The organism is Azospirillum baldaniorum (genome assembly GCF_003119195.2).
Classification (GTDB): domain Bacteria; phylum Pseudomonadota; class Alphaproteobacteria; order Azospirillales; family Azospirillaceae; genus Azospirillum; species Azospirillum baldaniorum.
Genome location: NZ_CP022253.1, coordinates 803,027 through 1,029,224 on the forward strand (window position 1 = coordinate 803,027; position 226,198 = coordinate 1,029,224).

Annotated in this window: 192 protein-coding genes, 1 tRNA gene and 4 pseudogenes (2 of these 197 cut by a window edge); 84 read left to right on the forward strand and 113 right to left on the reverse strand. The window is 68.4% G+C overall.

Translation table 11 applies throughout. The features are described 5' to 3' along the window. Positions 1-2,109: the 5' portion of an SIR2 family protein gene (locus Sp245p_RS03845; protein WP_109138358.1), read on the reverse strand. 1,602 nt of this gene lie to the left of the window's left edge; only the first 2,109 of its 3,711 coding nucleotides appear in the window; the start codon lies at positions 2,107-2,109; the stop codon falls past the left edge of the window. A gap of 124 nt (positions 2,110-2,233) precedes the next feature. On the opposite strand from Sp245p_RS03845, the pseudogene Sp245p_RS03850 reads away from it, so the two are divergent. Next, positions 2,234-2,515: pseudogene (locus tag Sp245p_RS03850) on the forward strand (transposase); the annotation flags it as partial. Positions 2,516-2,714: 199 nt separating this feature from the next. Here the strand turns inward: Sp245p_RS03850 and Sp245p_RS35610 are convergent. From Sp245p_RS35610 to Sp245p_RS03880, 6 genes and pseudogenes are all read right to left on the reverse strand, one after another. After that, a pseudogene (locus Sp245p_RS35610) lies at positions 2,715-3,002 on the reverse strand (site-specific integrase); the annotation flags it as partial. Positions 3,003-3,397: 395 nt separating this feature from the next. Next, positions 3,398-4,309, reverse strand: a complete 912-nt coding sequence (locus Sp245p_RS03860; RefSeq protein ID WP_014241463.1) for a plasmid partitioning protein RepB C-terminal domain-containing protein — start codon at positions 4,307-4,309, stop codon at positions 3,398-3,400. After that, positions 4,306-5,223: a plasmid partitioning protein RepB C-terminal domain-containing protein gene (locus Sp245p_RS03865; protein ID WP_014241462.1), complete on the reverse strand. Its 918-nt coding sequence runs from the start codon at positions 5,221-5,223 to the stop codon at positions 4,306-4,308. The genes Sp245p_RS03860 and Sp245p_RS03865 overlap by 4 nt, the downstream gene beginning before the upstream one ends. Beyond that, complete coding sequence (locus tag Sp245p_RS03870) at positions 5,220-6,788, reverse strand: recombinase family protein (RefSeq protein WP_275042715.1); 1,569 nt, start codon at positions 6,786-6,788, stop codon at positions 5,220-5,222. Before Sp245p_RS03870 ends, Sp245p_RS03865 begins: the two co-directional genes overlap by 4 nt. A 115-nt stretch (positions 6,789-6,903) precedes the next feature. After that, on the reverse strand, positions 6,904-7,182 hold the full coding sequence (locus Sp245p_RS03875; protein ID WP_014241460.1) for a helix-turn-helix domain-containing protein: 279 nt from the start codon (positions 7,180-7,182) through the stop codon (positions 6,904-6,906). Between the two features lie 140 nt (positions 7,183-7,322). After that, complete coding sequence (locus Sp245p_RS03880) at positions 7,323-8,228, reverse strand: LysR family transcriptional regulator (protein ID WP_014241459.1); 906 nt, start codon at positions 8,226-8,228, stop codon at positions 7,323-7,325. 258 nt (positions 8,229-8,486) lie between these two features. Here Sp245p_RS03880 and Sp245p_RS03885 point away from each other — a divergent pair, with 258 nt between their 5' ends. The 10 genes from Sp245p_RS03885 to Sp245p_RS03930 all read left to right on the forward strand — a co-directional run bounded on the left by Sp245p_RS03885 (position 8,487) and on the right by Sp245p_RS03930 (position 17,995). Continuing rightward, positions 8,487-9,728 (forward strand): CaiB/BaiF CoA transferase family protein, encoded by a 1,242-nt coding sequence (locus Sp245p_RS03885; RefSeq protein WP_014241458.1) that lies wholly within the window; start codon positions 8,487-8,489, stop codon positions 9,726-9,728. Further along, entirely contained in the window at positions 9,728-10,516 is a 789-nt protein-coding gene (locus Sp245p_RS03890) for an enoyl-CoA hydratase (protein WP_014241457.1), read from the forward strand. Before Sp245p_RS03885 ends, Sp245p_RS03890 begins: the two co-directional genes overlap by 1 nt. Positions 10,517-10,541: 25 nt before the next feature. After that, positions 10,542-10,967: a nuclear transport factor 2 family protein gene (locus Sp245p_RS03895; protein ID WP_014241456.1), complete on the forward strand. Its 426-nt coding sequence runs from the start codon at positions 10,542-10,544 to the stop codon at positions 10,965-10,967. Between the two features lie 5 nt (positions 10,968-10,972). Beyond that, positions 10,973-12,451, forward strand: coding sequence for an amidase (locus Sp245p_RS03900; protein ID WP_052584299.1), 1,479 nt, complete (start codon positions 10,973-10,975; stop codon positions 12,449-12,451). A 27-nt stretch (positions 12,452-12,478) separates the two neighbouring features. Continuing rightward, positions 12,479-13,372 carry a short-chain dehydrogenase/reductase gene (locus Sp245p_RS03905; RefSeq protein ID WP_109138359.1) on the forward strand — a complete coding sequence of 298 codons (894 nt, stop codon included), beginning with the start codon at positions 12,479-12,481 and terminating at the stop codon, positions 13,370-13,372. Continuing rightward, positions 13,354-14,541, forward strand: a complete 1,188-nt coding sequence (locus tag Sp245p_RS03910) for an ABC transporter substrate-binding protein (RefSeq protein ID WP_014241453.1) — start codon at positions 13,354-13,356, stop codon at positions 14,539-14,541. Before Sp245p_RS03905 ends, Sp245p_RS03910 begins: the two co-directional genes overlap by 19 nt. 66 nt (positions 14,542-14,607) lie before the next feature. Beyond that, the gene (locus tag Sp245p_RS03915; protein WP_014241452.1) at positions 14,608-15,486 is read left to right on the forward strand and encodes a branched-chain amino acid ABC transporter permease; all 879 of its coding nucleotides are present in this window, start codon (positions 14,608-14,610) and stop codon (positions 15,484-15,486) included. A 4-nt stretch (positions 15,487-15,490) separates the two neighbouring features. Next, positions 15,491-16,519, forward strand: a complete 1,029-nt coding sequence (locus Sp245p_RS03920; RefSeq protein WP_014241451.1) for a branched-chain amino acid ABC transporter permease — start codon at positions 15,491-15,493, stop codon at positions 16,517-16,519. Next, the gene (locus tag Sp245p_RS03925) at positions 16,519-17,298 is read left to right on the forward strand and encodes an ABC transporter ATP-binding protein (protein ID WP_014241450.1); all 780 of its coding nucleotides are present in this window, start codon (positions 16,519-16,521) and stop codon (positions 17,296-17,298) included. Before Sp245p_RS03920 ends, Sp245p_RS03925 begins: the two co-directional genes overlap by 1 nt. Continuing rightward, entirely contained in the window at positions 17,282-17,995 is a 714-nt protein-coding gene (locus Sp245p_RS03930; protein ID WP_014241449.1) for an ABC transporter ATP-binding protein, read from the forward strand. Before Sp245p_RS03925 ends, Sp245p_RS03930 begins: the two co-directional genes overlap by 17 nt. A gap of 504 nt (positions 17,996-18,499) precedes the next feature. Here Sp245p_RS03930 and Sp245p_RS35615 read toward each other — a convergent pair. From Sp245p_RS35615 to Sp245p_RS03950, 5 genes and pseudogenes are all read right to left on the reverse strand, one after another. Further along, a pseudogene (locus Sp245p_RS35615) lies at positions 18,500-18,791 on the reverse strand (ISL3 family transposase); the annotation flags it as partial. An 89-nt stretch (positions 18,792-18,880) separates the two neighbouring features. After that, entirely contained in the window at positions 18,881-20,989 is a 2,109-nt protein-coding gene (glgX, locus tag Sp245p_RS03935) for a glycogen debranching protein GlgX (protein ID WP_041811244.1), read from the reverse strand. Positions 20,990-21,009: 20 nt separating this feature from the next. Beyond that, the gene (locus tag Sp245p_RS03940; RefSeq protein ID WP_014241445.1) at positions 21,010-23,535 is read right to left on the reverse strand and encodes a glycogen/starch/alpha-glucan phosphorylase; all 2,526 of its coding nucleotides are present in this window, start codon (positions 23,533-23,535) and stop codon (positions 21,010-21,012) included. Between the two features lie 69 nt (positions 23,536-23,604). Then, positions 23,605-26,037 (reverse strand): phosphoketolase family protein, encoded by a 2,433-nt coding sequence (locus Sp245p_RS03945; RefSeq protein ID WP_014241444.1) that lies wholly within the window; start codon positions 26,035-26,037, stop codon positions 23,605-23,607. Positions 26,038-26,263: 226 nt separating this feature from the next. Beyond that, the gene (locus tag Sp245p_RS03950; protein ID WP_014241443.1) at positions 26,264-27,058 is read right to left on the reverse strand and encodes a cyclic nucleotide-binding domain-containing protein; all 795 of its coding nucleotides are present in this window, start codon (positions 27,056-27,058) and stop codon (positions 26,264-26,266) included. Between the two features lie 966 nt (positions 27,059-28,024). Between Sp245p_RS03950 and arcD the strand changes: the two genes are divergently transcribed. The 8 genes from arcD to Sp245p_RS03990 all read left to right on the forward strand — a co-directional run bounded on the left by arcD (position 28,025) and on the right by Sp245p_RS03990 (position 37,463). Continuing rightward, the gene (gene arcD, locus Sp245p_RS03955) at positions 28,025-29,515 is read left to right on the forward strand and encodes an arginine-ornithine antiporter (RefSeq protein WP_014241440.1); all 1,491 of its coding nucleotides are present in this window, start codon (positions 28,025-28,027) and stop codon (positions 29,513-29,515) included. 71 nt (positions 29,516-29,586) lie between these two features. Further along, positions 29,587-30,816, forward strand: coding sequence for an arginine deiminase (locus Sp245p_RS03960; protein ID WP_014241439.1), 1,230 nt, complete (start codon positions 29,587-29,589; stop codon positions 30,814-30,816). 47 nt (positions 30,817-30,863) lie between these two features. Next, positions 30,864-31,868, forward strand: coding sequence for an ornithine carbamoyltransferase (locus Sp245p_RS03965; protein ID WP_014241438.1), 1,005 nt, complete (start codon positions 30,864-30,866; stop codon positions 31,866-31,868). Between the two features lie 15 nt (positions 31,869-31,883). After that, a complete protein-coding gene (arcC, locus tag Sp245p_RS03970) occupies positions 31,884-32,837 on the forward strand; it encodes a carbamate kinase (protein ID WP_014241437.1) in 954 nt (317 codons plus the stop codon). A 43-nt stretch (positions 32,838-32,880) separates the two neighbouring features. After that, positions 32,881-34,374 (forward strand): Na+/H+ antiporter NhaC family protein, encoded by a 1,494-nt coding sequence (locus tag Sp245p_RS03975; RefSeq protein WP_014241436.1) that lies wholly within the window; start codon positions 32,881-32,883, stop codon positions 34,372-34,374. A gap of 106 nt (positions 34,375-34,480) precedes the next feature. Beyond that, positions 34,481-35,704, forward strand: coding sequence for a porin (locus Sp245p_RS03980; protein ID WP_014241435.1), 1,224 nt, complete (start codon positions 34,481-34,483; stop codon positions 35,702-35,704). Positions 35,705-35,813: 109 nt separating this feature from the next. Continuing rightward, the gene (adhP, locus tag Sp245p_RS03985; protein ID WP_041811242.1) at positions 35,814-36,836 is read left to right on the forward strand and encodes an alcohol dehydrogenase AdhP; all 1,023 of its coding nucleotides are present in this window, start codon (positions 35,814-35,816) and stop codon (positions 36,834-36,836) included. Between the two features lie 183 nt (positions 36,837-37,019). Then, the gene (locus Sp245p_RS03990; protein ID WP_129557151.1) at positions 37,020-37,463 is read left to right on the forward strand and encodes a hypothetical protein; all 444 of its coding nucleotides are present in this window, start codon (positions 37,020-37,022) and stop codon (positions 37,461-37,463) included. A 426-nt stretch (positions 37,464-37,889) separates the two neighbouring features. Here the strand turns inward: Sp245p_RS03990 and Sp245p_RS03995 are convergent, their stop codons facing one another. The 3 genes from Sp245p_RS03995 to Sp245p_RS34780 form a co-directional block, all read right to left on the reverse strand. Then, positions 37,890-38,726: a DUF4344 domain-containing metallopeptidase gene (locus Sp245p_RS03995; RefSeq protein WP_014241431.1), complete on the reverse strand. Its 837-nt coding sequence runs from the start codon at positions 38,724-38,726 to the stop codon at positions 37,890-37,892. A gap of 376 nt (positions 38,727-39,102) precedes the next feature. Then, positions 39,103-40,323, reverse strand: a complete 1,221-nt coding sequence (locus tag Sp245p_RS04000) for an IS256 family transposase (protein WP_109138360.1) — start codon at positions 40,321-40,323, stop codon at positions 39,103-39,105. Between the two features lie 552 nt (positions 40,324-40,875). Further along, positions 40,876-41,028 (reverse strand): hypothetical protein, encoded by a 153-nt coding sequence (locus Sp245p_RS34780; RefSeq protein WP_014241429.1) that lies wholly within the window; start codon positions 41,026-41,028, stop codon positions 40,876-40,878. Positions 41,029-42,035: 1,007 nt separating this feature from the next. Here Sp245p_RS34780 and Sp245p_RS04005 point away from each other — a divergent pair. From Sp245p_RS04005 to Sp245p_RS04035, 7 genes are all read left to right on the forward strand, one after another. After that, on the forward strand, positions 42,036-43,691 hold the full coding sequence (locus Sp245p_RS04005) for a S8 family peptidase (RefSeq protein WP_014241425.1): 1,656 nt from the start codon (positions 42,036-42,038) through the stop codon (positions 43,689-43,691). 15 nt (positions 43,692-43,706) lie between these two features. Next, positions 43,707-44,951 (forward strand): trypsin-like serine peptidase, encoded by a 1,245-nt coding sequence (locus tag Sp245p_RS04010; RefSeq protein ID WP_014241424.1) that lies wholly within the window; start codon positions 43,707-43,709, stop codon positions 44,949-44,951. Between the two features lie 37 nt (positions 44,952-44,988). Continuing rightward, positions 44,989-46,953, forward strand: coding sequence for a trypsin-like serine peptidase (locus tag Sp245p_RS04015; RefSeq protein ID WP_014241423.1), 1,965 nt, complete (start codon positions 44,989-44,991; stop codon positions 46,951-46,953). Beyond that, positions 46,899-50,168 carry an ATP-binding protein gene (locus tag Sp245p_RS04020; RefSeq protein ID WP_014241422.1) on the forward strand — a complete coding sequence of 1,090 codons (3,270 nt, stop codon included), beginning with the start codon at positions 46,899-46,901 and terminating at the stop codon, positions 50,166-50,168. Before Sp245p_RS04015 ends, Sp245p_RS04020 begins: the two co-directional genes overlap by 55 nt. A 91-nt stretch (positions 50,169-50,259) precedes the next feature. After that, positions 50,260-51,033: a hypothetical protein gene (locus tag Sp245p_RS04025; protein ID WP_014241421.1), complete on the forward strand. Its 774-nt coding sequence runs from the start codon at positions 50,260-50,262 to the stop codon at positions 51,031-51,033. Between the two features lie 13 nt (positions 51,034-51,046). Continuing rightward, entirely contained in the window at positions 51,047-52,354 is a 1,308-nt protein-coding gene (locus Sp245p_RS04030) for a trypsin-like serine peptidase (protein WP_014241420.1), read from the forward strand. A gap of 75 nt (positions 52,355-52,429) precedes the next feature. After that, positions 52,430-54,649, forward strand: a complete 2,220-nt coding sequence (locus tag Sp245p_RS04035) for a DNA/RNA non-specific endonuclease (protein WP_014241419.1) — start codon at positions 52,430-52,432, stop codon at positions 54,647-54,649. Positions 54,650-54,838: 189 nt separating this feature from the next. On the opposite strand, the pseudogene Sp245p_RS04040 reads toward Sp245p_RS04035, so the two are convergent. The 4 genes and pseudogenes from Sp245p_RS04040 to Sp245p_RS04055 form a co-directional block, all read right to left on the reverse strand. Next, positions 54,839-55,072 (reverse strand): annotated as a pseudogene (locus Sp245p_RS04040) (recombinase family protein); the annotation flags it as partial. A 222-nt stretch (positions 55,073-55,294) separates the two neighbouring features. Further along, the gene (locus Sp245p_RS04045) at positions 55,295-56,395 is read right to left on the reverse strand and encodes an NADH:flavin oxidoreductase (RefSeq protein ID WP_014241416.1); all 1,101 of its coding nucleotides are present in this window, start codon (positions 56,393-56,395) and stop codon (positions 55,295-55,297) included. Between the two features lie 196 nt (positions 56,396-56,591). Beyond that, the gene (locus Sp245p_RS36490; RefSeq protein WP_425458897.1) at positions 56,592-57,092 is read right to left on the reverse strand and encodes an FmdB family zinc ribbon protein; all 501 of its coding nucleotides are present in this window, start codon (positions 57,090-57,092) and stop codon (positions 56,592-56,594) included. Then, positions 57,089-58,153 (reverse strand): glutathione-independent formaldehyde dehydrogenase, encoded by a 1,065-nt coding sequence (locus tag Sp245p_RS04055; protein WP_198421068.1) that lies wholly within the window; start codon positions 58,151-58,153, stop codon positions 57,089-57,091. The genes Sp245p_RS36490 and Sp245p_RS04055 overlap by 4 nt, the downstream gene beginning before the upstream one ends. Positions 58,154-58,569: 416 nt before the next feature. On the opposite strand from Sp245p_RS04055, the gene Sp245p_RS04060 reads away from it, so the two are divergent. Then, complete coding sequence (locus Sp245p_RS04060; RefSeq protein ID WP_244439324.1) at positions 58,570-60,375, forward strand: putative bifunctional diguanylate cyclase/phosphodiesterase; 1,806 nt, start codon at positions 58,570-58,572, stop codon at positions 60,373-60,375. Positions 60,376-60,435: 60 nt separating this feature from the next. On the opposite strand, the gene Sp245p_RS04065 is transcribed toward Sp245p_RS04060, so the two are convergent. From Sp245p_RS04065 to Sp245p_RS04210, 30 genes are all read right to left on the reverse strand, one after another. Next, on the reverse strand, positions 60,436-61,662 hold the full coding sequence (locus Sp245p_RS04065) for an acyl-CoA dehydrogenase family protein (RefSeq protein ID WP_014241414.1): 1,227 nt from the start codon (positions 61,660-61,662) through the stop codon (positions 60,436-60,438). A gap of 46 nt (positions 61,663-61,708) precedes the next feature. Next, positions 61,709-62,713, reverse strand: a complete 1,005-nt coding sequence (locus tag Sp245p_RS04070; RefSeq protein ID WP_014241413.1) for an ABC transporter substrate-binding protein — start codon at positions 62,711-62,713, stop codon at positions 61,709-61,711. 39 nt (positions 62,714-62,752) lie between these two features. Next, on the reverse strand, positions 62,753-63,538 hold the full coding sequence (locus Sp245p_RS04075) for a class II aldolase/adducin family protein (protein WP_014241412.1): 786 nt from the start codon (positions 63,536-63,538) through the stop codon (positions 62,753-62,755). Positions 63,539-63,566: 28 nt separating this feature from the next. Beyond that, the gene (locus Sp245p_RS04080; RefSeq protein WP_211101758.1) at positions 63,567-64,538 is read right to left on the reverse strand and encodes a D-isomer specific 2-hydroxyacid dehydrogenase family protein; all 972 of its coding nucleotides are present in this window, start codon (positions 64,536-64,538) and stop codon (positions 63,567-63,569) included. Between the two features lie 7 nt (positions 64,539-64,545). After that, a complete protein-coding gene (locus Sp245p_RS04085) occupies positions 64,546-65,682 on the reverse strand; it encodes an LLM class flavin-dependent oxidoreductase (RefSeq protein ID WP_109138365.1) in 1,137 nt (378 codons plus the stop codon). Positions 65,683-65,736: 54 nt separating this feature from the next. Next, a complete protein-coding gene (locus Sp245p_RS04090) occupies positions 65,737-66,771 on the reverse strand; it encodes an ABC transporter substrate-binding protein (RefSeq protein ID WP_014241409.1) in 1,035 nt (344 codons plus the stop codon). Positions 66,772-66,797: 26 nt separating this feature from the next. Then, the gene (locus Sp245p_RS04095; RefSeq protein WP_014241408.1) at positions 66,798-67,646 is read right to left on the reverse strand and encodes an ABC transporter ATP-binding protein; all 849 of its coding nucleotides are present in this window, start codon (positions 67,644-67,646) and stop codon (positions 66,798-66,800) included. Between the two features lie 6 nt (positions 67,647-67,652). Beyond that, the gene (locus Sp245p_RS04100; protein ID WP_014241407.1) at positions 67,653-68,462 is read right to left on the reverse strand and encodes an ABC transporter permease subunit; all 810 of its coding nucleotides are present in this window, start codon (positions 68,460-68,462) and stop codon (positions 67,653-67,655) included. 102 nt (positions 68,463-68,564) lie between these two features. Next, positions 68,565-69,482: a LysR substrate-binding domain-containing protein gene (locus Sp245p_RS04105; RefSeq protein ID WP_041811232.1), complete on the reverse strand. Its 918-nt coding sequence runs from the start codon at positions 69,480-69,482 to the stop codon at positions 68,565-68,567. 18 nt (positions 69,483-69,500) lie between these two features. Then, a complete protein-coding gene (locus tag Sp245p_RS04110) occupies positions 69,501-70,307 on the reverse strand; it encodes an HAD-IIB family hydrolase (RefSeq protein WP_211101759.1) in 807 nt (268 codons plus the stop codon). A gap of 65 nt (positions 70,308-70,372) precedes the next feature. Beyond that, positions 70,373-70,999 (reverse strand): malonic semialdehyde reductase, encoded by a 627-nt coding sequence (locus Sp245p_RS04115; RefSeq protein ID WP_014241403.1) that lies wholly within the window; start codon positions 70,997-70,999, stop codon positions 70,373-70,375. Positions 71,000-71,561: 562 nt separating this feature from the next. Next, the gene (locus tag Sp245p_RS04120) at positions 71,562-71,927 is read right to left on the reverse strand and encodes a 4Fe-4S dicluster domain-containing protein (RefSeq protein ID WP_014241402.1); all 366 of its coding nucleotides are present in this window, start codon (positions 71,925-71,927) and stop codon (positions 71,562-71,564) included. Continuing rightward, positions 71,924-73,516 carry an FAD-binding protein gene (locus Sp245p_RS04125; RefSeq protein WP_109138367.1) on the reverse strand — a complete coding sequence of 531 codons (1,593 nt, stop codon included), beginning with the start codon at positions 73,514-73,516 and terminating at the stop codon, positions 71,924-71,926. Before Sp245p_RS04125 ends, Sp245p_RS04120 begins: the two co-directional genes overlap by 4 nt. Before the next feature lie 14 nt (positions 73,517-73,530). Then, positions 73,531-74,586, reverse strand: coding sequence for an ABC transporter substrate-binding protein (locus tag Sp245p_RS04130; RefSeq protein ID WP_014241401.1), 1,056 nt, complete (start codon positions 74,584-74,586; stop codon positions 73,531-73,533). Further along, complete coding sequence (locus tag Sp245p_RS04135; protein WP_014241400.1) at positions 74,583-75,827, reverse strand: MFS transporter; 1,245 nt, start codon at positions 75,825-75,827, stop codon at positions 74,583-74,585. Before Sp245p_RS04135 ends, Sp245p_RS04130 begins: the two co-directional genes overlap by 4 nt. Before the next feature lie 309 nt (positions 75,828-76,136). Next, positions 76,137-76,889, reverse strand: a complete 753-nt coding sequence (locus Sp245p_RS04140; RefSeq protein ID WP_014241399.1) for an ABC transporter ATP-binding protein — start codon at positions 76,887-76,889, stop codon at positions 76,137-76,139. Between the two features lie 28 nt (positions 76,890-76,917). After that, positions 76,918-77,706, reverse strand: a complete 789-nt coding sequence (locus tag Sp245p_RS04145; protein WP_014241398.1) for an ABC transporter permease — start codon at positions 77,704-77,706, stop codon at positions 76,918-76,920. Between the two features lie 15 nt (positions 77,707-77,721). After that, positions 77,722-78,579: an ABC transporter permease gene (locus Sp245p_RS04150; protein ID WP_109138368.1), complete on the reverse strand. Its 858-nt coding sequence runs from the start codon at positions 78,577-78,579 to the stop codon at positions 77,722-77,724. Between the two features lie 176 nt (positions 78,580-78,755). Then, on the reverse strand, positions 78,756-79,523 hold the full coding sequence (locus Sp245p_RS04155) for a sulfite exporter TauE/SafE family protein (protein WP_014241395.1): 768 nt from the start codon (positions 79,521-79,523) through the stop codon (positions 78,756-78,758). A gap of 350 nt (positions 79,524-79,873) precedes the next feature. Further along, positions 79,874-80,368 (reverse strand): exported protein of unknown function, encoded by a 495-nt coding sequence (locus Sp245p_RS04160; RefSeq protein ID WP_014241394.1) that lies wholly within the window; start codon positions 80,366-80,368, stop codon positions 79,874-79,876. Positions 80,369-80,376: 8 nt separating this feature from the next. Continuing rightward, entirely contained in the window at positions 80,377-81,153 is a 777-nt protein-coding gene (locus Sp245p_RS34785) for a hypothetical protein (protein WP_165359963.1), read from the reverse strand. 40 nt (positions 81,154-81,193) lie between these two features. Then, on the reverse strand, positions 81,194-82,765 hold the full coding sequence (locus Sp245p_RS04170; RefSeq protein WP_014241392.1) for a formylglycine-generating enzyme family protein: 1,572 nt from the start codon (positions 82,763-82,765) through the stop codon (positions 81,194-81,196). Beyond that, positions 82,758-84,011: an FtsX-like permease family protein gene (locus Sp245p_RS04175; protein WP_014241391.1), complete on the reverse strand. Its 1,254-nt coding sequence runs from the start codon at positions 84,009-84,011 to the stop codon at positions 82,758-82,760. The genes Sp245p_RS04170 and Sp245p_RS04175 overlap by 8 nt, the downstream gene beginning before the upstream one ends. Further along, entirely contained in the window at positions 84,008-84,769 is a 762-nt protein-coding gene (locus Sp245p_RS04180; RefSeq protein ID WP_014241390.1) for an ABC transporter ATP-binding protein, read from the reverse strand. The genes Sp245p_RS04175 and Sp245p_RS04180 overlap by 4 nt, the downstream gene beginning before the upstream one ends. Positions 84,770-84,773: 4 nt before the next feature. Next, positions 84,774-86,774, reverse strand: coding sequence for a vWA domain-containing protein (locus Sp245p_RS04185; protein WP_014241389.1), 2,001 nt, complete (start codon positions 86,772-86,774; stop codon positions 84,774-84,776). Continuing rightward, entirely contained in the window at positions 86,771-87,847 is a 1,077-nt protein-coding gene (locus Sp245p_RS04190) for a tetratricopeptide repeat protein (protein ID WP_014241388.1), read from the reverse strand. The genes Sp245p_RS04185 and Sp245p_RS04190 overlap by 4 nt, the downstream gene beginning before the upstream one ends. A 14-nt stretch (positions 87,848-87,861) precedes the next feature. Then, positions 87,862-90,549: a virulence factor SrfC family protein gene (locus Sp245p_RS04195; RefSeq protein WP_014241387.1), complete on the reverse strand. Its 2,688-nt coding sequence runs from the start codon at positions 90,547-90,549 to the stop codon at positions 87,862-87,864. Positions 90,550-90,563: 14 nt separating this feature from the next. After that, positions 90,564-93,575 carry a virulence factor SrfB gene (locus tag Sp245p_RS04200; protein ID WP_109138370.1) on the reverse strand — a complete coding sequence of 1,004 codons (3,012 nt, stop codon included), beginning with the start codon at positions 93,573-93,575 and terminating at the stop codon, positions 90,564-90,566. A 108-nt stretch (positions 93,576-93,683) separates the two neighbouring features. Then, entirely contained in the window at positions 93,684-95,072 is a 1,389-nt protein-coding gene (locus Sp245p_RS34790; RefSeq protein ID WP_109138371.1) for an SrfA family protein, read from the reverse strand. 16 nt (positions 95,073-95,088) lie between these two features. Continuing rightward, positions 95,089-97,275: a VWA domain-containing protein gene (locus tag Sp245p_RS04210; protein ID WP_129557152.1), complete on the reverse strand. Its 2,187-nt coding sequence runs from the start codon at positions 97,273-97,275 to the stop codon at positions 95,089-95,091. Positions 97,276-97,422: 147 nt separating this feature from the next. Here Sp245p_RS04210 and Sp245p_RS04215 point away from each other — a divergent pair, with 147 nt between their 5' ends. Beyond that, a complete protein-coding gene (locus Sp245p_RS04215) occupies positions 97,423-98,490 on the forward strand; it encodes a S1 family peptidase (protein ID WP_014241382.1) in 1,068 nt (355 codons plus the stop codon). A gap of 21 nt (positions 98,491-98,511) precedes the next feature. Here Sp245p_RS04215 and Sp245p_RS04220 read toward each other — a convergent pair whose 3' ends face one another. After that, positions 98,512-99,027, reverse strand: a complete 516-nt coding sequence (locus Sp245p_RS04220) for a metallophosphoesterase family protein (protein WP_014241381.1) — start codon at positions 99,025-99,027, stop codon at positions 98,512-98,514. A 62-nt stretch (positions 99,028-99,089) separates the two neighbouring features. Further along, positions 99,090-99,329, reverse strand: coding sequence for a DUF4170 domain-containing protein (locus tag Sp245p_RS04225; RefSeq protein WP_014241380.1), 240 nt, complete (start codon positions 99,327-99,329; stop codon positions 99,090-99,092). A 209-nt stretch (positions 99,330-99,538) separates the two neighbouring features. Here Sp245p_RS04225 and Sp245p_RS04230 point away from each other — a divergent pair, with 209 nt between their 5' ends. Beyond that, a complete protein-coding gene (locus Sp245p_RS04230; protein WP_014241378.1) occupies positions 99,539-100,246 on the forward strand; it encodes a cytochrome b/b6 domain-containing protein in 708 nt (235 codons plus the stop codon). Between the two features lie 63 nt (positions 100,247-100,309). Here Sp245p_RS04230 and Sp245p_RS04235 read toward each other — a convergent pair whose 3' ends face one another. Then, on the reverse strand, positions 100,310-100,738 hold the full coding sequence (locus tag Sp245p_RS04235; protein WP_014241377.1) for a c-type cytochrome: 429 nt from the start codon (positions 100,736-100,738) through the stop codon (positions 100,310-100,312). A 263-nt stretch (positions 100,739-101,001) separates the two neighbouring features. Here Sp245p_RS04235 and Sp245p_RS04240 point away from each other — a divergent pair, with 263 nt between their 5' ends. Beyond that, positions 101,002-102,207, forward strand: coding sequence for a pyridoxal phosphate-dependent aminotransferase (locus Sp245p_RS04240; protein WP_109138373.1), 1,206 nt, complete (start codon positions 101,002-101,004; stop codon positions 102,205-102,207). 79 nt (positions 102,208-102,286) lie between these two features. Here the strand turns inward: Sp245p_RS04240 and nhaA are convergent, their stop codons facing one another. The 3 genes from nhaA to Sp245p_RS04255 all read right to left on the reverse strand — a co-directional run bounded on the left by nhaA (position 102,287) and on the right by Sp245p_RS04255 (position 106,876). Continuing rightward, entirely contained in the window at positions 102,287-103,513 is a 1,227-nt protein-coding gene (gene nhaA, locus Sp245p_RS04245; RefSeq protein WP_014241375.1) for a Na+/H+ antiporter NhaA, read from the reverse strand. A gap of 153 nt (positions 103,514-103,666) precedes the next feature. Further along, positions 103,667-105,706 carry an elongation factor G gene (locus tag Sp245p_RS04250; RefSeq protein WP_014241374.1) on the reverse strand — a complete coding sequence of 680 codons (2,040 nt, stop codon included), beginning with the start codon at positions 105,704-105,706 and terminating at the stop codon, positions 103,667-103,669. A gap of 246 nt (positions 105,707-105,952) precedes the next feature. Beyond that, positions 105,953-106,876, reverse strand: coding sequence for a ketopantoate reductase family protein (locus tag Sp245p_RS04255; RefSeq protein ID WP_014241373.1), 924 nt, complete (start codon positions 106,874-106,876; stop codon positions 105,953-105,955). Between the two features lie 244 nt (positions 106,877-107,120). Here Sp245p_RS04255 and Sp245p_RS04260 point away from each other — a divergent pair, with 244 nt between their 5' ends. The 3 genes from Sp245p_RS04260 (at position 107,121) to Sp245p_RS04270 (ending at position 108,976) form a co-directional block, all read left to right on the forward strand. Beyond that, positions 107,121-107,624, forward strand: a complete 504-nt coding sequence (locus Sp245p_RS04260; RefSeq protein ID WP_014241372.1) for a cache domain-containing protein — start codon at positions 107,121-107,123, stop codon at positions 107,622-107,624. A gap of 232 nt (positions 107,625-107,856) precedes the next feature. Next, on the forward strand, positions 107,857-108,357 hold the full coding sequence (locus Sp245p_RS04265; RefSeq protein WP_014241371.1) for a Dps family protein: 501 nt from the start codon (positions 107,857-107,859) through the stop codon (positions 108,355-108,357). Positions 108,358-108,520: 163 nt separating this feature from the next. Beyond that, positions 108,521-108,976, forward strand: a complete 456-nt coding sequence (locus Sp245p_RS04270) for a DoxX family protein (RefSeq protein WP_014241370.1) — start codon at positions 108,521-108,523, stop codon at positions 108,974-108,976. Between the two features lie 36 nt (positions 108,977-109,012). On the opposite strand, the gene trxB is transcribed toward Sp245p_RS04270, so the two are convergent. The 4 genes from trxB to Sp245p_RS04290 form a co-directional block, all read right to left on the reverse strand. Further along, positions 109,013-109,999, reverse strand: a complete 987-nt coding sequence (gene trxB, locus Sp245p_RS04275) for a thioredoxin-disulfide reductase (RefSeq protein ID WP_035675595.1) — start codon at positions 109,997-109,999, stop codon at positions 109,013-109,015. 159 nt (positions 110,000-110,158) lie between these two features. Then, positions 110,159-110,803, reverse strand: coding sequence for a 2OG-Fe(II) oxygenase (locus Sp245p_RS04280; RefSeq protein ID WP_014241368.1), 645 nt, complete (start codon positions 110,801-110,803; stop codon positions 110,159-110,161). Positions 110,804-110,828: 25 nt separating this feature from the next. Next, the gene (locus tag Sp245p_RS04285) at positions 110,829-111,485 is read right to left on the reverse strand and encodes a 2OG-Fe(II) oxygenase (protein WP_014241367.1); all 657 of its coding nucleotides are present in this window, start codon (positions 111,483-111,485) and stop codon (positions 110,829-110,831) included. Positions 111,486-111,649: 164 nt separating this feature from the next. Next, on the reverse strand, positions 111,650-112,639 hold the full coding sequence (locus Sp245p_RS04290; protein WP_014241366.1) for a mitochondrial fission ELM1 family protein: 990 nt from the start codon (positions 112,637-112,639) through the stop codon (positions 111,650-111,652). 176 nt (positions 112,640-112,815) lie between these two features. Here Sp245p_RS04290 and Sp245p_RS04295 point away from each other — a divergent pair, with 176 nt between their 5' ends. The 3 genes from Sp245p_RS04295 to Sp245p_RS04305 all read left to right on the forward strand — a co-directional run bounded on the left by Sp245p_RS04295 (position 112,816) and on the right by Sp245p_RS04305 (position 115,717). Then, on the forward strand, positions 112,816-113,370 hold the full coding sequence (locus Sp245p_RS04295; protein ID WP_038529390.1) for an Lrp/AsnC family transcriptional regulator: 555 nt from the start codon (positions 112,816-112,818) through the stop codon (positions 113,368-113,370). 236 nt (positions 113,371-113,606) lie between these two features. After that, the gene (locus Sp245p_RS04300; protein ID WP_246119768.1) at positions 113,607-114,521 is read left to right on the forward strand and encodes a dienelactone hydrolase family protein; all 915 of its coding nucleotides are present in this window, start codon (positions 113,607-113,609) and stop codon (positions 114,519-114,521) included. Positions 114,522-114,652: 131 nt separating this feature from the next. Further along, positions 114,653-115,717: a serine hydrolase domain-containing protein gene (locus Sp245p_RS04305; RefSeq protein ID WP_014241363.1), complete on the forward strand. Its 1,065-nt coding sequence runs from the start codon at positions 114,653-114,655 to the stop codon at positions 115,715-115,717. A 126-nt stretch (positions 115,718-115,843) separates the two neighbouring features. Here the strand turns inward: Sp245p_RS04305 and greA are convergent, their stop codons facing one another. Together greA and carB are read right to left on the reverse strand one after the other, a co-directional pair. Beyond that, positions 115,844-116,317, reverse strand: a complete 474-nt coding sequence (gene greA, locus Sp245p_RS04310) for a transcription elongation factor GreA (protein ID WP_079285121.1) — start codon at positions 116,315-116,317, stop codon at positions 115,844-115,846. An 82-nt stretch (positions 116,318-116,399) separates the two neighbouring features. Continuing rightward, positions 116,400-119,651 carry a carbamoyl-phosphate synthase large subunit gene (gene carB, locus Sp245p_RS04315; RefSeq protein ID WP_014241361.1) on the reverse strand — a complete coding sequence of 1,084 codons (3,252 nt, stop codon included), beginning with the start codon at positions 119,649-119,651 and terminating at the stop codon, positions 116,400-116,402. A gap of 330 nt (positions 119,652-119,981) precedes the next feature. Between carB and Sp245p_RS04320 the strand changes: the two genes are divergently transcribed. The 3 genes from Sp245p_RS04320 (at position 119,982) to Sp245p_RS04335 (ending at position 122,196) form a co-directional block, all read left to right on the forward strand. After that, on the forward strand, positions 119,982-120,806 hold the full coding sequence (locus Sp245p_RS04320; protein ID WP_014241358.1) for a PAS domain-containing protein: 825 nt from the start codon (positions 119,982-119,984) through the stop codon (positions 120,804-120,806). Positions 120,807-120,865: 59 nt separating this feature from the next. Further along, positions 120,866-121,219 (forward strand): hypothetical protein, encoded by a 354-nt coding sequence (locus Sp245p_RS04325; protein WP_041811217.1) that lies wholly within the window; start codon positions 120,866-120,868, stop codon positions 121,217-121,219. Between the two features lie 248 nt (positions 121,220-121,467). Next, positions 121,468-122,196 (forward strand): MgtC/SapB family protein, encoded by a 729-nt coding sequence (locus Sp245p_RS04335; protein WP_014241355.1) that lies wholly within the window; start codon positions 121,468-121,470, stop codon positions 122,194-122,196. A gap of 25 nt (positions 122,197-122,221) precedes the next feature. On the opposite strand, the gene Sp245p_RS04340 is transcribed toward Sp245p_RS04335, so the two are convergent. The 3 genes from Sp245p_RS04340 to Sp245p_RS04350 are packed head-to-tail and all read right to left on the reverse strand — an operon-like array spanning position 122,222 to position 125,525. Further along, positions 122,222-122,713: a DinB family protein gene (locus Sp245p_RS04340; RefSeq protein WP_014241354.1), complete on the reverse strand. Its 492-nt coding sequence runs from the start codon at positions 122,711-122,713 to the stop codon at positions 122,222-122,224. A 17-nt stretch (positions 122,714-122,730) separates the two neighbouring features. Next, positions 122,731-124,785 carry a DNA translocase FtsK gene (locus Sp245p_RS04345; RefSeq protein ID WP_109138375.1) on the reverse strand — a complete coding sequence of 685 codons (2,055 nt, stop codon included), beginning with the start codon at positions 124,783-124,785 and terminating at the stop codon, positions 122,731-122,733. Further along, positions 124,782-125,525 (reverse strand): PAS domain-containing protein, encoded by a 744-nt coding sequence (locus tag Sp245p_RS04350; RefSeq protein ID WP_014241353.1) that lies wholly within the window; start codon positions 125,523-125,525, stop codon positions 124,782-124,784. Before Sp245p_RS04350 ends, Sp245p_RS04345 begins: the two co-directional genes overlap by 4 nt. A 546-nt stretch (positions 125,526-126,071) precedes the next feature. Here Sp245p_RS04350 and Sp245p_RS04355 point away from each other — a divergent pair. Both Sp245p_RS04355 and Sp245p_RS04360 read left to right on the forward strand, forming a co-directional pair. Next, positions 126,072-127,157 (forward strand): hypothetical protein, encoded by a 1,086-nt coding sequence (locus Sp245p_RS04355; RefSeq protein WP_145644869.1) that lies wholly within the window; start codon positions 126,072-126,074, stop codon positions 127,155-127,157. Between the two features lie 148 nt (positions 127,158-127,305). Then, entirely contained in the window at positions 127,306-128,409 is a 1,104-nt protein-coding gene (locus Sp245p_RS04360; RefSeq protein ID WP_041811211.1) for a hypothetical protein, read from the forward strand. A gap of 60 nt (positions 128,410-128,469) precedes the next feature. Here the strand turns inward: Sp245p_RS04360 and msrA are convergent, their stop codons facing one another. Beyond that, a complete protein-coding gene (gene msrA, locus Sp245p_RS04365) occupies positions 128,470-129,111 on the reverse strand; it encodes a peptide-methionine (S)-S-oxide reductase MsrA (protein WP_014241348.1) in 642 nt (213 codons plus the stop codon). 165 nt (positions 129,112-129,276) lie between these two features. Here msrA and Sp245p_RS04370 point away from each other — a divergent pair, with 165 nt between their 5' ends. After that, on the forward strand, positions 129,277-129,726 hold the full coding sequence (locus tag Sp245p_RS04370) for an RNA polymerase sigma factor region1.1 domain-containing protein (protein WP_014241346.1): 450 nt from the start codon (positions 129,277-129,279) through the stop codon (positions 129,724-129,726). A gap of 12 nt (positions 129,727-129,738) precedes the next feature. Here the strand turns inward: Sp245p_RS04370 and Sp245p_RS04375 are convergent, their stop codons facing one another. The 6 genes from Sp245p_RS04375 to Sp245p_RS04400 form a co-directional block, all read right to left on the reverse strand. Beyond that, complete coding sequence (locus Sp245p_RS04375; protein WP_041811209.1) at positions 129,739-130,617, reverse strand: TrmH family RNA methyltransferase; 879 nt, start codon at positions 130,615-130,617, stop codon at positions 129,739-129,741. Positions 130,618-130,684: 67 nt separating this feature from the next. Further along, complete coding sequence (locus Sp245p_RS04380; protein WP_109138378.1) at positions 130,685-131,668, reverse strand: SDR family oxidoreductase; 984 nt, start codon at positions 131,666-131,668, stop codon at positions 130,685-130,687. An 85-nt stretch (positions 131,669-131,753) separates the two neighbouring features. Further along, complete coding sequence (locus Sp245p_RS04385; protein ID WP_014241343.1) at positions 131,754-132,332, reverse strand: YqaA family protein; 579 nt, start codon at positions 132,330-132,332, stop codon at positions 131,754-131,756. A gap of 109 nt (positions 132,333-132,441) precedes the next feature. Next, on the reverse strand, positions 132,442-132,687 hold the full coding sequence (locus Sp245p_RS04390) for a hypothetical protein (RefSeq protein ID WP_014241342.1): 246 nt from the start codon (positions 132,685-132,687) through the stop codon (positions 132,442-132,444). 73 nt (positions 132,688-132,760) lie between these two features. Beyond that, entirely contained in the window at positions 132,761-133,156 is a 396-nt protein-coding gene (locus Sp245p_RS04395) for a c-type cytochrome (RefSeq protein ID WP_014241341.1), read from the reverse strand. 57 nt (positions 133,157-133,213) lie between these two features. After that, positions 133,214-133,621: a winged helix-turn-helix domain-containing protein gene (locus Sp245p_RS04400; RefSeq protein WP_014241340.1), complete on the reverse strand. Its 408-nt coding sequence runs from the start codon at positions 133,619-133,621 to the stop codon at positions 133,214-133,216. Between the two features lie 253 nt (positions 133,622-133,874). Between Sp245p_RS04400 and adh the strand changes: the two genes are divergently transcribed. The 4 genes from adh to Sp245p_RS35620 all read left to right on the forward strand — a co-directional run bounded on the left by adh (position 133,875) and on the right by Sp245p_RS35620 (position 140,181). After that, positions 133,875-135,395, forward strand: a complete 1,521-nt coding sequence (gene adh / locus Sp245p_RS04405) for an aldehyde dehydrogenase (RefSeq protein ID WP_109070019.1) — start codon at positions 133,875-133,877, stop codon at positions 135,393-135,395. 97 nt (positions 135,396-135,492) lie between these two features. After that, complete coding sequence (locus Sp245p_RS04410) at positions 135,493-135,876, forward strand: DUF779 domain-containing protein (RefSeq protein ID WP_014241339.1); 384 nt, start codon at positions 135,493-135,495, stop codon at positions 135,874-135,876. Positions 135,877-136,204: 328 nt separating this feature from the next. Continuing rightward, positions 136,205-137,458, forward strand: coding sequence for a nitric oxide-sensing protein NosP (gene nosP, locus Sp245p_RS04415; protein ID WP_014241338.1), 1,254 nt, complete (start codon positions 136,205-136,207; stop codon positions 137,456-137,458). Further along, positions 137,455-140,181: a NahK/ErcS family hybrid sensor histidine kinase/response regulator gene (locus Sp245p_RS35620; RefSeq protein WP_109138380.1), complete on the forward strand. Its 2,727-nt coding sequence runs from the start codon at positions 137,455-137,457 to the stop codon at positions 140,179-140,181. Before nosP ends, Sp245p_RS35620 begins: the two co-directional genes overlap by 4 nt. Before the next feature lie 128 nt (positions 140,182-140,309). Here the strand turns inward: Sp245p_RS35620 and Sp245p_RS04425 are convergent, their stop codons facing one another. The 4 genes from Sp245p_RS04425 to Sp245p_RS04440 are packed head-to-tail and all read right to left on the reverse strand — an operon-like array spanning position 140,310 to position 144,040. Continuing rightward, complete coding sequence (locus Sp245p_RS04425; protein ID WP_014241335.1) at positions 140,310-141,119, reverse strand: ABC transporter permease; 810 nt, start codon at positions 141,117-141,119, stop codon at positions 140,310-140,312. Next, the gene (locus tag Sp245p_RS04430; RefSeq protein WP_014241334.1) at positions 141,116-141,856 is read right to left on the reverse strand and encodes an ABC transporter ATP-binding protein; all 741 of its coding nucleotides are present in this window, start codon (positions 141,854-141,856) and stop codon (positions 141,116-141,118) included. The genes Sp245p_RS04425 and Sp245p_RS04430 overlap by 4 nt, the downstream gene beginning before the upstream one ends. A 4-nt stretch (positions 141,857-141,860) precedes the next feature. After that, complete coding sequence (locus Sp245p_RS04435; RefSeq protein WP_014241333.1) at positions 141,861-142,829, reverse strand: YVTN family beta-propeller repeat protein; 969 nt, start codon at positions 142,827-142,829, stop codon at positions 141,861-141,863. Between the two features lie 38 nt (positions 142,830-142,867). Then, positions 142,868-144,040 carry an ABC transporter substrate-binding protein gene (locus Sp245p_RS04440; protein ID WP_014241332.1) on the reverse strand — a complete coding sequence of 391 codons (1,173 nt, stop codon included), beginning with the start codon at positions 144,038-144,040 and terminating at the stop codon, positions 142,868-142,870. 264 nt (positions 144,041-144,304) lie between these two features. On the opposite strand from Sp245p_RS04440, the gene pedF reads away from it, so the two are divergent. From pedF to Sp245p_RS04470, 6 genes are all read left to right on the forward strand, one after another. After that, complete coding sequence (gene pedF / locus Sp245p_RS04445) at positions 144,305-144,748, forward strand: cytochrome c-550 PedF (RefSeq protein WP_109138381.1); 444 nt, start codon at positions 144,305-144,307, stop codon at positions 144,746-144,748. Between the two features lie 11 nt (positions 144,749-144,759). After that, positions 144,760-145,620, forward strand: coding sequence for a substrate-binding periplasmic protein (locus tag Sp245p_RS04450; protein ID WP_109138382.1), 861 nt, complete (start codon positions 144,760-144,762; stop codon positions 145,618-145,620). Positions 145,621-145,760: 140 nt separating this feature from the next. Further along, positions 145,761-146,573 carry a quinoprotein dehydrogenase-associated SoxYZ-like carrier gene (locus Sp245p_RS04455; RefSeq protein ID WP_014241331.1) on the forward strand — a complete coding sequence of 271 codons (813 nt, stop codon included), beginning with the start codon at positions 145,761-145,763 and terminating at the stop codon, positions 146,571-146,573. After that, the gene (locus tag Sp245p_RS04460; protein WP_014241330.1) at positions 146,570-147,502 is read left to right on the forward strand and encodes a quinoprotein relay system zinc metallohydrolase 1; all 933 of its coding nucleotides are present in this window, start codon (positions 146,570-146,572) and stop codon (positions 147,500-147,502) included. Before Sp245p_RS04455 ends, Sp245p_RS04460 begins: the two co-directional genes overlap by 4 nt. Before the next feature lie 291 nt (positions 147,503-147,793). After that, a complete protein-coding gene (locus Sp245p_RS04465) occupies positions 147,794-149,557 on the forward strand; it encodes a methanol/ethanol family PQQ-dependent dehydrogenase (RefSeq protein ID WP_014241329.1) in 1,764 nt (587 codons plus the stop codon). A gap of 226 nt (positions 149,558-149,783) precedes the next feature. Next, positions 149,784-150,449 (forward strand): response regulator, encoded by a 666-nt coding sequence (locus Sp245p_RS04470; RefSeq protein ID WP_014241328.1) that lies wholly within the window; start codon positions 149,784-149,786, stop codon positions 150,447-150,449. A 19-nt stretch (positions 150,450-150,468) separates the two neighbouring features. On the opposite strand, the gene Sp245p_RS04475 is transcribed toward Sp245p_RS04470, so the two are convergent. From Sp245p_RS04475 to Sp245p_RS04490, 4 genes are all read right to left on the reverse strand, one after another. Next, positions 150,469-150,903: a hypothetical protein gene (locus Sp245p_RS04475; RefSeq protein WP_014241327.1), complete on the reverse strand. Its 435-nt coding sequence runs from the start codon at positions 150,901-150,903 to the stop codon at positions 150,469-150,471. Positions 150,904-150,993: 90 nt separating this feature from the next. Next, a complete protein-coding gene (locus tag Sp245p_RS04480; RefSeq protein WP_014241326.1) occupies positions 150,994-151,803 on the reverse strand; it encodes an ABC transporter ATP-binding protein in 810 nt (269 codons plus the stop codon). Next, the gene (locus Sp245p_RS04485; RefSeq protein WP_014241325.1) at positions 151,694-152,452 is read right to left on the reverse strand and encodes an ABC transporter permease; all 759 of its coding nucleotides are present in this window, start codon (positions 152,450-152,452) and stop codon (positions 151,694-151,696) included. Before Sp245p_RS04485 ends, Sp245p_RS04480 begins: the two co-directional genes overlap by 110 nt. Further along, positions 152,452-153,438 (reverse strand): ABC transporter substrate-binding protein, encoded by a 987-nt coding sequence (locus Sp245p_RS04490; RefSeq protein ID WP_014241324.1) that lies wholly within the window; start codon positions 153,436-153,438, stop codon positions 152,452-152,454. Before Sp245p_RS04490 ends, Sp245p_RS04485 begins: the two co-directional genes overlap by 1 nt. Positions 153,439-153,865: 427 nt before the next feature. Between Sp245p_RS04490 and Sp245p_RS04495 the strand changes: the two genes are divergently transcribed. Then, positions 153,866-154,453, forward strand: a complete 588-nt coding sequence (locus tag Sp245p_RS04495; RefSeq protein WP_052584295.1) for a PQQ-dependent catabolism-associated CXXCW motif protein — start codon at positions 153,866-153,868, stop codon at positions 154,451-154,453. Between the two features lie 15 nt (positions 154,454-154,468). Here Sp245p_RS04495 and Sp245p_RS04500 read toward each other — a convergent pair whose 3' ends face one another. The 3 genes from Sp245p_RS04500 to Sp245p_RS04510 form a co-directional block, all read right to left on the reverse strand. Further along, the gene (locus Sp245p_RS04500; protein ID WP_014241321.1) at positions 154,469-154,861 is read right to left on the reverse strand and encodes a c-type cytochrome; all 393 of its coding nucleotides are present in this window, start codon (positions 154,859-154,861) and stop codon (positions 154,469-154,471) included. Positions 154,862-155,008: 147 nt separating this feature from the next. Beyond that, positions 155,009-155,404, reverse strand: a complete 396-nt coding sequence (locus tag Sp245p_RS04505) for a (R)-mandelonitrile lyase (protein WP_014241320.1) — start codon at positions 155,402-155,404, stop codon at positions 155,009-155,011. A gap of 162 nt (positions 155,405-155,566) precedes the next feature. After that, positions 155,567-155,653: transfer RNA gene (locus Sp245p_RS04510), tRNA-Leu, on the reverse strand. Positions 155,654-155,790: 137 nt separating this feature from the next. Here Sp245p_RS04510 and Sp245p_RS04515 point away from each other — a divergent pair. Then, positions 155,791-156,318, forward strand: coding sequence for a disulfide bond formation protein B (locus Sp245p_RS04515; protein WP_014241318.1), 528 nt, complete (start codon positions 155,791-155,793; stop codon positions 156,316-156,318). Continuing rightward, a complete protein-coding gene (locus Sp245p_RS04520; RefSeq protein ID WP_014241317.1) occupies positions 156,315-156,941 on the forward strand; it encodes a demethoxyubiquinone hydroxylase family protein in 627 nt (208 codons plus the stop codon). The genes Sp245p_RS04515 and Sp245p_RS04520 overlap by 4 nt, the downstream gene beginning before the upstream one ends. Before the next feature lie 33 nt (positions 156,942-156,974). On the opposite strand, the gene Sp245p_RS04525 is transcribed toward Sp245p_RS04520, so the two are convergent. After that, positions 156,975-157,139 carry a DUF1289 domain-containing protein gene (locus tag Sp245p_RS04525; RefSeq protein ID WP_014241316.1) on the reverse strand — a complete coding sequence of 55 codons (165 nt, stop codon included), beginning with the start codon at positions 157,137-157,139 and terminating at the stop codon, positions 156,975-156,977. A 42-nt stretch (positions 157,140-157,181) separates the two neighbouring features. After that, entirely contained in the window at positions 157,182-157,745 is a 564-nt protein-coding gene (locus Sp245p_RS04530; protein WP_014241315.1) for an HNH endonuclease, read from the reverse strand. Between the two features lie 333 nt (positions 157,746-158,078). Between Sp245p_RS04530 and Sp245p_RS34795 the strand changes: the two genes are divergently transcribed. From Sp245p_RS34795 to Sp245p_RS04540, 3 genes are all read left to right on the forward strand, one after another. Continuing rightward, on the forward strand, positions 158,079-158,246 hold the full coding sequence (locus tag Sp245p_RS34795) for a hypothetical protein (protein WP_014241314.1): 168 nt from the start codon (positions 158,079-158,081) through the stop codon (positions 158,244-158,246). A gap of 83 nt (positions 158,247-158,329) precedes the next feature. Beyond that, positions 158,330-159,181 carry a tRNA glutamyl-Q(34) synthetase GluQRS gene (gluQRS, locus tag Sp245p_RS04535; protein WP_014241313.1) on the forward strand — a complete coding sequence of 284 codons (852 nt, stop codon included), beginning with the start codon at positions 158,330-158,332 and terminating at the stop codon, positions 159,179-159,181. A 168-nt stretch (positions 159,182-159,349) separates the two neighbouring features. Next, the gene (locus Sp245p_RS04540) at positions 159,350-160,912 is read left to right on the forward strand and encodes a hybrid sensor histidine kinase/response regulator (RefSeq protein ID WP_014241311.1); all 1,563 of its coding nucleotides are present in this window, start codon (positions 159,350-159,352) and stop codon (positions 160,910-160,912) included. Between the two features lie 30 nt (positions 160,913-160,942). On the opposite strand, the gene Sp245p_RS04545 is transcribed toward Sp245p_RS04540, so the two are convergent. Then, positions 160,943-161,791 carry a DUF4743 domain-containing protein gene (locus Sp245p_RS04545; RefSeq protein WP_014241310.1) on the reverse strand — a complete coding sequence of 283 codons (849 nt, stop codon included), beginning with the start codon at positions 161,789-161,791 and terminating at the stop codon, positions 160,943-160,945. A gap of 147 nt (positions 161,792-161,938) precedes the next feature. On the opposite strand from Sp245p_RS04545, the gene Sp245p_RS04550 reads away from it, so the two are divergent. The 4 genes from Sp245p_RS04550 (at position 161,939) to Sp245p_RS04565 (ending at position 169,381) form a co-directional block, all read left to right on the forward strand. Next, positions 161,939-162,328 (forward strand): response regulator, encoded by a 390-nt coding sequence (locus Sp245p_RS04550; protein ID WP_014241309.1) that lies wholly within the window; start codon positions 161,939-161,941, stop codon positions 162,326-162,328. A gap of 2,037 nt (positions 162,329-164,365) precedes the next feature. Further along, positions 164,366-166,312, forward strand: coding sequence for a PrkA family serine protein kinase (locus Sp245p_RS04555; protein WP_038526373.1), 1,947 nt, complete (start codon positions 164,366-164,368; stop codon positions 166,310-166,312). 50 nt (positions 166,313-166,362) lie between these two features. After that, positions 166,363-167,655 carry a YeaH/YhbH family protein gene (locus Sp245p_RS04560; RefSeq protein WP_041811201.1) on the forward strand — a complete coding sequence of 431 codons (1,293 nt, stop codon included), beginning with the start codon at positions 166,363-166,365 and terminating at the stop codon, positions 167,653-167,655. 169 nt (positions 167,656-167,824) lie between these two features. Beyond that, positions 167,825-169,381 (forward strand): SpoVR family protein, encoded by a 1,557-nt coding sequence (locus Sp245p_RS04565; RefSeq protein WP_014241300.1) that lies wholly within the window; start codon positions 167,825-167,827, stop codon positions 169,379-169,381. A 114-nt stretch (positions 169,382-169,495) separates the two neighbouring features. Here Sp245p_RS04565 and Sp245p_RS04570 read toward each other — a convergent pair whose 3' ends face one another. From Sp245p_RS04570 to Sp245p_RS34800, 6 genes are all read right to left on the reverse strand, one after another. Continuing rightward, positions 169,496-170,728, reverse strand: a complete 1,233-nt coding sequence (locus Sp245p_RS04570) for an adenylate/guanylate cyclase domain-containing protein (RefSeq protein ID WP_014241299.1) — start codon at positions 170,726-170,728, stop codon at positions 169,496-169,498. Positions 170,729-170,771: 43 nt separating this feature from the next. Further along, a complete protein-coding gene (locus Sp245p_RS04575; protein WP_014241298.1) occupies positions 170,772-171,299 on the reverse strand; it encodes an SLOG cluster 4 domain-containing protein in 528 nt (175 codons plus the stop codon). A gap of 17 nt (positions 171,300-171,316) precedes the next feature. Next, complete coding sequence (gene hrpB / locus Sp245p_RS04580) at positions 171,317-173,857, reverse strand: ATP-dependent helicase HrpB (protein WP_109138383.1); 2,541 nt, start codon at positions 173,855-173,857, stop codon at positions 171,317-171,319. An 88-nt stretch (positions 173,858-173,945) separates the two neighbouring features. Beyond that, a complete protein-coding gene (locus tag Sp245p_RS04585; protein WP_109138384.1) occupies positions 173,946-175,262 on the reverse strand; it encodes an ABC transporter ATP-binding protein in 1,317 nt (438 codons plus the stop codon). 14 nt (positions 175,263-175,276) lie between these two features. Continuing rightward, the gene (locus tag Sp245p_RS04590; RefSeq protein ID WP_338084123.1) at positions 175,277-177,016 is read right to left on the reverse strand and encodes an ABC transporter permease; all 1,740 of its coding nucleotides are present in this window, start codon (positions 177,014-177,016) and stop codon (positions 175,277-175,279) included. Positions 177,017-177,140: 124 nt separating this feature from the next. Further along, positions 177,141-177,278, reverse strand: a complete 138-nt coding sequence (locus Sp245p_RS34800) for a hypothetical protein (protein WP_165359964.1) — start codon at positions 177,276-177,278, stop codon at positions 177,141-177,143. A gap of 408 nt (positions 177,279-177,686) precedes the next feature. On the opposite strand from Sp245p_RS34800, the gene Sp245p_RS04595 reads away from it, so the two are divergent. Continuing rightward, positions 177,687-178,157 carry a ferritin-like domain-containing protein gene (locus Sp245p_RS04595; protein ID WP_014241291.1) on the forward strand — a complete coding sequence of 157 codons (471 nt, stop codon included), beginning with the start codon at positions 177,687-177,689 and terminating at the stop codon, positions 178,155-178,157. Between the two features lie 58 nt (positions 178,158-178,215). On the opposite strand, the gene Sp245p_RS04600 is transcribed toward Sp245p_RS04595, so the two are convergent. The 4 genes from Sp245p_RS04600 to Sp245p_RS04615 all read right to left on the reverse strand — a co-directional run bounded on the left by Sp245p_RS04600 (position 178,216) and on the right by Sp245p_RS04615 (position 181,191). Next, positions 178,216-178,428, reverse strand: coding sequence for a hypothetical protein (locus tag Sp245p_RS04600; RefSeq protein ID WP_014241290.1), 213 nt, complete (start codon positions 178,426-178,428; stop codon positions 178,216-178,218). 93 nt (positions 178,429-178,521) lie between these two features. Then, positions 178,522-179,775 carry a PP2C family protein-serine/threonine phosphatase gene (locus Sp245p_RS04605; RefSeq protein ID WP_014241289.1) on the reverse strand — a complete coding sequence of 418 codons (1,254 nt, stop codon included), beginning with the start codon at positions 179,773-179,775 and terminating at the stop codon, positions 178,522-178,524. Between the two features lie 19 nt (positions 179,776-179,794). Beyond that, the gene (locus Sp245p_RS04610; protein WP_236778167.1) at positions 179,795-180,112 is read right to left on the reverse strand and encodes an STAS domain-containing protein; all 318 of its coding nucleotides are present in this window, start codon (positions 180,110-180,112) and stop codon (positions 179,795-179,797) included. Between the two features lie 161 nt (positions 180,113-180,273). After that, positions 180,274-181,191: a hypothetical protein gene (locus Sp245p_RS04615; protein ID WP_109138385.1), complete on the reverse strand. Its 918-nt coding sequence runs from the start codon at positions 181,189-181,191 to the stop codon at positions 180,274-180,276. A gap of 272 nt (positions 181,192-181,463) precedes the next feature. Between Sp245p_RS04615 and Sp245p_RS04620 the strand changes: the two genes are divergently transcribed. Then, a complete protein-coding gene (locus Sp245p_RS04620; protein ID WP_014241284.1) occupies positions 181,464-181,880 on the forward strand; it encodes an HRDC domain-containing protein in 417 nt (138 codons plus the stop codon). A gap of 364 nt (positions 181,881-182,244) precedes the next feature. On the opposite strand, the gene Sp245p_RS04625 is transcribed toward Sp245p_RS04620, so the two are convergent. The 3 genes from Sp245p_RS04625 to Sp245p_RS04635 all read right to left on the reverse strand — a co-directional run bounded on the left by Sp245p_RS04625 (position 182,245) and on the right by Sp245p_RS04635 (position 184,966). Further along, on the reverse strand, positions 182,245-182,673 hold the full coding sequence (locus tag Sp245p_RS04625) for an NfeD family protein (protein WP_014241283.1): 429 nt from the start codon (positions 182,671-182,673) through the stop codon (positions 182,245-182,247). Positions 182,674-182,704: 31 nt separating this feature from the next. Beyond that, positions 182,705-183,769 carry an SPFH domain-containing protein gene (locus tag Sp245p_RS04630; protein WP_082188178.1) on the reverse strand — a complete coding sequence of 355 codons (1,065 nt, stop codon included), beginning with the start codon at positions 183,767-183,769 and terminating at the stop codon, positions 182,705-182,707. Between the two features lie 84 nt (positions 183,770-183,853). Further along, positions 183,854-184,966 carry an AI-2E family transporter gene (locus tag Sp245p_RS04635; protein ID WP_014241281.1) on the reverse strand — a complete coding sequence of 371 codons (1,113 nt, stop codon included), beginning with the start codon at positions 184,964-184,966 and terminating at the stop codon, positions 183,854-183,856. 127 nt (positions 184,967-185,093) lie between these two features. On the opposite strand from Sp245p_RS04635, the gene Sp245p_RS04640 reads away from it, so the two are divergent. Next, entirely contained in the window at positions 185,094-185,627 is a 534-nt protein-coding gene (locus Sp245p_RS04640; RefSeq protein WP_014241280.1) for a CreA family protein, read from the forward strand. A gap of 320 nt (positions 185,628-185,947) precedes the next feature. Here Sp245p_RS04640 and Sp245p_RS04645 read toward each other — a convergent pair whose 3' ends face one another. Together Sp245p_RS04645 and Sp245p_RS04650 are read right to left on the reverse strand one after the other, a co-directional pair. Next, entirely contained in the window at positions 185,948-187,009 is a 1,062-nt protein-coding gene (locus tag Sp245p_RS04645) for an AbrB family transcriptional regulator (protein WP_014241279.1), read from the reverse strand. Between the two features lie 19 nt (positions 187,010-187,028). Then, positions 187,029-188,072, reverse strand: coding sequence for a M14 family metallopeptidase (locus Sp245p_RS04650; protein WP_014241278.1), 1,044 nt, complete (start codon positions 188,070-188,072; stop codon positions 187,029-187,031). 164 nt (positions 188,073-188,236) lie between these two features. On the opposite strand from Sp245p_RS04650, the gene Sp245p_RS04655 reads away from it, so the two are divergent. Continuing rightward, positions 188,237-189,103 carry an N-formylglutamate amidohydrolase gene (locus tag Sp245p_RS04655; protein ID WP_014241276.1) on the forward strand — a complete coding sequence of 289 codons (867 nt, stop codon included), beginning with the start codon at positions 188,237-188,239 and terminating at the stop codon, positions 189,101-189,103. 30 nt (positions 189,104-189,133) lie between these two features. Here Sp245p_RS04655 and Sp245p_RS04660 read toward each other — a convergent pair whose 3' ends face one another. The 3 genes from Sp245p_RS04660 to Sp245p_RS04670 all read right to left on the reverse strand — a co-directional run bounded on the left by Sp245p_RS04660 (position 189,134) and on the right by Sp245p_RS04670 (position 193,508). After that, entirely contained in the window at positions 189,134-189,988 is an 855-nt protein-coding gene (locus Sp245p_RS04660; protein WP_014241275.1) for an NAD kinase, read from the reverse strand. A gap of 228 nt (positions 189,989-190,216) precedes the next feature. Then, complete coding sequence (moaA, locus tag Sp245p_RS04665) at positions 190,217-191,242, reverse strand: GTP 3',8-cyclase MoaA (RefSeq protein WP_014241273.1); 1,026 nt, start codon at positions 191,240-191,242, stop codon at positions 190,217-190,219. A gap of 196 nt (positions 191,243-191,438) precedes the next feature. Beyond that, positions 191,439-193,508, reverse strand: coding sequence for a 4Fe-4S binding protein (locus Sp245p_RS04670; RefSeq protein WP_109138386.1), 2,070 nt, complete (start codon positions 193,506-193,508; stop codon positions 191,439-191,441). 171 nt (positions 193,509-193,679) lie between these two features. On the opposite strand from Sp245p_RS04670, the gene Sp245p_RS04675 reads away from it, so the two are divergent. Further along, positions 193,680-194,243, forward strand: a complete 564-nt coding sequence (locus tag Sp245p_RS04675; RefSeq protein WP_014241272.1) for a GNAT family N-acetyltransferase — start codon at positions 193,680-193,682, stop codon at positions 194,241-194,243. A 71-nt stretch (positions 194,244-194,314) separates the two neighbouring features. Here Sp245p_RS04675 and Sp245p_RS04680 read toward each other — a convergent pair whose 3' ends face one another. The 3 genes from Sp245p_RS04680 to Sp245p_RS04690 all read right to left on the reverse strand — a co-directional run bounded on the left by Sp245p_RS04680 (position 194,315) and on the right by Sp245p_RS04690 (position 198,039). Continuing rightward, positions 194,315-196,228 (reverse strand): response regulator, encoded by a 1,914-nt coding sequence (locus Sp245p_RS04680; RefSeq protein ID WP_014241271.1) that lies wholly within the window; start codon positions 196,226-196,228, stop codon positions 194,315-194,317. Between the two features lie 112 nt (positions 196,229-196,340). Further along, entirely contained in the window at positions 196,341-196,823 is a 483-nt protein-coding gene (locus Sp245p_RS04685) for an MmcB family DNA repair protein (protein WP_014241270.1), read from the reverse strand. A gap of 112 nt (positions 196,824-196,935) precedes the next feature. Then, positions 196,936-198,039, reverse strand: coding sequence for a sensor histidine kinase (locus tag Sp245p_RS04690; RefSeq protein ID WP_052584294.1), 1,104 nt, complete (start codon positions 198,037-198,039; stop codon positions 196,936-196,938). Between the two features lie 458 nt (positions 198,040-198,497). On the opposite strand from Sp245p_RS04690, the gene Sp245p_RS04695 reads away from it, so the two are divergent. From Sp245p_RS04695 to Sp245p_RS04710, 4 genes are all read left to right on the forward strand, one after another. Continuing rightward, positions 198,498-199,961, forward strand: coding sequence for a hybrid sensor histidine kinase/response regulator (locus tag Sp245p_RS04695; RefSeq protein ID WP_014241266.1), 1,464 nt, complete (start codon positions 198,498-198,500; stop codon positions 199,959-199,961). A gap of 243 nt (positions 199,962-200,204) precedes the next feature. After that, positions 200,205-202,445 carry a sensor histidine kinase gene (locus tag Sp245p_RS04700; protein ID WP_088123923.1) on the forward strand — a complete coding sequence of 747 codons (2,241 nt, stop codon included), beginning with the start codon at positions 200,205-200,207 and terminating at the stop codon, positions 202,443-202,445. 659 nt (positions 202,446-203,104) lie between these two features. Further along, positions 203,105-204,502, forward strand: a complete 1,398-nt coding sequence (locus Sp245p_RS04705) for a bifunctional enoyl-CoA hydratase/phosphate acetyltransferase (protein WP_014241262.1) — start codon at positions 203,105-203,107, stop codon at positions 204,500-204,502. A gap of 14 nt (positions 204,503-204,516) precedes the next feature. Continuing rightward, on the forward strand, positions 204,517-205,725 hold the full coding sequence (locus Sp245p_RS04710; RefSeq protein WP_014241261.1) for an acetate/propionate family kinase: 1,209 nt from the start codon (positions 204,517-204,519) through the stop codon (positions 205,723-205,725). 97 nt (positions 205,726-205,822) lie between these two features. Here Sp245p_RS04710 and Sp245p_RS04715 read toward each other — a convergent pair whose 3' ends face one another. Together Sp245p_RS04715 and Sp245p_RS34805 are read right to left on the reverse strand one after the other, a co-directional pair. Continuing rightward, complete coding sequence (locus tag Sp245p_RS04715; RefSeq protein ID WP_014241260.1) at positions 205,823-206,179, reverse strand: hypothetical protein; 357 nt, start codon at positions 206,177-206,179, stop codon at positions 205,823-205,825. 175 nt (positions 206,180-206,354) lie between these two features. Then, a complete protein-coding gene (locus Sp245p_RS34805) occupies positions 206,355-206,618 on the reverse strand; it encodes a hypothetical protein (protein WP_158310403.1) in 264 nt (87 codons plus the stop codon). On the opposite strand from Sp245p_RS34805, the gene Sp245p_RS04720 reads away from it, so the two are divergent. Beyond that, complete coding sequence (locus Sp245p_RS04720) at positions 206,617-207,057, forward strand: CBS domain-containing protein (RefSeq protein ID WP_014241257.1); 441 nt, start codon at positions 206,617-206,619, stop codon at positions 207,055-207,057. The two genes, Sp245p_RS34805 and Sp245p_RS04720, sit on opposite strands and share 2 nt — an antisense overlap. A gap of 60 nt (positions 207,058-207,117) precedes the next feature. On the opposite strand, the gene Sp245p_RS04725 is transcribed toward Sp245p_RS04720, so the two are convergent. After that, positions 207,118-208,392, reverse strand: coding sequence for a hypothetical protein (locus Sp245p_RS04725; protein WP_014241256.1), 1,275 nt, complete (start codon positions 208,390-208,392; stop codon positions 207,118-207,120). 166 nt (positions 208,393-208,558) lie between these two features. Between Sp245p_RS04725 and Sp245p_RS04730 the strand changes: the two genes are divergently transcribed. Beyond that, on the forward strand, positions 208,559-209,728 hold the full coding sequence (locus Sp245p_RS04730) for a DUF3095 family protein (RefSeq protein ID WP_246119769.1): 1,170 nt from the start codon (positions 208,559-208,561) through the stop codon (positions 209,726-209,728). On the opposite strand, the gene Sp245p_RS04735 is transcribed toward Sp245p_RS04730, so the two are convergent. After that, positions 209,722-210,171: a YccF domain-containing protein gene (locus Sp245p_RS04735; protein ID WP_014241253.1), complete on the reverse strand. Its 450-nt coding sequence runs from the start codon at positions 210,169-210,171 to the stop codon at positions 209,722-209,724. The two genes, Sp245p_RS04730 and Sp245p_RS04735, sit on opposite strands and share 7 nt — an antisense overlap. Positions 210,172-210,403: 232 nt before the next feature. Here Sp245p_RS04735 and Sp245p_RS04740 point away from each other — a divergent pair, with 232 nt between their 5' ends. Further along, positions 210,404-210,964 carry a hypothetical protein gene (locus Sp245p_RS04740; protein WP_014241251.1) on the forward strand — a complete coding sequence of 187 codons (561 nt, stop codon included), beginning with the start codon at positions 210,404-210,406 and terminating at the stop codon, positions 210,962-210,964. A 244-nt stretch (positions 210,965-211,208) separates the two neighbouring features. Further along, positions 211,209-211,979, forward strand: coding sequence for an alpha/beta fold hydrolase (locus Sp245p_RS04745; RefSeq protein WP_014241250.1), 771 nt, complete (start codon positions 211,209-211,211; stop codon positions 211,977-211,979). A gap of 28 nt (positions 211,980-212,007) precedes the next feature. Here the strand turns inward: Sp245p_RS04745 and Sp245p_RS04750 are convergent, their stop codons facing one another. Together Sp245p_RS04750 and Sp245p_RS04755 are read right to left on the reverse strand one after the other, a co-directional pair. Next, on the reverse strand, positions 212,008-212,697 hold the full coding sequence (locus tag Sp245p_RS04750; protein WP_014241249.1) for a LuxR C-terminal-related transcriptional regulator: 690 nt from the start codon (positions 212,695-212,697) through the stop codon (positions 212,008-212,010). A 220-nt stretch (positions 212,698-212,917) separates the two neighbouring features. Continuing rightward, positions 212,918-213,607, reverse strand: a complete 690-nt coding sequence (locus Sp245p_RS04755) for a LuxR C-terminal-related transcriptional regulator (RefSeq protein WP_014241248.1) — start codon at positions 213,605-213,607, stop codon at positions 212,918-212,920. 562 nt (positions 213,608-214,169) lie between these two features. Between Sp245p_RS04755 and Sp245p_RS04760 the strand changes: the two genes are divergently transcribed. After that, complete coding sequence (locus Sp245p_RS04760; protein WP_014241247.1) at positions 214,170-216,509, forward strand: ATP-dependent helicase; 2,340 nt, start codon at positions 214,170-214,172, stop codon at positions 216,507-216,509. Between the two features lie 136 nt (positions 216,510-216,645). Further along, entirely contained in the window at positions 216,646-217,842 is a 1,197-nt protein-coding gene (locus tag Sp245p_RS04765; RefSeq protein ID WP_014241246.1) for a hypothetical protein, read from the forward strand. A gap of 16 nt (positions 217,843-217,858) precedes the next feature. Here the strand turns inward: Sp245p_RS04765 and Sp245p_RS04770 are convergent, their stop codons facing one another. Next, positions 217,859-218,998, reverse strand: coding sequence for a PDZ domain-containing protein (locus tag Sp245p_RS04770; protein ID WP_129557153.1), 1,140 nt, complete (start codon positions 218,996-218,998; stop codon positions 217,859-217,861). 308 nt (positions 218,999-219,306) lie between these two features. Between Sp245p_RS04770 and Sp245p_RS04775 the strand changes: the two genes are divergently transcribed. From Sp245p_RS04775 to Sp245p_RS04805, 7 genes are all read left to right on the forward strand, one after another. Continuing rightward, positions 219,307-220,221, forward strand: coding sequence for a 50S ribosomal protein L11 methyltransferase (locus tag Sp245p_RS04775; RefSeq protein WP_014241243.1), 915 nt, complete (start codon positions 219,307-219,309; stop codon positions 220,219-220,221). A gap of 67 nt (positions 220,222-220,288) precedes the next feature. Then, entirely contained in the window at positions 220,289-220,750 is a 462-nt protein-coding gene (locus tag Sp245p_RS04780; RefSeq protein WP_014241242.1) for a tellurite resistance TerB family protein, read from the forward strand. Between the two features lie 110 nt (positions 220,751-220,860). Beyond that, a complete protein-coding gene (locus Sp245p_RS04785; RefSeq protein WP_014241241.1) occupies positions 220,861-222,891 on the forward strand; it encodes an aminopeptidase P family protein in 2,031 nt (676 codons plus the stop codon). A gap of 368 nt (positions 222,892-223,259) precedes the next feature. Next, complete coding sequence (locus Sp245p_RS04790; RefSeq protein WP_014241240.1) at positions 223,260-223,625, forward strand: chemotaxis response regulator CheY; 366 nt, start codon at positions 223,260-223,262, stop codon at positions 223,623-223,625. A gap of 3 nt (positions 223,626-223,628) precedes the next feature. Continuing rightward, positions 223,629-224,816 (forward strand): protein phosphatase CheZ, encoded by a 1,188-nt coding sequence (locus tag Sp245p_RS04795; protein WP_014241239.1) that lies wholly within the window; start codon positions 223,629-223,631, stop codon positions 224,814-224,816. 200 nt (positions 224,817-225,016) lie between these two features. Then, positions 225,017-225,754 (forward strand): protein phosphatase CheZ, encoded by a 738-nt coding sequence (locus Sp245p_RS04800; protein WP_014241238.1) that lies wholly within the window; start codon positions 225,017-225,019, stop codon positions 225,752-225,754. 141 nt (positions 225,755-225,895) lie between these two features. Next, positions 225,896-226,198, forward strand: partial view of an outer membrane protein assembly factor BamD gene (locus tag Sp245p_RS04805; RefSeq protein WP_014241237.1) — the start only. 516 nt of this gene lie beyond the right edge of the window; the window shows 303 of its 819 coding nt (coding positions 1-303); its start codon is at positions 225,896-225,898; the stop codon falls past the right edge of the window.

Consider the following 226,198-nt stretch of genomic DNA (forward strand, 5'->3'; position numbering starts at 1 on the left):
GTACTGCGCCGCCAGTTTGCCCTGGTTGTGGACCACGTACTCGATCAGCGAAAACCGTGCCGCGATGTTGAGCAGAAAGTACATGCGGGCCGCAGCGATGGCTTTGCTGTTGCTGCCCAAGGAGCGGACCATCTGCGCCAGATCATGGATTGTCTCAAGCGGCAGCTCGCTGGTATGGAGAAACGCTTCTGCCAGGAAATACTGCTGCGTTCGGTCGTGCGCGAAGCGCAGGAAGCCATTATCGGCATCGACGACAATGTCGAGGTCCTTCAATGTCCTGAGAAGACGGCCGTCGGTCGCTGGCGGCCCCAGATCCAGCGCACGGAACTGGTCGTTGCAACGCTTCAGGCACAAAAACGCCACGGCGGTCAGGCAATCGAACAGGACCGACGCGTCGAGATCAGCGCCGTTGTTGGCCAGCTTGTGCGCGTAGATCGTCCGGTAAATGCTCGCCACCGGCCCGGCAAAAAGTTCGGGTTGATTCCTCTCGGCGATCGCCGCTAGCAGATAGGGATCCCGCATGCGCTCAACTGCATGTGGGGGCAGTAACTGAAGCGAGATATTCAGCCCTGATTCGACCTGTATCCGACCCAGCGCGTCCCGCAGTTCCTCATCGGTCAGCGGGCCGACCGTCAGCGCGCCGACCGCCCCGTCCACCGCACCGTCGGTCCAAAAGACCTCTCGGAGGTGCACCGGATCGACTTTTGACATCAGCGCGTTCCAAGTTTCTTGCCGCACGGTCACGATCAACTTGACGGCGCTTCCCTCATCCGGCAGGAGCCGAGCAAAGCGGATGAGGTTACGAAAAAGACGCACGCAGCCGTCGAGGTCGGCGCTAAATTCGTTTATCCCGTCAATGAAGACCGCAAGGCGCAAGCCTCGGGTACGCAACCAGTGCTCGAAAAGGTCCAGTGAGAATGGGGCGGCGTGTCCGAGGCCACCGAACTGGTCGGCCAGTTGCTTCTCTAGGTCCGGCGTGTCGAAGGCCTTGGCCTTCAGCAGCAGAATGCGCCGGGTTTGGTTGTCGCCCCATGCCATGTGCAGGCGAACGCCAAGAGAACTCTTCCCGAAGCCGGATGCACCCGCGAGGACCGCGAGGCGGCGGTCCGACGACATGAAAGTGCCGATCACCCGTTCCAGCGAGACGCGCCGGGCGAACAGTCTAGTAATGGGCAGATGACCCCGCTGGCCATATTCGGCGATGAACTGGCGGTTGCTGCGGTCGGTACGCCACTCGAAGAGTGGTGCTAAATAATTGGGCGCCGCGCCGGCGAAGCGAGCGACTTCCAAAACCGGCTTGGCGATAGCTTTAATGAGTTCATCAAATCCCGCCCGCACAAACAGTGGAGGGTTCGGTGCGAGTGCGATGCTCAGTGGCGCACCCGGATCGGGAGGCTCTGGGTTGCACCAGAACCAGCGGTGGGCCCTGCCGGCCGCCGACCCGATCAGTCGAGCCAACGCCTCGTCGTAGCCGCTATAACCAGCAAAGACAACGTGATGCGAGCCGAGGATATCGGTCAGCAGGTCCACCATGGCCTGATCGTAGTCGGGGTGTGTCAGCTCGTCATTACTCAGGTAGAGTACTGATCGCGCCGATAGATCGCCATGAAGCTTTAAATAAAAGGGTTTTATGGACGCAACCTTTGCAGGGAGTACTGGATATGGCCGAGCGAAACCAGGACTGTATATCTGAAATACATCCTTACCGAGTTCTTGCTGAGCGATTTCCAACATGACATCGAAGTTGGTAGTAACAACTGCGTCAATAGCGTGATGCTCCGCTAGCAACACAAGAAGCCGATACGCATCCGAAGGAAGCAGTTGGCTTGCTTCTCGAAAAATCCTCTCCACTAACGCGGCCTTTTCGAGCGCGCTCAAGCCAGCATGAAAGATTTCCTGAAAATGCCTGTCGATGTTCTGAGGATCGGTCACGGAAAACAGCGGCCTGCCAACTATTTTCTCAATGCACCTCTTCTTAAATGCAGAGAACGTGATGCCCCCGGAACTAATATCAGCACCCGCCCCGATGAACATGCAAATCTTATGGTAACCGGAAGGCGAGGCGCGGAACCGATCTATGACGAGGTTGGCAATCAGCTCTAAGCTCATGTTCTATTTCTGTCTCAATGATTTTGAATGCTGCCGCGTCGAGCGATAATTAGGGTCTGGACCCATAAAGAGCCTTTCCCGAAGGGAATCGTTATGATTCAAAGCCCTGGAAAGGGGCTTTGTGATGAACGACGGTCAGTTCTGGTTGACGGTGGAGCAGTTCGGACGGCTTGAGCCGCACCTTCCGCGCGATACCCGAGGCAAGCCGCGCGTTGATGACCGACGTGTGATCAGCGGGATCGTCCATGTGCTGAAGTCGGGTGGGCGCTGGGCGGACGCGCCGCCGGTCTACGGTCCGCGCAAGACGCTCTACAACCGCTTCGTCCGCTGGGCGGCCAAGGGCGTGTGGGAGGATATCTTCCATGCGTTGGCAGCGGCAGGTGGCCCTCCACCGCCAGCAGTGCTGTCAGGTCGTCCAGACTGGCGCGGCGCGCGGCGCGCTCCACCTTTGCCGCAGTCAGCCGGCCAGTGATGCCGGCGCGGGCGGCGGCGGCACTTTGCAGGCGCCGCGCCTCGTCGTTGGTCAGGCTGCGTGGCAAGCGCCGGGGCAGGCGAACACGCGCGTCAAGGCGGTGGAAGGGGCTGGTCTCAATCACCTCGTCCAGCTCCAGCCAGCGAAACATTACTTTCAAGCAGGCGATGCGCCGCCTGACGCTGGTCTCTTTCAGCTTTCGGGTGTCCATCAGGTGGGCCAAATACCGACGCAGCAGATGGCGGTCCACCGCTGTCACCAGTGTGGCTGCCCCGGCAAAACGCTCAAACTCACGCAGGTCGATGGCGTAGGCACGAATGCTGTGAGGTGAGAGATTCTTGACTCGGCAATGGGACAGGAATGCGACGCAGGCCTCATCAAGGGTCATGGGTGCAGTGGGGTAGGTTGCATACCTAAGCATGCATACTCCTTTTGTGCACTTATGAGAAGCGCGGTGCTTTCGCCTTCGAGTCGTTAGCTGTCAGGCAACAAAAACCGGAGTGATTCAGGCTTGTCGGACAGAGTTCCGGAAAAAGGGGCGTGAGCAGGAAAGCGACGATCAGCTGCGCGAGGATGTCGATGGCCGACCGGGACTTGGAGCTGGGGCTTGACGCCCTCACCAAAGTCGGCAGCGCCCACGTTTCCGTGGACACGGCGTCCGGCGCCGCTGCAGCGCCTTGATCGAGTCAATACCGATTCAAGGGAGTGGCTCCGGAAAGTACTGCGGTCGCCAATGGGAGCAGGGGAACGGCGTGTTGCCGGCGCACTCACGGATCCTGGTTCCGTGTGGCCGCGTAAGCGGCGAATCCGATGCCGTTACTCCCGTTCCGGTCCGCGCGCGTCGGACGCGACGGCTTCCATAATGCGCTTCAATTCCCCAACGATATCGCCATGATGTTTGGCGAGGTAAGCGGCCACGGCCGCGTTGCCGAGCAATTTGGTCATGAAGCCCTTGGCGACCACCAGCACCAGCATGGTCTCGCCGAGCGTGTCCTCCACGACCCGATAATCCTGATGCAGCTTTTCCATCTCGCGTTCCATGCGAGCGATGTCCTCCGGCGTGACGCCGGCGGCGGGCTTCGGCTTGCGCCCATCGACCAATTGCTCCGGCCGCGTCGTCGCCAGGATCATGCGTGCGTAATTGACCGTGAAACGGCTGGCCGACACCATCATCTCGGCCGCCACAATCTGACGCATGGGCTTCATCTTGCGCAGAACGGCGAACACGCCTTGGCTCACCATCCGGTCTTTCAGCATCGTGACCACTTCGGGGGCGATGCCCTTGAGCAATTGCTGACGCTCACGGATGCGTTCGACATTGATATCGAACGACTGCGCGATCCGCTCCGGAGCCAAGCCTATTTCGATCCCCTTCAGGATCATCTCATGTTCTTGGATAGGACTCAGGCGGTTGATCCGCCGGTTGTAGGTGAAGCCCTCATCGTCGGTGGAAACAAGGCAGACCGCCTCCGTTCCGCCAAGCTCCTTCAGGGCTTCGAGCCGCAGATGTCCGTCGAGCAGGATGTAGTAGCGGTCGTCCTCACCGGTCCCGCGCCCTTCCGGATGGACAGCCAGCGGCTCGATGATCCCGACCTCGCGGATCGTGGCGAGAATGGTCCGGTATTTCGGTGACTGGCGGATGTCCTTGCCAAGCTTGCGGGTCGGCAGGATATGGTCAACCGGGACGGTGATGGTCTTTCCCTCGAAGCCGTTCCGAACGTGGGTCATGGCCTCGAGTCTCCCGACAACCGATCGGCCAACACCTTGGGCATGTCGTCGATGCCTTCGGCGCGCAGGAGAGTGCGGAAATGTTCGTCCGCCAGCAACCGGCGGAGCGTCGTCGTCACGAACAGGAGCCGTTGCTCGCCGATCTCCGCCTTCTTCACCAGAAGGCTCCGTCGACGAACCTCCGTCTGATAGGTCTGGAGCAACTTGTGCGGGGTCATCGCCGTGTCGATCTTCTGCGTCCAACGTCCATACTGCTTGCCCAGCACCCGGCGGCGGTCGATGAGCCGACGGACCTGGATCAACTGCTCACCACGCAGAAGCCCTGTCTCGTAAGCCTCCATCATCGCAACCTGGATATCCTCATCGCCCGCCCTGGCGATCTGGGAGGCGAGATTGATGGGCAGCCAACCCTTCTCGACGGCGGCGATGAGACGTTCCTCGCCGGCCTTCAGCAGGACGAGGATGCCACTGATGTAACTGGGATCAAGGCCGGTCTTTTCGGCGATCTTCATCACACCGTAGCCTCGCTCCTCCAGCACGCGGACCGCGGTGAGCAGATCCCGATTGGAATGCTTGCGGCGGGCGAGGTTCTCGATAAGGCTGATGAGGTAGAGGTCGGCTTCGCCGGCTTCGACGACCATCGCAGGAATCCGAGTCTCGCCCAGCGCCTTGAACGCTTCCATCCGGCCCTGGCCGCACACCAAGTCGTAAAACGGCCCTTCGCCGTCGGCGCCGTTTTCAGTCACGGTGACCGGGCGCTTCAGGCCGACGGTGGCGATGCTCTCGACGAGGCCGGAAAACACCTTTTGATTGCGGCTGCGTGGGTTCAGAACCCGGATGCGGTCGATGGGGATCGACCGGATTTCCGAAGGCCCGCCGACATGGTGTGCGGCGGGTTGTTTTCTCGAACTCATCCTGGCACCTCCTTGAGGCTGACGCGCTTGGCCATGTTCATCAAGGCGCTCAGACCGTCGAAGCGGTAGGCGTCGATGCCGGCTCCGTTCTCCTCCGCCAACCGTAGTTTCGGCGCCGTCATGTCGATGGAGGGAAGCAGATAGTAGTCACGGACATCGTCGTTGCCGGGCGTCATCCGCACCGCCACGGTCAGGTCGGGGACCAGCCCGGCATCGAGCCGAATCACCCAGCGCCGTGCCCCGGCTGGGGTTTCCTGGCAGCGGCTCAACACCAGCGACACGGTGAATTCCTCGTTGACGGTCAGAAGGTCGGTGCGTGCATCGATCGCCACCCGGCCGCCGGCTTGGCGGATGCGGGCGAGGGTATCCTCGACGAGGCGGGGGTGGAGATCGCGGAGGTGGCGGTTGATCTCGATATAGCGGTAGTCCCGTCCGGGCCGATAGCCGATCAGCGAATAGGCTCGTACCAAGCTGCCGAAGCGGTGCCGGTAGGCGCCGCTGGAGGGCATGCCCTCGCACTCGTCGATGACGAGACCGGAAAGGTATCCTTGATGCGCCAGCAGGCTCTTCAGCCGCTCCAGCATCTCCGGGTCGGACAGCCGTTGGCTGCGCGTGAGGATGAGAGCCTGTGCGGCCTGGAACAGCCCCGGATCAAGGATGGGGGCGAACGCTCCTTCGGCCCTGATCCACATGTCAGACCGGTTGACCACGCGTTTGCCTTTCAGTTTGCAGGAAATCCGGTTGTAGATGTTGGTGCCGATGTACTTCTCGTTGGTGAGCAGTTGATGGACGCTGCCCCGCGTCCAGGGGCGGCCGAAATCGGTGAGCTTACCCTCGGTGTTGAGGAGTGCGGCGATCTCTCCCTCGGTCTTTCCGTCCTCAACAAAGGTGCGATACACCCGTCGTACGGTTTCGATCTCATCCTCTGGACCAGGAACGAGGATCACCCTGTCGGTCTGAAGGCTCTTGCGCTCACCGGGGCCCAGCAGGCTCTTGGGTCGCCGATCCTGATCGATCATCTGCCGGCGCAAGCCGTAGCCGGCCGGCCCGCCCTGACGAAAACCCAGCTCGATCAGGCGGCACTGACCGGCAAAGACCTTGTGCGACAGCTCGCGGCTGTACTCCCCAGCCATCTTGCGCTTGATCATCTTTTGAAGGTCGGATCCCATGCTGCCGTCGTTCTCGAACGACTCGGCGCAGTACTCGACCCTTACACCCGCGCGTTTGCAGACGTACTCGTAATAGGCGCTCTCGTCAGCGTCTTGGAAACGTCCCCATCGGCTGACGTCGTAGGCCAGAATCACTGAATAGTCGGCACGGCCATTCTGGACGTCGTCGATCAGGCGCTTCAGGCCGTTGCGGCCATCGATGGCCAGCCCGCTCTTGCCTTCATCAGCATAAGTGCGAACGATTTCAAGGCCATGTCGGGCAGCGTATTGTCGTATGGCATCGGCCTGATTCTCGGTTGAGTATTTTTGATGCTCCGTCGACATCCGCACATACTCAGCCGCCCGCACCGGGCGGGAAGGATCAGGAGAGTCGGCATCCGTCCGGAGGGAGCGCATGGCGAAAGCAACTTTTCAGGACCGTCGCCTTCCAAATTATTTTACGCAGTGTATAAACGCAAGCGTCAAAGCCGCAGCGCGTCCACCTATCGCCCAGGGCGACGTGGTCGTAAGATCACGACGCGGCTTTCAGGAGTGTTCGTGCCAAAGAGAAGGGGAGCGCGGCTCCGTCGCCGGTGAAGATCCAGTCGGTGGTGATCCCGTGCAATTCCTTCAGTCGCGCCATAACCAACGGGTCAGGCAGGCGTTTGCCGCTTTCCCAATGATTCCATGTCGCCGCCTTTACCCCCAAAGGCTCGTAAAGGTCCTTCTGGGTAAGGCCGAGCGCCAACCGGGCCGCTCGCAAGCGATTGCCGATGGCCTTCAGGTCGTCGGGATGGCGCTTTCGGGTCATGATCAATAGGTTACTCAGCGTAAAGAAAAGAGGCAAGGCACAACAACGCCGAATTGCCACGCTCACAGCGTCATCATGGGCGAACGCGGCACGGGTACCCGCCTCCCTTCCAACCCGCCACCGTGGACTTGGCGTTGCCGTCAGTTGCCCGCGGCCCGGGTGCAGGTCACCAGGAAATCGATCAGGCGCTGGGCCGACGCGTCCAACTCATCCCCGGCGCGGGTGCAGATGGCCAGTTCGCGGCGCGCCCACGGCTCGTCGAGCAGCAAGAGCGTCAGCCCAAAGGCGGCCACCAGCGGCTGCGCCGCCAGTTCCGGCAGGATGCCCAGCCCCAGCCCGTGCAGCACCATTTGGCACATGGCCTCGAAACTGCGGACTTGCACGCGCACCCTCGGGGTCTGCCCGCTGCGGCGCGCCTGATCGGTCACAAGCCGGTGCACGGCGGTTGCGTGGTCGAGCGTGACGAGTTCTTCCTTGAGAACCGACGCGAAGGCGACCGAGCCGCCATGGGCCAGAGGATGGTCGGACGGCACGACGATGGCCAGGCGGTCTTCGGCGTACGTCCGGGTGCGGAGTTGCCACAGGTCGCCACCCCGCACGATGATGCCGATGTCTGTTTCCTTCTGGTAGAGCGCCTCGACGATCTCGACACTCGGGCGCTCCTGCAGTTCCAGACGGATCGAGGGGAAGGCGCGGGCGAAGGCGGACAGGTCGCCGGCCAGCCGCTGCACCAGCGCCGAGCTGCTGGCGAACACCCGCACGGACCCCCGCACGCCGGCACGGTAGTCGGCCAGTTCGGCGTCGAGCTGCTGGTTCATCCCCAAAACCCCGCGCGCGTAGCGCAGCACCGCCAGTCCCGCCGGGGTCGGCTCCACGCCGTAGGGAAGCCGGTGCAGCAGCGCGGTGCCGCAGCCGTCCTCCAGGAGCTTCACGCGCCGGCTCGCCGCCGACAGGGTGAGGTTCGACTGGCCGGCGGCGCGCGTGATGCTCTTCGTCTCGCACACCCGCAGGAACAGCAGCAACGTCTGGATATCATGCCGCACCATCCGCCGCCCCTTCCCGCTTGAGGATCTCAGCGGCGGCTTTCGACGGGCCGCCTTGTCTGATTCCGCAGGCAACCAGTGTGCAGCAGCCCCGACACCGGTGCAACGGTGCTTCCGCCTTCGAATTCCGCGAAGGCTGACTACAGGGAAATCTAATTCGTTCGTGTAGCAAACAAATGATACCGTTTCTTCCAGAGCGCACTTTGGCCGCCAAGCGGTGGCCGGGTGCACGGGCAGGGATGGAAACGAGGGCGATCACACATGGCCGCGTCGAGCACCCCCCATGAACGAGCCGGTACCGGTTCGGTCGGCGACCGACTGACGGCGTCGGACGCCTTGGCGAACCTCCGCGTGCTGGACCTGACGCGGGTGCGGGCCGGTCCGACCTGCTGCCGCATCCTCGCCGACTTCGGCGCCGACGTGATCAAGATCGAGGCGCCGGCCGGGGCCGACCCGAACGATGGCATGAACGGGCCGCGCGACGGCTACGACATGCAGAACCTTCACCGCAACAAGCGCTCGTTGTCGCTGAACCTCAAGACGCCCGAGGGCAAGGCCGTCCTCGGCCGCCTCGTCCGCACCGCGGATGTCGTGGTCGAGAACTACCGTCCCGACGTCAAGCACCGCCTGGGTATGGATTACGAGACGCTGCGAGCGATCAATCCGCGCATCGTCCTGGCCTCCATCTCCGGCTTCGGGCAGACCGGCCCGTACCGCGACCGCGGCGGCTTCGACCAGATCGCCCAGGGCATGGGCGGGCTGATGTGGCTCACCGGGCTGCCCGGCCAGGGGCCGGTGCGCGCTGGCGTCGCCATCGCCGATATCTCCTCCGGCCTCTACGCCGCCGTCGGCATCCTGATCGCGCTGGCCGAGCGCGGAGACTCCGGAGAGGGGCAGTGGGTGCAGACGTCGCTGCTGCAAAGCCAGATCGCCCTGCTTGACTTCCAGGCCGCCCGCTATCTCGTCGACGGCGTGGTGCCGGAGCAGGCGGGCAACGACCACCCAACCTCGACCCCCATGGGTCTGTACCGGACGGCGGACGGTTTCATCAACATCGGCGCCTCCGGCGAGGATCTGTGGCGCCGCCTGTGCCGCGCCGTCGGGCATCCGGCCCTCGCCGAGCGGCCTGAGTTCCGCAGCGAACCCGACCGTCTGGCCAACCGGCCGCAGCTCAACGCCGAACTTGGCGCCATCTTGGCGGAGCGCCCGTCCCACGAGTGGCTGGACGCGTTCACCGCGCATGGTGTGCCGGCCGGGCCGGTCAACCGGATGGACGAGGTGTTCGCCGACCCGCAGGTCGAGCATCTGGGCATGGCGGTGCCGGTGCAGCACCCGCGCCGCGGCGCCATCCGGCTGGTCGGCCAGCCGGTGGTGCTGTCGCGCACGCCGGCCGGCATCGCCGCCCCCACGCCGGAGGCCGGCGCGCACACCGACGACATCCTCGGCGGCCTCGGCTACACACCGCAGGAGATCACCGATTTCCGCAGCCGGAGGGTGATCTGATGGATACGCCGTCGCTCCGCTACCGGACCACCGGCCCGGTCGCCCGGCTGACCATCGACAACCCGGCGCGCCGCAACGCCATGACGCTCGACATGTGGGCGGCGCTGCCGGAGCTGGTGCGCCGCGCCGAGGTGGACCCGGAGGTGCGGGTCATCCTGCTGCGTGGGGCCGGCGACGCCGCCTTCTGCGCCGGGGCCGACATCTCGCAATTCTCCGAGAAGCGCAGCGGCGAGGCCGAGGGGCGGGTCTACGACGCCGCGGTCGAGGCGGCGCAGGCGACGCTGTTCGCCGCCGGAAAGCCGACCGTCGCCTATGTCCGCGGCGCCTGCTTCGGCGGCGGCGTCGGAATCGCCTTGAGCTGCGACCTCCGCGTCGCCGCCGCGGACGCCCGCTTCCGCATTCCGGCGGCGCGGCTGGGCCTGGGCTACACCTTCTCCAACGTCGAACTGGTGACGGCGCGCCTCGGTGCCTCGACGACGGCCGACCTGCTGTTCACCGCCCGCACGGTCGATGCGGAGGAGGCGCTCCGCTTGGGCCTCGTCGGGCGCCTGTTCGGCGCCGAAGAAGCCGACGCGGCGGTGGAGGATCTGGTGACCGCCATCGGCGGCAATGCCCCGCTCACCCTGCGCGCGGTCAAGCGCGCCCTGGTCGAGCTTGCCCAGCCGGCGGTGGAGCGCGACACCGCCGCCGTCGATGCGCTGGTGCGAGCCTGCTTGGGCAGCGACGACTATCGCGAGGGTCAGGCGGCGTTCAAGGAGAAGCGGGAGCCCAAGTTCCGCGGGGTCTGAACGAACAACGGGGGAGGGACGTCGGATGAGCGAGCTTTCGGCCCAGGAGGCCTTCGAGATCGGCAGCCTGTACAGCCGGTACAACCTGTGCAGCGACCTCGGCGACCCCGACGGCTACGCCGACTGCTTCACGGCGGACGGGGTGCTGGAGCTGATGCCGCACGAGCTGCGCATCGCCGGCCGGGCCGCGCTGCACGGGCACAAGGTGCGTGACCTCGCCACCCGGCAGGGCTACCGGCGGCACTGGAACGGCAACCTGCTCCTGGAACGGCGCGACGACGGCTCGGTGCGTGGTCGCTGCTACCTGATGGCCTTCAACGGCCCGTCGGGTGAACTGCCGGCCATCGGCGACTGCGGGGTGTACGAGGACGACATCGTGCTCGACGGGGGCACTTGGCTGTTCCGCCGCCGGCTCCTGACGATGGACGCCAGCACCTGGACGCGGAGGTGACGGCGATGGACGACATCCTGACCATGGGCGCGGCGGAGCTGGCGCAGGCGGTGGGCAGCCGCCAGATGTCGGCCCGTACCGTGGCCGAGGCCTTTCTCGCCCGCACCGAGGCGGTGAACGGCGTGGTCAACGCCGTGTGCACCCTCAATCCAGCGGCGCTCGCCGAGGCCGAGGCCTGCGACGCCCGCTTGGCCTCCGGCGCCGCTCCGCGGCTGCTGGAGGGCGTGCCCTTCGTCGTCAAGGACAACGTCGACACAGCCGGCCTGCGCACCACCTATGGCTCGCGGCTGCGCCAGGACTTCGTGCCCGCCGAGGATGCGGTGGCCGTGGAGCGGCTGCGTCGCGCCGGTGCGGTGCTGCTCGGCAAGACCAACGCGCCGGAGTTCGCGCACGACGTGAACACCACCAACGCGCTGTTCGGCACGACGCGCAACCCGTGGCGGCTCGACGCGACCTCCGGCGGGTCGAGCGGCGGGACGGGCGCCGCCGTCGCCGCCGGCATGGCGCCGATCGGCATCGGCACCGACCTCGGCGGCTCGATCCGCGTGCCGGCCGCCTTCAACGGCATCGTCGGCGTCCGCCCGACGCCGGGCCGCGTCCCGGTCTATCCCAGCGCCTTCGCCTGGGACACCCTGGTCGAGCACGTCCAGGGCCCGCTGGCCCGCAGCGTCGAGGACGCCGGGCTGATGCTCGCGGTGATGGCCGGGCCGGACGATCGCGACCCCGCTTCGCTGCCCGACGACGGCATGGACCTCGCCGCCGCCGCCCGGCGCACCGACACCGTGCGCGGCCGACGGATCCTCTACGTCGAGGATTTCGGCGGGCTGGTGCCCACCGACCCGGAGGTGGCGCGGCTGGCCCGCGCCGCCGCCCTCGCCTTCGAAGACCTCGGCTGCGTCGTGGAAAGCGGTACCCTCGACGTGAGCGGTCTGCGTGAGATCGTCATGGGAACGCGGGCGTTCGGCATGGTCGGGCGCTATGCGGACCTGCTCGACCACCACCGGGCGGAGATGACCGCCCCACTCGTCAACCAGATCGAGGACGCGCTCAAGCGCTCGGTGCGCGAGGTGGCCGCGGCGGAGCGGCTGCGCGGCGACTACTGGCACCGGGTGCGGCGGGTGCTGGAGCGTTTCGACCACATCGTCGCCCCATCGGTGGGGATCACGGCGTTCGACCTCGACCGGCCCCTGCCGACCGAGATCGCCGGACGGCCGCTGGAGCGCTTCTACGACGTGTTCCTCGGCACCTACGCCTTCTCCGTCACCGGTTTGCCGGTGGTGGCGGTCCCCTGCGGCTTCACGTCCGCGGGGCTGCCGGTGGGCGTCCAGATCGTCGGCCGGCGCCTGCGCGACGACCGCGCGCTGGAAGCGGCCGCAGCCTTTGCGCAGGCGCGCCCCGAGCATACCCGCCGTCCGCAGGTGGACACCACGTGGCGGCCGCCCGAACGGGGTGAAACGGCGACGACCGGCTACAAGGTGGCGTGAGGGGAGGACGGACATGGAAGGACGGACATGGATCTCGACCTGAAAGGCAAGCGCGCGGTGGTCACCGGGGCCAGCAAGGGCATTGGCCGCGCCGTCGCCGAATCCCTTGCCGGGGAAGGCTGCGACCTCACGCTGGTGGCCCGCGGGTCTGCGGAGCTGGAGGAGCTGGCGGCGACGCTGTCCGCGCGCTTCGGCGTCGCGGCGGTGGCGGTGCCCACAGACATGGCCGACGAGCGGGCCCGGCAGGCCCTGGCGGCGGACTGGGCCGGCGCCGACATCCTGGTCAACAACGCCGGCGCCATTCCGGGCGGCGAGATCGGCGAGGTCTCCGACGAGGTGTGGCGCGGCGCCTGGGAGCTGAAGGTGTTCGGCTACATCGCGCTGTGCCGGCTTTTCTACGCCGCCATGAGCGAGCGCGGCCGCGGCGTCATCGTCAACGTCATCGGCACCGCCGGCGAACGGCCGAACGCCGCCTACATCGCTGGCACCACCGGCAACGCCGCCCTGATGGCCTTCACACGGGCGCTCGGCGCGCGGGCGCCGGACGCCGGGCTGCGGGTGGTCGGCGTCAACCCCGGCATGACCGCCACCGACCGCGCCGTGACGATGATGCGTACCTTCAGCGCGCAGAGGCACGGCGACGCCGAGCGCTGGCCGGAGGTGGAGCGCGCCCTCGGCCTGCCGTTCGGACGGATGGGCACCCCGCGCGAGGTGGCGGACATGGTGACGTTCCTGGCCTCGCCGCGGGCCGGCTACGTCAGCGGCACCATCGTGACGGTGGACGGGGGGCCAGCAACCGCAGCGCCTGAGCGGAATCGGAAAACGACGCGTCAGGACCGCACACAGGGGCAGCGCCCGGAAAAGGGCCAACGAAATGGGCCAACGAAATGGGAGGAAGGCACATGCGCACGCTCACGATGACCGGACTGGCCACGATGACCGGCTTGGCGTCGGTCGCAGCCCTGTCGCTGATGGCGGCGCCGGCCGCCTTGGCCGAGACCGGCGTCACCGCCGAAACCATCGTCATCGGCGGCATGGGCGGGCTCACCGGCCCCTCCGCCGGCCTCATCATCCCGCAGCTCAACGGGGTGCAGGCGGTGTTCGAGGAGGCCAACGCCGCCGGCGGCATCCACGGCCGCAAGATCGTCTATACCAAGCAGGACGACGAGTGCCTGCCCAGCCGGGGCGTCGGCGCGGTCAAGAAGCTGATCCATGAGGAAAAGCCCTTCATGATCGTCGGCGGCGGCTGCTCCAACGCCGCCATCGCGCAGAAGCCCGAGGTCATCGAGGCGAAGATCCCCTGGGTGATCGTGGCCTCCACCGCCGACTCCCTGACCGAGCCGGTCAACCCGTACATCTTCACGACCATGTCGGCCGCCTGGATGGAGGTCTATGGCCAGCTCCAGCTCGCTCTCGACCAGGGCAAGACGCGCATCGCCGTGGTCTGGCAGCCGGACGCCTGGGGCAAGGCGCGCCTCGATCCGATGAAGCAGGCCTTCAAGGCCAAGGGCATCGAGCCGGTCTCCATCCAGGAGATTGCCGTCGAGCCGACCGACACCACGCCCACCGTCCTGCAGCTCCAGGCCACCAAGCCGGACGCCGTGCTGCTGCTGCTGTTCCCCAAGGCGGCGGTGCCATTCCTGCGCGACGCCTACAAGGTGGGGCTCCAGCCGCTGATGGTCGGGGGCTCGCCGCTCGGCGAGATCGACGTGCTGGCCAAGGGCGTCGGCTCGCCCGACTCCGTGAAGAATCTCCGCGCCGTCACCGCCGCCGGCTACGGCGTCGACGACCCGCAGGTGGCGAAGTGGAAGGGCATCGTCGAAAAGCGGTTCGGCGACCGCTTCAACGTCCTGCACATGTACGGCATCTCCGCCGGGCAGTTCGCGGTCGAGGCGCTCAAGCAGGCCGGTCCGGAGCTGACGCGGGAGAAGATCCTCCAGGTCATGTCGAACCTGACGGTGAAGACCGACACCTACGCCGGTCCGCTGGAGTGCAAGCCCACCGACCACCAGTGCCACAAGGCGCTGGGCATCTTCGCCTTCCAGGACGGCCGCGTCACCGGCATCGGCGTCACCAAGCCGACCCGCTGATTCCGCATCCCCTGCGCCGGCTCCCCGAGGGGACCGGCGCAGCCCTCCAGAGAAAGGAGCCCGGCGGTGCTGCTCGCCTACGCCTTGTCCTCGGGGATCACCAGCGGCGCGCTCTACGCGCTCGTCGCGGTCGGCCTCGTGCTCTGCTACCGGACCACCGGCCACATCAACTTCTCGCACGGCGAGCTGTTCATGATCGGCGGCTTCCTCGCCTTCACCCTGCATGTGATGTGGGAGTTGCCCTACATCGTGGCGCTGCTGGGTGCGGTGGCCGGCTCGTTCGTGCTGGGCGTGCTCACCGACCGCGTCGTCTACCAGCCGCTGATCAAGGCGCCGCCGATCGCCATGGTCATGGCGACGGTTGGGTTGTCCTTCGTGCTGAAGGGCATCGGCCGCCACTTCTGGGGCGGCCAGGGCGAGGTGGTGCCCTTTCCACCGCTGGTCAGCCCGGCCCCGGTCCTCATCGGCGGCGTCGCCGTGTTCCCGCAGCAGCTCGTGGTCATCGCCAGCGTGGCGGTGTGCATGCTGCTGCTGACGCTGTTCTTCACCCGGACGCGGGCCGGCAAGATGATGCAGGCCACCGCCGAGAACGCGCACGCCGCCTACCTCGTCGGCATCCGCGTCGAGCGCGTCTACATGCTGACCTGGGGCGCCGGGGCGGCGCTCGCCGGGGTGGCTGCGGTCTTCGTGGCGCCGCTCACCCTGCTCACCCCGGACATCGGGCTCAGCCTGCTGCTGAAGGCGTTCGCCGCCACCATCCTCGGCGGGCTGGGCAGCATGACCGGCGCGGTCATCGGCGGGCTTCTGGTCGGCATCCTCGAGGCGCTCGCCGGCACCTACATCGCCAGCAGCATCCAGGACGTCTCGGCCTTCATCATCATTCTGGCCGTGCTGGTGTTCCGGCCGACCGGCCTGCTGGGCGCACGCGCCCGACGGGAGGTGTGAAGCGATGGTCACCCTGTCCAACGAACCCTCGGCCGAACCCTCGTCCCCCCGTGCCCTCAAGCGCCGCAACCTCGGCCGGCTGGTCGGCCGGCGCCCGGCGCTCGCCGTCGGCGTCCTGCTGTTCGCCGTGCTGCCGCTGGTGGCCAACCCCTATCAGGTCTATGTCGGCAACCTGGCGCTCATCTACGTGATCCTGGCGGTCGGCCTGAACATCCTGCTCGGCCTCGCCGGGCAGCTCTCCTTTGCCAATGGCGCCCTGTTCGGCGTCGGCGCCTATGCCACCGGCCTGCTGCGCCTCGATGCCGGCCTGCCGTTCTGGCTGGCCCTGCCGGTCGGCACCGCCATCACCGTGGCCATCGGGCTGGCGGTCGCGCTGCCGGCGCTGCGCCTGCGCGGGCTCTATCTGGCGCTCGCCACCATCGCCTTCGCGCAGTTCGCGCTGTGGACCTTCGTGCACTGGGACTCGGTGACCCACGGCACGGCGGGCTTCGTCATGACGCCGGTCGACTTCACGGCGCTCGGCCTGCGCACCACCACGGGCATCTATTATCTGAGCCTCGTCCTCGCCGTCCTGCTGGTGGCCGCGGCGTACGGCATCATGCGCTCGCGCATCGGCCGCGCCCTGGTGGCCCTGCGCGAGAGCGAGGTGGCGGCGGAGTCCATCGCCGTGGACATTACCCGCACCAAGATCACCGCCTACACGCTGACCGCCGTCTACGCCGGGGTGGCGGGCGGCCTGTTCGCCGGCCTGCTGAACGTGGTGGTGCCGGAATCTTTCAACCTGTTCCAGATCGTCCTGCAATTCTGCATGGTCGTCGTTGGCGGCCTCGGCTCGATCGCCGGGTCGGCGATCGCCGCCGTGCTGCTGATCGGCATGCAGGAGGGGCTGCGCGGCATGCAGGACCTGCAGGAGATCGGCCTCGGCCTGCTGCTGCTCGGCATGCTGCTGTTCGCGCCGGGCGGCCTCGTGCAGGCGCTGCGGCGCTGGCTGCCGGGGTGGACGGAACCGCACAGCCGAGGGGAGGAGGACTGATGGCTGAACTCAGCATCGAACGCCTGTCGCTGTCGTTCGGCGGCCTCGCCGCGCTCAGCGATGTGGACATCGCGGTGCCGGCCGGCGAGATCCGCGGCATCATCGGCCCGAACGGCGCCGGCAAGACGACCCTGCTCAACGTCGTCTCCGGCCTGGTGCGTCCGACCGGGGGCGAGATCCGCCTGGACGGCCAGCCGCTCACCCGCCTCAAGGCCAGCGAAGTGGCCGCCCGCGGCGTCGGGCGCACCTTCCAGACCTCGCTCCTCTTCAAGGGGATGACGGTGCTGGAGAATGTCATGGCGGGGATGCACCAGGGACTGCGCACCTCGGTTCTGGGCGCCGCCATCGGCCTGCCCGGCGTGCTGCGCGAGGAGCGGCAGGCCCGCGAGCGGGCGCGCGAGGCGCTGGCCTTCGTCGGCATGCTGTCCTTCGCCGAGCGCGACGGCGCGTCGCTGTCGTTCGGCCAGCAGAGGCTGGTGGAGATTGCCCGTTCGCTGGTCGCCGAGCCCAAGGTGCTGCTGCTGGACGAACCGGCGGTCGGCCTCAGCCCGCCGCGCGTCGCCGAGCTGGACGAACTGCTGCGCCGCATCCGCGACAAGCGCGGCATCACCATCATCATGGTGGAGCACGTCATCCGTCTGGTGATGGGCGTGTGCGACCGCATCACCGTTCTGAACTCGGGCCGGAAGATCGCCGACGGCACGCCGGACGTCATCCTCGCCGACCCGTTCGTCAAGGAAGCTTATCTTGGAAAGAGCCCCGATGCTGACCGTGCGTAACCTTAGCGTCTGGTACGGCCTCAGCGAGGTCCTGCGCGACGTCTCCTTCTCGGTTCCGCGCGGTGAGGTCGTCGCGCTGCTCGGCGGCAACGGCGCCGGGAAGACGACGCTGCTGAAGGCGCTGAGCGGGCTGGTCAAGCCGCGCGGCGGCGCGGTGGAGTTCGACGAGCGGCCGATCGCCGGCCTGCACCCGCACGACATCGTCACCAAGGGCGTGATCCAGGTGCCGCAGGGCCGCTTCGTCTGGCCCAGCATGACGGTTGCCGACAACCTCGCCCTCGGCGCCGCGACGCGCCACGACAAGGCCGGCATCGCCGCCGACCTGGAGCGCGTCTACGACTTCTTCCCCCGCCTGCGCGAGCGGCGGATCGTGCCGGCTGGAACCCTGAGCGGCGGCGAACAGCAGATGGTGGCGATCGGGCGCGCGCTGATGGCGCGGCCGCGAATCCTGCTGATGGACGAGCCGTCGCACGGCCTGTCCCCGCGGCTGGTCCAGGAGATGATCGAGGTGATCCGGCGGCTCAACGAGGAGGGCATGACCATCTTCCTCATCGAGCAGAACATCGGTGTCCCCGCGGCGGTCGCCGGCACCACCTATGTGCTCGCCAACGGCGCGATCGCCTTCCAGACCCACGGCTCGAAGGTCGCCGACGACCCGGAGGTGCTGAGCAGCTATCTCGGTGGCGGTCGCCATTGAGCCGCACGGTTGACCAGTGCCATTGGCCCGAAGTCCAGCCGTTACAGGCAACTGAAATTCCCTGTTCCCGACCAAATACCGAATCGGCGATCGCTCCGGGAATACCGAGAAAACCAGCGTTGGGTAGGCTGCTCGACGCCAGTCAATGCCAGTGCGTCAGCCGAATTCCCTGTATTTTCCCTGCTGAGCAGCAAAGCGGCCTCAGAGTCCGGCCGAACCTGCCTGTCATGGGCATTGCCAGCGACAGCGAACCTCGCCTCGGACTTCGTACTCCGCCAGTTTTTCCTGCTGACTTTGCTATGGTTTCAGCAGAGGCGGGATGCCGCCGTACTTCCGGGCGGTTAGCTTTTTACTTTCCCAGACATCGACCCTGTCGAGGGACACAAGCCGCAGATCCGTCCGGGAGCGCGGAAAGGCGTGTGTGCGCTGGCCCGGAACGGGCGGTGCGTCACCCGGTATCGGCGGCAACCGGCGCAGCCGCCCACAAACGCCGACCAGCCAGCGTTGGACCATTTCTCCCGTGTTGGCGAGCAGGTGCCAGCGGTCGGCCACTTCCGTCGCGTGCGACCACCGTGATCCCAGGATGCTGGCGCAACCAGGCAGCCAGCGTGTCGGCCGAGCGGTCGGCGAGGAGGTCGGGAGCGCGGTGGTGCTCCAAGTCGATGACGATGGTTCCGTAGCTCCGCCCTTTGCGTAGCGCCCGATCATCCATCCCCACCACACGCGGGGGTGCCGGCGTCGGCAGGGGCAGTGCCCTTACCGCACGCAGCAGGGCTCTCGACGATGCTTCCCGTCCTGATCCACGCAAAGTGCGGAAGAACCATTGTGCCGGGGGATGCTCACGGTCTCCCTCCGCCAAAACCAGACACCAACGCTTGGCACGGGTCACGACAGTTGGGTCGGTTCGCCGGCGTCATGGATCAGCACGACGACGGACCGCGCTTCCACCAGATAGGACAACTCACTCAGCGTCGGCGCCAAGTTCCACTCGACGATATCACATGGGGGGTCGAGCGAGGTGTCGATCCATCGGCGCCATGGGCCAACACGACCGTCATTTGCTGGCGGAAGGTCAAAGCGAAGCGGTTTCCAGTAGGCGTTCAGGATCAGGTAAATGCGAAGCCGACCCTGCTCCACCTTCGCTTCGACGGCGATGCTGTGGGAATCGCGGCTCCAATCCGGTTGCTCGGGGGTCACGCCGTGCCAGGTTATCTTCGCCTTCCGGAGCAGCTGCCGCAAAGGCACCCGCTCGTACATCCTGTCCCGCAGACTTCGGCGTGTGTTGAGCACAGTGACGAACCGGTGCACGTCCGCGTGCGTCTCGACCAGCGTCCAATCAAACCAACTGGTCTCGTTGTCCTGGCAGTAGGCGTTGTTGTTGCCGGACTGGGTGCGCCGCGCCTCGTCGCCCATCGTGATCATCGGGATGCCGAGCGATAGCATCGTCACGGTCAGGAGGTTCTTCACTTGGCGGCTTCTCAGCCGCTCGATTGCCGGATCGTCGCTCGGGCCTTCGACGCCGCAGTTCCAACTGCGGTTGTCGTCCGCGCCATCGCGGTTGTCCTCGCCGTTCGCCTCGTTGTGCTTGCGATCGTAGGACACCACGTCGTTGAGCGTAAAACCGTCATGGCAGGTCACGAAGTTGACGCTTTGTTCAGCCTCCCGCTCCTCATGCCCGTAGATCTCCGGGCTGCCCAGGATGCGGTCCGCGATCTGGGTCACCGATCCCGGTTCACCGCGGAAAAACGCACGCACGTCGTCACGGAACCGTCCGTTCCATTCCTTCCAGCTGTCGCCGACGAAACTGCCGACCTGATAAAGGCCCGCCGCATCCCAAGCCTCGGCGATCAGCTTCGTACCGGCAAGCGCCGGTTCCGTTTCGATGTCCCACAGGATCGGCGCGTTCGGGATCGGATGCCCCGATGTGTCGCGGGACAGAACCGAGGCCAGATCGAAGCGGAAGCCGTCCACATGCATCGTCTCGACCCAGTATCGAAGGCTGTCCACGATCATGCGCCGGACGACAGGGTGATTGGCGTTCAAGGTGTTCCCGGTGCCCGTGTAGTTGGCGTAGCGGGATCGGTCGTCCTCGAGAAGATAGTAGGTGGGATTGTCCAACCCTCGGAAACACAGGGTCGGCCCGTTGTGGTCGCCTTCCGCCGTGTGGTTGAAAACGACGTCGAGGATGACCTCGATGCCGCCGCGGTGCAGCGCCTTGACCATGTCGCGGAACTCGTCCAGCGGACCGAGCGGATCGGAACGCGAACTGTACGCCGCATGCGGCGCAAAGAACGAGACCGGCGCGTATCCCCAGTAGTTGACCTTTCCCGGCGGGCAATCCTGCGCATCGAATTGGAACACCGGCAGCAGTTCCACCGCGGTGACGCCCAATTTCTGCAGGTACGGAATCTTCTCGATCAGCCCGGCAAACGTGCCGCGGGTCTTCCCGCCGACGCCGGAACTGGGATGGCGTGTGAATCCGCGCACATGCATCTCATACACGATGGTCTGCGCGGACGACCGCCGCAACGGTGCGTCGCCTTCCCAATCGTAGGACCCCGGATCCACAACCACGCTTTTCATGGCGCCGCCGCAATCGTCACCGGGTTTGCGGATGTCGTCGCGGCTGTAGCGGTCCGGAACGACCACCGCGCGGCCATAGGGATCAAGGAGAAGCTTGTCCCGATCGAAGCGCAGGCCGTTGGCGGGGTCCCATGGCCCCTCGGCGCGATACCCATAGATTTGGCCGGCCGTCACGCCGGGAAGAAACACGTGCCAGTAATGATAGGTGCGATGGGTGGAGGGATCGAGGTGGATCACGCGCGCAGGCCCCGCATTCTCGGCGCGGTCGAAAAGCAGCAGCTCGATTCCGGTCGCGTGCTTCGAAAACACGCTGAAGTTCGTCCCCTGGCCGGTGGGGATCGCTCCCAGCGGCGCCGCAGCTCCCCGAGCGGGGGGACTGGGTGTGCCGGTCCGCCCCGTATCCGCGTCCATCTGGATTGCCGATCCGTCCCTTACGGCACCGGGCATGGCTTCGCATCCCATATCTCGGCGGCGTATTCAGCGATGGTGCGATCGCTGGAAAACCGGCCAGAGTTGGCGATGTTCATGATGACCTTGCGCGTCCAGTCCTGCGGGGCCGCGTAGGACGCCAGCAACCGCCGGTCTGCCTCCAGATAGGCTGTGAGATCGGCGAGATGCATGAATCGGTCCCCACCCGTCAGCAGCGCGTCGCGCAGAGGTTCGAAGATGCCCGGTTCGTTGCGGTTGAAATGGTCGGAAAAGATCAGATCCAGCGCGGCGCGGGTTTCCGGTTCGTTGTGGTGATGCCAGAAAGGGCTGTACCAGCCGGCGCTGCCGCTCACCTGGTCCGCCGTCAACCCGAACAGGAAGAAGTTTTCCTCGCCGGCGGCTTGCGCCATCTCGATCGTCGCGCCATCGTGCGTGCCGATCGTCAATGCGCCGTTCATCATGAACTTCATGTTGCTGGTGCCGCTCGCCTCATAGCCCGCCGTCGAGATCTGGTTGGACACGTCGGAGGCGGGAATCAGCTTCTCGGCCAGGGACACGCCGTACTCGGGCAGGAACACCACCCTGAGACGGCCGCGCACCACCGGGTCGTCATCGATGGCGGCCGCGAGGTTGTTGAGGAATTTGATGATCACCTTGGCGAGACGGTAGGCGGGTGCCGCCTTTCCCGCGAAGAAGAAGGTCCGCGGCACCATGTCGAGGTCGGGATTCTGCCGCATCCGGTTGTAGAGCACGACGATCCGCAGCGCGTTCAGAAGCTGCCGCTTGTATTCGTGGATGCGTTTGATCTGGCAGTCGAAGATCGTGTCGGGATCGACGGCGATGCCGTTGGTCGATGCAAGCCACGCCACGAAGCGGTGCTTCATGGCGCGCTTTGCCTCCCGCACGGCGTCCTGGAAAGCCCCGTCGTCGGCAAGCGGCGTCAGCTTGGCCAATTGGGACAGGTCGGTGATCCATCCGTCCCCAATGGCGTCGGTGATGCAGCGGGAGAGGGCGGGGTTGGCCAGCCGAAGCCAACGCCGGGGCGTCACGCCGTTGGTCTTGTTGCTGAAGCGCTCGGGATACAGTTCGGCCAGATCCTGGACCGTCACGGTGCGCAGCAGATCGGAATGGATCGCAGCGACCCCGTTGGTGCTGTGCGATCCGACGATGGCGAGGTTGGCCATCCGGATCTTCCGCGGACCGCCCTCCTCGATCAGGCTCACACGCTCGATACGGCCCTCATCGCCGGGAAAGCGGGTCCGCGCTTCGTCAAGAAGCCGGCGGTTGATCTCCAGGATGATCTCCAGGTGGCGCGGCAGCAGAAGCTCGAACCAGGGCAGCGGCCATTTTTCGAGCGCCTCGGGCAGCAGGGTGTGATTCGTGTAGGCAAGTGTGCGCCGCGTGAGATCCCACGCCTCCTCCCAGCCGAGCCCCGCGTCGTCGAGCAGGATCCGCATCAGTTCGGACACCGTCAGGCTCGGGTGGGTGTCGTTGAGCTGGACGGCGACCTTATCGGGGAGCGCCCGCCAATCGGTCGGGCTGCCGACCGGATTGGTCCGGCGGAAGCGCCGCACGAGATCCGCCAGGGAACAGGCGACCAGAAAATACTCCTGCACGAAGCGCAGGCCCTGACCCATGCTCGTCGAATCGTCGGGGTACAGGACCCGTGTGAGGGACTCCGCCGAGAGCCGTTCGGCGAGCGCGCTGACGAAGTCGCCGGCGCTGAACGCCTGGAAGTCCAGCGCGTGCGGTGCCGCCGCCGCCCAGAGCCGCAACGTGTTGATCGTTCGGCCGCCGTATCCGATGACGGGGCGGTCATACGGAACGCCGAGCAGGCTGGACGGCCGGCCGGGCACGGCGGCGAACGTCCCGTTGCGCACCTCGAACGAGCAGCCGAGCCTGATCTCCACGGACTCCTGCGGCCGGGCGACCTCCCAGGGATCGGGCCGGCGCAGCCAGTTGTCGGGCTGTTCCTGCTGCCAGCCATCCCGCAGGCTCTGCCGGAAAATGCCGTATTCGTAGCGGAGCCCATATCCCATGGCCGGGATCTGCATCGTGGCCATGGAGTCGATGAAGCAGGCCGCCAACCGGCCGAGCCCCCCGTTCCCCAGCCCGGCGTCGGGCTCCTCGTCGAGCAGGGCAAGCCAGTCGATCCCCTTCTCGTCGGCGACCCGCGCCACGACCGGATCGAGAAGGAGGTTCATGACGTTGTTGGCCAGGGACCGCCCGATGAGGAACTCCAGGGAAAGGTAGTAGACGCGTTTCGGATTCTCGCGTTCGTAGGTCTGCTCGGTGCGAAGCCACCGCTGTGACAGCACGTCGCGCACGGAGCGGGCGACCGCCTCGTAGCGTTCGCGTGGACCGACCGACGTGGGATCGACCACATGGTCGAACATCAGGTGCCGCTCGTAGAGCGCGTCGCGCGTTCCGGTGAAGTGGATCGGGCCGCACCCGTATCGCTGGAGCAGATCCGTCGATCCGGAGACGTTCGACGCCGTTGCGTCGGCCATGGTCATGTCGCTGCTCATGGCGTTTCCTCCTCGCCCGGTCGGAGCCGCCGCGCCGTCCGACGGATGGCCCGACCATCGCCTTATGGTTCAAACATTGTCGGCCTCGGTCGAGGCGGCTGCGACCGCTCCTGTCCGGCTTGCTCCCGGCTGGCCCGCGCCCGTCTGGTCCCATATCCATCCCGCGATCTCGGGCATGTCGTCGCCATACCGCCTGATGTGTTCCTTGTGCGCGATGAGCTTGTCGCGCATGGCCTGCTTGACGTAGGCGGCGCTCGCGCCGAGCGCCGGAACCCGGTCGATCACGTCGCCCACGAGGTGGAACCGGTCGAGATCGTTCAGCACGCACATGTCGAAAGGCGTGCTGGTGGTGCCTTCCTCCTTGTAGCCACGCACATGCAGGTTCCCGTGACCGGCCCGCCGGTACGTCAGCCGATGAATGAGCCAGGGGTAGCCGTGGAAGGCGAAGATGATCGGCTTGTCGGTGGTGAACAGCGCGTCGAAGTCGCGATCCGGAAGCCCGTGCGGATGCTCCCCCGGGGGCTGCAAGGTCATGAGGTCGACGACGTTGATGACGCGGACCTTCAGGTCCGGGGCGTAATGGCGCAGGAGATCGACCGCCGCCAGGGTTTCCAGTGTCGGCACGTCGCCGCAGCAGGCCATCACCACATCGGGTTCGCCGCCGCGGTCGTTGCTGGCCCATTCCCAGATCCCCAGGCCGGCCGTGCAATGCCTGATGGCTTCATCCATCGTCAACCACTGCGGGGCCGGTTGCTTCCCGGCGACGACGACGTTGACGCAGTTCCGGCTGCGCAGGCAATGGTCCGTGACCGACAGCAGGCAATTGGCATCGGGTGGCAGATAGACCCGGACGACGTCGGCCTTCTTGTTCACCACATGGTCGATGAAGCCGGGGTCCTGGTGGCTGAAGCCGTTGTGGTCCTGGCGCCAGACATGGCTGGACAGCAGGTAGTTCAACGAGGCGACGGGACGCCGCCAGGGAATGGTCCGGCAGACCTTCAGCCACTTGGCGTGCTGGTTGAACATCGAATCGACGATGTGGATGAAAGCTTCGTAGCAGGAGAAGAATCCATGCCGGCCCGTCAGCAGATAGCCTTCGAGCCACCCCTGGCATTGGTGTTCGCTGAGCATCTCCATGACCCGGCCGTCCGGGGCGAGATGGTCGTCCCACGGGACGGTGTCGGCAACCCATGTCCGGTCCGTGACCTGGAGCACGTCCTGCCAGCGGTTGGAGTTGTTCTCATCGGGACTGAAGAGCCGGAAGTTCCGCGCGTCGAGGTTCGGCTTCATCACATCGCGGAGAAACCGCCCCATCACGCGGGTGGCTTCTGCGACGGCCACGCCGGGAGCCTCCACCGGGACGGCGTAGTCGCGGAAATCCGGAAGACGCAGATCGCGCAGGAGCGTGCCGCCGTTGGCGTGCGGGTTGGCGCTCATACGGCGAATGCCGCGGGGTGCCAGGTCGGCGAGGTCGGGGCGGAGGCGGCCTCCCTCGTCAAAAAGCTCCTCGGGACGGTAGCTTTTCATCCACTCTTCGAGAACACGCACATGGTCCGGGTTCTCATGCATTTCCCCCATCGGGACCTGATGCGAACGCCAGAAATCCTCGGCCCGCTTGCCGTCGATCTCCTTCGGGCATGTCCATCCCTTCGGTGTGCGGAGCACGATCAGGGGCCAGCGGGGACGCTGCGTGACCCCGTTGCGGCGCGCGTCGTCCTTGATCCGCCGAATGTCGGCGATGGCCGTGTCCAGAGCGGAGGCCATGCGTTCATGCATGTCGTCCGGTTCGTGGCCTTCCACGAAATAGGGGATGTATCCATACCCGCGGAAAAGCTGCTCCAGCTCCTCGTGGCTGATCCGGGAGAGAATGGTGGGGTTGGCGATCTTGTAGCCGTTGAGGTGCAGGATCGGCAGAACGGCGCCATCGCTGAGCGGGTTGAGGAACTTGTTGGAATGCCAGCTCGTCGCCAGCGGTCCGGTTTCCGCCTCCCCGTCGCCGACGATGCAGGCGACGATCAGGTCGGGGTTGTCGAAGGCGGCTCCGTACGCGTGGGACACGGCGTATCCGAGTTCGCCGCCTTCATGAATCGAACCGGGCGTCTCCGGCGCGACGTGGCTGGGAATCCCGCCAGGAAACGAGAATTGGGTGAAGAGGCGCTTGATGCCCTCCTCATCCAGCGAGATGTTCGGGTAGACTTCGCTGTAGGTTCCCTCAAGATAGGCATTCGCGACCATGGCCGGTCCGCCATGCCCGGGACCGGCAATACAGATCATGTTCAGATCCAATTGCCGGATCATCCGATTCAGATGGACATAGATGAAATTCAAGCCGGGCGTGGTTCCCCAATGCCCCAGCAACCTCGGCTTTATGTGTTCGAGGGTAAGGGGAACTTTGAGCAATGGATTGTCATAAAGATAAATTTGGCCGACGGACAAATAGTTGGCTGCCCGCCAGTATGCGTCGATGAGAGCCTTTTCCTTGACTGACAGCGCTTCGGCCATGCCCGCCTCCCGCAGCCCTGGTGATGTGACGCGGTCCTCTGCGATGCCACGCCCGACCTCTCGGCGTTGGATCGGGTCGGTGTGCGGCATCCATCATTCCACCAAGCGTGGCAGCGGTCAGAGTGCCAGTGCCCGCCCATTCCGTCTCGGTCTCATCGGTGTATGACCTGGGTCCGGCATCCGCTTCGCGGGATGCGAAAAAGCGCTTTTGTTCGGCAGCGCCCCTTCAGCCGATGGAAACGATGAACTCGAAGGCCGATCCCCAGCCGCCCGCAACGACGCGGTTCTCACCGTGGTTCAGAAGGGCGGTGTCCCTCATGAAATCATGCCCGATCGGCTGCCCGTTGACGACCGTCCCAAGCGTGCTGCCAAGATCGGACACGAGCAGCCGGCCCTGGCTGCGGCTGATCATGAAGTGATCGCGCGACAGGCGAAACGGTGGCTGATCGTCGATGGACAGATCGGGTGACCGTGGGGGCGGTGCTTCGCCGTTGATCGGGAGCCGACCGACCACGAAGGGCAGTTGCCCAACCTGAATTGGGCTTGGACCGATCCGGCTGCGCAGGGAGTCCGACCCGGCGGTCAATAGAATGCGTTCGTTGCCGTTGGGAAGTGCCTCCGACGACGGCGCGCCGTTCTCTGACGTTTCCGCCTCGCGCGTCGAGAGCAGCAGATCGCCGGCAATCTTGTCCTCGATCGTCCGCAGACGGATGCTGAGACGCTGGATCAACCCGCGTGCCAGGGATGCGTCCCGGCTCACCCGGTCCAGGAACTCCTGCGGGGTGAGGACTTCCGCGGCGCCATCGCTGACAGCCCGGGCGGTGGCACTCCGGCTGCGGCCTTCAATGACGCCCATCTCGCCCAGCCACTCGCCGCCCCGCACATGCCCGATCAGGATGGCGTTGTCTCCATTCTCGCGCAGGACTTCGATTTCACCGTGCCTGACCCAAAAAACGCAGTCGCTCGCGTCCCCCCGCCGGAACAGCAAATCGCCTGATTTGAACTGAATGGATTGGGCCATATCCGGAAGTTCTCCGCTGTTTGGCCGTGCGTCGCAATGGCACGACAGACGGGGATTCTGTACGATGAAAGCAGAAGTGAAACCCACCGAGAAAATGGACGCACACGACGGAGCCCCGCTTCTCCTTTCTTTTGGTGCATCGTTCCATCGTACGACACGATGGTTGTGAGTGTGCGGCCATCGATCCTTCCATCGGCTCAACATAGTCATGATTTCGCACTCCGCCGTTTCCGGCTAACAGCTGGGTGTCCCATTGCTCCGACTTGAGCCTACCGAGGTCGCACTGATCCGGGCGACGACCGGCATCGTGGTCGGCGACGAGGCCATCGCGGAATGGTGGCTGCACTTTGGCCGTCCGTCCGCCAGCACGCTCAGGCGTTTCAGGTGTACGCCCGGCGCCGGTGCGACAAACGGGCGACGTGCGCCGAAACGCAAGCTGCTCAAGACGTACGATGTCGAGCCCGCCCAGGTCACCACCGAAACGCTGCGGTCCTATGGGGCGGCTTCCTGCCGGTGAGGCTGATTCATCGCAGTTTGATGGCCAAAGAAGAAGAAAATCACACAGCCTTAAGCGAAGCCAAGCAGCCAAGCCGTTTCGCAGATGCAAATTCGCAACTGCGAAATAAACGCATTCAGGAATAATCTTTTTCTCTAATTCGATCAAAGTCATTGGCCGAGATACCGTAACACCAGATAATTTTCAGAGCGGCAGTAGCCTTTTCTGTATCGCCAGGATCCTATAAAACGCCGTAGGTGATGCAAAGGCGATGCGGAAACCGTATCGAACTTATGTAACGGCTCGCCGAGCGGTCAAGCTTGGGACTTCCGTTCCTGGTCGCCATTCCTTCAACGACATTCAACGGATGTGACCAGTGGACGCTGGAGGGGAAGATGCCCCACCTCATCGGCCCGCCTCATTGGAGGGAATCCTGACGGCAGGGAGACGAGGATAGCGGAGAGACGGCGATGACGACGGCTGACGTGAACGATCTCGTGTCGGTGAAAAACGCTGGCGTGGCGCAGACCCGGAAGTCGGACAAGCTGACCTTGCTCCCACTCGTTGCGCTCGTTGTCGGCTCGATGATCGGCGGCGGCGTTTTCAATCTTCCGTCGGACATGTCCAAGGGTGCGTCGCCCGGCGCCATCCTGATCGGCTGGATGATCACCGGCATCGGCATGATGATGCTCGCCTTCGTGTACCAAAACCTGGCCGTGCGCAAACCGAACCTGAACGCCGGCCCCTACGCCTATGCCAAGGCCGGCTTCGGACCGTTCGTCGGCTTCAACAGCGCCTGGGGTTATTGGCTGAGCGCCTTTCTTGGAAACGTGGCCTACGCGGTGGCCATCTTCTCGGCCCTGTCCCACTTCTTCCCCATCTTCGGCGACGGCAACAACCTGCCGTCCATCGTCGGCGCGTCGCTGTGCCTGTGGTTGATCCACGCGCTCGTGCTCAGCGGCATCAAACAGGCGGCCTTCGTGAACGTCGTCACCTCGATCGCCAAGCTGGTGCCGCTGTTCCTGTTCGTCCTGGTGGCCATCGTCGGCTTCCATTGGGATCGCTTCACGGTGGATTTCTGGGGAACCGGCGCCGGGTCCGGCACGGGCGGCCTCGGCTCGGTCATGGAGCAGGTGAAGAGCACCATGCTGGTGACCCTGTGGGTGTTCATCGGCATCGAGGGCGCCAGCGTCTATTCCGCCCGCGCGGCCCGCCGCTCCGACGTCGGGCGGGCGACGGTGATCGGCTTCGTCGGCGCGCTGGGAATCTACGTGCTGGTCTCGCTGCTGGCGACGGGCGTCCTGCGGCAACCCGAACTCGCCGACCTCAAGGTGCCGTCCATGGCGGGCGTGTTCGAATCCCTCGTCGGCCCGTGGGGCGCCGCCCTGATCAACATCGGCTTGGTGATCTCGGTCGGCGGCGCCTTCCTCTCCTGGACGCTGCTGTGCGCGGAGATTCCCTACACCTGCGGCCGCGACGGGACTTTTCCGAAATGGTTCGCCGCGGAGAACGCCAACGGGTCGCCCGTGAACGCGCTCTGGGCAACCAATCTCCTGATCCAGCTCTTCCTCGCGCTCAGCTTCTTTTCGCGCAGCGCGTACCAGTTCTTCTACTTCATCGCCTCGGTCGCGATCCTTCCCCCCTACGTCCTGTCCGGCGCCTACGCGTTGAAACTGGCCCTGACCGGCGAAGGCTACGGTGCCGAATCGCGGACGAAGGGCATCCTGGTCGGTGCCTTGGCGACGGCCTACGGCCTTTGGCTCGTCTACGCGGCCGGCCTTCAGTACCTGCTGATGTGCGCGGTCCTCTTCGCCCCGGGAATCCTCGTCTATGTCCGGGCCCGACGCGAGCACGGGGAGCGCACCTTCACCGGCGTGGAGATGGCCATCGCGGCGGCCATCGCCGTCCTCGCCGTGCTCGCCGCCTGGCTCATGTGGACCGGCAGGATCAGCCCGCTGTGATGGCCGCCGCGCCGTCATACGACAACAAGGCCCGCACGGAATAGCGGGCCATCGAAGCAGGGAGATGCGTCATGTCTGAAGTCGGCGTGCATTCGGAAGTCGGCAAGCTGCGGACCGTCCTGGTTTGCCGGCCGTCGCTGGCGCACCAGCGCCTTACCCCCGGCAACTGCCACGACCTTCTGTTCGATGACGTCATCTGGGTGCACGAGGCGCAAAAGGACCACCACGACCTCGTGCTGAAGATGGAGGAGCGCGGGGTCGAGGTGCTGGACCTGCACGACCTGCTGGCGCAAACGCTCGACGATCCTCAGGCGCGCAGGTTCGTGCTCGACCGCCGCGTCACCGCCAACACCGTCGGGGTCGCCGCCGTGGAGGTCATGCGCCCCTGGCTGGACGAGATGCCGTCCAGGGAACTCGCGGTCCATCTCATCGGCGGCATCGCCATATCGGACCTGCCGGACAACACCGTGAGCGTGCTGTTGAACGAGGCGTTCGGCGGCACCGATTTCGTGCTGCCGCCGATCCCCAACACGCTGTTCCAGCGGGACCCGTCCTGCTGGATCTACAACGGCGTGACCTGCAACCCGATGTTCTGGCCGGCCCGCAAGCCGGAGACGCTGCTGCAGCGGGCGGTCTACAAGTTCCACCCCCGCTTCCGGGACGGCGGCTTCACGATCTGGTGGGGCGATTCCGACGAGGACTTCACCGGCGCCTCCCTGGAGGGCGGCGACGTGATGCCGATCGGCAAGGGCGTCGTCCTCATCGGCATGGGGGAGCGCACCAACCGTCAGGCGGTCGGCCAGGTGACCCGCGCGCTGTTCCGCAACAACGCGGCGTCCCGGGTGATCGCCTGCCTGATGCCGAAAAGCCGCGCGGCGATGCATCTGGACACGGTGTTCTCGTTCTGCGACCGCGATCTGGTGACGGTCTTCCGCGAGGTCGTCGACCAGATCCGCTGCTACAGCGCCTATCCCCTGGACGACGAGGGACGCTTCGAGGTGCGGCCCGAGGCGAGGCCGCTTCTGGAGGTCGTGGCCGACGCGCTGGGCTATTCCAGGCTCCGCATCGTCGGCACCGGCGGAAACGCCTACGAGGCGGAGCGCGAGCAATGGGACGACGGCAACAACGTCGTCGCCCTCGAACCCGGCGTGGTCGTGGCCTACGACCGCAACACCTACACCAACACGCTGCTGCGCAAGGCCGGCGTCGAGGTCATCACCGTCCGCGGGGCGGAACTCGGCCGGGGACGGGGCGGCGGCCACTGCATGACCTGCCCGATCTGGCGGGAGCCCGCCTACTGACGACCCGCCGCGGACAACCAACCCGGAGGGAACCCCAGGAGGAAAAGATGAGCTTCAATCTGCGCAACCGGTCGCTGCTCACCGTCCAGGATTACACGCCGCGGGAGTTCCGCTATGTGCTCGACCTCGCGCGCGACCTCAAGCGTGCGAAGTACGCCAGGACCGAGCAGCAGCACCTGCGCGGCAAGGAGATCTGCCTGATCTTCGAAAAGACGTCGACGCGGACCCGCTGCGCCTTCGAGGTCGCCTGCCACGACCAGGGCGCCAACGTCACCTACCTCGATCCCGCGGGCTCGCAGATCGGCCATAAGGAATCCTTCAAGGACACCGCGCGCGTCCTCGGCCGGATGTACGACGCCATCGAGTACCGTGGCGCCGCACAGGGCGGCGTGGAGCAATTGGCGAAGTACGCGGGTGTACCGGTCTACAACGGCCTCACCGACGAATACCACCCGACCCAGATGCTCGCCGACGTCATGACGATGCGCGAGCACAGCGACAAGCCGATCACCGACATCACGTACGCCTATGTCGGCGACACCCGGTCCAACATGGGCCATTCCCTGATGATCGTCGGCTGCCTGATGGGCATGGACGTACGCATCTGCGGACCGCAGAGCCTGTGGCCGTCGGAGGAGTACACCGCCATCGCCCGGAAGCTGGCGGCTGCCTCGGGCGCACGGCTGACCATCACTGACAACACCGCCGAAGCGGTGGCCGGGGTCGATTTCATCCACACCGACGTCTGGGTTTCGATGGGCGAGCCCAAGGACGTCTGGCGGGAGCGGATCGCGCTGCTGAAGCCCTATCAGGTCAACCCGGAGCTGATGGCGGCAAGCGGCAACCCGCAGGTCAAGTTCATGCACTGCCTGCCGGCCTTCCACGACAGCGAGACGACGCTCGGCCGGCAGATCGCCGAGGACTACGGGATGCCCAACGGGCTCGAGGTGACCAACGAGGTCTTCGAATCGGAAGCGAACATTGCCTTCGAGCAGGCGGAGAACCGCATGCACACGATCAAGGCGCTTCTCGTCGCCACGTTGGGGGAATGAGGAGGGAATGAGACCATGCGCGTCGTCGTCGCTTTGGGAGGCAACGCTCTGTTGAAACGCGGCGAGCCGATGACCGCCGACGTGCAGCGCCGCAACATCCGCATCGCCGCCGAGGCCATGGCCCCGGTCGCCCGGGAGCATCAGCTTGTGATCAGCCACGGCAACGGGCCGCAGGTCGGGCTTCTGGCGCTCCAGGGCGCCGCCTACCGGCCGGACGAGGCCTATCCGCTGGACGTCCTGGGGGCCGAGACCGAGGGCATGATCGGCTACATGATCGAGCAGGAGCTGGGCAACCTGCTGCCGTTCGAGGTGCCTTTCGCCACGCTGCTGACCATGGTGGAGGTCGACGGCGACGATCCGGCCTTCGGCGATCCGACCAAGTTCGTGGGGCCGGTCTACGGAGCCGCCGAGGCCCAGCGCATCGCGGCCGAGAAGGGGTGGGTGTTCAAGGCGGACGGCGCGTCCTGGCGGCGGGTCGTGCCGTCGCCGGCCCCCAAACGCATCTTCGAGATCCGGCCGATCCGCTGGCTGCTGGATCAGGGCACCATCGTGATTTGCGCCGGCGGCGGCGGGATACCCACCATGTACCAGCCGGCCATGCACCAGCCGGGTAAGGAACGTACGCTGGTCGGCGTTGAGGCGGTGATCGACAAGGACCTCTGCTCGGAGCTGCTGGCGCGCGAGCTGGGTGCCGACCTCCTCATCATGGCGACCGACGCCGAGGCCGTGTTCCTCGGCTGGGGAACGCCGGACGCGCGGGCCATCCACCGCGCGAGCCCCGACGCGATGGGCAGGTACAGCTTCCCGGCCGGGTCCATGGGGCCGAAGGTGGACGCCGCCTGCCGGTTCGCGACGGCGACGGGGCGAACCGCGGCGATCGGGGCGCTCGCCGACATTCCGGCAATCGTGCGCGGCGAGAAGGGCACGCTGATCGACAACGCCTTCACGACGACGAGTTGGCACGGGTAGGCGGCCTGATTGGGGCGGCGATCCGGAAAAGGGGGCTGCGGCCATGGCGAACCACGTTTCGATGCCGGCTGAGGAAAAGCGGGAGGCGCGCCGGCCCACGCTGCTCGACGCCTTGCTTCCGATGATCGCCCTCATCGCCCTGCTTGCGCTGTCCTACCTCCTGTTCGGCAAGGACGCCTCCGCCGGGCCGAACCAGGTGGCGCTGCTGTTTTCCGGGATCATCGCGGCGGGGATCGCCTACAAGAACGGGATGCCCTGGGACGGGGTGCGCCAAGCCGTGGTCGACGGCATCGCCACCGGGCTCGCGGCCATCATGATCCTGCTGGCGGTGGGCGCGCTGATCGGCACCTGGGCGCTCAGCGGCACCATCGTGGCGATGGTCTATTACGGCCTCCAGATCCTCAGTCCCCACTATTTCTACGCCACGACCGCAATCATCTGCGCCTTGGTCGGCTTCAGCATCGGAAGCTCCTGGACCGTGGCGGGCACCATCGGCATCGGCCTGATGGGCGTGGCGGCCAGCATGAACCTGTCGCCGGAAATCACGGCCGGCGCGGTGATCTCCGGCGCCTATTTCGGCGACAAGGCCTCCCCACTGTCCGACACTGCCAATCTGGCGACCGCGGTGACGGGGTCCGGGATCTACGAACACATCCGGGAATCGCTGTTCACCTCGGTTCCGGCCCTGCTCGTCGCCATCCTTCTCTTCGGGATGCTGGGAGCGCCCGGCGATTTCGACGCGACCGCCATGATGTCCGGCATCGAAAGCCACTTCACGGTGTCGCTGTGGGCCTTCACGCCGCTGCTGCTGGTCCTCGGCCTGTCGATCGCCCGGTTCCCGCCCTTCATCACGATCTTCTTCGGCGCCCTGGCGGGCGGGCTTCTGGCGGTCGTCCTGGAGCCGGGGCGCGTCGCCGCCTTCGCCGCCGCACCGGAGCTGCCGGCCGCCGTCGCCATGCTGAAGGGGGTGTGGATGGCGCTCGCCAACGGCTACGTCGCGCACAGCGGCAACGAGGCCCTCGACGTCATCCTGACGCGGGGCGGCATGTCCAGCATGATGAACACGGTGTGGCTGATCATCACCGCGCTGTCGTTCGGCGCGACGGTGGAGCACGCCGGGCTCCTCAATCGCCTGATCGACCCGGTGATCCATCGGATGAGGTCCGTCGGCGGGCTCGTCGCGACCGTGGTCGCCACCTGCATCGGCGCCAACATCGTCACCTCGGACCAGTATATTTCGATCGCCCTGCCGGGCCGGCTGTTCAAGGCGGAATTCGCGAAAAGGGGCCTCGCTCCCGTGCTGCTGTCGCGCGTGGTCGGCGATTCGGCGACGGTCACCTCACCGCTGATCCCCTGGAACAGTTGCGGGGCCTATATGGCGGCGGCGCTCGGCGTGTCGGCGACCGGCTTCGCCATGTACTGCTTCTTCAACATTCTCAACCCCTTGGTCACGATTCTCTTCGCTGTCTCCGGTCTGCGGGTGTGGAGAACGACCATCGACACGCCTCCGGGCAACGCACCGCCGCTGCAAGGCTGACGAGCCTTTGCACGATGGCGTCGACCGCTGCCCGGCGCGGATGGGAGCAGTTCCGTCTTTTGGCTCAACGTGTGGAGTGATCACTGCCAGGATGGAGGGGACGATCATGAACCGCTGTTTTCTGGCGGGCTGCGCTGCCGCTGCTCTGGCAATGGGCGCCGGGGACGCCAATGCCCAGGCCAAGTACGAGATAAAAATCGGTGGCGATGCCTTCTTCGAAGCCGGCTTCGTCAATCAGGACCTTGACTCCGGTATGCGTTCGACCGAGTTCCGCAACCGCTTCCGCGTGCACATCACGCCGGTCGCCAAAGCGGACAACGGCCTGGAGTATGGTGGGCGCATCCGCATCCGCGCCTCCGGTTCCGACACCGGCGTCAACGCCGACCGTGCCTTCATCTTCGCACAGGGCAGGCTTGGCGAGGTGCGCCTCGGCGTGTCCAACTCCTTCAACGATGAGACCTTCATCTCGACGCCGGGCGACTATCTGCCGACCAGCATCATCGATCTCGATCAGGTGACGAATTGGGTCGGCCCGACGACGGCCGGGCAGTCCGTCAACCCGGCGAATGGCCGGTATCAGGGCTCCGACGTCCTCGGTGGGGTCGCCGAAGCCGTCAACGCCGCCAGCATCCTGTGGCCGTCGCTGACACCGGACGCCAACGCAACGAAGATCGTCTACTTCTCCCCACGCTTTGCCGGCGTGCAGTTCGGTGCCAGCTACACCCCGCGCAACGACTCCTTCAATCAGGACGTCAACCGGTCGAAAGCGTCTTCGGCGATCGCCAACCAGGGCGTGACCAACTCCTTCGCCAATCTGGTCGAGGTCGGCGCGAACTATGACGGCAACGTCTTCGGCTTCGACGTCAAGGCCAGCGCCGGCTATTTCTGGGGCACGTCCTCGGACAGCACGGTGGCCGCGGATTCCTTCCGTGACCTGAACGCTTGGCAGGTTGGCGCCCAACTCGGTTATGCCGGCTTCGCCGTCGGTGGCAGTTACACCAGCTTCGGCAAATCGGGCCAGAACAAGCGTCCGGGTTTCTTCGCGGACGACATGTACAATTGGACCGCGGGTGTGCAGTACACCGCCGGAGCCATCGTGGTGGGTGCGAACTACAAGTACGGTGTCGACCCCGGTTCCATGCTCGACCCGGGCAGCCGGCGGGTGACGGCCTACGAAGTTGGCGCCGGTTACACGGTCGCTTCGGGCCTGACCGTGAACGCCCAGTACGACTATGTGCTCTCCAACAGCGATCGCCCCGAGACCGCGGCCACGGGCTCGCCGGATGACAAGGCGCACGTCATCGTGCTTCGCACGGTCCTGGCCTTCTGAGCGTCAAGGGAGCGGAAAAGCTGATCCAGCGTGGGGCGTTGAACCGAAAAGCGCCGGAATGCGGGGTATCGTCAACGTTCCCATGGAAGCCACGGCAAGGAAGGAAACCATGGCAAAAACGATGAAAGCGGCGGTGGTCCGCCAATTCAAAATGCCGCTGTCGATCGAAGAGGTTCCGGTGCCGGAGGTCGGTCCGGGCCAGATCCTGGTCAAGATCGAAGCCTCGGGTGTCTGCCACACCGACCTGCACGCGGCCGATGGCGACTGGCCGGTGAAGCCGAACCCGCCCTTCATTCCGGGCCATGAGGGCGTCGGCACCGTTGCCGCGGTGGGTACCGGCGTGACCGCGGTGAAGGAGGGCGACCGGGTCGGCGTTCCCTGGCTGCACACGGCCTGCGGGCACTGCCGGCAGTGTCTCGCCGGCTGGGAAACCTTGTGCGACCTGCAGCAGAACACCGGCTACTCGGTCAACGGCGGCTTCGCGGAGTACACGCTCGCGGACCCCAACTATGTCGGCCACCTGCCGGACCGACTTGATTGGGAAATGGCCGCCCCGATCCTGTGCGCCGGTGTAACCGTCTACAAGGGGCTGAAGGAAACCGACACCAAGCCCGGCGACACGGTTGTGATCTCCGGGATCGGCGGACTCGGCCACATCGCCGTCCAGTACGCGAAGGCCATGGGGCTCGACGTGATCGCCGTCGACATCTCCGACGAAAAGCTGGCGCTCGCCCGTGCCATGGGCGCGGACGCCGCGATCAACGCGAAGACGACCGATCCGGTCGCCGAGGTCAAGGCTTTGTGCGGTGGCGCCCAGGGCGTGCTCGTCACCGCCGTGTCCCGGCATGCCTTCAACCAGGCTCTCGGCATGCTCGCCAAGCGCGGCACCATGGCCCTCGTCGGCCTGCCGCCCGGATCGTTCGAACTGGACATCTTCAGCACGGTTCTGATGCGGAAGACGATCCGCGGATCGATCGTCGGCACCCGGTTGGACCTCGCCGAATGCCTCCAGTTCGCCGGCGACGGCAAGGTGAAGGTTCACTATTCGGTCGAGCATTTGGACAACATCAACAACGTGTTCAGCCGGATGCGCAACAACGAGATCGACGGCCGGGTGGTCATGCGGATGTAACAAACCCCAAATGGCAGCCAATCCATGTGATCAGCAGCACGCCCGTGATTTCGACCAAGACTTACGTTGTTCCAACCTGCAAACAAGGGAACGATCGGCATGTGGTCGCGACGCGGGTTTCTGGGGGGAGCACTGGGGGTCGTCGTCCTGGCCGGCTGTGCCGGATCGGGGAGCGTTGCTTATGTGAACGACCCTTGGGGCTACCCGTTCTATGATGACGATTGGGTCTACTACTATGATGAGGGTGACGTGGACTTCCTCGCCGGGCTGACCGACGAGCAGAAGGCCGCGCTCAAGCAGAAATGGGACACGCTCTCACCCGAGGAGAAGGAGCAGATTCGTGACCGATGGAACGCTCTCAGCGCCGACGAGCGCGAGCGCGTGCAACAAGCATGGAGCGGCTTGGATGTGGAGAAGCGGCAACAGGTGGTTTCCAGCATGCAGACCCGCGTCCGCGATGGGACGCTCCGTTCCGTGACGCCTGCCGCGGCCGGGCCATCGCGCTTGCCGGCTGGATCCGGCGGTGGCCCGGATCGCAGTGGCGCCGGAACCCGGACCGGCTCGTTTGATCGCGGCAGCTTTGGTGGAGGCAGGCTGGGTGGCGGTCGGTCGGGTGGTCGACGTTAGCGACATGGAACAAACGGACTTCGACGTTCGCAGATCAGGAAAAATTGCGAACGTTCGGGCGCCGTGCGTTCCAAATAACATTCGGTTCTCTCGGGGCAATGAACATGAGGCACAGCCGCAGGAAGCCAATGGAAAAATCCCAGTATAAACACCTCATCATCCTGATAGCAAAAACGATTGTTGTCGTTGGGGCAATAACCATCGCAGGGTATCTGATTTTTGGACATAATAACGATGTTCACCCGCTCGAAAACAAGCCGATGGTCGTGCCGCTTCTGCGATAGAAGCAGGTTTCATTGGAAATGACTTTTTTGCTTTTTTCCGCCGCGTTCTTGAATCCACCTGACCAGATTCGCTCTGCACGGAGAACGGGGATGGTCAAACTTCATCTGGCCTTTGCAACGCGGGAAAGCCGGAGCGGATGCTTTACCCGGAGCGGTTCGCCCTCCGCACCCCCCTCAAATGGGGCGCCACGAGCTTTTCGTAGGCAAACTTGACCTGCCGGTACTCCTCTTCGCACAGTTCGGCCCGTTCGGCCGGCAGATAGCCCTTCTCCACGAAATCGCCGAAGCTCTTCCGGTCGGAGCCATAGCTGATACACATCAGGTTGTAGAAACGTTGGGCCGGCAAGCTGTGCTCGTTCGCGAAGTCCTTCAATTCCGTCGGCGCTTCCTTTGCCTCGCTCGCGTACATCACGGCAACGCTGGCGATCACCCGGCGGGCCTCGTCCTTGCCCAACTGCAACAACGTGTAGGCGGCGATCTGGTCGGCGGCATCCTCCTCACGGCCCAGGATCGGCACTTTCTTCAGATCAAAAATGGCGTGGGCGAGTTCGTGAAGCACGACCTCCAGAAAGGGGCCGACGATGTAGTTCGCAGGCGTCAGCCCCTCGCTGACACCGGCCGGTGGGATGTTCTGTCCGAGTTCCTGGATGTAGGCGAGATACTCGTAGCAGATGCTCAGTGTGGCGTCGGAGGTTTCGTAGGAGGCATTGATCTCACCGTCGCACCCTTCGGTTCTGATGGTCAGCACGCGCGGCAGGTCGATTCCCTCGACGCGGTCGCGGATGCGTTCCAGCACGCGCTTGTCCTGCAACGTCCGGTAAATCGCCTCGTGCGAAGGGTTTTTCGGCATGGCGTAGACGATCCGCACATCGCCTGGACGGGCGTCCGCCGGGCAAGCGATGGCAACGGTCGCCAGTGCGATCAGAAGAACGCCGCAAAACGTGTAAGCGAAACGGGTGCAACGTGAATGAGCACGCATGGGCCGCGCTCCTCTGTCGACCAAAGGGACGTTAATCAGTCCCACAGACATCATCCAACATGATCTCCAAACCGCTGTACAGATATCCTGACGGGGGAAATGTAGACCCATGAGGGGCAATTACCGTTGCATGGAGTTTTCTGTGCCAATATGGCCTGGACTTGCGTGTTCTGGTCGCGCTCCGAGAGCTGTGCGGTCGCGCCCCTGAGCGTGGTGTAGGAACTGTGGGGCACGACCAAGCGTTCAGGGGCGCGGATACAGCGAACAGGAATTCCCTGTTTCCGATTGGCGTCCGGATCGGTTGGGCGTGCCGCAAGGCTGAAAATGTCAGCACGGGAGTGTCCGGAATTTCGTGCTCGGCGGGGCGGGTTGAGTATCAGGCGTTCATCGCCTTTGCGAACCGCTCGCCGAAGATGACGGCCATCTGCGCCTTGGCGGCCGTCCATTCGCGCGGCGGCATCTTCCAGTCTTTCTCGGCGCGGTTCAAGACGAGAAACAGGAGCTTCAGGGCCGCCTCGTCATTGGGGAAGTGGCCCCTGGCGCGCACCGCCCGGCGCAGCTTCGAGTTCAAAGCCTCGATGGCATTGGTGGTGTAGAGGATGCGCCGGACCTCGCGGGGGAAGGCGAAGAAGGGAATGACCTCCTGCCACGCCCGTCGCCACGCCTTGCCGATGGCCGCGTACTTTTCACCCCAGGGTCCGTCCTCGAAGGCGGTCAGGGCCGCCTCGGCGGCCTTGTCGTCGACGGCGTCGTAGACCGTCTTCAGCGCGGCGGCGATGGTCTTGCGCTCCTTCCAGGACGCGAACTCCATGCTGTGGCGCAACAGGTGGACGATGCAGGTCTGGACGATGGTTTCGGGATAGGCGGCGGCGATCGCCTCGGGAAAGCCCTTCAGCCCGTCGACCACGGCCAGCAGGATGTCCTCGACGCCCCGGTTCCTCAGCTCGTTCAGCACGCGCAGCCAGAACTTGGCGCCTTCGTTCTGCTCGATCCACAGGCCCAGCACCTCCTTGGCGCCGTCGGCGCGCACGCCGATGGCCACATGGATGGCCTTGTTGCGCACCAGGCCTTCGTCCCGGATCTTGACCCGGATGGCATCCAGGAACACCAGCGGGTAGATCGCCTCCAGGGGCCGGTTCTGCCACGTCGTCACCTCCTCGATCACCGCGTCCGTCACCGTGGAGATCAGGTCGGCCGAGACCTCGATGCCATAGAGTTCCCGCAGATGCCCGGTGATCTCCCGCGTCGACATGCCTCGCGCGTACATCGAGATGATCTTCTCGTCGAAGCCGGGGAAGCGCCGTTGGTACTTGGCGATCAGCGCCGGGTCGAACGTGCCCGTCCGGTCGCGTGGAATGGACAGGTCCATCGACCCACGCTCGGTCAGCACCGTCTTGCGGCCGTAGCCGTTGCGCCGGTTGCCACTCTCGTCACCGGCCAGGTGATGATCCAACTCCGCCTTCAGCGCCCGCTCCGTCAGCGCCTTCTTCAATTGGTCGAGCAGGCCGTTCGGATCGAACGCCGTCTTGGCGTCAGCACCGGCCAACAGCTGGTCGAGGATTGCGTCCGGGATGACCGGCTCTTTGCGTCGTGCCATGCAGGGGCTCCTTTCGCTTCAGGATAACCCCGCCGAGCACGAAATTCCGGACACTCCCGTCAGCACCAAACGGTATCCCCGACGCCAGCCCACGTCACCGCACCAGCCGCATTTCCCTGTATTTTCCCTGTTGAACAGTGGAACGGTCTCGGACTCCGACCGAACCTGTCTCTTGTCGGCCTTGTCGGGGTCAGGGAACCTCGCCTCGAACTTGGCCCTCCGCCAGTTTTTCCTGCTGACTTTGCTGTGGTTTCAGCAGAGGCGAGATGCCGCCGTGCTTCCGGATGGTTAGGCTTATACTTCCCCAGACATCGACCCTGTAGAAGGGCTCAAGCCGCACTGTTTGGCCGGCCTGCGCCCGCTTTTCTCCGCCGGTCCGTGATTGACTTCCCTTTGGGGCGCGAAAGGTTACTCGCTTGCCGTGGCGCTGTCTGCCGGTTCGGGGAAACCCCACGCATGACCGGAGCCGTCGCGTTCCCGCCAAGACCACGATTGCCCCACAGCGCCGTCCAAGGTTGGGCAATTGGTGCTGTTTCCCGGATCGGGATATGATCAGCGGGAAGGGAAGGCGAGGAGCCGGCGCTGCTGCTCCCCGCGCAGGATGGCGTCGACGAGGTCGGGGGCCAGAAAGGCCAGCCTCAGGATCTGGCGGATGTAGGCCTTGGTACAACTGGCTTCGGTGGCCAGCTCCGACACCGACGCCACCTGAACACCTCGATAAACCGCTCCTGAGTTTGACCTTGGACACCCAACCTCTGTCCGCAGCACCGGATCATCGGTGGACCAGGGGCGATCTCTTGCCCCATTCGCCTCCCTGTGGCACGCCGCCGCCAAAGTCCCCCGTGTTCATCCTCAAACTTCACAATGGAACCGCAGCATCCAATAACATACAATGATATGCACAACAAAAACGCTTACCTCGAAGAGATATCACTCATTATACCTCCCACCAAATCCCAAATAATTCCCGATTGACCACGTATTTTGACAGCGTATCATATGAATGAAAATCACTTACCCTTGGAGATGATTTTGAATATTCAAATTTTTGAGGTTTCTTAAGGCATCATAAATAATGATTCATGGTAAATTCTGAATTTATGAAACATTATAAATAGTATTTAAAATTTGATTGTCCATATACCACCATTATAAAAACAATATGGAGGGTGATCATGCGTGATTTTGGTCATGGCACACGCTCCGGAACCCAGAAACCAAAGCATTACGTTTCTGCTCGGCGATTGCCATGCAGAGAAATATCCGAAGCCTGCTGGAGATCGGCGGCTTAACCCTCGTCGGGCTCTCTCGCCCTGCATCGCAGCGAGCAGGAAAGTCCATTGGCCAAGCTGCCCGAGGTCAACGGGGAACTTAGGAAAACTCAAACCCTGGCCGCGCTGAAAACGGCCGCATCGTGCTCGCGGAACTGCGTCACGCGTCATGGCGCGTGCCCTGTCCGCTAGGCGGCGCCGAAACCTGGGCAGGAACGTCCCGGGTGCACCGCTCAATCGCCAATTCGTTTCGGTATCTGGCGGGAAGTGAAGGCTGGCACGCCCACCCGTCGTCGGCCAGGCCGACCGCGCATCGACGCGTTGATTGAAGGACCCCGGCCCGGGAGTTCGCCGGATTTCCTGCACGATGGCAAGGTGGCCGGCGACCAGCCTGGATTGGCCCCGCCGGCGAAAGAAAACCAGAAAAGATCGGGAGGCATCATGAGCACCATCGAGTCCGGCGGCCCACAAGAACAGGACGGGAGCGCGCAGACGCGCGCGCAGACCCTGCTGCGGGAGGCAACGATCCCGCTTGGCGAAGGCGTCGCCGGACGGCGCCCGGCCCGCTACGCCGTGAAGCTCGACGGTGTGGGCGGAGCCGGAACGCGACCGGAGGAATTGGCGGCTGTGTTCAGCCCCGAGCCCGTGCGCATCGAACCGCTGTCGCCGAGCGATCCGGATGTGTTCCTGCTGGTGTTTCCGCATCGCAGCTTTTCGTCGGACACCACCGCCGTGTTTGAACTCGGCTATCTGATCGACGACGTGCCGGGTGTATCGGCGGCGGAGCCCGACATCGCCACCGACTTCTACCCGGACCCCGATCAGCCGAGAAGGCTTGGCGAGGAGAGCGCAGACGGCTTCATGGCGGGTTGCTGGGTGGGCGAAGACAGCGGGCTGCCGGACGCCCGCTGGGCGCTGAAGGCCATCCGCGCGCCCGAAGCCTGGGCGTGGTCGGACGCTCAGGGGCGCCCGTCGCGCGGGGAGCGGATTGTGGTGGCCCAGCCGGACACGGGGGTCGTCCGGCACAAGGAACTCGACCTGGAGCGGCGTGTCGCCTCCTTCGATGTCCTCGACCGTGACCGCGATCCCGAGGATCCGCTGAACTACCGGGGCAACACCGGGCACGGCACGGCTACGGGCAGCGTCGTGGTGAGCGGAGGAAGCAACGCCATGTCGGGGTGCGCTCCGCGAGCGTACCACATGCCGATACGCTGCATCGAGTCGGTGGTCAGAGTGTCCCAGGTGCCGGTGGCGCAGGCGATCGATTTCGCCGTCGACAACGGCGCGCACGTCGTCACCATGAGCCTGGGCGGGCTGCCGTCCTTCACTCTGGCGCGGGCGTTGGCACGCGCGGTCGCCGCCGATGTGATCGTGATGGCTGCCGCCGGCAACTGCGTCGGGACCGTCGTATGGCCGGCCCGCTACGACGCGTGCATCGCGGTGGCGGGGGTCAACAAGGATGACCTCCGATGGAAGGGCAGTTGCCGCGGCTATGGTGTCGACGTGTCGGCGCCCGCCGAGAACGTCTACCGGGCCCGGCCCGACGGTGCGTCGCCGACCGTGGAAAGCTCGGCGGTCGGCCAGGGTGAGGGCACCAGCTATGCCGTCGCGCTGACCGCCGGGGTGGCGGCGCTTTGGCTCGCGCATCACGGCCGGGCCAACCTCGTTCATCAGGCGCGCTTGCGCGGCGAGACGCTCCAGGACATGTTCAGCAGGCTTTTGAAGGCGACCGCCCGGCGACCGCCGGACTGGGACGCCGCGAATTTCGGCGCCGGCATCGTCGACGCCGAGGCCCTTCTCAAGGCTCACTTCGACCTGGGCCGTGGGCGCGAGGGTGCCTTCACCGTCTCCATTGATCCGGCTCTCCCGGTGCGGGCGCTCGTCGCCGAGCGGCTGGGACCGACCGCCGTCGACCGGCAGCTTGACTATGACCGGTATGGCCCGGAACTGGCCTTCCATCTCCTCGAAGAGGCCAGGGGGCGCCCGACGCCCGGCGGTGCGGAGGAAGCCGGTTCCCTCGGCACGCCGCCCACCGGCGATCTGCGCGACGCCGTCACCAATCCTGAACTGCGCGCCCATCTGGAACGCCGAGCCTGAGATCGGAGAGAGACCATGCAGCACAACCACCTTCTGCCGGCCTCGACCCTCCTCGGGGCGATCGCCCGGCGCCATGGCACACCGTCGGGGAACGGGACCGTGGAAGGTCCTATTGGCTTCGACCTGGAAAGCGCGGACGTCGCGGCCGAGGATCTGCCGCCGCCCGACATTGTGACGGATGGCTTGGCGGACACGCTGGACCGGCTCCCGGCCGATGAGATCGCCGATCCCGTGACCTTCGCCCGGGCCCGCGATCTCCTCCTCAAACAAACGACCCGGACCTTGACCAAGGTGCGTCAGTCGGGCTCGAAAGCCGTGTTCACGCCCAAGGAACTCTCTTCGATGGAGGCGGTCATCAAGCTCGACGGGACGCGCCCGTCACTGATGCTCCGCGACGGCGAGGTGCCTGCGAACCACCCGTTCCTCGGGACCTGGAAGGACGAGGTCAAAGGCGCAAGCTACGCGATTGCCCGCACCGCCGCCTCTGTTGGGCGGATCGAACCCAAGCGCGGCGGGCCGGCAAACTATTTTGGGACCGGGTTCGTGATCGACCATGGGCGCGGGCTCGTCCTGACCAACCGGCACGTGCTGGAGGCCATGTGGCGACGGCTGCGCGATGTCATCGACCTGAAGAACGGACGCTTCACCTTCCTCGACGGCGCGTACATCGACTTCGTCGGCGAGGTCGGCTCGATGAGGCGCAACCGCTTCAAAGTGGTCGAGGCGATGGCGGTCGGCCCCGACGCCACGGGAAACGAACGGCTGGACGCCGCCGTGCTCAAGATCCGCCCCCTGACCACGGACGAAGCCAAGGCGGAACAGCAGGTGGTCGGCGACGTCCCGCGAGCGGTCCCGCTGTCGAACGAGCTGGATGGTCCACTCGGGCATCTCACCTCGTTCTGCGTCATCGGCTTTCCCGGCACCATTCCGCCCCCGGCCGAACGGCAGGGAACCGAGGGCAAGGTCGATTGGCAGTGGGTCGCGTATGAGCTGATGGGCGGGCGCCACGGCGTGAAGCGCGTGGCCCCCGGCATCGTCCACAAGCCGCTGGGCTCGCTCGAGGACGACCCGAAACAATGGTGCTTCGGCCACGACGCCACGACGCTCGGCGGCAACTCCGGTTCCCCGGTGCTGGCCTGGAAGGAAAGCGGCGAGCCGGCCTTCGGCCTGCACTTCGCCGGCGCGACCATCCAGACCAACTACGCCCACGCTTACGGCCCGATCCACGACGAGGTGCTGAAAACCGTCGCGACGCTGTGAAACCCAACACAGCCCGGAACTCAATCAGGTGAGCAGCATGGACCCGATCGACGAAGCGATCGATGCGCTGATGCGGGCGATCGTCAAGGCCGGGATCACCCCGGAAGCGTTCGGCAGCTCCTTCGACCGGGTCCGGCCGACGGACGGCAGCGTGCCGCGTTACGCATCGATCCGCGCCGCGAGCCAGAACGACGAGGCGCTGGCGATGGAAAGCGCCGCCCGACGCGCGCATCAGAAGAGCTTTTTCCTGCAGTTCTCCGACCAACTGACACGCCGAATTCCCATGGCCGAGGCGGAGCGCGAAGCGCTCGCCTCCGGTGATGCCGTGAAGACCCTTGTGGGGGAGCACCAAGCCATCTTCCAGGACGAGGGGCTGCAGGACGTGGCGTGGGCTCGGGTCGTGACGAAGGTGGCGCCAGTCACCGCGCTCGTCCGCGACCACGGAACCGCTCCGGCGGCGCGTGGCACCGGATTCCTGATCGGACCGGATCTTCTCCTGACGGCGGCGCACGTGGTCTGGTCGCTTGTTGATTACGATGTAGTTCCGCCGAAGGAGCATGCTGATTCATCGACACGGCTGACGGTCGAATTCCACGACCCGCTCCTGGCCGATTCGCTGGGACGGCCCCGCGTGGTGCGCGTGGTAAGAAAATGGCTGTTTGCCACCAGCCCACCTTGCGGCAAGCCTCCCAACCTCACCTTGAACGATGTGAGCCTAGCCAAGGCCAATCTGGATTTTGCGCTCATCCGGCTCGCCGAGCGGATCGGGGACGAGGTCCCCTTCCTCGACATCGCAGATCCGCCAGCGCCGCACAGCCGCGACAGCATGGCGATTGTCGGGCACACCGGCGGCAGCGCCTGCAAGTTTCACGTCCATTGGCTGAATCTCTACGAACAGGACTCGCAGCGCCTTCAGCACAAGGCAAACACGGCCAGCGGCATGTCCGGCGGGCCGTGCCTCACCGTCGCCGGCCGCGTGCTGGGACTGCACGAAGGGGTGGCCCGCGACAACGGAGGGGTGGCGATTTACAACCGGTCGGTTTACCTGGGACCGGTTTATGCCAAGCTGAAGGCCGCTTTTCCTGCGCAGGCCCGCGTCCGGTTGAGCTGGCTGTCCGACGAGGACGGGGCGGAGCCGCTGCGCCGGGTGTTCCGAAACGGCGGGCCGCCCGGCAGGACGCGCCACCCGGTCTTCGGACGGGCGGAGTTCCAGGAATGGATCGACGAGGCGCGCGCACCCCGCACGGCGAGGCCGGTGGCCCTGATCTCCGGCGCCGACGGTGCTGGCAAATCGTTCAGCGTGGCGATCCTGCGCAACAAGCTGCGCGGCAGCTCGGACGTGCTGGTTCATTTTCCGCCCGAAATCTGCCGCAGCATCCGGATGATCGAGCTGCTCTCGCGCCTCTTCGCCTGCATCTCCGATCCGTTTCCGCGTCTGCCGGACACGGCGGGGCTGCGTCCCGAGGCCGGCATCCTGCGGCACGACATCGTACCGAACGCCTTCGATGAACTCGAACGGACGGTGCTGCGCGACGGCGACCGCCGGCTGTGGGTCTCGGCCGACTTCGGCCGCGACCAGGGCTGGCTGTCCGGTTCCGCCGACACCTGGACCGAGTTCCTCTCGCAGGCGGCGAAGCGGCCCTGGATGAGAGTTGTGGTGATCGGCATCGCGCCGTCACGGCAGGCCGACTTTCTGACCCTCCTGTCATCCCCGGAACGTCCCTTCACGGAACAGATCCGGCACGTCGACGCAGCGCTGCTGGCGGACTTCGTCAACTCCCAGATCGCCGGACAGCTCGACACGGAGGACAAGGCGCACATCCGGGGACGGCTCATCGACGAATGGACCGCAAGGGCGGCCGGCATCGCCGCCGAGAAGACCACCATCGAAGCGGTGCGGTGCGCCATCCGCTTCAAGGATATCATCACCCAACATGGGAGGGTCTCATGGCCGATGCGGTCCCCATCGAGCCGGGCGATCCCCTGCGAGCGGCCGAGCTGAAAGACGCCCTTCTGCAGGCGATCACGGACCTGGGCCGACCGGCGCCCGCCGGGGCGGCGCCGTCCGCCGGCCCGGCGATGGCCGGCAACGACCTCCGCTTCGCGCTGGCCGTGCGGGGCCCGGCAGACCCGAAAGCGCTGCTTCCCAAAAACCTGGATGAGGCCGCGCGGCTCGACCTGCTGGATACGGTCGCCGTCGACTGCGATACCGGAGCCGGGACGAGTTTGGGCCAGTGGCTGCTGTCGGATGCGGCGCGGCGCCGGGAACTCACCGCGCGAAGCCCCGACGAGATACGCCAAGCCCTGGAGCAGGTCCCACCGAACGATCCCATCGCCACGGCGCTGCGCCATCTGTACCGGGACGATCTTCCCGACCTCGACGCCCTTTCAGCTGCGGAACTGCGCGCCCTTCTGTCGGTCCTCCCGGCGGTCACCGGCCTGATGCCGGGAGTGCCGCAGCCGACCGAGCTGCACCGCCGGCTGGCGAAGGCCCAACGCCGGGAGAACTTCGAGAACGTCGTCAAGGATGGGTTTGTCGGTCGCGACAGTGAACTGCGCAGCGTTCTCAGCGTCTGCATACGCAGCGACGCGAATGCCGGCGACCGGTTCGGTTCCTGCCTGGTCTGGGGAACCGGGGGGATCGGGAAGTCCACCCTGATCTCCGCGGTGATGCTGCACCTTCTGGGCGAGGATGAGGGGATACCGGGACCTTCGGCAGCCCGTCCCGATGGGGCGAGGGCGATTGTCGTGCATCTCGATTTCGACCGCAGCGACCTCGATGTGATGACGCCCATCGGATTGTCGCTTGAACTGCTCCGACAGGCCGGGCTGGGGAATCCGGGGCTCGATGCGATGCTCAAGGAACGGCGCGAAATCATGCGCGCAGAGCTGCACGCCGGGCTGGACGGAGCGGGCCGGGTGGCACTGGAAGCCGCCAGCACGCCGACAGTGTCAGCCATGCACAACGCGTTGGAATGGACCGTTGGCCGGGGGCAGGCGCTCGTGCTGGTGTTGGACACCTTCGAGCAGGTGGAGGCCGCCGGGCCGCCGGGGCTGGAGTCCCTGGATCGCTGGATCGATGACCTGCTTGAGGTGTCGGGGGCTCTGGCGATCCGGCTGGTCGTCGCCGGCCGGACCGATCCGACCCTGAACGGGACGGCCAAAATGTTCCAGCGGTTCGGCCATGTGACGGAGATTCACCTGGATGACCTGCCGGAATCGGCCGCCGTGCCGTTCCTGACCGGATCGGGCATGTCGCGCGCGCGCGCCAAAGCGCTCCACAGCGCGCTCGGCGGCAATCCGTTGGTTCTCCGCCTGATCCGGAAGCTGGCCGCCAATCGGCGAAAAGTGGAGGAATTGCAGGATCTTGCCGACGATGTGCAGGAGGGGAAGATCCCCAAGGACATCGTCCAGGGCATTCTGTACGACCGCTTCCTCGGCCACATCCACGATCGGGAGGCACGGACCTACGCGCATCCGGGTTTGGTTCTGCCCGAACTGACCCCCACGCTGATCCGGCAGATCCTCGCCCCGCTGAAAAGTCAGCGTGCGATGCCGGAAGGGCGGGCCGAGGCCATCTTCAATGCGCTGGCGGAGGCGTCGTGGCTGGTGCGAAGGGAGGGGGATCGTCTGATCCAGCACGCCGACGTGCGGCGCTTGATGCTGCGGTTGATGGCGGCCGATCAGGGACGTGCGGCAGAGGTGCGCCGGGTGCGCCAGATGGCGATTCTGCACCACCATGGAAGGCTGGAGACGGAACACCGGGCTGCCCTTGCTTATCACCTGCTCATGGATGCGCGCAGCCGGGAGGATCTTGAACTCCTGCAAGGGATCGACCTGTCGGGGTGCGGGCACTTCCTGCGACGGTACCGGGAGGATCTTCCCGTTGTCGCGAAGACGTTCGTCGACGTGGTGGACTTCAGCGCCGCTCCCGGCCCCGGCGGGCTCCGTGTGACCAATAGCGCGTCGGTTTCCGCGGACAGGGCGGTCACGGATCTGCCCGACGGCCTGTGGTGCCAATTCATCGCCTGCGATGGCGGAGGCGAAGGGGACCGTCTGGTCGACCGTACGGACCCTGGTGTTGCGCTCGAACTTTGGCGGCGGCGCCCGGTTGGACCTCCGGGACGGCCGCCGACGTTTGTCCTCCAGGCGCTTGCTGAAACCGCCGAATGGGACACCGACGAGGTCGATCTCGCCGCTGTCGTCAACGACCTGCACCTCCGCATGAGCGAGCAGGTTCCCCCGCCGCCGCCCCTTCTCAGGCGCTTGTATTGGATCTCGCGCCTTGCCCTGTGCAAGGACCCGGACTCCCGGCGGTTCACGGGTGCTCTGCCCGGTTATGGCAAACGGCTCGTCGAATTGATGGGTTCGGCGCTGCGCTCCCCGTCCGCCGACCAGATGACGGCGCTGCCAACGCTGGCCGCGGTCATGGAGGCGCTTCTGGGCGGCATCGACAGGATCATTCCCGACAGCCACTTCGACAATCCGCGGCGCGGCGATGACAGCAACCGGATCTTCCTCCAACGGGCCGTATGGCTGCGCGAGGAATTGTCCTGGCAGGCGAACACCGACAGCCTGGTCGTGCTTCAAAGGAACTTCGCGAAACGTGCGGCCGATCAGCTGGCGCGCGTTCCTTCACCGCCCGGGGATCTGCTGATTGAGCGCCTGGCCGACGCGCAGACCGTGGTCGACGCGACGGATGGTACACCGCTCAGCTCGATGACGAAGGCGTTGAGTGGCCTCCGGTCCGTTGTCGCCATCGACGTGGACGGCATGATTGCGGAAACCATGCCGGGCTGGACGCTGGTTCTGCGGGGGCAGACATCGGAGTTGCACAGGCCCGCACGCCAGGCGCTCGTCGAAGGGTTTGCGGGCGCCGGTCAGGACCGGCTGCGCGAAGTCGCGCAGCGGTGGGCCGCCTTGATGACGATCCGGCCGTTGGAGCTTGAACTCGACGCCATGGTCCGGCGGCTGACGAGGAACCCCATGAGCGGTTTCCTGACCCTGGTGCAGTTCGCCGACCGCGCGCGGGTTCTGGAGAGTCTGCTCCGGGAGGCGCGGCGCTTCGCGCTTCGGCCGCGCAAGATCGAACGCGTGCTGGCAACCCTCGTGGACTGGGACCGGGCCATCACCGGGGGGCGCTCTTCGGACTGGTGGGCGGAGAAAGGGCCGAATGAGGCGCCGGTGCAGACTTCGCAACAGGAATGGCAGATCTGACGGGCCACATCGCCCCGGCATGATCCGGGGCCTGCGGTCCCCACAGCGGGGCGTCGCCTCTGCGCCGCCTCCATGAAAAAGGGGGAGAGAAATGCACAAAAACGCCATCCGTTTCATCGAGAGCACCACGATCGACGACTTCGGGCAACTGGACGCCGTTCCGGAGAGCAGTCTGGAGGCGCCGGTCAGCCTCGATCTGGACAAGTTGCCGGCGGGCGTGGTCTCAGGCAATACGCTGATCGACTTCTCGGCCACCGCGCAGGAAGCGCGGAGCGGCGTCTCGCTCGCGCTCGCCTTCGCCAATCTGGCGGCAACCGCGGCGACCCGGCGAGAGGACGGCGCCGACGAGGACGACTGGTTCGCGGCGTACAAGTCGAACCTGATACAGTTGGGTTTCGCGGTGTCGCAGAGCGCTCTCACCACCTCGCGCTTCCGGAAGCGCAACCTTGCCGTGCACAAGGCGATCATTCCTTTTCTGACCATTGCGCTTGGCGGTGCCGCTATTGGCCCGGTGATCCTCGCGCTGTTGCAGAACCTGGAAAAGCAGGACCCGGAGCAACCCTGGATCACGCTGTTCGACCGGAAGACCCGGGTCTTCAGCGTCCGCGAGATGTTTTTTGCCGCCGTCTCTTCCGATGCGTCGGAGACCCGGATTCGCCATGTCGCGGCGCGTCTGAAGGTGACGGAGAACGATACCAACGTGCTGTTCTTCAAGATCACCGACACCTCGGCCGAATTCGAGAGCGCGACCACGACGATCAGCGTGAACAACAGCTTGCTCGCGGTGCTTGAACCGCCGTTGCGCGATCGGTTGCAGGCGAGGGCCCTCGACATAATCCGGACAGCCCCGATTACGCCCATGTGATGGGAGGCAGACAATGGCGAAGGCATCGGAGACAGGTCTCACCGCCCAGCGTCTTCTGAAACGTCTGGCGCTGCCGGCACCGGTTTTGAGGCTCGAAGGGGCTGGCGGGACGGCCCCGGCCGGGCCGGTTACCGATCCACGGCAGCGGCTTGAGGCGGCGCGTCGGCTGCTTGCCCAGTTGGCGGCGGGCACGCCCGATGTGGACGAGGCGGTCGTCGACCGCATCATCCGCGACGCCGAGGAAGCGTTAAGGAAGCTGGACGGCGATGGCGAGCAGGCCGAACTGCGCACAGGCGAGATCCTCGGGCTGGAGGCGGTCATCGAGTCCGACGGCAGCCGGCCCGTTCTGTTCGTCCAGGACGGCACAATCGACCTCCAGACGCCCGAACTGAACGAGGGGCTGGGCACCTATTGGCGGGAGGACGCCGGGCGGCACCTGAAGAACATCGAGCGGGTCGTCGCCTCCGTCGGGGCCGTGCAACTCCCGGCTTTCAACAACAAGCGCTTCGGCACCGCCTTCGTCATCGCGCCGGGCCTGGTGATGACCAACCGCCACGTTCTCGAAGAGGCGGCCCAACTGGTCGGCGGCGTCTGGAAATGGAAGTACGTCGTGGAGGTCGATTTCCGGGGCGAATACCAGCGCACTGAGGAGCACCGCTTTCCGCTTGGCGAGGTGTTGTTCACAGGACCCGACGCGATCGAACGGCGGGTCGACTTTTCCCATCTCGACATCGCCATCATCCGGGTTGGCGGAGATCAGGGAAAGCTGCCTCCGCCGCTCACCTTCGAACGCTCGGTGGAGCGGGTGGCGGTGCGAGCCGGACCGCAGCCGCCGATCTATGTCGTCGGATTTCCGGCCCAGCCGTTCATCCAGCCGCCCGTCCAGCCGCCCATTCAGCCGCCCATTCAGCCGGACGACGTGGGACAGGCGCCGCCGCAAGCGGGCCACGAATACGAAGAAGTTCTGGAGAGGCTCTACCGGAAGCGATACGGCAGCAAGCGCTGGTCGCCAGGGCTGGTCGATGCCGGCGCGGGACAACTCGCGGAGGATGAGCGCGGCTGGATCATGAGCCACGACGCCAGCACGCTCGCCGGCAATTCGGGCTCCTGCGTGGTGGATTTCGGGGAAACGGGTGAACGGGTGGTGGGCCTGCACTTCGGTGGCCGGCCGAGGGTGGAGAATTGGGCCCATGTGGTCGCGGCGTTGCAGCATCCGCTTTCCGGCGTGGAGGGCATCGAGTGGGTTGAGGGCCCCGTCGAAACGACGACGGAAACGATCAGCGACAATCCGGAGTGCCGCGCCCCTTCCTCGACAGGGTGAAGGCCCGCCCGCGAAACGCATCCGCGAAAGACCGCCGGCCGATTGAACCAAGGTCCAAATGGGGAGGACACCAGCATGGCCCAAGAGAACCGTGCCGACGAAGTCGCAGTCCAGGGTGGACTGGAAGGTGTGAGATCGACGTCCCCCTTTTCGGAGGAGGAGTTGAACACACGCACCGGCCATCGGCCGGACTTCCTGGGCGGGGGCATCACCCTGCCGCTTCCCGATGCGGGCGGAACCCAGATCTGGCTGCACTACACACATTTCTCGATCCTCATGGACCGGGCGCGGCGGCAGGCCCTGCTGACGGTGGTCGACATTGACGGTGCCAAATGGGTCAACATCAAGCGCCGCAAGCCCGACGTCTGGTATCCCGACCCGCGCCTGAAAAACGACGAGCAGCCGGAAAGGGATTTCTTCCAAAAGGCCGATCCCAGCTTCAATCCGGCACGCAACGACTTCGGGTTCGGGCACCTCGTCCGGCGGCAGGATCCGAATTACGACGAGCCCGGAGACGACGAGGCGGCGGAACGGTCCGAATACGAAACCTTCTATTTGACCAATGCATCGCCGCAGGCTGAAAGTCTGAATTCGGGACCGTGGAACACGCTGGAGGACATCGTCCTCGACGACCTCAAGAAGACGCTCAGGATTCCCGCGGTCGTCCTGACCGGCCCGATTTTCGACAAGAAGCCTCCCCTCCTGCACGGCGTGTTCCCGATCCCCCGGGACTATTGGAAGATCGTCGCGTGGCGCTCGGGAAACGAACTGGCTGCGGTCGGCTGGCGGCAGCGGCAGCCGGACGGCGTCATGCCGGATGCGCTTGAATCGGTCAGCGTTCCCTTCGACGGCAAGGCCGGCGAAGCGTGGCTGATCCCCATTGAGGAGATCGCCGCGCTGACCGGTCTCGACCTCGCCCTTTACGCGGCGGCGGATACCTACCGCATGCGTGTGCTGGGGTTTGAGGGTGTGGAGGCCGCGGCTCCTGCGTTTCCGCTGCCGGTTCGGGCCTCCGATCTCCTGATGGCCGAAACGTTGCTCCTTGGTGATGATCCGCCCACGCCGGCTCCGCTGCCGGCGCGGGGACTGGCGGCGCGGATGGAGGTCTCGTCGGATTCAACGGCGGGCATACCGGCCATGGCGGAGACCTGGAGCGGGCCGGGCGACGAGGATTACTGGACCGACATCACCGAAGACGATGTTGCCGCGGCTGCGGCGGCCGAAGGGAGCACGCTGGAATCGGCGGATGCCGCACCAACCGTCTCCTGGGCTGCCGATGCGGACTCCATCGACCACGCGCATCTGGTCCCGACACCGGCGAGCGGCGCCTTTTCCCTGCGAGCCGAGGATCTGGATCTGCTTGCGGCGCTGAACGACCTGCCGGTGGACGAAGCCGGTGACACGCCTGTCCTGTTCGGGCTGCGCGGCTGCGCCATCATCATGGATCACAACCAGTCGGCGGGCGAGGTGACCCTCAGGGACCGGCGCCCGGACCATCTGGCGCCGCGATGCGTCCTTGGTGTCTGGAACCGCCGGGCGGGCAGCGTGCACGTCTTTCCGGGATCGACCGTGCCGGACCGCCGGGCCGTTGTTTCCTGGAAAGCGTCGCGCCGGTCGGGGAACCTGCTTCCCACCGGGCTGTACCGTTACGTGGTGGGCCCGCATGCCACCCTGCGCAAGGACGGCACGCTGAACAGCCGGCCGGGCTGCTTCCTGCTGCGCAACGCGTCGGGCGACAAGCGCGTGGTCGTCGTCCGTCGCAGCAACGACGACCTCGCCTACGATCTCGCCGACATGACAGACCGCACGGCGCCGGGCGACAACATCCATCCAACCTTCTTCTTGCAACCCACCGACTTCTCGTCCTTCGGATGCCAGACGGTCGTCGGAACCGCGGACAGCGGAGGCAACCACAAGGGTGCTTGGGCGGAGTTTCGCGCCGCTGCCGGGCTTCAAGATAAGGAAGGCACGCCGGGCAAGCCGTATCTCTACATGCTGCTGACCGGGACGGAGGCGATGCTGGCCTCAGCCGTTCGGCGCAACGGACTGTTGGGCGACATCCAGGCGCGGCGCGCGTTGCGGCGCCTGCGCTTCGGATCGAAGGGGGATGCGGTGCTCCGGCTTCAAGCCCGGCTGGGCCTGCCGAAGCGCGACGGCGACTTCGGCTCCTTTACCGCGGAGTCCCTCAACGCCCTGCAAAGGGGCCTGCCGCCGAAAAACCGCTGCGACGGCATCTGGACGCCGGACCTGGATGCTGCTTTGGGGTGGGGCGTGTTCAGTTCATTTGGGGTTTAGGGCAAGGCAGGGAACTATCCGCTCATACATCCTTCCAGTTGGTTCGTGGGGATAGGGTATGGTTCCACGCTGGGCAGACGGTGTGCGGCGCCAAGCGGAGGCGTCGCATGTCCTCGTCGGAGACGCGCTCAGTTCCGGCGATGTAGCGCACCGCTGTATCGAGGGTCCGCAAGGGCACGCCGGCCCAGTTCACATGATGTTGCCGCGATCGTCGACGATCAGGCCGGTCAGCAGCGGCCGGCCGGCGGCGAGGGGGCGGTTCTTCCGCTCGACCCGGTTGGCCTCCAGAATCGCCTGCACCCGGTCCCACAGCTCCGGCGGCACGGTCGCCGTGTGCTCGCCAGGGTAGGGGGTGCCCTTGTGCACCGCCTTGCCGAGGTGGACGCGGTTGCCCAGCAGCTTGTACAGGTTGCCGCTGCCGTACGGGCCGCCGCTGTTCTCCCCGCCCCGTCAAGGATTTAGCGGAGGCATCACTCAAAGCGAACTTCCGTTCGCTTTAGACTCATATCGCCTCATTCGCCGGCGGGCTCCGGTCGCGTGTGCGACCGGGACCGCCGGGGCGGTCCAAAGCGGATTGCAATCCGCTTTGGCGTCGTTTGGCTGGCGCCTGCCGCGCTGTCCTCAACTCGGCTCGGGGCCCGCTCGTCACACCAGGGTCGCAAGCGCTTCCTTGGTGAAATCGCGCAACGCCTCCATGCGCCCTTCGCGAACCTTCCGGACCCATTGTGGGTCGGAAAGCAGGGCCCGGCCGACGGCGACGAGGTCGAAGTCACCGCGCTCGAAGCGGCGCAGCAACTCATCCAGAGGGCTGGGCTGCGAACTCTCGCCCTGGAAGGCAGCGATGAACTCGCCCGACAGACCGACGGAACCAACGGTGATCGTGGCCTTGCCGGTCAGCTTCTTGGCCCAGCCGGCAAAGTTCAGGTCCGAGCCCTCGAATTCCGGCTGCCAGAAACGCCGCTGCGAACAGTGGAAGATGTCGACGCCCGCGTCGGCCAGCGGAGCCAGCCACGCTTCCATCTCCTCCGGCGTCTTGGCGAGGCGCACCGCGAAATCCTGCTGCTTCCACTGCGAGAGGCGGAGGAGCACGGCGAAGTTCTCGCCGACCGCCGCACGCACCGCCTTGACCACCTCGACCGCGAAGCGGCTGCGTTCCGGCAGGGTGGAGCCGCCGAAGGCGTCGGTCCGCTTGTTCACTCCGGCCCAGAAGAACTGGTCGATCAGGTAGCCGTGGGCACCGTGGATCTCGACCGCATCGAAGCCCAGCCGCTTCGCATCCGCCGCGGCGCGCCCGAAGGCGGCGATGGTGTCCGCGATGTCCTGCTCGCTCATGCTGTTGCCGCCGGGCTTGCCCGGCACGACGAGGCCCGAGGGGCCTTCGAATGGCTGCGCCGGCGTCCAGCCGGACAGGTGCGGGGCCATCACGCCCATGTGCCAGATCTGCGGCGCCATTGCGCCCCCCGCCGCGTGCACGCCGTCGATGACCTTCTTCCAACCGGCCAGCGCTTCCTCCCCATGGAAGCGCGGAACGTTGGGATCGTTCGAGGAGGTGGGCCGGTCGATGACGGTGCCCTCGGAAAGGATCAGGCCGACCTCGTTCTCCGCCCGGCGGCGATAGTAGGCGGCCACATCGTCCGTCGGCACGCCGCCCGGCGAGAAGGACCGGGTCATCGGGGCCATGACGATCCGGTTCTTCAGATTCAGCGACTTCAGGGCAAACGGGCGGAAGAGGATGTCCACGCTCATGGTGACGGTCGCCTCTGCGATGGTTTGTGGAAGAGGACGTGGAAGCCAGGGCACGGTCTTTCTCTGCGCCGGTTGTCTTCGCCAACAGAGCGCCGCGACGCTTGTTGCCCAGGCGATGTCGTGCAGGATCGGCAATCGGCCATTTCGCCGCGTTGTGCAGCCACGATGCCGCTTGCCATGGACAACCCTTCCCCGGTTACTGCCCGCTCCGTCGGACCGGCCCGTGCGACGTGAACACCCGTCCGCCTGTGGACAGGGCGCCCGGCAGCGGCAAGCGGCGCACGCAACAACCGCAGCCGGCGGGATGCGCAGCCGAAGTCCGGTGCGGGTGGGTCGCGCCCGGCTCGGCGTCGTCGTGGGCAACGCGGCCACCCGGGGTGCTGCTGGCAATGGCGGGTGCGCTGAGGCATGTTCGCGGTGCCGCGGCCCCGCATTCCGGGCAGGCGCATGGATCCCGGAACTGGGCCATGGGCCGCATCGCCGTGAACGGCCCGCACGCTTCGCACTCGTAGTCGTAGATCGGCATGACGTCCTCACGCTCAGGCCCGTCCGGCGAGATGGCGGAGAGGCCGGGCGAGCGACGGCCCGCCCGGCCCGGCTGGTCACGCGGCGGGCTTGAGGACCACCTTGGTCCAGCCATCGTCGCGCGCGTCGAAGTGCTGGTAGGCGTTTGGCGCCTCACGCAGCGGCAGCTCATGCGAGATGATGAAGGACGGTTTCGCGCGGCCGGTCGAAATGAGGTCGCGCAGTTGCCGATTGTATGCCTTCACGTTGCACTGGCCTGTGCCGATCGTCTGACCCTTGAACCACAAGAGGCCGTAGTCGAAAACGATCTCGCCCTGCTTGTAGAGCGGGTCCTGGGGGGGCCGGGTCCTGGGGCGTGTAGACGCCGACGACGCCGATGCCGCCGGTGAATTTCACCGACTTGACCAGGTTGTTCATGGTCATGTTGGGGTGCTCGTGGCCCGCCGGGTCGTGCGCCTGATAGCCGACGCACTCGCAGCCGCGGTCGGCGCCGATGCCGTTCGTCAACTCAAGGACCTGATCCACCGGGGAGCCCTTGGAATCGTCGATGGGCAGGGCCCCGATCGAGCCTGCAAGGCGCAGGCGGTCGGGATGACGATCGACGACCATGACCATGCAGGCGCCCTTGATCATCGCCGCGTGGGCGGCCATGAGGCCGACCGGCCCGGCCCCATAGATGACGACCGACTCGCCGGGACGCAGTCCGGCGAGCTCGGTGACATGCCAGCCGGTCGGGAAGATGTCGGCCAGCATCACATAGTCGTTCTGCCGCTCCTCCGCGTCCGGCGGCAGCTTCAGGCAATTGTAGTCGCCGTAGGGAACGCGCAGAAGGTCGGCCTGGCCGCCCCGATACGGTCCCATGTCGGCGAAGCCGTACGCGGCGCCGGCCATGTTCGGCACGACGCTTCGATCCGCCGTGGTCAGGCAGAACGCGCTCAAGCCGCGCTCGCAGTTCTTGCAGAATCCGCAGCCGATGTTGAAGGGGATGGCGACCCAGTCCCCGACCTTCACCCGGTCGACGGCGTCGCCCACTTCGGCCACCTGCCCGAGGTTCTCGTGCCCGAAAACGCCGCCCCGCGGGAAGTCGGTCCGGCCCTCATACATGTGCAGGTCGGAGCCGCAGATGTTGGTGCTCGTGATCCGCACCAACACGTCGGTCGGTCTCTCGATCCGCGCGTCGGGCACGTCCTGCACCGCAACATCGCGTGGTCCGTTATAGACAACTGCTCTCATCTCGTTCTCCCGACCTGAAGCCGCACACTCGACAGGATGAGTGTCGTGCGGTCTGCCGTCGGACCAACCCGGTCGTTACCTGAGGGGATTTCCGTAGCGCGGCGTGATCACGCGCAAGGCCGCCTGATATTCTCATTCTGTCCGCTTGCAGATCAAATTCTCGCATTTCGTTCGTTCGGGGCGATGGAGGAAGAACGCGGCGGCTTTCGGTGCGATGGAGCCCAATCGGCTTGGCGGTCTTGCCGGATCTTCAGGACGATCCGCCGATCCGGCACGCGATTTACGACGAGGGAATCATCGATCCCAGCGCATCGCTAAAATTAACTAATAATTATTGTATTTTATTCCGAATAAACACCATTGATAATAATTGTCTTCTTCGGAATGGTGTAATTCAGCCGTGAATGGTGGGATTCATGCCGCACACATCCGTACGATACGCCTCCATCCATGAGGCGCAGCCAAGAGATGCCGGCCTGATGCCGATCCTGCGCCTCGTTCTCGACAACATGGCGGAGGGGGTGTGCGTCGCCGGTCCGGATGGCCGGATCATCACCGCCAACCCGGCGGCGGAGGCGGTGTTCGGGCCGCTCACCGGTGCGGCCTTCGACACGCTGTTCGGACCGCGCCTGCGGCTGGCCGACGGAACCACCCCGTGCCCGCCGGCCTCCTGGCCGATGGGCCGCGCCATCCGGGGCGGCGCGATGGAGCGGGAAAGCCTCTATCTCGCCCCGCCGCCCGGCGGTTCCGGAGTCTGGCTGCGGGTGAACGCCCGGCCCCTGATGGAGAACGGGTTCTCCGTCGGCGGCGTGCTGGTCTTCCGCGACATCACCCAGGTCAAGGCGGCGGAGGACCGCATGGCTTGGCTGGCCCATTTCGACCCGCTGACCGGCTTTCCCAATCGTGTGCAGTTCCATCAGGCGCTGGAACGCGCCATGGAGATCGTGCGGCGGTCGGGCGGCGGCCTGTCGCTGCTGCTGCTCGACTTCGACGGCTTCAAGGAGGTGAACGACCAGTTCGGCCACGCCGCGGGGGACGAGTTGCTGGCCGGGATCGCCCGCCGCCTGCGCGAGGCGCTGTCCGACGGTGTCCTTGGCCCGATTGTCACCGCCGCCCGCCTGGGAGGCGACGAGTTCGCGATCCTGGTGGAGGAGCGCGACGGCGGCGAGGTGACGGACCTGCTCGACCGGATGGCCCGCGTCACCGCCGACCCCTTTCCGCTGGGCGGCGTGCGCCATCGCGTGAGCGTCAGCATCGGCATCGCCCGCCATCCCGACCACGGCAACGGGGTGGAGGAGCTGATGCGCATGGCCGATCTGGCGATGTACCGCGCCAAGGAGCAGGGCGGCGGCACGGTCTGCCGCTACGATCCGGCGATGATGGCGGCCACGGTGGAGCGGGCGCGGCTGCGCAGCCTGCTGGCCGGGGCGCTGGAGCGCGGGGAGTTCCATCTGGTCTACCAGCCGCTGACCGAGGCCGCGGGGGGCCGTCCGGTGGGTGTGGAGGCGCTGTTGCGCTGGAACCCCGCCGGTGGCGCGCCGGTCCCCCCGTCCACCTTCATCCCCCTGTGCGAGGACAGCGGGCTGATCCTTCCCATCGGGCGCTGGGTGCTGGAGACCGCCTGCCGCCAGTTGCGCCGATGGCAGGAGGAGGGACACGGCGAACTGGAGTTCGCCGTCAACCTGTCGCCCCGCCAGCTTCGCGATCCGGCGCTGGTCGACAACGTGCGCGGCGCGCTGGCCGCCACCGGGATCGAGCCGTCGCGGCTGGTCCTGGAGGTGACCGAAGGGCTGCTGATCGAGGACATGGCCTTCAGCCGGCAGGTCCTGACCCGCTTGAAGGAATTGGGGGTGCGGCTGGCGCTGGACGACTTCGGCACCGGCTACTCCAGCCTCAGCTATCTGAACAACCTGCCCTTCGACATCCTGAAGATGGACGGTTCCTTCACCCGCAACCTGGGCGACGCGGGGCGGGAAAACGCCAGCGGGCAGGCGGTGGCCCGCGCCATCATCGGCCTTGCCCGCAGCCTGTCGATGACCCTGGTGGCCGAGGGGGTGGAGACGCCGGAGCAGCTCGCCTGGCTGGCCGCCAACGGCTGCACCCTGATCCAGGGCTATCTGCTGGGCCGCCCGGAGGCGCCGCAGGCCGCCGCGGCCACCCTCGACCGGCTGGCCGCCGAGCACGCGCGGCGCCAGAAGGAGCGCGGCGACTTCGTGATCTGAGGAAGCGACAGGGGGGCGCCCGGCCGTGCCCCCCGACTTTGCCGGATCGTCTTTCCCGGATCAGGGGGCGGAGCGGGCCAGGGCGGCGCGCCCGGCGCCGGTCAGGATCATATCGTTCTGGGGGGCATGGACGCGGGCGCACAGCACGTCGCGGTGATGACGTTCCAGGGGGTTGTCGCGGGACAGGCCGGGATTGCCGGTGATCTCCAGCGCCTTGGCGACCGCGTCGATCGCGTTGTTGGTCACCGTGTGTTTGACCAAGAAGCTGTCGCTGGCCGGCGGGACGGTCCCGCCGTCCGCCGAGGCCGACAGCGAGCGCAGAAGCACCGTGTTGGTCAGCAGCAGCGCCTCGATGGCACCCAGCGCCTCCTGAAGGCGGGGCACGCTCGCCAGCGGGGCGCCGCCCAGCGCCGTCGGCTTGCGGGCGTGCAGGAAGCCGGTCAGCCAGTCCCGCGCCGAGCGGGCGATGCCGTCGTAGACGCCGCTGAACAGGGTGGACAGCCAGGCGGAGCCGACCGGATCGGGCACCGTCCAGCCGGCGGCGGGGCGCCGTTCGCCGGCATGGTCGTCGGCAACGAAGGTGTCGTGGAAGATCACCTCGTGGCTGCCGCTGGCCCGCATGCCGATGTGGTTCCAGCTTTCGCGCACTTCGATGCCCTGTTCGGCAAGGCCGTCGCCGCGCGGCACCACCCAGGTGCCGACCAGCGGCTCGTCGTCGTCCGTGCGCGCCCAGACGCCGAGCCAGGAGAGCACCGGCAGACCGGTGGAGTAGAGCTTGGTCCCGGAAATCCGCCAGCCCCCCGGCACCCGGCGCGCCACGGTGGCCGGCAGGCCGCCGCGGTGGGGGGTGCCCAGTTCCGGCTCGACCCGCAGCAGGTTGATGATGGCGCCCTCGGTCGCGGCGCTGCGGAGGATGCGGTCGCGCAGAGGCTCCGGCCAGCCGGCGCTGCGCTGGATCTGGTTGAGGATGGCGTATTGCAGCACCAGCACCAGGGCGGTGGACGGTTCCCCCCGCGCGAGCCCGCCGACCACGGCCAACGCGTCCCTCAGCCCGCCGCCCTTGCCGCCCAGCGGCGTCGGAACGACCAGCGCCGGCAGCCCCGCCTCCCGCAGCCATTCGAAATTCTCGAAGGGGAAGCTGGCGGCGGCGTCGTGCTCCGCGGCGCGAAGGGCGAAGCGGGCGGCCAGCGCCGCGATCTCGGCCTCGTCCACCACCGGGGCGGGGACTGCCTCGCCGAGTAGCGCGGGCTGGAAGGAAAAGTCGGCATGGAGCGTGTCGGGGGGCATGTCGGGTCGGTCCGCTGCGAGAAGGGAAACTGGACGGCGACGGCGGTCAGACGAGATCCACCGTGATGCGTCCGGCGAAGCGCTGGCTGTCGGTCCCGCGCTTGATGACCGAGACGCTCTTCAGCTCGTCGGTGTAGAGGGCGAGCTGCTGGCGCAGCGCGTCGCCGACCGGGGTGACGTTGTGGGCGTGGCTGCGCAGCATCGCCTCCAGATCCTCCGCCGGGAATTTCGGGGCGAAGGGGGCATAGGCCGCGGCGGCGGCCCGCGGGTCGGCGTAGGCGGCGTGCTGCGCCTCGATCAGCGCCGCGGTCAGCGCCTTGGCCGCCGGGCGGTTGTCGCGCAGCAGGCTGCCGCGCACCCCGACGAGGCAGCAGGTGCGGGTGGAGTACTCGCCGCAGACGTTGTTGGTGATCTCCACGAGATTGGGGTCCTGGGTGTGGCGCCAGACCAGCGGGTCGCCATCGGCCAGCGCCTGGATCTCGCCCTTCTCCACCGCCAGCCCCAGCAGGTCGGCGGGATACTGGCGCCATTCGACGTCCTTGGCCGGATCGATGCCGAATTTGGACAGCACGATGGAGAAGAAGTTCTTCGACGGGCTGGCCATGTCGCTGACGCCGATGGTCTTGCCCGGCAGGTCGAGCACGGTGTTCACACCCGCCGCCCTGGACCCGATCAGCCGCATGCAGCCGCCATGCAGGCCCGCCGAGATCTTCACGTCGAAGCCCTGTTCCAGCGGTTTCAGCCAGCGCAGCGCCATGCCGACCCCGGCGTCCGCCTTGGCGGTGGCGATGGCCTCCAGAAGCTGGTCGGTGGAGCCGGTGAAGTTGATCAGGTCGACCTCCAGCCCGTGCTTCCTGAACAGGTCCAGCTTGAAGGCCAGCGGCACGGCGGAGAAGCAGACGGCCCCCGCGTTCCAGGACAGGCGGAGCGGCTCCGCCGCCAGCGCGCGGCGGCGCAGGACGAACGGCGCGGCCAGCGCCACGGCGCCAACGGCGCCGGCGGCGATCACGCCGCGGCGGCTGGGAAGGGGAAAGGCGGGCTTTGCGGTCATGGTGCGGGAGCCTTTGTGGAGGAACGGAAACGGAGGCGGTCAGTCGAGCAGGTCGGGCTCCGCCGCGACGATCCATTCCCACAGCGGGTGGAAGTTGTAGGCGCCGCCCTGCTGGGTGCCGACCTGCGCGCGGGTCAGCAGGGCGGTCTCGTGGTCGATGGGCTGCGGCGTGCCGGCGGCTTCCGCCAGAAGCTGGGTATGGGCGGCGTCCTCGGCGCTGATGAACCACCAGGCGGCGGCCTCCACGCTCGGGCCGAGGGTGAGCAGGCCGTGGTTCTTCAGGATCGCCAGCTTGCGGTCGCCCAGCGCCTCGACCAGCCGCCGGCCCTCGCCCTCGGTCAGCACGACGCCGGTGTAGGGGTCGAAGATCACCTGATCCTCGTAGAAGGCCGCGGCGTCCTGGCTCAGCGGGGCCAGCGGCCGTCCGAGCGACGACCACGCCTTGCCGTAGGTCGAATGGGTGTGGGCGGCGGCCACCACGTCGGGGCGGGAGCGGTGGATGGCCGAATGGATGGTGAAGCCGGCCTGGTTGATGGCGCGGTCGCCGTGCAGGACGTTGCCGTCGATGTCCACCAGATGCAGGTCGGACACCCGGATGGTGCTGAAGTGCTGGCCCAGCGGGTTGATCCAGAAGCGGTCGTGGTGCTCCGGGTCGCGGGCGGTGACGTGGCCGGCCAGCCCCTTGTCGTAGCCGTAGCGCCCGAACAGGCGGAAGGTGGCGGCCAGCCGCTGCTTGCGGTGCTGCCGCTCCTCCTCGACGCTGGTGTGGGTGACCGGATCGACGGGCGGCCAGAACTTGCGGGGGCGGGGCTGGATGTGGGTCATCGGAAGGGCGCTCCTCGGGGGAATGGGGTCAGTAGCCGGCCTGGACGTTCACCACGTCGCGCAGCGGCGCGCCGCGCGCGTAGGCGTCCAGGTTGGCCAGGATTCGTTCGGCCAGCCGAGACTCGACGTCCGGGGCGGACCAGGACAGATGCGGCGTCAGGCGGATGGCCGGATGGCGGTAGAAGGGATGGCCGGCGGGCAGTGGTTCCGGCTCGGTCACGTCCAGCGTGGCCCCGGCGATCCGCCCCGCCTCGATGGCGGCCAGCAGAGCCTCCTGATCGACCAGGGCGCCGCGCGCGACGTTGACCAGATGCAGCCCCGGCTTGGCCCGCGCCAGCAGATCGGCGCCGACCACGCCGCGGGTGGCGGTGGTCAGCGGCAGGGCCAGCACCAGATGGTCGCTGACCGCGATGAGGTCTTCGAGCCGGTTGAAGGGCTCCACCTCCGGCCTCGTCTCCACCCCCGACCCCGTCCAGCCGGACCGCCGCACGGCGCCGATGGACAGGCCGAAGGCCCGCGCCCGCTCCGCCACCGCCTGTCCGATGGCGCCGAAGCCGGCCAGCCCCAGCCGCCGGCCCGACAGGCCGCCCAGCGTCTCCCGCCGCCAGTCCTCCGGTCCGCGCAAGCGCACGGCGTCGAGCCGCTTCTCGAAGGCCAGCACGGCGGCCAATACATATTCGGCGATGGGCACGGCGGAGACGCCGCGGGCGCAGGTGACCAGCGGTGCCCCGTCCAGCAGCCAGGGCGGATAGACGTCCATGCCGGTGGAGGCCGACTGTATCCAGCGCAGGCCGCGCCCCCAGCCGGCGGGGCGGGCGGCGGGCGCCGCGTCCCAGCCGATCAGCGGGCGCGTCAGCAGCACCTCCACCCCGTCCGGGATGTCCCAGGGCGGACGGCCGTCCTCGTGCCGCAGTACCGTCGGGCGCGACGGGTGGGCGGCGATCCGCTCCCCCACCAGGGCGCCGATCTGATTGAGGACGACCGGCGACCGGCCCGCCACCACGCCTTCACTCCGCCGCGGCGGCTTGGGCGGGCCGGCGCTCGGCCACCAGCCGGCGGACGCGCGGCAGCAGCTCCCGGCCATAGGAGATGGCGTCGGGCAGCGGGTCGAAGCCGCGGATCAGGAAGGTGGTGATGCCGAGGTCGTAATAGTCCAGCAGCGCGTCAGCCACCTGATCCGGCGTGCCGACCAGCGAGGTGGAGTTGCCCTTGGCCCCGGTCAGCCCGGCGATGGCGGTCCACAGCCGCTTGTCGTGGCGATGGCCCTTGTCGGCGGCGGCATCGGCGATGGCGATCAGGCGGCGGGCGCCCTCGTTGCTGGGCAGATCGCCGCGGCGGAAGCCGGTCTTGTCCAGCAACGCCTTGGCCTTCTCGTGGATGGTGTCGGCCTTGGCCCAGGCGGCTTCCTCGGTGTCGGCCAGGATCGGGCGCAGCGACAGGCTGAAGGCCGGCTGCGGGCGGCCCGCCTTGGCGACGGCGGCGCGCACGCGGCCCAGCAGTTCGCGCACCTGCTCGTGGGTCTCGCCCCACAGGGCGAAGGTGTCGGCATGACGCCCCGCCACGTCGATGGCGGCCTGCGAGGCGCCGGCGATCCACACCGGGATGCCCGAGGCGTTGTAGGGCTTCACCTGCGAGAAGGCCTGCTCGACGCGGTAGTATTTGCCCGCGTAGTCGAAGGGTGTCTCGCTGGTCCATTCGGCGCGCACGATGTCGAGGAACTCCGACGTGCGGGCGTAGCGGTCGTCCTTGTCCTCCACGCTGTTGCCGTCGCGCGCCAACTCGCTGCGCTCGGCCCCGGTGATGACGTTGATGGCGACGCGGCCCCGGCTCAGCTGGTCGAGCGTGGCGAACTGGCGGGCCAGGATGGTCGGCGCCTGGAAGCCGGGGCGGTGGGCGATCAGCACGCCCAGCCGGTCGGTCACGCCGGTGATGTGCTGGCTGACCTGGAGGCTGTCCGGCGCGTCGGAATGGAAGGCCTGGAGCACCGCGTCGAAGCCGCCCAGCTCATGGGCCTTGGCGACCGTCTCGATGTAGTCGCGGTCGACCACCGGTCCCTGGCGCGGAATGATCTCCGACGCATTGTGGTTGCCGACGAAGCCGACGAAGCGCAGCGGGTGGGCGGAAGCGGTGGCGGAAGCGGTCATGGGGGCGATCCCTTCAAGTGCGTGGCGATAGAGCAGGGTTGGGGCGGCATCCGCTCAACTGAGCGGACGCGACAGGATGTCGTTGAAGCGGCGGTCGAAGGCCGGGGCGATGTCGATCCGCCTGGGCAGCACGCCCAGCTGGTGGAAGGTGTCGGCGACGTTCTGGGCCGAGGCGACGTCGGCGTCGGTGATCGGGGCGAGGTCGCGCTGGCGCGAATTCTTCCGGAGGATTTCCAGATCGATCTCGGCGGAGACGCCGATGGCCGCGGAATGGACCTGCGCCCAGCGCTCCAGATTGGCGGCGCGCCAGGCGAAGGCGCGGCGCAGCCGCAGGAAATACTCCCCGATGGCCGCCGCCTTGCCCGGTTCGGCCAGCGCGTCGGGCGAGGCGAGATACAGGTAGTTGCCCGACAGATAGCCGTTGGAGGTGACGAGGACCCGCGCCCCCTTCCTGATGGCGAAGGGCACGGAATAGCCGTAGATCGCCCAGGCATCGAGCGCGCCCTGTTCGAAGGCGGCCTGTCCTTCCGCCGGGGTCAGGGCGACCGGCTGGATGTCGGTGAAGCGCAGCCCGACCTCGCCCAGCATCTTGGCGAGGTAGTATTGCGTGGTGGTGGCGCGGACATAGCCGACGCGCTTGCCCTTCAGATCGGCGACCGAGCGGATCGGGCTGTCCGGCGGAACCAGCACCACCTGCCAGTTCACGTCGTCCTTGACGACGGCGACGATGGACAGGCGCGCCCCGGCGGCGATGCCGAAGGCGGGCGGTATCTCGCTGCTCGACCCCACGTCGATGGAGCCGGCGTTGATCGCCTCCACGATCAGGTTGCCGGAGCCGAACTCGGCGAACTGCGACCGGAAGGGTGTCGGCAACTGGCCGGACGCCTCCAGCGCCAGCCCGTCCAGCGCCTTGTAGTCGGCGATGCGGAGCACGGTTTCCGACGTCGGGCCGGAGGCGGCGCGCGAGGGGGCGGGCAGGCCGCCCAGCGCCAGGGCGCCGCAGGCTCCGGCGGCACCGCGCAGCAGGCTGCGCCGCCCGATGCCGGACGGGGAACGGGAAACGAAAGCGGTGGTCGGGTCGAACGGCATGGGTCGGGAGTCCCGCGGTTTGGGAGTCAGTGGGAAGGGGCGGCGACGGCTCCCGCCGGTAGGGCGTAGCCGCCCACGGCCACGCCGGGCGCCGCCGATCTGGAATCGGTCGCGGTGCGCTGCGGCTCCTGCCCGGCGAGACGCTCCTCGTCGATGCCGAGTTCGGAGAGCAGGCGGCTGCGCAGCGCGATGAATCCGGGGTTGCCGTGGCGGCGCGGGCGGGCGAGCGGGATCGGGATGTCGGCGGCGATCCGGCCGTCGGCCATCACCAGGGCGCGGTCGGCCAGCAGCAACGCCTCGTCCACGTCGTGGGTCACCAGCAGGATCGCCGGGGCGTGGGCGCGCCACAGCGTTTCGACCAGCCCCTGCATGCGCAGGCGGGTCAGCGCGTCGAGCGCCGCGAAGGGCTCGTCGAGCAGCAGCAGGCGCGGCTCCCGCACCAGCGCGCGGGCCAGCGCCGCGCGCTGCGCCTCGCCGCCCGACAGGGTCAGCGGCCAGGCGCGGCTGCGGTGGGACAGCCCGACCTCCGCCAGGGCGGCAAGGCCGCGGGCTTCCGCGTCGCTATGGCGCAGGCCCAGCGTGACGTTGCGCAGAACCGGCATCCAGGGGACCAGCCGCGGCTCCTGGAACACCACGGCGCCCTCGTCGGGCAGCGTGACCGTGCCGGGCGGCGCCGGGTCCAGCTTCGCCAGCGTGCGCAGCAGCGTGGACTTGCCGCAGCCGGACCGGCCCAGCAGGGCGGTGAAAGACCCCGGCTGAAGATCCAGCGACAGGCCGTCCAGCACGTTGCCGTTGCCGAAGCCACGGACCAGGTCACGAACCGTCACGACGGATTCGGCCTCAGGAGCGGCGGTTTGCGGAAGGCTGTGGCTCATGGAGGGTCACTCCTTGATGAAGGCGGGGCGCCAAGCCAGGGCCGACCGCTCGATCGCCCGGACGATCAGGTCGGCGAGCAGCCCCAGGATGGCGTAGACGATCAGGGCGACGATGATCACGTCGGTGCGCAGGAAGTCGCGGGCGGTCATCGCCAGATAGCCGATGCCGCTGGAGGCGTTGATCTGCTCCCCCACCACCAGGCTGAGCCACGCCACGCCGAGGGCGTAGCGCAGGCCGGTCAGGAAGGAGGGCAGCGCCCCCGGCAGGATGACGAGGGCGATCAGCTCCCGCCGGGTGAGGCCGAGGGTGGACACCGCCTCCACCACCTTGGCGTCGACGGTGCGGATGCCGGCGAACAGGTTCAGATAGATCGGAAAGGCGGAGCCGAGCGCGACCAGGGCGATCTTCGGCGCCTCGCCGATGCCGAACCACAGGATGAACAGCGGCACCAGCGCCAGATGGGGCAAGGTGCGCAGCATCTGGAGCAGGGCGTCCAGCGCGTCCTCCCCCCGCTTGGACAGGCCGGCGACCAGGGCGCAAACCGTGCCCACCGACACGCCGATGGCCAGCCCGGCGCTGACCCGGCCCAGCGACACCAGCAGATGAACCGCCAGCTCGCCGCTGGCCGTCAGTTCCCAGAAGGCCAGCAGGATCTGGGTCGGCGACGGGATGGACCGGGTGGAGATCCAGCCGAGCCCGACGCTGATCTGCCACAGCGCCAGCAGGGCCAGAGGCACCGCGCAGCGGCGCAGGCCCACCGCGAGCGTGGCGGCGCGGGACGAACGTCCCGGCTTTTTTGCGGTGGCTGCCGTCATGATGCCTCCCGAAGCCGGCCAGGGTTGGCGCTACGGGAAAAGCCTATTCCTATTGAGGAAATAGGAAAAACAAAAAACACAAACGGGATTGTTCAGAAATTCTCAAGCAACGAATATTAAGTGTTGTTTTTTCGATCGGGCGCCGGCCAGCATCGCACCCAGGGATTCGGTGAGAATTCCGCACAGCCGGTCCACCGCGGGGCTGGCCGCGGACGGCGCGCGGTGCAATTCCAGCGGCACCGTGCCGAGCGCCGGCAATCTTCCATCCGGTTCGAGGATCGACAGCGTGTCCGGCAGGCCCAGCGGGGTGCGCACGGTCACCCCCAGCCCGGCTTCCACCGCCGCCCACAAACCGGACAGGCTGGGGCTGGTGAAGGTGATGCGCCAGGGCCGCCCGCCGCCGTCCAGCCGTTCGATCCCGTGCTGGCGGAACATGCAGGGCGCGTCGAGCAGGGCGAGCGGCAGAGAGGTTTCCGGATCGCCCCGGAATCCCTTCGGCGCCACCCAGACCACCGGCAGATGGGCGAGCGCCGCCGCACCGGGAATGCCGGGCGTGTCGCCGATCTCACCGAAGGCCAAGGCCAGATCGAGCGCTCCGTGCGCGACCCTCTCGCGCAGTTCGCGCCCGCGGCCCACCTGCGCCTCCACATGGATGCGCGGATGGGCGCGGTGGAAGGAGCCGAGCACGGCGGGCAGCCAGCGTTCCGCCAGATCCTGCGGGAAGCCGACCCGCACGGTGCCGTCCATCGCCCGCCCGCGCACGGCGGACAGCGCCTCGTCGTTCAGGGCGACGAGGCGGCGGGCGTAGCCCAGCAGCAGATCCCCGGCGTCGGTCAGCGCCACTGTGCGGCCCGCCTTGCGGAACAGCGGCTGGCCGACCTGCTCCTCCAGCTTCTTCATCTGGAGGCTGATCGCCGACTGGGTGCGGCCCAGCCGCTCGGCGGCGCGGGCGAATCCGCCATGCTCCATGGCGATGACCAGCGCCCGCAGCACGTCCATGTCGAGGTTGGTGGGAAGCATCACTACCCCCGCCGCGCGTCAGCGGACCGTGCCGCGGGCGGCCAGCAGCGCGTCGGCCAGCTCCACGAAGCCGTCGCCGCCGGGGCCGCGGGTGATCCAGGCGGGCGGCGCGGGAAGCTCGGGCAGGATGTCGGCCACCGTGCTGACGCCGACCGACAGCGGGAAATGGGCGAACATCGGCGCGTCGTTGACCGAATCGCCGGCGTAGGCGACCGCATCGGCGGCGGCGTCGATGTCCAGGCCGTGGGTCTCGCGCAGCACGCGGCGGGCCATGGTCAGCTTGTCGTAGCCGCCGATCCAGCCCAGCACCCACAGCGAATTGACCGTCACGTCCGCCCCGGCCTCGCGGAAGCGCGCGGCCAGGGCCGCCCGCAACCCGGCATCCTCCGGCGCGCGGAAGGCGAGGCTGGTCAGGCGGAAGGGCTGGTCGCTCGCCGGCTCCACCCCCGGCAACGCCTCGCGAATGGCGTGCGACAGCCGGTCGAGCCGTTCCGCGGCCGCCGCCCGCTCCGCCTCCCCGTGCCAGAAGCGGCGCTCGGCGTCGCCGTCCGGGGTGCGGCGCAGGAACAGGCCGCCGTTCTCGGCGATCACTCCGTCCACCGGCCACATGCGGGCCATCTGGTCGGCCCAGCCGGCGGGGGCGGCGGTCACCGGCAGCACCGGAAGCCCGGCGTCCCGCAACCGTTCGATGGCGTCGTAGGTGCGGGCGGACAGGCGGCCCCGGTGGGTCAGCGTGTCGTCCATGTCGGTCAGCACGAAGCGCACCCGGGCGAGATCCGCCGCGGGCGCCTGCGCCAGCGGGCGCAAGACGGCAGGGGGGCTCACGCCTTCTCCGGGCGCCGCACCCCGGTGGGATCGGTCATGGCGTGCGCCCTCGTACCGCGGTTGGCTCACAGGATGGTCACGGCCTGGGACAGGTCCAGGCGCGGTGCGCGGGGACGGGCCGGCGGCCCTTCGGCATGGCCGAGCGCCACGAGGATGTTGGCGTGCAGGCGCCCGTCGGGGAAGAACTCCCGGTCCACCGCGTCGGCGTCGAACCCCGACATCGGCCCGGCGTCCAGCCCCAGCAGCCGGGCGGCCAGGATCAGGTAGCCGGCCTGGAGCGTGCCGCTGCGGAAGGCGGTTGCCTCCGTCAGGGTGGGATCGTTGGCGAACAGCGGCGTCGGGTCGAAATGCGGGCTCAGCACCGGCAGATGTTCGGTGAAGCGGCGGTCGTAGGCGACGATGGCAATGACTCCGGCGGCCAGCTTGGACAGGTTCCCGCGGCTCAGCGCCGGGCGCAGCCGTTCCTTGGCCTCCGGCGTCGTCAGGAAGACGAAGCGCGCCGGACTGCCGTTGAAGGCGGTCGGCGCCAGCCGGACCAGCTCGTAAAGCCGGTGCAGCGTCTCCAGCGGGACCGGGCGGTCCGACCAGGACTGCGGCGTGCGGGCGTTCAGGAACAGGCGCTCGGCAGCCGGCACGAGGTCGTCCGGAAGACCGTCAATGGAAGATTCGGCGGAAACGAGGGTGTCCGGCATGAAGCGAGGCTCCGTCTGGGAGAAAGGGGGCGGTCGGGTCAGGGCAGGGCGGCGAAGCAGGACGGCGGATCGTCCGCGCGCCCTCCGTCCGATGCGCCCGCCAGGGGGGCCGACGGCTGCGGTGCTCATAACAACAATTCGCGAACGTACTTATAATATATATTCCATATAGAAAAATAGGATTTATGCCCGACGTCAAGCGCGCGCTTCGTCCCGGGCGAGGTTTTCCGACGATCCCGCGACCCGGACGGGACGCAGCCATCGCGGGAGGACAGGGCAGGAGAACAGGAATGAGCGACACGGGACGCCTCCTGATCCCCACGGACGGGGGCGGTCGGCGGATTCACCGGCGGCCATCCGGCCCATGCGGGGCATGATGGGACGCCGATCGACCCCTGCTGGGCGAATGTGGCGGCGATCCGCGCCATGGGCTTGCCGGACCCCGGACGATGGACCGAACGATGAGGAGGACTTCGGGGGCAGGCCGGGAGCTCCGCCTCCCGAAGCCTCGTGTCGGACAGACGCCGCCCGAAGGCTTCGTCTGTCGGGTCCGCCCACGGCGTCAGATGCCGGAGCGTTTCCAGATCTCGCCGAACGGTTCGGCGAAGGCTTCGTGCATGCGGTAGGACAGGTCCGTCTCCGTGCCGCCGGGGCGGCCCCGTGTCCAGCCCAACTCGCGGCGGTAGCTGCCGATCAGGCCGGCGGCGATCAACGCGGCGGCGTCCACCGTCGGGTCGGGGGCCGTGCGCGGCGAGACGTAGAGCGCGTCCACCGGGCAGAACAGCTCGCACAGATAGCAGGTCTGGCAATCCTCCTTGTGGGCGATGACGGGCTCCCCCGCCGCGTCGGTGCGCAGAACGTCGTCGGGGCAGACCTTGGCGCAGGTGCCGCAGGCGATGCAGCGCTCGGACAGGATGAGTTCGATCATGCGGCGACCGCCTCCTCGTGTGGGTCGGCGCGGCGGACCCAGACCCGGTCGAGGCCGCCGCTGAGAAGATGATGGTGCTGGGCGGGGTCGAGGCCGGGGAAATCCGCCCGCCGGTGCAGGCCGCGCGTTTCGGTGCGCTGCCCGGCGCTCGCCAGAATCCAGCGGGCGGTGGCGACCAGCGCCGCCGCTTCGCGCGCGCGGACGATGTCGCGTGGCGTGGCCCCGGCCGGCGGCGCCAGCCCGTCGCGCGCGGCCTCCCACAGCCCGTCCAGACGCTCCAGCGCCGCCGCGATGCCGGGGCCGGTCCGCCGGTAGTTGCGGTCGAGCGGCAGGATCTCCTGCTGCACGGCGCGGGTGACCGCCTCCGCCGTCCGTTCCGGATCGGGGTTCGCGGCGGGCCGCAGCCCGGCGCCGCCGATCGCCTGGACCGGCCGTCCGGCCAGCCCCGCCGTTCCCGCGGCGACCTGGCGGGCGAAGGCGGTCGCCGCCTGCCCGGCCCAGGTGCCGGATGCGATGCACCAGGCGACCGCCGGACCGCCGCCGCTCATCGCCGCTCCGGTCAGCTTCTCCCGCGTGGTGGCGTCGCCAACCGCGTAGAGGCCGGGGACGGAGGTGGCGCAGCGCTCGTCCACGTCCAACCCGCCGGCCGCACGCACCGTGCCCTCGTACAGCAACCGGACGGGATAGCGATCCGTGAAGGGGTTGCCGCCCAGCCGGTGGAAATAGACGAAGATGTTCGGTTGGCCCTTGCGGTAACCGTCCTCCAGATAGGGGTCGGCCCGGTCGAGCACCGCATGGACGCTCCGCCCGGCGGCCAGCGCGTCGGGCACGCCGGGGTGCGGGATGGGGGTGCCGTCGGCGTCGCTGAAACTGCCGCTGAAATAGATGATGCCCTTGGTCAGCCCGCCCTCCGCCGGGGCGAGCGCCCACTGGCCGGAGAACTCCATGCCGGAGAAGCGCGCCCCGGCCTCGGCGGCCAGCAGGTAGCCGTCGCCGGTCAGGTTGTGCGTGCCGACCACGCCGGAGCGGAAGGCGCAGCCGCCCGTGGCGACGACCACCGCCCCGGCGCGGACCTCCCAGCGGTCGCCGCTCCGGCGGGTGATCCCGGCGGCCCCGGCGGCCACGCCGTCGGCGGTCAGCAATTCCAGCGCCGGGCTGTGGTCGAGGATGCGCACCCCCTCCGCCAGCAGGCGCTTGCGCAGGAAGATCATGTAGTCGGGTCCGCGCAGATTGCCGCGGAAGGTCTTGCCCGTCTCGTTGCGCGGCCAGGGATAGCCCCAGCGGGTCATCAGTTCGGTGTTGACGGTGGTCTCGTCGTAGACGCGGCGGACGAAGTCGCGGACGATGAATCCCTTGGCGGGGGCGATGCGGTGATCGACCATGCCGTCGTTCTGGAGGCGGTCGCCGGGCACCGTGTAGAACAGAGTCGTGTTGGCGGGCGGCGTGGCGCCCGAGGTGCCGACATAGCCCTTTTCAGCAAGCACCACGCTGGCCCCGGCGCGCCGCGCCGCCAGTGCCGCCCAGCAGCCGGCGGGACCGCCGCCGACCACCAGGACATCGGCGGTCAGATGGAGGGTGGATTCGCTCATGGCACGCATTCTCCTCAACCGCGCGGCTTGGGCGAGCCGTCGGCGGCGCGCTCCGTCCAGAAGCCCTCCAGGCCGAGGTCGCGCAGGGCGGCGTTCAGATAGGACGGGTCGACCCAGCTCTTGAGGTCCACGTCCGCGCGGATCAGCCTCTGCTGTTTGGCGAACGCGATGCCGGCGGCGAAGCGGGACAGGGTGAAGTCGTCGAGCAGCGGGTTGATCTGTTCCTTCACCGGGGAGCCGGCGTAATCCTCCCGCAGCGCGCTCAACGGGATGCCGGACTTGCCCCAGACCTGGAGCGCTTCCTCCCGGTTCTCCTCCAGACCGGCCCAGTGGGCGGCCTTGACGAAGCCGCGCACCACCTTCGCCGTGGCGCCCGGATAAGCCTTCTCGAAGGCGTCGTGCACCAGAACGCCGCCGAAGGTCTGGACGGTAGGGCCGCCGGTCTTGGTGCTGGCGATCACCTTGACCACGCCCTGGTCGCGCAGCCCCAGCAGGAAGCTGGCGCCGAAGGCGGCGTCCACCGCGCCGCTCTGCAGCGCGGCGAGCTGATCGGCGTTCTTCAGCTCGACGATGGAGACGTCCTTCTCCGACAGGCCGTTGGCCTCCAGCGTCTTCAGCAGGACGAAATGGATGATCGTGGCCTTCTGCACGGCGATCCTGCGGCCCTTCAGATCCTGGACGGAGGTGATCGGCAGGTCGCTGCGCGCGACGGCGAAGACGGTGGTGCGGTCGCCGGACAGCAGGATCTTCGTCGGCAGGCCGCCCGCCTTGCCGATGATGTTCGGCAGCCCGCCATACACCGCGAAGTCGACCTGGCGGTTGGACAGCGCCTCGTTGATGGCCGGGCCGGTGGCGTGGAAGTAGGTCCATTCCAGCTTGGTCGGGGTGTCCTTGAACTCCGCCTCGACGAAGCCCTTGCTGTGGGCGGCGCCGACCAGGCCGGTGCCGAAGGGCTGGCCGGGGCCGAAGCCGACCGAGCCGAAGCGGATGACCGCGGGCGCCTCCTCGGCAAGGGCCGGCGCGGCGGCGAGAAGGGCCAGGGTGGCGGCGAGGGCGCGGAGCAATCTCATGCGGTGGTTTCCTTGGGTAGCGGAGAAAGGCGGTGCGTGCCGGCGGCGAAAGCGGCGGCGGCAATGGCCATGAGGGCGGCGTTGACGAACAGGCCGGCGGCCTCTCCGCCGCCGAACGCGGTGTCCGAGACGGCGACGGCGAAGCCGGCGACCAGCGGACCGGCGACGAAGCCGACGTCGCCCGCCGTGCGCAGCAGGCCGAGCGTCGGGCCGAGCCGTCCGTCGGGCGCGCAGCCTGCGGCGAAGGCGGAGGAGGCCGGCCCCCCCAGCCCCAGCGCGAGGCCGAGCAGCGCCAGGGCTCCCCAGAACAGCGGAACCGTCGGACAGGCGGCGATCAGCCCCAGGGCCACCGCCACCGACGCGGCCGACGCCACGATCAGGCCCCGCCGCGGCACCCGGTCTGCCAGCCAGCCGGCCAGCGGCGTGGTGACCAGAGTCACCCCCGCCGACAGGGTCAGCGCCAGCCCGATGGCATCGGGCGCCATGCCGAAGCGGTGGGCCGCCACCAGCGGGATCAACTGCCACTGCGCCGCTGTGCGGGTGAAGAAGACCCCGAAGGTGACCAGCAGGACGGGAGCGTACCCCCGTTGCCTCAGCAGGTCGCGGACACCGCCGCGCTCCGGCGGGCGGGTGTCGGCGCCGGCGTTGGCGTTGGCCGGCCGGCGCGTTTCCGGAAGGGCCAGGAAGGCGAACAGGGCGGCGAGGCCGCTGACCGCGGCGAAGCCCCAGAAGGGGGCGGTGTAGCCCCAGCGCTCGGCCAGCAGCCCACCCATCAGCGGGCCGATGGACGCGCCGGTCAGCAGCGCCGTCTGGTACGCCCCCATGCGCCGGCCCCGGCTGCGGCTGTCACCAAGATCGGCGATGGCGACCATCGCCCCGGTCATGTAGAGGCCGGACCCCACCCCCTGGACGAAGCGCCAGACCAGCAGGACGGCGAAATCCTCCGCCAGCGCGGCGGCGATGGAGGCGCCGCCCAGGACCAGCGGCCCGCCCCACAGCAAGGCTCGGCGCCCGTAGCGGTCGGCCAGGATGCCCGCCGGCAGGTTGACGAACAGCCGCGCCACCCCGAAGACGGTGATGATGAGGCCGATCAGCGCCGGCCCGACCCCGAAGGACTGGGCGTAGAGCGACAGCACCGGGATCACCATGCCCATGCCGCACATGACGAACAGCACGATGACCAGCATGGGGGCGATGACCCGCCATTCGGCGGTCCGGGCGGCGTTTGGAACGGTGTCCATGCCGGATCAGGCTTTCGGCTTGCCGTCCGCCGTGCGGGGCGTCCAGGACTGGGTCATGCTCGACTCTCCGCAGGTGTGGGAGGGGTTGGGGGCGGCGGGTTCCGGGAAAGGGAGCGTCCCGCGAAGGAGCGCCGGGTTCGGGAGGATTCGATGCCGAAAGGGGAAACCGTGTCAGGCGCTGAGCACGTGGCGGGAGCGCCGCGTGATGTTGCCGCCGATGCCCGGCGTCCGGTTCTGCGTGGCGGACGGCGTCAATGGTCCGCGACTCTCCTGTATGTTCGTGTCTGGCCTGTTTGTTCGTGTCCGGGATCAGCGCCTCAGCTCTTGGATGATCGTTTCCTTGACGGCGGCGAAGGCCGGCGTGGCGCGGTTGCGCGGGCGGGGCAGGTCGACCGGAAGGACGCGGCGGATGCGGCCCGGACGCGGCTCCATCACCACGACGCGGTCGGCGAGGTAGACCGCTTCCTCCACATCGTGGGTGACCAGCAGCATGGTGACGTTCTCCTGCGTCCAGATGCGCAGCAGCTCGTCCTGCAGATGCGCGCGCGTCAGGCTGTCGAGCGCGCCCAGCGGCTCGTCCAGCAGCAGGATTTCCGGCCGGTTGACCAGACCGCGGGCGATCGCCGCGCGCTGGGCCATGCCGCCGGAAAGCTGGTAGGGATAGGCCGTCTCGAATCCGCTCAAGCCCACGAGGGCGATGTGCTCGCGGATGGCGCGCCGCTTCTCGGCGGCGGGGACCGCGGTGGCCTCCAGGCCGATTCCGACATTCTCCTCCACCGTCAGCCAGGGAAACAGGCGGTGCTCCTGGAAGACGATGCCGCGCTCCAGCCCCGGCCCGGTGATGCGGTGGCCGTCGAGCAGGATGTCTCCGTCATAGCCGTCGTCCAGCCCGATGATCAGGCGCAGCAGCGTCGACTTGCCGCAGCCGCTGGCGCCGACGATGGCCAGGAACTCGCCCGGCTCGATGCGCAGGTCGATGTCCTGGAGCACGGTCAGCGGGTGGCCGTCGACCGCGTAGGTCTTGCCGACCGCGCGCAGGTCGAGGGAGCCGGGGGTGGTCATTCGGGATGTCCTTTCAGCGGGCCGGTCATCAGCGGGCCGGCCCGCGCCAGCGCAGGGCGCGCGCGAAGATCCGCCCGAAGACGGCGTTGATGGCGAAGCCGACCAGGGCCAGCGTCAGGACGCCGACGATGACGATGTCCATGCGGAAATGCTCCCGCCCCTCCGACAGCAGGGTGCCGACGCCCCGTCCCAACCCCATGGCGTATTCGGCCCCGACCGTGGCCAGCCAGGCGTAGATCAGCGCCAACTGCACCCCGATGGCGATCGACGGCATGGCCCCCGGCAGAAGGACCCGGCGCACGAGCTGCCATCGCGACAGGGTCAGCACGCGCGCCACCTCGCGATAGGCGGCGGGCACCGTGCGCAACCCCTCCTGCGTGTTCAGGACCATGGGGAAGAAGGCGGACAGCGCGATGAACACCACCTTGGCCGGCTCCCCGTTGCCGAACCACGCGGTCAGAAGGGGAATCCAGGCGTAGAGGGCGATCTGACGGACGGCGTGGAAAGTCGGTCCGAACAGGCGGTCCGCCGTGCGCGACAACCCCATGCCCAAGCCGAACAGCAGCCCCGCGGCGGCCCCGATGGTGAAGCCGGCAGCCATGCGGGCGAGGCTGGCGGCCAGCCCCGGCCACAGATGGACGCCTTGCGGGTCCAGGAAGGGCACCAGCGCGACCTTCTCCACCGGCACCAGCAGATGGCCGCTCACCAGGCCGGAATGGGCGGCGGCGGCCCAGGCCAGCAGAAGGGCGGCGGGAAGGACCGCGCCGCGCCGAATCCGCGGGCCGGGCGCGTGGAGGACGGGCGGGGCGGCGGGCATCGCGTCACCGTCCGTTCAGGCTTGGGCCGGCGACCAGCGGCGCAGGCGCCGCTCGATCCGCTTCAGGCCGGCGTCCATCGCCAGCCCGACGACGCCGATCACCGCCATTCCGGCCATCACGACGTCCACCTGGAACAGCGTCCGGCCCCAGGCGGTGAGGTAACCGATGCCCTCGGTCGAGGCGAGCATCTCCACGATCACCAGGGCGATCCAGGCGTGGCTCAGCGCCAGCCGCACGCCGCTGAAAACGGGCGGCAGGGTGGCGGGCAGCACCACCTTGAGCACCAGCGCGCGGCGGCTGAGGCGAAACACGCGGGCCACCTCCAGGAAGGAGGGCGGGATGTTGCGGATGCCTTCGAAGCTGTTCAGCGCCATCGGCACGAAGCAGGCCTTGGCGATGATCAGGAACTTCAGCGGCTCGCCGATGCCGACCAGCAGGATCAGGAAGGGCAGCCAGCCGAGGGACGGCACCTGGGCGACCGCGCGGAACAGCGGGCTCAGGTAATGCTCGACCCGCGGGGAAAGCCCCATCGCGACGCCGAGCGCCATGCCGGCGAGCCCGCCGATCAGGAAGCCCGACAGGATGCGGCGCAGGCTGATCCAAAGATTTCCGGAGATGTCGCCCGACCACAGCAGGTCGAACAGGGTCTGGGCCACTAGGGCCGGCGGCGGCAGGACCTGGACCGACACCCAGCCGAGCGTGGCGGAAAGCTGCCACAGCGCAAGCAGGACGGCGGGCACCACAAGCGGGAGAAGCAGCGCCGCCGCCCGTTCCGTCAGCCAAGCGGTGCGCTCCGGACGCCGAGGCGCCATGCGCACGGCCGGCGTGGGCCGCCATGCACCTCTTTCGGCAACGGTCAGGTCCGACGGCATGGAGCGGTCTTCCTTCGGAATGTCTACAATTCAAGTATGGATATTACTCTTGATGTGTTCAAAGCATGTCAACAGCTAATTTCATTTGTGAATAATGGGCGCGGTTGCCCGTTGCCATGCCAGCGTTCGGGGAAATGCCGACGCTGCCGTGTATCCACCAATCAGCTTGCGGGCAATCAGCTTGCGGGCGGCAGCAGCACGGACGGCAGGGACGCCGCCAGCATGGCGATGCCCGACGCGGTCAGAAGGGCCAGAACGATCCGCCGGAAGTCCGCCTCGCTGATGCCGATGTAGACCCGCCCGCCGAGCAGAATGGGCAGCAGCATGGACGGTGCGACCACGGCGAACAGGGGAAGCATCTCCGCCGTCACCGTTCCGGACGCCGTGTAGGCCGCCATGGTGGCGCCGAGCGTGACGAGGTTGAAGGTTTGGATGGCGGCGCGGCGGCCGTCCTTGTCCAGAGGCCGCAAACTGTACCACAAGGCCGGCACGACTCCGGTGAAGCCGCCGAGGCCGCCCATGACGCCGCCGGCCAGCCCGACCGCCGCATCCGCCGCCACCGCTGCGCGCGGGCGTGGCGCCAAGGTGGGCAGATGCCGGGACAGCAGCATGATCGGGCACCAAACCGCCAGCATGGTTCCGAGCCCCAGCTTGAACAGCCGGGCGTCCAGGTAGGGCAGGACGGCGACCCCCAGCGGGATTCCGGCCAACCCGCCGGCCAGCAGCGGCATCAGGCCGGAAAGGCGCACCGTGCGCCGCATCGACAGGCCGGCGATCACCTGCCCGGTCAGGGCGCCGAACACCGTCAGGACGGCGGCGGTCCGAGGGTCGAGGCCCCAGGCCCAGAAGGACATGGCCACCATCCCGAAGGCGAACCCCGACAGGCCTTGGACGAACCCGGCCACGGCTGCGCCCAGTGCGACGATCCACAACGACGCTTCCATCACCGCTCCCGGAGTCCCTTGCCGCCCGGCGGTCCGGCCGGACGCGAACTGTAGCGCCCCATCGCCACGATGGCACCACCGATGGAATACGCGGGTTCGTCAGATCGTGTATTCGGGTTCGCGCAGGCTCATGTCCAATTCCACCGCCGGGGCCTGGCCGGAGGTGGAGCCACCTTTCCAAAGTCGACACACCGCTGCCGCAACGGGCCTCTTGAAGCCATGCACAGGGCCGGGTGGCGAGCAGTACACCAGCCCAAGGCCCAATCGGCGCGGCTGCCCTGAACCGGCTCTGGGCCAGGGCTGGCTTCGCAGCGGAGGCGCTCGATGGAGGCCATCGAGCGCCTTGCGCCTCACTGGCCGAGCGTCAGTTGAATGGCTTTCTCCAGCTCCGCCTTCTTCTTTTCCAGCGCTTGGATCTGCCGCTCCTTCTCGGCGGCATCGGCCGGGGTGGAGGCCCCGCCGGCCTTCATCTTGAAATCCAGCTCCGTGATGTCGCGGTTGAGCTCGTCGGCTTCCGCCCGCATCCGCCGGTACTCGGACTCGCTGAGCTTCTTGCCGCGCCGGGCGCGGTCGAGATCCTGGCGGACCGCGCTCAGCTGCATCTGGGCTGCGGCGATGCGCCGTTCGTTGCGGTCGATGTCGCGCTGGGTGGACACCAGCTGGTCATTCAGGTCGGTGTTCTGCGCCTTGGCGGAGGTGTACTGCTGGCGCGCCGCGGCCTCGCGCACCTGCGGCCCGCCGGCGCGCAGGTCGGCCTTCTGGTCCATGTAGGTGCTCACGCAGCCGCTGAGCAGCACGGCCACGCCACCGGCAAGGAGGATGGCTCTCGTCCGTCCGTTCATCATGCCGCCCCTTAAACCTTGGAGATCGTCAGGGCGGCGTTCATGCCGCTGACATTCTCTTCGAGCTGCGCGATCTGCGTGTTCAGCTCCGAGATCTTGCTGTTGAACTGCGTGGTGGAGGCACCGTTGCTCGCCATCTGCAGGCTGGCCTCCTGGTAGTTGTCGCGCTTCTTGCGCAGCGACTCCAGCGACGCCTGCATCAGCCCGCGATTGTCCTCCAGGCGCTTGCGCTCGCTCTCCAGATTGGCGAGCGAGGTCTTGCCGGACTTGTATTCGGCGGTCGTGCGTTCCAGACGGGAGCGCGAGTCGGCCAGCACCTGGTTGGAGCTGTTGACCAGCGCTTTCAGCCGCGTGTTGTCGGCGTCGACGTCGCGGGTCATCGCCTCGACCATGCGCACGCGGTTGTTGCCGGATTCCTGGGCCTTGGCGGTGATGTAACCGTCCACGCCGCCGGCGATGCCGCCGGCCACGCCGCCGATCACCGCGCCCTTGGCGATGTTGCGGGCGTCGCCGGTCAAGGCGCCGGCCAGCGCCCCCACCAGGATGCCGGCCAACGCGCCCGCGGCGGCGCCGCCGGCCACCGTCTCGTTGAAGACCTGCGAATCCTTGCAGAGCTGCATCTCGGCGGCCGAGAGCTGCGCCGTGCTGCTGGAGCACTGGCCGGAGGCGGTGCTGCCGCCCGTCGTGGCGCACGCCGACAGCAGCAGCGATCCCGCCAGCGCGACCGCAATCGTCCGGCCGGCGCGGCCGGTGGTTAAATGAGGCAGCGAAGCGGTGTGCGATGCCATGATGTGGTCCCCCTTTTTGGCGTCGTTTCGGTCGTCTTGGTCATGGCGCCGGGATTTCCCCCAGCGTGTTGGGTCGGTCGAGCTTCCCGTCGGCGCGCAGGCGTGCCGCGTGCCGGATGCAGAGGTCGATGAAGCCGTTGAGCGCCGCGAGGTCGCGTGCCTCGAACTCGCGCTTCAGCCCCTCGGCCTGGGCCAGCATCAGCCCTTCCGGGTACTCGGCGTTCAGCTGCGTCAGCGTGTCGATGTAGTAGCCGAGGTTGAAGTCGAGGGCTGCGCGGTCGGCCTCCAGCGCCCGGCGGATGCCGTCCTTGAGCTGCTGGTTGGCGGTCGACAGCGCCTCCATCTGGCGTTCCTTGGTGGCGATGATGCGCTTGTCGTCGGCCAGCTTGCGGGCGAGGTACGCGCCGACGCGGATCTCGCTGCGGGCGGCGCGGGCGCGCTGCTCGTTGCTGGTCTGGATGCTGGACTTGATGACGGTGGACAGGTTTCCGATGCGCTGCTTGAGGGCGGGGTCCTCGACCGCCGCGCGGAGCACCTCGACCTCCTTGACCGGGTCGTCCTGCGGTCCGGCGATGGCCGCCGCCGCGGCTTTCGGCAGATCCTCCCACGCCTTGCGCACCGTGCCGATGCGCTGGGTGGTGGGCAGGCTGGGGGCGGCGAGGGCGAGGCGGAATCCGGTGGAGGGGGAGCGACGCTCGCCGCGCTTGTCGACCGGGACGAACTCTTCCCGCGCGGCGCTGCGGATGTCGGCCAGCGGGGTGCGGAAGTCGCCGCCCTTCACCGTCTGGCCGCCGGCCTGCCCGTGCAGCCGCGACAGCTTGTTCAGGCGGAAGGGGTCGAGCACGAACTCGCCGGCGTTGCCCAGCATGTCGTACAGGCCGAGCGGGTTCGGCTTCAGCAGGCCGACGGCGTTCAGCTCGTTGTTGGCGGACTCGCTGCCCTGGAACCAGACGTAGCGTTCCGGCCCCTCCGGCATCGGGAAGGCGGGCTGCACGAAGACGCTCTCCGACACCGCGATGCCGCCGCGCGCGGCGAATTCCCACTCCGCCTCGGTGGGCAGGCGGACGAAGCCGGACGCGCCCTCCTCGGCCGGCAGGCGGTCGGCCGCGTTCTTGACCAGCCACGTGGCGTAGGCGCCCGCGAAGGCCACGGCCTCCGCCCAGGTCACCTGCACCTTGGGCAGGCGGGCCTCGTCGCCCGGCTCGGCGCAGGCGCCGCCCGACAGCGCGTCGAACTGCTGGCGCGTCACCTCGTACTTGCCGAGATAGAAGAAGCGCAGGTTCCGGGCCTTGGAGTCGGTGAAGCCTCCGGCCACATAGTCGCGCCGGCTGTTTTCGGAATAGGCGAACTTCGCCTCGCCGCCGCCCAGCTCGACGCGCCGGTCGTCCAGGACCCCCTCGGCCGGCACCGCCACCTTGCGGAAGGTCATGGCGCCGCCGCAGGGCATCGGAAGGACCAGATCCTCCTTGTCCGGCTGCGGGTTGTAGAGGGCTTCCGCCCAGTCGGGCTTGACCGGTGTGGCCGGCTTGGCCGGCTCGGCGGCGAGGGCAGGAGCGGCAGCGGCAGCAAGCAGCGCCGCCAGCACGGGCAGGATCGGTGTGCGGTCAGACACTGCGCAGTTCCTCGCTGGTTTCGATGCGGCGGCAGGCGAGCCCGATGGCCGCCGCGGGCAGGAGCGACAGGGCGAGCGTCAGCGCCGCCGCCGCCAGAAGGTCCGGCGCGCCGAGCCGGCAGGCCGCCTCGCCCGACGCGATGCTCTCCTGGAAATGCCCGTTGATGGTCGCCGCCGCCCCGACGAAGGCCGCCGCGGCGACGAGGCTGCCGATCAGCGCCAGGATGGCGGCCTGTGCCACCGGGAAGGCGACCAGCCAGCCGCTGCCGTAGCCGGTGAGGTTGAGGATCGCGAGGTCGCGCCGCTTGCGGCGCAGGTTGCCCCACTGGCTGGCGGTCACCGCCACCACGTAGCCGGCCACCGACAGGGTCGCGATGATCAGCAGGATGGCGCGCAGATTGCGGTCCAGCGTCAGGGTGGACGCGATCTCGGCTTGGCGGGTGGCGACGGCGATGCCATTGGCCTGGAAGTCGGCCGCCAGTGCCTGCACGTCGCGGATCGAGCGGGCGTAGAGCCGGAACAGCGGGTAGTCGGCGGCCGGTCCGGCCGGGTCGCCCGCCGTGGCGCCCAGCGCCGGCACGGCCTTTCCGTCGCGGAAGTCCTGCACCGCCTGCACCAGCGGCAGGGCGGCGAAGGCGCTCATCCCGCCGTCGCGCTGCGCGGGCAGAACGGCCACCACGCGCAGGGGGAAGGCCAGCGGCTCGGCCTTGCCGCCGCGGGTGCGCTCGGCGTAGGCGGTCACCAGGGCGCCCGGCACCGTCACGCCCAGCCGGTTGGCGGCGCGGGCGCTGAGGATCACGCCGTCCATGGCCGCCGCGGCGGCGTGCGGTCCGGTCACCGGGTCGCCGGGGGCGGTGGGCAGCAGCGTGACGCGCGCTTCGCCCCGTCCATTGGGCTGGCCGCTGGATTGGCTCCCCGATGCCTCGTCGCGCAGCAGGTCGATCTGGCCGGCGATCTGCCGGGTGGCGGGCATGACGAAGTCCACCTCGGGACGCGCCACCATGGCGGCGAACCACGCGTGGTCGAAGCGGTGGCCGCCGGTCACCTCCGGCACGACGAGGCGCATGGCCGGGTCGCGGTTCAGCCGGTCGATCAGCGTGCCGATGGCCCCCTGCTGCAGGCCCGCCAGCACCAGCAACGGCGTCAGCACGGCAGCGATGGCGATCACCTGGCACAGCGCGATGGGCCATTCGACCCGCAGGTCGGCCAGCGCGAGGCGGAAGAGCTGGGTGACGCGCGCCATCATGCCGCCGCCTCGGCCCTTGCGGAGTCGTGGCGAACGACGCTCGCTCCGGCGCCGGTGCGGCATTCCACCACGGTGAGGCCGGTCCGCTCGGCCAAGCGATGGTCGTGGGTGACCACCACAAGCGCCGCCTTCTGGAAGCGGGCGACGGCGCTCAGCAATTTCATGGTTCCCTCGGCCAGCGACGGGTCGAGCGACGCGGTCGGCTCATCGGCGAGGATCACCGCCGGCTGGTGCGCCAGGGCGCGGGCGATGGCGACGCGCTGGCGCTGGCCGATGGAGATCTGCCGGGGGAGACGGCGCCCCAGCTCGGCCACTCCCAGCGTCTCCATCAGCGTCACCGCCGGGCCTGGGCAGGGCAGGCCGAGCGCCCGGCGCGTCAGCAGCACGTTCTCGCGCACGGACAGGAACGGCACCAGCCCGCCGGTCTGCAGAACATAGCCCATGTGGGCGGCGCGCAGCGCGGTCAGCCGGTCGCGCGCCCCGCGACGCCACAGCGCCATCACGTCGACCGGTTCGGCCAGTGTCCCGGCCAGCGTCCCGGCCTGGGGCATGCGCAGCGTGAAGCGCCCGGCCCGCGTGGGGGCGACGATCAGCGAGAGCAGGTCGAGGGTCGTGCTCTTGCCGCAGCCGCTCGGGCCGACCAGGGCGATCTGGTCGCCGGGGCACAGGGTGAAGCGCTCCACCGCCAGCCGGAACCGGTCGCTTCCGGCGGCGCGTTCGTGGACGCAGTCCTGGAGATCGACGAGCGGTTCGGTCATGGCGTCAGGGCAGGCTGTCGAGCGGCACGGGATAGACCGCGTCGCCGGCCGATGCCTTGTCGTGCAGCGTCACCCAGCGGTCCACGTCGTCGTGAAAGCGCTGGTACAACGCCACCTTCGACTTCACGTCGTCGATGATCGCCTGCTGCTCCCCCACGCCCATGCGGGCCCAGCCGTCCGGGTCGATGGACATGATGCGGCTCTGGTAGGGCAGGCCCTCCAGATACTCGCCCATCAGGCCGGTCTCCTCCAGGTTGCGCGCCTTGCCCTGGGCGATGCGGTTGGGGTCGCGGCCCATGGCGGCGGCGGCGCTGCGCAGCTGGTTGAAGAAGTCGCCGGGGTCGATCTGCCCGCGCTCGCCGGCCTCCACCACCTTGCGCAGCGTGGCCTGGAGGTCGCTGAGCTGGTTCTTGGTCAGCAGGACGCGCACGCTGAAGGACGCGATGTCCGGCTTGCGGAAGTCGCGGTCGGACGCCCACGCCTCGAACATGGCCGGCGCCTTGGTGCCCTGCACCTCGCCGAGATAGGCCAGACGCATCGCCTTGCCCACGTCCTCCGCCGCCTTCGCCATGCGGTCGGCCGCCGGGGTGGCGGGCTGCGCATCGGGCTTTGCGGCCGCCTGGGCGGTCTTCACCTGATTGACCAGCAGCTCGGACAGGCGCTGCACCTGGCTGCGGAAGGCCTCGGCGTCGCCGGCCTCCACCGGGAAATAGAGGGAGCCGACGTTGGGGAAGTTGCTCAGCCGTTCATACTGGGACCGGGCGGTCTGGTGGTCGTTGCGCCCCTCGGCGGTCTGAAGGTGCAGCACGTAGATGGCGATGCGGTTCTCCAGCGCGAGCTGGCGGATCTGCGCCGTCGACAGACCGGTGCTGGCCAGCGGCGACGTGCCTTCGCGCGAGCTGGCGTCGGTGAACCAGATGACGTAGCGGCCGCCGAACGGCTTCCAGTCGATCCTGCGGATCGCCTGCTCCAGCCCGGCGTAGCCGTCCTCCGCGAAGGCGCGGGTGGAGGCGGTGGAGGCCGACACGCCCTTGATCGAGTCGAAGAAGGCCGACTTGGTCGCCGTGCTGTTGGGGTCGGCGAAGGTGCGGGTCAGATACTCGACCCCCTTGGACTTCTGCGGGTCGTCGCGATAGCCGATCATGCCGAAGCGGACGCGGTCGTTCAGCTTGGCGGCCTCGACCTGCTGGTAGACCTGCTCGATGGCCGTGCGCGCCCGATCGATGTAGGGCTGCATCGAGGAGGTGGCGTCGACCAGGAACACCACGCCGGAACGGAAGTCGGCCAGTTCCGCTTCGGGATTGCCGCGGCGGGCTGGGGCTGGGGCCAGCGGCTCCTCCTTCTCCTTGGTCACCGAGGCGACGCGCACCGTGCGCACCCGGAAGCCGGATTTCAGCACCGTCGAATTCGCCTCGAGGATCGGCAGCAGGTAGAACTGCTTCTGAAGATCGATGAAGGTTTCCGGCTCGGCCGAGATGATCGGGCTGTCGGCCGGCACCGCGCCGGACGCCACCTGCTGGCGCGCGGCCTCGGCATCGACCAGCAGCCGGTCGGAATTCAGCAGGTCGACGAGGCCCTTGCGGTCCTTGAAGAACAGCACCCGCTCGCGGTTGGCCGGGTTGGTGAAGGCCATCACCAGCGTGTGGCGCCAGGGGATGGTGTCGGCGGCCTCCACCCAGCCGGCGGTCTTGCCCTCGCTGTCGGCGCCCACCTCCAGGAAGGTCTTCCCGCCCTGCTCCTTGCGGTCGTAGACGAAGAAGACGGACATTGGAGGCACGGTCTTGCCGGTGCCGCCGGGGGCCGCGGCCAGCACCGCTCCCGGCCGGGTCAGCACGCGCTGGTGCAGCGCGGTCTTGCCCTCGATCAGCAGCGGCGCGCGCTTGCCGGTGGCCTGCGCGAGCGCGGGCACGGCGGTGCCGGCCAGCAGGGCGACGCCGAGGGCGGCGGCCGTGAAGGCACGGTAGGATGCGGCGCGGAAGGATGCGGCAGAGATGGGAGCGATCATTTCGGCAGTGCCTCCTTGGCCTGGGCGTGCCCCTGGTCCGCCGCCTTGCGCAGCCATGCGAGGCCGGCGTCCGGTCCCTGCGGGTTGTCGGTCTGGCCGCTCATCAGCAGGCGGCCGTAGCGGAACTGCGCCTCGGCGTTGCCGGCCTCGGCGGCGCGGCGGTACCACTCGGCGGCCTGGGTCGGGTTGGCCGAGGGCAGCGGGCTGGTTTCGGCGGAATGGGTGGCGGGGTCGTACATCGTGCCCAGCGCGATCGCCGCCTCGGCGCTGCCGCGCTCGGCGGCGTGGCGGAACAGCAGGAAGGCGCCGTCCAGCGCCTTGGCCTGCCGGAACCGCTCCCCGGCCGCGTAGGCGTCGCCGGCTGGCGTGCCCTGCTGCACCAGCTTGCGCGCCTCTTCGACGGTCGTCGGCGTCAGGGCGGGCGTCAGGGCGGGCTTGGCCGCCTCGGCGACCGGCGCCGGTTCGGACTCCTTGTTCTGCATGAAAAACCAGCCGCCGCCGGCGAGCGCGGCCAGCAGCACCACGCCCGCGGCGATGGCGCCCCACGGGGGGGCCTTGCCGGTTCCGGCGGACCCGGTGGGGCGCGGCCCCGTCTCGATCACGACCGGTGTCCGGGGCTCCTGCGGTTCCAGCGGTTCCACCGGGCCGGCCGGTGCTTCTCCGTCCGTCTCCTTCGGCCATTCCGGTCCCTTCGGCGGCGTCCACACGGGCGGGGCGGACTTGCCGCGGATGGCCTTCCACACCAGCCGTTCCTCGACCACCGCCCCTCCGGCGCCGCGCACCCGCATCACGTAGGGGATGTTCGGGCGCAGATGGGCGGTCACCCCGTGATCGAGGTCGAAGGACAGCCGGCCCTCGGCGCGCGCGACGGCCTCCGGCTGGAACCAGAAGACGGCGCTTTTCCAGGGATCGTCCGGCGTGCGCGGGTCGAGGTGCTTGGCCTTGTCCACCCCGCCCATCTGGTGCAGCAGTGCGATCTCGACCGGGTCGGAGAAGCGGTCGGGCGGGCCGATCACCTCGATCAGGGCTCGGCCGCCGGGGTAGGTGGAGGGCTGGGTCGCGCGCGCGGGCATGGCTGGACGGTCCGTCAGGCGGTGATGGGGGTGGGCTGCGCGATCGCGATGGTCGCGAGGATTTCGCCGAGCGCGCGGTTGTGGGCCTCGCCGATCTCACGGCCGCCGGCGAAGCTCACATTGTCGAGGCCGAGCTGGCGGAAGGCGACGCCCCAGTCGATGAAGCGGTCGCGCTCCATCGGCAGGCGGCGGCCGTCCAGCGGCGGCAGGCCGGCGGGCACCGGCGGCGGGGTGAAGATGGCGCGGGCGCGGGGCTGCGGCGCCTCGGGGAAGCCGGGGCGGGCGGCCTCGTCCAGCTCGGCGAATCCCAGGCAGGCGACGTAGTCGTTGAGCCGCATCATGGCGATGCCGACGGCGCGGTCCACCACGTCGTCCCAGCGGGTGTGGGCGGCCTGCACCTGGGCGCGCACGCCCTCGGCGATGGCGTCGCCCAGCCCGCGGCGATGGGCGCCGACGATCACCTCCTGCACGAGGTCGTCCAGCGCGGCGGCCGGCAGGCCGAGCCGCGCCAACAGGCCGGCGTCCTGCGACAGGGCGCGCAGATGTTCGGTCCAATGGTTCATCACCTGCTCGGCGAAGACCGCGGGGCGGTCGGGTGGCGGCCGGCGGGCGGCTGGCGGCGCCTCAGCCGGGGCGGCGGCCGGCGCCCCCCAGGGATCGTCGTCGGGCACCGGCGGCGGAACCTCGGCCGGAGCCGGGGCGAGGCGGTCCAGCTTCAGCGCCGCCGCGTTCAGGAAGATCTCGCGCGCCGTGGCCTCGCGGACCTGCAGGCGCTCCAGCAAATGGCCGAACAGCGTGTAGTCCGTCGGCTTCATGGCTTGGTTGAGGCGGACGCGCGTGGCGTTCAGCGCCTGCTCGCGCTCGCGGCGCGAGGCGTCGTCGTCGGCGTGGTAGAAGCGCTTGAGGCTCGCCTCGAGGTGCGCGGCCTCCTCCTGCAGGCGCTGGCGGATCTGCGCCTCCTTCAGCGCCGGGTCGAGCACCGCGTTCAGCCGCTCCACGAGGAAGGTGACGCCGCCGTCGTTGGGCTTGAAGGCGGCGTCCCACACGATGCCGCGGTCCGCGACGTGGCGGGCGCACAGCGGGGAGTTCTCGAAGGCGGCGCGGTATTCCGCGATCACGTCGGCCTGGGCGGCGGACGGCCCGGCCTCGACCAGCCGCTGCTGGTCGACGTAGTCCATGAGATGGAGCTGCTTCATGCCGGGGTTGCGCAGGAACAGCGTGTTGGCGAAGGGCTTGCCGTCCCAGTTCTCCGGCCAGCCGTCCTTGCCGTACAGCTCCAGGAAGGAGGCGCCGAGGCGGCGGTCCCACTTGCCGCGGCGGGATTCGGCGGTTTCGCCGCCCTTCTCCACGAACTCCAGATCGAACTTGGTGAGCATCAGGAACAGCGCGGTGCGCGCCCGGGCGCGCGCCTCCGGCGTGGCGCCGTGGGTCACGTCGATCCAGCCGCGCACCATCGGGGCGAGGTCCTTCACCTCCGCCGTGCTGGGCGGCATGCACAGCAGCATGGCGGTCAGCTCGCGCTCCTCGGTGAAGCGCTGGAACAGGTAGGCGATCTTGCCGCGCAGCAGCAGTTCGCGAACCTGCGCGGTCTTCTCCCCGTCGTCCGAGGGCAGGCAGGGGAGCTTGAGGCGCGAACGCGCGCCGGGGAAGTCCAGAAGGTCGGTGTGCTGGAAGAAGGGCCAGGGCGTGTCGGCCATGACGATCTTCAGCTCGGCCACCAGCGCCGTCAGCGTGGCGCGGGGCAGCGCCACCGGGATTCCCGGCGTGCCGCCGGCCAGCGGCCGGACACTGACAAGGTCGCGCGCGTCCTCCGGCGTGCCGAGCCCGCGCTTCAGCACCTCGACGTCGATGATGCTGGTCTCGCGCGGCACCAGGGCGGTCAGGGCGGCGCGCGCGTCCGGCGCGTGGGAGAGCCGTTCAAGCGCGCCGGCCAGCGTCAGGAACAGGTCGGTGAAGGCGCCGAGATTGCCCCAGAGCATGGCGAACAGCCGCGCCCGCCCGGCCAGGGTCAGGCGGGCGGCGTGGCGGATCACCCCTTCCCAATAATCGGTGTTGTCCAGCGCGCGGATGCGCGCCGCGAAGTTGCGCTGGAAATATTCGCCGAGGTCGTACAGCGCGATCTCGTCGAGATGCGCCGCCGGGGTTCCCGCCGCCTCCGCCTCGGCGGTCGCCAGCACCTGCCGGATCTCCGCCTCGTCCGGCAGCTTCACCGTCATGTTGTTGGGGTCGAAGTCGGACAGGAAGCTGTTGGCGAGGATCTTCACCAGATCCGTCTCGCTGAGCAGCCGCAGTTCCACCGGGTGATCCGGGTCCACCGGGCCGTCGCGGTGCACCGTGAAGCGGGTGACGAGGCCGGTCGACTCGCGGTCGCCGGGCGGGTTGATCTCGGTCAGGAAGTCCCGCCTCTCGCGGCCGAAATCCGCGGTCAGCGAGGAGGATCGGCTGCGCGCCAGCGCCGACACCAGATAGGACTTGCCGGCCTGGCTGGGGCCGAAGACGCCCACGCAGTTGCGCCGTCCGGCCGCGCCGATCAGCTTGCGCGCCAGATTCTCCGACCGGCGCGTCGCCGCGCGCAGCCCGTGCGCCTCGTTGGCGACGCTGACCGCGGAGGCGCGCACCTCCTCGACCCAGCGGCGGGCCTGTCCGCTGCCCTCGGCGACGCGGCGCGCGGCGCCGACCAGATCCTTCGCAAACTCACTCACGTCGTCGCCTCACGTCACTTGTCGAGGAGGATGCCGGTGTCCAGCCAATAGCCCTGCTGGTCGTCGATGGATTGCAGCCGCAGCCGCAGCTTGTTCTTGGGCACGGTGCGGCCCAGCGCGTCGATGATCGAGGCCGGCTCGAAGCTGTCCACCACCTGCTTCTTCACGTCCCGCGCCCGGCGGCGCAGCGTGACGTTCAGCGGCGTGCGGGCGTTCAGCTCGGCCGCGACCTCGTTGTTGGCGTAGTCCAGGCTGTACATCCGCGTCGCCGGCCACCAGTCCACCGGGAACTGCCGGAAGCCCAGCGGCATCGGCCCGCGGAACTGGAACGGCGCGTCGGGCAGGTCGTAATCCTCGGCGTCCAGCCGCATGTCGCGGTAATAGACGTCGGCCTCCAGCAGGCGGTTGTTGCGGTCCAGCTTGCCGAAGAACTGCGCGGTCGAGCCCAGCCGCAGCGCGTCGGACCGGAAGTTGAAGTTCTGGAGCTGCCCTTCGCCCAGCAGGCAGATCATGGCGCCGACCGACGCCGTGGTCTTCGGGTCGCCGATGGTCGCGTTCTGGCCGCGGAACGGGTACCACTGGCCGACGCGGAAGCGGTGCAGCGGCACGATGCGGTGCGGCGGCAGGGCGCCGGCCTCGACCAGGATGTCGCGCACCGCCGGCAGGCGCGACGGCCGACCGGCCAGCAGCAGGACGTCGGCGCGGTAGCGCCACACCACCTCGCTCAAGGCCCGCAGCATCTCCTGGAAGACCGAGCGGACGACGCGGTCGGTCTCCGCGTCGTCCACCAGGAAAACCACCTGCTGGAGGTCGAAGCCGCGCGCGCCCTGGCGCGCCGCCTCCTGGTTGATGTAGGCGACCACCGCGTCGTTGGGCTTGCTGTCGGCAGTGAAGAAGCTGGCGAAGGGCCGCAGCTCCGCCTCGCGGGGCGTGGTGAGGTCGTACGTCTCGTAATGCGCCAGCATGCCCAGCGCGATGGGCGCCGCGACCTGTGCCGCGAACTGCTGGCGGCGCAGCTGGTCGGAGACGTGCATCTCGCCATGGTCGGCGCCGAGCAGGCGGTCCAGCACGGACTCGGCGCGCTCGCCCAGGCCGGAGTCGGCGAGCGCCTGCCGGATCGGCTTCAGCACCAGTTCGCGCACCACCTGGAACAGCGCGTCGTCGCCGGCGAGGTTGAAGCCCTCGCGGAACTCCTGCTTGGGGAACAGCGTGACGTTGGCGCCCTGGCCCTCGGCGCGGAAGCTGGTGATGACCAGATCGGTGGTGCCGCCGCCGACGTCCAGCGTGGCCACGCGCAGCGAGTCCCGCGTCTGCGGGTCGGCGGCGTTGCCGGGATGGCGCATCACGTCGAAGAAGGCGCGCGCGTCGCCGGAATATTGCAGAGCCACCTGCCCGTACAGGTAGACCGCCTGGGTGGCGCTGGCCTCGTCCCATTTCAGGATGACCTCGGGCAGGCGCATGTCGGGCTTCGGCACCGGCTTCTGCGCGCCGTTCTCGTCGAAGTCGATGTCGGCGAGGCCCAGCGACAGGTAGGCGAGGTCGCGCGCGGCCTCGGCCTGCTGCTGGAGGATCTGCCGCTCGGCCAGGGTCATGGCGGTCGGCATGGTCATGATGATGCGGCGCAGCCGGCGCGGCAGGTCGGCGTTGCGCCGCCGCAGCCGGTGGGACGGCGAGTTCATCATGCACAGCGCCTGGAGGAACACCTCGGCCAGCACGAAGGACATCAGGCTGCGCCGCGAATAGAGCGCGCGGATGGACGGCAGAAGGCGCATGTCCGCGCCCTCCATCGCCATGTCGATGCCGTGGATCGCCTCGCCGTAGTCGTTGATCAGCGTGGTGAAGGCCACGCCGGTCGCCACCGGCGCCTGCTCCCCGTGCACGTCGGCGGCGTTGAAGCGCCAGCTGTCCTCGCGCGCGTCCTCGTCCCACAGATAGCGTTTCGGCCCGGACAGGCCGGTCGAGCCCTCGCTGCCCCGCCGCAGGCTGGCGAGGCGGGTCGCCTCCGGCCCGACGCGGACCACCGTCGGCCAGGAGAAGGCGTCCGGCCGGCCGCTGCGCAGCGACAGGTGCTCACGTCCGAAGGAGGCGCGGCTGAACTCCAGCCGGCTCTCGAACGGGTCGCTGTAGACGTATTCGGGGCGGCTGAGGTCACGCAGCTGCAGCTTCACCGCCTTGGTGATGTCGGCGCCGAGCTGGTCCGGCTCCGTCTCGATCAGCAGGCCGCAGGTGCGCGAATTGCCGAGGTCGATGACCATGTCCACGTCCACCGGCGCCGGGCGCGGCTCGGTCAGGCGGTCCACCACCTTCAGCTTCGGCAGGATGTCCAGCGCGTGCAGCAGGTCGATGAAGGCCTTGTAGCGCGCGATGTGCTCGTGCGGGCCTTCCATGCGCTCCAGCAGCTCGTCCGAGGACAAAGGCTGGACGTGGCGCGATCCGGCGCGGCGGCGCTCGTCGCGCTCGACCATCTCCTTGAAGGCTTCCAGGCACCAGTCCTTGAACCACGGCTCCCGCAGGAACCAGTCCAGCGGGTCGCGGCGCGACGGCAGCGAGAAGCTGCGGCCGTTGCGGGCGTCCTCGGGGGACGGGGCGAGGTAGGCTTCCTCCTCGAAGAAGTCGGCCAAGTTGGTGTCCAGCGCCAGCACGAAGCGGTAGGCGTTGCCGTCGGCGTCCGGCTCGTCCAGCGCCACCAGGCAGCCGCGCGCCCAGTTGGTGGGGCCGCGGAAATAGCCGCCGCCCATCTCCTCGCGGAACAGCGGGATCGGCATCCAGTTGCGGTCCATCATCTGGACCACCTGCTGAACGTTGATCGAGTAGCGCTCCTGCCGGTTGGTCTCCTCGTCGCCGCGGCGGACCAGGACCGGCATCGTGTCGTCATTCAGTGCCGCCGTCCGCTCCTCGAAGAAACCCCAGTCGCGCGGCACCGGTGCGTCCTTCGGCAGCGAGAAGCCAAAGTCCAGGAACTGGATTCCGCTCCCCGGGATCACGGAGACGAGGTTCGGAAACTTGGTCAACTCGTTCAACGGCATGCGCAGACCTCGGAAACCCGGCGTGAGCCTTTTGCGGGGTAGATTAGACGGAAAGATCGGACGGTTACAACGCGAGCGAGAGGTGCGCCGTGCACGTGTGGCGCAACGCTAGCGCAGGCGCTCGACCGGCACGCGATAGGTGCTGCCGTCGTCGTTGACTCCGAAGCATTGGGTTTGCCCGGCGGCGTCGCGGCGGCAGGTGGTGCGCGAACGGCCGAACTTGGTGCCGTCCGGGCAGGTCGGTTCGCCCAGTTCGGTCACGTCCAGACCCGATGGGCCGGTCACCGCCTGGGCGGGCGCCCGGCACTCCGTGCCGTCGGCGCGGCGGACCACCACCTCGCCCTTGCCCTGATTGTCGAAGCGGTAGAACTGCTGAAGCGGCGTCTTGTCCTTCTGGTTCACCAGCCCGTTGCGGGTGCGCCACCAGCCTTCCAGGAAGGCGACTCCGCCGGTCCGCTCCGACTCGGGCGGGATGGCGAGGGCGGGCGGCTCGGCGCCGGGAGCGGGCGGACGCAGCGCCTCTTCGGGCACCGGAACCGGCGTGGGAGCGGGCGGTTCTTGGGCCGGTGGGGTGGGGGCCGGCGGAGTGGAGGGAGTCGCCGTCGGCGAAGCCGGCGTTGCGGGCTCGGGACCCTCCCGAACCGGCGCCGCCGGCGCGCCGGCCGCCGGACCGGACGGAATGGGCAGGGTGGGCGCGAGCGAGGGTGCCGGCACCAGCGTGACCGCCGGCGGAATTGCCGGCACGCCCGCCTCGGGCCGGACCGGGTCGGCCTTGCTGTCGGGCAGCCCGGCGTCCGGCGGCGTCACCGCCGGGGTGGCGGGGCGCTCGATGCCCGGAACCTGGAAACCGGGCAGCGACAGGCCGAAGGGCCACCAGCCGCGCCACAGCGACAGCAGCAGGCCAAGCAGCAGCAGGAGCGCCAGCAGGCCGAGCGCCCACGTCCACCACGGCCAGCGGGCGCCCCCCACCGGCGTCACCGCGGCGGCAGCCGGCACCGGAGCGGCGGCGGGCATCGCCGGAGCGACGGTCAGCGCGTCGAACCCGGCGCCCTCGCCGTGGCGGAAGCCCCAGAAGCTGACCATCGGCTGGCCGTTCACGAAGTACAGATGCTCGTCGTCCGGCACCAGCAGCGCGTTTTCCAGCAGGCTGGCGAAGGCCGCCGCTTCGCGCGATGCGCCGGGCTGGCCGCGCAGGTCCGCCAGGTAGCCCTGGAACGCGCCGCGCATCTCATGCAGTTCCATGGCGGCGGCCACCTGCTCGCCTTGCGGCAGGTCGCGCCAGCGCAGCACGGTTCCCGGCACGTCGGACAGCCAGCGGATGGCGCGCCCCTGCGGGTCGCGGTCCGGCCGTGCGAAGTAGTTGGCGTAGCGCGCCCCCAGCTTCTGGCGCACCGCCGCCTTGAGCTGGGTGTGGCTCAGATAGACCGGCTGCCCGAAGGCGCCCAGCGGCTGGAAGCGGTCGACCGAGTCGGCGACGAGGAGGGGGCCGGTGCGCATGGAGGTCTGCATTGGCTTAGGGACCGCATTGACGGACGTCGGGCTGGCGCGTGGCCTGCTGCATCTTCTGCAGCATGTCAGCGCCTGAATTGGGCGACAGCACCTTGCCGCCGGTGGCTTTGGCGATGCACTGGACGGTCGCGCGTCCGCTCTGGTCGGACAGGTCGATCACGTTGATGGTCACGCGCGGCTTGCGCGCCTTGATGGCGCGGGCGGCCGCGCAGGGATCGCCGTGGCAGGTGTCGTCGCCGTCGCTGACCACGATGATGGTCGCCTCGGCGTCGCTGGACACGATGTTTCCGGCGCGTTCCAGACTGCGGGCGAGCGGCGTTCCTCCGGTCGGGGTCAGCCGCTGCACCTCGCGCACCAGGGCGTCGCGCTCGGGAGCGGAGTAGAACTTGTCGCGCTGCACGTCGGTGCAGGTGGTGAACTCGACCAGAGCGACCTCGACCGGCTTCGGCAGGCCCCGCACCATGTGCTCGATGGAGCGCCGCGCCAGATCCATCCGGGTCTGCGGGCCGAGATGGCGTTCGTCCATGCTTTTCGAGCCGTCGACGATCAGCACGACCTCCGGCTCGTCGCCGGGGGCGAAGGTGGGATTGCAGCTCTTCGGCGGCTGCTGCGGCTTCGGCTCGGCGGGGGGCGCCTGCGCGGCCTGCGGCTTCGGCTTCGGCGGCGGGGGCGGCGGGGGCGGTGCCGCTTCGGGCGCCGCCGGCGCGGGTGCTGCGATGTCGGGTGATGAAGGGGCGGGCGTGAGGGCGGCGGGGGGCGGCGACAGCTCCGCCCGTGGCGGCTGGACCGCCGGGGGGACCGGTCCGCACTGCGCCAGTTCCTCCGCACGGGAGCGGTTCAGTTCGGCCAGCTTGGCGCGCAAGGCCTGCTCCTCGCTCTCCAGCGCGGCGAGGGCGTCGCCGTTGCCGGCCGGCGCGGCCGGCACGGCTCCGGGGGCTTCGACCACCACCGGGGGCAGCGGCTCGCACGCCCGCAGCAGCAGGAACAGCAGCAACAGCGCCAGCAGCAGCGGCAGCAGCCATGTCAGCCAGCCCCGGAGCGTTCGCTGGGCCGGGGTGCCCGCGGTGGCGCCGAGCGCCCCGGCTTCGGCAGCCGGCGAAAGCGTGGGGCGAACGGACCCTGCCCTTGCGGACTCCGTGCCGGACTCCGGGATGGAGGATGGCGCGCCCGCGCCGCCCGGCCTTGCCGTCCCCTCGGCCTCGTGCCCCCACTGGGTCAGCACGGGCTGGCCGCCGACCTCGTAGAGATGGGCGCGCGACGGGCCTGGGGTGACCAGCGCCTGTTCCAGCATGCGGCCCAGCCGCTCGTCGGGCTGGCCCTCGGCCTTCAGCTTGGCGGCGAGCTGGGCGATGTCTGATTCGATCTGTCGGGCCTGCGCGGCCAGCCGCTCCGCCTCCCCGGCCGGCAGCGCCGTCAGTGGACGGGCGGTCCCGGACAGCGGCGCATGCCAGTCGATCCGGCTGCCGTCCGGGGCGAGCACCGGGCGGGCAAAGTAACGGGCGTGTCGCGGTCCCAGCCGGTTGCCGACGATGGTCGCCAGCTGCCGGTGCATGGACACCGCCGGCTGCCCCTCCAACTCCAGCCGGCGCGTGCCGGATGGGCCCGTGCTGGTGATCCTTGTCCCGGCGGCGTCGGGTGTCCGGGTCGCGGGGGAGTCCGGCCGTTCGGAGGGCGCTCCCGTGGCGTCCGCAGCGGACGGGGTGGCGGGGGTCGGGCCGGACGGCGCGGACGCGTCGCTCAGCCCCATAGCTCCCTCGGCCTCGTGCCCCCACAGGGTCAGCACCGGCTGGCCGCCGATCTCGTAGAGATGGGGGAGCGGCTGGCCGGGGGTGATCAGCGCCAGCTCCAGCATGCGGCCGACCAGCTCGGCGGATTGGCCCTCGGCCTTGAGCTTGGCGGCGAGCTGGGCGATGTCCGATTCGATCTGCCGGGCCTGCGCGGCCAGCCGCTCGGCCTCCCCGGCCGGCAGCGCCGTCAGCGGGCGGACGGTTCCGGCGAGCGGCGCGTACCAGTCGATCCGCCCGCCATTCGGGTTGAGCACCGGGCGGGCAAAATAACGGGCGTGCTGCGGCCCCAACCGGTTGCCGAGGATGGTTGCCAGCTGCCGGTGCATGGACACCGCGAGTTGTCCATGCAGGCCCAACCGGCGGGTGCCGGAAGAGTCGGTGGTGGTGATCCGTGTATCGGCCATGGCCGCCAACCGCGCAATCTGGATGAGGCTGTTGATCTCGTGCGCGAAGTATAGGTCTACATTTCACGCGTTACAAACGAACCTTTGTCTTGCTAATCAATCAAGGCGTTTGATAAGAAGCGTAGGGGAGTGCGGAGGAGCGAGGTCATGTCGGACAGTGTCGTCGGTCGGGAGGCCGGCTCCGGAATACCCGGGCGGCGCTTGTGGCTCGCGACCACCTTGATGTTGCTGATCCTCGTGCTGCTGCTCGGCGCCTACCTGCTGCTTCGCAAGCCGGCGGAGGTGACGGTGCCCGCTCCTGTGACCGCGGCTCCCGCGCCGGATCCGGCATTTGCGGCGCGCGCGCGACAGCTGGAGGAACTCAACCGCTCCCTGGAAGCCGAGATCGCCCGGCTGGGCCGCGAACCTTCGCCGCTGGCCTGCCCTCCGGGAACCGTCCGGCGCGCCGAAACGCCGGCCCCCCAAACGCCGGCCGTCGCCGGAGCCGAGAGTCCGCCCGCAACCCCAGCCCCGCTCCCAACCCCGCCGTCCGGCGGCGAGGCGGCCAAACTGGCGGCGCCGGAACTGCTCGGCCTGCTGGAGCGTGCGACCGTTCTGGTGGTGGCCGAGGACAGCATCGCCACCGGCTTCTTCATCGACGAGACGCGGCTGGTGACCAACCGCCACGCGGTGGAGAGCGCCAAGGACGGGCGGGTCTTCGTCGCCAGCCGCAGCCTGGGACAGGTCCGGCAGGGCACGGTGATCGGCGCCTCCTCCCAGGGTCCGGTGGGCGCCACCGACTTCGCTCTGGTCCGGCTGGACGGCGGGCCGGCGGCCGGCGTGCTGCCGCTGACCTCCAGCTTCGGGAAGCTGGCCGGGGTCACCGCCGCGGGTTATCCCGGCCTGACTGTGCTGAACGACGAGGGGTTCCGCCGCCTGATCGGCGGCGATCCGCGGGCCGCCCCCGACCTGAACGTCACGCAGGGCGCCGTCCAGGCGATCCAGCAGCTTCCCGGCGGCGGCACGGCCATCGTGCACACCGCCTCCATCCTTCAAGGCAATTCGGGGGGACCGCTGGTGGACGCCTGCGGCCGGGTGATCGGGATGAACACCTTCATCGCGGTGGACAAGCAGCAGTCGGGCCGCATCAGCTTCGCGCAGCCGACCGATGCCCTGCTCGTCTTCCTGAAGCGGCACGGCGCCGCGCCGACGGTGGACTCCCGCGCCTGCCCCTGACCGGAGACCGCGGTGTGCTGATTATTCCCGCTTCTTCGTCCGTTGCCGCGAGGCCAGGATCTGTTTGACGGTGACCGGGCGGAAATCCCACACATCCACGCCGACGTCGAACTGCCGGGGCATGCCCTTCAACTGGCCGTGGCTGTGGCCGTGCAGGTTCAGCGCGCCCTTGTACATGCCGTTCCAGGTGCGGAAGGCGTAATGGCACATCACCAGCCGCCGCTCGTCCAGCAGGAGTTCCGCGTAAGGCTGGACGCTCGCCCAGCCGGGCAGGGCCAGTGTGGCGGGGCCGTCGTTGTTGCCGGTGATCAGGTGCTTGGTGCCGCCCAGGCGTTCCAGGAGCGCCGCCATGGCGTCCGGCTTGCGGTGCAGCGCGAAATCGCCGAGGTGCCAGACCTCGTCGTCCGGAGCGACCGTGGCGTTCCAGTTGGCCACCATGGCCTCGTCCATGTCCGCGACCGACGCGAAGGGGCGGCGGAAGCGGCTGAGCGCGCCGGCGTGACCGAAATGCGTGTCGCTGGTGAAGAAGACCGCCATCGGGGGTCCTCAACGCAGCGGCGGCGCGGAGGGTTCCCCGCGCCGCCGGTTGCGGCCATCCGTCAACCGTGCTTGTGCCCGTCCGCCGACGGATCGAGCAGCCGGTGCAGATGCACGATGAAGTAGCGGGTGTGGGCGTCGTCGATGGTCATCCCCGTGGCGCCGCGCCACGCCTTGTACGCCTCGTCGTAGTTGGGGAAGATGCCCACGATGTGGACCTTCGTCGGGTCGACGAACTGGTCGGAATCGGGACGGACGAGTTCGCCGCCGAAGACGAGGTGGAGAAGCTGCTTGTCGGGCATGACGCGGGCATCCTTGTTGGGATGGGGTGAACGGGGTGGGCCGGATTTTTGAGTACGTCATATCCGTCGTCCGCCCGCTTCTTCAAGTGCAATGACAGTGCTTCGCCACCTCCTTCCCTCACGATTGTCGCTTTTTTTCCGAAAGCTGGGCAAAGGGCGCCACCTTGGGGCATAGTCTAAGGAAGAACAGAAGAAGCGAGGGGTGATTCATGGTTGTTGGTAATACCACAAATCGGACGAAGGCCCGGCGCGAGGTGGCGGTCTGGGACTTGCCGACGCGCCTGTTTCATTGGAGCCTGGTCCTTCTGGTGACGGTCGCGGTGGTCTCCGCCAAGACCGACCGCATGACCATCCACATGCTGGCGGGCGAGGCGATCCTGGCGCTCCTGCTGTTCCGGCTCGTCTGGGGGCTGATCGGCAGCCAGACCGCGCGTTTCAGCCATTTCGTGAAGGGGCCGCGCGCCGTCCTCGCCTACGCCTGCGGGATGGTCCGCGCCGGGCGCGGCGGCAAGGAGCCGGCGCCGGTCGTCGGGCACAACCCGATGGGCGGGCTGATGGTGGTGGCGCTGCTGGGAGCGCTGACGCTCCAGGCGGTGGCCGGCCTCTTCACCTCCGACGACATCCTGGTGGACGGGCCGCTGGTGGCGCTGGCATCGGGGAGTGTCGTGGCGGGGTTCAGCACGCTGCACCGCATCCTGGCCGACGGGATCCTGATCCTGATCGGCGTGCATGTGCTGGCCGTGCTGGCCTATCTGCTGGTCAAGCGGGACAATCTGATCCGCCCGATGGTCACGGGGCGGAAGGCGATCCCGGCGGATGCGCCGGTCGAGTCGCCGAAGCGCCGTCCGGCCACTCTGGCCCTGGCGGTGCTGGCCGCGGCGGCGGGTCTGGTGGCGGCGGTGGTGCAGGCGGGCTGAGGCCCGCCGCAAGGGTCCTTCCCCACGCTTGGCGGGGAAGGACGCGTTTGCGGACCGGCCGGATCAGTCGGCGCGGTAACGCTCGTGGCAGGCCTTGCAGGCGCCGCCCACGGCGGCGAACTGCTTGGCGGTGGCAGCCTTGTCGCCGGACGCCGCGGCGGCTTCCAGCCCCTTGGCGGCCGCCTCGTAGGCCTGGGCTTTGGCGGCGAAGTCGGCGTTGTTCGCCCAGATGTCGGCCTTGGCCTTGGTGTCGCCCTTGTCGCTGCCCGCCGGGAAGAGGGTGGGGATCTGGGCGGCGAAGGCGCTCATGCGTTGGGCGGCCGGGCCGACCTGGGCGACCTTGTCGCTCCCCAGCAGGTCCTTGATCTCGGCCATCGCGTTCTTGCTGGTCTGGAAACCGTCCTTGCGCGCCTTGATCGAATCCTGGGCCATCGCCGTGCCGCCGACGAGGAGCAGGGCGGCCGTGGCGGCCAGCGTGACGCGGGTGAGCATGCAGATCCTCCGGATGATGGGTTTGATTGGAAAGAGGTACGATACCCCGTCCGCGGCGCGGGCTGTCAAGCCGGGCCTGTGCGGTGCAGCATCCGGCCTTTGCGCCGAACGGTGCGTCCGTCTGCCGGGAAACCGCCCCGCTCGGGGAGTGATCGGCTTGCAAGAGCAATAAGGCGGAAGTAAGGTCCCGCGTCGCGTTCGCGCGGTCATACCAAGTTCTCACCCCAACCTTCCGCCACCTTCGTCATAGGGGCCAGTACGCCATGTCGATCATCGCGTCCCGTCTGTCGCGCATCAAGCCCTCGCCGACCATCGCCGTCACCCAGAAAGCCCGCGAGCTTGCGGCGGCCGGTCGCGACGTCATCGGCCTCGGCGCCGGCGAGCCGGACTTCGACACCCCCGACAACATCAAGGACGCCGCCATCAAGGCCATCCAGGCCGGCGACACCAAGTACACCGCCGTGGACGGCACGCCCGCGCTGAAGAAGGCCATCTGCGCCAAGTTCGAGCGCGAGAACGGCCTGAAGTACGCGCCCGACCAGATCACGGTCGGCGTCGGCGGCAAGCAGGTGCTGTACAACGCCCTGATGGCGACGCTGAACCCCGGCGACGAGGTCATCATCCCGGCCCCCTACTGGGTGTCCTACCCGGACATGGTGGAACTGGCCGAAGGCACGCCGGTCTTCGTCTCCTGCCCGGCCGAGCAGGGCTTCAAGCTGCAGCCCGCCGACCTGGAGAAGGCGATCACGCCGAAGACCAAGTGGCTGATCCTGAACTCCCCGTCCAACCCGTCGGGTGCGGCCTACACGCGCGACGAGATGAAGGCCCTGACCGACGTGCTGGTGAAGCACCCGCAGGTCTGGGTCATGACCGACGACATGTATGAGCACCTGCTCTACGACGGCATCGAGTTCGTGACCCCGGCCCAGGTCGAGCCGGCGCTGTACGACCGCACGCTGACCGTCAACGGCGTGTCGAAGTCCTACGCTATGACCGGCTGGCGCATCGGCTACGCCGGCGGCCCGAAGGCGCTGATCAAGGCGATGGGCGTGATCCAGAGCCAGTCGACCTCCAACCCGACCTCGATCGCCCAGGCCGCCGCCGTCGAGGCGCTGAACGGTCCGCAGGACTTCATCGCGGAGCGCGCCGCGGTGTTCGCCCAGCGCCGCGATCTGGTGGTGTCGATGCTGAACCAGGCCAAGGGCATCTCCTGCCCGAAGCCGGAAGGCGCCTTCTACGTCTACCCGTCCTGCGCCGGCACCATCGGCAAGACGACGCCGGACGGCAAGGTGATCGAGACCGACGAGGACTTCGTCACCTACCTGCTGGAGTCGGAAGGCGTTGCGGTCGTCCAGGGTTCGGCCTTCGGCCTCGCCCCGCACTTCCGCATCTCCTACGCGACCAGCACCGAGGCCCTGGAAGAGGCCTGCAAGCGCATCCAGCGCGCCTGCGGCAATCTGAAGGACTGATCTCCGGCGCTTGGTTGCGACCGGTGGAAAAGGAAGAGGGGGCCGGAAGGCCCCCTCTTTTCATTTGTGCGCTTTTGCTTTACGCGCGGCGGTCGGCGCCCGCGGCCTTCAGTGCCGGGGCGGCGTCCTTGGCCGAGACCAGCCGAAGGACCAGGGCTCCCGCCGTCGCGGACAGGATCGAGCCGGCGAAGACGCCCACCTTCACCGCGTCGCCCAGCTCCGGCGAAGTCGGGAAGGCCAGCGCGCCGATGAACAGGCTCATGGTGAAGCCGATGCCGCAGAGCAGGGCGACGCCGTAGAGTTGCGCGGTGGTGGCGCCGGCCGGCATGCCGGCGAAGCCCAGCCGGATGGTCAGCCAGGCGGTGCCGAACACGCCGACCATCTTGCCAAGGAACAGGCCGAGCGCGATGCCCAGCGGCAGCGAGCCGGTGAGGATCGAGGCGTCCATCCCGGCGAAGGACACGCCCGCGTTGGCGAAGCCGAAGACCGGGACGATCAGGAAAGCCACCCAGGGGTGGATGGCGTGCTCCAGCCGGAGCAGCGGCGCGTGCGGGTCCGCCGCCGCGCCGGAGGCGGGACGCAGCGGGATGGTCAGGGCCAGCGTCACGCCGGCCAGCGTCGCGTGCACGCCGGACAGCAGAACCGCGCCCCACAGGCCCGCGCCGAGGACCAGATAGGGCAGGAGGCTGCGCACGCCGAACCGGTTGAGGCCGATCAGCGCCGCCAGGAGCAGCGCCGCCACGCCGAGCGCGGGCAGGGACAGATCGGCGGTGTAGAACAGGGCGATGATGATGACCGCGCCCAGGTCGTCGATGATCGCCAGGGCGGTCAGGAAGATCTTCAGCGAGACCGGAACGCGCGGCCCGAGCAGCGACAGCACGCCGAGCGCGAAGGCGATGTCGGTCGCCGCCGGGATGGCCCAGCCGTTGACCGTGGCCGGGTTGCCGGCGTTGAAGGCCAGATAGACCAGCGCCGGCACCAGCATGCCGCCCGCCGCGGCGACGCCCGGCAGGATGCGGCACGACCAGTTGGAGAGCTGGCCGTCGAGCATCTCCCGCTTGATCTCCAGCCCGACCAGCAGGAAGAAGATCGCCATCAGCCCATCGTTGATCCAATGGCCGATGCTGAGCCCGAGAATGTAGGTGTGGAGCGTGTCGAAATAGGCGGCGGAGAGGGGGGAGTTCGCCACCACCAGAGCCAGCGCCGCGGCGACCATCAGCAGGATGCCGCCCGAGGCCTCGTTGCTCATGAAATTGCGGATGAAGGCTGCCGGGCGCCGGCCGGCGGGTTGCCTGTGAGCATCCATGGCGCGCTATTCCTTTCGTGTACGGTCAATTAAATCGGTCGGTTGACACGTGGGGATGCGGAGGGGCCACGGACAGGTTGAATCGACCGAATTGAACCGAAAACGACCCCCTCTCCCGCTCCCGGAATGGGGCGGGAGAGGGAATTCGAGGATTTATTGCGCGGCCAGCGTCTCCCGGCGGATCTCCACCGCCTTGTCGGCGGCCTTGCCGGTCAGCTCCTGCAGCCGTTCGAAGCTCCAGGTGAAGGTGCCGACGCCGAGCGACAGGGAGCGCAGCTCGACGATCAGGTCGTGCATCTCGGCCTGCGGCAGATAGGCCTTCACCTCATCCCAGCCCTGCCAGCCGGGGCGCGCGTCGTAACCGAGGATCTGCCCGCGCCGCCCGCTGACCAGCCGCTGCACCTTCGAGGTGAAGTCGCTGGGCACGGCGATGGAGACGGTCAGGATCGGCTCCAACAGCACCGGCTCGCAGGCCGGAAGCGCCTCGGTCATCGCCTGCCGGGCCACCGTCTTGAAGGCCATCTCGGAGCTGTCCACGGCGTGGAACTGCCCGCCGGTCAGCTTCACCGCGAAATCGACCACAGGGAAGCCCAGCGGCCCGCGCACCGCGTAGTCGCGCACGCCGGTCTCCACCGCCGGGATGAACTGGCGCGGCACGACGCCGCCGACGATGCCGTCCTCGAACTGGAAGCCGGTGCCGCGGGGCAGCGGCTTGACCTCGACATGGATGTCGGCGAACTGGCCGTGGCCGCCGGTCTGCCGCTTGAAGCGGGCGTGGTGGGCCGTGCCCTTGCGGATCGACTCGCGGTAGGGCACCTGCGGCGGCACGCCCTTGACCGTGACGTTGAACTTGTTGCGCAGCCGGTCCATGGCGATCTGCAGATGGATGTCGCCCTGGCCCCACAGCACCAGCTCGCCGGTGTCGGTGGACTGGTCCAGACGCAGGGACGGGTCCTCCTCGACCAGCTTCTGGATGGCCGCGGTCAGCTTCACCTCGTCGTTGCGGTTCTGGGCGTGCAGGGCGAGGCCGAAGACGGGCGGCGGCAGCTCCGGCCACAGCGCCGACCGGCCCGCGTTGCCCTTGTCGGTCAGCAGGTCGCCGGTCGCCGCCTTGTCGAGCCGGCCGAGCGCCACCACCTCGCCCGGGGCCGCCTGGGACAGCTTCTCCTGATTGTGGCCCATCATGCGGAAGACGCCGGACACCCGCTCCCCGCCCAGCGTCATGCCGTCGTTGACCGTGCCGCGCCAGACCCGCACGAGGCTGATCTTGCCGGCGTGGGAGCCGTTCAGCGTCTTGAAGACCTGCGCCGCCACCGTGGCATCCGCCGGGATCCCGGCGCGCTCCGCCGAGGTGGCGACGTCCGGCCCCTCGTGGCGCAGCGCCTTCAGCAGGCGGCGGATGCCGTTGTCGTTCTCCGCCGAGCCGAAGAAGACCGGGACGATCAGGTCGTCGGCCAGCTCGCTGGCCAGCCGGTCGTAGACCTCCTGCGTGTCGGGGGCGACGTCCTCCAGCAGCTTTTCCAGAAGCGCGTCGTCATAGTCGGCCACGGCCTCCAGCATCTCCTGCCGGGCCTCGTGCTCGCGGTCCTTCAGGCTGTCGGGGATCTGGACGAGGTTGGACGGCTTGTGCGGGTTGAAGTGCCAGGCGCGCTCGCTGACCAGATCGACGAAGCCGGTGATCTTCCCGCCCTCGCGGATCGGCACCTCGCGCAGCACCAGCTTGCGCGCCGACACCGCCTGATAGGCCTGCACCACGTCGCGCACCCGCAGGTCGCCCAAGCTGTCCACCTTGTTGATGAACAGCAGGTGGGGGATGCGGTTGTCGTCGAGGAACTTGAACAGGGGGGCGAGCAGCACGGCCTTTTCCGGCGCGGCCTCCGCCACGATCACGGCGACGTCCGCCACCATCAGGGCGCTTTGCGTCTCGCAGGCCAGCTCCACCGAACCGGGGCAGTCGAGCACGCTCCAGCGCTCGCCCAGGAACTCGAAGGAGGCGACGTTGACCTCGACGCTCATCTGCCGGGCCTTGGCCTCGGGGGAGCTGTCGCCGACCGCGTTGCCGTCGCGGACGCTGCCCTTGCGCGTGGTCGCCCCGGCGGCGGACAACAGGCTTTCCAGAAGCGATGTCTTGCCGCTGAGATAGGGGCCGACCAGCGCAGCGCAGCGGGCCGTCTGGATCTGTGTATGGGTCATGCACACCTCCCGTATGGCGTCTTCCCGTGTGGGCATCGGCCGGAACGCCGGGTGGCCTGGGTGGGCCGGGTGGGACGCTGTGGCCGGAAGCACCGGCGGCGCGCATGGCCCTGACAGGGTGCCGGACTGGTCCGGTGCTTTAAAAACAGTGCCTTTTCAAGGTTATGGTCCACCCGTGGCGGGGGACCTGTCGATGGAAAAAAGGGGCGGCATGACGTCACGCCGCCCCCTCCGGGGTGTCCTTCCTCAGGGCGGTCCGTCGGCGTAGGGCGCCAGGGCCGCCGCGACCACCCGGTGGACGGGCGTCGGCACCCCCAGCTCCGAGCCCAGCTGCACCACCGCCCCGGACAGCCAGGGCAGCTCCAGCCGCCCGCCCCGCGTCAGGTCGTTCAGCATGGAGGAGGTCATGGCGGGCGGCACGCCGTCGAGCAGCGCCTCGACGCGGGCGACGATGCCGGTGCCCAGATCGATGTCGCGGGCGCGGGCCAGCCGGGCGACCTCCGCGACCGCATCGAGGAACAGGGCGCGGCTTTCCGGAACGCGGCGGATCACCCCGGCGGGTTGGCGGGTCAGGGCGGTGACCCCGCTGAAGGGCGCCAGGAAGGCGAACTTCTCCCACTGCGCGCGCAGGATCGCCGCGGAGAGCACCGCCTCGAACCCGGCCGCCTCGGCCAGCGCGTGGAAGGCGGTCAGCCGGGGGGAGGGGCGCCCGTCCAGCTCCCCGTAGGTCAGGCGGGCCAGCGTCCCGGTGTGGCGGATCACGCCGGGGGCGGCGATGGTGGCGCCGATGTGGGCGACGCCGCCCGCCACATGCTCCCGCCCCAGGATCTGGCACAGCGTGTCCATGCCGGTGACGCCGTTCTGCACGGTGACCACCACGGTGCCCGGCTTCACCAGCGGGCGGCAGGCCTCCGCGGCGCGGTCGGTGTCCCACAGCTTGACGGCGAACAGCACGAGGTCCACCGGCCCGACCTCCGCCGGGTCGTCGGTCGCGCGGACGTCGGTCAGATGCAGGGGTGCGGCCTCGCTCTCGATGCGCAGGCCGTCGCGGCGGATGGCTTCCAGATGCCGGCCGCGGGCGATGAAATGCACCTCGGCTCCGTGGGTCGCCGCGAGGCGTGCGCCGAAATAGCCGCCGACCGCGCCCGCCCCCATGATTGCGATGCGCATGCGTTGCTCCTCCCAAATGCGGTCCGGGCCGGCGCGCACCGTTGGATGGAGCCGATCGATCGGCGGAGGCCGGGCGGGCCTTTGGTGCCGGACGCTGGGGACAGTGTGGCGCGCGCGGAACTTTGCGGCAATAGGCCGCAGGATTGCGGATTGCCGGAGGCCGACTTTCTTTCGACAGTGAGCGAACCGATCGGCGCCCCTTTCCGCATCACGTTCCCGCATTGGCCGGTCCGGGGGATTTGCCATGGGATGTGTCATCAGCGCCTTCGTCCGAGTGCCGCCGCTCCGCGTCTTATGGGTCCTGCTGACCGCCCTTCTGGTCACGACGGTCCACCCCGCGGCTGCCCACGCCCAGCCCGGCGATCCGGAGCGGGAGCAGGTCCGCGCCGTCGCGCTGAAGGCGGCGGAGCTGATCGCCGCCCGGGGGCTGGAGGCGGCGGCGGCGGCGTTCAACCGCGATGGCGAGTTCAAGCACGGCGCGCTCTACGTCACGGTCATCGACTTCGCCGGGGTGTGGAAGGTCTATCCGCCCCGGCCCGCCGGGGTCGGGGTCAGCGTGATCAACGTGAAGGACCCCGACGGACGCGACATCGTCCGCGACATCCTGTCGGTGGCGCGGGACTCGGGCGAAGGCTGGGTGGAGTACCGCTGGCTGAACCCCGCCAGCGACCGGATCGAGCCGAAGACCACCTTCGTGAAGCGGGTGCCGGGCCAGGATCTGGTCGCCTATGTCGGGCTGTACCATTGACGGCGCGCGGCCGCGTGTTCGGGGTGCCCGATCCCGATGCCCGATCCCGATGCTTGATACGGACGCTGTTGCGGCGCACATCTTGACCCGCACCGGGCGCGCCCAAGCTTGTCGGGGTGGCCTTCACGGCATGCCGGGGCATGCGGGTTGCGCAGGGCTGCTTTTTAGAAAGTTTCTAAAGTAGGGTCTTTACCCGGGGCGCAGCGGGGCGTAGCCTCGATTGCAGCCAAGAATGGAAGACAACCCCTCGGAGGATTGGGAAACCATGCAGATCGACATCGGGATCGCGGAAGCCGACCGCAAGGCCATTGCCGAAGGCCTGAACAACGTGCTCGCCGACACCTTCGCCCTGTACCTGAAGACGCACTCCTTCCACTGGAACGTCACGGGGCCGATGTTCAACACGCTCCACACCATGTTCATGACCCAGTACACGGAGCTGTGGACCGCCCTGGACGAGGTGGCGGAGCGCATCCGCGCCCTCGGCTATCCGGCGCCGGGCAGCTTCTCGCAGTTCACCAAGCTCGCCTCGATCAAGGAGGAGCAGGGCGTTCCGAACGCGCAGGAGATGCTGCGCCAGCTCGTCGAGGGGCACGAGGCCGTCGCCCGCACCGCCCGGAAGGTCTTCCCGACCGCCGAGGAGGCCAACGACCAGCCGACCGCCGACCTGCTGACCCAGCGCCTGCAGATCCACGAGAAGACCGCCTGGATGCTGCGCTCCATGCTGGAGTAGTCGGCGCTGAACAGCGGTTCGCGATTCGACTTTGTGATTCGGCGGGGCGCCGTCCTTCGGGGCGGCGCCCCGTCCTTTTTGGGCCGAACACAACAACAGGGGAAACAACCGGGCGGGACCGCGCGTTCTCCTTGGATGTCCGATGGACGCGGGAGAGGGCGCCATGGCCTCCTACAATTACGACCGAGCGCGGGGAGCGGACCGGGCGGCGACGGGCGGGCAGGATGTCCTGCTGCTGGCCGCGCGGCTGCTGATCGGGGCGATTTTCGTGCAGAGCGGCTTCGGCAAGCTGATGGACCTCGGCGCCTTCGCCGGGAGCCTGGAAGGGCAGGGGCTGCCCATGCCGATGCTGTTGGCCGCGCTGGGCGGTGCGGTGGAGTGCTTCGGCGGTCTGGCCGTGGTGCTGGGGGCCTGGACGCGGCTGGCCGCGGCGGCGGTGGTCCTCTTCACCATCATGGCGACGCTGATCGCCCACCGCTATTGGGCCTACCCGCCGGAGGCCCAGGGGATGCAGCGCATCCAGTTCATGAAGAACCTCGCCATCATCGGCGGCTTCCTCGCGCTGATCGCCGCCGGAGCCGGGCGGTTCAGCGTCGATGGAATGATGAAGCGGCGGTAGGAAGGGGCCGGTCGCCCGGCCCCCGCCAAAAATGGCTTACCAGTTGCCCGCCGGGCTCGGCTCGCCCTCGTGGTGGGCCAGCCAGCGCTCGGCCTCCAGGGCGGCCATGCAGCCCATGCCGGCGGCGGTGACGGCCTGCCGGTAGATCTTGTCCTTCACGTCGCCCGCGGCGAAAACGCCGGGCACGTTGGTGGCCGTCGAATCGGGGGCGGTGACGATGTAGCCCTCGGAGTCGGTCTCCACCTTGCCCTGGAAGACGGCGGTGGCCGGGACATGGCCGATGGCGACGAAGACGCCGGCCACCGGGATCACCCGCTCCTCGCCCGACTTCACGTTCTTCACGCGCACGCCGGTGACGCCGCGCGGGTTGCCCAGCGAGCCGTCGCCCTCGCCGACGATCTCCTCGACGACGCTGTCCCAGACGACCTCGATCTTGGGGTTGCGGAACAGCCGGTCCTGCATGATCCGCTCGGCGCGGAAGCTGTCGCGGCGGTGGATGACCGTCACCTTGGAGGCGTGGTTGGTGAGGTACAGCGCCTCCTCCACCGCGGAGTTGCCGCCGCCGATCACCGCGATCTCCTTGCCGCGGAAGAAGAAGCCGTCGCAGGTGGCGCAGGCCGACACGCCGAAGCCGCGGTAGATCTCCTCGCTGGAGATGCCCAGCCAGCGCGCCTGCGCGCCGGTCGCGATGATGACGCTGTCGGCGGTGTAGGTGTCGCCCGAGTCGCCCTTGCAGACGAAGGGGCGCTGGCTGAAGTCGACGTCGGTGATCAGGTCGAAGACCATCTTGGTCCCGACATGCTCCGCCTGCTTCTGCATCTGCTCCATCAGCCACGGCCCCTGGATGGGGTCGGCGAAGCCGGGATAATTCTCGACGTCGGTGGTGATCATGAGCTGGCCGCCCGGCTGCATCCCCTGCACCATCAGCGGCTGCAGGTTGGCGCGCGCCGCGTAGATGGCCGCGGTGTAGCCGGCAGGACCGGCGCCGATGATGAGAACCTTGGTGTGGTGGGTGCTGGGCATCGCTCTGTCCGTCACGATCTGATCTGATGCGGACCATAGGGCCGCGCCGAACATATGGTCCAGTTCCGACGCGCTGTCATCGGAAAGCCTGCCATGCCGGCCCATCATGGTGACGATGCCTCACCCCGACCACCTGGGGGACCACCCGGGGAATGCCCCTCAATAATGGACCGGCGCGGTGCCCTTGCGGTTCTTCAGCCAGGCGCCGACGCGGTGGCGCCACTGCTCGTGCCAGATGTAGACGCTGTTGCGGACCCAGTTCATCTGCACGGCGCGGCGCCGGCCCTCGAAGGAATGGTGCCCGTGCCAGGAGGTGTCGCAGCGGCGGAAGCACAGCAGCGTGCCCTCGTCCGGCGGCACCTCGGCGGCGTAATCCTCCAGGTTCGGGCTGCGCAGCACGCGCAGGCGCCCGCCCGACGCCTCCCAGGGCGGGTTCATGTAGATCAGGACGGTGACGATCTTGCTGGCCGAATCGGGATGGATCTTGCCGTCGGTCGCCCGGCACATGCCGCGGGCGGTGAACATGGTCGGGTAGCGCGACAGGTCCAGCCCGAACTTTTCCGAAAAGGCCTGGCAGACCGCTTCGCCGCGCAGCTCCTCGATCAGGGCGTCGAAGGCCGGCCCCTGCGGGAAGACGCCCAGGGGGATGGAGCCGGGCTTGTCCACCTTGGGATAGTCGCGGTGCAGCGCCTCCAGATGCTCCCGCTTCACGAAGCCGGGGACGCAGAGGAAGTCGAACGGCTCGTGCTGCAGCGGGGTGGCGCGGAAGCGGTCCAGATCCAGCATGGAGGTGGGCATGGACATGGGGCGGTCTCCAGACGGCAACAATTCAGGCCACGGGCGTGTCGGGGAAGGCCAGCTCGTGGCGGGCGCGCCATTCCGGGCCGACATAGTTCACGATGATCGACTTGCGCACGCCGCGGATCGGGCGCGGGGCGAAGCCGTGCCACGTGTTCGTCGCAGGAACGAAGAGCAATCCTCCGTTGAAGGCATAGGGCGCGCGGGTGACGACGGTGCGTGTGGCGTCCAGCACGTCGGTGCCCCAGTCGGCGCAGTCCGGCCCCTTGGAGAGATAGATCAGCATCGTGAATTTCTTCACGCCGATGTCGGTGTGCGGCTCCAGCCAGAAGCCGTCGGTGTCCTGGCAGTATTCGATGCGCAGCGAGGTGCCGGCCAGATCGACGCCGCAGGTCCGCCGGATCGCCTCCGTCACCGCCCGGCGCTGGAAGGCCGTGGCGACCGCGTCGCAGACGGGATGCTCGGCTCGGCTGCGGGCGCAGAAATAGCTGCGGGTGGCGTTGTTGGTGTCCCGCTTGCCCATGGTGTCGCCGATCGGCGGCGGTGCCCAGGGCAGGGCGGCGATGCCGTCCGCGGCCTCGTCGGTGAGCGCGCGCGACAGCAGCCAGTGGCGATAGGGGTCATCCTTGATCAGGGCGTCGTCCAGGCCGCGGATGAAGGCGTCCTGGACCGCGTCAGGCGAAACCATGCGAAAAAATCCAATGCGTCCCGTCGATAAAAGGGAATTACCACGGGGCCGCACACGCACTAAATGAAATAACGTTCATGAACCGTTTGACAGGATTCTCCTCTGAACAGCATAAGAAAACAACGAAACGTCGTGGCATCCTGGAGCGCTTGGCGACCCGGTTTTCAGGCGCCGTGCTTGGCGCGATGGGCCAGAAGACGGTGCCGCAACTCATCGGCGACTTGCCGGGTGTCGTCCAACGTTGGGTAGGTCCAGTGTTCCAAGGTCCCGGTGAAGGGCCGGGTGATGCCTTCCTTGTAGAGTTCTTCGTGGAAGCTGCGGAACTTGGGGGAGCCCCCCTCCAGCTCGATCACATAGACCGGCTTTCCGGTGGAGCAGGCTTCCGAGGTCATGGACACGCTGTCGCAGGTCACCACCACCGCGTCGGCCAGCCCGAGATAAGCGAAATAGGGATTCTCCCCCGTGCCGTCCCACACCTCCGCCGGCAGGCCGTTCAGGCGCGCGCGCAGGATCGCCTCGTTGTCGGCGCCGGTGCGGCGCGACGGCGTGACCATCAGCCCGGCCCCCTTGCTGCGGGCCAGTTCCGACAGCTTCTCCGCGACGTCGCCCATGATGGTCGGGGTCAGGGCGTAGACGCCGTTGGTGCCGCCGATCAGCACGGCGACGCGCGGGTGCGGCAGGTCGGCGAGCCGGGGGGCGTGGCGCTGAGCGGCCTCGGCCAGCAGCTTGGGAGTCACGCGGTGCAGGGCGCCGCGGGTGGCCATGACGTTGGGGCCGCGCAGCCGGTCGTGGCGGGGCACCACGACGAGGCCGAAATACCGCGGGTTGATCTGCGGGTCCTGGATGTAGACGGTGAAGGTCCGCCCGCGCGACTGCTTGCTGGCGGCCAGCAACGGCGCGATGGCCTGGCGACCCGAGCCGATCATCAGGTCTGGCCAGGGCGCGCGGATGGAATCGCCCTCCGGCCCGACGGCGAAGCGGTTGCCCAGCCGCAGGAAGGGGCTGAGCTGGCGCCACGGGCTGCGCAGCCGCACGCGCTTCACGACGGGGGTGAGGCCGAGCGCTTCGGCAAGGCCGATGCACTGGTTTTCCATGCCGGGCTTGCCGTCCGACACGACCCAGCAGGTAAGGGAACCGGAAATGGTGGAATGCATCGTCACACGAATGGTTTGGGGGTGCGGCTGGTTGTCGCGTCCGGGTGGGCGTCGGGGCTGGATGCATCGATAGAAAGTTTTTCCACCGGCGCCGATACGGGTTTCTTGCTTGGCGTGGATGGTTGCGCCGTGTAATATCCTTTCTTCAAATCACCCCCGGAGCGACCGAGCAAACCATGCGGCGGGTCAAACTCGACCGAATTGACCGGCGGATTTTGCGTGACCTGCAAAATGACGGCCGGATGACCAACGTAGAACTCGCGAGGCGTGCCGGCATCTCTGCCCCTCCGTGTTTGCGGCGTGTCCGCGCCTTGGAAGAGGCGGGCTTCATCCGCGGCTACCACGCCGACATCAATCCCGACGCGCTCGGGTTCGGTGTCACCGTGTTCGCCCAGGTCGGCCTGTCCAGCCAAGCTGAAGTGGACCTAAAGAAATTCGAGGAACTCGTCAACTCCTGGCCCATGGTGCGTGAGTGCAACATGCTGGCCGGCGAGTATGATTTCCTGCTGAAGATCGTGGCGGAGGATTGGGACGACTACCAGCGCTTCCTGACCACGAAGCTGACGGCGGCGCCCAACGTGTCGCATGTGAAGTCAGCCCTGTCGATCCGCACGTCGAAGCACACGCCGGGTGTGCCGATCGACGTCGACTCGCCGGACATTCCCGACTCGCTGGAGGATGACGACGAGGAGGACGAGGGCGAGTCCTCGACCCGAGTGGCGCGCCGCTGACGCGGCGCCGCACCGACGCGAAGCCTTTTCCAGGACAGCCGGCACCGCACCCCGCGCATGGGATGTGGTGCCGGCTGTTCGCGTTTCGGGAGCGCGGCCCTCGCGCAACTTTGTGACACCGAGCGTTTCCAAAAATGGATTCCTGCCCGTCTTCGCACGTGCGATGCTTCCACACGGCGAAGGTGCTAAACTTGCGCGCAACCGACTCCGCCGATTTTGCCCGTGACCGGGAGACGATGATGGCCTCACCCCGCCGCCGTGCCCTTCCGCCGCGCCTCCTCCTGCCGACGCTGGCGCTCGCCGCCGCCTTGGCCCTGCCGCCCCTGCTCGCCTCCCCGCCGGCCGTGGCGGCCACGCCGGGCGTTCATGCGGAGGAGATCGTCCGCTTCCCCTCGCTCGATGCCGACCTGACCAGCGGCGCCCCGACGGCCCTGACCGGTCGCTTCCTGCGTCCCAAGGCCGACGGCCCCTATCCCACCGTCGTCCTGCTGCACGGCTGCAGCGGCCTCTACGCCAACACCGGGCGGGTGTCGGCCCGGCACATCGACTGGGCGCTGACGCTGCGCGAGCAGGGCTACGCGGTGCTGATGGTGGACAGTTTCGGCCCGCGCGGCGTGGCGGAGGTCTGCACGGTCAAGGACCGCCCCGTCCGGGCGACGGAGGAGCGCAAGCGCGACGCCTGGGCGGCGCTGGCCTATCTGCGCGCGCGCAGCGACGTCGACAGCGACCGGATCGCCCTGATGGGCTGGTCGCAGGGGGCGGGCACGGTGCTGGCCGCCTATGGGCCGGGCGGGCAGGGGAACGGTTTCCGTGCCGCCATCGCCTTTTATCCCGGTTGCCGGACGCCGCTGGGCGACGCCGATTGGCAGCCGGAAGGGCCGTTGCTGCTGCTGCTGGGCGGCAAGGACGAATGGACCCCGGCCGAGCGCTGCCTGGAACTGGCGAGCCGCGAGCCGGTGAAGGAGCGCACCGAGGTGGTGGTCTATCCCGACGCCCATCACGGCTTCGACTCCCCCCATTCGCCGCTGCGCAAGCGCCGCAATCTGGCGACCGCCCCGGCCGGCGAGGCGATGGTCGGCACCGACGAGTCCGCCCGCAAGGATGCCATCGAACGGGTCACCGCCTTCCTGGCGGAGCGGCTGCGGGGGTAGAGCGGATCGCGTAAAATCGGAATCGGTTTGAAGCGTGGATCCGCTCGCTATCAAAGGGCTGGAGTTTCGTGTGTTTCTCAATCAAACGCACGAAACTCACGCGTGGCCGGCTTCATCAGGATCTGCACCTTATGCGCATCAGTCGTCGAAACCTTCTCCTGGCCGGTGCGACCTTTCCCCTTCTCACGTCCTGCGCAAGTGACATCATAGAGCTTCGCGAGCGCCCCGTTTCTGCGCTTGCGGAGGAGTTGGACGTCTGCTCGGCGACCTACGCCACGTTGCAATCCGGCATCCCTGCGGCCCCAGTGGCACTTTCAGGATGCGGCGAGAACACCACGCGGGCCGACACCATCTTTCAGGCGGCTTCGCTCACCAAACCCGTCGTAGCGTTTGCAGCGCTGCAACTGGTCCTCGACGGCCGGCTGGACCTCGATGCCCCGGCGTCTCACTACCTGCCCGCCGGGTACAAGCACTTTCACAGCGTGCTGGCCCGATCACCCGGCGACCCCCATGACGTCATGCCCGGAAATGCGCTCAGTCGAATTTCCGTGGCCCAGCTGCTCAATCACACCTCCGGGCTTCCGAACTGGTCCAGTGAAACGCTCTCTTTCGAGTCCGAGCCGGGTGAGCGTTGGGGGTACTCCGGCGAGGGCTTCGTCATTCTGCAGGCTGTGATCGAGGCCATCACGAACACGGAACTCTCAGCCTATCTCGATGAGAACGTGTTCGGGACGCTTGGCATGGCCAGCACCAGCCTGATCTGGCGCGACGCCTTCGCGGAGCGCGCGGTCGTCGGCACCACGGCCTTCGGCTTCAAGCGGCAAGTCCGGTTCAAAAGCGCTGTGGCCGCCGCATCGCTGTACACCACGGCGGCCGACTATGCGAGGTTCATGTCGGCGCTGCTGACCAATGATCGGCTCTTGTCACTGGTGCTCGCAAAGCCGGTGGAGGTAGACCGCGAGCTTGGACTCGCCTGGGGTCTCGGCTGGGGAATCGAACGCGCACCGGGCGGCCCTTACATCTGGCAATGGGGCAACAACCCTGGATTCCGTGCCTTTGCCATGGCCTCCGTCCTGTCCAAGGACGGATTCGTCATCCTGACGAACAGTGACCACGGCCTGCCACTCGCCGCCTCCGTCGCGCGATCGGTCCTTCCTGGGGAGCACAACGCATTCCGGTTCCCCTGGGTTGCCTAGATGTTCAGTCCCAGGGATGAAAAGAAACGCCCCGCACCGGCTGTCGGTGCGAGGCGTTTCATTTCGGCTCGCGGTCGGTGGCGGGGCGGTGTCTTGCGAACCGGCCCCTGAAGCTTGAACCCGCGCTTACTTGAAGGCGACGGTGACGATCTCGTAGACCTTGGAGCCGCCCGGCGTGGAGACTTCCACGCTGTCGCCGACCGACTTGTTGATCAGCGCGCGGGCCAGCGGCGCCTGGATCGACAGCATGCCGTTCTTGATGTCGCTCTCGTCCTGGCCGACGATCTGGTAGGTGATCTCTTCGTCGGTGTCCTCGTCCGCGAGCGTGACGGTGGCGCCGAACTTCACCGAACTGCCGGACAGCTTCGTCGGGTCGATGACCTCGGCGCGGCTGATCTTGTCCTCCAGCTCCGCGACGCGGCCCTCGATGAAGCTCTGGCGTTCACGCGCGGCGGTGTATTCGGCGTTCTCCGACAGGTCCCCGTGCTCACGCGCCTCGGCGATCGCCTTGATGACGTTGGGCCGTTCGACAGTCTTGAGGTGCTTCAACTCCTCTTGCAGGCGGTTGTATCCCGCCGCAGTCATTGGAACTTTTTCCATCGTTCAATCCATCACCATGCCGACGCAGCGCCCTGGGAAAGCTACGGCGCGGCGGAGGAGGTCCGCCGCGCCGTAAACCGTCCTAATAGGAACCGCTAAGGTACGACTGCAACGGCGCGACTTCAAGGCTGCCGTTCCGGAGTGCGGCAATCGCTTCCACCGCCGCGCGTGCACCGGCCATGGTGGTGTAATAAGGCAGGTTGTAGGTCAGCGCCGTGCGCCGCAGGCTGAAGCTGTCGGACAGGGCCTGCGCGCCGTCCGTGGTGTTGATGACCAGATGCACCTCGCCGTTGATCATCGCGTCGACGATGTGCGGCTGGCCTTCCACCACCTTGTTGATCGACTCCGCCGGGACGCCGGCTTGGCGCAGGGCCGCCGCGGTGCCGGTGGTCGCCAGGACGCGGAAGCCCATGGCGTGCAGCTTCTGCCCAATCTGCACGGCCGACGGCTTGTCGCGCTCCTTCACCGAGATGAAGACGGTGCCCTGCACCGGCAAGGTGACGCCGGCGCCGAGCTGCGACTTGGCGAAGGCCAGCGCGAAGTTGTGGTCGAGGCCCATCACCTCGCCCGTCGACTTCATCTCCGGGCCGAGCACGATGTCGACGCCGGGGAAGCGGGCGAAGGGGAACACGGCCTCCTTCACGGCGGTGTGCGGCGGGGTCGGGCCGTTCAGCGTGAAGTCGGCCAGCTTCTCGCCTGCCATGACGCGGGCGGCGACCTTGGCGATGGCGGTGCCGGTGGCCTTGGCGACGAAGGGCACCGTGCGGCTGGCGCGCGGGTTGACCTCCAGGATGTAGACCGTACCGTCCTTGACCGCGAACTGGACGTTCATCAGGCCGACGACGTGCAGGGCGCGGGCCAGCGCCTCGCCCTGGCGGCCGATCTCGGCAATGGTTTCGGCGGGCAGCGAGTAGGGCGGCAGGGCGCAGGCCGAGTCGCCGGAATGGATGCCGGCCTCCTCGATGTGCTCCATGATGCCGGCGATGTAGACCTGGCCGGTGGCGTCGGCCACCACGTCCACGTCCACCTCGATGGCGTCCTGCAGGTAGCTGTCGATCAGCACCGGGTTCTTGCCCGACACCTTCACGGCGTTGCCCATGTAGCGCTTGAGGCCGGCCATGTCGTGGACGATCTCCATGGCGCGGCCGCCCAGCACGTAGGAGGGGCGGATGACCACGGGGAAGCCGATCCGCGCGGCGACCGTCTCCGCCTCCTCCAGCGACCGGGCGAGGCCGTTGGCCGGCTGGAGCAGGTCGAGCTGATGCAGCAGCTTCTGGAAGCGCTCACGGTCCTCGGCGAGGTCGATGGCGTCCGGCGAGGTGCCGAGGATCGGGATGCCGGCCTTCTCCAGCGCGTCGGCCAGCTTCAGCGGGGTCTGGCCGCCGAACTGCACGATGCAGCCGAGCACCGTGCCGTTGCGCTGCTCGACGCGGACCAGCTCGATCACGTCCTCGGCGGTCAGCGGCTCGAAATACAGGCGGTCGGCGGTGTCGTAGTCGGTGGAGACCGTCTCCGGGTTGCAGTTGACCATGATGGTCTCGATGCCGGCTTCGCGCAGCGCGTAGACGGCGTGGACGCAGCAATAGTCGAACTCGATGCCCTGGCCGATGCGGTTCGGCCCGCCGCCCAGGATGACCACCTTCTTCTTCTCGGTCGGGTCCGATTCGCACTCGGCGGCACCCGTGCCGTCCGTCTCGTAGGTCGAGTACATGTAGGGCGTGCGCGAGGCGAACTCGGCGGCACAGGTGTCGATGCGCTTGAAGACCGGCGTGACCCCGGCGGCGCGGCGGGCCTCGGCGGCCTCACCCTCGGACTTGCCGGCCAGCTCGGCCAGACGGGCGTCGGAGAAGCCCATCTGCTTCAGCGACTGCCAGCCGGCTTTGTCGGTCGGCAGGCCGCCGCTGCGGATGGCCTGTTCGCGGTCGACGATGGCCTTGATCTGCTCCAGGAACCACGGGTCGTACTTGGAGACCTGCTGGACCTCGGCGACGGTGAAGCCGTGGCGGAAGGCCTGGGCGATGACCAGCAGGCGGTCCGGCGTCGGGCGGGCCAGCGCGCCGCGGATGGCGGCGGCGTCCGGCGTGTCGCTGTCGCCGATGCGCACCTCGTTGAAGCCGGTCAGGCCGGTCTCCATGGAGCGCAGCGCCTTCTGCACCGACTCCTGGAAGGTGCGGCCGATCGACATGGCCTCGCCCACCGACTTCATCGAGGTGGTCAGCAGCGGTTCGGTGCCGGCGAACTTCTCGAAGGTGAAGCGCGGCATCTTGGTGACGACGTAGTCGATCGTCGGCTCGAAGCTGGCCGGGGTGGTGCCGGTGATGTCGTTGGTCAGCTCGTCCAGCGTGTAGCCGATGGCCAGCTTCGCGGCGATCTTGGCGATCGGGAAGCCGGTGGCCTTGGAGGCCAGCGCGGAGGAGCGCGACACGCGCGGGTTCATCTCGATGACGATCAGGCGGCCGTTCGCCGGGTTCACCGCGAACTGGACGTTGGAGCCGCCGGTCTCCACCCCGATCTCGCGCAGCACCGCGATCGAGGCGTTGCGCATGATCTGGTATTCCTTGTCCGTCAGCGTCAGCGACGGGGCGACGGTGATCGAATCGCCGGTGTGGACGCCCATCGGGTCGATGTTCTCGATGGCGCAGACGATGATGCAGTTGTCCGCCTTGTCGCGGACGACCTCCATCTCGTACTCCTTCCAGCCCAGCACCGATTCCTCGATCAGCACCTCGCCGACCGGGCTGGCGCGCAGGCCGCCGCGCACGATGTCCTCGAACTCGGCGCGGTTGTAGGCGATGCCTCCGCCGGTGCCGGCCAGCGTGAAGCTGGGGCGGATGATCGCCGGCAGGCCGACGAACTCCAGCGCCTCGGTCGCCTCCTGCATGTTGCGCACGAGGCGCGAGCGCGGCGATTCCAGGCCCAGCTTGTCCATGGCGTCGCGGAACAGGATGCGGTCCTCGGCCTTGGCGATGACGTCGCGCTTGGCGCCGATCATCTCCACGCCCAGCCGCTCCAGCGTGCCGTCGTCGGACAGGGCCATGGCGGTGTTCAGCGCGGTCTGGCCGCCCATGGTCGGCAGCAGGGCGTCGGGGCGCTCCTTCTCCAGGATCTTCGCCACCACGGCCGGGGTGATCGGCTCGATGTAGGTGGCGTCGGCCAGACCCGGATCGGTCATGATGGTGGCCGGGTTGGAGTTGACCAGGATGACGCGGAAGCCTTCCTCGCGCAGCGCCTTGCACGCCTGGACGCCGGAGTAATCGAACTCGCAAGCCTGGCCGATGACGATCGGCCCCGCGCCGATGATGCAGATGGATTTGATATCAGTGCGCTTGGGCATGGGTCCGCTTCTCGACGTTCGTGCAGCAAAAGCCCCCTCGCGCCATTGGCCCCTTTCGGAGCGCGGGTGTGAGAGGGCACGGATCAATATGTCGTTGCGAGGCCCCTTTATAGGGAACAAGGCGGCGCGGGGGAAGGGGTGGGATGATGCGCGGGCCACATGTCTGAAACATCGCCAGCGGGCGGCGAGGCAAGGCTTGAACCCGCGCCGAAAGGGCGTCATCAATCGGGGTGCGCTGGAAACCCGGCGTTTCCGATCTTCACCAGCGGGAGAAGCCCGCACACCCGTCCTGACCGCCGCCCATGACGGCCTTGGAGTTCGCACCCGACGATGACCCACGCTTTCGCCAAGGACAGCCGCGCCTGCGCCGCCTGCGTTTCGTGGGGGGGCGACCGCGCCCTGTCGGACGACAACACGCTCGTCCATGTCGACCGCTACAGCGCGGAGGGGGAGTGCCGGACGGCGACCAGCCAGGATTACCGGAAGGTCACGCGCTCCTACCACACCTGCCCGACCTGGGCGCCGCTGCCAATGCTGAAGAAACACGGCGGCCGGCCGGAGCGCCAGCCGGTCTTCGCCAGCCGCCCGGCGCCCGCCCTTGCCGCCGTCAAGCCGGTGCCCGAGGCCGTAGCGGCCGCGCCGGTGCGCGTGGTGGTTGCCGCCGCCCCAGCCGTTCCGCCGCCGCCCCCCGCACCGCCGGTCTGCCGGTCGGAGCCGCTCGACCTCGACCAGATCCCGCAGATCGCCAGCCTGCTCTACGTCCACTGGCGACGCGTCCTCCGCGGGCGTCCGATGCCGGAAGCGCGTGACATCGACACCGCGCAGATCCGCGAATGCGTGCCGCGCCTGTGCCTGATGGAGCCGCTGCGCGGCGGCGAGGATTTCCTCTACCGCGCCTGCGGGCGGGCGGTGCAGCGCCGGATCGGGCAGCGCGCGGTGCCGCGCCCGGTCAGCGACTGCCACCCCGCCGAGGCGGCGGCGCGCTTCAACGCCGATCTGCGCGCCTGCCTGGAGACGGGGGAACCGCGTGGCCTTCTGGTGCGCGACGACCCGATGCTGCCGGGCGCGCGCTTCGTCGAACTGCTGCTGCCGCTGTCCGACGAGGACGGCCGCCCGGCCCGCGTGCTGGCCTTCCGGCACGTGCCGGGGGGCTGACGGAGGCCGCGGTGCCCTGGAGCGCGCAGCCCCCGCCAGAACCCCCGCCGGAGTCTCCGGTGCCAGCGCCCGGCGGTGCCAGGCCGGCCGGCGGCGCCGACATGGTGGGGGTCTGGCCGTCCACCGTCTGGATCGTCGTCGGCACGCTCTTCTATCTGGAACACCCGCAGAGCTTCGCCGGCTGGAAGGGTGCGCTCTATTATGTGGTTGGCACCGCCGTCGTGGCGCTGGTGATCGGCCTCGTCAGCCTGAACCTGCGCCGCGCCGTCGCCGGCATGCTGGCCGAGGTGTTTCCCCGCCGCGACCGCTTCACCGACCTCGTGAGCCTGATGCTGCGGCTGATGCTGGCCACGGCGGAGGGCATGCTGGTGGCCCTGTTCGCCCGCTGGACGCTGGGCGGGCTGGGAGGGTGATCCTTCGCCAACCAATCGGCGCTACACTGGACGTCCCGGGACCGGTCGTCCCGGGGGATCACATGTGACATCCCCTCTCCCGTCCCGGGAGAGGGAAGGGGCCCAGGCAAAGCGTGGGAAGGGTGAGGGTGATGCCAAGAAGCAGCGCCTTGATCCTCGTGCGACCCTCACCCGCCCGCTGCGCGGGCACCCTCTCCCGGGACGGGAGAGGGGGTTGAACGCCAAATACGATAGCCGTGGGAGGGGCCATGCAGAACCTGTCCGCCTACTGGTCGCCGGCTGAACTGGCCGTCAACGGCGTCATCCTGCTGCATCTGGTCGGGGCGCTGGGGCTCGGCATCCTGATGGGGTACGAGCGCTCCTTCCACGGGCGGGCGGCGGGGATGCGCACCTACGCGCTGGTCTGCCTCGCCTCGACGGCACTGACCGTCGTCAACGCCTATCCCGGCCTGTGGTACGGCGGTATCGGGAGCGGAACCGGCGGGGGCGGCGACCCGACGCGGGTCATCCAGGGCATCGTGACCGGCATCGGCTTCCTCGGCGCCGGGGTCATCATGCGGGAGGGCTTCTCCATCCGCGGCCTGTCCACCGCGGCGTCGATCTGGACGGCGGCGGCGATCGGGGTGACCGTCGGGCTGGGCTTCTACGCCGCGGCCATCGGCTTGGCCTTTTTGGTCATTCTGGTGATGAGCGCCTTCCGCCGGCTGGAGGCGGTCCTGCCCCACCACACGGTGGTCCAGGTGATGCTGGTCTTCGAGCGCGATCAGGCGCCCCCCGCGGAGGTGCTTCGTGTCAAGGCGCTGGAGCACGGCTACGAGATCGTGTCCTGGGCCTTCCACCTGCGCAACGGCAGCGGCCACCTGGAGTACCAGCTCACGCTCCAGGCCAACGGCACGCCGGACCCGATGGAGCTGATCGACAAGCTGGCCCGCACCAGCCGGGTGGTGGAGTTCCGCCTGTCGCCGTCGCGCATGTGAGGACGGTGTAAGGAGCCCGGCGCGCCTACTTGTCCAACAGGAAATAGGCGAAGTCGATGCTGGGCGCGGCCAGACCGAACTGCGTCAGCAGCGTGTGCGCCTGCCCGCGGTGGTGGGTCTGGTGGTTGAAGACATGGGCCAGCACCGCGGAAAAGGGCATGGTGAAGGCCTGCCTGGCCAGCGAGCGGTAGTGGAGGTCCGCGGCGAAGCGCGCCTCCTCCTGCTCCGCCACGACGCGGATGAGGCGCTCGTCCTCCGCCTCGCGGGCGGCGCGCAGATCGTCGAAGCCGTCATAGAGGATCTCGTCGAGGGCGAAGGGCGTCGGCCCGTCGCCCTCGATGCGGCGCAGCCACACCCGGTCGGCCACCAGGATGTGGTTCAGCGTTCCCCGCACCGAGCGGAAGAAGGCGCTGCGGTCCTCGCGGTATTGGGCGTCCGACAGCTCGGCCGCCACCGCGTAGAGGCGGCGGTTGGCCCAGCGGTTGTAGCGCGCGAACCGTTCGAAATGCGCCTTCATCGCCCTCTCCCCTGTTCCTAGACCCCGGCGCGCTTGGCCGACAGGCCGGCGGGGGACAGCAGCACCTCGCGCTTCCCTTGGTGGTTGGCTTGGCCGACCACGCGCTCCGTCTCCATCCGCTCGACCAGACGGGCGGCGCGGTTGTAGCCGATCTGGAGCTGGCGCTGGATGAAGCTGACCGACACCTTGCCCTCGCGCACCACGAGGTTGACGGCCTGCATGTAGAGGTCGTCGCCCGAGTTGCCGCCGCCGCTCTCGTCGTCCTCGTCGGCAACCGCCTCATCCTCTTCCTCGGTGATGGCGGTGACGTAGTTGGGGGCGCCCTGCGACTTGATGAACTGCACGATCTCCTCGACCTCCGAATCGGAGACGAAGGGGCCGTGGACGCGGGTGATGCGGCCGCCGCCGGCCATGTAGAGCATGTCGCCCTGGCCGAGAAGCTGCTCCGCCCCGGCTTCGCCGAGGATGGTGCGGCTGTCGATCTTGCTGGTGACCTGGAAGCTGATGCGGGTCGGGAAGTTGGCCTTGATCGTGCCGGTGATGACGTCCACCGACGGACGCTGCGTCGCCATGATCAGGTGGATGCCGGCGGCGCGGGCCATCTGGGCGAGGCGCTGGATCGCCGCCTCGATCTCCTTGCCCGCCACCAGCATCAGGTCGGCCATCTCGTCCACGATGACCACGATGTAGGGGAGCGGTGTCGGCTCCTGCGGGGTCAGGTCGAAGACGGTCTCGGCCTCGCCGGGGACATGGCGGCGGGGCATCGGCTCGCCGTTGGCGATCATCTCGGCGATGCGGGCGTTGTAGCCCTCGATGTTGCGCACGCCGAGCTTGGACATCGCCTCGTAGCGGCTCTCCATCTCGCGCACGGCCCAGCGGAGCGCGATCACCGCCTTCTTCGGATCGGTCACCACCGGGGTCAGCAGATGCGGGATGCCGTCATAGACCGACAGCTCCAGCATCTTCGGGTCCACCATGATGAAGCGGCAGCGCTCCGGCGGCAGCCGGTAGAGCAGCGACAGGATCATCGTGTTGATGGCCACCGACTTGCCCGACCCGGTGGTGCCGGCGACCAGCAGGTGCGGCATGCGGGCGAGGTCGGCGACCACCGGCTCCCCACTGATGTCCTTGCCGAGCGCGATGGCGAGATGGGCCTGCGATTCGGCGAAGGCCGCGTGGTCGAACATCTCGCGCAGATAGACCATCTCGCGCACCGGGTTCGGCAGCTCGACGCCGATCACGCTGCGGCCCGGCACGATGGCGATGCGGGCGGTGACCACGCTCATGGAGCGGGCGATGTCGTCGGTCAGGTTGATGACCGTGGCCGACTTGGTGCCCGGCGCCGGCTCGAACTCGTAGAGCGTCACGACGGGGCCGGGGCGCACGTCCATGATCTCGCCGCGGACGCGGAAGTTCCTCAGCACCGTCTCCAGCATCCGCGCGTTGCGGGCCAGGACCGTCTCGTCATGCTGCTGCGGCGGGCGCGGCGGCGGGTTCTGGAGGAGCGTGGTGCCGGGCAGGGCGTAGGGATCGTCCTCGCCGATGGGCAGCGCGCCCTCGTCGGATTCGGGTTCTTCGTCCTCGTCGAGGGCGACGGCGTCGTCGACGCCGTCCGCGTCGTCTTCATAGGCCGCGTCGTCCTCGTAGGCCAAGGTGTCGTCCTCGGCTTCTTCCGGCTCCGCTTCCTCAGACGGGGCCCCGGGCAGATCCTCGGCGTCGGGAATGAGGACATCTTCCACCTCTTCCGGCGCGTCCACGGCCGCGTCCGACGCCGGGGGCGGGGCGATGGTTTCCGCGGCGCGCGCCTCGTAGGCCCATTCGACGCCGGACAGGAAGGCGAATCCGGCGACCACCGCCAGCGCCTCGTCGCCGAGGTTGGTCGAATAGACCGTGCCGGCGCGCGGGGTGCCGGGAAGCACCTCCACATCCCACAGCAGCCGCCCGTCCGGGCGCGCGTTGGGGATCAGATTGAAGGGGCGGCCGTTCAGCGCGCACCACAGATTGAACTCGTCGGCGGTGACGACTCCCGACTGGGTCGCGGGCGCGGTCAGGTGGGGCGTGCGCGGCGTCATGCCGGGGCTCCCGGTTTCTGTTCGGTGGAGAAGGACTTGCCGTCTTCGGCGTCGTCGGGGGTGTCGTTGTCGGCTTCGGCCACGGCGTCCGCGATTCCGTCCGGTTCGCCGTCGGATTCGGCGTCCTCGCCCGCAAGGGCCTCAGGGGCGGAAGCCGGTGTGCCGTCCACATCCGGTTCGCCTCGGTCCGGTTCGCCTCCGTCCGGTTCATCGTCATCCGGCACGTCGACGTCCAACTCGGCCTCCTCGTCCGCCTCCTCATCCACCGCGGCGGGGATGAGCGCGGCGCAGGGCGGTTCGTCCGGCGGCAGTTCGTAGGCGGCGACCAGGATCTTGTCGATGGTTTCGCCGTCGCTGGACATCGGCAGCGCCAGCCGCTCCCAGGTCCGCATGACTCCGCTGAAATCGGCGGTGTAGACACGGGCGACCGGCAGCCGTTCGCGCAGGAGCGAGGCGTATTCGGGGCGCAGGATCGCCCGCTGCTCCTCCGGCAGATCGTCCAGCGTGGCGCCCAGGCGCGAATGCCCGAAGGCCGCGGCGAGCGACTGGCCGTAATAGGAATAAACGAAGTCATCGTCTCCGATGACCTCGAAAATCACAATATTATCTTTCCACGGCCGCAGATCGGCCGGGGCGACGGTGCTGGACACCGGCGGCTTCCCGCCGATGCATTTGGTGAGCCAGAAGTCAAGCAGGCCGCTCAGGTGCGGCGTCGCCAGCTCGGTTCTTTCCTTGATCATGGATTGGGCGCGGAATGTCTCGGGCGGCGCCCCGCGGGGCTACCCCCTGGAGCTTTCATGGACCGCCGGAACCATACCCGGAAGGGACGGGCAGGCGCAACCGCAAGGGCGACGTCGCTTAAGGGCCTTGCAAGGATTCGCGGGCGGGTGTGTCCGTTGGTCCCGATCCTCTCTGTGCGCGGGCGTCATGTCATAAGATGTTTCAGTAAATAAACTTTCTGAATTCAGTCGATAATTCATATTCTAAGGACTTTTCATGGAATCATACGTTAATATGCCAAGGCAAATTCAGCAGATGATCATAAAAGATAATAATGAATCATGCAGTTGTACTCTTTATAAAAATGATTCTTAGCGGTTGATTGCTTTCTCTCTTGGTGATACAAAATTCTTGTCGCGATTGCTGTGCTGCAGTCGGGCCACAAAACAAAGGAGGAAGCGGTGTCAACTTTTCTCGATCTCCAAAATGGCTTCTATAACGGTTTGTGCCAGGGTCTTGGCCTGTCGCAGGACACGTTCCAAATTCTTCAGCCGTTGCCGCCGCTTGTGGCCAACAACAACACTTTGCTATGGGATTACTTCAACAACATCCCGCCGCTGTCGCTGACGCAGAATTACATCGCGAGCGGCGGCAACCAGTTCTTCTCCAATTACAAGGGCATCATCAGTTCGCTGATCGCGCCGCCGAACACCTTCGAGCCGGACATCGGGCCGGACAACTACAGGGCCTGGAAGAGCTACATCGCCAGCATCGTGCCCACGCCGGCGGCCAACCAGCTGCCCAGCACCTTCTTCCAGTGGGCGATGATCAACGCGCCGTCGGTGGCGAATATCGGTGCGCAGGACCTGTCGGCGATGCTGCTGGAGACCGTCAGCGCCGCCAGCCTTGCGCTGATGCCCTACACCAGCGTGCCGTTCCAGACGCCGCCGGCCCCGCCGCCGGATTGGAACGCCGGCTATGCGGTGCTTGCCCAGCAGCTGTCGCAGGCCCCGTCCCGCTCGTTCACCTTCTCCAGCTCGACCATGAACAGCAATGTGTCGAGCAGCTGGTCGAAGGGCGGCAATTCGGGCTTCTTCGGCCTGTGGGGCGGCAGCAGCTCGACCTCTTCCCAGAGCACGAAATTCGCCTCCAGCAACGTGCAGATCACCAAGGCGACCTTCCGGCACGTCCTGACCTTCGCCGCGTCGCCGGGCAACTGGTACAGCTCCTCGGCGATGGGTCTCGCCTATTCCAGCTCCGATTCGCCGCCGTGGAAGAAGGGGGCGCTCCCCAGCTGGAAGACGGTGTTCGACCCGTCGACCGGCACGACCACCCGGTTCATGGTCAACCTGATCGTGGCCGACACGATGTACATCGAGGTCACGTCGGACGCCAAGTTCGATGCCAACGACCAGAGCGTCATCAACAGCAACAAGTCGTCCGGCCTGTGGCCGTTCTACACCAGCGGGTCGGGCAGCGGCTCCTCGACGTCGGTGTCCTTCAACCAGAACGGCAACATGACCGTCACCATCACCAGCGAACCCGGGGTTCCGATCGTCCTGGGCGGCAACGTCCTGCCGGTCCAGACCTATCTGGGCCATTCGACCGCCGCCCTGAAGGCCGTGTCGGACAAGACGCTGGCCCTGGCCTGATGGCTGGGGGCGCAGCCCGCTGAGACCGCGGCGAGTGGGGACCGGCCGTGCCTGCGGCCGGTTCCCTTCGCTTCATGACGCTCCGGACGGAACTCGGGAGAACGCGATGTTACGCCAACACGAAGCCGCTGCGGAGACGCCAGCTGGCATGGAAGGGCTTCAGAACCGCTGGTACAATTCCGTCGTCCAATCGCTCAATCTCACGTCCGCCGCGTTCCAGCTTCTTCAGCCGTCCTTCGTCGTTCCACTGACGGATCTGGGGCTGTGGCGTTACGGTCAGGAAATTCCGCAGCGTTCCCTTACGGCAAACGCCTACGACATGAGCCTGGACCGCTTCTTCGACATTTATGCATCCGTCATCGGCCAGCTGAGCTTTCCCGAATCCTGCTTCAGGGAGGACATCGGCGGCGACACCTATGAGGCGTGGACCGCTTATCTTGCGACGCTCAGCCCGCAGCCGTCCGCTCAGCAGTTGCCGGCGCTGTTCCTGGTCTGGGCGATGATCAACGCGCCGACGGTTGCCAACGTGGGGCAGCAGGATCTTGCGGTGATGGCTCTGATCGGCTCGGCCCAGGCGGCCCTGGAGCCGTATGTCGGCCCGAACGGGCAGCCTGCGGATTTCGGGGGAAGCTACGCGCAGCTGGTCCAAAGCCTTGCCCATGGCATCGCCAAATCCTTCCGCTTTGACAGCAAGGCAGCCAGCGGCGATGTGTCCGGGTCCTGGACCGGCGGTGTCGACACCGTCGACAACGGGCTTTGGAGCGGCGCCGTTCCAGGCAACCGTCAAAGCCTGCTGTTCGCGCGCAGCCATGTGCAGGCGGCGGTCACCGTGTCGGGACTGATCACGTGGCCGCTCACGCCGGGGTCCTGGTACGACTCCTCGATGATCGCGACGGCCTACGCCAATCCCTGCACGCCGCCCTGGCCCAATCCGGCGCAACCCGCCTGGGACGCGGTCTTCGGCGCCGACGGAAGCCTGCCGCGGGTCATGGCGTCGCTGGCGGCGGCGAAAGGCGTCGACATCACCGTCACCTCGGACGCGGTCTATTCGCCACTGGACCAAGCCATCATCGAAACCTTCGCTCCGCTCGGCCTGTGGCCGTTCTATCTGCCGAGCGGCATGGCGCAGACCACCGTCAGCTTCGGCGAGTCCTCGGGAATGACCATCCGGACCGTCTCGACGCCGGGCGCACCGGTCATACTGGGCGGCAACGTCCAGCCCATCGGCACCTTCCTGGGGGCCGGGGGGTAGGCACCCGGCAGGAGGGCGCCGCGCCACGCCGCGATCCGCCCCCTCTCATTCTGGCCCCCCTCACGCCACGCAGGTCACCCCGGTGCCGCCCAGCCCGCAATAGCCCGCGGGATTCTTGGACAGATACTGCTGGTGATAGTCCTCGGCGTAGTAGAAGGGCGGGGCCTCGCGCAGCTCCGTCGTCACCGGGCCGAACCCGGCCTGCTCCAGGCGGGCCTGATAGGCCTCGCGGCTGGCCTCGGCGGCGGCGCGCTGGGCGTCCGTGTGGGTGTAGATGGCCGAGCGGTACTGGGTGCCGACGTCGTTGCCCTGGCGCATGCCCTGGGTCGGGTCGTGCGCCTCCCAGAAAACGCGCAGCAACTCCTCGAACCCGACCTTGGCCGGGTCGTAGACGACGCGCACCACCTCGGTGTGACCGGTGCGGCCGGAGCAGACCTCCTCATAGGTCGGGTTGGGGGTGTGGCCGCCCTGATAGCCGACCATGGTCGACCAGACGCCCGGCACCTTCCAGAACTTGCGCTCCGCCCCCCAGAAGCAGCCGAGACCGAAGTCGGCGACCTCCAGCCCCTCCGGATAGGGCGGGGTCAGCGGGTTGCCGTTGACGTGGTGGCGCGGCGGCACGGGAACCGGCGTGTCGCGTCCGGGCAGGGCCTCCTCCGCGCTGGGCAGCGCCAGGGGCTTGCGCATGAACATTCCGAGCATCTCGGCCTCTCCGATGGCGTAGGATTTGGGAATGGGGATTTGGGGATTATGTCGGGTCGCCCCGCCCCGGAGGCAAGTCGGCGCCTTTGCACGGGAGCCTTCCGCGGCCCCGCCTGTTTACCCTTCGGAATGTTCAGTCCAAGGTGGAACCGCGGGGAGAGAATCATGACGATCGATGACGCCACCCTCCAGCGCCTGATTGCCAAGGGCCGCCAGCACGGCAACCGGCTCAGCGTCGAGCAGCTCGGCCAGGACGTGCCGGTGGAGACGATGACCCCGGAGGAGGTCGCCGTGGTGGTGGAGCGGCTGGAAACCGCGGGCATCGACGTGGAGCTGACCGACGAGCGGCTGAAGCGCCCGCGCGGCGGCGGTGGCGGCGACTACCAGCGCGGGGCCGGGGTGGTCGACATCGCCAGCCCGGCGGCGCCCGCCGTTTCAGCACCCGGCGCCCGCCCGTCCGAACATGGCTGGGCCGACGAGGGGCTGGGTCACGCCCACGGCGCGCATCACGGCTCCCGCCGGGCGCCGACCTGGAACCGCGGCGGGGTGGACATGCTTCCCGTCGTCTCGGTCCTGGTCGTGGCGCTGGTGCTGATCATCGCCCTGGGCGGCTGAGCGATCAGGCCGTCAGCCCGGCTTGGCCAGCGCGTGGATGAGGATGGCGGCGGTCGCCGCGACGTTCAGCGACTGGATGCGGCCGGTGCCGGGCAGGGTCAGGATGTCCTCGCAGGCGGCGAGGGTGGCGGGGGGAAGCCCGTCCTCCTCGTTGCCCAGCACGACGGCGGCGGGCCGCTCGCCCCTGGCGAGGACCGCCGGGTCGGTGACCACCGCCCGGCCGCGGCCCAGCGCCGTTCCGGCCACCCGGTAGGACTCGCGCAGCCGCTTCAGGACCGTCGGCAGGTTGGCCGCCCGGTACAGCTCCACCCATTCGAATCCGCCCTCGGCCACCCGGTAGGCGGACTCCGACGGCAGGGCCTGTCCGGGATGGTCCGACACCACGACGCGCCGCAGGCCGAAGAAGGCGGCGGTGCGCAGGATGGCGCCCAGATTGTGCGGGTTGCCGACCCCGTCGAGGATCAGCAACGGCTGCCCGTCCGCCGCCCAACGCTTCGCCGCCTCCACGTCGAAGGCGGGCACCGGGCGCGGCGCGATCAGCGCGACCACCCCGCCGTGCAACACCGTTCCGGCGACCTTGGCCAGCTCGTCGGCCTCCACCATGCGATAGGGCTTGCGCGCCGCGGCCATCGCCTTGCAGAAGTCGCCGGTCTTCGCCTTCAGCCGCTCTTCGAAGAACAGCCGCTCCACCCGCGCCGCGTCATGGGCGAACAGGGCGGAGACGGCGGAGAGGCCGGCGACACGGAACAGCTTGCCCGGCTCCTCCCGCGGTTCCTCCCGACGCACATCCTTGCCGGCGCGGGCCGGACCCGGACGGGAGGGACGGGCAGCGGACGGGCGGGCAGGGGAAGGGACGGGCGGACGGCCGCGCGGGGTCGTCGGCTTCGGCATGATGGACTCGGGGGCTTGGGGGAACGGGCCGGCATTCTGGACCAACCCGTTCCCGAACTCAAAGCCCTCAGTGGTTTCCGTTCTTGCTCCGCGCGTAGCCGGCGTAGGCCGCGGCAGCCGCCGCCGCGACCCCGGCGACGAGCAGGGGCGACACCCAGCCGGGCGGCGGGGTGCGGAAGCCGCCGGTGACGCCGCGGCCGCGCTCCACCGGACGGAACAGGTTGCCGTCGCTTGTCGCGGCGGGCGGGGTCCGGCTGAAATGGCGGTGGGCGCCGTGTCCGGCGATCTTCTCCATCAGGCGCGGCGCCACCGCGTGCCCCAGCCGGGTCAGCGGGGTCATCGCCCCGACCATCGCCTGCGCGCGCGGGCGCAGCGCCACGGCGAGCACGGTGTCCGCCACGTCCTGCGGGTCGTCGTAGAAGGGGCTTTCCGCGTCCAGCTGGTGGCCGGTGTAATTGGCGCCGTGCGACATGCCCGGCGTGTCGGTGAAGAAGGGGTAGACGCCGCAGACATGGACGCCCGGCGCGTCGACCAGCTCCGCCCGCAGGCTCTCCAGAAGCCCTTCCAGACCGAATTTGCTGGCCGCGTAGGCGGCGGCGTAGGGGGCGGGCGCCCAGGCCCCGACCGAGACGGTGTTGATGAGCACCCCATGGCCCTGCCGGCGGAACAGCGGCAATACGGCGTGGGCGGCGTGCAGCGGGCCGAACAGGTTGGTCTCGACGACGCGGCGGTGCGCCTCCAGCGGGGTGTCCTCGAACCGCCCGACGGCGCCGACCCCGGCGTTGCTCACCCAGACGTCGATGCCGCCGAACAATTGCACCGCCCGGTTGGCCAGCCGCCGCACCGCCTCGGCGTCGGTGACGTCGGTGGGCACCACCTCGGCCTCGCCGCCCAATTCCCGGCATTCCTCGGCGACCTCGCCGAGCAGGGCCTCCCGCCGGGCGGCCAGAACCAGCCGGGCGCCCTCCCGCGCGAAGGTCAGGGCGGTGGCCCGCCCGATCCCGCTCGATGCGCCGGTGATGACCACCACGGCCCCGCGCACGCTGTCCATCCATTCTCTCCCGTCAATGCCTCGATGCGGCATCAACAGGACAGGACGGCCCGGCGTCGCGGTGCGGTGGCCGGGTTGTCCCGGATCAGATCAGCTTGATCGCCAGGAAGCCGCCGATCAGCGCGACGGCGAAGGCGGTGGTGACCAGCGTCAGCCGCTTCTCGATGAAGGCGCGCACCGGCTCGCCGAACCAGTAGAGCAGGGCGGCGACCAGATAGAAGCGGATGGCCCGCGACAGGATCGAGGCGCCGATGAACACCCAGATGTTCAGCTTCGCCACACCCGCGGTGATGGTCAGCAGCTTGTAGGGGATGGGCGTCATGCCCTTGATGATGAGAATCTCCGCGCCGTATTCGACGAAGGTATGGCGCAGCGTCTCGAACTGGGCTTCCAGATGGTAGAAGTCGATGACCGCCTTGCCGATGGCCTCGTACAGGAAGTAGCCGATCATGTAGCCGGCGACGCCGCCCACCACCGAGGCCAGCGTGCAGATCGTCGCGATCCGCCACGCGGCCTGCCGGTTGGCGAGCACCATCGGCACCATCAGGATGTCCGGCGGGATCGGGAAGAAGGAGCTTTCCGCGAAGGAAACCCCCGCCAGCCAAGTGGTGGCGTTCTTCGAGGCCGCCTTGGCCATCGTCCAGTCGTAAAGGCGCTTCAGCATGCCGGTCGCAGCCCGTGTTGTGCCGGTGAGGGAGCCCCTGTTTTAGCGGGGGACCGGGCCAGCGGCTACGACCAATTCGGGGCGGCCCCGGAAAGGCTAAGCCATCGGCCTAGCGGGGCACGGGCTTGCTCCCGGATTCGGCGGTGTCCGGTTCCGCCTTCTCAGGGTCGGCGCGCGACACCGGATCGCAGTCGCCGTCGCGGGAACCGCCGGGATGACCGCCCGGCATGCCGCGGTAGCGCGTGTCCGGGTTGGACCCGCCGCCGCCGCTCTGCTCGTCGCAGAGAGGCTCGATGTCGGTCTTGCGGATGTCCTTGGGCTCGGCGCTCTTGTGCCCGGTATGGTCGTCGGCCATGGCCGTTCTCCGGCTGCGGGAGTGGAAACCGGGCAACAGGCCAGCGCCGCCGCGGTTCCCGCCCCGCTGACGCTCACTTGGTCGCGGCTTCCAGATAGGCGATCAGGTCGGCCCGGTCCTCCGGCTTCGCGACCCCGGCGAAGGCCATGCGGCTGTCGGCGATGACCGCCTTCGGGTTGGCGAGATAGGGGTCGAGCGTCTTGGCGTCCCACGCGATGCCGGAGGCCTTCAGCCCCTCGGAGTAGTTGGCGTAGGTGTCCACCGTGCCGGCCTTGCGCCCGAACAGCCCGTGCAGCGTCGGGCCGACGCGGTTCTTTTCCGCCTCCACCGTATGGCAGGCCTTGCACTGGCGGAACAGCTTCTCGCCGTTCGCCGGATCGCCGTCGGCCAGGGCCGGGAGCGGTGCCGCGGCGAGAAGGACCAGGGCGGCAAAGGCTGTACGGGCGGCGGTGCGGGCGACGGTGCGCATGGGTCGTGGGCCTCCTTCGTTTCGCCGCGGCGGAAGGTCGCGGCGTCGAGGGAGACTTTACGGATCGCCGGAGTCCGGGCCATTGGACTTTGGATCAGCGGAGTCCGCGCCCTTTTCGAGCGCCGCTTCCGGTTTCAGCGCCTCGTCCAGCCAGGCGAGGTGGGGCGCGGCGGCGCGGCGGGCCTCCTCCTCCATGCGGCGGTAGCGGGCGATCACCTCCTGGCCGAAGGCGGTCAGGCCGGTCCCGCCGCCCTCCCGCCCGCCGACGTTGGTGCGCACCACCGGCTCGCGGAAGGCGGAGTTCATGGTTTCCACCAGGAACCACGCGCGGCGGAAGGACATGCCGAGCGCCCGCGCCGCCGCCGAGATCGAGCCGGTGCGGTCGATCTCCTCCAGCAGGGACACCTTGCCGGGTCCGATGGCGCCGGAGGGGTGGAGGAAGCGCAGCCGGATGTCGGTCGTCATGTCCTGAAGTCTCGCCGGGAAACGGAAGGGTCTCCGCCCAAGGTATCATCTGTCGGCCAACGGTCGGACCCGAATCTGGGGGCCTGCGCGTCTGCAACCAAAGTCGAATTTACCGGCCTTCCCCGAAACCGCGATAACGGCGGGGCGCTGTGACGGATACCGATCATCGGACGAACGGACACAGGGCGCACAACCCGCCAAACGTCATTCCACGACATTCAGTTCGGGCAATCCGCTTCGGGAGGAAACCGCCGTGATCCATCAGGCCCTGGAAACGCTCAGCAAGCAGGTCGCCATCCGGCCGCGCTACGACAACTTCATCGGCGGCCAATGGGTTCCGCCGACGAAGGGCCAGTATTTCACCAACCTGACCCCGATCACCGGGAAGACGCTGTGCGAGGTCGCCCGCTCCACCGCGGAAGACATCGAAAAGGCGCTGGACGCCGCCCACAAGGCCAAGGACGCCTGGGGCCGCACCTCCCCGGCGGAGCGCGCGCGCATCCTGAACAAGATCGCCGACCGCATGGAGGAGCGTCTGGACGTCCTGGCGCTGGCCGAGACGCTGGACAACGGCAAGCCGATCCGCGAGACGACCCACGCCGACCTGCCGCTCGCCATCGACCATTTCCGCTACTTCGCCGGCTGCGTCCGCGCCCAGGAAGGCACCATCGCGGAAATCGACCACACCACCTACGCCTACCACTTCCATGAGCCGCTGGGCGTCGTCGGCCAGATCATCCCGTGGAACTTCCCGCTGCTGATGGCCGTGTGGAAGCTGGCTCCGGCGCTGGCCGCCGGCAACTGCGTCGTGCTGAAGCCCGCCGAGCAGACCCCGATGGCCATCATGGTGCTGATGGAGATCATCGGCGACCTGCTGCCCGACGGCGTCCTCAACGTCGTCAACGGCTTCGGCATCGAGGCCGGCAAGCCGCTGGCCCAGAGCCCGCGCATCGCCAAGATCGCCTTCACCGGCGAGACGACGACCGGCCGCCTGATCATGCAGTACGCGGCGGAGAACATCATCCCGGTCACGCTGGAGCTGGGCGGCAAGTCGCCGAACATCTTCTTCAACGACGTGATGGCCGACGACGACGAGTTCCTGGACAAGGCGCTGGAAGGCTTCGCCATGTTCGCGCTGAACCAGGGCGAGGTCTGCACCTGCCCGTCGCGCGTCCTGGTGCAGGAGAAGATCTACGACAAGTTCATGGAGAAGGCCGTCGCCCGCGTCGCCGCCGTCAAGCAGGGCAGCCCGCTCGACCCGGCGACGATGATCGGCGCCCAGGCGTCCATCGACCAGCTCGAGAAGATCCTCTCCTACATCGACATCGGCAAGGCCGAGGGCGCCAAGGTGCTGATCGGCGGCGAGCGCGCCCATCTCGGCGGCGAACTGGAGAGCGGCTACTACGTCCAGCCGACGGTCTTCGAGGGCCACAACAAGATGCGCGTCTTCCAGGAGGAGATCTTCGGGCCGGTCGTGTCCGTGACCACCTTCAAGACCGAGGAAGAGGCCCTCGCCATCGCCAACGACACGCTCTACGGCCTGGGCGCCGGCGTGTGGAGCCGCGACGGTAACCGCGCCTTCCGCATGGGCCGCGCCATCCAGGCCGGCCGCGTGTGGACCAACTGCTACCACCTCTACCCGGCCCACGCGGCCTTCGGCGGCTACAAGCAGTCGGGCATCGGCCGTGAGACGCACAAGATGATGCTCGACCACTACCAGCAGACCAAGAACCTGCTGGTCAGCTACAGCCCGAAGGCTCTGGGCTTCTTCTGATCCTCTTGTCTCCTCCCTGACGACCTTGGGCCGGCGGCCATTCGGCCTCCGGCCCTTTTTCTCATCCGACGGGCCATTCACTCGGGAGCGTCCGCCCATGGTCGAACGAGTCGTCGCCACACCGGCGGCCCTGGCGCTGATCGAAAAGCTGCGCGGGCTCTACGGGCCGCTGTTCTTCCACCAGTCCGGCGGCTGCTGCGACGGCAGCGCGCCGATGTGCTTCATGGACGGGGAGTTCCGCCCCGGCGGGCAGGACGTCCGGCTGGGGGAGATCGGGGGCTGTCCTTTCTACATGGGGGCGGCGCAGTTCGAATACTGGTCGCACACCCAGCTCATCATCGACGTGGTGCCGGGCCGCGGCGCCAGCTTCTCGCTGGAGGCGCCGGAGGGCGTGCGCTTCCTCACCCGCTCGCGCCTGTTCTCCGATGGCGAGGTGGAGGCGCTGCGTTCCGATCAGCGCGATATGACGAAAAAAGCATAGCGCCATTCCGTGGAATGCGGTATTCAGGATTCGACTTTGGGACTTTCCCAGTCGGCACGGCCGCCGGGCGGTCTGATCCGTGTTCAGACCGGCTCCCCCGCGTGGTGGTGCATATGGAACCGAACTCAGGCGCCTTCCGCGACGGCGGAAGGCGCCTTTTTCGTTGCGCGGGAAACAGTCCCGCGTCGGACCTTAGACCATGGTCGCATGCCCGCACCCTTGCGCCGGCTTTGCCCGGCGGGCGTCGCTGAAGTAACCTATAGGTCATCCGCCCACGTTTCCCGGCCGGCCTTCCGGCGTCGGGTGGCCGTCTGGGGTGTTGGATGCCATGCCGATGCTTTTCGGGACCCGCATTGTGATCAGCCATCCGGCCTCGGACGCTCTTCTCTCCGATGCTCCGCCCAGTTCCCCCGCGCCCAGCCCGTCCCTGCCGCGGGCCGTCTCGATGGCGGAGGACGCCCGCGCCGCCGCGCGTGACCTGTTCGAGGGGCTGTGCGGACGGAACCCCGCCGCCGCGGCCGAGTTGGAGATGGTGCTGGTCTTCTGCTCCGCCCATTACGACCAAGTGGAACTGGCGGCGGCCCTGGCCGAGCTGTTCGGGCCGGTGCCGGTGGTCGGCTGCACCACGGCGGGCGAGATCACGCCCTTCGGCTACGCCGCCGGGTCGCTGGTCGGCATCGGCTTTCCGCGCGCCGACTTCACCATCGCCACCCAGCGCATCGACGATCTCGACCGCTTCTCCATCGCGGACGCGCCGCGCGTCCTGCGCAGCCTGATGGAGCAGCGCGACGTCGCCCTGGCCGCCCGGACCGACGCCTTCCCCGACCATGGCAGCTTTGCCTTCCTGATGATCGACGGCATGTCGCGGGCGGAGGAGATGGTGGTCAGCGCGCTGCACAGCGTGCTGATGGACATCCCGCTGTTCGGCGGCTCCGCCGGTGACGAGCTGCGCTTCGAGCGCACCTTCGTCCTGCACGAGGGGCGGTTCCACACCAACGCCGCCGTGCTGATGCTGGTCACCACGGCGCGCCGCTTCGTGGTCTTCCGGACCGAGCATTTCGTGGCGTCCGACGCCAAGATGGTGGTGACCGGGGCCGATCCGCAGCGCCGCATCGTCACCGAGATCAACGCCGAGCCGGCGGGCCGCGAATACGCCCGCATGGTCGGGCTGGAGGGGGAGCCGCTGACTCCCCTGATCTTCGCCGCCTATCCCGTCGTCGTGCGGGTGGGGGGCGAGTACCATGTCCGCTCCATCCAGAAGGTCAACGACGACGAGAGCCTCACCTTCTACTGCGCCATCGACGAAGGGATCGTGCTGACCGTCGCCCGCGGCGTCGACCCGGTGGAGAATCTGGAGGAGATGATGCGCAAGCTGGCCGCGGAGGTCGGCGGGCCGCCCGACCTCGTGCTCGGCTGCGACTGCATCCTGCGCCGGCTGGAGCTGGAGCAGCGGCAGCTCAAGCACGTCATGTCGGCGGCGCTGGCGCGGCACAACGTCGTCGGCTTCTGCGCCTACGGCGAGCAGTACAACGCCATGCACGTCAACCAGACCTTCACCGGTGTCGCGATAGGTGCGCGATGACGCTCATCTTCGACTGGCGGGAACCGTCCCGCCCACCCGCCGATCCGTCACCCGCCACCCTCCCGGCCATCCCTCCCTCCACCGGCGAGGACAAGCGGCTGGAGGCTCTGGAGCGCGAGAACGCCAAGCTCCGCCGCATCAACCAGGTTCTGATGGACCGGGTGGAGCGGTCGATGGACGTGCAGGGGGGCGCCTTCTCCCTGTTCCAGACCGCCATCGTCCTGGAGCAGAAGGTGCGCGAGCGCACGCTGGAGCTGGAGCGCGCCCTGCGCGAACTGGAGGACAGCCACCGCGCGCTGGCCCGCGCCAAGGAACTGGCCGACACCATGCGCACCCGCCTGTCGGAGGCCATCGAGTCGGTCAACGAAGGCTTCGCCATCTTCGACGCCGACGACCGGCTGGTGCTGTGCAACAGCAAGTATCTGGCCCTGTGGCCGGAGATCCGCGACCGCATCCTGCCGGGCATCCGCTTCCAGGAGATCGCCGAGCTGGCGGCCTCCTCGCGCACCATCGCCGACGCCTACCCGCGGCCCGACCGCTGGCTGTCGGAACGGCTGGCCCAGCACCGGGCGCTGAAGGGTCCCTACGTCTACCGGCTGGCCGACGGGCGCTGGGTCCAGGTCAACGAGCGGCGGACCCGCGACGGCGGGGTGGTCGGCGTCTACACCGACATCACCGACATCAAGGAGCATGAGACCCGCCGCCGCGAGCGGGAGCTGGCCGAGAAGTCGGCGCTCCTGCAGGCGACGCTGGACAACATTGCCCAGGGAGTCGGGGTGTACGACCGCGACCAGCGGCTGGTCGCCTGGAACGAGCGCTTCACCGGCCTGTTGCGCCTGCCCGCCAACGTGGCGGAGCGCGGGGCGGGCTTCGCCGACTTCGTGCTGCACCACGCGGCGCTCGGCGACCATGGCCTGTCGCTGAAGGCGCTGATGATGCCGAGCTGCCTCGTCGAGCAGCCCTGGCTGGACGACACGGTGCTGGAAATCAGCCGCAACCCCATGCCGGGCGGCGGCTTCGTCCTGACCTTCACCGACATCACCGAGCGCAAGCGTGCCGAGCAGGCGCTGCGCGACAGCGAGGAGCGCATCCGGCTGGTCACCGACGCGGTGCCGGCGCTGATCGCCTATGTCGACGCCGAACAGCGCTTCCGCTTCGTCAACAAGGCCTACGAGGGCTGGTTCAACCGCAAGCGCGAGGAGATCGAGGGCCAGCCCATGTGGGCGGCGCTGGGCGACCTCTATTACGAGGTGCGGCGCTCCTACGTGCTGCGGGCGCTGGCCGGCGAGGAGGTGACCTTCGACCTGGAACTGCCGGGCGAGAACGGGTCGCCGCGCTACGCCGTCGCCACCTACATCCCGCATTTCGGCGAGCGGCGCGGCGGCGGCAAGCCGGAGGTGCTGGGCTATTTCGGCCTGATCCACGACATCACCGAGCGGCGCATGGCGGCGGAGGCGCTGGCCGACGCCAAGGACAGCCTGGAGCGCCGCGTCGTCGAGCGCACCGCCGAGCTGACCCGGCTCAACGGCCAGCTCCAGCAGGAGATCGCCGAGCGCATCGCCGCGGAGGAGGCGCTGCGGCTGGCCAAGGCGGAGGCGGAGCAGGCCAACCTGTCCAAGACGCGCTTCCTGGCGGCGGCCAGCCACGACCTGCTCCAACCGCTGAACGCGGCACGGCTGTTCGTCTCGGCTCTGAGCGACCTGGAGCAGCCGGAGCCCAACCGCGGGCTGGTCGACAACATCGACGTCGCCCTGGCCTCGGTCGAGGACCTGCTGTCGGCGCTGCTGGACATCTCTAAGCTGGACGCCGGGGCGGGGCGGCCGGAGATCGCCGATTTCCCGATCAAGAGCCTGTTCGGCGCGCTGGCCACCGAATACGCGGCGGTGGCGAAGGAGCGCGGGCTGGACCTCTGCGTCGTTCCCAGCCACGCGGTGGTGCGCAGCGACATCCGGCTGCTCCGCCGGATCCTTCAGAACTTCCTGTCCAACGCCCTGCGCTACACCCAGGCGAAAAGTGGGTCGAAAGGAGGCGCCGGGCGCGTGCTGGTCGGTTGCCGGCGGACATCCCAGGGCTTGCGGATCGAGGTGTGGGACACCGGTCCCGGCGTGCCTGCCGACAAGCTGGACGAAATCTTCCAGGAGTTCCGCCGCCTCGACACGCCCTGCGCCAACGAGCGGGTGCGCGGCATGGGCCTCGGCCTCGCCATCGTGGAGCGGGTGGCGCGGATGCTCGACCATCCCATCACCGTGCGGTCGCAGCCGGGGCGGGGATCGGTCTTCGCGGTGACGGTGCCCTTCGGGCGCTACGCCCGTCCGGTGCGCGCACTGGAGGCGCCGGTGCAGACCGCCTCGAACCGGTTGGCCGGCACGCGGGTGTTGGTGATCGACAACGAGCCGGCGGTGCTGGCCGGCATGCGCGCGCTGCTGGAGGGTTGGGGGTGCAGCGTCGCCACCGCGGCGTCGGGCGACGAGGCGCTGGCCGGGCTGGGGGCGGTGGCGCCGGACGTGCTGTTCGCCGACTATCACCTGGACGACGGGGTGATCGGCTTCACCGAGATCGCGCGGGTGCGCGAGCGCTGCGGGGCCGACCTGCCGTCGGTCCTCATCACCGCCAACCGCACCGCCGAGGTGGTGGAGGAGGCGCAGGCCAAGGGCTGCCATGTGCTGAACAAGCCGGTGCGGCCGGCCCAGCTTCGCGCGGTGATGACGGGGTTGTTGGGGTAGTTTGTGGGAGAGTGGTCGCGACGGGCCCCCCTTCCGACCTCCCCCCGCTTCGCAAGGGGAGGAGAAATGCCCTCCCCTGCAACGCGGGGGAGGGTTGGGTGGGGGCTCGTCGCAACCGCTTGCTCCCCCTACTCTCCACCCGCCTTGCGCGCCAGGAACCCGCGCGCCGGGTTGTAGCCGTAGACCGCCCCGCCCAGGAACACCGCCAGTGCCAGCACCGTCCAGCCCAGCGCCGGCAGATTCACGTCCAGATACAGCGCGAAGCGGATCAGCTCGACCGCCTGGCTGAAGGGGTTGACGGTGCACAGAAAATACAAAAGCTCCCCCGCCTCCTGCATCTTCCACAGCGGATAGAGCGCGGTGGACAGGAAGAAGGTCGGGAAGATGACGAAGTTCATCACGCCCGCGAAATTCTCCAGCTGCCGGATGGCCGAGGACAGCAGCATCCCCAGCGCCCCCAGCATCAGCCCGCTGACCACCAACGCCGGCAGCACCGTAAGGTAGCCGAGCGGCGGCGCCTGCACCCCGTAGATCCAGGCGACGGCGAGGAAGGCGTAGACCTGGAGGATCGACACCGCCGTCCCGGCCAGCAGCTTCGCCGTCAGCAGGAACCAGCGGGGCAGGGGGCTGACCAGCAGCATCCGCATGCTGCCCATCTCGCGGTCGTAGACCATCGACAGCGAGCTTTGCATCCCGTTGAACAGCTGCACCATCCCGGCGAGGCCGGGGACGATGTAGACCTCGTAGGGGATGTAGGTCTCGTAGGGTGGGGTGATGGCGATGCCCAGCGCCGCGCGGAAGCCCGCCGCGAAGACGAACAGCCAGAGCAGCGGCCGGACCAGCGCCGACAGGAAGCGCTCCCGCTGGTGGACGAAGCGCAGCACCTCGCGCCCGACGATCCCGCCGAGAGCGCGCGCGTAATGGGCAAAAGCCGTCACGCCGCCTCCTTCGCGGTCAGCCGGGTGAAGCTCTCGGTCAGCGTGTCCGCCCCGGTCGCGCGGTTCACCTCCGTCACCGGCCCGGCGGCGCGGACCCGACCGCGGTGGATCACCACCACGCGGTCGCCCTCGCCGATCTCGTCGATCAGATGGGTGGCCCAAAGCACGGCGATGCCGCGCTCCCGGCACAGCGCGTGGACATGCTCGACGATGGCGCGCCGCGCCGGGACGTCCAGCCCGACGGTCGGCTCGTCCAGCACCAGAAGGGCGGGCTCGTGCAGCAGGGCGCGGGCCAGCTCCACCCGGCGGCGGTGGCCGCCGTTCAGCGCCCGCACCGTTTCGCCGATGCGCTCCGCCATGCCCAGCCGTTCCAGCGACTCCCGCGCCCGCGCGTCGGCGGTGCGGCGGGGGATGCCGTGCAGGGCCGCGAAATAGAGCAGGTTCTGCCGCACCGTCAGGTCGAGGTCGAGCGTCGGCTGCTGGAACACCACCCCCATGCGGCCGAGCGCCCGGGCCGGCTCCCGCCGCAGGTCGATGCCGCCGATGCGGATGGTGCCGCCCGGCGATTCGAACAGGCGGGTGACCAGGGCGAACAGCGTCGTCTTGCCCGCCCCGTTGGGGCCGAGCAGGGCGGTGAAGGACCCCGCCCCGACCGCCAGCGACACGTCCTTCAGCGCGAAGGTTCCGCGCCCGTAGGCGTAGCTCAGCCCTTCGATCGACAGCGCCGGTTCCGCCATGCCGTCAGCCTTTCACCGCGACGCCCCAGGGATAGCGCCCGACCTTGATCGACTTGACGACCTTCAGGCTGTCCACGTCGATCACCGACACGTCGCCCGACACGCCGTTGGTGGCGTAGAGCCGCTTCTGGTCGGGCGACAGGTCGAGCTGCCAGACGCGGCGGCCGACCAACAGATAGTCCTTCACCGCGAAGGTCTGGGCGTCCACCACCGCCACATGGTTGGCCGGGCCGAGCGCCACGAAGGCGTAGCGCCCGTCGTCGGTCAGCTTGATGCCCACGGGCTGGATGCGGTCCTGGGGCACGCCCTTGATCTTGAAGCGGATGGTCTGCGCCACCTTGCGGTCGGCCGTGTCGATCACCGACAGGGTGCCGCCGATCTCCGCCGACACCCATAGGCGGCTGCCGTCCTTGCTGAACTGGGCGTAGCGCGGGCGGGCGTCGACCAGCGTGTTGTCGACGACGGCGCGCTTCTCCGTGTCGATCCAATGGACCATGTTCGTCGTCTCAGACGTGTTCACCGCCCATTTGCCGTCGGGGCTGACCGCCATGCCCTCCGGCTCCACGCCGACATCCACCTGATAGGCGACCTTGCGGCGGGGCACGTCCACGATGGTGACGACGTTGCTCTCCTCGTTGGCGATGAACAGGTGCTTGCCGTCGGGGTGCAGGGCGAACAGCTCCGGGTCCTCGCCCGAGGGCAGGTTGTGCAGGATCTTCTTGGTCGCGAGGTCCATCACCTGCACCGTGTCGTCGTCGCTGGCGCAGATGTAGAGGTGCTTGCCGTCCGCGCTCAGCGTGATGCCGCGGGGGCGCCGCCCGACCTTCACCGTCTCCGTCACCGTCAGGGTCGCGCCGTCGATGATGGACAGGGTGTTGTCCTTCTCGTTCGAGACATAGACAGTCTCCGCCAATGCAGGAACGGCGCAGCCGGCCAGCAGGGCGGCGAGGAGAAGGGAGCGGGCGGTGGTCATCGGGGCGGCGTCCTCTTGGCGGAAATGATTGGGAAAAATCAGCGGCGGCAACCTGATTCGGGCTGGTCGTGGCCCAGCGTGTCGAGTTCGGTTCGGGGGTGCAGGAAGCCGTCCTGCGGCGAGACGGACACCAGCGAGCGGTCGGCGGCGAGAAGCACCGGCTGGCGCAACTGCCCGTCCCAGCTGCGGAAGGACAGCGGCACACCCTTGAAGGCGGCCAGCGTGAAATCCGGCCCGCGGATGTAGGCGGCCAGCGCCGCCGGATCGGTGGAGCGGGTGCGGGTCGCCGCCTCGCCCACCCCGCGGATGGCCGCCCAGACGGCGTGGTCGCGGGGCGACATGGTGCGCTGGGCGGCGGCCTTGAAGCGGGATTGCAACTGTGCCGCCCCCCAGGCCTCGTGGGCGCGGTGCCAGTTGGTGGGGACGAGGCCCTGCGTGCCGGCGACCGGGCGCGGCTCCCAGGTGCGGTACAGCACATAGTCGCCGAAGTCGCCGATCTCGTCGGCGACGATCACCACGTCGTGGCGCTTGCCTTGGGTGAAGACCGGCATTTCGGCCTGGGCGGTGCGGCGGGCGTCGTGGTCCTCGCTCCAGGTCTTCTCCTCCACCACCTCGGCGCCGAAGCGCTTGGCCGCCCGCTTGACGGCGGCGGCGTAGAGCCGGTCCTCCGGCCGGGTGCCGACGATCAGCAGCCATTTCGTCCAGCGCTTGACCGCCAGATACTGGGCCAGCGCGTCGGCCAGCATGGCGCGGTCGGGTGCCGTGTGCAGCAGGTTGGGCGCGCACAGCGCGTTGCGCAGGCTGTCGTCGGTCGAGCCGGCGTTGAACAGCAGCAAGTTCGCCGCCTCGGGCAGGCGGGCCAGCGCGCCGGGCGTCTCGCCGGGCAGGTCCAGCACGACGATGCGGTGTCCGGCCGCGGCGAGGTCGCGCAGCGCCTGCGCCGGGTCGCCGTCGATGGGGACGGTCACCGCCTCCAGATCGAAGCGCTGCTTGAGGAATCGGCCGGTGGAATTGTTGTCCGCCACGGCGAGATGGGCGCCGGCCAACCCTTCGTCTGCGGGCGGTTCGTCGAGGTTGGACAGGGCGGGGGGATGCTCGATCTCCTGCGTCAGGTAGGCGATGCGGACCGTCGAAAGGTCCGCGGGCGCCGCCTCCTGCGAAAAGGCGGCCGGCGAGGCGCACAGCCCGCCGGCCAGCAAGGCGATCTGCATCAAGGAGGGTAACCAAAGGCTGAAACGCATCGCGGGTTTGCACTCGCCTGGTTTCGGGAGACCAGGGTATCCCCGCCGGGCGGCGTCCCGGAATGCAACTTTGGTACGATTGCGCGGGCGGAAAATGGCGTTTCGATCCGATCGCGGCGGGCTCGCCGCACGGTTGCTACCAAAGTCCAATTATTGGCGTCGCGGACCGCCCGCTATGCTCCGGGGCAACGGACAACGCTCCCTTCGCATCTTCTCTGAATGAGGACGCCCCTTATGAACGCACGGCTTCTCCGGCTCGCGATGGCCGGTTTCCTGACCGGCGCGGCCGCCGTCGCCTCCATGGTTGTCCCCACGGTGGCCTTCGCCCATGGCGACGTGACCCCCCAGGCGGTGGACACCACCGGCCTCGACAAGCTGGGCGAGGACTGGCGCGACGCGAACCCCTACCGCGGCAACCCGCGCGCGATCGAGATCGGATCCTCCGCCTTCAACCAGAACTGCGCGCGCTGCCATGGGCTGGGCGCGGTGTCGGGCGGCATCGCCCCGGACCTGCGCTTTCTGGACAAGGGCGACACCGGGGACGAGTGGTTCAAGGAGCGGGTGATCAATGGTTCCATCCGCAACGGCGTCACCTACATGCCGCGCTTCGGCGAGGCGCTGGGCCAGGAGGCGCTGTGGGCCATCCGGTCGTGGCTGGAGACGGTGCACGAGGAATGAATGCGTTTGGAATGACGGGGCTTCCGACGCGGCGCCAGCTGCTGTCCTTCGCCGCCGCCGCGCTGGCCGCCGGGGTTCTTCCCCGGCGCGCCGGCGCGCGCCCGTTGGACGACGTGGTGGCCGCCGGGCGGCTGATGGTTGCGGTCTACCGCGACAACCCGCCCTTCTCCTACCGCAAGGGCGGCGCCCTGGTCGGCGTGGACGTGGACATTGCCCGCGCCATCGCCGGGCGGCTGGGCGTCGGCGTCGAGTTCATGGAGCTGACCGCCGGGGAGGCTGTGTCGGACGACCTGCGCAACGCGGTGTGGCGCGGCCCGGTCGTCGGGGGCGGCGTGGCCGACGTGATGATGCATGTGCCCTATCAGAAGGAGTTCGGGCTGCGCAACCCGGAGGCCGTGCTGTTCGGCCCCTACCAGCGGGAGGGCTTCGCGCTGGCCCGCAACCCGATGCGCATGACCCAGCCGATGCTCGCCTCCCTGCCCGACGAGCCGGTGGGGGTGGAGATCGACAGCATCCCCGACTTCTACCTGCTGGGAGCCTTCGGCGGGCGGCTGCGCGAGCGGCTGGTCCATTACATGACGATCCCCGAGGCGGTCGAGGCCCTGGTCAAGGGCGACGTCGCCGCCGTCGTCGCCACGCAGAGCCAGGTGGAGGCCGCGCTGGGCGACCGCGCCGCTGGCTTCCCCATCACCCCGGTGACCTTCCCCGGCATGATGGCGTCGAACTGGGACATCGGCATGGCGGTGAAGGAGAACTCCCGCGACCTCGCCTACGCGGTGGGTGACGCGGTGACCGCGATGCTGGAGGACGGGACGCTGCCGGAGATCTTCCGGAAACATGGGGTGACGCACAACGCGATTCCGGTGGAGTGACGGTGCTTGCCCCCCTCCCAACCTCCCCCCGCTTCGCAGGGGGAGGAGCTTGATTCCCTCCCCTGCGTTAGCGGGGGAGGGTCAGGGTGGGGGCAAGCGCCCACAGAAGAACAACGACGCAAGGGAGGGGGAAAACCGCCATGAACCGCCATCTCGCCGCCGCGGCGCTCCTGGCCGCGCTCTCCAGCCCGGCTTATGCCGGCCCGCCGGACCCCGCCGACCCGCTCGCCTCGGTCATGTGGGACGTGCTGCGGCCGGAACTGTTCGGCACCGCCCCCGTGCAATTCGACGACCGTGTGACCGTCACCGCCCCCGACAACGCCGAGAACGCCGCCGCCGTCCCGGTGATGGCCGACGCCACGGCGCTGGGCGCGGTGGAGGAGATGGTGCTGTTCGCCGACCTCAACCCCTTCCCGGTCATCCTGCGCTTCCTGCCGCTGGCGGCGAAGCCGGTGATCGCCACGCGCTTCAAGGTGCAGCAGGCGACACCGCTGCGCGCCGCCGCCCGCACGCCGGACGGCGTCTGGCACATCGGCGGCAAGCTGCTCGACGCGGCGGGGGGCGGCTGCACCGCGCCGCCCGCGAGCTACGCCGCCGCCGACTGGGCCGACCATGTGGGCGAGGTGCAAGGCCGCGCCTGGGCGCCGACCGGAGAGGGCGCCGGTGAGAACAAGGCGACGCGCGTCCGCTTCCTCGTCCGCCACCCCATGGACACCGGGCTGGTCGCCGGCATCCCCGCCTATTTCATCGAGGCGCTGACCCTGCGCGATGCCGACGGGCGGGCGCTGGCCCGGCTCCAGACGGCGGAACCGCTGTCCGAAAACCCCGTCTTCACTCTGGAGGTTCAGCCCGGAGCGGGCGCGCGCAGCCTGACGCTCGACGGGCGCGACAACCAGGGCGGCGAGGTCAAGGCGGCCATCCCGCTGCCTTGGGTGCAGGGAGCGCTGCCATGAGAGCGCTCGTCGCGCTTCTCCTGCTGGTCGTCTCCGCCGCGCCGGGCTGGGCCGCCGGCCCGCTGACCTACACTCTGAAGCCCGTGGCCGTCGCGCCGGACACCTGGGTCTTCGAGGGAACGCGGGAGCATTTCACCCGAACCAACGGCGGCAACATCCTCAACCCCGGCTTCATCGTGACCGACGACGGAGTGATCGTGATCCAGACCGGCCCGTCGCGCCGCTTCGGCGAGGAGATGCGCGCTGCCATCGCCACGGTCACCGACAAGCCGATCCGCAAGGTCTTCATCAGCAACCTGCACCCCGACTATTGGCTGGGCAACCGCGCCTTCGCCGACGTGCCCATCGCCGCACTTCCCGGCACCATCGAGGGCATCAAGGCCGAGGGGCAGGGGATGACGGAGAACATGTACCGCCTCGTCGGCGACTGGATGCGCGGCACCGAGCCGCTGGTCCCGACCGAGACGGTCTACGGCTCCACCGTCGTCTTCGGCGCGCACCGGCTGCGGCTGATTCCGCTGGAGGGTCACACCGCCGCCGACCTCGCCATCCTGGACGAGACGACGGGCGTTCTGTTCGCCGGCGGAGTCGTCTTCTCCGACCGGACGCCGACGACGCCCCACGCCGACATCGGCCAATGGCTGGCGGTGCTGGATGCCCTGGACGCGCTGGACGTGACGGTTCTGGTGCCCAACCACGGGCGCATCCGCACCGACAAGGCGGCCATCGCCCAGACCCGCGACTGGCTGACGTGGCTGGACCGAACCCTGCGCGAGCGGGCGGAGGCCGGGGCCGACATGGCCGAACTGCTCGACGCGCCGATCCCCGAGCGCTTCGCCGGTATGGGCGTGCTGCGCGAGGAGTACCGGCGCTCCGTCTCGCATCTCTGGCCGCGGGTCGAGAAGGCCGTGTTGCCGCGGGTGAATTGAAGCCGTTCGCAATGAAACGATTCACATCGTCCAGCAGAACGCTCCGTCCCTCCTACTATTTGCCAATGGACCCCACCCGGGGCGGCGGTAAACTGCTTTATTGTCAGAAGGATAGGGGCCTCGCGATGCCGCGTTGCCCCTGCGCCGAACCCCTGATTGTTCCGAAAAGAAGCCGAGGACGGACGGACGAGGCAGACGGATTCCGCCAATTCGTCTGCGCATGATCGTTTGTCTACGCACGATCTCCGCCCGCGACTCCGGCTGTCCATTCCCCTGGGAGGTATCCGCACCATGAAGCGTCTCTTCCGCACCTGCCTTCTTGCGAGCGCCATGGCCGCCGGCCTTGGCCTGAGCGGCCCAGCGCTGGCCGCCGCGCCGGTCGCTGGCGGGCCGGGCAACGACGACCTGCTGAACGACGCCACGTCGACGGGCGACGTCCTGACCTACGGCATGGGTCCTCAGGCCCAGCGCTTCAGCCCGCTCGACAAGCTGAACCCGGACACCGTCAAGGGGCTGGTGCCGGTGTGGTCCTTCTCCTTCGGTGGCGAGAAGCAGCGCGGGCAGGAGTCGCAGCCGCTCATCCATGACGGCACGATCTACGTCACCGGCTCCTACTCGCGCCTCTACGCCGTGGACGTGAAGACCGGGCAGAAGAAGTGGCAGTACGACCACCGCCTGCCCGAAGGCATCATGCCCTGCTGCGACGTCGTGAACCGCGGCGCCGCGCTCTACAAGGACAAGATCTACTTCGCGACGCTGGACGCCCGTCTGGTCGCGCTGAACAAGGACACCGGCAAGGTCGTCTGGTCGAAGAAGATCGAGGACTACAAGGCCGGCTACTCGGCGACCGCCGCCCCGCTGATCGTCGACGGCAAGGTCATCACCGGCAATTCCGGCGGCGAGTTCGGCATCATCGGCATGGTCGAGGCGCGCGACGCCGAGACGGGCGAACTGGTCTGGCAGCGCCCGACCATCGAGGGCAACATGGGCACCCTCAATGGCAAGGAATCGACCATGACCGGCGTGATGAACGCCAGCTGGTCGGGCGATCTCTACAAGACCGGCGGCGGCGCCACCTGGCTGGGCGGCACCTACGACCCGGAGACCAAGACGCTGTTCTTCGGCACCGGCAACCCGGCGCCCTGGAACTCGCATCTGCGTCCGGGCGACAACCTCTACACCTCCTCGACGCTGGCCATCGACCCGGCCAACGGCGACATCAAGTGGCACTACCAGACCACGCCGCACGACGGCTGGGACTTCGACGGCGTGAACGAGCTGGTCTCCTTCGACCTGAAGAAGGACGGCCAGACCATCAAGGCCGGCGCCAAGGCCGACCGCAACGGCTTCTTCTACGTGCTCGACCGCACCAACGGGAAGCTGCTGAGCGCCTCGCCCTTCGTCACCAAGATCACCTGGGCCAAGGAGATCGACGTGAAGACCGGGCGGCCGGTCTACAACGACGACAACCGTCCGGGCACCCCGGTCGGCGCTGAAAAGGGCACGTCGGTCTTCGCCGCCCCGGCCTTCCTCGGCGCCAAGAACTGGATGCCGATGGCCTACAGCCCGGCGACCGAGCTGTTCTACGTCCCGGCCAACGAGTGGGGCATGGACATCTGGAACGAGCCGATCACCTACAAGAAGGGTGCCGCCTATCTGGGCGCCGGCTTCACCATCAAGCCGCTCTACGACGACTACATCGGCGCGCTGCGCGCCATCGACCCGAAGACCGGCAAGATCGTCTGGGAATACAAGAACCCGGCGCCGCTGTGGGGCGGCGTGCTGACCACCGGCGGCAACCTCGTCTTCACCGGCACGCCGGAAGGCTACCTGAAGGCGTTCGACGCCAAGTCCGGCAAGGAGGTCTGGAAGTTCAACACCGGCTCCGGCGTCGTCGGCTCCCCGGTCACCTGGGAACAGGACGGCGAGCAGTATGTGGCCGTGGTCTCCGGCTGGGGCGGTGCGGTGCCGCTGTGGGGCGGCGACGTCGCCAAGCTGGTCAAGGACATCAACCAGGGCGGCTCGCTCTGGGTCTTCAAGCTGCCGAAGGCCTGACGGGGAAACCCCCTGCCGTGACCGGACCAGGAAAGGGCGGCCCGAAAACTTCGGGCCGTCTTTTCTTGCGAACCGCTTGCAAGAGGATTTGGGCATGGATTTAAAACGGAATTGCCTACGATCGTCTGTTTTGGGGAATACCCGTTCCCGTCCTTGCGCATTCTTGAACAGTCCGGCATGATCGGACCCGGAAACGCCCCGAAACGATGAGCGTGGGAACCACGCCATGAGCCGAATTCTGATTGCGGACGATCATCCGCTGGTGCGCGACGCCCTGCGCAGCGCCGTCCTCTATTCCTGCCAGGCGCAGGAGATTCACGAGGCCGGTTGCCTGGACGAAACCATCTCCATCCTCGACTCCATGCACGGCGGCAAGGGGGAGCCGGACCTCGTCCTGCTCGACCTCAACATGCCGGGCATGAACGGACTGACCGGGCTGATCGCCCTGCGCCGCCGCTTCCCGGCCATCCCCGTCGCCGTCGTCTCGGCGCACGAGGACCGCAAGGTGATGCTGGAGGCGGTGCGCTGCGGCGCCGCCGGCTTCATCCCGAAATCGACGCCGCGGGACGCCATCGCCGGCGCGCTGCGCCAGATTCTGGCCGGGGAGGTCTATCTGCCGGCCTCGGTCGAGGAGGGCGCCGCGGCGGAGGACGAGGAAACGGCGGAAATCGCCCGTCGCCTGTCCACCCTGACGGCGCAGCAGCTCCGCGTGCTGGAGATGCTGGGCACCGGCAAGCTGAACAAGGAAATCGCCTATGAGCTGAGCATCACGGAAACCACCGTGAAGGCCCATGTCTCGGCGATCCTGCAAAAACTGAAGGTCTACAGCCGCACCCAGGCTGTGGTCTTCGCCAACCGCCTGCAACTGGAAAAGGCCCGCTTCGGCATCTGAGCCGGCGGGCCTTTTCTGTTCAGCGGTTCCGCATCCGCCGCGCGTCCGCGGCGGCGCGCGCCGCCTCCTGCCCCGGATCCCCCCGCCCGAAGCCGAGCGGCACCGGGCCGTCGAGCCAGCCGAAGCCGTCCAGGCTGTGGCCGTCGAACTCCGCCCAATCCGACCAGTCCTTGTCCTTGCTGCGCCGCTTCGCCTCCGCCTTGCGCACGGCGCGCCGGGCCTCCAGGCCGGGGTCGCGCCGCCCGAGCTGCTCGTCGCGCGTCGTCCGCTCGATGATGACGATGGAGGACCCGGTGGCGGAATCGCCGATGATCGCCAGATCGCGCGACCGGTCCGCGTGGTTGGGGCCGGGGCCGTGCGAGTCGAGGATCACGATCTCCCCGGCGCGCGCCGCACCGGACAGAAGCACCAGGCCGGCGCCCAGCAACAATAGGGGAAGGAACAGGGTGCGCATCGTCGTCTCCGCCGGTTTCGTCGCAGCGGGACAGACTGCGCCCGGCGGATGGCGGCGGGTGTGAGCCGCTTCACAGTTTCGGCGAAAGAGTCAGGCGAGCAGCCGGAAAGTCGGATCGGGCCGGGCCAGCAGGTCCGCCCGCACGCGCTCGACCAGCGCGTCGTCGCGCAAGGCGCGCGGCGTTTCCAGCGGCACCTCCGCCGCCACCCGCGTCGGGCCGGGGGCCATCACCAGGATGCGGTCGGCCAGTTGGATCGCCTCCCGCAGATTGTGGGTGACGAACAGCACCGTGGCCGGGGACCGCTCCAGCATCGTCGCGAGGAGGGCGCGCATCCGCTGCGCCGTCGGCTCGTCCAGCGAGACGAAGGGCTCGTCCATCAGCAGCAGGCCCGGCTCCACCGCGAAGGCGCGGGCCAGGGCCACCCGCCGCGCCATGCCGCCGGACAGGCGGCCCGGGTATTCGTCGGCCACCGTTTCCAGCCCCATGGCGGCCAGCCAGCGCTCCGCCGTGCCGTCGCTCCGCCGCGCCTTGGGCAGCACCAGCGCCACGTTCTGGCGCACCGTGCGCCAGGGCAGCAGGCGGGGCGTCTGGAAGACGCAACCGAGCACCGGCTCCGGCCCGCCGAAGTCGAGCGTTCCGTCGAAATCACGGTCCAGCCCGGCGGCGATGGTCAGCGCGGTCGTCTTGCCGCAGCCGGACGGGCCGACCAGCGCCAGGAATTCGCCCGGCGCGGCCGTCAGCGACAGGCCGCGGATGACCTCCCGCCCGGCGAAGCGCTTGGAGCGGATCTCAAGCCTCAGCGCGCACCGGCCGCCAGCGGGTGAGCCGCTGCTCGACGGGTTGCAGGACGCAGAGCTCGAGAAGTTGGACGACGGCCACGAAGGCGACGGTGTACGCAAGAATGCCGGCCACATCGAACATCTGGAAGTAGAGGTGGATCTGGAATCCCACCCCGTCGCTGCGGCCCAGAAGCTCGACCACCAGCACGATCTTCCAGATCAGCGCAAGGCCGGACCGCGCCGCCGCGGCGAAGTAGGGGGTGAGCTGGGGCAGCAGCACATGGCGCAGCACGTCCGACCGCGCCATGCGGAAGGTCCGCGCCATCTCGACATACTGCTCGTCGATGGCACGCGTCCCTTCGCGCAGGACGACCACGACGTTGGGGATCTTGTTGACGGCGACCGCGCCGACCGCCGCCGCCTCGGTCAGGCCGAACCAGACATAGGCGAGCACGATGACGACCAGCGCCGGGATGTTCAGGAACACGGTCAGCCACAGCCCGAACAGCCGGTCGGCGGTGGCCGAGCGGCCGAGCAGGATGCCCAGCGCCGACCCGATGGACATGGCGATGATGAAGGCTGCGGCCATGCGCGCCAGCGTGATCCCCAGGTGATGGAACAGCGCACCGTCCGCCGCCTCGCGGACCAGGACCGACAGCACGGCGGCGGGGCCGGGCAGGCTGCGGCTGGCCGCCAGTTCGGCGGCGACGGCCCACAGCCCGACCAGCAGAGCCAGCGACAGGATGGGGGCCAGCCGCCGCCACCCCATCAGAAGCGGACCCCCGGCCAGAAGGTGCCGTCCGGCAGGGCCATGGCGTTGCCCACCAGCTCCCGCCCGCCGAGCTTGGCCATCAGCCCGTAGAGCCTGGCCGCGGCCTCCCGCTCGTCCTCCGTCCAGCGCTGCGGGATGCCGGCGCGGAACTGGTCGCGCAGCGCCGCCCACGTGGCCTCGTCCTCCGCCTTCATCAGCGGGCGCAGCCGGTCCCACTCCGCGTCGGATTGCGCCATGATCGCCTTGGCCTTGCGCGAGGCGGCGACGAAGGCGTCGAGCGCTGCCGGGTTGGCCTTGGCCCAGCCCTCATGGAAGACGAAGCCGACCGCCGGCACCTGGGCCGACAGGCCGAGGTCCCGCATCATCCCGTCCACCCCGATGACCGTCCGCATCCCCACCGCCTGGAGACGGGCGGCGTAGGGCCAGAAATTCAGCACGGCGTCCAGCTCCCCCGTCGTGGCCTTCTGGTTCAGCAGGGGCGGGGCGGCGAAGACCGGCGTCGCCGCGGCGTCGAGGTCGAGCGCGTAGCGGTCGCGGGCCAGCGCCTTCAGCAGCAGCCAGCTCTTGTCGATGGGGGTTCCGGCGACGCCGATTCGCCGGCCCTTCAGGTCGGCGACGGAGGCGATGGGGGAGGCCGCCGGCACCATCAGCGCGCCGACCGCCGCGGAATGGGGAATGAAGGTCAGGTCGGCCCCCGCCGCGCGCTGGCGGGCCACCCACAACCAGTCGCTGGCGATCATGTCCACCGCCCCGCCCTGCAGGGCGATCTGCGCCGCCTGACCGCTCGCCAGCTCCATCAGCTTCAGCTCGAAGCCGGCGGCCTCGTCCAGCCGGTGGTGGCGGATGACGTCCAGCTCCCAGCTGACCGTGCCGAATTTCAGCACCCCGATGGTCACCGTGGGCCGGTCCGCCGCACGCGCCACGGTGGCGACGCAGACCAGCGCCAGGAGCAGGAACAGCCGGGCAAGGGACATCAGGCGCATGGCACCGTCCCTGCGTCAAAAATTGCATTTGTGTGGAGGGTGGGGCGCGTCATGGTTGCGCGGTGGACAGGGCGGCGGATCGGCCACCGCCCGTGTCCCATCACCCCATGCCCCATCACAAGGAGGCGTCGAGGATGGAAAAGATCCTCACTCTCCTGATCCTGCTGGTTCGCTTGATCAAGGGCATCCTTGATCTCTTGAACCGCTAAGGATCGGGCCGGGAGGCAGGAGGGGCAAATCTCCTGTCTCCCTAGCCTGATGATGATGCGTCCTGCGGTCGTTTGCAAGGCAGGCCTCTGCGGTGCGGTGGCGCAGCGGAACGCGGGAATTCCACGATGGCGAACGGTGAGCTTAGGCCTCGTCCGCCGGTCCCCGGTATTCGACTATCGGGCAACTTGACCCTGTCGGGCACGGGGGGATTTCGTGGATGCCGCAGAACAATGGGGGAGGGAACGTGGTGCGCGCAGGATGGCTGGGCGCCGCCGGGCTGGCGCTGTTGCTGGCCGGGCCGGCGGGAGACGCCGCGGCGGACGCGGTCCCGGTGCCGGACGGCTACCGGATGACCGAATACCGGTCGCCGACCCCGGCCTCGCTGCCCGGGGCCGAGACGGTGGACACGGCGCGGGCCCGCGCTCTGGTGGAGTCGGGTGCGGCTCTTCCCATCAACGTGATGAAGCTGGACCGCAGCACGCTGCCCGGCGGTCCCTGGCTGGTGCCGAAGCCCTTTTCGCAAATCCCCGGCAGCGTCTGGCTGCCCAACGTCGGGCTCGGGGCGCTGACGCCGGAACTGGACGGCTATTTCCGGGCCAACCTGGAGCGGCTGACCGGGGGCGACCGCGGGCGCGGCCTGCTGTTCTACTGCCTGGCGGATTGCTGGATGTCGTGGAACGCGGGCAAGCGCGCCCTGGAGATGGGCTACCGCCGCGTCCTCTGGTACCGCGACGGGGCGGACGGCTGGGCCGAGGCGGGCCTGCCGACCGAGGATGGGAAGCCGGTTCCGGTCGCCGCACCGTAACCGGCTTTTCGGTGCTTACTGCTTCAGCGACTTCAGGAAGGCGATCAGATAGTCCTGCTCCGCCGGGTCGGTGATGGCGACGTGGCGCATGCGGGTGCCGGGCACGAAATTGTCGTTGCCGGCGATCCAGTGGCGCAGGTTGTCCTCGGTCCAGGTGATGTTGGACGTCTTCAGCGCGTTGGAATAGTCGAAGCGCGGGATCGAGCCGGCCTTGCGCCCGACGACGTTGTACAGGCTCGGGCCGAAGGCGTTCTTGCTGGAATCCAGCGAGTGGCAGGCCGCGCACTGATGGAAGATCTGCTTGCCGGCGGCTTCCTCGGCCGTCTTGGGCTGCGGCCCGCTTTCGGCGTTGGCCGTGCCGGCGGCAAGCAGAAGGGCGGCGGCGATGACGAATCTGGAAACGGTCATGTGAGATGGCTCCCCAGCCAAAACTCCGCGGCGCCGGTCGCGGCGGCGGTCGATGCCGCGCATTTTAAGGGGCTGGGTCGGGCCGCCGAATTGGACTTTGGAACAAGCCCGCAAAGGCAATGAGGTTTTGCGGCCGTTTCCGCCGCCTCACGCCCCATACTGTTCGTCTGTGACCTTTTCCATCCAATCGACGGCCTTGCCGTCCAACTGCTCCTGGATGGCGATGTGGGTCATGAACATGGTCGGCGACGCGCCGTGCCAGTGCTTCTCGCCCGGCGGGAACCAGACGACGTCGCCGGGGCGGATCTCCTCGATGGGGCCGCCCTCGCGCTGGACCCGGCCGAAGCCGGCGGTGACGATCAGGGTCTGCCCCAGGGGATGGGTGTGCCACGCCGTGCGGGCGCCGGGTTCGAAGGTGACGCTCGCCGCCGCGGTGCGGGCCGGGGCTTCGGTCTGAACGATGGCGTCGATGCGGACCGTGCCGGTGAACCAGTCGGCCGGTCCGGTGACGGATGGCTGCGCGCCAACCCGAATGATCTCCATGGTCGAATCCTCCGGTGATCGCCCCTGCGGGGGCGCGGTCGTCGTGCCGCCACTCTATCGGGGACCGTCGATTCGGATCAGGCCGGCGGCGTCACATGCCGTCATGAACCGCGTTCATGAATGAAAGGCACAGAGCGTAGGGCAGAGGCCCATGGGAAAGGGTGGTGCGGGCGGTCGGACTCGAACCGACATATCCGTGAGGACGGCGGATTTTGAGTCCGCTGCGTCTACCAATTCCGCCACGCCCGCACGGTGCCTGCCGGACCCGGCGCTCGTGGCGACCGGTGCCCGCTATATAGAGGGGAAATCGCCCTGGGACAAAGTGTTTTGTGCGGATGCGTCGGCGTGTCTGGCCTAAGCCTGTGGGGCGCGCTAATCTCACCCGCATGATGAACCGCCTCCCCATCGACGATCCGCGCTACACCGCCGGGCTTCTGGCCATCGCCAGCGCAGGCGTGCTGGCCGCCGCGCTGTTTTTCCAGTTCGCGCTGGGCTACCAGCCCTGCGTCCTGTGCCTGTGGCAGCGCGTGCCCTACGGCGCGGTGATGGCCTTCGGCATCGTCACCCTGCTGTTCCGCCAATGGCGCGGGCTGGGCGACGCGCTGCTGGTGGCGAGCGGGCTGGCCCTGCTGGCCGGTGCCGGGATCGCCGCCTACCATGTGGGGGTGGAGCAGCATTGGTGGGCCGGCACCTCGGCCTGCGGGGCCAGCGGACGCGCCCCCCAGACGCTGGAGGAATTGCGCGCCCAGGTGCTCGCCGCCCCGGTCACCCGCTGCGACGAAGTGGCGTGGTCGCTGTTCGGGATTTCGATGGCGGGCTACAACGTCGTGATTTCGCTGGCGCTGTCCGCCTTCGCCTTCGCGGCGGCCCGCGCCGCCTACATCCGGACCTCGGTTTCCAGGACCTTCGCATGACACCGCTCGACGCCACGGCCGCCACCGCTTCCGCTCCGTCCGCCATCCCGTCCACTGGCGAGTCGCCCACCCCCCGTCCCCGTCCGCGCGGACGCCTGCCCGGCGACCCGACTCCGGAACAGCGGTTGGCGCGGATCGTGCGCGTGGACCATGCCGGCGAGTATGGAGCCAAGCGCATCTACGAAGGCCAGCTCTCCGTCATGGGGCGGGGCCGGCACGCCAAGACCCTGCGCCACATGGCCGACCAGGAGCTGGAGCATCTCCAGTATTTCGAGAAGCAACTCGTCGCCCGTCAGGTTCGCCCCACCGTGCTGCAGCCGCTGTGGCACGTCGCCGGCTTCCTGCTGGGCGCCGGAACCGCGGTGATGGGCGAGCGGGCGGCCATGGCCTGCACTGTCGCCGTCGAGCAGGTCATCGACGGCCATTACGAGGCGCAGCTGAAGCATCTCGGCCCGGAAGAGGAGGAGTTGAAGACCTCCATCCTCAAATTCCAGGCGGAGGAGGTGGAGCACCGCGACATCGGCCTGCTCAACGGCGCGGAGCAGGCCCCGGCCTATCCGGTGCTGTCCGCCGCCATCAAGGCCGGTACCAAGGCGGTTATCTGGGTGGCCGAACGGGTGTGACAGGCCCCCACTTCGGCGGAAACCGGAGCGGACTCAGGCGGCCTTGCCGTCCGCTCCGGTCTTCGCCGGAGTGGGAGCCGGGATGGGCGTCGGGGCGGGCGGCGTGCCGTAGATCTCGTCCTCGCTCCGCCCGCAGCCTTCGCAATAACCATCCTCGCCGATGATGCAGATGCCCACGCAGGGATTTTCGTCGTCCATACCCAGATCTGTCCCGGTCCAGCCTTCCCGATCGCGGCGTTTCTATATCGGATCGAGTTCGGTGTCCCAATAAAGAAAATCCCGCCAACTTTCGTGAAGGAAGTTTGGCGGGAATGCACGTCCGTTCTCTTGAAGCTGGTAGGCACTCGGCTGGAACGGGGGACTGAGGGGGATCATGCCGCAACTGTGCGGCAGCCTGTTTCCCTTCGCCAGATTGCAGGCCGAGCAGGAGGTGACGACGTTGTCCCAGGTGGTGCGCCCGCCGCGCGACCGTGGAATGACGTGGTCGAAGGTCAGTTCCTGCGTGGGGAAGTGGTGGCCGCAATACTGGCAGGTGAAGCGGTCACGCAGGAAAACGTTGAATCGGGTGAAGGCCGGCCGCCGCGTCGCCGGGATGAACTCCTTCAACGAAATGACGCTCGGCAGCTTGACCTCGAAGGTGGGGGAGCGGACGACACGATCATATTCGGAGATGATGTTCACCCGGTCCAGAAAGACGGCTTTCACCGCCTCCTGCCAGGACCAGAGCGACAGAGGGAAGTAGCTGAGCGGCCGGAAGTCGGCGTTCAGCACCAGGGCCGGACAGTGATCGGGTGGTGGAGCCAATGGCCACTCCCTTATCTGAGACGTGTCTGGAACCTTTCTGGTGTTCCGCTCCCCCTTGCGGGATGACACGCCGCCGGGTGACCGGAACACCAGATACATAGTTGATATGTGCTTCGAACTCAATATCTCGCGCCGCACTGCGGCATTTCTTCACGATCCTGTAACCCTTTCGATGGACTGGGCTCACGGCGTTTCCGGCGGGCCGACAGGATACCTGTGACATTTGGTTGTGGTGCCTTGACCATGCATTTTCCGACATCGTGGTTACTGAGCGTTAACCATGATCTGAGATGGTGGCGGCGCCCGAGGGGGACGCTTTCAAAGGGAACATCCATGAGCGCCACGATCATCGACCTTGCCGAGAAACGCGCCGAGCGCGAGGAGCGCGACCGCCAGCGCCGCATCGACGCCTTTGACCGCGAATTGCGCCGCCGCCTCGCCATGTATCTGGAGGGCGAGGACATCCCGGTCGAGCCGATCAAGGACAATCCCTACATCTGACCTCCTGCAGCGGTCAGCCTCCCCCTTCCATTGCGCCCACGGTCCCCCATGCGGGCCGGGCGCGGTTGGGGTATAAGGCGGGAATGACCGACGTCGTCACCCGCTTCGCGCCGAGCCCGACCGGCCATCTCCATCTCGGGCACGCCCACTCCGCCCTGTTCGGCTGGACCACCGCCCGCAAGGCCGGAGGGCGTTTCCTGCTGCGCATCGAGGACATCGACCCCCAGCGCTGCCGTCCCGAGTTCGACCGCGACCTGCGCGAGGATCTGGCCTGGCTGGGCCTGACCTGGGAAGAGCCGGTGCGCCGCCAGTCGGAGCATCTGGACGATTACCGCGCCGCGCTGGCGCGGCTCGCCGATCTGGGCGTCGTCTATCCCTGCTTCTGCACCCGCAAGGACATCGCCGCGGAGATCGCCCGCGCCGGCCACGCGCCGCACGGTCCGGACGGTCCGCTCTATCCGGGCACCTGCCGCGGTTTGTCGGACATGGAGCGGCAGGACCGCATCGCGGCGGGGGCGGCCTACGCCGTGCGACTGGATGTGGGAAAGGCCATGGCGATGACCGGGCCGCTGCGCTGGCACGACCGGCGGCGCGGCTGGCAGGACGCCATGCCGAGCCTCCTCGGCGACATCGTCCTGGCCCGCAAGGACGTCCCGACAAGCTATCATCTGGCGGTCACCCTGGACGATCACCTCCAGGGCGTGACGCTGGTTACGCGTGGCGATGATCTCTTTTTCGCGACTAACGCGCACCGGCTTCTTCAAGAACTCCTTCGAGTCGTCCCTCCTGATTACGATCATCACCCTCTGCTGGTGAATGAGCGGGGCGAGCGTCTCGCCAAGCGGGACAACGCCAAGACCTTGCGATCCCTTCGGGAATTAGGGCTGACGCCGGCGGCGGTGCGCGCCTCGGCGGGCTTTCCGGAAGAGTTATGATCTACCACCAACTGTGTATTACAATGATGAGCAATCTATCCGTTTGAGGCGAGTCGCCTGGAATCTTCTTCCTCTTGCACGTATCTTTTGAATCGCGACCGATTGTTTGCGTTGCCCAATGGTTGGCGCCGAATGGTCGGCCGGCTTGCAATCCGAAGGGGGCAAGCGATGCGAGAGGAGGATGTGGCGGGGGACGACCGTCGTCCCGCCGACTCCGCCGGACTGCGGCGGGTTTTCGACACGATCGGCGTGGCGGTCGCCCTGCTCGATCGGCAGGGACGCATTGCCGATCTCAACGCGGCGATGCTGCGCGCCATCGGATGCCCGCAAGATCTGCTGATCGGGCAACCCATGGCCGGCGCGTTCGTCTGGGGCGGCCGGGAGGACGCGGCGGAGCGCTTCGCCCAGGCGATGGCCGCCGCGGGCCGGGGGCTGGTGCAGGAACTGACCCTGACGGGTGATGGAAACTGGTTCGACATCGCGCTGACGCCGCTGCCGGCGGAACCCGGTGGCGAGCCCACGGGCATCGTCATGACCGCGGCGGACGCCAGCCGCCGCATGGGCGTGGAGGCAAGGCTGCGTGTACAGGAGGAGTCCCTGCGCGCCGCGCGGGACGAGGTGACGCGCGCCGGCCAGACCAAAGTGCGGTTCCTGGCCGCCGCCAGCCACGACCTGCGCCAGCCCGCCCAGTCGCTGACCCTGTTCGGTGCGGTCCTGGCGGAGCGGCTGTCCGACCATCCGCAGCTGCCCTTGGTCCAGACGATGAACCGGGCGGTCGAGGCGATGCGCGGCCTGCTCGACGCGCTGCTGGACGTGGCCCGGCTCGACTCCGGGATCGTGTCGCCCGACATGGCGCCCTTCGCGGTGGCCGAGATGATGGAGCGGCTGGAAGCCGACTATGGCCCGCGCGCGGCCGCCAAGGGGCTGAAGCTGCGGGTGCGCCCGTTCAAGGCGCAGGTCCGCAGCGACGCCATCCTGCTGGAACGGCTGCTGCGCCACCTGCTCGACAACGCGGTGCGCTACACGGCGTCGGGCGGGGTGCTTCTGGGCTGCCGGCGGCGCGGCATGATGCTGTGCATCGAGGTGGCGGACACGGGCGTCGGCATCCCCACCGACAAGCTCGATGAGATTTTCGAGGAGTTCGTCCAGCTCGGCAACGCCGAACGCGACCGCAGCCGCGGCCTCGGCCTTGGGCTGGCGGTGGTGAAGCGGCTGTCGCATCTGCTCGGCCTGCCGGTCCGCGTGCGGTCGCGTCCGGGGCGGGGCACATGCTTTACGGTGGAGGTTCCCTTGCACGCTTCCTGGAATCCCAATGGGACGGAACGCGCCATGCCGTCCCTGGACCGTCCCGGCGCGCTGGCCCTGATCATCGACGATGAGGAACTGATCCTGCAAAGCCTACGGCTGGTGCTGGAGCAATGGGGATGGGACGTGCTGGCCGCCGCATCGGGGGAGGAGGCGCTGCGCCAACTCGACGGGGCGGAGCGGCTTCCCGACGTCATCATCGCCGACTACCGCCTGCGCTACGGACGGACGGGAGTGGACGCCATCCGCGACATCCACGCCTTCGCCGGGGACCTCATCCCGGCGATCCTGCTGACCGGCGACACCAGCCCCGACCGCATCCGCGAGGCACGGCGCAGCGGCTTCACCGTCCTGCACAAGCCGGTCACCCTGTCGGAGCTGTCGTCCCACCTGGAGGAGGCGCGGGGACGCGCCGCGGCGGAGTGACCGTGGCGGTGACTGCCGGGGTGGCGGCGTCTACCGCCGCAGGCCGGTCACGATCTCCAGATAGTCCGGCTCATCCGGCGTCAGCCAGCCGTGTCGGACCATGAAGTCGATGACGACGAGATTCACGTTGAATTTCCAGTCCTTCGTCGTGCGCACCGACTCCGCGACGCGGTCCAGCGGCCACAGCTCGAACCGCTCGACCTCGCCGTCGGTGTTTTGCGGGACGAAATCCGCGTCGAGTTCCAGGTCGTAGAGGAAGAGCGTGTCCTGCTTCAGCCCGGCCTCCGTCTCCATGCGGTAGGTGACGGCCCCGACGGGGATGGCGCGGGACGCCAGGGCGGCGTCGATCCCCGCCTCCTCCTGCGCTTCCTTGACGAGGTTCTCCGCCAGAGTCAGGCCGATCGGCTGGCCGCCGGCGATCATGTTGTCGAGCTTGCCTGGCGCCACCTCGCGGTCGCGGGCGCGGCGCCCGATCCACAGCGACAGGCCGCCGTCCGGCTGGCGGACGAAACCGTTGACATGCAGCCCGTAGGCGGGGGTGCCGAACTGCGCCACCACCGCGCGGTCGATGCGCATCAGCGGCTCCGCTCCCCAAGCCGGCATGACCGGGTAGAACTCGCCGCGCAGGGCGGAAACCGCCCCCGTCTCGACGAGGAACTGGGCGGCGTGCGCCATCACCGAGGATCGCGTCTCGAAATCGCGGACCTCCGGGGCCAGCGTCACCCGGTCGGTTGTGACGACGAAGCCGGGATCGATGTCGGGAAGCTGCTCGGCCAGCGCGTGGCGGACCCAGCCGAGGCGATGGCCTTCCAGCTCGAACGGACGGAAGCCGGAGAGGTCGTGCGCGTTGCACGCGCGGATGTGGTCGAGATAGCTCATGCGACTCCGTGTAGCGCCAGCGCCCCCCGCCGTGCAACCGTTCTTCCGCGAGACGATTCCCAGCCGGTGGGAGGCGATGCCAGCCGGTTGCAAAGGACGTGCTCGCGGCGTACACACACGGCCTATCGGACTTGGGGGAACAGGGCGATGCCGGCGGCGTTCGGGGATTTTTCGGTTCTTGTGATCGAAGACGAGAGCTTCACCCGCATGGTGCTGGCGAAGATGCTGGCCACGCTGGGTTTCCGCTCCGTTCATCAGGCCGCCGACGGCGAGGCTGGGCTGGCCGCGGTGCAGGCGCACGAGCCCGATCTGGTCGTCTGCGACGTGGAAATGCAGCCGATGGACGGGCTGGGGTTCCTGAAGGCCTTGCGGGCCAGCACGGACGCCCGCCACCGCGCGCTGCCGGTGGTCTTCATGACCAACCGCGCCGACCAGAGCCGCATGGACGAGGCCGCGGCCTTCGGCGCCGACACCTTCATCGTCAAGCCGGCCACGCCGGAGTCGTTGAAGGGGACGCTGGGCGCCAAGCTCGGTTGAGAGACAGCTACGCTGCCGGTTGTGTTTATTTCTCGGCCTATCTTAGGGTTGCAAAAATACTGCTAAATTCTTGATCTTACGCGTCTTTGTGATTTGCAGAAAATTATGCGCTGCAGCATTACGCGCAGCTCACCCAATTTCTGCCTTGTTGATCCTCTCTGACAAGGCTCACCATCTCTCTTTGGAAGGGGGCGTGCTCATTGCCCGTACGTTATTATCTCAAGTGCGCAGATGCAGACAGAAGGTTCGTGCCGGCTATCTTTATGGCTATGGATATCTCTATTCTGTCGATAAGCTATCTGACTGTATCCGTGCAACGTGACGGGCAGTGGCGATGTATACTGAAGCATGTGGTTAATGATTGATGGGCAAATTTACCGTCAACCGTAGCGCCTTTGTGTATTAAGTTGGGAGGATGTTCTGGAGGGTGATGGCGTAATTGGCGAAGTCCAACGAATCTCCGAAGATGGTATTCGAGCCTCGCTCCGGAAACCAATTGGAAATTTTGGCTCTGCCGAACTCACCTTCATCTTCCCTGTCAGTTCTCGCGCTCTGGTTGTTCCGGGCACGCACGCTGCATGGTCTATTACTGACGACCAGTCTGTCCGGCCGCTCCACTTTTCAGGCGATCAAGGCTTTCCTCCTGGAAAGCTCTAGGTCGAGCATTACATTCAGTTTTGAAACATTCGGGTTAGGTCCTTCATGAGGTGTGCTGAATTTGGGCAGCAATGAAGGTTCCATGGTAGGTGTCTCTTGAACCATTCCCGGATGGGAATGGAAAAGGTGACGCTTCAGAGATATGACGAGCGAAAGCATCGTCGATAGTTTCCGGATGTGGTGCTGCCGGGGAGCGTGCAGCGGGCATTGTGCCCGCCGCATCGTCCATGCACTAGAGAGGAGGTATATAATGAAGCTCCCAACTTTTGCCTTTGTCGTGATGTGGGGCAAGTGGAAGTTCAGTCTTTCGCGTCTCTAAACACTGACCCCTAATGCTTGGGGCTGGCGAGGCGTCGGATGTTACCGCATCCGACGCCGACCCATAAGAATCAAAGGGCTAAGCCTATAAATAGAACTGAATCTCGTCCTCAGCAAGCCTGACGATTGGGGGGGTGTCGAGAAAAGCAGCATGGTCTTGTATATGGCCATATTCCATTTGTGGCTATGGCGCCTCCATAATCGTGTCAGCTACCTCGGGATATTTTGGTGGCAAGACTTAGCGCCAAATCGGGTCAATCAGACCGGTTGGGGCGATCACATTTTTTCCCTAGATGTGTGGCAGGACTGCAAAAATGCGGCCAAGTGCTTGATTCCAGATCGGCTTCCGGATTCCCTGCCGATGGTGCGCCGCAATGGTAAAGGCAGCTCACCCAAATTCTGCCTTGTTGATCTGCTGTGATGAGGCTCACCATCCTTCTTTGGAAGGTGTGGACCGCGCCGATCGCCCATGCGTTAATATCCGGAGGCACGGCAGTGGTCACAGGCATGGAAGTGTGTTGTTAAGAAATAGACGGCACACTTAACGTTAACCGTAGCGCCTTAGTGGGTTAAGGTGCGTGGATGCACTGGAGGTCGATGGGTGATCGGCGAAGTCCAGCGAGTCCCTGACGAACGGCATCCGGGCCGCGTTCCGGAAGCCGGCTGGAAGTTTCAACCCCATCGAACTTCGTTGCTTTTGCCGTCTTTTCCGCCGGTGCTTGCACGCCGGTTCTCCCGGACAACCCGGCCGCGTGGTCTATTACTGACGACCGGTGTGTCCGACCGCCCGTCTTTTCAGGCTATCAAGGCTTTCCTCCTGGAAAGCTCTAGGTCGAGCATTACATTCAGTTTTGAAGCATTCGAGTTTAGCACTCCGAAGGGGGCGCTTCATTTGAAGGGCAACTGGATAAAAGGTCTGGCTTTCGACGGTGAGCGGGGGTGCCGCGGGACCGTTGTGTCCGTGACGCCCCAGAGTTCGCACCTGCGGCAGGTGCCGCCCCCGCCGCCCGGGTCCCCCGGCGGCAGCCCCGACGCATCGGACTAAGAGACACGGAGAGCGGAATGTTCCCGGCCGACGAACTGTTCACGCGCTACACACAGTCCTACGAGGGGCGCCGTGAGGTCGAGATGAGCCTCACGGAATACCTCCAGGAATGCCGCGACGACCCGATGATGTATGCCTCCGCGCCGGAGCGCATCCTCGCCGCCATCGGCGAACCGGAAATCGTCGACACCGCCAAGGACCCGCGCCTTGGCCGAATCTTCATGAACCGGACGATCAAGATCTATCCGGCCTTCGCCGACTTCTACGGCATGGAGGAGACGATCGAGCGGATCGTCGGCTTCTTCCGCCACGCCGCGCAGGGTCTGGAGGAGCGCAAGCAGATCCTCTACCTGCTGGGCCCGGTGGGCGGCGGCAAGTCGTCGCTGGCCGAGCGGCTGAAGTCGCTGATGGAGAAATGCCCGGTCTATGTCCTGAAGGCCGGCAAGGAGGTCAGCCCGGTCTTCGAAAGCCCGCTCGGCCTCTTCAACCCGGACGAGATGGGCGACCTGCTGGAGGACCGCTACGGCATCCCGCGCCGCCGCCTGACCGGGCTGATGAGCCCGTGGGCGGTGAAGCGGCTGGACGAGTTCGGCGGCGACATCTCCCGCTTCCGCGTCGTCAAGCTGCATCCCAGCAAGCTGCGCCAGATCTGCGTCACCAAGACGGAGCCGGGCGACGAGAACAACCAGGACATCTCCTCGCTGGTCGGCAAGGTCGACATCCGCAAGCTGGAGGTCTACAGCCAGAACGATCCCGACGCCTACAGCTTCTCCGGCGGCCTGAACCGGGCCAGCCAGGGCCTGCTCGAATTCGTCGAGATGTTCAAGGCCCCCATCAAGATGCTCCACCCGCTGCTGACGGCGACCCAGGAGGGCAACTACGTCGGCTCGGAGAACATCGGCGCCATCCCGTTCCAGGGCATCATCCTCGCCCACTCGAACGAGGCGGAGTGGCAGTCCTTCAAGAACAACAAGAACAACGAAGCCTTCATCGACCGCATCTGTGTCATCAAGGTCCCCTACTGCCTGCGCGTGCAGGAGGAGCAGCGGATCTACGACAAACTGGTCAAGGGCTCCGATCTCGCGACCGCGCCCTGCGCGCCGTCGACGCTGGAGATGCTGGCGAAGTTCTCGGTGCTGTCGCGCATGCGCGACCATCCGAACTCCAGCCTCTACTCCAAGATGCGCGTCTATGACGGCGAAAGCATGAAGGAGACCGACCCCAAGGCCAAGTCCATGCAGGAATACCGCGACCAGGCGGGCGTGGACGAGGGCATGGACGGCATCTCCACCCGTTTCGCCTTCAAGGTCCTGGCCGCGACCTTCAACTACGACTCCAACGAGATCTCGGCCGATCCCGTCCACCTGATGTACATCCTGGAGCAGTCGATCAAGCGGGAGCAGTTCCCCGACGACACCGAGAAGAAATACATCGAGTTCATCAAGGCCGAGATGGCGCCGCGCTATGCGGAGTTCATCGGGAACGAGATCCAGAAGGCGTATCTGGAATCCTACAGCGACTACGGGCAGAACCTGTTCGACCGCTATGTGGATTACGCCGACGCGTGGATCGAGGACCAGGACTTCAAGGACCCGGACACCGGCCAGCTGATGAACCGCGAGCTTCTGAACCAGGAGCTGACCAAGATCGAGAAGCCTGCCGGGATCGCCAACCCGAAGGACTTCCGCAACGAGGTCGTCAAGTTCGCGCTGCGCGCGCGGGCGGCGAACGCCGGGCGCAACCCCTCCTGGACGTCCTACGAGAAAATCCGTGAGGTGATCGAGAAACGCATGTTCTCCCAGGTGGAGGATCTGCTTCCGGTCATCAGCTTCGGGTCCAAGAAGGACGGCGAGACCGAGAAGAAGCACAACGAGTTCGTGTCGCGCATGATGTCGCGCGGCTACACCGAGCGGCAGGTCCGCCGGTTGGTCGAGTGGTACATGCGCGTGAAGCAGGCCGGCTGACGGCCCGCTTCGCCACACGAGCGTGAACGGGTAGGAGGGGCTCCCCCTTGATGAACATCATCGACCGTCGCCTGAATCCGCAAGGCAAGAGCCTGGCCAACCGCCAGCGTTTCCTGCGCCGTGCCAAGGAGCAGGTGGTGAAGGCGGTGCGGGATGCCTCCGGCAAGCGTGGCATCCAGGACATCGAAAACGGCGAGAAGGTGACCATCTCGACCGGCGGCGTGCGGGAGCCCTCCTTCCACCGCTCCGGCGCCGGCGGCGTGCGCGATTACGTCGTGCCGGGCAACAAGGAGTATGTGGAGGGAGACACCATCGCGCGGCCCGAGAGCGGCGGCGGTCGCGGCGGCAACGAAGGCAGTCCGGACGGGGAGGGCGACGACGATTTCCGCTTCGTCCTGTCCCGCGAGGAGTTCCTGGACATCTTCCTGGAGGACCTGGAGCTTCCCGATCTCGTCAAGCAGAAGGTCAAGCAGACGGAGTCCCACTCGCTGACGCGGGCGGGCTACTCGGTGACCGGCTCGCCGGCCAACCTGAACCTCGTCCGCACCATGCGCAACAGCCTCAGCCGGCGCATCGCGCTGAAGCGCCCCAAGCCGGCGGAGATGCTGGAGCTTGAGGCTCTTCTGCGCGAGGCGGAGGACCGCGGCGAGGACCCCGAGAAGCTGCGGGAGATGCGCGACCAGTTGGAGCGGCACTATCTCCGCTCCAAGCGCATCCCCTTCATCGACCCGATCGATGTCCGCTACAACCGGTTCGAGACGGTGCCGAAGCCCATCGCGCAGGCGGTCATGTTCTGCCTGATGGACGTCTCCGGCTCGATGACCGAGCACATGAAGGACCTCGCCAAGCGCTTCTTCATGCTGCTGTTCCTGTTCCTGAAGCGGCGCTACCGGTCGGTCGACATCGTCTTCATCCGCCACACCCACGAGGCCAAGGAGGTGGACGAGGACACGTTCTTCTACTCCACCGAGACCGGCGGCACCGTGGTCTCCACGGCGCTGGAGGAGATGCAGCGCATCGTCAAGGAGCGCTATCCGGAGAACGAGTGGAACATCTACGCCGCCCAGGCGTCGGACGGCGACAACATGTCGTCGGACAACGCGCGGTCGGCGGGTCTGCTGCGGGACGGTATCCTGCCGCTGTGCCAGTACTTCGCCTACATCGAGGTGGCGGCGGAGCACAACATGGGCCTGTCGGCGCTGGGCCGCGAGACGGAGCTGTGGCGGACCTACAAGACGGTCCAGGGGCCGGATTTGCCGATCGCCATGCGCCGCGTCCGCTCCCGCCGCGAGATCTTCCCGGTCTTCCGTGACCTGTTCGCCCGCGAGAAGGCGGGGGCGTAGGCGTCTCCCTGCCCCCACCCCAACCCTCCCCCGCTGACGCAGGGGAGGGGGCTTCGTTTCCCTCCCCTGCGAAGCGGGGGAGGGTCAGGGAGGGGGCAATGCCCGCCACCGCAAGGCCGCAGCAAGAATCGGGGCCAAAACCCCGCAGAGTATTGAGAGGATGTGAGGCATGAGCGCTGTGATCGACAAGCCCGACAGCCTGCTCTACGACGGGGCGGACTGGGATTACGACCAGATCAAGCGCGTCTACGACGCCATCGAGGACATCGCCCTGAAGGACATGGGCCTCAACGTCTATCCCAACCAGATCGAGGTCATCACGGCCGAGCAGATGCTCGATGCCTATTCGTCCATCGGCATGCCGCTGATGTACAAGCACTGGTCCTTCGGCAAGCATTTCGCCCGCGACGAGATGCTCTACCGCAAGGGCTACCGCGGCCTCGCCTACGAGATCGTCATCAACTCCAGCCCCTGCATCAGCTACATCATGGAAGAGAACACCATGACGATGCAGACGCTGGTGATCGCCCACGCCGCCTTCGGCCACAACCATTTCTTCAAGAACAACCAGCTCTTCCAGCAGTGGACGGACGCCGAGGGCATCCTCGACTATCTGGAATTCGCCAAGTCCTACATCGCCCAGTGCGAGGACCGCTACGGCCACCACGCGGTGGAGCGGGTGCTCGACGCCGCCCACGCCCTGATGAACCAGGGCGTGCACAAGTACCCGAAGAAGCGCAGCCTCGACCTGCGGCTGGAGCAGAAGCGCGAGCGGGAGCGGCAGGAGTACCAGGAGCAGACCTTCAACGACCTGTGGCGCACCGTGCCGAAGGTCGCCATCGGCGGCAACCGCCCGTCCAAGTCGGTGTCGGAGCGCAAGAAGCTGCTCGGCCTGCCCGAAGAGAACCTGCTCTATTTCCTTGAGAAGAAGGCGCCGCGGCTGGAGCATTGGCAGCGCGAAATCCTCCGCATCGTCCGCCACATGGCGCAGTATTTCTACCCGCAGAAGCAGACCAAGCTGATGAACGAGGGGTGTGCGACCTACACCCACTACACCATCCTGAACGAGATGCACCGGCGGGGGATGATCAGCGAAGGCGCGATGCTGGAATTCCTGCATTCGCACACCTCGGTGGTGTTCCAGCCGGAGTTCGACGACCAGCGCTTCTCGGGCATCAACCCCTACGCGCTCGGCTTCGCGATGATGCAGGACATCCAGCGCATCGCCGAGAACCCCACGGACGAGGACCGCTACTGGTTCCCCGACCTCGCCGGGCGGGGCGACGGCATGGGCGCGCTGCGCGACGCCTGGGCCAACTTCCGCGACGAGAGCTTCGTGCTCCAGTATCTCAGCCCGCATTTGATGCGGAAGTTCAAGATGTTCAGCGTGCGCGACGACGCGGAAGACCCCTATCTGCTGGTCGAGAACATCCACAACGAGCGCGGCTACCGCGGCATCCGCAAGCTGCTGGCGCGGCAGTACGACCTGGGCTTCCTGGAGCCGGACATCCAGATCGTCGACGTCGATCTGGCCGGCGACCGCAAGCTGATCCTGCACCACCGCGTGACCAACGGCGTGCTGCTGGACGAGAGCGACGCCAAGGCCGTGCTGCGCCACATCGCCAACCTGTGGGGCTACGAGGTCCAGCTCGTCGAGGTGTCGGCCCTGTCCGACGCCATCCTGAAGGAACACGCGGTCACTGCGCCCAGCGGCATCGGGGGGTGATGGGGGCGGGGTGGGCCGCGTGTTGCCCCCACCCCGGCCCTCCCCCGCTTTCGCAGGGGAGGGAGATTTTAGCGAAGTTGCGGCAGTCCCCTCCCCTGCGGCAGCGGGGGAGGGTTAGGGTGGGGGCGACGCCTCCGGGTCCAGCGTGTACAGCTCCTGCGGGCGGCCCACTCCACGCAGCAGGTAGCGCCCGACCGAGATCAGCCGTTCCCGGCACTCCGGGGCGGACTCGGTGAAGGCGGAGGACAGCAGGATGTCCTGGTCGAGCGACCGGCACATGGCGGCGATGCGGCTGGCCTCGTTCACCGCCGGGCCGACGACGGTGAAGTCCAGCCGGTCTACCCCGCCGATGTTGCCGTAGAACACCTTCCCCTGGTGCAGCCCGAGATAGAAGCGCGTCACCGGCAGCCCGGCGGCGGAGCGGCGGCTGTTCAACTCCTTGCAGCGCTCCCGCGCCTCCTCCGCCGCGTCGAGGGCGGCGCGGCAGGCGTCCTCGGCGCTGGAGCGGTCGAAGACCGCCAGGATGCCGTCGCCGATGAACTTCAGCACCTGCCCGCGGTGCCGGTGGATCGCCGTCACCACCAGCTCCGCGTAGTCGTTCAGCAGCGGCAGGATGGTTTCCGGGGCCGCCGTGTCGGTGATGCGGGTGAAGCCCTGGAGGTCGCTGAACCACAGCACGGCGTCCAGCTCCTCCGCCACGCCGCGGCGGATGTGGCCGCGCAGCACCCGGTGGCCCGCGTCCCGCCCCAGATAGGTCTCCGCCAGCGTGTTGGCGATGTGCGCCATGGCGTGGCCGCGCAGCGCCAGCGCCAGACTGCCGGTGAGGGTGAGCAGGGCGTCGCGCTGGGCGTCGCTGAAGCCGTCGGGATGGTGCGACACCCAGGAGGAGAAGATGCAATCCAGCTCGCCGATGGCGGCGCGGGGGCCCAGGCGGTTGACGATGGCCATGTAGTCGGTGGCGCCCTGCGCTCGGAGCTCGTCGACGATCGGGAACTCGCCGCCCTCCGTGCCGTCGGTCAGCCGCAGGCGCAGCATCGTCTCGCCGGAGGTGTAGAGCCGGTGGAAGGGGCTGCGCAGCCATTTCTCGTCGATGTCGGGATCGCTGCCGTCGCCGCCATACTCGGTCCGGCGCACCTCGGCGGCGTTGCGCCCGCTGCTGTCCCAGGTGACGACATGGCCGGCGATGGTCGGGTGCAGCGTGTCCGCCCCGACCACCGTCCGGGTCAGCGGCACGCCCGCCGCGACCAGCCGTTCGCAGAAGCCGCCGATGAGGTCCGTCTCCGGCACCCCCCGCAGCCCGGCCTCCGCGATCCAGCGGCTGAGGTCGAGAATCCCTTGCGCATCCATGCCCGCCATCCTGCCACAGGTGGCGCCCTTCGGGAACGGAGGGTCAGCAGCGGGACAGGGCGTCCGCGATGAAGGCCGTGACCGTTCCGAAGTCGCCGGTTGTCCGCAATTCGGCGGGCATGGCCTGAAAGTCAAGCTCCGGTCCGAAACCGATCATCGGCTTTCCGAAGCGCAGGGCCAGCCGGACCTCGTCGAGCGTCCCGTGGCGGCCCGGCAGGACGACGATCACGTCGCTGGTCAGGATGTTGACGTGGTTGCGGCTCAGCTCCGTCGGCGGCGCGCCGGCCGGCTTGCGCGCGAAGGGCGTCAGGATGGGCAGGTCGATGTAGGGGTTGGGGTAGCCGGGCAGGGGCGCATGGCCGCGGATCGGATCGGGCTCGGACGGCAGGATGCCGATGGAGCGGCCCCGGCGCCCCGGCGTGCCGTGGAAGGCCCGCGCGGCCGACCGCATCACCCCGCCGCCGCCGCCGGTCAGCAGGTCGTGCCCGGCCCCGGCGATCCACGCGCCGAGCGGCTCCGCGTAGTCCGCCCATTCCTCCTGCCCCGACCCCATCACCCCGATGATCGCCATATCCATCCGCCTCCCTGTTACCGTCCGCGTGGTTTCGCCCGCGCCGTGGGTTCCGCCTCCAGCGGGTTGTCGGGCCAATAATGCTTGGGATACTGCCCCTTGAGGTCCGCCTTCACCGCCTTGTAGGCGTTGGCCCAGAAGCTGGCGAGGTCGCGCGTCACCTGCACCGGGCGGCGGGCCGGCGACAGCAGGTGCAGCAGCAGCGGCACCCGCCCGCCGGCGATGCGCGGCGTCTCGGCCAGCCCGAACATCTCCTGCAGCCGGACGGCCAGCACCGGCTCGTCCCCGCTGTAATCGATGGGGATGCGGGAGCCGCTGGGCACCTCGACATGGGTCGGCGCCTCCTTGTCCAGCCGCTGCTGCATCGCCCAGGACAGCAACCCACGCAACGCGTTGCCCAGCTCCACCCGGTCGAGATGCGCGCGGCGCGAGGCGCCGTTCAGGAAGGGCGCCAGCCAGTCCTCCATCGTCTCCAGCAGGGCGGCGTCGGAGACGTCCGGCCACTCCTCGCCCTCCCGGCGGCGCAGGAACAGGACGCGCGTCTGCCACTTGCGCAGCTCGTCGCTCCAGGGCAGGGCGGTCAGCCCCATCTCCCGGATGCCCTGCAGCATGGCGGCGGCGATGGCCTCGGCGGGCGGGTTGGGCAGGCGCTTGTCCTCCAACGCCAGGGCGAACAGCATGCGGCGGCGGCGGGCCAGCACCGTCTGCTCCCGCCCGTCCCAGGCGACCACGGTCTCGCTGCGGATGTGCTCGGCGAAGGCCTCCTCCAGCTCCGCCAGCGTGAGCGGGGCGGCCAGGAAGATGCGCGACTCGCGGGCGGCCCCGTCCAGGTCGGCGACGGCCAGCCAGTCCTCGGCGGTCAGCGGCTCGGCGTCCTGGAAATAGGCGCCGCGCCCGTTGGACAGCCGGTACTGCGCGGCGGCCCCGCCCGCGCTGCCGCCGGGACGGCGCTGGCCGATGCGGTCGGGATAAGCCAGGGCGACCAGCAGGCCGGTGGCGCCGAGATCGCCACCATTGCCCTTCACGCCCAACTGCCGCTTCCAGTTCCGGGCCTGCTTCAACGCCTGCTGGGCGCCGCCGCGCTCCACGGTCAGGCCACGCCCGGCACCGCGCACCCGGCCCTCATCGTCGAGCCCGCGCAGCAGCTCCACGCGCAGCCGCAGATCGGCGTCGCGGAAGCCCGGCTGGGCGCGGACGATGTCGCGCTCGCCGAGCAGGGCGGCGACCTCGCAGGCCAGCGCCCCCAGCCCCATCGCCTTGCCCTTCAGCATCATGTGGGCCAGCCGGGGATGCACGCCGAAGCCGGCCATGCGGCGGCCGTGGGCGGTGATGCCGCCGTCGGCGTCCAGCGCCCCCAGCTCGCGCAGCAGCTCCCGCGCCTGGGCCATGGCGGCGGCGGGCGGCGGGTCGAGCCAGGCGAGCGACGACGGGTCGGACACGCCCCACACCGCCAGCTCCAGCGCCAGCGGGGCGAGGTCGGCGTCCATGATCTCCGGCGGGGTGAAAGGGGCCAGCGCCTTGTGCGACGGCTCCGGCCACAGGCGGTAGCAGACGCCGGGCTCCAACCGGCCGGCGCGGCCCCGCCGCTGCTCCGCCGACGCCTGGGAGACCTTGGCGGTGACCAGCCGCGTCATGCCGCTGCGCGGGTCGAAGCGGGGGACCCGCATCAGCCCGCCGTCCACGACGATGCGGATGCCCTCGATGGTCAGGCTGGTTTCGGCGATAGGGGTGGCGAGGACGATCTTGCGCGTGCCCGGCGGGCTTGGGGCGATGGCGCGGTCCTGGGCGTCCGCCGTCAGGTCGCCGTAGAGCGGGGCGATCACCGTGCCGGGGCCGAGGTCCGATCCCTCCAGAAGGCTCTGCACCCGCCGGATCTCCCCGGCGCCGGGCAGGAAGACCAGCGCGTTGCCGCTCTCCTCGCGCAGGGCGCGGCGGACGGCGGTGGCCACGGCGTCTTCAATACGGGTGCCGGTGCCGGGGGCGTCGAGGTGGCGGGTCTCCACCGGGAAGGCCCGGCCCTCGCTGGTCACCATCGGGGCGTCGCCCAGCAGTGCGGCGACCGGACCGCCGTCCAGCGTCGCGGACATCACCACCAGCCGCAGGTCGTCGCGCAATGCGCCGCGCGCCTCCTGCACCAGGGCCAGCGCCAGATCGCTGTCGATGCCGCGCTCGTGGAACTCGTCGAACAGCACGGCGCCGACCGCCGGCAGCTCGGGGTCCTCCTGAAGCTGGCGCAGGAACAGGCCGTCGGTCACCACCTCGATCCGGGTCTTCGGCCCGACCTTGGTGTCCAGCCGCACACGGTACCCGACCGTCTCGCCGACGCTTTCCCCCAGCATCGCGGCCATGCGGCGGGCGGCGGCGCGGGCGGCCAGCCGCCGCGGCTCCAGCACGATCACCTTGCGCCCGGCCAGCCAGGGCCGGTCGAGCAGGGCCAGCGGCACGCGGGTGGTCTTGCCCGCCCCCGGCGGCGCCTGGAGCACCGCCACGCCGCGCCCGTCCAGCGCGGCCAGCAGCTCGGGAAGCACGGGATCGATGGGAAGGGGCGGGATGCTCATGAGTTCTGTGAACCGGTGGAGAGGGGCGCCGCCCGTGTTCCTGGCAGCGGCGGGCGCCCCGGTCAAGCCTTCCGCCGGGCGTTGGTGGCTATTCGGTCTCCTCCCGGCAGAAGACCCCGGCCTCGGTGTCGTGGGTGAACAGCTCGGCGTAGCGCGCCCAGCCGGTGACGGCGTTCAGCGTCTCCTCGGCGTAGTCCTCGCTCATGAAGGCTTCCAGCTCGCGGGCGAACGGGGCGTAGGGGACGCGGTGGTCGGGGCGCTCCGCCAGGGCGGCGTCGATGTGCGCGGCGAGCGGCACGAAATGGACCAGATGCTCGGCGAACAGCGCCTTGCGGTCGTCCATCCCGGCCTCGGCGAACAGGCGGCCCGGCTCGGTCAGCCGGATGTCCCCCTCCGCCACCTCGGCGAATCCCAGCATCTGGAGCGTCTCGGCGATGGGGAAGAGGTCGTCGATCTCGTGTCGCAGCGCCGCCGCGAGGTGCGGCAGGTCCGCCTTGCCCTGGTAGGGCGGGGCGGCCAGCGTCTCCATCAGGCCGGCCAGCAGGTTCGTCGAGACGTGCTGGAGCGGCTCGGCGTAGACCGGCCGCGGACGCCCGGCCGTTGTCCCCGGTGCCGTCGCCGGCGTGCTCAGCGGCTTGCGCGCGGTCATCCGGCCGTAGATGTCGTCGACCAGATCGCGGAAGTCCGGGGCCAGCCGGTTGCGCGGGTGCGGAATGTCCACCCGGATTTCCGCCGCCACGCGGCCCGGGTTGGAGGCGAAGACCAGGATGCGGTCGCACATCAGCACCGCCTCCTCGATGTTGTGGGTGACCATCAGGATCGACCGGGTCGGCAGCTTGCGCTCCATCCACAGGTCGAGCAGGTCGGTGCGCAGCGTCTCCGCCGTCAGCACGTCGAGCGCCGAGAAGGGCTCGTCCATCAGCAGGATTTCCGGATGGACGACCAGGGCGCGGGCGAAGCCGACGCGCTGGCGCATCCCGCCGGACAGCTCCTTGGGGTAGGCGCTCTCGAAGCCCGACAGGCCGATCAGGTCGATGGCCTCCTCGGCGCGCGCCGCCGCCTCGTTCGCGGGAACGCGCAGCGCCTTCAGCCCGGCCAGCACATTCTCCTCGACGGTCAGCCAGGGGAACAGCGCGAAGGACTGGAACACCATCGCCACCCCGTCGGTCGGCCCGGCCACCGGCGCGCCGTGGTGGAGGACTTGGCCGGAGGTCGGCCGCGCCAGCCCGGCGACGATGCGCAGCAGCGTGGACTTGCCCGAGCCGGAGCGGCCGAGCAGCCCGACGATCTCGCCGTCGCGCAGCGTCAGGTCCACGCCGTCGAGCACGACATACTGCTGGCCGGACGGCTTGCGGTAGGCCTGCCGGACGCCGTGGAGTTCAAAGAGGGGCGAGTTCTGCGTCATGGGTACGGCCTCCGTCAGGCAAGGCGCAGGCGGCGTTCAGCGTAGCCGTAGAGCGGACGCCAGAGCAGCCGGTTGAGCAGGGTGACGAACAGGGACATCACGGCGATGCCGAGCACGATGCGCGGGTAGTCCCCGGCGGCGGTCGCCTGGGCGATGTAGCTGCCCAGCCCGTGCGCGGTGACCTCGGCGTCGCCCCAGCGCACCGCCTCGGCGACGATGCTGGCGTTCCACGAGCCACCCGCCGCGGTCACCGCGCCGGTCAGGTAGTAGGGGAAGACGCCGGGCAGCATGACGTCGCGCCACCACTGCCAGCCGCGGATGCGGAAGCTGGACGCCGCCTCCTTGAGGTCGCTGGGGAAGGCGGCGGTCCCGGCGACGACGTTGAACAGGATGTACCACTGCGTGCCGAGGATCATCAGCGGGCTGAGCCAGACGTCCGGGTTCAGGTCGAAGCGCAGGATGGTGAGGACGGCGACCGGGAACAGCAGGTTGGCCGGGAAGGCCGCCAGGAACTGCGCCAGCGGCTGGACCGCCTCGGCAAGGCGCGGGCGCAGCCCGATCAGCACGCCGAGCGGCACCCAGACGAGCGAGGCGATGGCGATCAGCACCACGACGCGCAGCAGCGTCGCCGTTCCGAGCAGCAGGACGTTCCCGACGTCGCCCCAGCCGGCGCCGCCGGCGATGAACCGCACCAGGGTCCAGCCCAGGGCGAGCGCCGCCACCGCGACGACCGCGTACCACACCCGGTCGAGTGTGCGCTCAAGCGCGAGGGAGGGCGGGCCGGCGACCCGGCGGCGCAGGGCCGGGGGCAGGGCGGCGGTCAGGGCGGCAAGCGGCGACAGGCGCAGCCACGCCACCCGGCCGAGCAGGGACTCGACCGGCGCCAGCAGCGAGCGGCAGACGCGGGTGCGCTGGAACAGCCGCAGCACCCAGGACTCGGGCGCCTCCTGCGCGCCGGTCTGCTCGAAGCGGAACTTGTCGGCCCAGGCAACCAGCGGGCGGAACAGGAACTGGTCGTAGAGCAGGATGACCGCCAGCATCGCCAGCACCGCCCAGCCGACGGCGCCGAGGTCCTTCTGCGCGATGGCCTCGGCCAGATAGGAGCCGATGCCAGGCAGCGTGACGGTGTGGTCGCCGACGGTGATCGCCTCCGACGCGACGACGAAGAACCAGCCGCCGGACATCGACATCATCATATTCCAGACCAGCCCCGGCATGGCGAAGGGCGCCTCCAGCCGCCAGAAGCGCTGCCAGCCGGAAAAGCGGAAGCTGGTGGCCGCCTCGTCCAGATCGCGCGGCACCGAGCGTAGCGACTGGTAGACGCTGAAGGTCATGTTCCAGGCCTGGCTGGTGAAGATGGCGAAGATCGCCGCGCATTCGGCGCCCAGCACGCTGCCGGGGAACAGCGACAGGAAGAAGACCACGGTGAAGGAGATGTAGCCGAGCACCGGCACCGACTGGAGCACGTCCAGCACGGGGATCAGCACCATGCCGGCCCGGCGGCTCTTCGCCGCCAGCGTGGCGTAGGTGAAGGTGAAGAGCAGCGAGGCCGCCATCGCCGCCAGCATGCGCAGCGTCGAGCGCAGCGCATAGTCCGGCAGGTTCCAGGGGTCGAGCGAGACGGCCGGCGCGTCGAGGCTCGCCAATGGTGCCGTCATCTGGTGACCGCCGACGGCGGTCAGGGCGAGCAGGCCGACGACCAGCGGCAGGGCCACGAGGTCCCAGCGGTTGGGCGTGGCGGTCGCCGTTTTCACGGAAACGCTTGTCTGGGTCCAGACCATGGCCCCTCCATCCTGCGGCCGGATCGGAGTCCGGTCGCGTTCGGCATGCGCAATCGGCGTGTGCAGGCACCCGACGCCGTGCGGCGTCGGGTGGGCGTCAAAGGGGAAGGATGGCGGTCAGCCCGGCGCTGGCGGCGGCAAGGGCGCGCACGCGCTCTGGTGTGTGGGCGCGCGGAACGGCATCGGAATGGTGATGGAAGACGTCACCATGGTTCACCTGTGCGGCTGTCGGCATCGCGGCCGGCCGTGGCGAACCTGCGAAAAGGTCAGGCCAGGATCGGCAGAGTACCGAAGATTGGTCGGGGTCGACGACTGTGGCTGTCCATCTCTTGCTTTCTCGGCGCGGGACCGGACCGCGCGTCCGGACGCCCGCCAATCATGCGGTGACGTTGGTGCTGATCTATTCCTGGAATTGAAGCCGGTCAAGCGCGCGGCGGCGTTTCTTGGCGATCATTGCAGAGGTTTCATGTTGCCCGCCCTTCGCCGTCGGAGCGAGGGCTGCGCCTCCGGATGCAGATCGTCGAGGGCGTGTCAAAGTGTCGCAGAAGCCCGCAGCCGGCCAGCGATCCGAGAACCTTTCGCAACAAGGCGTTATGGTTCAAATAACCACAATCCATTTGTGACTTAACGATCTCGGGACCCTATGGCCAACATTCACGACCCCGCCCTGTTCCTCGCCCACGCCTGCGCGCTGGAGGAGGACGCCGCCAACCGTTTCGCCGACCTGTCGGAGGCCATGAAGACCTACGGCAACGCGGACGTCGCGGCCTTCTTCGCCAAGATGGCCGAGTTCTCGCGCTTGCATCTGGCGGACGCCCGCAAGCGCTCCGCCTTCCGCGACGTGCCGGTGCTCGCCCCGGAAGACTTCCAGTGGCCGGACGACGAGAGCCCGGAAGCGGCCTCCATGGAAGGCTCGCACTATCTGATGACGGTGGATTACGCGCTGGAGCTGGCGCTCGACAGCGAAAAGCGCGGGCACGCCTTCTACGCCGACGTGGCGGCCTCCACCACGGACCCGGAGGTCCGCATGATGGCCGAGGAGTTCGCCTCGGAAGAGGCGGAGCATGTGGCGGAACTGGAGCGCTGGATCGAGCGCTTCCCCAAGAAGGGGTAAAAGCCGTTTCCCGCGGTTTCCGCCCTTGCGGGAACCGCGGGAAGGGCGAACGAGCGCCTTACTTGGACAGGTCGGCGTAGTCGTACTCGTACTTTTTGTCCGCCGGCTTGAAGGTCTTGAAGGCGGCGATGACGTCGTCCACCGACACGCCCGCCGGCACGTTGAGAATCTCGTACACGACCGAGCTGCCGCTGGTCGGGCCAACGTCGGCGTTGCGGTGAGCCTGGGAAATCAGGCCCTCGCCGGCCTTCTTGATCATGATCGAAGCCATATCCGTTCCGTCTCCTGTTACACGTCGCCCGACGCAGCAATATCCATAACTCGAATAAGGGTATGGGGCCAATGGATAAATTGCTGCGGCGCGTCAGCGGCGGGTGATCCAGAGCGCGGTCACGTCGTCGTTCAACCGTTCGCCATGAAGTGCGGCGTGGTGGGCCATCAGGGCGGGCAGGGGGCGCTCGGGGGCGTCCGCCGCCGCGCGCTCGGCCAGACGGAGCAGGCCGTCCTCGCCCAGCATGGCGCCCTCGGCGTTCCGGGCTTCGCTCAGCCCGTCGGAATAGAGGAACAAGCTGTCGCCGCGCCGCAGCGGCACGCGCCGGTTCGTGTAGGCGGAGTCCGGGAAGGCGCCGAGGAGCGGGCCGGAGGCGTCCAGCGGCTGGATGCCGAAGTTGGTCATCAGGAGGGGGCTGGGCGACGCGGCGGCGGCGTAGAGCAGCGTGTCGTCGGCCCGGTCGATCACCCCGTAAAAGGCGGTGGCGAACTGGCCCAGCGGCAGGATCTCGCACAGCCGACCGTTCAGTTGGCGGAGCAGGCCGGCGGGGTCGCGCAACTCCTCCGGCGGGGTGCGGGTCAGCAGCGTGTGCAGGCGGAAGGCGTTGATCGCCGCGGCGATGCCGTGGCCCGACAGGTCGGCGGCGAAGATCCCGACGCGGGTCCCGTCGAACGCGAAGGCCGTCCAGAAGTCGCCGCCGATCTCGTCCGACGCGCGGAAGACCGAGTCCACCATCAGCCCGTTCCGTTCGGCGAGGGCGGCCAGCTCCGCCGCCTCCGGGACCAGGGCGAGCTGCATCGCGCGGGCCTGCCGCAGGTCGCGCTCCACCCGCTCGTGGAAGGCGCGCAGCTCCTGCACCATCGACCGGCGCTCCAGATGGTAGCGCACGCGGGCGATGCATTCGCCGGGGTTGATCGGCTTGGCGATCAGGTCGGTCGCCCCGGCGCTGAAGCAGACCGTCCTCATCTGATCGGAGTGCAGCGCGCTCTGCATCAGGATCGGCAGGTCGCGCCAGCGTGGGTCGCCGCGCAGGCTGCGGCAGACTCCGATGCCGTCCATCCGCGGCATGGCCGCGTCGAGCAGCAGCAGGTCGGGGGCAAAGCTCTCCAAACGCTCCATCACCTCTTCCGCGGAGGAGGCGAAGGCGACTTGGGTGATGCCGGCCCATTGCAGGAAGCGGGTCAACGTCCTGCGGTTGAAGGCGCTGTCGTCGGCGATCAGCACCCGGCAGCCGCCGAGCGGGATGCCCAGTTCCATCCCGTAGACCGACGCGCCGGGGCGGGCGGGGCGCGGCGGAGCGGCGTCGTCCGTGCCGGGCGGCACCGTCATGGCGCGGGCGTGGCCCATCGCGTCCGCTCCCGCCGCGTCAGTCGGCGATGTTGAACATGGTGTGGAACTTGGCGATCGTGATCAGGCGCCGCACCTCGTCGCGGGCGCCGCGGATCGCGAAGTCCAGATTGCGCCGCTGCGCGGTGTCGCGGGCGATGATGAACATGCCGAGGCCGGAGGAGTCGACGAAGTCGAGCCGCGACAGGTCGAACACCACCCGGTGCCCCGCCGGCCGCTCGAAGGTGGCGATGACGTCACGGAAGGTGTCGTGGTCGGCAAAGGTCATGCGCCCGCTCAGCACGATTTCGGTGCTGGCCGGGGCCTCGCGGACGGAGAAATCCATGGCGGCGCTCATCTGTGGTTCACCCGTGGCCGAAGAGAGGCGCAATCCTCCGCCGGTGCGCTTGATGGGCGATGGGGCTGGCGGGGACGCGGGCGCATTCTAGGTCGCCGGGAATTGCACTTTGATGACGCTGCCGTGTCAGCAGCGCGTTATCCGGTCCAGATGGGCCGATCTTATTGCAGCGCGGCCTCTTCCACCCGTGGATGCGACAGGCGTTCGGCGATTCCGCCGGCCAACCATGCCGAATAGGCATCGCGCCCCTCCGGCCCCAGCATGCCGTTGCGGCAGAAGGCCGATGCCTTGGCCGGCTTGGGAAGCGCCGAGTCGGGGAAACGCCAGAGCGGTAGGTCGGCCTGCCCGCTCAGCCGGTCGAGCGCCGCCGGCCGGTAGCCGTTGCCCGCGCCGTACAGACGCTCCTCCACCACCGCCGGGCGGGGCGGGAGCAGCAGGGCGATCCCGACCCCGGCGGCGCGCGCCTGATCGGCGAAGCGGCGCACCCGCTCGAAGGCGGGTGAGTCGTCGTTCATGCGGACGGCGGCGTCGCGGGCCTCCACCCAGCGGTCGGCGGCGGTGGCGGTCCAGCCCTGCAGACCGACGGCGTGGCACGGCTTGGCGTATTGCAGGGCGCTCTGGTCGGGCAGGTAGGAACGGCCGAGCATCGCCACCTCCGTCAGGTGGGAGCCGTAGCGGCGCAGGCCGGCGAAGTCGCCGCGTTCGGCGAACAGCAGGTCCACGTCCAGGAGGACCAGAGCCGGCTTGAGCTTCAGCACGTCGCCCAGCAGCGGCTCGAAGTCCTCGATGCGGGCGTGGTCGTGGACGATGCGCAGGAAATGCAGGCTTTCCACCCCGTGCTTCGCCGCCAGTGCGGCCATGCCGGGTTCGTCCAGGGTGGCGTGGCGCAGCGCCGAGTCACCCAGCGCCACCACCACGACGGGGGACAGGTCCCGCGCCGCCCGCTCCGCCGTCGCGGCGATGCGGTTGCTGTTGTACCAGGCGAAGGGCCGGTCGTGGAGGCTGTAGCCGGTCCAGAAGGCCCCCGCCGTCCCGGCCGCGAACAGGGCGGGGATCACCGCCAGAAGGGTGATCCACATCCGCCGCGGCTTCGCTTGCGGCCCGCTCCTTTCCTTCCGGTGCTTTTGCGGTTCAACAGGCCCGGTCATGGTCCCTCTGCTCCTCCCAGCGATGCACCCAAGCGATGCGCGGTGTCCGATGACACAAACACTCCGGGAGGGAGCAGGGTCCCGTGTTCCGCCGTGTTTTCCTATGACGAAGGGGGCATCCGTCCGGATCGTGCCGGAGTAGCCGGATACGGGCGCTTTCGTGTAGTCTTGCGCGAAAGGCGAGGCACGCATCGAGGCACAGGATGAGCACCGAAATCCGCACCTTCACGATCCCCGACGCGAGCGCGGACGAGGCCCAGGGGCACCTCTCCTCCTTCCTGCGCACGGTCGAGGTGCAGCGCATCGACACCGCCTACGCCGACGGCGGCTGGCGTGTTCTCGTCCTTTACAAGGATCTGAAGCGCAAGGAGGAATCCCTCCAGATCGAAGCCGCGATCAACGCCGCCCTCAACGGTTGGCGGGATCGCGCGGCGGCCCGTGAAGGGCTGTCGCGCGACGCCGTCCTGTCGGACGAACTGGTGCCGGAAATCGCCCGTTTCGCCCCCACGACGGAGCGCGAACTGTCCATCATCGTTGGCGCCCGCGACCTCGGCGTGGGCCACTTCGGCGGCGAGATCGTGCAGGTCGTCCGCGCGACCCTGGACGAACTGATCGACTGACACATTCGCTCTCCGGAACGGTATAGGCCGAAGGGCCGGGGGCCCCTGGGCGCTGTGCCGAAAGAGAAGCGGGACCCGCCGTAAGCCCGATTCCAGACGCTCCCACGCTGTGCCAGCATACCCTCGTAGTTTGCGGCAATGCAGCATGGCGGGGGCCATGGACGGAATATCCGGATCGAGAGGCGACGTTCCCGATTACCGCGCCATGGCGCGGGAACTGGAAGCGTTCAGCCGTCAAGCGGCGGAGCGCGCGGCGGCCACCGGCGACGGCAGCATGGACGCCCTGGCGCGGCGTCTCGAGCGCCACGCCGAACAAATCCAACATGATCTGGCCGAAGCCCCGATGCGCCGTTTCGGCTGGCGTCTAGGCCTTCTCCACCTTCAGCAGAGTGCCCTCGGCACCGACGATGCGGACGCGGGTTCCGGCGGGGAGATCGGGCCCCTCGACGGTCCAAAGCCCGTCGCCGATCTGCGCCCGGCCCCGCCCGTTGACGATGGGGCCGTCCAGCGTGTGCAGCGTCCCGATGTATTGCGCCGTCCGGCGGTTCAGATGCGGCGTGTGCGTCGTATGCGCTGACCCGCGGGACAGGAAGCGGGTTCCCACCAGCGCGGCGATGGCGAGCAGGGCGAACAGCAGCCCCTGATGCTCCCACGGCAGGGACGGCCAGACCAGGAGCACGAAGCCGACCAGCGCGGCGGCCCCGCCCAGCCAGAGGAAGGCCGCTCCCGGCGCCACCGTCTCCAGCGCGCCCAGCAGCACGGCCAGAACCCACCAGTGCCAGAATTCGATCATCGCGGGTCCGCCTTCGGGGTTTCGCCCAATCCTACGACTCCGGCGGCACCGGCGCATCGCGCCTGTTCGGCTCATCACGATTCCGGTCGTCTCGATTCCGGTCATCGCGATTCCAGGGGCTGCGCGGTGCCGGCGGCGGGGCGGCCGTTCCGGAGGACGCCGCTTGGTTCGCAGGGCGGTTCGGGAAGGCTTCGCGGGCGATCTCCGCAATGCCGCCGATGGCGCCGATCACGTTGGCGGCCTCCAGCGGCATGAACAGCACCTTCTGGTTCGGGGCGGCGGCCACCGCCGTCAGAGCGTCCACATAGCGCTGGGCGACGAAGTAGTTGATGGCCTGGACGTTGCCCCCGGCGATGGCGTCGGAGACCAGCCGGGTGGCCTCGGCTTCGGCCTGGGCGGAGCGCTCGCGCGCCTCGGCGTCGCGGAAGGCGGCCTCGCGCCGGCCTTCGGCCTGGAGGATGGCGGCTTGCTTGGCGCCCTCCGCCCGCAGGATGGCCGCCTGGCGCTGGCCCTCCGCCTCCAGGATGGAGGCGCGGCGGTCGCGCTCCGCCTTCATCTGGCGGGCCATGCTGTCCACGAGGTCGCGCGGCGGCTGGATGTCGCGGATCTCGATGCGCGTCACCTTGACACCCCAGGGGCTGGTCGCCTCGTCCACCACGCCGAGCAGGCGGGCGTTGATCTGGTCGCGCTGGGACAGCAATTCATCCAAGTCCATCGAGCCCATGACCGTGCGGGTGTTGGTCATGGTCAGGTTGAGGATCGCCAGCTCCAGGTTGTTGACCTCGTAGGAGGCCTTGGCGGCGTCGATCACCTGGAAGAAGACGACGCCGTCCGCGGTGACCATGGCGTTGTCGCGGGTGATGACCTCCTGCGATGGCACGTCGAGCACCGTCTCCATCATGCTCTGCTTGCGCCCTATGCGGTCGATCAGCGGCAGCAGCAGATGCAGGCCGGGCTGGAGCGTGCGGGTGTAGCGGCCGAACCGCTCCACCGTCCATTCCTGGCCCTGCGGCACGGTCCGCACGCCCAGCAGAACCAGCGCCAGCGCGAAGATCAGGAGCGCGATGACGAAGAGCGTCAGGCCGCTGGCCACCATCACCCCACCTCCCATCCGGTTGTTCCCTCCCTTGGACCATGCCACGGCGGGGCTGCCCCGGCCAGAGCTAGAGCGGTCAGAGCGTCAGCCAAGCAGGGCGCCGATCGGCTTCAGCGGCTCGTGCGCGTCGAACAGGATCTTCAGGATGGCCAGGATCGGCACCGCCAGCAGCGCGCCGGGGATGCCCCACATCCAGCCCCAGAACAGGATGGACACGAACACCGCGATGGGATTCAGCGCCAGCCGCCGCCCGACGATCATCGGGGTCAGGAAGTTGCCCTCCATCATCGTCAGCGCCACGAAGGTCAGCGGCGGCCCGAAGATGTGCACGCCCCCGTCGAAGGTGAGCGCCGACACCAGGAACAGAACCGCCGTCATCACCGCCGGCCCGATGAAGGGGACGTAGTTGATGAGCCCGGCGAGCGTTCCCCACAGCGCCGCGTTGGGTACCCCCCACAGCCACATCGCCAGCGTCGTCGCGAGGCCGAGTCCGATGTTGATGACCGTGATGGTCGCCAGATAGGCGGCGATGTTCTGCTGCACCGTGGCGGCGACCATGGCGTAATGCACGCGGTCGTCCACGTCGCGCATCGTGCCGATCAGCGCCTCCAGGCTTTGCCGCCCGCGGGCCAGGAAGAAATAGAGCAGCACCTGGAGGATCACCACGTTGGCGATCACCGCCTCCGCCTGATGCAGCACCTGCTCGGCCAGCGACGGGCCGCGCACCACCACCTCCCGCGCCGTACCGTTGCGGTCGGAGGCCATCTGCTCGATCTGGCGGGAGGCCTCGCGGGCGCGGTCGATCCCCTCGCGGATGTCGCCCAGCTTGAACTCCAGCTCGTGGACCACGCGGGGCATCCGGTTGACCCATTCAGTGGCCGGGGTCGCCAGCGTGAAGATGGCCCCCAGCCCGGCGCCGAACACCACGATCACCACCACCGCCGCCCCCAGCGCCTCCGGCAGGCCAAGCCGGTAGAGGCCGCGCACGCAGGGGCGCAGCAGAAGGCTGAGGATCAGCGCCAGCATGATCGGCAGCAGAACGTCGCGCCCGAAATACAGCGTGAACAGCAGCGCGATGACGAACAGCCCCACCACCGCCACCCGCACCGGGTCGCGGGGGTTCCGGGCCGGGGGCAGGGGCTCGGTCACCGGCTCCGGCGGCGGGCTCAGGGGCGGGTCGATCGTGCGGTCGCTCATCGGGGGCAGGCACTCCGGGAGTAGCGGGCCGGGGGGCGCTTGACGGCGCCGGACCCCCGCCCGATTTAGGGGTATTCCAGGACCGCGCCCACGCGGCCCCGCTTCGCGATGACCGGAGTTCCACGAGATGCGCAGCCCGTTCCCTTCGATAAACATCCGCCGCGGCCTGATGGTCCTGGCGCTATCCGTGCTGCCACCGATGGCCGCCTCCACCGCTGCTTTGGCCGAGGACGCCGTCGTCGGGCGCTTCTCCAACGATTGGACCGGCAACGGGCTTCAGGTGCAGGCGATTGAGGACCCGAAGGTGAAGGGCATCACCTGCCATCTGGTGGATTTCGACCGCAGCGTGCTCGACCGGCTGACCAAGGGGAACTGGTTCGAGGACCCGTCCAACGCCTCCATCGCCTGCCGGCGCACCGGGCCGCTGGTGATCGGCGACATCGAGCTGTCGCAGAAGGGGGAGGAGGTCTTTTCCGAGCGCAAGAGCCTGGTCTTCAAGTCCATCGCCATCCGCCGCATCTACGACCGGGTGAACGACACGCTGATCTACGTCGTCTACAGCCGCCAAGTGAAGGACGCCTCGGCGAAGATGGCCATCTCCAGCGTGCCGCTGATCGACACGAACCCCCAATGGGAAAAGGGCAAACCCCCCGTGAAGTGATCGGAGGAAATGATCGGATGGCTTGCAATCGGGCGGGCGCGGCGCCATCATCAGGCTTGGGAGGCAGGGGCTCCTATCCCCCGCCTCCCGGCCCGATCACTGCCGGTTCAGAAGATCAAGGATCGCCTTGACGATCTGGAGCAGCAGGATCAGGAGACCGAGGATTTCCTTCATCCTCCGAGCCTCCTCGTTGAGCGGCGGGGTGGTGGCACTCCACCACCCGTCCGCGCCTCCACCTCGCACGGGGTGCGGGATGGGCGCAACGGAAACTCCACGCATGCGTGTGCGGCGGATTGGCCGGTCGAACCCGTGGCCTTTCGTCAGGTCTTGCCGTGGTGGGACCGCCACTTGCGCCACAGCAGATAGAAGCCGGGCGCCAGCGTCACGATCAGGATGATGCGCACCATGTGGTGGGTGGCGACCAGCGCCACGTCGATGTTCAGCGCCAGCGCGACCAGCGTCATCTCGGCCAGCCCGCCCGGCGCGAAGGCGAGGATCAGCGCGGCCAGCCCCAGCCCCGTCGCTTCGTCCACCATCCAGGCCGCCGCCGTGGTCACCAGCAGCATCAGCCCGGTGAGGCCCAGCGCGGTCAGTCCGTCGCGCCCGATGCGGCGGATGTTCAGACCGGTGAAGCGGCAGCCCAGCGACGCCCCGATCACCACCTGGGCCGCGGCAACCAGCACGCCCGGCGGCTTGCCCTCGGTCAGGCCGGCGAGGTGGATCGCGGCGGACAGCAGCATCGGTCCGACGATCTGGGCGGCGGGGATGCGCAGCAGCTTCGCCAGGGGATAGCCCAGCGCGCAGGCGGACAGCAGCGCCACGTCCAGCGGGGCGAGCGACAGCAGGGGTGGGCCGAGTGTGCCGCGCCGCGCCGGGTCGTACAGCCCCAGCGCCTGGAAGGCGAAGGGGATGACCAGCACCACCAGCATCACCCGCAGCGCGTGGGACAGCGCCATGGTCCGGCTGTCGCCGCCCATCTGGGTGCCGACCATCACCATCTCGTTCAACCCGCCGGGGGTGGCGGTGAAGAAGGAGGTGGGCGGGTCCAGCCGGGCCGCCCGGCGCAGGTACTGCACGCCCAGCGTGGTCGCCAGCACGAGATAGACGGCCAGCGCGCTCAGCGACAGGCTCCATTCGCCGAGCCGCCCCAGGATGTCCGGGGTGAAGCCGCTGCCCAGCATCACGCCGAGGATCATGATCATGGCGTTGCGCAGCGGCTTCGGCACATGCAGCGCGACACCGGCCATGGCGGCGACCGTGGTGGCGGTCATGGCGCCGATCATCCAGGCCAGCGGCAGGTGGAAATAGCTGAACAGCGCGCCCCCCGCCGTCCCCAGTGCGAGGGCGAGCGTGAAGGGCCGGAGCCCCGGTCCGATGGTCATGCCGTTCGTTGTGTCCGGTTCAAGGAACGATCCGCCCCAGCCGGACGGCGGTCTGCCCGGATTTGGGCCGCCGCGCCGGCATGATCAGCACGCAGTCGTCGTAAGGCGTCACGATCGGGCGGCTGCCGTCATGGCCCAGAACCGTTCCGGCGCGGGGAATGATCTCCATCCCCACATAGGGCTGGTCGAAGAAGAATTCGTCGGTTTCCGCGGTCACCGCCTCGGTCACCTCGACGGTGCGCAGCGGATCGGGGTGGCGGCGGATGTGGCGATCGGCCAGCGACGGGTCGATCATCTCCTGGGCGAGCAGGAAGCGCATGGCGCTTTCCAGGGCGACCAGCGCCGTCTCATCCCGCCAGTGCTGACCGCATTCGACCAGGATGGCGGTGCGCCGCCCGTCCGCTTCGGCGAAATCCGCGTAGTCGATCACCCGCCGCCCCGCCGCGTGCCCCTCGTCGGCAACGATCCAGGCCGGGTGGCCGAGCCGGCGGGCCAGCGCGCGGGCGCGGTCGGTCCGCCCGCACAGAGTCAGCGGCGGGGTGTCCGCCGTCATGGAATGCAGGTCGAGGATGACGTCCGCGGCGTCGAACACCGGGCGGAGCTGCCGGGCGCGGCGCAACTCCGCGCTGTCGCGCGGGCCGTCCAGCACTTCCGGCGACCAGACGCGGTTCATGTCCTCGTCGACGAAGCGGGAGGCGTAGGGACGCTCGGCATCGAAGTTCTGATAGGCGGCGGTGTTGGCGAAGACCAGGGTCAGCCGCCCGCGGGTGGGCCGCAAGCCCATCCGGAACAGCCGGTCCATCGCCACCGCGCCGCTGATCTCGTTGCCGTGAATCAGCGAGACAATGACGGCGTGTGGGCCGGGGCGTCCGGACTCCAGCGTCGTGACATGGTCGATGCCGGTGTTTCCACGACGGTAGGGGCCGATGTCCGGCGGCGTCAATTCGATCGGTGGCAGGGATTCGGTCAAGCGGATCTCGCCTTTGCGGGTCTGGCCGGTGCCGGGCGCTTTCGCCGAACGGTCAGTATGGCGGAGAGTCCGGCGGTGCGCCAGTCCCGCCATGCCCGCTGCTCCATCATGTCCTTTGCCTTACCGGTGTATGACGGTTTTTGGTCGACGGGCACCCGGCCATCGTCTATACCCGAATCCATCCGCCGCAGCGCCCTGCTATGCCATCCGGGCAGGCACCCTGGCGCGTCGGAGCCGTTGGTACACCGGGGTCAGCCATGAGTTTCGTGATCGAGGACGTGCTCGTCCGCAACGATCCGATCGTCCCGCGCCTGCCGGTGTTCTTCGATTCACCGCACAGCGGCACCGTCTACCCGCGCGACTTCGCCTTCGTCTGCCCGCTGTCCACCCTGCGGCAGGCCGAGGACACCCATGTGGACGAGCTGTTCGCCCATGCGCCGGAGCATGGCGCGACGCTGCTCTGCGCCCTCTTCCCGCGCACCTACATCGACGCGAACCGGGCCATCGACGACATCGACCCGGCGCTTCTCGACGGGCGCTGGCCCGAACCGCTGCGCCCGACGGAGAAGAGCGCTGCCGGCATGGGGCTGATCCGCACACTGTGCCGTCCGGGAATGCCGCTCTACGACGGGCGGCTGTCGGTGGCCGAGGTGGCGGAGCGCATCGACCGCTACTACCGGCCCTATCATTTCCAGGTCGCCAGCGTGATGGACGATCTGGCTGATCGGTTCGGCGCCGTCTGGCACGTCGACTGCCATTCCATGCCCTCCGCGGTCGGGCCGGGGGCGGCGCACAAGCTGGGCATGGATTTCGTGCTGGGCGACCGCGACGGCACCAGCTGCGAGCCGGGTTTCACGGCACTGGTCGAGCGGGTGCTGACCGGGCTCGGCTACAAGGTCACGCGGAACCATCCCTTCAAGGGGGTGGAACTGGTGTCCCGCCATTCCAACCCGACGCGGGGCCGCCATTCCCTGCAGCTCGAAATCAACCGGCGGCTCTACATGAACGAGGAGACGCTGGAGCGGAACGAGGGCTTCGCCCGGCTCCAGGCCGATCTGACCACCTTGACCCGCCGCATCTGCGCCCATGCGCAGGCCAGCACCGCGCGCCGCGCCGCCGAGTAACGGCGGGGCCAAAGAGGCGGGGCAGGGGCGTTACGGCGAGAACTGCTCCTTCAGGATCCGCTCCTCGAAATTCAGCTCCGGGTCGAACAGCAGGGTCAGCGCGACGTCGCGCGCTTCCTCCACATCGACGCGGATGACCTCGCGCACCTCGGTCGAATCGGCCACGGCGCTGACCGGGCGCTTGACCTCCTCAAGGATGTCCACGGTGATCTTGGAACTGTGCGGCAGCAGCGCGCCGCGCCAGCGCCGCGGCCGGAAGGAGCTGATGGGAGTCAGCGCCAGCACCCCGGCGCCCAACGGGATGATCGGGCCGTGGGCCGACAGGTTGTAGGCGGTGCTGCCGGCGGGGGTGGCGACCAGCACGCCGTCGCAGATCAGCTCCGGCAGGCGGACGACGCCGTCCACGGTGATGCGCAGCTTCGAGGCCTGCCGCGTCTCGCGCAGCATCGACACCTCGTTGATGCCGAGCGCCTCGATCTGCTCGCCGTTGCAGCGGGTTGCCCTCATGCGCAAGGGGTGCAGCTTGACGCTCTGGGCGCTGGCCAGCCGTTCGGCCAGCTCGTCCTCGCGGAAGACGTTCAGCAGGAAGCCGACCGATCCCCGGTTCATGCCGTAGACCGGCGGCGGGTTCTGCCCGTCGCGCTTCAGCGCGCGGTGCAGCGTCTCCAGCAGGAAACCGTCGCCGCCCAGGGCCACGATGACGTCGGCGTCCTCCAGCGGCGCGTTGCCGTAGCGGTGGACCAGCCGGGTGCGCGCCCGCATCGCCTCTTCCGTGTTCGCCGCGCAGAAGGCGATGCGGAGGTCGGCGGGCTTGCGGGCCGAGGGATCGGGCGCCAGCGGGTCCAGGGTCGGATCGGCGGGCAGCTTGGCGGCGGTTTCGGTCATGTCACGGGGACCATAGCGCAGAGTGCCCGGTTGCAGAAGGCCGCTTCGGTCGACGGATGGGGCCGTCGCACGTCATGTTCCCTCTCCCCTCCGGGGAGAGGGTCAGGGTGAGGGGGATGAGCTTTTGCCGAACGCACCACCACGTGCAACCCCCTCACCCACCCCACGCCTGCGGCGTGGGTCCCCTCCCTCTCCCCAGAGGGGCGAGGGCGCTCGGCTGCGGGCGGATCATCCGCCGGTCACGCTCATGTGGCGGGGGACCGCCGGGCCCTGGTGGCGGCGGTCGATGATGAAGTCGTGGCCCTTGGGCTTGCGGGCGATGGCGTCGCGCACCGCCTGGACCAGCAGCCCGTCGTCGTCGCTGAGGCGCAGCGGGGTGCGCAGGTCGGCGGCGTCTTCCTGGCCCAGGCACATGTAGAGGGTGCCGGTGCAGGTCAGCCGCACGCGGTTGCAGCTTTCGCAGAAATTGTGGGTCAGCGGCGTGATGAAGCCGATGCGCCCGCCGGTCTCGGCCACCCGCACATAGCGGGCCGGGCCGCCGGTGCGGTAGTCGATCTCGTCCAGCGTCCAGCGCTTGGCCAGTTCCGCCCGCACGAGGCTGAGCGGCAGATACTGGTCGAGCCGTGCCTCGTCGCCGATCTCGCCCATCGGCATGACCTCGATGAAGGTCAGGTCGAAGCCCTGCTCGCCGCACCAGCCGACCAGCCGGTGGAACTCGTCGTCGTTCACGCCCTTCAGCGCGACCGTGTTGATCTTGACCTGGAGCCCCGCCTCCTTGGCGGCCTGGAGCCCGCCCAGCACCTTGTCCAGTCGGCCCCAGCGGGTGATCGCCTGGAACTTGTGGGGGTCGAGCGTGTCCAGCGACACGTTGATCCGGCGCACCCCGGCCTCCACCAGATCGCCGGCATACTTGAACAGCATGGTGCCGTTGGTGGTCAGCGTCAGCTCGTCCAGATCGCCGGCCTTCACATGGCGGCCCAGGCTGTGGATCAGCTCATGAATGCCCTTGCGGACCAGCGGCTCGCCGCCGGTCAGGCGCAGCTTGCGGGTGCCCAGCTTGACGAAGGCGGAACAGACGCGGTCGATCTCCTCCAGCGTCAGCACCTCCGCCTTGGGCAGGAAGCTCATGTCCTCCGCCATGCAGTAGACGCAGCGGAGGTCGCAGCGGTCGGTGACGGACACGCGCAGATAGCTGACGGTCCGCCCGAAAGGATCGACGAGCGGGGCGGCGGCGGTCGGCGGAACGGTCGTCATCGTCAGGCTTCTCCCCAAGGGGGTCCGTATCGTGCAGTCCGGGCGGCGATTATGACCCCGAACCCGATCCTGATATATAGGTCCGAGTTGCGGATTTTTCGCCACCTGGAATTTCAGGCGCAGGAGACCACGAAGCGCCGAGCCGGGACTTGACGGGAATCAAATCCCGGCACCGCGCGCCTTCCGGCGGCGTCGCTCAGTGGACGCTTCCGCCGTCCGGACCGCCGTCCTTGCCGTTTTGGGCCAGCTCCCGCTCGCGCAGATAGTCCTCGGTGGTGCGGGGCGCGCGCGGGGCGCCGAGCGCGAAGGGCGAGTCGCCCCGCTCGAACTGGTCCACGACACGGCAGTCGCCGCACATGCGCATGCGGTCGGCGGCCTCCGGCGTGGCGAACATGGCGTGCCGCCCGGCCAGCACCGCGACGATCTTGTCGATGGAGGACTTGGTGGCGAAGGGCTTGCCGCACTTGACGCAGCAGAAGGGCTCCTCCTCCTTGATCACCCTGGCGCCGCGGGCGCTGTCGCGGAAGTCGATCTCCGGGACCAGCGCGATGACCTTCTCCGGACAGGTGGTCTTGCACAGGCCGCACTGCACGCAGGCGTCCTGCGAGAAGGACAGCATCGGCTTGTCGGCGTTGTCGAGCAGCGCCCCGGTCGGGCAGGCGCCGACGCAGGACAGGCAGAGCGTGCAGCCCTCCGTCATCACCTGCACCCGCCCGAAGGGGGCGCCCGGCGGAAGCGGCAGCACCTCCACCGGTTCCGGTGCCACCTTGTGCAGGTGGCGCAGCGCCAGCATGGTCACGGTGCGCTTGCCGCCCATCGGCAGGAAGGTGCCGGGGGCGGGAGCGCCCTCGCGCGGCAGTTCCCACAGTTCCGCGGCCACCGCGTCGGGGTCCTGGGCGTCGATGATCGACACCCGGCCGGAGCCGTAGCCCAGACCGGCCATCGCCGTCTCGGCCAGACCGATCTGGCTGGCCAGCCCCGCCGTCTCGCCGGCGTTGCCCGGCCCGACCAGGACGCGCACCCGCGCGGCACCATAGGCGAGCGCCGCCGCGAACACGTCGAAGCCGAGCTGCGTCACCTCGTTCACCGCGAAGGGCAGGACCCGGGCCGGCAGGCCGCGCCCGTACCGCGCGATCAGCGAGATCATCTCGTCGCCGTGCCGCGGGTCGTGGACGAGCAGCACCGGCTCCGTCCCGCCGGCCTTGGCGTAGGAGGAGAGCAGCGTGCGCAGCCGCTCGTAGACGGTCTGGAGCGGCGGCAGGGCGTAGGTGCTGGCCCCCGTTGGGCAGACCGACGCGCAGGAGCCGCAGCCGGCGCAGATGTGCGGGTCGATCGCCACATGGTCGCCGTTCGGCGTGATGGCGCCGGTCGGGCAGACCTCCAGGCAGCGCGTGCAGCCGGTCTTGCGGCTGCGCGAATGGGCGCAGAGGTCGGCCTTGAAGTCGATGTAGCGCGGCTTCTCGAACTCGCCGACCATGTCGGCGGCCTCGAACACCGCCTTGGCGATGGCGGCCGGGCTGTCCGGGTCGGGGCGCAGGTAGCCGTCGCGCTTGCCGTGCGCCGGGAACAGCGGCGCGCCGCCGGTCAGGTCCACGATGACGTCGCAGCGCGAGGCGGCGCCGTGCCGCGGCGGCTCGAAGCCGAGGACGGCGCGCGAGGCCGGGATGGCCGGGGCGTAGTCGTCGACCACGATCTCGAAGTTGCCGAGCCAGCCCTTGGCGGTGCGGATGGTGCCCTTGAAGACCGGCACGTCCATGACGCGCGGCGGGGCGACGTCCTTCGGGGACTTCAGCAGAACGGTGACGTCCAGGCTGCCGGAGAGCTGCCGGGCCATCTCGATGGCGCGCTCGTCGGTGCCGTAGACCAGCGCGGTGCCTTCCGAGGCCAGGGTGATCGTGCCGGTCGGCGGGATGTCCATGGCCGCCTCGGCCAGCAGGGCGGCGATCTTCGGTCCCGCCAGCGCGCCCTCGTCCGACCAGCCGGCGCGCTCGCGGATGTTGGTGAAAGCGAGGGCGGCGTCCGGATTGTCCTGGGCCGCGATTTCCGCGAACAGCGGGGCCTCCTGGGTGCAGGCGACGAGCAGCGGAGCGCCCTCCGCCACGCGCGCCTCGAACCGGTCGAGCTGGGTGCGGCAGAGCTGGGTGGCGACGGACAAATCGCCCTCCGCCCCCGCCGCGGCCCCGCAGGCCCTGGCCAACGCCTTGCCGTCGAGCGCCATGCTGTGGGCGCAATCGCAGACGAGCACCGTCCGGCCGTTGATCTTCATCGCTTCCAACCCCTTGCCCTGAAAAGACCTGCCCTAAAGCCCTGTTGCACAAGCCCTGCTGCACACAGCGCGTTCCAGTTCTGTACATATCGGCTGGGTGGCGCGGTTGCGACAGCAAAATGCGTGCGGCAGGATGGTCGTCCCCCCTTCATCCGTCGGACTCGTTTCCCCATGACCAGCACCCCCAACGTCCGCGACGCCCGCATCGAGGATGTCCCCGCGTTCCAGTGGATCTACGAGCACCATGTCCGGCACGGTGTCGGCACCTTCGAGGAGGAGCCGCCCGACGTGGCGGAGCTGGAAGGGCGCTTCCGCGCCATCACCGGCGCCGGCCTGCCCTGGCTGGTCGCCGAGCGCGACGGCGTGGTCCTTGGTTACGCCTACGGCAGCGCCTACCATGTCCGCTCCGCCTACCGCTTCACCATCCAGGATTCTGTCTACATCGCGGAGGAGGCGCGCGGCCAGGGCCTCGGGCGCCTGCTGCTCCAGGCGCTGATCGACCGCTGCGTGGAGCAGGGCTACCGCCAGATGGTGGCGTTGGTCGGCGGGTCGGAGAACGCCGGGTCCATCGGGCTGCACGCCGCGCTGGGCTTCCGCACCTGCGGCGTGGTCGAGGCCGTGGGGCTGAAGTTCGGGCGTTGGCTGGACGTGGTGATGATGCAGAAGGACCTGGGGGCGGGGCGGTCGGACATTCCGCAAGGCGCGGGGCCGAGCCAGCCGGTGGCGGTGCGTTAAGGCGGATTGCAATCCGCTTTGGACCGCCGGCGAATGAGGCGATATGATTCTAAAGCGAACGGAAGTTCGCTTTAGACGCCGTCGCTCCACCGGTCCAGCGCCGCGAGCGCGGGCGGAACGGCGGCGTCCAGCGCACGGCACAGGGCGTCGGGATCGCCCTCGCCGGTTTCCAGCGCGACTTCGAGCGACCGTGCCGCGCTGCGCAGCGCCATGCAGCCGTAGATGCCGGCCACCCCGGCGATCTTGTGGGCCATGGCCCCGGCGGTCGCTCGGTCCCCGGCGTTCCAGGCCTGCTCCAGGGCGGCGTGGTAGCCGCGCAGCGTGACGAGGGTGTTGGTCACCAGGGTGGCGACCCGTTCCGCCGGCAGATGCTCGCGCATCTGGCGGATGGCGTCCTCATCGAACACGGGAAGGCCGGGTTCGTCGTCCGGCGGAGGGGGTATGCCCGCCAGCGCTGACGCGACGCCGGCGCCGGAGGGCCGATGGTCCAGAAGGGCGTCCAGCGCGGACAGGCTCAGCGGCTTTTCCAGGATGGCGTCGGCCCCCGCCGCCCGGCAGCGCTCCGCCGCGCCGGGCTCGGCGGAGGCGGTCAGCGCCACGATGCGCAGCCCTGCTGCCGCGCTTCCGGCGCCACGGGGCAGGGCGCGGATGCGGCGTGTCGCCTCGATCCCGTCCATGTCCGGCATCTGCACGTCCATCAGGACGAGGTCGTAGCGCTCCCGCTCCACCGCCGCCAGGGCGGCCCGGCCGTCGCCCACCACCGTCACCTCGTGGCCGGCGCGGCGGAGCAGCGCGGCCGCGGCCTGCTGGCTGACCGGCTCGTCCTCCGCCAACAGGACGCGCAGCGAGGGCCCCTCGTTCGTTGCGCCGGTCCGCTCCGTCTTGTCCGGATCGGGCGGCACGGTGCGCTGGGCGCGGCTCTGCGCGATGCCCAGGCCGACCGCGAAGACCGCCAACCCGGTGAGCAGCCCGACCCCGGCGGGGGCGGCGGCGGACAATTCGGCCCCCGACCGCGCGGTGTTCGGTGCGGCCAGCCCATCCCGCAGCCCGTCCCGCAGGGCCTGCGCGCCGCGGCCGGCCCGGTGGGCGAGGTCGCTGGCGGTGCTGCGCAGCAGCGTGGCGATCCCCGCCGCTTTGGCGGTCAGCGCCTCCTGCTCCTGCCGCAGGTCGAAGACGTTCTGCTCGTCCATTCCCAGCGCGACGAGCTGGCGCGCGGCGTCGGCGCGGCGGGGGCTGGCGGCGTCGATCGGCAGATCGTTCAGGGCGTCGAACAGCGCTCCCGTGGCCTTGCGGAATTCGGCCCGCGCCGAGGTGGCCGAGGCCGGCGCCGTCCCGGTGGCGAGCAGCCGGAGAGCCACCGCCTGCCGTGAGTCGTCGATCCGGCGCATGGTCTCGTCGCCCGGTGACGGCGTGCGCGGGGTGACGAGAGCCTCCGCCAGCGCCTCGCTGCGGCCCGCCACCTGTTCGGTGAGCTCTTGAAGGCTGCGCTGAGCGGCCAGACGGCGCTCCACCGTGGCGTTCAGCTCGTCCGCTTCCGCACGGATGGCCAAGGCGGCGAAGCGCAGGTCCGCGCGCCAATCCCGCGGCAGGCTCTCCAGTATGGCGGCGAGCCGGTGCGTCCTCTGGCGCAGCGCGTTGTGGGCGGTCAGCCGGCGCTGGGCGGTGCCCGCGGCTTCCAGCTCGGCCGCGTCGGCGGACAGCCCGGCGGCCAACTCCGCGATGCGCATGAGGTCGAGCGCCTCATCCAGGCTCCGGACGGCTTGGCCGCGGGCGCGGGCGTCCGTCTCGGCCAGGGCGAGCCATGTGGAGCCGCCGGCGCTGGCACCGGTCAGCAGCGCGGCCAGGGCCAGCGCGCCGACCCAGGATGCACCGACCCAGGGCGCGCGGAGCCGCGGTGCTCCAACCCAAGGAGCGCTCAGCCGCGGAATCCGGCGTTCGCGGCGTGTTTCCGCCGCTGTGGATGGGCTGGCATCCTGTGCGTGCATGTCCGCCCGACGGTTCCCGTTCCTGGCGGAGCTTACACCGGCTTGGCAAGGGTTTGCCATGGGACTTCGGTCATGCCCGACAATCACGCGTTGGAGAGTCAAACGGGGGCAATCACACCGGCGAGGTGGCCTGGGTCCAGGACGGGTCCTCGATCCGGTGCAGGCGCCCGGCCCCGGTCAGCGCGGCGCGCAGGGTCAGCGCCTTGCGCCGCGCCGGGGCGAGCCGGTGTTCCGGCGCCTCGCGCAGGATTTCCGCGCCGTAGGCGTCGGCCACCATCAGGCCGCAGTCGTCGGGAATCAGCTCCGGCGGGAAGGCGTCGTCCACGGCGAAGTAGAAGGCGTCGCACCAGTCCCGGTACTCCGGCCATTTCTGGTCGGAGCGGAAGTCGGCCACGCAGCTTTTCACCTCGACGATGACGACGGTGCCGGCGCCGTCCATCGCCAGGACGTCGGCGCGGCGCCCGCTGGCCAACCGGAACTCCGCCATGCTGACGAAGCCGCGCGCGGCCAGCGCCCGGCGCACCCCACGGAAGATCGGGACGGCACCGCCCGCCGGGAGCGGCGGCTCGTCGCCTTGCAACAGGATATCAGCCATCTGAAACGGAACAGTTCAAGAACGAAGCGGCACAATGACCCGGCTTCGCGGCTTTGCCAAGGGACTTCTGCCGAATCCGGGCCGCGCGAAAGAGGCAGGCGCGGGCGCTGGTTCAAGCCATGCCGAGGGGAGCGCCATGTGAGGCGGCGTGAGGCAGGCTGCGCCGCGGCGGGAACATCAGAATGGCGGTCGTGCCGGCGCCGGGCTCGCTGTACAGGTCCAGGCGTCCGCCGTGCATCTCCATCAGCCGCTTGACCACGGGCAGGCCGATGCCGGTCCCGGTGGTGCCGCGGGGAACGGTCATGTCGGCGCTGCCGAAGGGTTCCAGGACGCGGGCCATCTCGTCCTCGGCGATGCCGGCGCCGGTGTCGGCCACCATCAGCCCGATCCCGCCGTCCGGCATGGGGCTGGCCGACAGCATCACCTGCCCGCCCGACGGGGTGAACTTCACCGCGTTCGACAGCAGGTTGGTCAGCATCCGCTGAAGCGCCCGGGCGTCGCCGTAGAGCAGGGGCAGGTCGCCGGACAGATCCTCCCCGATGTCGACACCGCGGGCCGCGGCCTTGTCGCCCACCTGGGCCAGCGCCTGACGGGCGGCGTCGGCCACGTTGATGGCCTCCTCCTGCATTTCCGTCCGCGGGGCCTCGCTCTGCGACAGGTCGAGAATGCCGTCGATCAGCGACAGAAGATGCGTGCCGCTGGCGTGGATGTCCGCGGCGTAGCTGTGGTAGCGGGGAGAGCCGAGCGGGCCGAAGGTCTCGGCCAGCAGCACTTCGGAAAAGCCCAGCACCGCGTTCAGCGGGGTGCGCAGCTCGTGGCTCATATGCGCCAGGAATTCGGCCTTCGCCCGGTGCGCGCGGTCCGATTCCGGAACGGCGGGAACCTCGGGGCCGAGTTCCACGAGGGTTACGCAGACGCAGGGTGAGGCGATGCCGGCGTCGAACGGGGTCGCGGCGATCCGCCAGCGCGCGCCTCCGGGCGCCATCACCAGGCGGCGCACCGTCTGCTTCTCCGCCACGCAATCGGCCAGGCAGGCGAACAGACCGGCCTCTTCACCATCCTGGAGATCGTCCGCGCGCAGCCGGCGCCCGGCGAGGGGGTGCCCGAACAGCCGCTCCGCCGCGCGGTTGGCCGTGAGCCATTCGAAATCGCCGACAGCACCCGTGGCATCCCGCACCACGGCCAACACACCGACACCGTCGGCGAGGGCTGCCATCGCCGCACCCACCAACGCGTCGCCGGTCCATCCACCTGCCTCCGGCCCACCCCGGTCCGAAAGCGCAGGATACCCCGCGCCAGCCGGCGTTGCCGCCTCCGGTTGTCGGTCGCGGAAAGGGGTTTCGGTCACGGCATCCATTGATCGCATAGTCGAAAAGATTCGAGAAACATGCAACCAACAAATTGCGACAATCCATCGAGTTATTGCGTGGTTATGCCGTCAATTCAGTGTCTTTTCTTGACTTTTATATAAAAATGCGCGCAAATGTTCGGAAGGCCAGCGGCTTTGGGCGCCGTGCCGGAACGCCGCGCGGCCGGGGCATCCTGCAGCCCGATTATCCTGCAGGGGGTCGGACGAACGGCGGGCTTGATCCTTGGCGCCGCTTCCGTAGCCTGGATTGCTCGGGACCGCTTCCGGTCATCAGGAAACCGCGTGCAGGCAGGGGGGCGCCGCCCGTGACGAGCGAGGGAGCTTATCGGCAAGGCGCGGGACGGCGCGGCGCGGTCCTGGTCTTCGACGCCAACGACCGGCTGTCCGCCTGGAACGAGGAGGCGGAGGCTCTGCCCAGCGCCGCGCGCCTGCTGGTCCAGGGCGCCCTGCCGGAAACGCTGGCTCCTCTTTTCCGCGGCCTGCCCGCCGGCCACACCGTCACCGACTGGCCGCTCAGCGGCGGCGGGTTCGTCCGCCGCACCGCTGGCGAGGGCGCCGCCGACGAAGCGGCCGCCGGAAATGGACCCGCTGCGGGTGCCGACCTGTCGGGCCGCCTGTTCGCCGCGGCCAGCCACGACCTGCGCCAGCCGCTGGCCGCCCTGTCGCTGCTGCTTGGGGCGCTGGAAGGGCGCCTCGACGGGGCCGCGGGCGGCGGGAAGAGCGTCACCGGGCGGGGAAACGCCCCGGCCGACCCGGCGGCGCGCGATCTGCTGAGCGCCATGGGCAACGCGGTGCAGTCGCTGCGCGGCATGGTGGACGGGCATTTCGACCTCGTGCGGCTGGAGGCCGGACTGGTGCAGCCGGACATCGGCGCCCCCGTGGTCAACGGCATCCTGACGCGGGTGGCGCTGGACGCGGCCCCGCGCTTCGACGGGCGGGGGCTGCGCTTCTCGGTGCTGCCCTGCTCGGTGCGGATCGCCACCGACGCCTCGCTTCTGGAGCGCATTCTCCAGGGGTTCATCGCCAACACCCTGCGCCACACCGAGCGGGGCCGGGTCGTGCTCGGCTGCCGTCGCCAGGGGCCGGACCTGCGGGTCGAGCTGTGGTCCACCGGGCGCGGCCTGCTGCCCGAACAACTGCGCACCCTGCGGGAGGAGTTGCGGCGCCCGGACGGGGCGGGCGATCCGTCAGTGATCGACCTCGGGCTGCGGCTGGCCTGGGGGCTGGCGCGGCGGCTGGGGCACCGGCTGGAGGTGGACTCGGCGCCCGGCTGCGGCACGATGCTGGCGGTTCTGGTGCCGCGGGCCGCGGACGGCGCCGAGGAGCCGCCGGCGCTGGCCGAGCCTGCCGCACTCAACGCCACGGCGCCCGGCGAGGACGTCAGCCGCGCCCGCGTGCTGGTCATCGAGGACGACCCGATGGTGTTGGAGGCGCTGGGCGCGCTGCTCGGCCAATGGGGCTGCGCGGTGGTCGCCGCGGATTCGGTGGACGCCGCGCTGGAGCGGCTGGGTCCCGGCCCGCAGCCGCCCGACCTCGTCATCTCCGACCTGCGGCTTAAGGGGGCGATGAACGGGATCGTCGCCATCCGCCAGATCGGCAAGGCGCTCGACGCCACGCTGCCCGGCCTGATCCTGACCGGCGACACCGACCCGATGCGCCTGCGCGAGGCGCGGCTGTCCGGCTACCCGCTGCTTCACAAGCCGGTGGCGCCGATGGCCCTGCGGGGTGCCGTGGCGCGGCTTCTCGGCCGCGAGCGCCTGAAGTCCTGAAAACGTTTCGGGTCGCTGCCAGTGCTTGGGTGGGGCTTCCGTCCTGTATTGCAGAATTGACATCAAAGTGAGGGCGCAATCCCCGTGCAAATGACAATCAATAGTCGGCGCGCCCGGTGTTTTCGCTGGAACCGACTATCCATTTGGGAGGATAAGGGCTTTTCCATTATCGAGGCGCAGGACCGCTTGCTATAGTCGAACGATCCGACGATTTCGGTGAAAACGCCATTGGGAACGGGTGGGATGGCGCTGCTGGACAGAAGGAGGAGGGGCTCGTTTGCGGTTCCGGTGCTGGTCGCCGCGGGCCTGACGCTGACCTTTGGCGCCTTTTTCCAGATGCGCGCCGCCAACCGCGAGGCGGAGCGCGCGCAGCACGAGCGGCAGTTCGCCCAGTTCCATGACGCCCTGACGGAGCGGATCGGCAGCCACACGTTGCTGCTGCGGACTCTGGGCTCGGCCTTTTCGGATCCCCGTCCGGCCACCCGCGATGGTTTCGCGGCGGCGGTCCGGCCAATCATGCCGCTCTATCCCGGCTTGTGGTCGGTCGCCTGGGTAACCCGGGTGTCCTCGACGGAGGTGCCCGCGCTGGAGGCGGCGATGCGGGCCGCCGGTCGTCGGGACTTCACCGTCCGGAATGCGAATGGGACAGGCGACGGCACCCCCGGCCCGGCCCCGGCGGCTGGCCATGGGGATCTTTTCGTCAACACGCTGGTGGAGCCGGAGCGCGGAGAGGCCTTCGGGCAGGGGATCAACATCCTCTCCCTGCCCAACCGGGCGGAGGTGCTGGCGCGGGCCTGCGCGTCGGGCGACCTGACGGCGACGGAGGCCCTTCCGCCGCGTCCGCGGGGGGAGACCGGGCGCAGCATCGGCTTGTATCTTCCCGTCTACCGCTATCCCGTGGACGAGATGGACGGGGCCGACCGCTGCGCGGAGGTCGCCGGCTACGTCTCCTCGGTCTTCGGCATCACCCGTCTCTTGGAGGAGGCGGGCAACCGTGTGGACGGCCTGCATGGGGCCGTGCATCTGCTCGACGGGCCGGCGGGCGGCGGCGGGCGCGTCCTGGCGTCCCGCGACCTCACCGGCGCGTCCGAGAGCCGGGAGGGCGCTCCCTTCGGCGAGCTTCGCGAAGACGGAGACACGGTGCTCGAGCGCGATCTGGTGATCGGTGGCCGGCGCTGGACCCTGGCGCTGGCGATTCCGCCCGAACCGCGGCTGGCGCCGGAGGATTATCCGGCCTGGACCGTCCTGGTGATGGGGCTTCTGCTGACCGGCGCGCTGGCCGGCTACACCCGGCGCGAGGCGCAGGCCAAGCGCTTTCTGGTGACCGAGGCCCGCGCCCGCGCCGCCATGGCCCGCGCGCTGCGCGAAAGCGAGGAACGGTTCCGCATGGCGCTGCGCCATTCGCGGGTCGCCGTGTTCAGCCTGGACCGCAGCCTGCGCTACATGTGGATGTACAACCCGCAGACCGGGCGGGCGGCGGAGACCTTCATCGGGCGGACCAACGCCGACATCCACGCGCCGGACGACGCGGCGCGGCTGGACGCGGTGAAGAGGGCCGTTCTGGACTCCGGCACCGGGGCCCGGCAGGAGGTCCGCGTCGGCGCGGCGCCCGGCGCGGAGCAGGTGTTCGACCTGATCGTCGAACCGCTGCGGGACGAGGCCGGGGTGGTGTCGGGCGTGATCTGCGCCGCCATCGACATCTCCGACGGGGTGCGCATCCGCGAGGCGCTGGCCGAAGCCCATGCCGAGGCGGAGCGGGCCAACCGGGCCAAATCGCGCTTCCTCGCCGCGGCCAGCCACGACCTGCGCCAGCCCTTCCAGGCGATGAGCCTGTTCCACCACATCCTGTCCGCCCGCCTGTCCGACGCCAAGCAGATGGAGGTGGCCGACAAGCTGGGCGAGGCGATTGCCGCCGGCAACACGCTGTTGAACACGCTGCTCGACACCTCCGCGCTGGAGGCCGGCAACGTCAAGCCGCGCCCCACGGTCTTCCCGTTCCAGGACATCGCCGACCGGCTGAACCGCGAGTTCGCGGAGCAGGCGGCCAGCAAGGGCATGGTCCTGCGGATGGTGCCGACCTCGGCCTATGTGCTCAGCGATCCCGTGCTGCTGGAGCGCATGGTGCGCAACCTGCTGGTCAACGCGCTGCGCTACGCCGGGACCGGGACGATCCTGCTGGGCTGCCGGCACCGCGATGGGCATGCTCTGGTCGAGGTCTGGGACACCGGGCCGGGCATTCCCGCCGACCAGCTCAAGCTGATCTTCGACGATTTCTACCGCTGCGGCACCGACCAGCGGGACAGCGGGCGCGGGCTGGGGCTGGGGCTGTCGATCGTGCGGCGCACGGCGCAGATCCTGGGCCATCAGGTCGACGTGCGGTCGCGCGTGGGCAAGGGCACGGTCTTTTCGATTTCCGTGCTGATGATCGGCGACCGCCACAACCCGCTGCCCGAGGAACCCACCACGTCGGTGGCGAGCGCCTGAGCCTGTCCGGCTTCACCATCTTCGCCATACCATCTTCGCCATGCGTGCGGCGGGCGTGTGCACCGCAAAATCGGCAGGGATGGTCGGGCGCCTTCTTCGCCTTTTCACGAAAATCCCAACGATCCGTCAATCCTGCGTCTCCGCACGCAAGGTCTTGCCATGCTGCGCCTGCTCAGTGATACAATGCTGCGCGAGCGGTTTGCGGTGCTGGGAAGTAAACAGTTTCCGTCTTCCAACCGCTTGACATAGGTCATGGGGTGAGACCTTGGGCCGTCGTAAGACCGTGACGGAACGACATTTCCGCCGGTCGTCGAAGACGGTCGGCGTGGGGTGCGGTGGGGCGGCGGGACCGACGCGGCGACGGGGGGTGCGACATTGTTGCACCGCAACGGAACCGCGAAATGCGCCACCCTGTCACATCTCTTTCACGGTGCCGGGTTATTCAGGGCACCCCGAACCGGCCCTTGGCGGGCGGCCCTTCCCGGGCCAACCGATCCAGGGGTCCAACAAAAAGGCCGCGGACGACAGGGCGATCCGCAGGCCGGGAGGATTCGGCCCGGGGATCATGCGATTCCGAGCCGCTATCCGATTGAGGAGCTTCTCCAATGGACCGTGTTATTGCGCCCGCCACCCCCGACTTCGGCAAGAACGGCTCAGCCATGATCGAGAACGTCACCTTCGAGGAAATCCAGATCGGCCAGCAGGCGAGCCTGTCGCGGCGTCTGACCATGTCCGACATCGAGTTGTTCGCCACGGTGTCCGGCGACATCAACCCCGCGCACCTTGACGAGGAGTACGCGGCGGACAGCCAGTTCCACAAGGTGATCGGCCACGGCATGTGGTCGGGCTCGCTGATCTCCGCCGTTCTCGGCACGCTGCTGCCGGGGCCGGGCACGATCTACATGGGCCAGGACCTGCGCTTCAAGCGCCCGGTGGGCTTGGGCGACGTCATCACCGTGACGGTCACCGCCAAGGAGAAGCACGCCGAGAAGAACATCGTCGTCTTCGATTGCGTGGCGCGCAACCAGGACGGCAAGGAGGTCGTCTCCGGCCTCGCCGAGGTGATCGCGCCGACCCGCAAGGTCCGCCGCGCCGCGCACGAGCTGCCGCAGGTCCAGGTCATCCGCCACGATGGCCATGACGAGCTGCTGGGCAAGACGGAAACGCTGCCCCCGGTGCCGACCGCCGTCGTCCATCCCTGCGACGAAAGCTCGCTGAAGGGCGCGGTCGAGGCCGCCGAGGCCAACCTGATCGACCCGGTGCTGATCGGCCCGGCCTCCAAGATCAAGTCGGTCGCCGAGGCCCATGGGCTGGACATCAGCCGCTACCGCATCGTCGACGTGGCGCATTCCCACGCGTCGGCCGAGACCGGCGTCCGGCTGGCCCGCTCCGGCGAGTGCGAGGCGGTGATGAAGGGCAGCCTGCACACCGATGAGCTGATGGCCGAGGTCGTCCGCAAGGAGACCGGCCTGCGCACCGGCCGGCGGCTCAGCCACGTCTTCGTGATGAACGTGCCGACCTACCCGCGCACGCTTCTCATCACCGACGCGGCGATCAACATCTACCCGACGCTGGAAGACAAGGTCGACATCGTCCAGAACGCCATCGACCTCGCCAAGGTCCTGGGCGTCGAGACGCCGCGCGTCGCCATCCTGTCGGCGGTCGAGACGGTGAACCCGAAGATCGCCTCGACGCTGGAAGCCGCAGCGCTCTGCAAGATGGCCGACCGCGGCCAGATCAAGGGCGGCATCCTCGACGGCCCGCTGGCCTTCGACAACGCCATCAGCCTGGAGGCCGCCCGCACCAAGGGCATCGTGTCCGAGGTCGCCGGCCAGGCCGACGTCCTGCTGGTTCCGGACCTGGAGGCCGGCAACATGCTGGCCAAGCAGCTGTCCTTCCTGGCGAACTCCGACGCTGCCGGCATCGTGCTCGGCGCCCGTGTGCCGATCATCCTGACCAGCCGCGCCGATAACGTGCGCACCCGTCTGGCGTCCTGCGCCGTGGCCGTCCTGGCCGCCGCCGCCCGCCGCCGTGGCGCCGCCACCGCGGCCGAGTGAGAGGGGCGCCCGTCATGACCAGCCAGAACGCGGGTGGCGGCAACGCCATCCTGGTCATCAACGCCGGCTCCTCCAGCCTCAAATTTTCGGTCTTCCGGGAAAGCGGGGCGGGGGGGCTGCGGGTGACGATCAACGGCCAGATCTCCGGGATCGGCACCGAGCCGAAGTTCGAGGCCAAGGACGCTGCCAAAAATCCGCTGGCCGAGCGGGTCTGGGCGGCGGGCGAGCCGTCCGACCGCACCGCCCTGCTGGCCTTCCTGCTGGAATGGATCGAAGGGCGGCTGGACGGGGCGAAGCTGCTGGCCGCCGGCCACCGCGTCGTGCATGGCGGCACCCGCCACGCCGCCCCGGTGCTGCTGACCCCGGCGGTGATGGAGGAGCTTGAGAGCTTCATCCCGCTGGCCCCGCTGCACCAGCCGCACAACCTCGCCGCCATCCGCGCGCTGGCCGAGGCCCATCCGGAGCTGCCGCAGGTCGCCTGCTTCGACACCGCTTTCCACCGCGGCCAGCCCTGGCAGTCGCAGATGTTCGCCATCCCGCGGGAGCTGACGGACGAGGGGGTGCGCCGTTACGGCTTCCACGGCCTGTCCTACGAGTACATCGCCCGCCGCCTGCCGGAGCTGGCTCCGGAACTGGCGGACGGCCGGGTGGTGGTCGCTCATCTGGGCAGCGGGGCCAGCATGTGCGCCATCCATGCCGGGCGCAGCGTGGACAGCACCATGGGCTTCACGGCGCTGGACGGGCTGCCCATGGGCACCCGCTGCGGCAACATCGATCCCGGCGTGCTGATCTACCTGATGCGCCAGAAGGGCATGGGCGCCGACGCCATCGAGAAGCTGCTCTACAACAAGTCGGGCCTGCTCGGCGTGTCGGGCCTGTCCAACGACATGCGCGCCCTGCTCGACAGCGAGGACCCGCATGCCGAGGAGGCGGTGGAGCTGTTCTGCTTCCGCATCGCCAAGGAGACCGGCGCGCTCGCCGCGTCGATGGGCGGCATCGATGCGCTGGTCTTCACCGCCGGCATCGGCGAACGCTCGGCCCCGGTGCGGGCGCGGGTGGGCGACAAGCTGGCTTGGCTCGGCGTGATCCTCGACCCGGCGGCGAACGAGGCCAACGGTCCGTTGATCTCCGCCCCGAACAGCCGCATCCCCGTCTACGTCATCCCGACCGACGAGGAGCAGATGATCGCCCTGCACAGCCGCAAGGCGCTGGAGACCGCTTGACCGGCGGTCTGTCCGGTGCCGCCGCATGAAGGCTGAATGAAGAAGGCCCGCCGTCGTGACGGCGGGCCTTCCTTTTGCGGGGGAGAGCGGTCCGCGTTTACAGACCTTTCCAGAGCTTCAGATACTCGATCAACTTGCGCGTGTGAACCGGTGGCGGCTGGTGGAAGCGGGCAACCAGACCGGCCTGCTCGTCCATCTTCACGACGACGCCACGGCAGGCGAAATCCGAATGTTCCTCGCCGAGCCGGAAGAGGATGCGGAAGTCGAACTGCTGCTTGGCGATCAAGTCCCCGTCATAGGGGCGGATGCGGAAAGACCCGAGGACGAATTCCTCCGGCACATATTCGTGGCTGTCGATCCGGATGGTCGGGGGATCGGCGGGGCGTTCCTTGGCGTTGGACGCGGAAGCCGCGGTGGATTTGCCCCGTCCGCTCAATTTCGACAACCACGACATGGCGGCCCAGGCCCTTTCCAGACGACATCGTGACAGAACTGCAATTGTCCGGAGTTTCGGACCTATTTCCTTTAATAATGGTTAAGCTTGATCCGCCAGCGAAAATGCTCTGATTTTCCATGCCAGAACCACCGCCGTCGGGCAATGGTGAGTGGTTTTGTCGCATGTTGCGCCGTCATGGCAACCATGACGTTGTTTTGCGGTGGCTTTGCTCGTCAAGTGATGAGAAAGTGATTACCTTTTTCAACACTTGATAAATAGGTCTGTGAACAGATTTCGCCCGTTTCGGCATTTCGCAGATGCGGCGTTCTTTTCGCATCCGCAAATGAACGGCGAAAGGAGGCGCAAGCCGACGACGAGGCGCGGGCGCGGCGGTCAAACCAATGAAAACAGCCGCCGTGGTCTTCCAAAACATCCGCACTTGGAGGAGGAAAGCCATGATGCATCGCAACATCGGAGATCTTTTGAACCGCCGCCGCGTGGTCAGCCTTCCGGCGGGGGCGTCGGTGCGGGATGCCGCGCGGCAGATGAAGGCCGCCCATGTGGCGTCCATCGTCGTCACCGCCTCCATCAACGAACAGATCGAAGGCATCTTCACCGAGCGCGATCTGACCGACCGCGTGGTGGCCGACGGGCTGGACCCGGATCAGACCCGGCTGTCGGAGGTGATGACCCCGTGCCCGGTCACCGCGGCCCACGACATCACGGTGGGCGAGGCGTTGCGCCGGATGGCCGACCATGGCCTGCGGCATCTGCCCGTCGTCCGCGACGGCCGCGTCGTCGGCGTCGTGTCCATGCGCGACTTCATGGGCGAGGAGCTGATGCTGATCGAGCATGAGCGGGAGATGATGGACAGCCTGACCGAAGTCATGATGTGACCGCGCCCCAAGCCTCCCACGCACTCCGGGCTGCGCGGGAGGCTTCGGCGGTCGCGCCTCTTACCCCAGCTTCTTGAGAGCGGTCTCGACCTTGTCGATCTTGGTCTCGGCCTTGGTCAGGGCGGCGTGCGATTCCTTCAGCCCGTCCAGGGACACCTTCGCCTCGGCGAGCAGCGGGCCGAAGTCGGGGTCCTTGTCGGAAACCATGGCCGGGAAGGACTTGCGGGTGCCGGTGATCTCGTTGGCGGCGGCGAGGATCTCCTTCTTCGCCTGGGCGGCCTGCTGGCGCACCTGGGTGATGTAGAAGGTGGCCGTCTTGATCGAGGCCGCCCGCTTGTCGTCATCCGCCTCTTCGGCGACCATCTGCTCCTGCTGCGCACGGTCGGCCTGCCCACCGACGTCGCGGGCGATGTTGTCGTAGAAGGAGTCGGCGTCCTGCGCCCGCTTGGCCAGCTTACGGCAGCTCGCCAGATAGGTGGCGCGCAGGTCCAGGGCGCCCTTCAGCGCCTGGGCGGCCTCCTTGACGATGCCGGCGGCCTCGGTGGCGGCTTCGGCGGTGTCGTCCTTCAGCTGGTCCAGCTTCATGACGATGGCGTCGGCGCGGTCGAAGGCCCCCTGGGCCGGGTCGCGCCCGCCATATTGCTTGGGGTCGAGCTTCATCTTGGCGACGGCGGCCTTGGCTTGGCTGAACAGCTTGGCGGCCTGGACGGCGGTCGCGGCGACCTTCTTGGCCTGGGCGTCCACCGTCTTGGCGGCGGCCTGGACCGCGGCGGCCTGGGCCTTCGCCTCCTTGGCGTTGCCGGCCCCCTGCGCCTCCAGCACGTTGCGCAGCGCGAGGTCGGCGTTGGCGGCGGCCTGGTCGAGCAGCTTGATGTCGGCGTTGGTGGCCTTCAGCAGCCCGTCGATCTGCACCGCGACCTTGTCGGCGATGGCGCGGGCGGCCTTGCCTTGCTCCTCGGCCTCCTTGGCCTTCTCCGCCTCGGCGTCCTCGCGCATCTCGGCGATGCGCTCGTTGACGGCCACGCCGGCGCGGCGGCCGATGTCGTCCAGCGCCTGTCCGAGCTTCTTCAGCTCCGCCGCGATGGTCGCGACGCCCTCGGTCTTGGCCGACTTCTCCAGCGTCGTCTGATAGGCGGTGGCGCTCTTCACATAGTCGAGCAGCGCTTTTTCCAGCGCCTTGGCGTCGCTCTTGCCCAGGGCGCTGTCGAGCGCCTTGGTCACGTCCTCCAGCCCGGACTTGTGGAAGACGCCCATGAACTTGGCGCTCGGCTTCTTCTTGCCGGTGGCGGTTTCAAAAGCCGTCTTGGCGGATTTCCAGTCGCTCGCAAATCCCATGGCGTTCCTCCCCGGATTGGACCGCGGCACGATGGAACGGACGGGCTGGACCGACAATCCGGGATGGGTCCATTGCGGATGGGTTCAGGGAACGCTTCATGGGGGTGATTCACAGGGCGCGGGCCGGGGCGTAGACTGCAGCGGCCCGTCCCCGGAACCTCCTGGCGTGAGCAAGGCGATGCCACTGCCCTCCATCCACGACTTCACCGCCGAAGCCGCCGATCCCGCCCATTACGCGGCGCTGGACGGCGACTGGTCGCTGGCCGTCGCCGACGTGGTGGCGAGCACCCGTCTGGCCGCGGAGGGGCGGCACCGCGACGTGAATTTCGTCGCCGCCGCGGTGGTCGCCGTCCTGTCCGAGGCGGTGCGGGAGCCGGAGCAGCCCGCCGCCTGCCAGTTCGGCGGGGACGGCGCCATCGCCGCGGTTCCGCCGGGCCGCCGGGCGGCGGCGGAGCAGGCGCTGGCGGCGCTCGCCCATTGGGCGGCGACAGAGATGGACGTGCCTCTGCGCGTCGGCCTCGTGCCGGTGCGGGCGCTTCTCGACGAGGGGCTGGAGGTGCTGGTCGCCCTGCAGGATTTCGGCAACGGCGACGCCTTCGGCCTGTTCCTCGGGCGCGGGGTCACGGCGGCGGACGCCTGGGTGAAGGCCGATCCGCGCTGGCGGCTGGAGCCGCGACCCGGCCCGCTGACCGGGCTAGAGGGCGTGTCTTGCCGCTGGAACCCGGTGAACAGCGGGCGCGGCGTGATCCTGTGCGTGATCGTCGACCCGTTGCCCGGTGGCGGTCCGGGGCTGCCGGTGCTGGCCCAGGTTCAGGCCGACATCGAGCGGATCGTGCCGACCGCCACGGCGGCGCCGCTCGGCATGGGCGAACGGCTGGCAGTGCACTGGCCGCCCTCCTGGCGGTCGCTGTGGCTGGAGGCGCGCACACGGCCGCGCGGGCGGCGGCTGGCCTGCGTCCTGTCGCTTCTCGGGAAATCCGCGCTGCTCGCCGCGATCCTGGGCGGCGGGTGGCGGGTGGCCGGCTTCGATCCGGACCGCTACCGCCGCGGCATGGCCGAACGGTCGGACTTCCGCAAGTCGGCGGGCGGGCCGCGCCTCGTCCTCGATGTGACGGAGACGGAGGCCGCCGCCATCGAAGCCATGCTGGCCGGCCACGCGGCGGCTGGGCGCATCCGCTACGGCACCGCGCGGGCGGCGGCTTCCACGGTGACCTGCTTGGTCGGCGACCTCGCCGCCGACCGGCACGTCCATTTCGTGGATGGGGCGGACCTCGGCTTCTGGCGGGCCTCGGTCATGCTGAAGGGCATGGCGGAGCGGGAGCTGTCCGCTCAGTAGGCCCCGCGGCCGAGCAGACGGCGGCGGGATTCCGCCTCGTCCACAGTCACGATCTCGGTGCCGACCGGCCACAGGGCCAGCAGGGCGAGCTTCAGATGCGCCCAGGCGAAGGGCAGGCCGATGATGGTGATGGCGAGGCCGACCGCGGCCACCAGATGGCCGAGCGCCAGCCACCAGCCGGCCAGCACGAACCACAGGATGTTGCCCAGCGTGCCGAGCAGGCCGGTGCCGATGTCCTCGCGGCCACGGAACTCATCCCGGCGGACGGCGGTTTGTCCAAAGGGCAACAGGGTGTACCAGGCGATCGTGAAGGCCGACCGCGCCCACGGAATGCCGACGATGGTGATGACCATCAGGACGGCCGCAAGGAGCCATCCTGCGGCCATCCAGATGCCGCCGGTCACCACCCACAGGATGTTGAGAAGAAGGCTGAGGAAGGGCATCGGGTGTTTCTCCTTTTGCCCGCACATGTGGGGATGGAGGATGGCTTCGCCCAGAGGAGGGATCGGCGAAAGTGGCGCATCGAAAGATTCATCCCCTCCCGGCTTCCGGCGGCTTGAATGCCTTCCGGAAAGGCCACAGATCGGAAGAGGGACCTTTGAGCAAAAAGCGGTTCCGCAGGGAACCGGGGTCCGCGCCGCACGCCATCCAGGGTATCACCGGATCGGAGGCCGCATGAACGAGGTCCAGAACCACGAAGATCCCACCGACGCCGCCGTCATGGGCGACGATGCCGAAAGCATGGCGCCGGTGGTCACCGCCATCCTTGGCACCGCCATCGCCGCGGCTCTCAAGCGCGCCGGAACCGCCGACGTCACCCACGGGGTGATCGCGGGGTTGCGCCTGCTGCGCTCCGCCGCGGAGTCGGAGGCCGGCTACACCATGGGGGCGGCGATCGACACCGCCATCCGCACGCGCCTGCTGGTGGAGAACCTGTCAGCCCTGCGCACCACCGGATCCGCCCCGGCGCCGGTGCCGCTGCCCGAACCGGGACCGGGGGTGGCCATCGCGTCGGCCATCTTCGTCAGCGCCGCGGAATCCTGCCTGACCGTCAACGCCCATGCCGAGGACAACGGGCCGCTGGAGATGGCCGTCTTCGCCTTCTCCACGCAGCTGATCCAGCAGCTCGGCGGGTCGCCGGACTGGCGGGATCTGATGCGCGAGCTGCACCGCCCGTCCGAGCCGCGCGACGACCGTCCGGTCGAGGCGCTTCCCGACGGCAACACCATTCACTGACCCTTCCGGTTCACGGACGTGTCCGGGCCTTGATAGTCCCAATTCTTGTGCGGATTCCGTCGATCATGGCGGGACTGCACAACAATTGGGGTAAAAACCTGCGATTTTCGGGATTTGCGGCCACCGTTCGCGCCATTTCGGGCCTTTTTATGGTACGGGACAAGGCTGCAGACTCTCCATTAGGCTCCCTGTCAATCGGCGGAGACGATCTCCGCACCATGATCGGGAATCGGGGAGCGGAGCCTTGACCATACACAGCAGCGCCGGGCGGCCCGCCGGAGCCGCGTTCGGCATCGTGCCGTCGTCGCCCGGCGAGGCGCCAACCGCACGCTGCGGCGCATCGCGGGAGGTGGGGCTGGGCTGCCTCGTCGCCGGCGATCCCGCCGGGCGGCGGATCATCCTGGTCCATGCGGCGTCGAGCGAATCCCGGGCCTGGACCCGCCTGCTGCGCGCCGTCCCGGCCGGGCAGGAATGGGTGGCCGTGCCGCGGCCCGACCCGGCGCCGATCAGCGGCGCCTCCCGCCTGCGCGGCGGCGACCCCGGCGTGCCGGCGGCGGCGTTGCGCCCGCTTCTGGCGCTCCGACGCTCGCGCAAGCCGCTGCTGATCGGCTGCGGCAGCGGCGTGCCGGTGGCGCTGCGGGCCGTGCTGGATTTTCCGGAACTGGTCGGCGGCCTTCTGCTGATCGATCCGATGACCGAGGAGGCGGCCCGGCCGGGCGTGTTCCGCCGCATCGCCGCCCGCATCCTGCCGCCGGTCGTCCGCGACAGCGCGGCGGAGCTTCAGGCTATGGCGCCCGCGCTCGACGCGGTCCGTGTGCCGGTCACGCTGGTGCAGGGGAAGGATGTGCCGGACGGCTTTGCGGGCGCGTCTTTCCTGGAGCAGCGCCTGACCGGCTGCCGCACCTTGACGGTGGTGACCGTTCCCGGCCAGCAGGTTCTGCCCGCCAAGCACGAATCGGCCATCCGCGGCGCTCTGGCCGCGCTGGTCGCTTCGGTGGAGCGGGGAGGGGCCTGAGCGGAGCAGGCCCGACAAGGGCGTCCGGTCAGAGACCGTTCGCGGTGATCGCCGCCTGGGTCCGGTTGCGCACGCCGAGCTGGCGCAGGATCGCCGTCACATGCACCTTCACCGTGCCTTCGGTCAGGCCCAACTCGTGCGCGATCTGCTTGTTGGACTTGCCGTCGCGCAGGCGGTTCAGCACGTCGCGCTGGCGCGGGGTCAACTGGTCGCCCGCCCCGTCGGCCAGGGAGCCCAGCGGATCGGCGTCGCCCGCGCCGTTGCCGGCGTGCGGCGCGCTGTCGGTCATCCGGTCGCCGCGGATCGCCTGTTCCGGCAGATAGACGCCGCCGGCCAGCACGAGCTGCAAGGCACCCATCAGCACCTTCGCGCTGCTCGACTTCGGGATGAAGCCGGCGGCGCCGTTCTCCAGCGCGGCCAACAGGTCCGACCGCTTCTCCGATCCCGACACCACGACCAGCAGCGCCTTGGGAAGCCGCTGGTGGATCTCGCCGAGCAGGGAGAAGCCGTTCCATCCCGGCATGCCGAGATCCAGGAGGATCAGGTCGAAGGCGATGGCGCCGTCGCACAGGCGGCGGACGTCGTCGAACGTCCCGGCCTCGTGAAACACCATGCTGTCGTCCGACTGGGCGAGCAGACGCCGCAGCCCGTCCCGGAACAGCAGGTGATCGTCGGCAAGCAGAACGTTCAGGGTCGGCTTTTCCGCGCTGTATTCCATGATGCTCATCGTGTCGGGGCTGCGATCCAAACAAATTCGGAGCGTATTGCCGAAATAGCCATCATCATTTCGAGGCGGAAGAGGGCCTTTGGTCCTATGGCGCACCACTTATGGCGTGCCGCCGCACCCAAAGCGGGTGCTCCGGACGCGACAACGCCGGCCGCGGGATGGCGCGGCCGGCGTTGTGGATGCCGGGAAGGCAGAACCGCAGGACGATGGATCAGACCACGTTGGCACTGACCCCGGCGGCTTCCGCCGGCTGGTCGCCGATGCCGTTGTTCAGCGCCCAGATCGCCGCCTGGGTGCGGTTGGAGGCGTTGATCTTGCGCAGCAGGCTCTTCAGATGGACCTTCACCGTGGCCTCCGTGATGTGGAGGTGGTTGGCGATCATCTTGTTGGAGTTGCCGTTCAGCAGGCAGCGCAGGATCTGGATCTCGCGCTGGGACAGGCCCTTGCGGCGGGCCGGGACCTCGGTCGCCAGCTCTTCGCTGCGGCCGTTGATCAGCAGCTCGGCCAGATGGGTCGGGAACACCTTCTCGCCCATCATCACCAGCTTCAGCGACTGCATCAGCGCTTCGCAGGCGATGTCCTTCATCAGGTAGCCGTGGGCGCCGGCGCCGAGCGCGCCCGACAGGCGGCGGGTGCACAGGTCGGTGGTCAGGATGACGACGCGGATGCCGGGGTGGCCGTCGCGCAGGGCGCGGAGCTGGTCGGCCTCGTCCTCGCCGCCGTTTATAAGGTCGATGAGGACCAGGTCGGGCTGGGTGCCCGCCGCCTCGACCGCGGGGACGCCCTCGCGCAGGGTGCCGGCCTCGCCCATCACCTTGAAGGGCGTGTTCTCGAACAGACGCTTCATGCCTTCGCGGAAGAGCTTGTTCGCGTCGATCAGGAAAACGTTCACGGGGTCCATTGTTCCTACCCGCCCTCTGTTTGTTTCAATTCGGTCGTTCGTCTGGCGCCTCCGTGGACATCCGGTCCGGGGGGAGGGCCGCTCTCCGCGGCTGTCCGTTTGGTTCCGGGGTGCCACGATCTGATTGGACCTTACCCCGGATTTGCGGAACAGAAAATTTCCCCAAAGGAAAAGTTATGTCTCGCAATGGGCATATGCCCTAAGCCGAAATAAGACAAACCGTCCAACGAACCGTTCACGAATGTCTCACCCGGAATAATCAATCGGTCCTGAATTCGGTTCTGCCTGTGATTTGTCTGTGACTGCGGGTGCTTCTTGGGCTTCTGTGGCCGATGTGACTTCGGGCGATTGTGATAAGACAAGCGCTATGGTGTCGGATATAGTGCGAACCGGGCCTGTCTCGGCCCATGGGCCTAGGTCCATGCCGATTGGCGGAGCGCCCTGGCCGTTCTGTCAAGGGAAGGGGTTCGATGCGCCGGGGGGCGTGCTATATACGGTGTCCTCATTCGATGAAGGGCGTCTCCCGACCGCGGGGGAGCCCGCCCAGGAACTCCGGTGCCGCATGTCCGATCCCTACGCCTACGACGATCCGCTGGGCCATGATCCCCTCAGCCACGCGGGCGCCCCGGCCCCCGCGCCGGCGCAGCGTTTCGCCTATCTGGACGGGCTGAACCCCGTGCAGCGTGAGGCGGTCGAGGCTCTGGACGGCCCGGTTCTGGTGCTGGCCGGCGCCGGCACCGGCAAGACGCGCGTTCTGACCACCCGGCTGGCCCATCTGCTGATGACGCGCCGCGCCGCCGCCTTCCAGATCCTGGCGGTGACCTTCACCAACAAGGCCGCCCGCGAGATGCGGGAGCGCGTCGCCCATCTGGTGGGGATCGAGCCGGAGGGCTGGTGGCTGGGCACCTTCCACGCGCTGGCTGCGCGCATCCTGCGCCGCCACGCCGAGCTGGTGGGGCTGAAGTCCAACTTCACCATCCTCGACACCGACGACCAGATCCGCCTGATCAAGCAGCTTCTGGAGGCGGCGAACGTCGATTCCAAGAAGTGGCCGGCGCGGCAGGTGCTGGGCGTGATCGAGCGCTGGAAGGACCGCGGCCTGACCCCGGACCGGCTGAACGAGGGCGATGGCGGCGACGTGGCCGGCGGGCGCGTGGTGGCGCTCTACCGCGCCTACCAGGAGCGGCTGCGCACGCTGAACGCCTGCGACTTCGGCGATCTCCTGCTGCACAACATCACACTCTTCCAGAAGCACCCCGACGTGCTGGCGGAATACCACCGCAAGTTCAAGTACATCCTGGTGGACGAGTATCAGGACACCAACGTCGCCCAGTATCTGTGGCTGCGCATCCTCTCGCAGGCCCACAAGAACATCTGCTGCGTCGGCGACGAGGACCAGTCGATCTACGCTTGGCGCGGCGCCGAGATCGGCAACATCCTGCGCTTCGAGGCCGACTTCCCGGGCGCCACCGTCATCAAGCTGGAGCAGAACTACCGCTCCACCGGGCACATCCTGTCCGCCGCCTCCGGCCTGATCGCCAACAACAAGGGGCGGCTCGGCAAGACGCTGTGGACCCAGGCCGACGGCGGCGAACCGGTGCGCGTGCGCGGCGTCTGGGACGGCGAGGAGGAGGCCCGCTGGGTCGGCGACGAGATCGAGGCGCTGCAGCGCCAGGGCGTCTCGCTCGCCCAGATCGCCGTCCTGGTCCGCGCCGGCTTCCAGACCCGCGAGTTCGAAGAGCGCTTCATCACGCTGGGCCTGCCCTACCGGGTGATCGGCGGCCCGCGCTTCTACGAGCGTCAGGAGATCCGCGACGCGATGGCCTATCTGCGCGTCGTCAACTCGCCCGACGACGATCTGGCTTTCGAGCGCATCGTCAACGTGCCCAAGCGCGGCGTCGGCCCGGCGGCCCTGCAATGCCTCTATCAGGCGGCGCGCTCGCGCGGGATGCCGTTGACCGAGGCCGGCTGGGCGCTGACCGAGACGGACGAGCTGAAGCCCAAGGTGCGCGGCGTGATGCGCAACCTGCTTCAGGACTTCTTCCGCTGGCGCACCCTGTCGGCGACCATGCCGCACACCGAACTGGCCCGGATGATCCTGGACGAGTCCGGCTACACCCGCATGTGGCAGGAGGACAAGACGCCCGAGGCTCCGGGCCGGCTGGAGAACCTGAAGGAACTCATCACCGCCATGGCGGAGTTCGAGAACCTGTCGGGCTTCCTGGAGCATGTCGCCCTGGTCATGGAGAACGCCGAGGCCGCGGGCGTCGATCAGGTCACGGTGATGACCCTGCACGGCGCCAAGGGGCTGGAGTTCGACATGGTCTTCCTGCCCGGCTGGGAGGAGGGCGTGTTCCCCAACCAGCGCGCGCTGGACGAGACCGGCATCGCCGGGCTGGAGGAGGAGCGCCGCCTCGCCTATGTCGGGCTGACCCGGGCGCGCAAGCGGGCCTACATCAGCCACGCTGCCAACCGGCGGCTTTACGGCAACTGGGTCAGCGCCATCCCCTCCCGCTTCGTCGAGGAGATCCCCAGCGGCGACGTCGAGGCGGAGGCGGCGAGCGGCCTTTATCCGGGCGGCAATGCCGGGGGCGGTTTCGGTGGGGGCGGGAGCTTCCGCGATTCGTCGAGCTACGCCGCCTTCCGCGCCGGCCAGCAGGCGGCGGGCCGGCAGCAGCCCCCGTCGCCGCGCACCATCACGCTGGACAGCGGGTCCTATCAGGTCGCCCCGCGCGCCCGCCCGAACGCGCCCTTCCCGAAGGGGGCGCGGGTGTTCCACCAGAAATTCGGCTACGGCACCGTCACGGCGGTCGACCAGGACAAGTTGGAGATCGACTTCGACCAGGCCGGCAGCAAGAAGGTGATGGACAGCTTCGTGGTGCCGGCGGAGAAGGCGGGCTGACACAGGCGGGGTGATCGGGGCAGGGTGACCGATTGCCGCAGCGCCCCGCCGCGGTGACGATCGTCACAGGCCGGGCAGCGGCGTTCGGCTACTGGTTGTGCACAGACATCGTGCCCACAGCCACGGAACCCGCACAGTGTTCGGCAAGAGCAGCACCGCGTTTGAGGTCCAGATCCGCCGCGAGGGTCGCTGGACCATCGAGGGGACCTACGACGACGAGCGCCGGGCCCTGGCCTCAGCCCGCAGTTGGCTGGCGGTCAGCGGGGTGGAGGAGGTCAAGGCTATCAAGTTCCGCTCGCTGGCCGGACTGTCGCTGGAGACGGTGATCTTCCAGAAGGCCGTTCCGGTGGTGAAGGACAAGCCCATGGCGCTGGGCGGCACGGCGGAGGGCGCGCCCTACTGCACGGCCCCCGGCGATCTCTACGGGTTCGAGTCGCGGATGGTCACCGGCCGGCTGCTGCGCCCCTTCCTCGACAAGTTCCGCATCACCCCGACCGAGCTTCTCCATTCCTGGACCTATCTGCGCAAGCTCGACGAGCAGGGCCTTCTGCTCGGCGCGGCGCTCCAGGCGGTGGCCCGCCACCACGCCGACCGCCATGGCGTCACCGTGCCGGCGCGGGCGCGCGAACTGCGGGGCTTCGCCGACGTCGTGTTGACCCGCGCCCGCGATTTCCAGGCCGAGCGCAAGGCGCTGCCGGCCTTCGATCCCGCCGACCTGTCCCGGTCCAGCCGCGCCCTTGCCGGCGCGGTGGGGGAGGAGGGGCACGACTTCGCCTTCCTCAGCCAGCTCACGTTTCATCTGGCCGACCGCAATTCGCTGGCCGGCAAGCTGGAGATGCTGCTCGACCTGATCGGGCCGGAGGTCGAGCCGCGGCACCTCGCCCTGCTCGACGGGGTGATGGCCGACGCTCTGGGCTCCGCCGAGCTGGTGAAGGAGCTTCTCGGCGCGCAGCCGAACCTCGCCCTGGGGCTGTGCGCCCTGGCCGACCTGATCCTGGGCCGCGACCCGCAGCCGAAAAGCGAGCCGGTCAGCCCGCTGCTCGCCCATGTCGGGGCTCTGATCGTTCAGGGGCGCGCGCCGTGCTGCCGCGCCGTCCTGCTGGAACGCATCCAGCACTCGCTGAACGGCACCCAGCCGCTCGACCGCCGCGACCCGAGGAAGGAGGCGCTGCTCGCCGACCACCTCGCCACCCATCTGCGCGATTCGCAGGGGCGCCTGCTCGGCGGTGCCGAGGTCGAGAAGGCGCTGGCCCGCCGCCTCATCCGCCACCGTCAGGCGATCCTGCGCGAGCAGGGGATGCACGACATCGCGGACCGGCTGTCGGGGCGGTGACTCCACCGGCTTCGCCTCACGGCGCCGGCGGCGACCAGGGCAGTTCGGTCCGCGGCTTGTCCCGCCGCAGCGCTTCGTAGATCTCCACGCCCTTCCCGCGGTCGGTCTCGCACAGCATCATCAGCACGTCGGAGTCGGCGCTGGCCGACGTGCAGATCTTCGAATCCCGGGTGCAGGTCGGCCGCGGGTGCGGCGCCAGCCAGTATCCGGGTTGGGCCTTCCGCGCCGCCTCCCAAAAGGCCGTCGTCAGCTTGGCGCTTTCCGCCTCGCTGCCGTCGTTGCGCACGGTGAACAGCGGCGAATGCACGCTGCTCGAGAACAGGCCCGAACCGGTCATCTGCGCCACGCAGAAGCGCTCCTGCACCGGCGCGGCCGGCAGGACCGGCGCATCGGCGTACACGGCACCCGGCGGCAGGGCTGGGGTGGTGCTGGTGATCGGGCCGACGATCAGCTCGCGCGGCTCGCGGGCGCGCCACAGCTTGACCAGCACGCTCTGCCCGCTGGGCACCGCGCCCAGAACACGGCGCATCTGCACCGCATCCCCCACCGCGACGCCACGCACCTCCAGGATCACGTCGCCGCCGCGGATGCCCGACAGCTCGGCCGCCTTGCCCGGGATTAGCGCCGTCACCACCAGACCGCGCGGCGATTCCAGCCCCAAGGCCTGCGCCAGTTGGGCGGTCAACGGACCCACAGCCGCTCCCATCGCCCCCTGCGGTTCGCTCGCCGGTGCCGCGGCGGGAGCGGCCGTGCCGGCCACCGCTCCGCTGATGCCATTGGGGCCGGTGGTGACGGTCGTCGCCGGTGCGGAGCCCGCACCCGCCACCGTGCCGCCACCCTCCGCGCAACGCTGCTCCGCCATGACCTGACGGACCGCCTTGATGTTGACCACCACCGCTTCGCGGTACGCCGGGTCCACCGTGGGCAGTTGGTCGATGTACCCTCGCTGCAGCGACGCCAGCGCCTTGCAGTCCGTGCCCCGGTAGGAGGGAACCATATCGGCCACCAGCGACGCTTCCGATGGCATGTTCACTGTGCTCACCGCCCCGATCGCCAGCCCGACCGGATCGAGCGCGCAGCCCGATACCATCGCCGCTCCCGAAACCGCCACCAGCGCCGCCATCCATGCCCTGGCCGCATTGCTAACGCGCTGCATCAAGCCCGTCTCCCCCGTGTGGCTCTTGCGGAACCCTCGATCCGCTTATCTCCGGGTGCAGTGTGCCCGCTCAAAAGTGGTAAGAAAAGCGGCGGCAAGCCCGTGACGTGCTTTCGTCGGCCAAAACGTCGCACGCTGCGGTCGATCCAGCCCGGCGGACCCGTTTCCGGATGCGGCAGCCCTGGGACGCGACGGGGGCGTGCGCGCGGTTGCAGGACGTCCCGGCTGCAGGAAATCTTTGTGTCTCCGCGTCTCTGTGGTTAAGTCTCCCACCAGACAACGACCACCCCATCATCGGCGACCTTCCCATGTCCTCCTCCAAGCTCTGGCGCATCGCGCTCGTCATTCCCGAAGCCCACGCCCCCGCGTTCGCCGAGGCGATTGGCGATCATGCCGACGCGGTGTCCACCTTCGAGCTGGAGGAGCATGGCGACTGGCTGGTCGAGGCGACGGTCTACGGGCAGCCGGACGAGCCGCGGCTGAACGCCCGCGTTGCCGTTCTGGCCGAGGCCATGGGCATCCCCGAGCCGAAGCTGATCGTCGAGGAGCTGCCCCTCATCGACTGGGTGTCGCACAGCTACCAGGGCTTTCCGCCGATCCAGGCCGGGCGCTTCTTCGTCCACGGCTCCCACCATGAGGGCATCGTCCCGGCGGGCAGCATCCCGCTGCTGGTCGACGCCGCCACCGCCTTCGGCACCGGCGAGCACGGCTCGACCAAGGGCTGCCTGATGGCGCTGGACCGGCTGGCCCGGCGGATGAACCTGCCGCGCCGCGGCCGGGGCGGGGCGCTCGACATGGGCTGCGGTTCGGGCATCCTGGCGCTGGCGGTGACCAAGCGCTGGCGGGTGCCGGTCACCGCCGTGGACATCGACCCGGAGGCGGTGCGCGTCACCCGCGTCAACGCCGCGCTCAACGGGGTGAAGGCCCGCATCCGCTCGCAGGGCGGTGACGGCTACCACACCGCCATCGTGGGCAAGCACAAGCCCTACCGCCTGATCACCGCCAATATCCTGGCCCGCCCGCTGGCCCGCATGGCGCCGAAACTGAAGCGCCATCTGCAGCGCGGTGGCGTCGCCGTCCTGGCCGGCCTGCTGAACCGGCAGGAGCGCCACGTCATCCAGGCGCACCGCACCCAGGGCCTGCATCTGGTCGCGCGCATCCCGGTCGGCGAATGGACCACCCTTGTGGTGAAGCGCCCGAAGCGGAAGGCCGTAAAGGGCTGACGCCCCTGGATTTCGGTCCTCCCGCCGCCAATGTCTTCCGGACATATGGACGACCCGTGGAGGACCGATGCTGAACCGGATCAGGGCGCTGTTCCAGGAGAACGACCCCGGCGACGACCGCCACAGGCTGGAAGCCGCCGCCGCCGCCCTTCTGGTCGAGGCCGCACGCACCGACAACACCATTTCCCAGGCGGAGCGCGAGCGCATTCTCGACGTTACCCGCCGCCACTTCCACCTGAGTGAGGAAGAGGCGCAGGACCTGCTGTCCGCCGCCGTCTTCGACACGGAAGGCGCCTCGCCCTACTACCGCTACGTCACGGTGATCAACGACCATTGCCCGCCGGACAAGCGGCTGTGGATCATCGAGATGCTGTGGGAGGTCGCCTACGCCGACGGCGAGCTGAACGACCTGGAGGCCAACCTGCTGCGCCGCATCGGCGGCCTGCTCCATGTGCCCGACGTCGATCGCGGCCTTGCGCGCAAGCGGGTCCTGGAGCGGCTGGGCCTGCCCGACGATTCGGGGCTGTAAGACCGTCCCGCCGGGGCCTTCGCGCGGCTATGCCCTTTCCCGCGCTTGCGCGGTGGGGCATCCCTGCCTAGCCTGTCGCGGACGGCTTCACCGGATGAGGATCAGCCCCCGTGTCCAGCGCTTACCGCGGCGACGAAACCCTGGCGCAGCTTCTGGCCCAAGCGGGCCTGCCCCACACCCCCGCGGATATCCGCAGCCTCGTCGCCGGGGTGCTCGCCGCGCCGGAGGGGGAGGAGCCCGACGGCTGGATGGTCCTGGTCGGGACGCGGCTTCCGGAGGATCTCGCCGGGCAGCTCCGCGCCCTGAAGGCCGACCTGGCTGACAGTCGCGTCGCCGCGGCGCCGGATTACGCCGCCCGCATCGCCGCCCTGCGCGGCGTCCTGGCGCGCGCCGACCTCGACGGCTTCATCGTGCCGCGCGGCGACGAGCATCAGGGCGAGTATGTGCCGCCGCGCGCCCAGCGCCTTGCCTGGCTGACCGGCTTCACCGGATCGGCCGGCCACGCCGTGGTGGGGCGGCAGCGCGCCGCCATCTTCGTGGACGGGCGCTACACACTCCAGGTCCAGACGGAGGTGTCGGGCGATCTCTACGAATACCGGCATCTGGTCGACGACCCACTGACCGAGTGGGCCGGAGAGGCGCTGCCGCGCGGCGGACGGCTCGGCTACGATCCGTGGCTGCACACCGCCGGCTGGGTGGAGCGCACCCGCCAGCAGCTTGAGCGCATCGGCCTGTCGCTGGTGCCCTGTCCGGACAACCCGGTGGACCGCGTGTGGACGGACCAGCCGCCGCCCCCACTGGCCCCGGTGGTCGCCCAGGACCACGTCTTCGCCGGGGACAGCGCCGCCGACAAGCGCGCCCGCATTGCCGGCGATCTGGCGCGCAACGGCATCGGCGCCGTGGTGCTGACCCAGCCCGACTCCATCGCGTGGCTGCTCAACCTGCGCGGCGCGGACGTGCCCTGCACGCCGCTGCCGCTGTCCTTCGCGATCCTGAAGGACGACGCGCAGGTGGACCTGTTCATCGACCGCCGCAAGCTGGCGCCGGGCGTCGAGGCCCATCTCGGCAACCAGGTTGCCGTGCGCGCCCCGGACGAGCTGGGGGCCGCGCTCGACGGGTTGGGGCGCGAGGGTCGCAAGGTGATGGCCGACCCGGCCAGCACCTCGGCCTGGATCTTCGACCGGCTGCACATGGCCGGCGCCAAGCTGGAGCGCGACCCCGATCCCTGCGCCCTGCCCAAGGCCTGCAAGAACGAGGCGGAACTGGCCGGCACCCGCGCCGCCCACATCCGCGACGGCGCGGCGCTCGTCCGCTTCCTGCACTGGCTGTCGCAGGAGGCGCCGTCGGGCACGGTGACGGAGATCGCGGCGGCGGACCGGCTGCTGGCCTTCCGCCGCGCCAACGACCGCTTCCGCGGCCTCAGCTTCGACACGATCTCCGGGGCGGGGCCGAACGGCGCCATCGTCCACTACCGGGTGTCGGAGGCGACCGACCGCCGGCTGGAGCCGGGCAGCCTGTTCCTGCTGGACAGCGGCGCCCAGTATCTGGACGGCACCACCGACGTGACGCGCACCATCGCCATCGGCGCGCCGACCCCGGAAATGCGCGAGCGCTTCACGCTGGTTCTCAAGGGGCACATCGCCGTCAGCACGGCGCGATTCCCGCGCGGCACCACCGGGTCGCAGCTCGACACGCTGGCCCGCCTGCCGCTGTGGTCGCTGGGGCTGGACTACGACCACGGCACCGGCCACGGGGTGGGCAGCTATCTGTCGGTGCACGAGGGGCCGCAGCGGATCTCCAAGGTGCCGAACAGCGTGGCGCTGCATCCCGGCATGATCCTGTCCAACGAGCCCGGCTACTACAAGACCGGCGCCTACGGCATCCGCATCGAGAATCTGATCGTCGTCCAACCGCTCGACCTGCCGATGGCGGAGCGGCCCATGCTGGGGTTCGAGGTGCTGACCCTGGCTCCCATCGACCGCAATCTGGTCGAGCCGGCGCTGCTGACCCAGGCGGAGATCGCCTGGCTGAACGCCTATCACACCCACGTGCGCGAGGCGCTGGAGCAGCGGCTCGCGGGCGAGGGGGATGCCGCCGTGGCGCAATGGTTGAGACAGGCGACCTCGCCGATCATCGACTGAGGGACATGCTTCGGGATGGAGCATTGCCGGCAGTTGGAAGGCGCATCGCGCGAGAATCAGCCCGTGCGTTCGCCTGTGAAATCTGGCAAGGTCCCCACCCGACGCAGGGGTATGTCCGTTCGGACCGCCGCCGGACGCGCGTCCGTGCCTTGAAGCGATGCCTCATCGCTTTGGGGAGCGGCGGAAATTCGGTGGTCTTGGTAACCCGATATTTACGGGCGTACGTCACTGTGGCCGTGAGGGATGACTTTTCGGCAGACTTAAGGCATCACAGTCGGACCAGACCGACCCCGGCGCACGCCATGCAGCGCCGGGCGGGCTGAACGCCGGGCCGGGGCCTAGCAACGGAAGAATGCGGAGACGCGTAGATGAAGATCCTTGTCGTCGATGACTACGCCACCATGCGGCGCATCGTGCGGAACCTCCTGACCCAGATCGGCTACACGGACATCGACGAGGCCGGCGACGGCGTCTCGGCCCTGCAGAAGCTGCGCGAGAGCAAGTTCGGCCTCATCATTTCCGACTGGAACATGGAGCCGATGACCGGCCTGCAGCTCCTCAAGGAGATCCGCGCCGACGCCAAGCTCGCCTCGACCCCGTTCATCATGGTCACCGCCGAGAGCAAGACCGAGAACGTGATCGCCGCCAAGCAGGCCGGTGTGAACAACTACATCGTCAAGCCTTTCAACGCCGATACCCTGAAGCAGAAGATCCAGGCCGTCATCGGCGGGTAAGGAGTGGTTGGGTTGGATCAGCTTCCGCAGCTTTCCGAGGAAGAGTTCGACCAGATCGAGGAAGCGATCGCCCGCACGACCAAGGGGCGAGCCTTCCTGCGCCGCTTCCACCGCCGGGCTCATGGGGCCGCGGCGGAGGAGGTGCGCAAGATGCTGCTGGAGTTCCGCAGCTCCTGGCATCAGCAGAGCGAGGTGGTGGAAGCCTCCAAGCACGTCGAGGTGCTGCGGCGCGAGCTGATGGAGATGGCTGCCTCCATCGAGCAGGCGCGGCGCGAGGTCGCAGCCCTGCGTCCGCCCGACGCCGGCGGCGACAAGATCACGTCGGCCACCAACGAGCTGGACGCCATCGTCATCTCCACCGAACGCGCGTCCTTCGAGATCCTGAACGCCGCCGAGCGGCTGATGGACCTGTCGGGCAAGCTGAAGGCGGACGGCGCCGACCCCGGCCTGTGCTCCGAGATCGAGGGGGAGGTGACCAACATCTTCACCGCCTGCTCGTTCCAGGACCTGACCGGCCAGCGCACCAGCAAGGTGGTCAACGCGCTCCGCTACATCGAGCAGCGGGTCAACGCGATGATCAACATCTGGGGCGTCGAGAAGCTCGCCGGCCTCCAGATCGCGCCTGAGAACACGGACACCCGGCCGGATTCCCATCTGCTGAACGGTCCCCAGCTCGACGGCCTCGGCGTCAGCCAGGCCGACGTGGACAGCATGTTCGACAGTCCGGCGATGGCGGCACCGCCGCCGGCTCCCGAACCGCCGCCCGCTGCGCCTCCGGCCTCCGCTCCGGCGGCCGCGGCCCAGACCGGAGCCAAGGCGAGTCAGGCCGACATCGACAGCCTGTTCGACAGCCCGGCCCCGGCTCCGGCCGCTCCGGCCAAGGCCAGCCAGGCGGACATCGACAGCCTGTTCGACAGCCCAGCCCCTGCACCGGCTCCGGCCGCTCCGGCGAAGGCCAGTCAGGCGGACATCGACAGCCTGTTCGACAGTCCGGCTCCCGCCCCGGCCGAGGCTCCGCCGGCCCCCCCTCCGGCCCCCGCCGCCAAGAAGCCGGTGCCGAAGCCGGCCTCGGCGGCCAAGCCCGCCCCGAAGCCGGCCCCGGCTGCCAAGCCGGCGGCCGCCCCGCCGCCCGCGGCGGACGAGCCTCCGGCGCCGCTGGATCAGGCGGCCATCGACGCCCTGTTCGGCTGACCTCACGGTCAACAAGACGGTCCGGCGTCGGATTTGTGAAGAGTTGCCGCCGCTCCAATCGGCGGGCGAATTGGGACATGAAGTTTGCTATGACGATCGTCGCCCGCCGGGCCGATGCTGGCCCTGGCGGGCAGTCCTGACCAGACGGGCCGGCGTGCGCGGATGCCCCGGACGTCCCTTCGGAAAGAGGCGCAGCCCGCATGAGGAATCTCTCGAAACCCTTCATGGCGGAGCTTCAAAAGGCCCGCCGGACCGGCAATCCTTATCAGGCGGTGGTGGATGACGCCTCCGCCCTGGCGCCGGCGCTGGCGTCGCTGCCGTCCGGCCCGGTCACCGTGGACAACAGCGACGTCATCCGCGCCATCAGCGACCTCGGCGCGAAGCTCGACCGCTTCCTGACCATGGACGCCCAGCAGATCGACCAGATCCAGGTCGAGATCGCCGACATCTCGGGCCGCATCAAGGCCACCAAGGTGGAGATGGCGGCGATCCGCCACCCGCTGGCCGGCGACGACAAGTTCGTGCAGGCGTCGCAGGAACTGAACGCCGTCGTCTCGGCGACGGAGGCCGCGACCAACACCATCATGGCCTGCGCCGAGGAGCTGGAGGAGGTCGTTCACGAGCTGAAGTCGTCGCTGCCGGAGGGCTACCACGCCGACCGCGTCAACGACATGAACGACGTGATCGTCCGCATCTACGAGGCCTGCAACTTCCAGGACCTGACCGGCCAGCGCATCACCAAGGTCGTCCGCGCCCTGTCCTTCATCGAAGAGCGCGTCGACGCCATGATGAGCCACTGGAACAAGCGCGAGTTCGAGGCGATGCCGCTGCCGCCCACCGTCACCAAGATGGACGAGACGCTGGAACTGCACGGCCCGGCCGACCATCAGGAGATGGGCAACATCAGCCAGGCCGACATCGACGCCCTCTTTGGCTGATCAGTTCGGCTGACCGCCGTCCATTCCGGGCGTCCGTCCGCGTCATGGCGGCGAGGTTCGAAATTTGTTCGCCGAAGCGGCTTGCCGCCCCCGCGCCCCGGCGTGCTATATAGGGCCAACTTCGAAAGCATCGCGACGACCATGCCCTGCCGTTTTTCCCGTCTGCCGCTTGCGGCCCTCCTCCTGGCTTCCGCCCTGACCGCCTGCTCCTCGACCAAACCCGAGGACCAGTATGTCGAGCGTCCGGCCGAGCAGATCTACCAAGAGGCCGACGCCGCCATGCGGGAAGAGCGGTTCAAGGTGGCCGCCAAGCTCTATGACGAGGTGGAGCGCCAGCACCCCTATTCCGAATGGGCGGGCAAGGCGCAGATCATGGCGGCCTACGCCCATTACCAGGATCTGAAGTACGACGACGCGATCCTGGCGCTCGACCGCTACATCCAG

What these genes read in the sequence shown, in the direction of transcription:
- Sp245p_RS03860 (WP_014241463.1), bottom strand. Translation starts at nt 4,309, where the DNA reads ATGACCCACGTTCGGAACGGCTTCGAGGGAAAGACCATCACCGTCCCG.
- Sp245p_RS03865 (WP_014241462.1), bottom strand. Translation starts at nt 5,223, where the DNA reads ATGAGTTCGAGAAAACAACCCGCCGCACACCATGTCGGCGGGCCTTCG.
- Sp245p_RS03870 (WP_275042715.1), bottom strand. Translation starts at nt 6,788, where the DNA reads ATGCGCTCCCTCCGGACGGATGCCGACTCTCCTGATCCTTCCCGCCCG.
- Sp245p_RS03875 (WP_014241460.1), bottom strand. Translation starts at nt 7,182, where the DNA reads ATGACCCGAAAGCGCCATCCCGACGACCTGAAGGCCATCGGCAATCGC.
- Sp245p_RS03880 (WP_014241459.1), bottom strand. Translation starts at nt 8,228, where the DNA reads ATGGTGCGGCATGATATCCAGACGTTGCTGCTGTTCCTGCGGGTGTGC.
- Sp245p_RS03885 (WP_014241458.1), top strand. Translation starts at nt 8,487, where the DNA reads ATGGCCGCGTCGAGCACCCCCCATGAACGAGCCGGTACCGGTTCGGTC.
- Sp245p_RS03890 (WP_014241457.1), top strand. Translation starts at nt 9,728, where the DNA reads ATGGATACGCCGTCGCTCCGCTACCGGACCACCGGCCCGGTCGCCCGG.
- Sp245p_RS03895 (WP_014241456.1), top strand. Translation starts at nt 10,542, where the DNA reads ATGAGCGAGCTTTCGGCCCAGGAGGCCTTCGAGATCGGCAGCCTGTAC.
- Sp245p_RS03900 (WP_052584299.1), top strand. Translation starts at nt 10,973, where the DNA reads ATGGACGACATCCTGACCATGGGCGCGGCGGAGCTGGCGCAGGCGGTG.
- Sp245p_RS03905 (WP_109138359.1), top strand. Translation starts at nt 12,479, where the DNA reads ATGGATCTCGACCTGAAAGGCAAGCGCGCGGTGGTCACCGGGGCCAGC.
- Sp245p_RS03910 (WP_014241453.1), top strand. Translation starts at nt 13,354, where the DNA reads ATGCGCACGCTCACGATGACCGGACTGGCCACGATGACCGGCTTGGCG.
- Sp245p_RS03920 (WP_014241451.1), top strand. Translation starts at nt 15,491, where the DNA reads ATGGTCACCCTGTCCAACGAACCCTCGGCCGAACCCTCGTCCCCCCGT.
- Sp245p_RS03925 (WP_014241450.1), top strand. Translation starts at nt 16,519, where the DNA reads ATGGCTGAACTCAGCATCGAACGCCTGTCGCTGTCGTTCGGCGGCCTC.
- Sp245p_RS03930 (WP_014241449.1), top strand. Translation starts at nt 17,282, where the DNA reads ATGCTGACCGTGCGTAACCTTAGCGTCTGGTACGGCCTCAGCGAGGTC.
- glgX (WP_041811244.1), bottom strand. Translation starts at nt 20,989, where the DNA reads ATGGACGCGGATACGGGGCGGACCGGCACACCCAGTCCCCCCGCTCGG.
- Sp245p_RS03940 (WP_014241445.1), bottom strand. Translation starts at nt 23,535, where the DNA reads ATGAGCAGCGACATGACCATGGCCGACGCAACGGCGTCGAACGTCTCC.
- Sp245p_RS03945 (WP_014241444.1), bottom strand. Translation starts at nt 26,037, where the DNA reads ATGGCCGAAGCGCTGTCAGTCAAGGAAAAGGCTCTCATCGACGCATAC.
- Sp245p_RS03950 (WP_014241443.1), bottom strand. Translation starts at nt 27,058, where the DNA reads ATGGCCCAATCCATTCAGTTCAAATCAGGCGATTTGCTGTTCCGGCGG.
- arcD (WP_014241440.1), top strand. Translation starts at nt 28,025, where the DNA reads ATGACGACGGCTGACGTGAACGATCTCGTGTCGGTGAAAAACGCTGGC.
- Sp245p_RS03960 (WP_014241439.1), top strand. Translation starts at nt 29,587, where the DNA reads ATGTCTGAAGTCGGCGTGCATTCGGAAGTCGGCAAGCTGCGGACCGTC.
- Sp245p_RS03965 (WP_014241438.1), top strand. Translation starts at nt 30,864, where the DNA reads ATGAGCTTCAATCTGCGCAACCGGTCGCTGCTCACCGTCCAGGATTAC.
- arcC (WP_014241437.1), top strand. Translation starts at nt 31,884, where the DNA reads ATGCGCGTCGTCGTCGCTTTGGGAGGCAACGCTCTGTTGAAACGCGGC.
- Sp245p_RS03975 (WP_014241436.1), top strand. Translation starts at nt 32,881, where the DNA reads ATGGCGAACCACGTTTCGATGCCGGCTGAGGAAAAGCGGGAGGCGCGC.
- Sp245p_RS03980 (WP_014241435.1), top strand. Translation starts at nt 34,481, where the DNA reads ATGAACCGCTGTTTTCTGGCGGGCTGCGCTGCCGCTGCTCTGGCAATG.
- adhP (WP_041811242.1), top strand. Translation starts at nt 35,814, where the DNA reads ATGGCAAAAACGATGAAAGCGGCGGTGGTCCGCCAATTCAAAATGCCG.
- Sp245p_RS03995 (WP_014241431.1), bottom strand. Translation starts at nt 38,726, where the DNA reads ATGCGTGCTCATTCACGTTGCACCCGTTTCGCTTACACGTTTTGCGGC.
- Sp245p_RS04000 (WP_109138360.1), bottom strand. Translation starts at nt 40,323, where the DNA reads ATGGCACGACGCAAAGAGCCGGTCATCCCGGACGCAATCCTCGACCAG.
- Sp245p_RS04005 (WP_014241425.1), top strand. Translation starts at nt 42,036, where the DNA reads ATGAGCACCATCGAGTCCGGCGGCCCACAAGAACAGGACGGGAGCGCG.
- Sp245p_RS04010 (WP_014241424.1), top strand. Translation starts at nt 43,707, where the DNA reads ATGCAGCACAACCACCTTCTGCCGGCCTCGACCCTCCTCGGGGCGATC.
- Sp245p_RS04015 (WP_014241423.1), top strand. Translation starts at nt 44,989, where the DNA reads ATGGACCCGATCGACGAAGCGATCGATGCGCTGATGCGGGCGATCGTC.
- Sp245p_RS04020 (WP_014241422.1), top strand. Translation starts at nt 46,899, where the DNA reads ATGGCCGATGCGGTCCCCATCGAGCCGGGCGATCCCCTGCGAGCGGCC.
- Sp245p_RS04025 (WP_014241421.1), top strand. Translation starts at nt 50,260, where the DNA reads ATGCACAAAAACGCCATCCGTTTCATCGAGAGCACCACGATCGACGAC.
- Sp245p_RS04030 (WP_014241420.1), top strand. Translation starts at nt 51,047, where the DNA reads ATGGCGAAGGCATCGGAGACAGGTCTCACCGCCCAGCGTCTTCTGAAA.
- Sp245p_RS04035 (WP_014241419.1), top strand. Translation starts at nt 52,430, where the DNA reads ATGGCCCAAGAGAACCGTGCCGACGAAGTCGCAGTCCAGGGTGGACTG.
- Sp245p_RS04045 (WP_014241416.1), bottom strand. Translation starts at nt 56,395, where the DNA reads ATGAGCGTGGACATCCTCTTCCGCCCGTTTGCCCTGAAGTCGCTGAAT.
- Sp245p_RS36490 (WP_425458897.1), bottom strand. Translation starts at nt 57,092, where the DNA reads ATGAGCTGCCGCTGCGTGAGGCGCCAAACGCCTACCAGCACTTCGACG.
- Sp245p_RS04055 (WP_198421068.1), bottom strand. Translation starts at nt 58,153, where the DNA reads ATGAGAGCAGTTGTCTATAACGGACCACGCGATGTTGCGGTGCAGGAC.
- Sp245p_RS04060 (WP_244439324.1), top strand. Translation starts at nt 58,570, where the DNA reads ATGCCGCACACATCCGTACGATACGCCTCCATCCATGAGGCGCAGCCA.
- Sp245p_RS04065 (WP_014241414.1), bottom strand. Translation starts at nt 61,662, where the DNA reads ATGCCCCCCGACACGCTCCATGCCGACTTTTCCTTCCAGCCCGCGCTA.
- Sp245p_RS04070 (WP_014241413.1), bottom strand. Translation starts at nt 62,713, where the DNA reads ATGACCGCAAAGCCCGCCTTTCCCCTTCCCAGCCGCCGCGGCGTGATC.
- Sp245p_RS04075 (WP_014241412.1), bottom strand. Translation starts at nt 63,538, where the DNA reads ATGACCCACATCCAGCCCCGCCCCCGCAAGTTCTGGCCGCCCGTCGAT.
- Sp245p_RS04085 (WP_109138365.1), bottom strand. Translation starts at nt 65,682, where the DNA reads ATGACCGCTTCCGCCACCGCTTCCGCCCACCCGCTGCGCTTCGTCGGC.
- Sp245p_RS04090 (WP_014241409.1), bottom strand. Translation starts at nt 66,771, where the DNA reads ATGCCGTTCGACCCGACCACCGCTTTCGTTTCCCGTTCCCCGTCCGGC.
- Sp245p_RS04095 (WP_014241408.1), bottom strand. Translation starts at nt 67,646, where the DNA reads ATGAGCCACAGCCTTCCGCAAACCGCCGCTCCTGAGGCCGAATCCGTC.
- Sp245p_RS04100 (WP_014241407.1), bottom strand. Translation starts at nt 68,462, where the DNA reads ATGACGGCAGCCACCGCAAAAAAGCCGGGACGTTCGTCCCGCGCCGCC.
- Sp245p_RS04105 (WP_041811232.1), bottom strand. Translation starts at nt 69,482, where the DNA reads ATGCTTCCCACCAACCTCGACATGGACGTGCTGCGGGCGCTGGTCATC.
- Sp245p_RS04115 (WP_014241403.1), bottom strand. Translation starts at nt 70,999, where the DNA reads ATGCCGGACACCCTCGTTTCCGCCGAATCTTCCATTGACGGTCTTCCG.
- Sp245p_RS04120 (WP_014241402.1), bottom strand. Translation starts at nt 71,927, where the DNA reads ATGATCGAACTCATCCTGTCCGAGCGCTGCATCGCCTGCGGCACCTGC.
- Sp245p_RS04125 (WP_109138367.1), bottom strand. Translation starts at nt 73,516, where the DNA reads ATGAGCGAATCCACCCTCCATCTGACCGCCGATGTCCTGGTGGTCGGC.
- Sp245p_RS04130 (WP_014241401.1), bottom strand. Translation starts at nt 74,586, where the DNA reads ATGAGATTGCTCCGCGCCCTCGCCGCCACCCTGGCCCTTCTCGCCGCC.
- Sp245p_RS04135 (WP_014241400.1), bottom strand. Translation starts at nt 75,827, where the DNA reads ATGGACACCGTTCCAAACGCCGCCCGGACCGCCGAATGGCGGGTCATC.
- Sp245p_RS04140 (WP_014241399.1), bottom strand. Translation starts at nt 76,889, where the DNA reads ATGACCACCCCCGGCTCCCTCGACCTGCGCGCGGTCGGCAAGACCTAC.
- Sp245p_RS04145 (WP_014241398.1), bottom strand. Translation starts at nt 77,706, where the DNA reads ATGCCCGCCGCCCCGCCCGTCCTCCACGCGCCCGGCCCGCGGATTCGG.
- Sp245p_RS04150 (WP_109138368.1), bottom strand. Translation starts at nt 78,579, where the DNA reads ATGCCGTCGGACCTGACCGTTGCCGAAAGAGGTGCATGGCGGCCCACG.
- Sp245p_RS04155 (WP_014241395.1), bottom strand. Translation starts at nt 79,523, where the DNA reads ATGGAAGCGTCGTTGTGGATCGTCGCACTGGGCGCAGCCGTGGCCGGG.
- Sp245p_RS04160 (WP_014241394.1), bottom strand. Translation starts at nt 80,368, where the DNA reads ATGATGAACGGACGGACGAGAGCCATCCTCCTTGCCGGTGGCGTGGCC.
- Sp245p_RS34785 (WP_165359963.1), bottom strand. Translation starts at nt 81,153, where the DNA reads ATGGCATCGCACACCGCTTCGCTGCCTCATTTAACCACCGGCCGCGCC.
- Sp245p_RS04175 (WP_014241391.1), bottom strand. Translation starts at nt 84,011, where the DNA reads ATGATGGCGCGCGTCACCCAGCTCTTCCGCCTCGCGCTGGCCGACCTG.
- Sp245p_RS04180 (WP_014241390.1), bottom strand. Translation starts at nt 84,769, where the DNA reads ATGACCGAACCGCTCGTCGATCTCCAGGACTGCGTCCACGAACGCGCC.
- Sp245p_RS04185 (WP_014241389.1), bottom strand. Translation starts at nt 86,774, where the DNA reads ATGATCGCTCCCATCTCTGCCGCATCCTTCCGCGCCGCATCCTACCGT.
- Sp245p_RS04190 (WP_014241388.1), bottom strand. Translation starts at nt 87,847, where the DNA reads ATGCCCGCGCGCGCGACCCAGCCCTCCACCTACCCCGGCGGCCGAGCC.
- Sp245p_RS04200 (WP_109138370.1), bottom strand. Translation starts at nt 93,575, where the DNA reads ATGCCGTTGAACGAGTTGACCAAGTTTCCGAACCTCGTCTCCGTGATC.
- Sp245p_RS34790 (WP_109138371.1), bottom strand. Translation starts at nt 95,072, where the DNA reads ATGCGCACCGGCCCCCTCCTCGTCGCCGACTCGGTCGACCGCTTCCAG.
- Sp245p_RS04210 (WP_129557152.1), bottom strand. Translation starts at nt 97,275, where the DNA reads ATGGCCGATACACGGATCACCACCACCGACTCTTCCGGCACCCGCCGG.
- Sp245p_RS04215 (WP_014241382.1), top strand. Translation starts at nt 97,423, where the DNA reads ATGTCGGACAGTGTCGTCGGTCGGGAGGCCGGCTCCGGAATACCCGGG.
- Sp245p_RS04220 (WP_014241381.1), bottom strand. Translation starts at nt 99,027, where the DNA reads ATGGCGGTCTTCTTCACCAGCGACACGCATTTCGGTCACGCCGGCGCG.
- Sp245p_RS04225 (WP_014241380.1), bottom strand. Translation starts at nt 99,329, where the DNA reads ATGCCCGACAAGCAGCTTCTCCACCTCGTCTTCGGCGGCGAACTCGTC.
- Sp245p_RS04230 (WP_014241378.1), top strand. Translation starts at nt 99,539, where the DNA reads ATGGTTGTTGGTAATACCACAAATCGGACGAAGGCCCGGCGCGAGGTG.
- Sp245p_RS04235 (WP_014241377.1), bottom strand. Translation starts at nt 100,738, where the DNA reads ATGCTCACCCGCGTCACGCTGGCCGCCACGGCCGCCCTGCTCCTCGTC.
- Sp245p_RS04240 (WP_109138373.1), top strand. Translation starts at nt 101,002, where the DNA reads ATGTCGATCATCGCGTCCCGTCTGTCGCGCATCAAGCCCTCGCCGACC.
- nhaA (WP_014241375.1), bottom strand. Translation starts at nt 103,513, where the DNA reads ATGGATGCTCACAGGCAACCCGCCGGCCGGCGCCCGGCAGCCTTCATC.
- Sp245p_RS04250 (WP_014241374.1), bottom strand. Translation starts at nt 105,706, where the DNA reads ATGACCCATACACAGATCCAGACGGCCCGCTGCGCTGCGCTGGTCGGC.
- Sp245p_RS04255 (WP_014241373.1), bottom strand. Translation starts at nt 106,876, where the DNA reads ATGCGCATCGCAATCATGGGGGCGGGCGCGGTCGGCGGCTATTTCGGC.
- Sp245p_RS04260 (WP_014241372.1), top strand. Translation starts at nt 107,121, where the DNA reads ATGGGATGTGTCATCAGCGCCTTCGTCCGAGTGCCGCCGCTCCGCGTC.
- Sp245p_RS04265 (WP_014241371.1), top strand. Translation starts at nt 107,857, where the DNA reads ATGGAAGACAACCCCTCGGAGGATTGGGAAACCATGCAGATCGACATC.
- Sp245p_RS04270 (WP_014241370.1), top strand. Translation starts at nt 108,521, where the DNA reads ATGGCCTCCTACAATTACGACCGAGCGCGGGGAGCGGACCGGGCGGCG.
- trxB (WP_035675595.1), bottom strand. Translation starts at nt 109,999, where the DNA reads ATGCCCAGCACCCACCACACCAAGGTTCTCATCATCGGCGCCGGTCCT.
- Sp245p_RS04280 (WP_014241368.1), bottom strand. Translation starts at nt 110,803, where the DNA reads ATGTCCATGCCCACCTCCATGCTGGATCTGGACCGCTTCCGCGCCACC.
- Sp245p_RS04285 (WP_014241367.1), bottom strand. Translation starts at nt 111,485, where the DNA reads ATGGTTTCGCCTGACGCGGTCCAGGACGCCTTCATCCGCGGCCTGGAC.
- Sp245p_RS04290 (WP_014241366.1), bottom strand. Translation starts at nt 112,639, where the DNA reads ATGCATTCCACCATTTCCGGTTCCCTTACCTGCTGGGTCGTGTCGGAC.
- Sp245p_RS04295 (WP_038529390.1), top strand. Translation starts at nt 112,816, where the DNA reads ATGCGGCGGGTCAAACTCGACCGAATTGACCGGCGGATTTTGCGTGAC.
- Sp245p_RS04300 (WP_246119768.1), top strand. Translation starts at nt 113,607, where the DNA reads ATGATGGCCTCACCCCGCCGCCGTGCCCTTCCGCCGCGCCTCCTCCTG.
- Sp245p_RS04305 (WP_014241363.1), top strand. Translation starts at nt 114,653, where the DNA reads ATGCGCATCAGTCGTCGAAACCTTCTCCTGGCCGGTGCGACCTTTCCC.
- greA (WP_079285121.1), bottom strand. Translation starts at nt 116,317, where the DNA reads ATGGAAAAAGTTCCAATGACTGCGGCGGGATACAACCGCCTGCAAGAG.
- carB (WP_014241361.1), bottom strand. Translation starts at nt 119,651, where the DNA reads ATGCCCAAGCGCACTGATATCAAATCCATCTGCATCATCGGCGCGGGG.
- Sp245p_RS04320 (WP_014241358.1), top strand. Translation starts at nt 119,982, where the DNA reads ATGACCCACGCTTTCGCCAAGGACAGCCGCGCCTGCGCCGCCTGCGTT.
- Sp245p_RS04335 (WP_014241355.1), top strand. Translation starts at nt 121,468, where the DNA reads ATGCAGAACCTGTCCGCCTACTGGTCGCCGGCTGAACTGGCCGTCAAC.
- Sp245p_RS04340 (WP_014241354.1), bottom strand. Translation starts at nt 122,713, where the DNA reads ATGAAGGCGCATTTCGAACGGTTCGCGCGCTACAACCGCTGGGCCAAC.
- Sp245p_RS04345 (WP_109138375.1), bottom strand. Translation starts at nt 124,785, where the DNA reads ATGACGCCGCGCACGCCCCACCTGACCGCGCCCGCGACCCAGTCGGGA.
- Sp245p_RS04350 (WP_014241353.1), bottom strand. Translation starts at nt 125,525, where the DNA reads ATGATCAAGGAAAGAACCGAGCTGGCGACGCCGCACCTGAGCGGCCTG.
- Sp245p_RS04360 (WP_041811211.1), top strand. Translation starts at nt 127,306, where the DNA reads ATGGAAGGGCTTCAGAACCGCTGGTACAATTCCGTCGTCCAATCGCTC.
- msrA (WP_014241348.1), bottom strand. Translation starts at nt 129,111, where the DNA reads ATGCTCGGAATGTTCATGCGCAAGCCCCTGGCGCTGCCCAGCGCGGAG.
- Sp245p_RS04370 (WP_014241346.1), top strand. Translation starts at nt 129,277, where the DNA reads ATGACGATCGATGACGCCACCCTCCAGCGCCTGATTGCCAAGGGCCGC.
- Sp245p_RS04375 (WP_041811209.1), bottom strand. Translation starts at nt 130,617, where the DNA reads ATGCCGAAGCCGACGACCCCGCGCGGCCGTCCGCCCGTCCCTTCCCCT.
- Sp245p_RS04380 (WP_109138378.1), bottom strand. Translation starts at nt 131,668, where the DNA reads ATGGACAGCGTGCGCGGGGCCGTGGTGGTCATCACCGGCGCATCGAGC.
- Sp245p_RS04385 (WP_014241343.1), bottom strand. Translation starts at nt 132,332, where the DNA reads ATGCTGAAGCGCCTTTACGACTGGACGATGGCCAAGGCGGCCTCGAAG.
- Sp245p_RS04390 (WP_014241342.1), bottom strand. Translation starts at nt 132,687, where the DNA reads ATGGCCGACGACCATACCGGGCACAAGAGCGCCGAGCCCAAGGACATC.
- Sp245p_RS04395 (WP_014241341.1), bottom strand. Translation starts at nt 133,156, where the DNA reads ATGCGCACCGTCGCCCGCACCGCCGCCCGTACAGCCTTTGCCGCCCTG.
- Sp245p_RS04400 (WP_014241340.1), bottom strand. Translation starts at nt 133,621, where the DNA reads ATGACGACCGACATCCGGCTGCGCTTCCTCCACCCCTCCGGCGCCATC.
- Sp245p_RS04410 (WP_014241339.1), top strand. Translation starts at nt 135,493, where the DNA reads ATGGTCGAACGAGTCGTCGCCACACCGGCGGCCCTGGCGCTGATCGAA.
- nosP (WP_014241338.1), top strand. Translation starts at nt 136,205, where the DNA reads ATGCCGATGCTTTTCGGGACCCGCATTGTGATCAGCCATCCGGCCTCG.
- Sp245p_RS35620 (WP_109138380.1), top strand. Translation starts at nt 137,455, where the DNA reads ATGACGCTCATCTTCGACTGGCGGGAACCGTCCCGCCCACCCGCCGAT.
- Sp245p_RS04430 (WP_014241334.1), bottom strand. Translation starts at nt 141,856, where the DNA reads ATGGCGGAACCGGCGCTGTCGATCGAAGGGCTGAGCTACGCCTACGGG.
- Sp245p_RS04435 (WP_014241333.1), bottom strand. Translation starts at nt 142,829, where the DNA reads ATGACCACCGCCCGCTCCCTTCTCCTCGCCGCCCTGCTGGCCGGCTGC.
- Sp245p_RS04440 (WP_014241332.1), bottom strand. Translation starts at nt 144,040, where the DNA reads ATGCAGATCGCCTTGCTGGCCGGCGGGCTGTGCGCCTCGCCGGCCGCC.
- pedF (WP_109138381.1), top strand. Translation starts at nt 144,305, where the DNA reads ATGAACGCACGGCTTCTCCGGCTCGCGATGGCCGGTTTCCTGACCGGC.
- Sp245p_RS04450 (WP_109138382.1), top strand. Translation starts at nt 144,760, where the DNA reads ATGACGGGGCTTCCGACGCGGCGCCAGCTGCTGTCCTTCGCCGCCGCC.
- Sp245p_RS04455 (WP_014241331.1), top strand. Translation starts at nt 145,761, where the DNA reads ATGAACCGCCATCTCGCCGCCGCGGCGCTCCTGGCCGCGCTCTCCAGC.
- Sp245p_RS04460 (WP_014241330.1), top strand. Translation starts at nt 146,570, where the DNA reads ATGAGAGCGCTCGTCGCGCTTCTCCTGCTGGTCGTCTCCGCCGCGCCG.
- Sp245p_RS04465 (WP_014241329.1), top strand. Translation starts at nt 147,794, where the DNA reads ATGAAGCGTCTCTTCCGCACCTGCCTTCTTGCGAGCGCCATGGCCGCC.
- Sp245p_RS04470 (WP_014241328.1), top strand. Translation starts at nt 149,784, where the DNA reads ATGAGCCGAATTCTGATTGCGGACGATCATCCGCTGGTGCGCGACGCC.
- Sp245p_RS04475 (WP_014241327.1), bottom strand. Translation starts at nt 150,903, where the DNA reads ATGCGCACCCTGTTCCTTCCCCTATTGTTGCTGGGCGCCGGCCTGGTG.
- Sp245p_RS04485 (WP_014241325.1), bottom strand. Translation starts at nt 152,452, where the DNA reads ATGGGGTGGCGGCGGCTGGCCCCCATCCTGTCGCTGGCTCTGCTGGTC.
- Sp245p_RS04490 (WP_014241324.1), bottom strand. Translation starts at nt 153,438, where the DNA reads ATGCGCCTGATGTCCCTTGCCCGGCTGTTCCTGCTCCTGGCGCTGGTC.
- Sp245p_RS04495 (WP_052584295.1), top strand. Translation starts at nt 153,866, where the DNA reads ATGCCGCAGAACAATGGGGGAGGGAACGTGGTGCGCGCAGGATGGCTG.
- Sp245p_RS04500 (WP_014241321.1), bottom strand. Translation starts at nt 154,861, where the DNA reads ATGACCGTTTCCAGATTCGTCATCGCCGCCGCCCTTCTGCTTGCCGCC.
- Sp245p_RS04505 (WP_014241320.1), bottom strand. Translation starts at nt 155,404, where the DNA reads ATGGAGATCATTCGGGTTGGCGCGCAGCCATCCGTCACCGGACCGGCC.
- Sp245p_RS04515 (WP_014241318.1), top strand. Translation starts at nt 155,791, where the DNA reads ATGATGAACCGCCTCCCCATCGACGATCCGCGCTACACCGCCGGGCTT.
- Sp245p_RS04520 (WP_014241317.1), top strand. Translation starts at nt 156,315, where the DNA reads ATGACACCGCTCGACGCCACGGCCGCCACCGCTTCCGCTCCGTCCGCC.
- Sp245p_RS04525 (WP_014241316.1), bottom strand. Translation starts at nt 157,139, where the DNA reads ATGGACGACGAAAATCCCTGCGTGGGCATCTGCATCATCGGCGAGGAT.
- Sp245p_RS34795 (WP_014241314.1), top strand. Translation starts at nt 158,079, where the DNA reads ATGAGCGCCACGATCATCGACCTTGCCGAGAAACGCGCCGAGCGCGAG.
- gluQRS (WP_014241313.1), top strand. Translation starts at nt 158,330, where the DNA reads ATGACCGACGTCGTCACCCGCTTCGCGCCGAGCCCGACCGGCCATCTC.
- Sp245p_RS04540 (WP_014241311.1), top strand. Translation starts at nt 159,350, where the DNA reads ATGCGAGAGGAGGATGTGGCGGGGGACGACCGTCGTCCCGCCGACTCC.
- Sp245p_RS04545 (WP_014241310.1), bottom strand. Translation starts at nt 161,791, where the DNA reads ATGAGCTATCTCGACCACATCCGCGCGTGCAACGCGCACGACCTCTCC.
- Sp245p_RS04550 (WP_014241309.1), top strand. Translation starts at nt 161,939, where the DNA reads ATGCCGGCGGCGTTCGGGGATTTTTCGGTTCTTGTGATCGAAGACGAG.
- Sp245p_RS04555 (WP_038526373.1), top strand. Translation starts at nt 164,366, where the DNA reads ATGTTCCCGGCCGACGAACTGTTCACGCGCTACACACAGTCCTACGAG.
- Sp245p_RS04560 (WP_041811201.1), top strand. Translation starts at nt 166,363, where the DNA reads ATGAACATCATCGACCGTCGCCTGAATCCGCAAGGCAAGAGCCTGGCC.
- Sp245p_RS04565 (WP_014241300.1), top strand. Translation starts at nt 167,825, where the DNA reads ATGAGCGCTGTGATCGACAAGCCCGACAGCCTGCTCTACGACGGGGCG.
- Sp245p_RS04570 (WP_014241299.1), bottom strand. Translation starts at nt 170,728, where the DNA reads ATGGATGCGCAAGGGATTCTCGACCTCAGCCGCTGGATCGCGGAGGCC.
- Sp245p_RS04575 (WP_014241298.1), bottom strand. Translation starts at nt 171,299, where the DNA reads ATGGCGATCATCGGGGTGATGGGGTCGGGGCAGGAGGAATGGGCGGAC.
- hrpB (WP_109138383.1), bottom strand. Translation starts at nt 173,857, where the DNA reads ATGAGCATCCCGCCCCTTCCCATCGATCCCGTGCTTCCCGAGCTGCTG.
- Sp245p_RS04585 (WP_109138384.1), bottom strand. Translation starts at nt 175,262, where the DNA reads ATGACGCAGAACTCGCCCCTCTTTGAACTCCACGGCGTCCGGCAGGCC.
- Sp245p_RS34800 (WP_165359964.1), bottom strand. Translation starts at nt 177,278, where the DNA reads ATGCCGACAGCCGCACAGGTGAACCATGGTGACGTCTTCCATCACCAT.
- Sp245p_RS04595 (WP_014241291.1), top strand. Translation starts at nt 177,687, where the DNA reads ATGGCCAACATTCACGACCCCGCCCTGTTCCTCGCCCACGCCTGCGCG.
- Sp245p_RS04600 (WP_014241290.1), bottom strand. Translation starts at nt 178,428, where the DNA reads ATGGCTTCGATCATGATCAAGAAGGCCGGCGAGGGCCTGATTTCCCAG.
- Sp245p_RS04605 (WP_014241289.1), bottom strand. Translation starts at nt 179,775, where the DNA reads ATGGGCCACGCCCGCGCCATGACGGTGCCGCCCGGCACGGACGACGCC.
- Sp245p_RS04610 (WP_236778167.1), bottom strand. Translation starts at nt 180,112, where the DNA reads ATGAGCGCCGCCATGGATTTCTCCGTCCGCGAGGCCCCGGCCAGCACC.
- Sp245p_RS04615 (WP_109138385.1), bottom strand. Translation starts at nt 181,191, where the DNA reads ATGTGGATCACCCTTCTGGCGGTGATCCCCGCCCTGTTCGCGGCCGGG.
- Sp245p_RS04620 (WP_014241284.1), top strand. Translation starts at nt 181,464, where the DNA reads ATGAGCACCGAAATCCGCACCTTCACGATCCCCGACGCGAGCGCGGAC.
- Sp245p_RS04625 (WP_014241283.1), bottom strand. Translation starts at nt 182,673, where the DNA reads ATGATCGAATTCTGGCACTGGTGGGTTCTGGCCGTGCTGCTGGGCGCG.
- Sp245p_RS04630 (WP_082188178.1), bottom strand. Translation starts at nt 183,769, where the DNA reads ATGGTGGCCAGCGGCCTGACGCTCTTCGTCATCGCGCTCCTGATCTTC.
- Sp245p_RS04635 (WP_014241281.1), bottom strand. Translation starts at nt 184,966, where the DNA reads ATGAGCGACCGCACGATCGACCCGCCCCTGAGCCCGCCGCCGGAGCCG.
- Sp245p_RS04640 (WP_014241280.1), top strand. Translation starts at nt 185,094, where the DNA reads ATGCGCAGCCCGTTCCCTTCGATAAACATCCGCCGCGGCCTGATGGTC.
- Sp245p_RS04645 (WP_014241279.1), bottom strand. Translation starts at nt 187,009, where the DNA reads ATGACCATCGGACCGGGGCTCCGGCCCTTCACGCTCGCCCTCGCACTG.
- Sp245p_RS04650 (WP_014241278.1), bottom strand. Translation starts at nt 188,072, where the DNA reads ATGGCGGGACTGGCGCACCGCCGGACTCTCCGCCATACTGACCGTTCG.
- Sp245p_RS04655 (WP_014241276.1), top strand. Translation starts at nt 188,237, where the DNA reads ATGAGTTTCGTGATCGAGGACGTGCTCGTCCGCAACGATCCGATCGTC.
- Sp245p_RS04660 (WP_014241275.1), bottom strand. Translation starts at nt 189,988, where the DNA reads ATGACCGAAACCGCCGCCAAGCTGCCCGCCGATCCGACCCTGGACCCG.
- moaA (WP_014241273.1), bottom strand. Translation starts at nt 191,242, where the DNA reads ATGACGACCGTTCCGCCGACCGCCGCCGCCCCGCTCGTCGATCCTTTC.
- Sp245p_RS04670 (WP_109138386.1), bottom strand. Translation starts at nt 193,508, where the DNA reads ATGAAGATCAACGGCCGGACGGTGCTCGTCTGCGATTGCGCCCACAGC.
- Sp245p_RS04675 (WP_014241272.1), top strand. Translation starts at nt 193,680, where the DNA reads ATGACCAGCACCCCCAACGTCCGCGACGCCCGCATCGAGGATGTCCCC.
- Sp245p_RS04680 (WP_014241271.1), bottom strand. Translation starts at nt 196,228, where the DNA reads ATGCACGCACAGGATGCCAGCCCATCCACAGCGGCGGAAACACGCCGC.
- Sp245p_RS04685 (WP_014241270.1), bottom strand. Translation starts at nt 196,823, where the DNA reads ATGGCTGATATCCTGTTGCAAGGCGACGAGCCGCCGCTCCCGGCGGGC.
- Sp245p_RS04690 (WP_052584294.1), bottom strand. Translation starts at nt 198,039, where the DNA reads ATGGCAGCCCTCGCCGACGGTGTCGGTGTGTTGGCCGTGGTGCGGGAT.
- Sp245p_RS04700 (WP_088123923.1), top strand. Translation starts at nt 200,205, where the DNA reads ATGGCGCTGCTGGACAGAAGGAGGAGGGGCTCGTTTGCGGTTCCGGTG.
- Sp245p_RS04705 (WP_014241262.1), top strand. Translation starts at nt 203,105, where the DNA reads ATGATCGAGAACGTCACCTTCGAGGAAATCCAGATCGGCCAGCAGGCG.
- Sp245p_RS04710 (WP_014241261.1), top strand. Translation starts at nt 204,517, where the DNA reads ATGACCAGCCAGAACGCGGGTGGCGGCAACGCCATCCTGGTCATCAAC.
- Sp245p_RS04715 (WP_014241260.1), bottom strand. Translation starts at nt 206,179, where the DNA reads ATGTCGTGGTTGTCGAAATTGAGCGGACGGGGCAAATCCACCGCGGCT.
- Sp245p_RS04720 (WP_014241257.1), top strand. Translation starts at nt 206,617, where the DNA reads ATGATGCATCGCAACATCGGAGATCTTTTGAACCGCCGCCGCGTGGTC.
- Sp245p_RS34805 (WP_158310403.1), bottom strand. Translation starts at nt 206,618, where the DNA reads ATGGCTTTCCTCCTCCAAGTGCGGATGTTTTGGAAGACCACGGCGGCT.
- Sp245p_RS04725 (WP_014241256.1), bottom strand. Translation starts at nt 208,392, where the DNA reads ATGGGATTTGCGAGCGACTGGAAATCCGCCAAGACGGCTTTTGAAACC.
- Sp245p_RS04735 (WP_014241253.1), bottom strand. Translation starts at nt 210,171, where the DNA reads ATGCCCTTCCTCAGCCTTCTTCTCAACATCCTGTGGGTGGTGACCGGC.
- Sp245p_RS04740 (WP_014241251.1), top strand. Translation starts at nt 210,404, where the DNA reads ATGAACGAGGTCCAGAACCACGAAGATCCCACCGACGCCGCCGTCATG.
- Sp245p_RS04750 (WP_014241249.1), bottom strand. Translation starts at nt 212,697, where the DNA reads ATGGAATACAGCGCGGAAAAGCCGACCCTGAACGTTCTGCTTGCCGAC.
- Sp245p_RS04755 (WP_014241248.1), bottom strand. Translation starts at nt 213,607, where the DNA reads ATGGACCCCGTGAACGTTTTCCTGATCGACGCGAACAAGCTCTTCCGC.
- Sp245p_RS04760 (WP_014241247.1), top strand. Translation starts at nt 214,170, where the DNA reads ATGTCCGATCCCTACGCCTACGACGATCCGCTGGGCCATGATCCCCTC.
- Sp245p_RS04770 (WP_129557153.1), bottom strand. Translation starts at nt 218,998, where the DNA reads ATGCAGCGCGTTAGCAATGCGGCCAGGGCATGGATGGCGGCGCTGGTG.
- Sp245p_RS04775 (WP_014241243.1), top strand. Translation starts at nt 219,307, where the DNA reads ATGTCCTCCTCCAAGCTCTGGCGCATCGCGCTCGTCATTCCCGAAGCC.
- Sp245p_RS04780 (WP_014241242.1), top strand. Translation starts at nt 220,289, where the DNA reads ATGCTGAACCGGATCAGGGCGCTGTTCCAGGAGAACGACCCCGGCGAC.
- Sp245p_RS04790 (WP_014241240.1), top strand. Translation starts at nt 223,260, where the DNA reads ATGAAGATCCTTGTCGTCGATGACTACGCCACCATGCGGCGCATCGTG.
- Sp245p_RS04800 (WP_014241238.1), top strand. Translation starts at nt 225,017, where the DNA reads ATGAGGAATCTCTCGAAACCCTTCATGGCGGAGCTTCAAAAGGCCCGC.